The following is a 164,991-nucleotide window of genomic DNA, read 5'->3' on the forward strand; positions in this document are numbered from 1 at the left end:
CAGCGTTCATCCTGAGCCAGGATCAAACTCTCCAATAAAGTTAGTTTGTCTAGCATCTAAAATAAAAATTGACGTTTCACGTTGTTTGTTTCGTTCAGTTTTCAAAGAACTACTTAGTCGCTCATTCGCGACTTCCTTATGTTAACATCTTCATTTTTCAATGTCAACTAAGTTTTTTAATTTCTTTTTTGTCGTTTTCTGCGTTTCCGCATCAGCGACGGTTATTAATATATCATGCAGTATATACAGGGTCAATACTTTTTATAAAAAAATTTCACATCCCGTTAAAAACTTAAAAACCGCTGTAAAAATCATTATAGCGTCCATTCATTCTTGGCTCCCCTCCTATTCATTTCATATCTTATCTCTTTATCAATTTACATGAGAGTGAAAATTCTAAATTTTATGTTATATTATTAGTATAGGAGCGTGGTGAGAATGAGCATTAAGTATTCAAACAAAATCAATAAAATCCGGACCTTTGCATTAAGTTTAGTATTTATCGGCCTCTTCATTGCATACTTAGGTGTCTTTTTCCGCGAAAACATTATTATTATGACAACGTTTATGATGGTTGGCTTTTTAGCTGTTATCGCTAGCACTGTCGTTTACTTTTGGATTGGTATGTTATCTACTAAGACTATCCAAATTATTTGTCCAAGCTGTGATAAGCCAACCAAAATGCTCGGCCGTGTCGATGCATGTATGCACTGCAATCAACCTTTAACACTAGATCGAGATCTAGAAGGAAAAGAATTTGATGAAAAGTATAATAAGAAGAGTTATAAATCATAAGTATCAAGGGAAATACGAATTTGCAACACTACAAACGTTTCAACTCATTAAAAAGTTGATTTCTTAAAAAATCAACTTTTTAATTGTTTTATTAAATTTATTACACCTATTTTTTCGAAATAACAGTAAACATCCCTGTCATATTAGGCGAATAATCTTTAAAATCATATTTTTCGTAGAATGATGTTTTACCTTGCGACGCAAACAAACCAATGAATGCTTTATCTGGAGTATTCCCATTTAAATATTCTACTAAAGTATTCATTATTTTCTTTCCAATACCATTCTTTTGATAATCTGGATGAACCACTATATCTTGAATATAGAAATAGATAGCCCCATCACCAACAATTCTCCCCATGCCGATGATTTGATTATTATCCTTGACTGTTATACAGTAAATCGAATTTTGAAGTGATATTTCCGCCACCTCAAAGTTCATATAGTTAGTCCATCCCACAGAATCACATAAATATTTATATTCTTCCAATGTTGGAATGTTATTTTTAATCTCATATTTCTTCAAAATGTCCCCTCCAAGAATTCATTTCCACCAATACAAAGTAAATTCGACAAACTTTTATCTAACCCTTCTTACTAACTTAGCACTGTAAATCCCGATTAACCTCACGCTAATCCTTATATAATAAAGAAAGAGGCTGACGTATAGCCGTCAGCCTCTTTCTTTATTATATATTACGCCTTATGACACTCTGGACAAACGCCATAAATTTCTAAGCGATGACTATTGATAACGAAGCCTGTCGTTTTCGCAGCTTCCTCTTCCAGCTTTTCCAAGCCTCCATAAGGAAAATCAACAATCTTACCACATTTTTCGCAAATCACATGATAATGTTGACTTGTAACATAATCAAATCTACTTGAAGCGTCTCCATAAGTTAATTCCTTTACAAGTCCAACCTCTTTAAACACACGTAAGTTATTATAGACAGTTGCAACACTCATATTCGGAAACTTACCTTCTAATGCTTTATAAATATCATCCGCTGTTGGGTGCGTCATTGATTCCACAAGGTACTCTAAAATAGCATGACGCTGTGGAGTAATGCGTACACCCGTATTTTTCAGCATTTCTAGCGCTTCTTTTAATTCTTCTTTGACCACCGTCATGCACCCCGATTCTATACGGATTATTATTTTATAATTCTTATAAAGAGTGTACTCCTTTTCTTATAAATCGTCAATATTTCTACTATAAGTATGTAGTTTATTTTTATATTCAGGACTTGTTTTTATGTATCTTTCCCTTTTTTCTTCATATATTCCATAGAAAAAAGTGCGACATAATCGCACTTGGAATACTATCATCTGAGGAGGTATGCCCTACACTTCCACTTTATGTAAGGCAGTAAAATATGTATAGACACTTGCCTTGTTTCTGCATATTTTATCTCCAATGTAGATTTATTTTATATAAGAAAGAACATCCTCAATATGTCCTTTCACTTTCACTTTACGCCACTCTTTTACAAGTTCACCGTCTTTATTAATAAGGAATGTAGAACGCTCGATTCCCATATACTCTTTCCCAAAGTTCTTTTTTAACTTCCAAACATCGTATAACTCTGCTACTTTATGATCTTCATCTACTAAAAGTGTAAATGGCAATTCATGTTTCTCAATGAATTTCAAATGTCTATTCGCTGAATCAGGACTTACTCCAAGAATAACCGTATCCTTCTCTTGAAATACTCCATACGCATCACGAAAATCACATGCTTCAGTTGTACATCCTGGCGTCATATCTTTCGGATAAAAATAGAGAACTACATTTTTACCGCGGAAATCAGCTAGGCGAACTTCTTCTCCGTTACTTCCCTCTAATGTGAATTCTGGTGCCATTTCTCCTACTGTAATCATAGTTATCACTCCTACTCTTTTCCTTTACTATAACAAATGCTTCCTTATTTTTCATTGTCTATTACAGACCTCATCACAAAAGCAAAAGGGAGTGTATATCCAATTAGCGCTTCTGCGATTGCAATCCATCGCCCAATTCCAATCGGAGATATGTCACCATATCCAACAGACAATAAAGTAACTGCGCTAAAATATAAACAAACTTCGACGAGTTGAAAAGAATGAGCGTTCAAACTTTCTCCGTCCTCTTTCAAAACTGCGAAACCCATTTCCTCTAATACAACGTAACTTAATCCAAATGCGATTAGTACTGTTGTATAGATTAAAAATAATGTGGCCAAATTATAGAGCGAAAAAAAACGCGTTGAATCCGAATAGGAACTCCATAATAATTGGACACTTTTCAAAATAGCGATTGCTGCAATTAATAGAATAAATCCCCATAACATGTCCTCCACCTCATTTTATATGTATGAGGTGGAGAACTGATTTATCCCTTAGAAACGAACAAGCTTCTATAATTAATTACCCGCGCCACGATACCTTTTTACCCCTTGGTTCCAGAGGGTGATTGCAATCGTAAAACAGATAACACCAACAATTGGCGTCGCAAATGCATAACTATTCCATTCTGTTTTTCTTAAAAAGTATGCCGCTGGATATACTCCAACAAACGCAAACGGTAAAACAAACGTTAAAATGAAACGAATTACACGATTATAAATATTAACAGGATAGCGCCCGTAATTACCTATGTTATACATAAGAGGCATAATTGAACTTTTCGCATCCGACCAAAAACCAAGGCTCGCCAGCGTAACAAATATCCCTCCATATACAAGTGCTCCTCCTCCTACCATCAATATAAATAAGAAGAAATCATACCAGTAAAAAGATAATTGTAACTCCACAGCTGCATATCCCATTACAACAATCCCTGTAATAGCTCCAATTAAAGATTCAAGTTCCATTCTTTCTAATATAATTTGAAATAGGCTATGGATCGGCCGCGTTAATACACGATCCATCTCCCCTTTAATAATGTATCGATCATTAAAATCCCATATATTAAAGAAAGCTGAAAAGATGGCAAATGGTACTAAAAAGAAACCATAAATAAAGATTACTTCTTCTCGACTCCATCCCTTCAATGCTTGTGTATGCCCAAATACAACGAGAATAAATATTAAATTAACTGCTTGAAGCGATAAATCAGAAAGTAAACCAACGATAAAATCGCCTCGATACTCCAATTTTGTTTTTATATATTGACTTGCATATTGTAAAAATAAGTTTATATATAGCATCTCATCATCCCCCTTGTACAATTAGACGTTTTCTCGCCGTTCTCCACATGAGTACAATTGGAATAATAAGTACAATCGCCCAAATCACTTGAAATACTAAAGCCTCATACAACTTACTCCCCTGTATACCTTCAGAAAAAATCATACTTGGAATATAACTAATAGCCTGAAACGGTAAAAACATCATTGCTTTTTGGGCCCATAGCGGATAAAAACTAATTGGTAATAATAGACCTGAAAATAAATCAATAACAACGCGTTTTGCATACATAATCCCACTATTATTAAATAGGAAAAACGTAAGCATTCCCGTCATTAAATTAATTTGTGTATTAATAATAAAACTAAATATTAAAGATAAGAAGAAATATAACCAAGTTTGAAAATTTGTTGTAATTTGCAACGAAAATAATAACGTAACGATAACCATGCCTGGAATGGAAAAGAAGGCAAAACGGAATATTCCCTCGCCAAGACCTTGCATAACTTTCATTCCCAAATAGTTATACGGACGAATTAATTCTACAGCCACACGTCCTTCTTGAATCTCCATCGCAATTTCCCTATCTATATTATTAAAATAGAAGGCACGTGCCATCCACGCGATTGCGATATACGTGGTCATTTGCGAAATAGATAAACTTTCAATATTCTCTTTTCCGCTATAAATTGCTTGCCATAAAAAATAGTAAGCACCGATATTAATCGTATAAATTAAAATCCCGCTATAGTAATTTGTACGATACGCAAGCATCATTAAAAAGCGAATTCGAATCATTTCAATATACTTACCCATGCGTAATACCCTCTTCATAAATGTTACGAATAATTTCCTCTGTAGACACTTCGTTAATTTTTAAATCTTTAATTTGAAAGGCTTGTACTACTTTAGAAATAAGCATTGAAATAATAACTTCTTCATTCGGAATTTTTGCAACCCATGCATTTTCCTCTTTTGCTTTCGACCAAACAACATGATTATCTGGCATAACCATTGATAAAGCCTGATAGGAAACTGGTGCAACAAACTGAAAGTGAATTTCCTTCTCCGCTCCCCACTGCGTACGAAGATTATTTAAAGAACCGTCATACATAATATTTCCTTCATCCAGCATGATAACGCGCTCACATAAAGCTTCAATATCAGTAATATCGTGTGTTGTTAATAAAATTGTTGTTTTATAACGTTCATTCATTTCTTTTAAAAATTCACGTATTTTCAATTTCACAAGTACATCTAACCCAATTGTTGGCTCATCTAAAAATAATAACGGTGGATTATGAATTAAGGCTGCCGCTAATTCACAACGCATCCTTTGACCAAGAGATAATTTTCGAACTGGTTTATCTAATAAGGGCCCTATATCTAACGTTTCAATTACGTGCTCCATATGCGCCTTATACTGAGCGTCTGATACACCATACACTTTCTTTAATAAACGAAACGATTCTTGTACTGCAATATCCCACCAAAGTTGCGAACGCTGTCCAAAAACAACACCAATTGTTCTTACAAATTCTTCTCTTTGTTTATGTGGGTTCATTCCATTTACTGTGATTTGCCCTGATGTCGGAGTTAAAATCCCCGTAAGCATTTTAATTGTTGTTGATTTACCAGCACCGTTCTCACCGATATAACCAACCATTTCACCTTGCTTTACAGTAAAAGATACATCATTTACTGCTGGTACTATTTTATAATTACGATTTAATAAATCGCGAAATGCACCCTTTAAGCCCGGACGACTTGAATAGGCTGTAAACTCTTTACGTAACCCTTGTACCTCAATTACCGATTTCATAATCGGACCCCCCTCCTAAATGTCACAACGAATAGTTTACCCAACTGCCTTCGCTATCACAAACAATACGTCTTTTCGAAAAACATGTTAGAATAATACATAGATTTTTGTAAGGAGATGAATTGTAGTGAATTTCACAAAGTCAGAAGCATTACATAAAGAAGCTTTAGAGCATATCGTTGGCGGTGTTAACAGTCCTTCTCGTTCTTTTAAAGCAGTTGGCGGCGGCGCTCCTGTTGCTATGGAACGTGGGAAAGGCGCTTATTTCTGGGATGTAGACGGAAATAAATATATCGATTATTTAGCAGCATACGGTCCTATTATTACTGGACATGCTCATCCGCATATAACAAAAGCAATTACAACAGCTGCTGAAAATGGGGTACTTTATGGAACACCAACAGCGCTAGAGGTAAAATTCGCAAAAATGTTAAAAGAAGCAATGCCTGCATTAGATAAAGTCCGTTTCGTAAACTCTGGTACAGAAGCAGTGATGACAACGATTCGTGTTGCTCGTGCTTATACAGGTCGCACAAAAATCATGAAATTTGCTGGTTGTTACCACGGTCATTCTGATTTAGTACTTGTGGCAGCTGGATCTGGCCCTTCTACTTTAGGAACTCCTGACTCAGCTGGCGTACCACAAAGTATCGCACAAGAAGTTATTACCGTTCCATTTAACAATGTAGAAACTTTAAAAGAAGCTTTAGATAAATGGGGTCATGAAGTAGCAGCTATCCTTGTAGAACCGATCGTTGGAAACTTCGGTATTGTAGAGCCTAAACCTGGATTCCTTGAAAAAGTGAATGAACTTGTTCACGAAGCTGGCGCACTAGTAATTTATGATGAAGTTATTACTGCTTTCCGCTTTATGTACGGCGGTGCTCAAGACTTACTTGGTGTTACACCTGACTTAACAGCGCTTGGTAAAGTTATTGGCGGTGGCTTACCAATCGGTGCTTACGGTGGTAAGAAAGAAATTATGGAACAAGTTGCTCCGCTTGGACCTGCATACCAAGCTGGTACAATGGCAGGAAACCCTGCTTCTATGGCATCAGGTATCGCTTGTCTAGAAGTACTTCAACAAGAAGGGCTTTATGAGAAATTAGATGAACTTGGTGCAATGCTTGAAAAAGGAATTTTAGAGCAAGCAGCGAAACATAATATCGACATTACATTAAATCGTCTAAAAGGGGCTTTAACTGTATACTTCACAACTAATACAATTGAAGATTACGATGCCGCACAAGATACAGACGGTGAAATGTTCGGTAAATTCTTCAAGCTTATGCTTCAAGAAGGAGTTAACTTAGCACCTTCTAAATACGAGGCATGGTTCTTAACTACAGAACATACAAAAGAAGATATTGAATATACAATCGAAGCTGTCGGCAGAGCATTTGCTGCCCTAGCAGACAATAAATAATCCCGTCATTAAAAGGAAAAAAGAAAGCTCACCTTTCTTTTTTCCTTTTTTCTATTTCATAAATTACGTATTAATAGTATAATTATTCATAATTATCTGTTTTATATTCTTTTACAGCATTACTATCTCTGTGTACAAGGTGATTTGCGCCTTAAATAGTAAGATTATTCTAACTTTTACAAGAGGGGGGATTGACGGATGCTCAATAAAAAAAATACATGGACACCGTCTTTATTTCGAGATTATAGAAATGCAGAACATGATGCGTGTGGAATCGTTTCCGTTATGGAGAAACGAAAAATTGCTACAAAAGAAAACATTGACCTTTGCATACAATCACTCGTCAAAATGAATCATAGAGCTGGTTTCATTAATGGCGAGGGCGATGGCATCGGCATTCACATTGATATACCAAAAACACTTTGGAATGAAAAACTAAAAAGTAGCGGATATAATCCAACGATTGTGGATCATCCCCACTTTATCGTTGGACATTTTTTTCTAAATAAAAAAGAAAACATTACTGCCTTAAAAGATTATATTCGTACGCAATTAAACAACAAAAACTTTACTATTATTTTCGAAAGTGACGATGCAACAAACTCAGATGCGCTCGGTCCACTTGGTAAACAAGAAGAACCTTTATTTTGGCAAGTTGCCCTTATCGCAGAAAACGAAATTATAAATATTGAGCAAACATTATTTTCTGTCACAATAAAAATAGAGGAAAACGAAGCAATTCATGTTGCTTCATTAAGTCATGATCATGTTGTATATAAAGTTCTAGGTGCTGGTGATACGCTTGTTGCCTACTATAATGATTTACAACATCCGCTTATCGCTTCAACTATGACATTAGGACATAACCGCTACTCTACTAATACATTATCTAATTTTTTTCGTGTACAACCATTTAGCATTCTCGGACATAATGGTGAAATTAACACAATTGCGAAATTACGCGATCAAGCTGAAATGATTGATGTACCACTTACTGCAGGAGGCAGTGACTCTCAAGATTTAAACCGCACCTTAGAAACCCTACTTGTTCAATACGGCTACAGCTTATTTGAAGCAATGGAAATTCTATTCCCACCAATTATTAATGAAATTAAACTTTATGAAACACCTTTACAAGATTTATATACGTATATACGTGAAGCATGGGGACATTTTGCACAAGGACCAGCTGGCATCATTTCCCGTTTTAAAGATGAAGCTGTTTTCAGCGTTGATTCCCTTGGATTACGCCCAGTATGGAAAGTAGAGACAGAGAGCTCTTATATTTTCTCTTCTGAACCTGGAGTTGTATCACCAACTAAATATGTAGCAGAACCAAAACCACTCGCTCCTGGAGAAAAAGTCGGATTAAAATGGAATGAACAAGATGAACTTGTTCTTTATGAATATGACAAATATCAAATCCAAGTATATAACCGTTTTAAAAAGCGAATTGATACTACCAATTACCATTTAAATTTATCTATCCCTGAAACGAAAAAAATCCAAGGGCTATGTGATTCTGTTCAAGTTGAAACGAAAGAATACGTCGCTTTCGGATGGGACCGAGAACATATTCAACTTCTTGAACAGATGGCAACAAAAGGCGTTGAGCCAATACGCTCACTTGGGCATGACTCACCACTTGCCGCACTCGATACTGATAGACGAAATATCGCTGACTTTATTAAAGAAAGTGTAGCTGTTGTTACAAACCCTGCAATTGACCGTGACCGTGAAATTGAACACTTCTCTACACGTACTGTACTTGGAGAGCGTCCAAGTTTATTAAGCGGCGCAAAACGGCCATTTGTAGTTGAAATGCTTTCACCAATTATTTTAGAAGGCAGCGTGGCACAACCTATTGCAGAGGAATTACACACAATTACGTACGAACAACTCATAGAGCTATTTAAGACTCATAACTCTATCGCCACAATCTCTGCTACATTCAGCTCGTCAGAAACTCTGCAATGCGCATTAAGCCGCATTAGTTCTGAAGCGATAGCTGCTGTTAACAATGGCACTTCCCTACTAGTATTAGATGACGCAAAAGCCCATCTAAATGAACGATTGTGGATTGATCCACATTTAGTTACTGCTAAAGTACATCAAGCATTAAGTGAAAATAAATTACGCCGCAATTGTTCTCTCGTTATACGTTCTGGTGCTCTTCGCTCCTTACATGACATTGTCACGCTATATGGATTAGGAGCAGATGGTATTAATCCATATTTATTATTCGCGACTGTAAATGATGGAACAAAAACACCAATTACGAATCTATATAATGCACTTAATAAAGGATTAGAAAAAGTCATTTCAACAATTGGAATTCATGAGTTACGTGGTTACGGACGTCTCTATTCATCTATTGGATTACATGAAGAAATCGCAAATATATTACAGATTACAAATTTCTTCGGTTCAAATGATTTAGCCTTTTCACTTGAATCACTTGTTGAAGATGCAAAAATACGAGCAGAGGATTATAACAATCCTAAAATTAGAATGCGAAAATCATTTCATATATTCCCGCGAATTTGGAAAGCAATCGGCGATGTTGCAAAAGGAAATTCTTATGATGATTACCGTGACAAGTTAAGTGAACTAGAAGAGAATAATCCAATCGCAATCAGACACCTTGTTCAAACGAAACAAACAAAACATGTCGTTCCAACTGAAGAAGTATCTATCGGCATCAAAAATCATAATTTACCATTTATTATTAGTTCTATGTCATTTGGTTCTCAAAACGAAATTGCCTTTCGCGCATATGCAGAAGCAGCCGATCAGCTAAATATGATTAGCTTGAACGGTGAAGGCGGCGAAATTAAAGATATGATTGGAAAATATCCACATACACGTGGACAACAAGTGGCATCTGGGCGATTTGGAGTAAATGCCGAACTACTAAACTCATCAAACTTAATTGAAATCAAAATCGGTCAAGGCGCAAAGCCTGGGGAAGGTGGGCATTTACCTGGTTCAAAAGTGACAGCCAAAATCGCTGAAGCACGTAATGCGACAATCGGCTCAGATTTAATTTCCCCTTCTAATAACCATGATATTTATTCAATTGAAGATTTAGCTCAAATGATTACAGAAATTAAAACAGCTAATCAACTTGCCAAAGTAGCCGTGAAAGTCCCTGTTGTTCCTAATATCGGAACAATTGCTGTCGGTATCGCCAAAGCTGGCGCTGATTTTATTAACATTAGCGGATTCGATGGCGGAACAGGCGCTGCACGTATTCACGCATTGCAGCATGTAGGTCTCCCTGTAGAAATTGGTGTTAAAGCCGCTCACAACGCTTTATTAGAAGCAAGCATGAGACATAAAGTAGAGATTTGGGCAGATGGTGGTATTCGAAGTGTAAATGATGCCTTGAAAATCATGCTCCTCGGAGCAAACCGTATTGGATTTGGCACACTATCAATGATTGCAATCGGCTGTACTACTTGCCGTGGGTGCCATCTAGATACTTGCCATGTTGGAATTGCGACACAAATCGAGTCTGAAGCACAAGCAAAAGAACATGGGTTACGCCGCTTCGTCCCACGCGAATTAGAAAGCGCAGTTGCTGGCCTGCTAAATTTATTCACCTCTTTCGGTGTAGAACTAAAACGATTAACAGGACAGCTTGGTTATACAAATTTACAAGCAATTGTTGGGCGTTCTGATTTATTAGAGCAAGTTCGAGGCGAAAATTTATTAAACTTACGTAATTTACTACAAATAATAGAACATCCATCTGTTACAACAACAGAAGGCGTACCGGAAAAACAATTTAAGACGGTTCATTCCGCTGACTCAAAAGAATTAGTAGGCGTTGGTGTAGAGCAACGCGTTATGGGTGGTCTAGAATCATGTTATCGCGTTCGCAGTAAACTATATGAAGCTACTCAACTTGAACCACTTACATTAAAGTATACGAATGGTTCTATTCCCGGAAATGGGTTAGGTGCTTACAATAGTGAAAATTTATTTATACACGTAAATGGCGGCGCACAAGATGGCATTGGTAAAACTTCCTTTGGTGGTGGGATTTATATAACGAAATCAAAAGGAAAAGACGGAGTATATTATAACGGTTCTGTCGGAAAAGGATTTGGATATGGTGCACAAAAAGGGGCACTATACGTGCAAGGGAACGCTGATGCTCGCGCTGGCATTCGCCTTTCTGGGGCAGACATGATAATTGGAGGTAGAATAACAAAACCACTCCGTGAAAAAGAGCAAGGAAATATAGGTGCATACTCCAATATTAAAGGTTTTGCTTTTGAATATATGACAAATGGGCGAGCGCTTGTTTTAGGTGACCCTGGTCCATGGATTTGCGCTGGCATGACTGGCGGTGTTGTTTATTTGCGTCGTGATTCAAACTTAGGCTTAACAGAACAGGCCTTAAAAAGAAGAATCGCAAAAGGCGCAAATGTTACATTACAACCAATTAGTAAAAATGGTTTGAAAGATGTAACTGAATTATTGCTAGACTATATTCGTGTACTAAACGAGCACGAGCAATATGAGGAAGTTGCTTTGTTAACACCATTAGTAGATGATATACAGAACAAGTTTTTTGAGATTATCCCGAAAAAAGAACAGGCAGATCCATCTATCTCAACAGAGTAAAATGAGTAATTTTCATTATTAAGAAAAAATTGACGAAGTACGCTTCTCATAGTAATCTATAGTAACAATTTGAGACCTGCTGAAATTCAGCAGGTTTTTTTACTAAAAACTGATGTTTAAAAGGAATTAGGAAAAATTATAAAGTGAAACTTTAATTAGCCTACACCAATCGGACGTTTACCGGCATCCAGCTTCTGAATTTTGAGGCGTGAATCTTACTACTCACAATTAGCGGGATAAAATGAACACTAATTTCTTTTAACGTCACTAAAATATCACTTGCTAACATATTGTAATGAATGTATAGTATCATGTTGTACATTCATTATGACAAGAGAAAGGATCTTATTAAGGGTATGAAACTTGGTGCTCGCATTTTAAAAACGGGTATTGCCATCACGTTAGCTTTATTTGCTTGTATTTTACTTCAATTACCGAGTCCGGTATTTGCGGGAATTTCAGCTATCTTTGCTGTTCAACCGTCTGTATACCGTTCTTATTTAACAGCACTTGAACAAATTCAAGCAAATGTAATTGGTGCGATATTTGCTATCGCATTTGCTACTGCTTTTGGACATAATCCTTTTATTATTGGATTAACATGTATATTAGTAATTGCTCTTACATTACAATTACGATTAGAAAACACAATATCAATTGCTTTAGTAACAGTTATCGCCATTATGGAATATCAAGGCGAAGATTTCTTTAGTTTTGCCTTACTTCGATTTGCGACGATTATGATTGGTATTATTGCGGCTTCACTTGTAAATTTAGTATTTATGCCGCCAAAATATGAAACAAAACTTTATCATCGTATCGTTGATAATACAGAAGAAATTGTAAAATGGATTCGAATGAATAGCAGGCAGGCTTCTGATTTTACAACGCTAAAAACTGATATTGATCGTATGAAAGAAAAAATGATCAAACTAAACCATTACTATTTGCTGTATAAAGAAGAAAGAAGCTACACGAAAAAATTAAAGTTCGCAAAAATTCGTAAGCTCGTTTTATTCAGACAAATGTTAGCGACAACAAGCCGTGCTTTAAGTACGTTAAAATCATTACACCGTACTGAAAATGAACTGCGCTATATGCCGGAAGAATTTCAGGAATCTATCCAAAACGAACTTGACTCATTAACGCATTATCATGAACAAGTTTTATTAAAATTTATTGGTAAAGCAAAAAAACAACAATCAGTCGAAATGCTTGATGAAGTTGAAACAGGTAAACAAGAATTAATTGATATCTTTATGGAATATCAAAATAAAGACGATGAAGAAGCATATAAAACATGGTTACATCTCTTCCCTCTTATTTCTTCCATCATTAACTATAGTGAAGAAGTAGAGCATTTAGATTTGCTTGTAGATAGCTTCTACACATACCATAAACCAGAAAAAGAACTCCAAATCGATGATAAAAAAGAAGACGAATAAAAAAACAGCTCCTTTTATGCTAAAGGAGCTGTTTCTGTTATATGTTGAAGTTGATATAAATTGTAATAAAATCCTCTTTTTTGCATTAACTCTTCATGAGAACCAGTCTCTTTAATCTCACCGTCTTCAATGTAAATAATCGTATCAACATGCGTAATCGTCGCTAATCGATGTGCAATTATAATCGTTGTCCGGTCAGCAGCTAACGTCTGAAGCGCCTCTTGAATATACCTTTCATTTTCTAAATCTAATGCTGAAGTTGCTTCATCTAATATAAGTACCGAAGGATTCTTTAGAAACACTCGTGCAATTGCCACGCGTTGTCTTTGCCCGCCCGATAGCTTCACACCACGTTCTCCAACGACAGTATTATAACCATCTGGTAAGTCTATAATAAAATCATGAATTTGCGCAGCTTTAGCAGCTGCAATCACCTCTTTCTCTGTAGCCTTCGGATTTCCATATAAAATATTAGCTCCAATTGTATCGCTAAACAATAAATTATCTTGCAGTACAATTCCAATATGACTACGCAAATTTCTCATATTATACTTTCTTACATCTATGCCATCTACATAAACCGTGCCTTCAGAAACATCATAGAAACGCGGGATCAAACTAGCAAGAGATGACTTTCCTCCCCCACTTGCTCCTACAAGCGCTACTTTCTCTCCAGGCTGCATAGTTAATGACAAGTTGTGTAATATCTCTTTTTCATCTACATTATAACGAAAAGAAACATTGTCAAATACAATTTCTCCATTTAATTTTTTCGTTTGTACCGCATTTGGCACATTAACAATATCGTATTTTTCATCTAACAGTTCAAACACACGGTCCATCGATGCAAAAGATTGTGTTAATGTTGTAGATGAATTAACAAGGCGGCGAAGCGGACTATATAAACTATCCATATATCCAACAAAAGCTACCATCGTTCCTAGCGTTAACTGTCCTTGAATTACTTCATATGCTGCAAAACCAATCACAAGTAACGGACCTAAATCGGTTAACGTATTTACTGCCGAAAATGTTCTTGCCGTCCAACTTGTATGGGTTAATGCTTTCGTTAAAAATTCATTATTTCTTTTTTCAAACTGCTTCCCCTCATACTCTTCTAACGCAAAGCTACGTGTCACTTGCATTCCTTGAATACGTTCATGCAAATACCCTTGCATCGTCGCTAACGCTTGTGAACGCTCTTTCGTCAATTTCCGAAGACGTCCGAAAAAATATTTCACTGCAATTACATAAATAGGTAAAATCAATAACGCAACAAATGTTAATTTTATATTCATAGAAAACATAACAATGATAGCAATAGCAATTGTTGCAGTATCTAACCAGACGTTCATCAAACCAGTAATTACAAAATCTTTCGTTTGTTCTACATCATGGATGACACGCGAAATAATCTCCCCTGTTTTTGTATTGGAGTAATAACGTAAACTTAACTTTTGTAAGTGACCGAAAATATGCTTCCGCAAATCATACAGTATTGTATTTGCGATACGTTGGGCGAAATATTGACGATAATATTCAATCGGTGGTCTTAATACCGCAAAAATAAAGAAAGCAATTCCAATCGCTGTTATTAATTGAGATGTTTTATCTTGAAGTGAGCCAGCGCCTTGAATTACATCATCGATAATATACTTTAATAACCACGGCATAATAAGTGGGATACCGAACTTAACTAGTCCAATAATAATTGTAATAGCAATAAGCCACCGATATGGTTTAACAAATTGTAAATATCTTTTTATACCTTGCACATAATCCCCCCTCTAATAGGACAAACCTGCCGGGAAGCCCCCTGCAGGTTTGTTTTAATTTCTGTACATTAAATATCGTTCATACCACATATCTACGAAATCTGGTGCAAATGGACCTTTTCTTTGATGAATCCACTGTGTTAAATGTGCTACATTTCGTTTTAAAATTGTATCAATAACAGGTGGATACTGCATAATTTCACTATGTTTTTCATACTCATCTTCATCTAGAAGCGTATATGTCATATCTGGATATACTTTAATATCTAAATCATAATCAATATACTTTAATGCTTCAGGATCATACGCAAAAGGTGAGCTTAAATTACAATAATAATATACGCCATCTTCCCTAAGCATCCCAATCACATTAAACCAATAGTTGGCATGAAAATAGCAAATTGCTGGTTCACGAGTAATCCATGTTCGGCCATCCGATTCTGTAACTACTGTACGATCATTCGCTCCGATTACAAGACTCTGTGTCCCTTTTAAAATTGTTGTTTCTTCCCACATTCTATGAATGGAGCCATTATGTTTATAACTATGTATTTGTACTTTTTCTCCTTCTTTGGGAAATCCCATATATGCTCCCTTCTTTCAACTGCAAATGCCCTTTGAACGGCATTCACTTTTTTTCTATTATAACTTTTTTGTCGAAATTTTAAAACTAAAGGGATAAGACTCTATTTTTCAAACTGAATATGTAGGAGGTTTATCGTTGAATACTATGCCCCACCGCTTCTTAGGAGATAAAAGGATTGTACTGTATTATTTATAAGCGAGGACATGTAATAGAAAAAGCCCTTCTCTATTTCCATACAAAGAAGGACTTTTCACCTAAAGATAACAATATATCTTATCCTAAATTTGAAATCATTTTTTCAGTTGCAAAAGATTGAATTACACTATTCGTTTGCTCTTCAAATTTCTCATGTAACATCTTCAACGCTACTTCTGTTCTATATATTTCCTGGCGGATAAAATGCAGTTCTTTTTTATCGCACGTATCTTTTTCATTCATTTCAATTTGTTGATACTTCTCTAGATGTGCTTGTAACTTTAACAATTCATCCATCGTTTCTAATTGCTCCCCTACCAACTTATCAAAATCGTTCATTACTTACCCCCTTTTGGACTTATTCATCAGTTATTATTCCTAATTACATAATTCTAATTGTTAACTTCCTTCTCCTTTGACTACATTTGTTGACTTATTAGAAGTTATGTCGTTCGCTTTCTTTTCATTACAACGATCCACGCAAAAAGAAAACACTTCTCCCGAATTAGAGAAGTGTTTTTCTTTCATTACTGATTTGAGCTAGAAGATTGTGATTGTTTTGCAGCTGACTTAGCATTTTGTTTTTTCACAGCATGCACGTCTGTTTCAGTAGCAAATTCTGTACCATAACTAGCGTTTGCACTTTGTGCACCAGAAGCTTGTGCTTTCTTTGCTTCTGATTGTGCGTTTGCTTGTTTTACTGCTTGTACATTTGTTTCAGTAGCAAATTCTGTACCATAACTAGCATTTGTACTTTGAATGCTAGCACCAGAAGTTGCCTTGTTATAACCTTGTTGTTTTTTACTCATCTTTCTCACCTCCACAATCAATAATGTAACCAATTCACTTAGAAGCTATCCGTAATTTTCTTTTGAATAATTTCCGCATATATCTTTTGTTACTTATTCAAACTATAAGAAATGGAGGTGGAAATATGTATATAGGACGCGATATGACTGAACTAACGATGATTTCAAAAAATGAATGGAAAGAAGATGAATTAGCTTATTTTCATCACTCACTACAACAGGTTCTGCCTTATTTAAATGTAGAAGGGCAGAGTATTTACAAAGAAATTGTAGTAGAAATTGAATCAAGAGGCGGCTTACAAGAAGGTGAAGCTAGTTGGACTCATGGGACAAAAATTTCTTACGATTAAAAAAGTGTTCCCTAGATTGGGAACACTTTTTTATTTATTGCATTGTAATTTTCTCCACACAATTTTCATAAATAGTACGGTGTGATTTTGAGAAAGGTAATTGCTCAAATACCTCTTTCGATACAAATTTTAATGTATCTGTATCAACAATATTACCGGTTACTTTTCCGTAAAATACAAATATATCCCAAGTACGATGTGTAAACGTATGTTGTACATTCATTGCGTATTCATCAATAGAAACCTCGAGCTCAAATTTTTCTTTCATATAATCTATAAGCTGTTCCTTCTGATTTCGAATACCTTCTCCAAGTTCAGCATTAGGAAACTCCCACATGTTAGCTAACAAACCTGTACTTGGACGTTTATTAATAACGTAACGACCGTCTTCAGTTTGAAGTACGCCTGCAACAATAGGTACCATTTTAGGAGCTTTCGCTTTACTTTTTACTGGTAATTCTTTTTGAACACCTTCAGCATATCCTCTGCAATGCTCACGCACAGGACAAAGTAAGCACGATGGATTTTTAGGAATACAAATCAATGCACCTAATTCCATCAATCCTTGATTAAAATAAGATGGGTTTTCTACTGAAATAATTTCACGCACAATCTCTTCAAAAACTTTTCGAGTCTTTGGTTTTGCAATATCATCCCATACTGATAAAATACGAGATAATACACGCATAACATTTCCATCAACTGCCGGTTCTGGTATACCATATGCGATACTTAAAATAGCACCTTTTGTATATGGTCCTACTCCTTTTAACTTTTCAATTTTCTTTACATCACTTGGTACAACCCCGCCGTATACTTCTTTTACCTCTTTTACTGCCGCATGTAAATTACGTGCTCTAGAATAATATCCTAAACCTTCCCATGCTTTTAATACTTCTTCATCATCTGCGTTCGCTAACGCTTCAAGTGTAGGAAACTTCCCCATAAAATTTGCGTAATATGGTTTTACAGCTTCTACTCTTGTTTGCTGCAACATAATTTCAGAAACCCAAACACGGTATGGATCTTTATTCTTTCTCCACGGTAAGTCACGCTGTTCTTCTTCAAACCAACCAATTAAATCATTTTGAAACTGCTCTATATTAAAATTGTTTAGTATTTCAAGTGTCAAACTTGATCCCCCTCATTTTTTTGCATATAAGTACTATTATAAAGATTTTAGGAAAAAATTTAAGTAAGATGACATAGGAAATAGAAGGCAAAGGACTTGAGGTATCGAATAAAAAGAGTTACATTAATAAAAAACGGAGGTGGATTTCTATGGACACAGCCACTCACCTTGTTATGGGTATCACTTTAGGTAGCTTAGCAACATTAGATCCAGCCATAGCACAAAGTGATATTGGCCCCCAAGCTGTTATGCTTGCTACAATTGCTGGTTCCAACATTCCTGACATTGACACAGTTCTAAAATTGCGTAATAACGCTAAATATATAAGAAATCATCGTGGGATTACTCATTCTATTCCCGCGGTAATTCTTTGGTCATTCCTTATAAGTGGCATCTCTTTCGCCTTCTTTTCAGAAGCTCCATATCTTCATCTACTACTTTGGTCATTTATTGCCGTCTTTCTTCACGTCTTTGTAGATATTTTCAACGCCTATGGTACACAAGCATTACGACCTTTCACAAAAAAATGGGTCGCACTTGGCATAATTAATACATTCGATACCGTAATTTTCTTTATCCATATACTTGCAATTGCTTGCATGCTCGTCGGTTCTCATAAGGGATATACAGCTTTAGCGGCATATATATTAATGATTGTTTACTATATCGGACGGATTATGATGCACAGAAATATAAGAAGCGTTGTACACAAACGTTTCAAAAATGTCGAAAAGATTATCATTTCTCCTTCTTACCGATTTTATCATTACCATTTAGCAGTCGTTACGGCTGATTATTACTACGTTGCGAGATGGCACCGTGGTAACATCATGATATATGACAAGTTCGATCGGGTACCGTTCCCAGACAATAATATTATGCGAGCAGCTAAACAAGATGAAAACATCTCAGCCTTCCTATCTTTCTCTCCTGTATATCGCTGGGATATTTTTGATCATGACCATTATTATGAAGTACGATTCATTGATTTACGATATCGAAGTAAAGATTATTATCCATTTGTTGCAATCGTTCAGCTCGACCACAATTTAAATATTATTAGTTCCTATACAGGATGGATCTTTAGTGAAGAAAAGCTTCGAAAAAAACTGGAATTACTCCCACATTAAAAAAAGCGACTTAAGTCGCTTTTTTTAATGTTTCAAATGATCTTCTTGATTAATTAAATGACTATACTTCGGATTATTTGTCCGCATTTCATGAAGGCGTACACCATGATTATTAATCCATGATCGTACCACTTGCTCCGTCATTTCATCGCCTTGATAACGACCTGATTTTGCATAAGTTGTTTGAAAATCTTCCCATAGTAACTCAACCCACGCACGAGCTTGTGCGTAAGAAAGCTTGTCATTCTTGTCTAATAATTCTTTCGTTAATGTTTCATAAATATCATTCATATTATAATCTCCTTTTACCTATTTATCCCTTCATTTCTAAAGGATAGTTTCTTCAATTTTGCACATTCTATAATTGATACTTCTTAAAAAGGTATCAACCGATAATGAGGAGGGCGTTCGCAATGGGTAAACAAGCCGAATTTTGGTCTGAGTCAAAAAACAACAGCAAAATCGACGGTCAACCGAAAGCGAAATCACGCTTCGCTTCGAAACGACCTAACGGCACAATTAACACGCACCCACAAGAACGTATGCGTGCTGCAAATCAGCAGGAAGAGTAGTACAAATTAAATTAACTTCCTACACGAGGTGATAAAGATGAGCTACCGTGATCGCTTAGATAGTCGTTCTGAATTATTTAACCATACGTGGACTCGTCCAAAACATGCGAAAGCGCAAGTTAACGGACAGACGCAACAAACCCAGTCTCTCATTATATTGGCAAATGAATGTAAAAAACGCCAATTTTAGAATCTCCTATCTCCTTTAACGCCTACCAAAGATGAAAACCAGAGAGATATGTGCTCTCTGGTTTTTATTTTTCTTGCAATAAGGAAATTGGTATGCCAATCTCTTCATTATCATTTTGCTTATATCCCCAAGCAAATACCCCATTGAAATACGTAATTTTAAATAATACACCAGGTTCTTCTACTAATTCATATGTTTCACCAATATGGAACTTGTTTATATCCGTCATATAAGCACGAGCCATTGCCATTTTTCTCATTAATACATCAAATTCATTGACAATCCCAAGCTGCTCAGCTTTTACTGCTTGCTCCTTCAAAGCGCCAATTTCTTCCCTTAGCTCATGCGGTGTCATTTCACTGTAGCGTTTTGGCATATTCATCTTATTCTCCTCATTCCTCTTCGCGTTTCATTTGCAAAAATATCTCGATTTCATCAATAGAGAATCCTTTTCGATATAACGCTTGTTTCATCTTGTTTTCAAATGTCCATCCATCATGCTTCTTATATTTCTCATAATATTTATTCCCATGATAGTGTAACGCTTCTTGTTGCTTTTCGTCATCTTTTTCGTCTTTCAATTCTTCCAAACAAATTTGAATTACTTCTCTAGAATATCCTTTTCGAACAAGCATCTCATCTAACTTTAGTTTCATTTGTAAAAAAGAATGTTTTTGATAAGATTTTTTCTTCTTCTCTATGAGAAACAAGGCATTCTCAATTTGCTTTTCCTTCGGATATTCTTGTAAACTATGTGTAATAATTAAATCCTGAACACCTTTATTTAATAACTCTCTTTTAATAACAGTTGGACCTTTTCGATTCACATTACTTTGCGTTCGCGTATATAAAACAGCATACTCTTTATCATTAATATATCGGTCATGTAATAATTTCGAAACGACTTCAGAGATGATGGCCTGTCCCACTTCTTTTTTTCGTAAAAAATCTTCTATTTCTTGTTTTGTTCTCATTTGATAGGATAAATAGGAGATTGCTTGTAAATATGCTTTTTGTACTTCTTCATTGTACAAAATATTCCCTAACTCGATTTCATCAATTTCTAAGCCCTTTTGTAATCCATGTTTTATTAAGATTACTTGATCCACACTAAATCCGTACTCTTCGCCTTGACCTTTATCAATATAAATATTAAATCGTTCTTTCGATCGTTTTTGTACTTCTATTTTTGTAATGACAGCCATACTCTCACCTCTCTATTATTTTAACATAGTCGAGGAACATTTTTTCTTTTCAAGAATATATATAATGAGGAGGAAATACTTGTGAAAATCGCAATTTCTGGTGGTACAGGCTTTATCGGTAAATCCCTTTCTACTTTTTTTATTCAAAAAGGATATACTGTTTACATTCTCACACGAAAAAAAACTACTGAAACTTCCGACCCTAACCTTCAGTATGTTCAATGGACACCAGATTTACAAACCTTCCCCCTCTCTTCTATTGATGTAGTTATTAATCTAGCCGGAGAGTCTATTAATAGTAGATGGACAAAGCAACAAAAGAAAGCCATTTTAAACAGTAGAATTCAAACAACAAAAGGACTCATTAAACAATTGCAGGGACTCCATACAAAGCCACACACATTTATTAACGCAAGTGCTATTGGATACTACGGAACATCTGAAATAGAGTCTTTTACAGAACAGCATGAGACTCCTGGAAATGACTTTTTAGCAAATACAGTATATTCATGGGAACAAGAAGCATCTAAAGCACGTTCTCTCGGAATACGAACAATCTACGCAAGATTTGGAGTCGTATTAGGTGCAAATGGAGGAGCTCTTCCAAAAATGCTACTTCCCTATCAATTCTATATCGGCGGCACCATTGGTTCTGGGAAACAATGGTTATCATGGATTCATATAGACGATGTCGTTCGTATGATGGATTTCATCATACACAAAAAAGAAATTGATGGTCCTCTTAATATGACAGCACCAACACCCATAAGAATGAAGGAATTTGGAGAAAACATTGCAACTATAATGAACAAGCCTCATTGGTTGCCTGTACCTTCATTTATCATTCAAACTTTATTAGGTGAAATGAGCATACTTGTGCTAGAAGGGCAACGTGTATTACCCATTAAGGCAATTGAACATGGATACCAATACACATTTCCGGCAATAGACCATGCATTACAAAATATACTTTCGCATACAATGTAGTACTTCTAAAACACAATTTTACATGGGCTCTTTCAAAACTTTCATTTTCTAGGATCCGAAGCATTACCATACAAATAACCTTTCAGTTACTTTCCCTTAACTTCCATTAGCATTATAAAGTAACAGAAATGAGGTACCTATGAAAATATTGCTCAAACAAGCCATTGTATACCCTATTACATCTCAAAAGTTTCAAGGCGATGTACTCGTTACAGGAGAGCGAATTACCGAGGTCAAACCTTTTATTCAACCTACTCAAGATATGACCGTTATAGATGCACGAGCACTCCATCTCTTACCTGGCTTTATTGATGTCCATACTCACCTTGGTCTCTATGATGAAGGCACTGGTTGGGCTGGAAATGATGCCAATGAAACATCTGAAGTTTCAACACCACATATTCGTTCTTTAGATGGAATCCACCCTTTGGATATCGCCTTTCAAGACGCTGTACAAAACGGAATTACAACCGTTCACGTTATGCCTGGCAGTCAAAATATTATCGGGGGGACTACTTGTGTAATAAAAACAGCTGGAACTTGTATTGATCATATGATTATTCAAGAACCTGCTGGTTTAAAGATTGCCTTTGGAGAAAATCCTAAAAAAGTCCATAGTAATGGAACAAAAGAATCCATTACACGTATGGGGATTATGGGGTTACTTCGGGAATCATTCTATGAAGCACAACACTACGGGCACGAAGCTGATTTTCGAATGCTTCCTATTTTAAAAGCATTACGTCGTGAAATACCCGTACGTATCCACGCTCACCGAGCAGATGATATTAGTTCTGCGCTACGCTTTGCAACGGAATTCAACCTCGATCTACGTATTGAACATTGTACAGAAGGACACTTTCTTGTTGAAGAGCTTTCGAAACATAATTTGAAGGTTTCAGTTGGTCCCACTCTGACACGTCGTTCTAAAATCGAACTAAAAAACAAGACATGGGATACTTACCATATATTATCTAAAAATGGTGTGGAAGTTTCTATAACAACAGATCATCCTTATACACCCATTCAATATTTAAATATTTGTGCCGCTGTCGCAGTAAGAGAAGGATTAGACGAGAAAACAGCACTAGAAGGAATCACCATATTCCCAGCGCGAAATTTGCGTTTAGAGGATAGAATTGGAAGCATCGAGGTTGGAAAAGACGCCGATCTCGTGTTATGGACTCATCATCCTTTCCATTATTTAGCCAAGCCTGTACTAACTATGATTGATGGAAAAATAATTTACAAAAAAAATAAAAAAAACTAGTTTATTTTTTTGACTAGATAAAGTATTATACGATTATAAACTGAATGAAACCATAATCAATTTGTGTCGTGATTATCATTTTCAAATTGATGAATGGGGAAGGCAAATGGTGCGCCACCAGCGTTAGAAACTGGTTCTAGTGGGTTCGATTCCCACCCCGAAATTTTTTAAAGATTGATATAAAAATTTCGAGGGTGGGGTGTTTTTTCGTCATGCTACCCTCGTGTGAGGAGGAGTTAGTATGTTGAAAAAACGCGACTTACACGACAGCCACGTTCTATACGAGTTAATGGTGGATCCAGCTGTCTTCCCTTTTGTGCGTCAAAAGGCTTATTCTTATGAAGAATATTTATTCTTAACAAAACAAACGATTGAAGCTGAAGAGCGTGGTGAATTAATTTCACGCACAATTTTAGATGAATGGGGTAACCCTATCGGAACAATTACTTTATTTGATGTGCAAGAAAAAGCTGGATTTCTCGGGACATGGCTTGGCAAACCATATCATGGAAAAGGCTATAATAAATTGGCAAAAGATTCATTTTTTAGTGAACTTTTCTATGAATTAGATATTGAAACAATTTTCATGCGTATTCGTAAAATAAATATTCGTTCTATTAAAGCTGCAGAAAAACTGCAATATGTGAATCTAGCAAACGAAACAAGAAAAGCCGTATATGATGAAATTAACGCAAACGAAGAAGTATATAACTTATATGAAATTCCAAAAGATCAATACACACTTGCTACAATGCGAGATACAACCTTCCAAGATGCTCATCAATTAAAAGAAGCATAATCTAAATTTTCTGAAATGATAATCAATCATTAACATTTTCCATATGCGTATATCCCCTCATGTCTTTGGAAACGATAAATAGTAACTTTAAGACACGAGGTGATTTGTAATGGATAAAAAGAAACGTGATAAAGCAAAAAACACATTATCTAGTACACAAGAAGTTCTCTATCAACGCGAATTTCAAAAAGCAGATCGTGCAGCAGGATATCGCTCGAAAAGCATTTAAAGTGAAAATGAATAATTAGAAGTTTCCCCCCTAATTATTCATTTTCATTACATAATTTTCTCGATTGATAGAAGTAAGCAAAAAAGCCCCTTATACATAAGGGGCTTTTTTTGCTGTGGACAACTTTATCCACAAAACCAACAGAATTGTTAGTAATTTTCAAAAACATTTAATATTTTTCTATATTAAAGCATATATCAGCTGTTTTAATTGTGGATATTTTTCTAAAAATTGTGGACAATGTGGATATAGTTGTTAATATTCCGACTTTACTGTTTAATGAAAGCGTAATCCTTTTGTGGATAACTGGCTGAATTTTCTTTAAAAATAATAAAGAACCCTCTTTACATATACAAAGAGGGTTTCATATTAAGTAAAAGATTGTGCAAGAGCAGGTGATTTAATAGGTATATGACGCGGTTCTGCATGATTTTCTGCCAAAATTGCATCTACAATATGACCAGCTGGCTCTGGAAGATAGATGCTTTTCATTGCTTCTTTCATTTGAAGAAGCTTCACATCATCTTGTAATAATGCCTCTGTTTTTGCAAAAACCTCACTATCATCGCGAATGACAACTGCTGCTCCCTTTCTTTCAAAGTACATCGCATTTTCATTTTCTTGTCCTGGAACAGGCTTATATAAAATGACAGGTACTTGCAACGCTGCTGCTTCACTTAATGTTATTCCGCCTGGCTTCGTAATCATACAAGAAGTAACACGGAATAATTCATCAATATTTTCAACATACCCAAACACTTTTAATGCATCGGAATTTTGCTTCTGTAAACTTAATAAATCCTGTTTTAAAGCTTCATTTTTCCCACAAACGACAACTACTTGTAAATTAGGCACTGACATAAATGATTGGCATAGTTCTTTTACATTTCCTAATACCCCATGAGCACCTGCTACAATTAGTAAAATCTTTTTATTCTTACATAACTGATATTTAGTATATATGATTTCTGGATTTACCTTTAACTCAAAACTACTCCGAATTGGAATTCCTGTTTCAACAATTTGTTCCGCAGGTACACCGATATCAACCATCAATTCTTTCACATGATCCGTTGCAACAAAATAACGATCTACTTCTCGATGAATCCATATTTTATGCACGCAAAAATCCGTTAATACGTTATAGACAGGAATTGAAATACCTGTTTGTTTCTTCAATTCTGGTACAGCGATAATTGGAAATGTATTAATTACAATATCTGGTTTCTCCACCTGTAATAGTGTTTTCAAACGTTTTCTTCCAAAGTTCGCATACCAAGATGCTATTTTCTTATCATAAATTTTTTCTACCCCGTAATAAAACAAACGATATAATTCTTTTCCTATTGTATAACTTTTTAAATATAGATATTTTGTAATGTCAGTTATAAATGGATGTGATTCTCCAAACAAGTCGCATACAATAACATCTTCAATTCCTTTTTGGCGAAATGTTTGTTCTAATGTTTTTGCTACTTGCACATGACCATTACCGTAATGTGCAGTTAATATTAAAACCTTGGGGTTTTTTATCAAACAAATCCACTCCTAGCTTTTTGTTTCTCCATATTGCATATACGACAATAGGAAAAACATTTTCCTTAAAAATTACATAAACAGATTCTAATAATTCCCTTTCAGCTATGTACCTGTCGTGGATATGCAAAGCATATAAGATTGACCCCTTAATCCTATCTGTGCTCATATCTTTACATTATACTTTCCTATAAGAGCTTTCGCAATAACTTACAAATGTTCTCTATTCCATGATACTCACTCTTTTACTTCTTAATTCTTTTTACTATTTTGATTTCCCTTTACAATTATGTAAATTTCTCCATTTATTCCGTACAAAATTATGGATATTCTACTTTCAGTATACTCTTTTATCAATATATACTCTAGATTTTATTGTAAAGAAAGCAAAAAGCCTAATCCAATATTTGGATTAGACCGCTTGTAAAATATATTTAGCATGTTCTACATTTTTCTCAGTAGGTGGTTCTACATTTGCGAGTGGATACTTGTGTCCAAGCGCCTCCCATTTATATACACCAAGCTTATGATATGGTAACACTTCAACTTTTTGAACATTAGACAGACTTTGAATAAAGCTAGATAGTTTTTGTAGATCCTCTTCATTATCCGTAACACCAGGAACTAATACGTGTCGTACCCAAATCGGTTTATTCTTATCCGATAAATAACGAGCAAATTGTAAAATATGTTCATTTGGTTTCCCTGTTAATTTACGATGCTTTTTGGAATCGATATGTTTCAGATCCAATAAAACTAAATCTGTATAATCCATTAAAATATCTAGCTTATTTTGGAATTCTGGTTCCTCAGAATAACAACCACCAGAAGAGTCGATTGTTGTATGGATACCAGCCGCTTTACACTTTTTAAACAACTCAATTAAAAAGTCTAGCTGTAATAATGGCTCTCCACCGCTAACTGTTATACCGCCTCCGGAAGCTTCAATAAATGGAAGGTAACATGTCACATCCTGCATCACTTCTTCAACTGTTATTTCTTTACCTTTACCGATTTCCCACGTATCAGCATTATGACAATATTGACAACGTAATAAACACCCTTGTGTAAATATGACATAACGAATCCCCGGGCCATCAACAGTACCACAAGACTCTACAGAATGTATTCTTCCTTTTACCATGTTACTTCCTCCTTTATTGAAACAGCCTCCCTTCGCTATATATTAAGAGCGAAGGGAAACCTTTTTTCATTTACATGCTTTCATGCATTGTACGGTTAATTACATCAATTTGTTGTTCACGAGTTAATTTAATAAAGTTTACAGCATAACCAGATACACGAATTGTTAATTGTGGATACTTCTCAGGATGTTCCATTGCATCCATTAATGTTTCACGGTTAAATACGTTAATATTTAAGTGGTGCCCTTCTTTTACTGCATAGCCATCAAGCATTGATACTAAGTTACGTACTTGTACATCATCTTCTTTACCAAGTGCTTTCGGAATAATAGAGAATGTATTAGAAATACCATCTTGTGCATCTTCATATGGTAATTTAGCCACAGATAATAATGAAGCTAATGCACCTTTTGTATCGCGTCCATGCATTGGGTTCGCACCTGGTGCAAATGGTTCTCCAGTACGGCGGCCATCTGGAGTATTACCAGTTTTCTTACCGTAAACAACGTTAGATGTGATTGTTAAGATTGACATTGTATGAACAGAGTTTCTGTATGTTTTATGTTTACGAAGTTTATTCATAAATGTTTTTACAAGATTTACAGCAATCTCATCTACACGATCATCATTGTTACCGTATTTAGGGAAATCTCCTTCAATCTCGAAGTCAACTGCAATACCATTTTCATCACGAATTGGTTTTACTTTTGCGTACTTAATTGCACTTAATGAATCTGCTACTACAGATAGACCAGCGATACCTGTTGCCATTGTACGAAGAACGTTTGTATCATGAAGTGCCATTTCAATACGTTCATAGCTATATTTATCATGCATGTAATGGATAACATTTAATGTGTTTAAATATAGACCCGCTAACCATTCCATTGTCATATCAAACTTATGCATAACTTCTTCATAATTTAATACTTCAGAAGTAATTGGTGCGTACTCAGGACCAACTTGTGCTTTTGACTTTTCATCTTTACCACCGTTAATCGCATATAATAATGCTTTCGCTAAGTTTGCACGAGCTCCGAAGAACTGCATTTGTTTACCGATTCTCATTGCAGATACGCAACATGCAATACCGTAATCATCGCCGTATTCAGGACGCATAATGTCATCATTTTCATATTGAATTGCTGATGTTTTAATAGACATTTTCGCACAGTAGTTTTTAAAGTTCTCTGGTAATTGTTTAGACCAAAGAACAGTTAAGTTTGGTTCTGGAGCTGGTCCTAAATTATCTAATGTATGCAAGAAACGGAATGAGTTCTTTGTTACTAATGGACGACCATCTAATGCCATACCACCGATAGATTCAGTTACCCAAGTTGGGTCACCAGAGAATAATTCATTATAATCAGGTGTTCTTGCGAATTTCACAAGACGTAATTTCATAATGAAGTGATCTACAATTTCTTGTACTTCTTCTTCTGTTAAAGTACCATTTGCTAAATCTCTTTCAATGTAAATATCTAAGAATGTAGAAGTACGTCCAAGACTCATTGCAGCTCCGTTTTGCTCTTTAATCGCTGCAAGGTATGCGAAGTATAACCATTGGAATGCTTCTTGTGCATTTGTTGCTGGCTTAGAAATATCGAAGCCATGAGAAGCAGCCATTTCTTTTAACTCTTGAAGTGCACGCATTTGCTCAGATAACTCTTCGCGTAAACGCATTGTATCTTCGCTCATTACACCACCAGTTAAATTCAAATCAGCTTTTTTCGCTTCAATTAAATGATCAATACCATATAACGCTACTCGGCGATAGTCACCGATAATACGTCCACGTCCGTATGCATCTGGAAGACCAGTAATAACACCTGATTTACGTGCATTTCTCATTTCTGGTGTGTATGCATCAAATACACCTTGGTTATGAGTTTTTCTCCACTCTCTAAAAATACGACTAAGTTCTTTATCCATTTCGTATCCATAAGATTCACAAGCTTGTTCTGCCATACGAATACCACCATATGGTTGTAAAGAACGTTTAAATGGTTTATCAGTTTGGAAACCGACTACTTTTTCAATATCTTTATTTAAGTATCCTGGGTCATGTGATGTAATAGAAGAAACAATTTTTGTATCCATATCAAGAACGCCACCGTTTTCACGTTCTTTCGTTGTTAAATCCATTACTTGATCCCAAAGTTGTTTCGTTGCTTCAGTTGCTTCTGCTAAGAAAGATTCGTCCCCTTCGAAAACGTTTACATTATTTAAAATGAAATCGCGAACATCAATCTCTGCTTTCCATTTTTCACCTTTAAAGTTTTCCCATGCGTTTTTAACATTTTCTAATACTTGAGTCATCCTAATCTCCTCCATTTTTGATTAGTACAGGACTAAGATTTTTTATATAACAGCTTACACACTTAGAATACTACTTTTTTACGAAAGTGAACGAAATAGTTGTGACATGTTTGTGAAATGTTGAGCAAACTACTATATATATAGTGTTAACTTCATTTAAAAGTCTTTAAAATTAACCCTTTCCTTAATTGTATTTTTTTGGTATCCTTATATACGAGTCCTATTTTGTAATATAAGAACAATACCCATTGTAGAGCTGTAATACTCTTATCTCCTAATCTGTTATAGTTTTTATAACAGAACAAAAAAGTGTACACATGTTGTACACTTTTTTTGTTACTTCTATAAAACATCTCTTTTTCTATTGCCATCATAGAATCCGCCACGATTGTCTGTTAATGCAATTATTTGATCTAGTCCTTCTATATGATCACCTATAATTCGAAGTACAGCTGGTGGATGACCTATTTTAGCAAAATGTTCACTGGGACGAATACGGTTCATCTTATCGACCTCAACACGACTTACACATGCAACTTCAAATCCTGAAAGAATAGCTTTCACTTGGGCTACACACGGCGCCAGTAAAGATCTATACCCAATTTCTTTCAAACACTTACGGCTAAACGCATTCGGTACAGCGATAAGAGAGCCTACGCCTAGATCTTTTCTATCACAAGCTAAATTTAATGCATATTTAAATGCAGTTACAAGATGAAGCGGTACTCTTAAATCTAAATAATGATTTAGATCATTTAATGCAACATCTGTTCCATCTGCAATAGCTTTCGCAAAAGGATATAGCTCACTCGCTGGAATAACAAAATCGCCATCTATAAATAACACAATTTCTCCTTTTGCAAAATACGTTCCAAGTGAGCGCCCCACATCATTTCCGAGTGCTTCTTTATATACAATTGTCGTTGCCCCTTTGTCTTTTGCAATTTTTTTCGTTTTATCTGACGAACCATTTACGACAACGATAATTTCGAAGGGTTCAATTTTGCGAAGCTCTTCTATAACGTTTCCAATTGTTTTCTCTTCATCTTGTACGGGAATAACAACCGATAGTTGCTTTCCTTTATAGAAATCAGATGTAACACCCCACCCTTGATAAAACTCTTCAAAACTTAAAGTATGATAGACACTATCCCTTTTCCTATTTCCATCATAATATCCTCCGCGCTCATCACTGCTTAATATCCGTTCTGCTACTGCTTCTATATGATCACCTATCATTCTTTTTTCAGATTGGGAAAGATTTGTCCCATATGCAGCATGCTGGAATGGACGAAATTTATTCGGCGTAATAACGTCAATAGCACAATGACGACTAATTCTCCATTTACTTTGAACTAGGCGTAAATGAGCCACAATAGGATTAACAAAACATTCATATCCGATGCTTTGAACGACTTCTTTCGTCAGCGCATGAGGTACATCTAATAAAGAATTCATTTTTAATTCTTCACGCTCTAACATTGCATTTAATATTTGGCGCCATACTGTAATAGAAGTGGTTTTTTGCCTTTTTAAAAATAATGCATCCAAATTATTTAAAACTACATCTGCCTGATCGTATAAAATCGGATTAAGGAATAATTTTAATTTTGAAGTTGGAATAGCAAAATCACCATCTATAAATAGTAATACATCACCTATCGCATGTTTTGCGCCTACTGCACGTCCAACATCGTTCCCTAGTAGCTCTGTATGCTTGATTACTTTACACCCTAAACGATCTGCAACATCTTCTGTTCCATCATTACAACCGTTTGCTACTACAATGATTTCTACTGGATTTAATGGTCTTACCGATTGAATAACGTCTGAAATCGTATCGACCTCATTACATGCAGGAATAATAACAGATAATGACTTAGCCATTGTTTTGTTCACGAAACCACTTAATTGTTTCCTTCAATCCGTTTTCCCACGTTACTTTCGCCTGAAATTGAACAAGCTCTTTTAATTTTGTTACATCTGGTCTTCTATTTGGAATTTCTTCAAAACCATGAGGATATACTTCTTCAAAAGGCACTTGTACAATCTTCGAAGAAGAATTCGTTAATTTTTTAATTACTTCTGCTACTTCTTTTATGCTCTTTTCATTCTCAGAACCTATATTAATAATCTCACTATTTACCTTCTCATCCATTGCCCGAATCGTTGCCTCTACCGCATCACTTACATACGTAAAACAACGTGTCTGCTTTCCATCTCCATATACGAGAATGTCTTCTCCTTGCAGTGCCGCGCGGATAAATCGCGGGATTACTCCTGCATATGGACCATCTTTCGCTCTTGGACCATAAATATTAAAGTATCGAACAATCGTTACTGGTAAACCTTCTAATGCGTACCCTAAACATAATGTCTCTTCCAACGTTTTACAAACTGCATAACTCCAACGAATTTTAGAAGTTGCCCCGTACAATCGATCTCCCTCTTCAGAGAAAGGCGGCTTGGTCTTACCATATACTTCTGAAGTAGAAGCAAAAACTACTTTCTTCTTTCCTTTTAACGCTGCTTGTAAAACATTTCTCGTCCCATCAAAATTCGTTTCTATGAGCTCTATACTTTTTTCCATTGTTGTTTTCACACCTAAAATTGCTGCTAAATGAAACACGACATCATGCTGATCTACTAATTCATAAATAGAATTTTTATCTAAAACACTTATTGGAATAACACGGATTTCTTTCATTAACTCTTTATGGTACTTATTTTTACCTTTATAAAAGTTATCCACAACAGTGACCTCATAACCTCTTCTCATCAACTCTTCAGCTAAATGCGACCCGATAAATCCGGCCCCACCTGTAATTAAACATTTCTTACTCATTTACTCACCTTCTTTACAATCCCGCGTGTATCTATTACTCGATCCATTCCTTTAAAAAGCTTCCAATCAATATTAGAATGATCCGTTAAAATTAAAATACAATCCGCTTTTTTAACTTTTTCTTCATCTAAAGAAACAGATTGGTACACCTTATCTCCAATTTCTGCGGAAGAAATATAAGGATCATGATATTCTATCTCGTATCCTTGATTTCTTAATAATTGAATAATCGGTAACGCTGGTGATTCTCTCAAATCATTTACATCTTTTTTATACGCAATCCCTACAATTAACACCGTTGCAGGTAATTGCACCACACTTTTTACTTTCCGGACCATTTTCTCTGGCATTTCTTCATTAATTATATGTGCAGCCTCAATTAATTGACTAATTGCCCCATTCTTTTTTATTCTCCATTGAAAATATAAAGGGTCTACGGGAATACAGTGTCCCCCTATCCCTGGCCCTGGCCAATACGGAGTAAACCCAAATGGTTTTGTAGATGCCGCTTCAATGGCCTCATAAAAATCAATGCCTAAACTTTCACATAGTGTGTTTAGTTCATTTACTAAAGAAATGTTAACTAAGCGCTGAATATTTTCAAATAGCTTGCACATCTCTGCTACTTTCGGAGAGCTAACAGGTACAACTTCGTCAAAAATGGTACTATATAAATCCTGTACCTTTTGTTTACACTTTTCTGTTTGTCCACTAATAACTTTTGGAATAGCTTGAACTGAATATTGACTATTTGCTGGATCAATTCTCTCAGGGGAATATCCGATATAGAAATCTTCCCCTACCTTTTTACCATTTTGAGAAATAATAGGTAGGATGACTTCTTCAAGTGTGCCTGGATATGTGGAGCTTTCAAAAATGAAGGTTTGTCCTCTTTGAAGGTTTTGTTGTATATAATGCGAAGCTGAAATGAGGGCACTTAAGTCTGGTTCTCTTTGTTCATTAATTGGAGTCGGGACAGTGACAATAACATAATCACTATTTTGAAAATCAGCAATGCCTTGATCCGGTGTATTTACTGTTAATTTTTTTTTCGTCAATAAACTTTGTAACTCTTTAGAAGAAACATCCGGAATATAACTTTCTCCTTTTATAATTGAGTCTATTTTTCTAATATCTTTATCTAATCCAAGTACTGTATGCCCTCTTTCTGCAAAATGTACCGCTAAAGGAAGGCCAACATACCCTAGCCCAATAATAGCTACTTTACTACTATTCATTTGTATTCTCTTCTTCCCTTCTCAATTGTTGAATTACATCTCTATCTCTATCTCCATCTGTAAAACCACCACGTTCGTCCGTACATTGTAATAAATACGCAACCGCTTCAAGTTGATCACCGAAAATACGATCAAACGCTGAAATACGCCCATTTACAAATTCATGTTGCTCTGGACGTACTCGATTTGTTTTTATAACATCTACTAACTCTACTGTTGTAATAGAGAATCCTTCTAAAATAGCTTTCACTTGTGCTAATGGCGGAATGATAAGGGAATCATATCCTATTTTCTCTATTACCTTCTTATGAATGGCATGTGGTACAGCAGTTAGTGAGTTATTCCATAAATCTGGTCGTTTCGCTATCAAATTCACAAAGTATTTTCCCATACTAATTGGATCTGCTGGATGAAACATATCTAATAAGCATTGTAAATCATTTAACACCACGTCATTTCCATCTTCAACAGCATGTAAAAATAGAGTAAGTTTTTTTGCTGGAATAACAAGATCACTATCAACGAATAAACAAATATCTGCCGTAGCATGCATGGCACCTATTGCTCGTGCTACATTATGTCCAAGCGCCTTCGTAAATTCAACGACAATAACATTCTCTAGCTTTGCCTGTTTAACAGTCTCAACACCTGCTCCATTCGCGACAACTATAATTTCATCTACACCTGCTTCTTTCACTTCTTTTATAACAGACCTTATGGTTATTTTCTCTTCTGATACTGGGATAATGGCACTATATTTCGCTTTATTCTTTTGTAATAAAACTGGTTTATACTTTCCTACAAACTCTCTATCTCTATTGTTCTCTGAAAAACCACCGCGTTTACCATATGTTTCGATTACGTATTGTAAAGCTCGCAAATGATCACCCATAATACGACTAGTCGCTTTCGGATAAGGAGAGCCAGGTGATGTACCAGTATGCACAGGTCGAACTTTATTTGTGTAGATGACATCAACTGAAGCCATATCAGAAATATCTACTCCTCTAGACATCGCCATCGCTTGAAATAATGCTGGATCTGCTAAATTCCACCACCCCAGTTTTTCAATCACTTTACGACTTATCGCATGTGGTATTGCAATTAAAGATCCTACAACAAACTCTTTCTTGTTCAAATAACGATTTAACATATATTTTCCAACCGTCGTATAATGCGGTCGTACTTTTAAATAAACAGACCATGTTAAGTTATTCAAAACAATTTGATGTCCTTGCTGTATTCCTTTAATAAAAGGATATAATTCTTCACTTCTCATGACGATATCACCGTCTAAAAATAAGACAATTTCACCTTTTGCTTCTCTAGCACCAATTGCCCGTCCCACATCATTACCAAGAGAATCTCTATAATAAATCACACGGCAATTATGCTGTAATGCTATTTCCTTCGTCCCATCTGTAGATCCATTATCTACTATGATAACTTCATATGGTTCGAGCTTTCTTACCTCTACTAAAACTTTTGATAAAGTACTTGCTTCATTATGCACTGGAATAACAACTGACACTCTCATACTTGTATCACTCTTACCCTTCCAAGCGAACATAAGCAATAATAGGAATACGCACAACTACATCTTCTGGTGGTCCATAAGAAGGAGAAGTACGAACAATTACTGCCCCATCCGTCACAGATAAAAGAACGCCTACAATGATTTCTACAGCTGTCACAACTTGCACTAGTTCTCCAACATGGTTACGTAATTCATCAGTAAATAACATATATAACTCTCCTTTCTTAAGCTTCTTTAATTGATATAATACTTGTAAATGGTAATAAAACTTCAGTTCCTATTCCTTCTTGCAATGTTAAAAAGTCATCACCAACTGCTACAATAACACCTGTTAATTGTCCAACTGTCACCGTAATCTCTACGCTTTTACCTAAATACTGCTTTGCAATTTCTTTAAAAGGTGATGTATTGCATTCTTTTAAAATGTTACAAATAATAGATTGAAATCTACTTGATTCAATAACTTCTTCCGTAGCTTGCTTAGAGTTTCTTTGAATAAATCTCGCGAAGTTTTGTGAAAATAAAAGTCTTTCCACAGCAGGCAATAACTTATTATCTAAAAAATAATCTAATTGTCTATTAAACAATCTTGATAATTTATGCCAATATTTTCTGAACAGACACATACACTTCTCCTCCTATTATTTTTAGATTATAAAATTTTACATCCATACATCTTAATGTATACAAAATGGATATTTTTGTGATAGGTAAGACATACATTTTCTAAAAGAAATATTTGTTTCAGAGCATAAAAAAAACTATCCAAAAGGATAGTTTCTTACACTTCAATATTCCGCAATATCGAATAAATGTCATTATTCACTTTACCAAATGATTTAATGTTATTTTGAATGTTAGATAATAAAACAACATATACACTACCATTTTTACTAAATCCGTTTAAGCAATTCCAACCTGGCATTACACCATGATTCGAATAGCTTCCTGGGTCTACGTACCATCCAAACCCGTAATCCTTTTTTCCACCCGTAAACATTTGATCGTAACTCTCTTTTGAAATTAATTTTCCAGAGAATAGTGCTTCGTTAAATAAATATAAATCATGCGCACTTGTGTATATATCACCACAACCATATAGTTGTGACATGCTCGGAATATTAGGTGTTGTCATATTATTATTTACTATTTTATAACCCGTTGATGGGAATCTTGTTTGTTCTAACGCTGTGCCAAAGCCAGAATGTTTCATACCGGCAGTAGCAAAAATATGTTGTTTAATATATTCTTCGAGTGACTGCCCACTTACCTTCTCTGCAATATAAGCAAGTATAGAGTAGTTCGAATCAGAATACTTCCACTTCTCTCCTGGACCACCAATACGCTTTTGATTTCCTATCCGCTTTATCAGTTCTTCATGAGAAATATCTTCTTTTCCCTGCTCATATTCGGGAATCCCTGATGTATGTGTTAATAGATGTTTTAGCTGAATATTATTACCTTGTGGAAAATTTGGAATATACTTCGCAACAGTATCTTCTACTTGTAATTTATTTTGATCTTTCAATTGCATAATAGCAGTTGCTACAAACGCCTTTGAAATAGAACCAATATAAAAAGTCGTCTCTGAATTATTCGGTACTTGCTGCTCTTTATTTGCCATACCGTACCCTTTATTCAGAAGAACTTTTCCGTTCTTCACAATAACAGCTGTCCCGCTAAATCCTGCGTTTTGTAAATACTGGTCCAATTGAGCGTTTTCATTAATTTCTTGAGGTGGTCCTTCAGCAGGTTTCTCCGCTGCTTGCGCTTGCTTCATTTGTTCTTCCTGCTCTTTTTGTTTTTGCTTCTGTACTTCTTGTTTCTTTTTTTCTTCTTTCTTTTTTAACTCTTCTTGTTTCTTCATTTCTGCTGCCGCTTTTAAAGTTTCTTCTTTCTTATTATGCGCAACAATTTTTGTATACATGAAATATACAAGTGATAATAGTAAGACGAGAATGATTGTTCTTTTTATGTATACAATCGGCCGATGTGCTTTCCCATTCGCATTACTTTTTTCCTGATCCATAATTGCTTTTTTCCCCTTACTCACCAATAATTTAATTCCTCTACTAAAGATTCGTTTTAGTAGATTATGGATAATCCATTCTATATCATCCCTACTTTATCACGCACTGCACATATTACCAACCTATATGCACAAAAAAGAAAAAGAAAATTTACAAAAGTAAGATTCCCATTAAATTATTAACAAAAAAAGAGGATATCCTCTAAAAAATTGATGTTATCAATCTTTTGGGACATCCTCTTATCTCATTATTTATACGTGTTTTTTCATATCATCGGCAACAGATTCAACATTTGTACCTACGATAACTTGTACACTAGTATTACTTAATTTCATAACACCTTTTGCACCAGCACGTTTTAATGCTGCTTCATTTACTTGACCAGCATCTTTTACTTGTAAGCGTAGACGTGTTGCACAGTTATCAATAACTGTTAAGTTTTCTTTTCCGCCTAAAGCTGCTACGTAAGTTTCACCAATTGAACCTGCAACTGGTGCATCACCATCTTCAACTAACTCATCGTCATCTTCACGACCAGGAGTTTTTAAATCGAACTTCTTAATTAAGAAGTAGAATACTATGAAATAAATTGCTGCGTAAATTAAACCGATACCTGCTAGTAAGACTGGTTTTGTTGCAATACCGAAGTTTAAAGCATAATCGATTGCACCGGCACTAAATGAGAAACCATCATGAATGCCAAGTGATGTTGTAATGAATAAAGAAAGACCTGTTAGTACAGCATGAATACCATATAATACTGGTGATAAGAACATGAATGAGAATTCAATAGGCTCTGTAATACCAGTTAAGAATGAAGTTAATGCTAGACCAGCTAACATACCAGTAACTGCTTTACGCTTTTCTGGTTTAGCAGCTGCAATCATTGCGAAACATGCTGCTGGTAAACCGAACATCATAACTGGGAAGAAACCAGTCATAAACATACCTGCTGTTTTGTCACCTGCAAGGAAACGAGCAATATCACCATTAACAACATTACCTGCTGCATTTGTAAAGTCCCCAAATACAAACCAGAAGTATGTGTTCATTACGTGGTGTAAACCAATTGGGATTAATAAACGGTTTAATAAACCAAATAATCCTGAACCAATTGCACCTAAATTAACAATTCCATGAGCTAATGCATCAATACCATTTTGAATTGTTGGCCAAATTTGTGCAAATAGAATTCCTAATATCAGCATCACAACTGATGTAACAATTGGAACGAAACGTTTTCCAGCAAAGAAACCTAACCATTCTGGAAGTTTAATCTTATGGAATTTATTATAAAGAAGTCCTGCTATAACACCAACAATAATACCACCTAAAACTTTCATATCTACTTTAGTCGATAATTCAGCAGCCTTAGATACTTGTGTCATTGTATCCGCAAGCTTAGATGGATCTACATTTGCGCTATTACCTATTAAATCTTGGACTTTACCTAATTTACCTTGTAATTCAGCAGTTGAATACCCTTTGCTAAGTGCATCAATACTATTTTTCATAACAAGATAACCAATTGCACCTGCAAGACCTGCTGCACCACTACCATCCACTGAAAGACCTATTGCAATACCAATTGCAAAAATAAGTGCTAAGTTATCAAAAACTGCTGCGCCGGCCTGTGCCATAACAGGAATATCAAATACATCTGGTTGCCCTAAACGAAGCAATAATCCTGCTGCTGGTAGTACTGCGATCGGAAGCATTAAAGCTTTACCAATACGTTGTAAAAACTGCAACATTTTAATTCCCCCTAATTTAATTTATGAAATCGTTATCATTATAAGTACGCTTTAGAAAACGCTTTCTATTACATAACCATAATAACATATAGTTGTATAGATGTGTAGTTTTTATTTCCGAACTTTTTATGGATAAATCTCCTATTTCCAAACTGTTATATAAAAGGAAAATTCTCCTTTTTAAAATACAGAATACTCGAAACGAAAGACCTATTATAGCACATTGAACTTTCGTTTTATCATTCCACTTTTTCATGTTATTATTTATTTCCGAGCATATCGGGAAAAGTAAACTTAGTTAATTCAAAATAGGAGCGTTGGTACTATGCAGTGCATTGAAACAAACAACTTACAACAGTTGTTAGAACAAGTAAAACCATATACAAAAAAAGGAAAACTTGCTACTTATATCCCCGAACTAGGAAATGCAAATCCAGACGATTTAGGGATTGCCATTTTCCATAAAGAAACAGAATATATCCATGCAGGCAACTCACAAACACTATTTACTCTTCAAAGTATTTCCAAAGTAATTACACTTGCCCTTGCCCTTTTAGACCGTGGTGAAGAATATGTATTTTCTAAAGTTGGAATGGAACCAACGGGTGACCCATTTAATTCTATTATTAAGTTAGAAACGACAAGTCCGTCCAAACCCCTTAATCCAATGATAAATGCAGGAGCATTAGCTATTACAAGCATGTTAGCAGGAAAAGATAACGAGGAAAAAATGGAACGTATTCTTCATTTTGTACGTGAAATAACAGATAATCCTACTATTAATTATTCCTCTAAAGTTGCCGATTCAGAACTAGAGACAGCTTACCTAAACCGTTCACTTTGTTATTATATGAAACAAAACGGAATTATCGATTGTGATATTGAAGAACTTATGGATTTATATACTCGTCAATGCGCAGTTGAAGTAAACTGCATCGATTTAGCACGTATCGGCTTAATTTTTGCAATGGATGGATATGATCCATATAAAAAGAAACAAATCATCCCTAAACATATTACAAAAATTTGCAAAACATTTATGGTCACATGTGGTATGTATAACGAATCTGGTGAATTTGCAATTCGTGTTGGTATTCCTGCAAAAAGTGGTGTAGCCGGTGGTATTTTTGGCTGCGTAAAAGGAGACATGGGAATCGGTATTTTCGGACCAGCTTTAGATGCAAACGGAAATAGTATTGCCGGTTTTAAAATTCTTGAACTTCTTTCTGCTCAAGAAGGTTGGAGCATTTTTTAATCGCGAGTTATCCTGCTATACTAGCAGGATTTTTTATTTCGCCAAAACCTCACTTTTGTCAGTTATCAATACTCTTACAAAAACAGTGCTGAAAGTTTCTCTATATCATGCATATTTGTTCCCCCCTCCTGAATAATATAGTACAACCTAGCGCTATATGTGGAGGTGTGAAAGATGAAACTAATATTTCAAATGGGAAAACAACCTGTTCTTGAAAAAACAATCCTTCTTTTTATATTGAGTATTGTAGAAAGCTTGAAGTTAAAAGTTGTTTCACTCGACGAAGCTCACCGATACATATTCAATTTAGAAGTACTTGAATTATTAATGGATCGGAACATCGATGATCAAGTACTTGAACTTATTCATTTCGGGATGGGACTTGAAGACATTTATCATGTGCTTCCTGAAGAACTTGAGCATACGATTGAGGAATTAAAGTGGCTTTGCATTCAAGTATTAAGTGAGTACAGTATGCATGAAGAATCCGAACAATTAATTGAAGATATACGGTAAAAAAGCACCTATGTAGGTGCTTTTAATGTTTTTTTAAACTATTTTTATACGCCTCAATATTTACTGGTAGCTCTTCCTCTTCCAAAGTATGTTCATTTACATCTTTATGAATGAACGCACCTTTAGGTGGTTGATGATCATGCCCTTTTTTCTTATGATCAAATGCTTTCCCGCGTCCCATACAAATCCCCCTTTCTTAAAAGAAATCCGTATTAGTATGGAGAAAAGTACGTCGATATATGCAATCTCTTGCTGTATTTCCAAGGAAATACTCGAACCTTGTTTTCTACTCTCCTTACAACAACTGATCAATCCCAATAAGAATTAATAACACTCCTGCGATAACTGTCGCCCACTTTCCTAAGTATTCTGCTAAAAATCGTTTCCCTACATACGCAAAACTACTAATACAAATAAAACTAAACACCCCTGAAATAGTTGCTGTAAGCCAAAGGTTCAGGTTTGTTACTCCAGCATCAAATCCACCTGCAATATTATTAATAGACAACGCAATCCCTAATACAATTGCTTCTGAAAAACTAATTGTTTTAGAACCATCAAAATCTGCTTTTTCTGGATTACGTAAAATTCCCATAAGTACATTACCATCTTTAGAGCCTACGGTATTTCTTTGCCCCAAGAAAGGCTGGCACAAAATAAACACCCCGATTATCCCTAAAACGATTGCTCCAATCAGGTTTGCTGTAAACTCTGAAATAAATAACGCAATCCAGTTCCCAAAAAATCCAGCTAATAAAGTAAATAAAAACCCAAAAAATGCGATGATAAAATTGTTGAACCACGAAATTCTAATTTTACGAATGCCATATGCAATCCCAACACCTGCATTATCTAAATTAGAAGCAATCCCGATTAAAAAAATTGAAAATAGACCTGCCGTACTCATAAATAGCCACCCCTTTTCCTCACTTTTCCATGCATCTTATGAAAATGTTGAGCAACTGTGCCTGTCTGTTTCATATACATGTAATAAATGCTCAACATTTTTTCAACAATAAAAAGGAGTGCCTTCGCTATGCCTAAAGAAAATCCAAATGAGCGGCTTAGTAGATTAATAAAAAAACTTTTAAAAGAACGTGCCTTATCTATGCGCCAACTCGGAATGCTTACAAATATTGATCCTGCAACAATCTCAAGAATTATGAATGGTAAACAACCGCCAAAACAAAAACACCTACAAAAATTCGCAGAATGTCTGCAAGTTCCACCCCAATTGTTATTTGATGAAATGTATCCTGATTCTCCTCACATTAATAAAGAAAAGACGGATATGTACACATCTCTTGATACCATTCAGCAAACTCTGCAATCCTCTAACTTATTCGATTTCGATTACACTACAACTCGCGTAAAACAAGAACTCGAAAATTACGAACGCTATGCCCAGACAACAGAAGGCGAAAAACGTATTCATGACAGTTTTGCAAGCAAATTAGAGCAAATTGATAGTGCTGGTCCTTTTATTGAACAATTAACAGATATGTATCAACAATTTTGTAATGAAACCATTTCAAAAGAAGAACGTGCAGTTCTTGGGAGCGCATTACTTTATTTCATATTATCGACAGATATTATTCCCGACTATCTCTTTCCAATTGGCTATTTAGATGATGCGATTGCCGTTGAATTAGCGAAAGAGAAATTAATTGAAATGAAACGAAAGACATAGAAAAATAAAGAACTATTTCAGTTGTTTATATTCAACACTGAAATAGTTCAATAAAAAATCGTACAAGTATACATACTCGTACGATTTTACTGTACAAATCTATTTTTCCGTGTGGCACCATTCATATATAAATGCTGTTATCACTTTTGTAAATTCAATTAACTGTTCAACTTCAACTTTCTCATTTACAGAATGTGCTTCTTCTAATGTACCTGGTCCATATATAATCGCTGGAATATGAAATTCACTAAACCAACCACCATCCGTTACCGTTGCAGACATATCTAAAATTGCATTTTTAGAAAGAATTGATTCATGTACTGAGCTAAGCGTTTTTACAGCTGTATGTTCACTATCTATTTCTAAAGAAGGGAAAATTTCGCCACGATCCACAATCATTGATTCTCCGCCCCACTTAAATTGTGGCGGATTTTCACTTAACCATGGATCGGCAGCTGCCACCTTTCCAATATACTCTTCAATTTCTTTTATTATTTGTTCATGTGTTTCATTCGGATAAAAGTGCACTGTTATCCATAACCGGCACTCATCCGCAATAAAAGCTGCATGTCTTCCACCCTCAATAACAGCTGGATTAATTGTTGTTGTTCCAGATGGATAGCCTTCATATGTTTTCATAACTGCCCAGTGGCGCTCTAATTCTTGTAAGCTTTGCACAATTTTCATCATTTTTTCAATCGCACTCGCTCCAAATAAACATCCTCCGGCATGGATCATTTGTCTGCGCGTTGCATCATGAAACGTTTGCGGACTTTTCACTGTAATCCATCCAGTAATGACACCGCCTTGTCCTTGCATATGTAAATCGCTCGTATCCACTACTACTGCAAAATCAGCATCGTAACCTCGCCTGCAGCATTGAAGTGTACCTGCCTCTCCAACTTCTTCTCCTATTACTGATTGAAAGATTAAATCTCCAGGTAATTCAATACCAGCTTCTTGTAAAAGTTGAATGGCAAATAGCGCTCCAGCCAGCCCACCTTTCATATCTGCTGCGCCACGTCCAACTAACCAGCCATCTTTTATAAATGGATCAAATGGATTCGTTTCCCACGCCTCATCTGCTGACACTTCAGCTACATCCATATGACCATTAATAATAAGACTTTTATATGAGTCACTTTTTGCCCCTTTTTTCACACCAACAACGTTCGGATCATTAGGATATACATCCCATTTATCAACACTAAAATTTTGTTCTCTTAGAAACTCTGCAACAAATTGTTGTGCCTCATTTGTATTTCTCGCCGGCGGTGCTGGTGTTTCAAAACGAATTAAATTCTTTGTAAGCTCTAGTAACTCATCTTTTCGTAAATCAATCTGCTCTAATAGCTGTGAAACTTTTTCATTCATCGCTAATTCCCCTTTACATACGTAGTATGTTTCCAGCTTTATTTTCACAAAAAAAGAGACTGTTTACAAATCTTACAGTCTCCAAATTAATTCATATTATAAGCTCTCTACTTCCGTCGTATTTGTCTTTTCAATATGTTCTATTTTACGTGCCTTATTTCTTGTCGCACGGTAAAACAGTAAACAAACAATCATAAATGGAATACCACAATACAATGCCATTCTTTGTTCTGGAATAAAGGCCATTCCAACGATTACTGTTAAATTTAATACTAACGCAAGAAGTGGTACAAATGGATACAATGGTGTTTTAAATTTCAATTCTTTCACATCCCCGCCCTGCTTTATGTATGACCTTCTAGCTAATAAGTTAGATAGAGCAATAGATGCCCAAACTAATATCGCCCCGAACCCGGCAATAGAAAGTAGCCATAAATAAACTGTATCTTCCGCATAAATACCTGATAGTAATGAAAGGCAACCTACAATTGTACTTACAATCAATGCATAAATAGGAACACCGTTTTTAGATAACTTACCAAAAATCGGACTAATCATTCCTTGATTAGACATAGACCATAGCATACGAGAAGTTGCATATAACCCTGAATTAGCAACGGATAGCACTGCTGTAATGATAACAAAATTTATAATATCTGCTGCATAAGGAATACCAATTTTATCAAATACAACTACAAATGGACTTTCAATTACTCCCGCTTGTTGCCAAGGGAATAGTCCAGCAAGAATAAAAATAGATAGTACAAAGAAAACAAGTATACGCCAAACTGTATTGTTAATTGCCTTCGGGATTGTTTTCTCTGGATTTTCACTCTCACCTGCTGCAATACCAACTAATTCTGTTCCTTGGAAAGAAAAATTAACTGCAATCATCGTAATTAAAATGGCTGATAATCCATTGGGGAACAATCCACCATAATCAGTAAAACTAGAGAACATCGGCGCTGGTTCATTTCCTTTCATATCTAGAAAACCAAACATTGCTGCCCCGCCTAAAATAATAAATGCAATAATCGTAATTACTTTAATACTTGCAAACCAAAATTCAACTTCCGCAAAACTTCTTGAAGATAACGCATTAATAGCAAAGAGGAGTACCGCAAACACTACGCACCAAATCCATGAAGGTACATCAGGAAACCATCGTTTCATTAAAATACTAACTGCAATTAGTTCAATCCCTATCGTAGCTGACCAGTTTAACCATGACATCCATCCAACTACATAACCTGCTGCAGGAGAAATATGCTTTGTCGCATACGTTTGATAAGATCCTGCGTCAGGCATTGCAACAGCTAACTCTCCAAGACAGAGCATCGTTAAATACATAACAAATCCTCCAACAAGATATGCTACAATCGCTCCTCCAGGCCCAGCTTCATGAATTGTATACCCAGATCCTAAAAAAAGACCGGTACCAATAACGCCTCCAAGTGCAATCATAAATATGTGCCTGCTTTTCAATTCTCTTTTTAATCCTTGATTTTGATTCATCATATAAATCCCCCCTTTTCACTTTGTAAACCCATTTAATGTAAGCGTTTTTAAAATTATTCACCGTAAAAATAATGATTTAAAAGAGCAAAAATACACGTCACTTACATTAATCACTGCCTGTTACTAAAAGGTCATCCCTTACTGTTATTAATAACTTTTGATCAGCAATAGCTTGTCCTTCTACTACTTCTAATGATTCAATATAACCACTGATCCCTATCTTAATTTCTACTTTCTGTTTATCTATTGTTTCAATTAATGCTAATTTCTCCCACTCATATACGTAAGAACTTTCCGTAACAAATAACTTCTCTACTTTCCCGTAACAAGGACTATACACGCATTCTATAACCGTCTTCACTTTATACACTCCTCCTTCTTATTAGTTGGTACTGAAACGTTGCATATCCCTCCTTTAGATATATCAATTATTATTTATGCAAAATGCGTACCAATCTCCAATTCCTATTTAAAATGAAGGTTTCTCAAAAAAAAAACTTCATAACCGCAAAATTTTTCTATCATTTCAGAGATTTTAAAAGGAAAATAGCAAAAAATTTTTGCGATTTTATAAGAATTTTAATAAAATTATAAAAAGTCAGTCTTCATAGGGTGGAATGAGGAGAAGATAATCTATGCGTACAGAAGAAATTAATTTAAAACAGATCATTGAAATGAATATGCTATATGAAACTTTACTCAATGAACTCGACATCGGAATTCATATTATTAATGAGGAAAGTAAGACGATTATCTATAACCGCAAAATGATGGAAATTGAATCAATGGAGCGCTCAGATGTGCTATATAAAAGTCCTTTAGAAGTATTCGCATTTGAGGAAAATAAAAATAGTACTCTTATAGAGGCATTAAAATTTGGAAAAACAAAGAAAAATATAAAACAAACGTATTTTAACAATAAAGGACAAGAAATTACAACGATTAACGATACTTTCCCTATAATAGAAAATGGAAAAATTAAAGGCGCTATTGAAATATCAAAAGAAATTAGTAACTTAAAGCAAACGATAAAAATAGGTCCTTCTCGAAAACAAAGCACTAAATTTACCTTTGATCACATAATTGGTGATTCTGAAGCCATTCAATCAATCATTACAGAAGGAAAAAGAGTAATTCGTACATCTTCCTCCATACTTCTAGTAGGAGAAACAGGCACTGGTAAAGAACTATTTGCACAAAGCATCCATAATGAAAGTCAGCGTTCAACAAAACCCTTTATTTCACAAAACTGTGCCGCTATACCTGATACCTTAATGGAAAGCCTACTATTTGGTACAAATCGAGGTGCCTTTACAGGAGCAATAGATAAATCAGGCTTATTCGAAGAAGCAAACGGAGGAACTTTGTTATTAGATGAAATCAATTCATTAAGCCCAATACTTCAAGCTAAGTTGCTGCGGGCTATACAAGAAAAAACAATACGAAGAATCGGAGGTACACACGAAAAAGAAATTGATGTTCGCATTATAGCAACTATCAATGAAGATCCCTTTGAAGCCATCGCACATAATCGATTAAGAGAAGACTTATATTACCGATTAAGCGTCGTTACTTTATGTCTTCCGCCTTTACGTGAAAGAAAAGAAGATATTCCAGCTCTTGTTCAGCACTTTATTGAAAAATATAATACTCAATTCGGGCTCAACGTAACCGATGTAGATGTAAATGTAAGAGAATTTTTCTATGCATACGATTGGCCTGGAAACGTACGGGAGTTGGAACATATAATTGAAGGTTCCATGAACTTGATAGAAGATGAAACCATCATTACAGCGTTTCATCTTCCTACTCGCTTTCGCGAACGAATAAAAACAGAATTCAATATGCAACATGCACTAACTAATCACAATACTGATGCACCTAAAACTTTAAAACACACAATAGAAAAAATGGAAAAGAACTACATTAACCAAATTCTTAAAGAGAATCATGGCAACATCTCACAAGCTGCAAAATTTTTAGGATTAAGTAGGCAAAACTTACAATATCGAATTAAAAAACTGCATTTACACATATGAAATAAACATGTCTCCAAGTGAAAAAATGACTTGGTAAAATATGTTACAATAAACATATAACATGCTAGAAAGGGGCTATATATATGAGTAATGATAAAAAATTAAAGTTATTACAATACTTATACTTTTTCCCTGCCATGCTCTGTATGATGTTATTCATTAATGCCGATGTAAGCAGCTCTCCTTATGCAAAGCTATTAGGAACAATTTTTGGCTCCTTTGCAGCTATTATGCTTGCTGCTTTTTGGAATTTAAAGCTACGTATAAAAAACGAAAAATCTTCTTAATACTAAAAAAATCGAGCTACTTAGCCCGATTTTTTTATTTGCCATTAAAACTCAACATTCTCTAAATACAACCCACTTGCCTCAGCAAGACAATTAATTTGATTGCGCTGCTTTTCCTCTAAAATGTTTGGAATTGCTTCAGCATCTAATTGTCCTAATCCAACTTCAATTAATGCCCCGACAATTTTTCTTACCATATTATGAAGGAAGCCGTTACCACTTACTCTAATTTGTACAAACCCTGCCTCTTCCATCACATCAAGTGTATATACTTCTCGAACCATAGATTTTTTCTTTGATTTCGCATTTGAAAAAGCAGTAAAGTCATGTGAACCAACTAAATGTTTTGCAGCTGCTTTCATGCTTTTCACATTTAATTTTTTATTCACATGCATGCTGTATTTACGCATAAATGGATTTGTATGCTCTTCATTCCAAATTTTATACAGATATGTTTTTGCTTTAGAATTGTAACGAGCATGGAAACGATCATGTACTTCTTCCACATTCGTAATGCTAATATCGTTAGGTAAATATTGATTTAAATATTTTTTCACTTTATGTTCCACTAACTTCTCATCACTTTGAAAGTTAGCAACTTGATTCAAAGCATGTACACCAGCGTCTGTTCTACTACAACCGATAATTTCAATTTCTTTTCCGACCATTTCAGATATGACACTTTCGATTTTTCCTTGAATTGTATTATCGTTATTACCGAGACGTTGCCATCCTTTAAAACGTGCGCCGTCGTACTGAATCGTTAATTTATAATTATGCATAATATTCTCCTTCATAGAAAATATTCCCTCATACCATGAGGGAATATTAATAAACTTTACTTTCTAACAAGCTTCACTACATTTTCTACGTGAGCTGTATGCGGGAACATATCAACTGGTTGCACATACTCCACTTCATAGCTCTTCATTAATGCTTGTACATCACGTGCTAATGAAGAAGGATTACAAGACACGTACACAACTTGTTTCGGCTTCACTTTTAAAATTGTTTCCAGTAATTTATCATCGCAACCTGTACGTGGTGGGTCGACAACAATTACATCTGGACGCCATCCTTCTTTTACCCATTTCGGTAACCATTGTTCAGCTTTACCTGCTTCATATTTCGTATTTGTAAATCCGTGACGCTTTGCATTTTTTCTTGCATCTGCAATTGCTTCTGGAATTACATCCATACCACGTACTTCCGCTGCATCATTTGCAAGCCAAAGACCGATTGTACCAACACCACAGTACGCATCCACAATCTTCTCGTTTCCTGTTAACGCAGCTGCTTTTTTCGCTTCATTATACAAAACAACTGTTTGCTCTGGATTCAACTGGAAGAATGCACGTGCTGATAATTCAAATGATAAATCGCCAAGTGTTTCTTGAATGACTTCTTTTCCAGCTAATTTAAATGTTTTGTCGCCAAAAATAACAGATGTTTTACGCCAGTTTACATTTTGCATAATTGATTTAACCGCTGGCATCTGTTTTTGTACTTCTGCAATAAATTGTTCTTTATTTGGTAATTCTTCTTTTGTTGTAATAAGTGTAACTTGTACTTCCCCTGTTTGAACTGCAGTACGTGTTACAATTGTGCGTACTAAACCTTTTTGTTTTTTCTCATTGTAAATAGAAACATTTAATTTTTCTAAAATACGTCTTACAACTTTTGTCGCTTCATTCGTTGCTTTATGTTGAATCATACAGTGAGCGATATCAATTAACTGATGTGAGTTTTGTTTATATAGCCCTGTAATAACCTTTTCGTCTTTACGCCCCACTTGTAATTGACTCTTATTACGATAATGCCATGGATTTTCCATGCCAAGCGTTGGGCGAATTTTCTCTTCCATACTATTTTTCATGTACTTCTCAAATGCTTGTACAACGATATCACGCTTTTGATTCAATTGTTCTTTATAATCTAAATGTTGCAGCTGACAACCGCCACACTCCTCATATACTGGACACGGTGCTTTCACACGATGCGGTGAAGCTTTACGAACTTTTTTCACTTTCGCTTCAGCGAAGCCACGCTGAATTTTCGTTGTTTCTGCAACAACTTCTTCTCCTGGTAATGCCCCTGGAATAAAAACAACTTGTCTCTTAAAATAACCAACGCCTTCTCCGTTAATCCCAAGACGTTTAATTGTCACAGGAAACGTTTGACCAACTTCCAACTTACTCTCATGTTGCTTTTGTATCATTATTACACCTCTACTCTATACTTTTCCATAAATATAACGCTGCATAACTGCAGTATGGTTCACACTCTTGTTTCACTTTTTCTAAAAATGCATCATCAGGTTTATCATCTAATTGAAATATACCTTGCACTGCACGCTGAATCCCAATGTCCGCTTTCGGGAACATATTTTTCCGTCCAAGCCCAAACATTAAAAAGTTTTGCACTGTCCATGCACCAATTCCCCTAATTGGCAACAATTGTGCTGAAATGTCTTCTTCCGTCCCATTTTCTATACTCGCTAAATTTAATGTACCACTGACAATACTTCGACCTAATCCTACTATATATTCAGCCTTTCGCTGACTAAACTTCTGCTCTCTCAATTCTTCTATTGAAATATTTGCTACTATTTCCGGAGTGGGGAAAAAGAATACACCGTTCTTCTCTGTTCCATACCGTTTCACAAATTGTTCTGTTAACACAGTAGCAAATTTCAAATTTATTTGTTGGTGAATGATACAGCGAAGCAGACAAGCAAAATAATCAAATTCTAAAATAATTGGAGTATAAGCATATGTTTCAAATAGTGGACGTAATGATGTGTTTAAAAAATGATTTTGTATATCTTGAAACGGTTCATTCCAATGAAAAATGGCCCTCATTCGTTTCATGACTTTCTCTGGATCTCCTGTCTGACTAGAAATCCAAAACTGTGGATTTTGAACAGTACCAATCCCTTGTAAGCGAACAACAACCTGTTCCTCGTCTATACAAAGCGGGATATAAATAACTTTCTCATCTAATTGAATGACGTTAAGAGGATCAAAAGATAAACGTTTTAATACTTCTTCAAAATGATACGGATACTCTAACGTAACATGTTCGCTCCACATACGTTTCCCCATCCTTTTTACACATCATTATAGCATGAGAAAACCGTAAGCATACATGCTTACGGTTGATTGCCTTTTACTAAGTCATCTAGACTTTTAAAATGATACCCTTTCTCGCGCAAATCATCAATGATTTTCGCAAGTGCTTCTGCATTATCTTTTGATATTGCATGAAGTAATAAAATAGATCCTGGATGAATCATCGCCATAACATTATTATGCGCATATTGCCATCCTCTTTGCTGATCCACTTTCCAATCCAAAAATGCAAGTGACCAAAATACATTATAATAGCCCATTTCTTTCGTAAGAGCTAACGTTCTTTCACTAAATACACCGCGCGGAGGACGTACATATTTCACTTCTTTTTGCCCAGTTACTTTTTTAATTTCTTCCGTTACACTTGTTAATTCTTCACGAAGTTTCTCATCATTTACCGCTGTAAAATCAGGATGACTCCAAGAATGGTTTCCAATAATATGTCCTTCATCCTTCATTCTTAACAATAAATCTTTTTGTGTTTTAATGTAATGCCCCGTTACAAAGAAAGTTGCTGGTACTTTTTTCTCTTTTAATACATCTAATATTTTCCCTGTGTATCCATTCTCATATCCATTATCAAATGTTAAATAAATATCTTTTTTCTTCGTATCTCCTAAATAAAACCCGCCATTTTTTTGTAGTAAATCTGTATATAACTTTCCTGCATCTGGTACTGTTTCATTTTTAGGACGCGGGATTCCCCAGTTATGTGGAGTATTTGTATAAGCCAGTGCTGAAACTGGAACAAGTGCCATCATAATTGAAAAAATGAGACCGATATATAACCATTTATATTTCATAAATAGTCTCCTTTCCATATATAATCGTACTTGTAGTTTCTGTTGCTACACATTCTTTCATGCTGAACATGTTTTTCTATATATACCAAAAAAATGCATCTCGAATCATTCGAGATGCATTTTTTATTTACTTAAATACTGGCTCTTTAAAGCTAGCTAATTTTTCAAGTGATGTTTTATCAACATCTGCATGTAAGCTATTACCATGAGAGTCCATCGTTACAACTGCTTTAAACCCGTCGATACGTAAATGCCACATTGCTTCCGGAATACCAAATTGTAAGAAATCAACATCTTTCACTTCTTTAATACATTCAGCATAATATTGCGCTGCACCACCGATTGCGTTTAAATATACACCGCCGTGTTCTTCTAAAGCCGCTAATGTTTTCGCACCCATACCGCCTTTTCCAATGACAGCGCGAATACCGAATTTCTTCATAATATCGCCTTGGTACGGTTCTTCACGAATACTTGTCGTTGGACCTGCCGCTTTAATTTGCCAATTGTCATTTTCATCTTTCACAACAACTGGACCACAGTGGTAAATAATTTGTCCATTTAAATCTACTGGACAATCATTATCCATTAAATGCTTATGGATTGCGTCACGACCTGTATACATCATGCCATTAATTGTTACAACATCACCAACGCGAAGTTCACGAATTTGCTCTTCTGTAATTGGTGCTTGTAATACAATCTCACGTTGCTCTGTTTTTTCTTGTACTTCATGCTGAAGTGTATCTTCACCTTCTTGATATAGCCAATCCATAATGTCTCCTGTTTCAGGATGGATTTTCACACCAAGGCGACGATATGCCCAGCAATTATACGCAACAGATACATAGAAACTAGCTGGCAAACGATTATAGACGCCAATTTTACAACCAAGTAAAGTTGTTTCTCCGCCAAATCCCATCGTACCAATGCCAAGCTTATTCGCATTTTCTAATACGTACTCTTCAAGATGTTGTAACTCTGGTACTGGATTGACATCATCTAATGTACGGAATAATTGATTTTTTGCCAATTCATAACCTGATGTGCGGTCTCCCCCGATACCAACACCAATTACACCAGCGCTACATCCTTGCCCTTGTGCTTGATATACTGCATGAAGAAGGCATTTACGAATCCCTTCTAAATCACGGCCAGCTCGTCCAAGTCCTTCTAGTTCACACGGTAAGCTATATTGAATATTTTTATTCTCACAGCCACCACCTTTTAGGATTAAACGTGCATCAATATAATCTTTTTCCCATTGTTCAAACTTAATCACCGGTGTACCTGGTCCTAAATTATTTCCACTATTATCTCCAAAAAGAGAATCAACAGAATTGGGACGAAGTTTACCATCTTTTGTCGCCCGCTGAAGCGCATTATAGATAGCTTCCTTCAACTTTAATTGATTCACACCAACTGGTGTATAAATTTTAAACGTTGGCATCCCTGTATCTTGGCAAATCGGCGAGATGTTATCATCAGCCATTTTAATATTATTTGTAATTGTGCCAAGTGCCATCGCAGAACGAGTCCCTGCATTTTCTCGCTCTTTCGCTTGTTGAATCGCACGACGAACATCTTTCGGTAAGTTCGTTGACGTTTCAACAATTAGTTGATACATGCTTTCTTGAAGCTTTTCCATTGTTACTTCCCCCTCAATTGTGAACGCTACCAAAACGTTATGAGCTGAAAATTCAATTGTTATGCTCTTTAGCTATTTATTTGTTTCACGCTATTAGAGCATAAATGAAATTTTTCACAACTTGATTATACCTCTTTTTCTATCGTCCTTCTATTACCCGAACAGAAAAAGGCTACCAAATTGGAATTGGTAGCCTTTTTAATATATTATTCGTCTTTTTTAAATTGCTCACATTTTAATTCTAATTCATCTAACATTGCAAGAAGACGATCTACATCTTCTAATTCTACTTCTTCAGGTTCAATTGTATCAATTACTTCAATGAACATATTTAAACGTTCTTTTAAATATACTAATTGTGTATCTTTATCTTGAATTGCTTTTCCCATGAAGGCACTCTCCTTTTAATTCGAGTTGCTTTTATTATACCGCAAAAACGATTGCTATGGGCATGAAATTTCATCAATTTTGTCACAGTCATCCACTATAATGTAAGCCCTCTCTCTTTCCATGCTAAAAAGTTTCACTTTATAAAAAGCACATATTCTTCTATTATAGAGAATGGACAAATTGTTATTTCAATAGTCAAAGGAGTATTTCATATGACGATATCACAAAAAATGAAGCCGATTACTCCTTCTTACGATCCATGGGAAGCGTATATGGACCTTGAAGAGTACGGCAAACTACTATTAACAAATGTTGAATTTACAACGACGACGTTATGCAACATGCGCTGTGAGCATTGCGCTGTTGGTTACACGTTACAGCCGAAAGACCCAAATCCGCTTCCGATGGATCTTTTATTAAAACGATTAGATGAGATTCCTCATTTACGTTCTTTAAGTATTACTGGCGGCGAACCTATGCTTTCAAAAAAATCCGTCGACAACTATGTAACACCACTCTTAAAATATGCCCATGAACGAGGCGTTCGCACTCAAATCAACTCTAACTTAACTATAGATTTAGCACGTTACGAACAGATTATTCCTTATTTAGACGTATTGCATATATCTCATAACTGGGGAACAATTGATGACTTCGTTGAAGGCGGATTTGCAATGATGGAGCGTAAGCCTACTTACGAACAACGTGCAAAATTATTTGAAAGAATGATTACAAATAGTAAGGCTCTATCAGATGCAGGTGTACTTGTATCGGCCGAAACAATGCTAAACAAAAGAACTCTACCACATATTGAACATATTCACCGCCAAATCGTCGAAGAGATGGGCTGTAAACGTCATGAAGTTCATCCAATGTATCCAAGTGACTTCGCGAGTAATCTAGAGATTTTAACAAAAGCTGAAATTCGTGATGCGATTGAACATTTACTAGAAATTCGCGATGAAAATGTATGGATGCTATTTGGAACTTTACCTTTCTATGCTTGTAGCGATGACGAAAAAGACATAGCTACATTTAAAAAATTGCAAGAGAGCAAAAATGTAACTGTTCGTAATGATCCAGATGGCCGTTCTCGTTTAAATGTAAATATTTTCGATGGAAATATTATTGTGACGGACTTTGGTGATGTTCCACTTCTAGGAAACATACAAACAAACACATTACAAGAAGCGTATGAAAAATGGAGCACTTCAAAAACAGCAAAATCATTAAGCTGCCACTGTCCTGCAGTAAAATGTCTTGGACCAAATGTTCTTGTAAAAAACAGCTACTATCCGACAGAAGATTTCTTATCAAAAACAGCAAACATTACATTATAAAAAAAACGTCAGCTTATAAGCTGACGTTTTTTATGTTATTGCGAGTGAGAAGAAGAAATAAATTTAAAAAACAAATGATCATGAATTGGAATTGCCGCTCCAATTCCTTGAGAAGTAATATTTTTCACAACAAGTCTTTTTTGATTTCCCTTTAATACAAGATACACTTCTCCAAATGTTACTTTTCCCTTTTCATTTACTGCTGGTGTATAAGCGTATAAATATCCAAGTTGACTCGGACTAATATTATACACACGCTCATGTCCAGTACCATAACCAATAGTTGTCTTAAACGAAAGAGGTAATTGTACTTTTTCAAGTGCTTTGAGAAGCATCATTTTTTTCACATCTGCAGCATCTTTCATATCTGCTGTTAAATCGCCTTCAACCGTCTTTTGTGTTTCTTGCTTATAGCGAAGTGGATATAAACGGTCTCCTCCGCGATTATCATACACATTTCGATTCACTTGTTTATATTCCCAATTAATCGATGTGTCTACTGATTCATAATGTAAGGCCCATTGACCTAAATAAATTTTTGCCCGATACCCTACTGCAAGTGGCGCATTTGAAATTGTCGTTTCATTAAACATCCGAATTAAGTCTGGATTTTCAATTTTAATATTAGCCGTTTTCAATAGCTCTTGAGCAAATTTACTTGGTTGTAAACGTGGCAAATCTTGCGCATCATTTGGAAATGTATTGTCTTTTGAAATATTTAAAACAGATGAAGGCATTTTTGTTCCTACTGTTGTCTTTGCAAAACTCATGTTAGGAAATAATAAAATAAACGAGACCATAGTTGAAAGACATATGCTGTATACTCGTTTCACCTGTCTGGCTCCTTCCTATGTAGGTATATATACTACTTCGTTTATTGTTTTCTCTGAGCGCAATTGTTATGCCTATTTTTCATAATAAATAAAAACCAATTCCCATAATGACATACGCCGCTAGTAAAGTGCCTCCTTCAAACCAGTTTGTATCTCCATCATTGGAAATCGCAATCGTTAAGAAAACGGCTGTAATCATAGACACAAGTTCTGGTATGGTAAATACTAAAGGCATCCTTTGCGCGAAGAACATAGATAGTAATACTAATACAGGAGCAACAAACATGGCGATTTGTAATGTAGAGCCTATTGCAATTTCAACTGCAATATTTACTTTATTTTTATAAGCCATAATAATTGCAGACGCATGTTCCGCTGCATTCCCAACAATCGCAACGATAATAACCCCTATAAATAACTCTGACCAGCCAAATGACTTTGCAACAGTTTCAAAAGTATGCACGAGTGCCTCTGACACATAAGCTACCGCTAGTGTTGCTATCGCTAAAATAAGTAGCGCCTTCCCTTTCGACCACTCTGGCTCTTCTTCATGCGCTACTTCGTCACTTTTATGTTGATATACACCACGGTGCGTAACTAACTTAAATAGTAATGCAGCAAGGTACATGATAATCATAATAATAGAAACACCTATACTTAATTGATACGTCTTGCCAGCGTCCATCTTCATTGAAAAGATCTCTGGAATAACAAAGGCCACAACAACAGCAAATATTAATAAAGCTGAATTATGCCTTGCATCATATACATTAAAACTTTGTCTTTTGTATTTAAGACCTCCAACAAAGAAGGATAACCCTCCTACTAATAATAAATTTCCAAGTACGGATCCCGTTAAAGAAGCTAACACCACTTCAATTAACCCTGCTTGAAGTGCAAAAATTGAAATGATAAGTTCAACAGCATTACCGAAAGTAGCATTTAATAATCCGCCTATTCTAGGACCAGAAACAATTGCTAGACTCTCTGTTGCTCTACCCATAAAACCAGCTAATGCGATAATCGTAACACAATACACAGCGAACATAATTGTTTCTGGCCAATGAAGTGTTTTTCCAAGTACAGATAGTGGTACACCTATAAGCGCTACTATAAGAAATATTTTATTAAACATGTTTTTCATCCTTCCATCGTATGTATTTCTCCTCAATATTATTATTATTCTTCTCCTAACTTGTCCGATTTCATCACAATTACGTTTAAAAAATCGGATTGAAGAAAACAGTATGAAAGATATTTAAATTATCTTGTTTAAACAGACAGAATTATAAATTGTGAAAAGGGGTTAAAATTATGCACTTAAAAGAAAAAATCGCAACTATTATTCAAAGTCAACGTACTGGTGTATTATCTACAGTACGAAATGAGAAACCTCATAGCGCCTTTATGATGTTTTTCCATGAAGATTTTGTACTGTATGTTGCAACAGATCGACAATCAAAAAAGATAACAGATATTGAACAAAATCCTAATGTCCATGTACTACTCGGACGAGAAGGGAAAAAATTAGATGAAGATTATATTGAAGTTGAAGGATTGGCTTCAATTGAGGAAGACTCGACATTAAAAAACAAGTTTTGGAATAATAGCTTAAAACGTTGGTTACTCGGCCCTGAAGACCCTAATTACGTATTGATAAAAATCAACCCCGACACAATTTATTACATCGATGGTGCCGGTACGACGGAGCCTGAGTTTTTACGACTATAAAATAAAACAAGCCCCCCTTAGGTGGGCTTGTTTTGTCGAAAAGTTCTTTTGAAAAAAACAATAAAATAGGTGGAACTTTCTAAAGATTCTGTTATATAATAGAATTAACTTAAATAAACTGTATTAAAACAGATTGAGAGGAGAAATAAAATTGATGAAGAGAGAAGAACGCAAAAACATGATTGAGTTTATTGAAAAGAAAAAAGGGATTGAGCGTGACGAATTACTGTTTATGACAGACGATGAAGTAGAACATATTTATAATGTAACGTACTTTTTATATGAGGAAATTGCAGAGTAGTATAATAATCCCCACCTTATTAAAAATATAAGGTGGGGATTATTTCGCTATTTAGCCCACTATTTACAGGCAGTAAAACTCCCACCTTAAAATTCAGGTGGAGCAAGAAGTTAAGTTGAAGTCGTGCTTCCTATAAGCTCAATTGCTTCAACTTTATACATGAGAATCATTTTCATGTATAATACTGTAAGATTGGAGGAATTTTACTATGAGTTCGTGGCTCTTATTTGCACTATTATCAGCAATTGCTGCTGCCCTTGTATCGATTTTTGGAAAGTTTGGTTTAGACGGCATCGATGCAAACGTTGCAACAACAATTCGATCTATTATTATGGCATTATTTATGATAGGCGTTATTATCATACAAGGTAAATTTCAAAATATCGGCGACGTACTGCTAAATAAAAAAGCACTGCTATTTATCACATTAAGTGGGATTGCAGGTGCTTCTTCATGGCTATTTTATTTTCTTGCCCTCAAAACAGGAAAGGTTTCACAAGTAGCTCCTGTCGATAAATTAAGCGTCGTATTTTCTATCATTCTCGCTATGATTATCCTCGGTGAAAAGTTAAACTTTATGACCGGCGTTGGTGTAGTCTTTATTACAGCTGGTGTATTATTTATTGCTTTCAGCTAAAAAAACCGCTATTAGCGGTTTTTCTTTTTCTTTATGTACAACCATACAAAACATGTAACAACTGCTGAAATTAATAAAATCCATATTCCATAATGATGTAAACTATACTCAACGAAGCGCCACTTCTCGCCTAACTTCCAGCCAAGCCCAATAAAAACACTTATCCAAATGAGCGCACCACCGTAAGCGTACAAACAAAAACGCCAAAGTGTCAAATTTGATACCCCAGCAAAATATGCTGTTAAATGACGTACGCCCGGTATAAAATAACCAATCATTAAAAGAAATGGCCCATATTTTTCAAATAAAATATGTGTTTTTTCAATGTGATGTTCTTTAATTCTAATTTTCGGCCCATATTTCTTTAAAACAGGGAGCCCAAGTTTTAAACCTAATATGTAGCTTAACGTGATCCCTAACATCGCACCAGCCAGCCCACTTAAAAAAGCAGCAGTTCCTGACATAACTCCTTTTGAAACATTATAACCAACAAAGGTCAATAAAAACTCGTCTGGTATCGGTAATCCAACAATCCCACCAGCCAAAGCTATAACAATTCCAAAATAGCCATAATGCGCGATTAACTCGCCAATATGTTGTTCCATTCGGAAGACACATCCTATGCACGGTCGTTATTCCACATTGTACCCTTTCTATCTTTAAGGCAAACATGGTATACATATTCACTATACATTGTTTTTATAATGAACTCTACTTCTATTCTTTCCTTTAACAGAGATAAAGAAAAACTTTACTCAGTGGGAGTTTTGTTCATCCTCTACTAATTATTAACCTATGCCAATCTTGCTTTTACAGACATCCCGACTCCACATAACTCACTTACATTCACCAATTTTGAGATTAGATTCTTATTGCCCGCAAATAACCCGATAAAAAATAAAAATTCATATGCGTGTTTTTTTGTTACAATAAAGGAAAGTTACTTTTCGCAACGGTTTAACTCTCAAGAAAAATGATATATCTAGCAAAAACATAGTTTGGTCTATATAATGCAACTTCTACCTATTAAAAGAACATACACCCTTTTACATACAACATCATTTTTCTAAATTATACAGGGGGGAACGAACATGACCATTGAAAATCAATTTATTCAAAAAGTTTACTATAAAACATTTTTAACAGAAGAAACTTCTACTCCTGCATCGGAAGTACTCGGTGAAGCATATATAAATGAATCTAAAAATGAATTCTCCAACATTTCTAATATTCGATTTGCTCAAGGTGAATTTTATTATCAAAATAAAGATTTTGAAGCAGCTATATTTAAATGGGAAAAAGTAAATAATGCTCTTGCACTTTGGGCGACAAAAAATATTGCAGATGCTTATTTTGAACTAGGATTCTTACCAAAGGCAGAAGAAATTTATCAATCTATTCAAACGGAAGATACGACTCTTACGATGGAGGTTTCCTTACAACTTCTTTCTCTTTATATCGAACAAGATCGTTTAGGACTCGCTTTTAAGACGATTAGTGAAGCTGTTGCATTCCAACCGGATTACCCAAATATTACTGCAATTGCACGTTCTTTCTATGAAAAACAAGAAGATTGGAACAACGCTATCGAACTAGCTGTTCAAGAAGGTATCCGAACACAATCTTTACACTGGTTTGATACGTTAATAACTTACATAAACAAAGGATTTACAAAAAATATTAAGCCTGAATATTTCTATGAGTCTTTAAAAGCTCTATATGCTGTTGATCAAGCTCAATTTAAAGAACTTGTTATTGCTCTTTGGAATAGCTATCAACATGAATCCTTATACCTTCCTTGGATTCAAAGTATTAATCATTTATTCTTGCATATTGAAACAGACAATAATGACGATTGGAATGAAATCTCTACTCGCTACCAAGAAACATACTTTGCATTAATTACCGGAAATCATTTTATGCATGAATTAAACGGACTTGTACCAAATTTATTAACAAATTGGTTCAGTTTAACGAAAGCAAAAGATTCTCTAGTTGTCTCTGCAGCAGTGTTAGCATGGAATGAAGTCTCACCTACAACTTTAGAATCATTACTCGTAAAAAGTGCTGGATCCTTACTTTCTAATACATCAGCTGAAGCAGATGTAAATATGGAAACAGTTTCTCATTTATTCGAAACAATCGCTGTATGGGCTGAGAAAAATGATGTAGATTTAAGTCATCAATTTACGCTACTCGTCCATGAACTATGTGATTTAAATGTCACACCAATACTAATAGCTGGAACTAGTGACCATGATAAAACATCATTTGTTAATTCAATATTGGGAGAGAACATCTTAACTGAAACTTTAACAACTCCTATTCTATTTAAAGACGCTAGTCAAACTGAAATAACAGAATTTACCGAGTTAGATATAAGAAATATCCCTAACCTTGATGAATTCCATCAAATAACGGCTACATCTGCTCAGTCAGAACTTGAGAAAAAATGTATAGAAATTAAGCTACCAAGTAGGTTTTTAAGAAAAAATAAGTTTACATTTCTTATTACACCATCTATTCAAGGACAATTGGATAAAAACAATGCATACTTTGAATACTTACAAGCAGCAGATAGCCTTGTATACGTATTAAATTCTTCTTCACCATTGCATAGTCAAGAAATTGATACGTTAATTTATTTACGTGAACAAGTACCAAACTTACAAATTCACTTCGTATCACACACAAATAATACGACTACTGATGAAAAACTAATTAGTAAACTTAAAGTACATTTTCCAGATGCACAATTCTTCCCATACTCTCCTTCGCAAGAGAGTAGCCAGCAACTTGGAGATGTAACAGAATCTATTCTTTCTAATCTTGCAAAACGCGATATAGAAAAAGAACGTATAGAAAAGCTAATATGGTTTACGCAAAAGACAATTGCTTATCTCATAAATGAACGTGTGGAATTAGAAAATACATTAGTAAAATCCGTACGCTGGAATAAACACATCTCAGTGAAACTTACTGGATTTATTAATAACCTTACTGCTCTTGAAAAAGATAAAATTCGTTCTATTACCGAATCCTATCTTTTAACGAAAGAAGAAATTACACGAGATATACATTCTCAAATTCCTGAATTATTACAGAGCTGCTCTGATCTTGTTCAAGAAGATAGTGATTTCAAATTAGTTCATGAAGAATTAAATGCTGCAATGAATGAACGAGTTCAAAAGCATGTACAACAGGTACTTCTTCCTAAATTTACTGGGTCTATTCAAGAATGGATTGAAACAGCACATAATGAATTTATTCAAGCTCAAGCTTATTTAGATGAAATGAGTGAAACGTTTAATAAATTATATAAAGAAGAACGTATGAAACTTCCTTGCGATTTCAAATTATTAGATGATTGGAATCGAGATGTTGTACGAATGACAAATCGAATTACAGTAACGAACATCAATATTTTATTACGCTTTACACCGACACAGTTTTTCTTAAAAAGTGCCGGAAAATTATTTGGTAATATGCAAAAAAACCAATCTATGCTCGCCAACAAATATAAACAATATATTGAAACAGAAGACTATACAGAAATTGCTCACACAATTTCAAAACAATTCTTCCTTCAATTTGAAGTATTTGAAGGTGCATTAGAACGTGATATCATGATGTTCTTCAAAGATCCACTTAATATATTGAAACAAAATGTAGATGCAGCTCAACTTGAGATAAAGGAAGACGAGCAAACATTAGCAACGCTAAGAAGCAATCCAGAAACATATCATGATCCTTTGGCGTTATTTAAACTACAATTGCTACAACATAAATTCGTTTTAAGTACTACAAAGAAACATGAAGATATTTTTGTATCAAACGAATCTCCTACTGTTTAACCAAAAAAACCAAGCAAACTAAAATTTGCTTGGTTTTTTACTTTATTATTTTCATATGTTCAAAAGGATAATAAATGCCTGCTAACTTTCCTAACACATCTTCTCTATCAATAAAACCTAAACCATTTCTACTATCTTTACTTATTAAGCGATTATCTCCCATAACAAAAATCTTATTTTCGGGAACTGTAATTGGTCCAAAGTCCTCTGTTAAATTCATAAGTTTTTTTTCTGCTTGTTTTTTATTACTATCCAAATACCCTTCATCTTTCACTTCAGAATTTACATATAATTGATCATTTCTCATCTCAATTATATCTCCAGGTAATCCAATCACTCTTTTGACATAAAAATTATCTGTTTTCATAACAATAATATCTTCTCTCCCATAGCTTTCAAATTGTTTTGCTAGCTTATTAACAATCACCTTATCTCCATCTTGCAACGTCGGCCTCATGGATGCTCCTTTTACAGTCGTCGGAAAAAACACAAAAATTTTCGCCAAAAACACCAATAAACATGCAATTGCAATAGTTCCAAAGAATTCACGCCAACGTTTTTTCTTTTGCATCATTTCACCATCTCATCATCTTTTTACTTTTATTATAAATAATACAACCGATATTTTTCTACAAAATTCTGAATTATAAAATTATAATATTAGAAATTTCAAAATGGTAATACTGATCAAATTAAACAAGCAAAAAAGATACTCTCAAAATAGTCTATTCACTATTTTGAGAGTATCTTTTTATAATCCCACATATACAATACACATTTGAGCAGCTACATATGTAAACCAAATCCAAAGTGGCTCATACTTCAATTTACGCCCTCCGATATCTGTCACGCCAATAATAAAATCAGAAATCACAAATAGTAAACCACCAAACGCTGGTATCCACCATATCCCTGTATTTTCATAATATAAGGCGAATGCAAAGCAAGCCATTCCTCCAACCCACAATCCGTAAATTAGAGCTCCTATCGTAAACAATTTATCCTGTTTATCATTTCGGATAAAGAAGAACCATCCTACAATTAGAAAGAGCCCATATACGAGTAAACCAATCCAAAAACCATTCCACGAAATTCCTGTTTGCAAAAATGCTTTTACATAAAAACAATGAGCAAGAGCGAAAGTAACCATCCCTCCAATTAACCTGTGACCAATTGGAATCAGCCCAGCCATAAACAAATCTCCCACAGTCGATAAAGTCATACCAAGTGCAACCCACGTACTATACTCTACAGATGGATCTTGTAACCATATCCAAATTGCACTACCTGTTAAAGAAAAACTAAGAATAAGACGGATTACTAAAGGTAACGGCATATTATCTTTCGTTCTTTTTGTCTGCCGCATTGCATAAATTGCACCAATTAAAAAAAGAAGTATTTGCCCAATTAACACCACGTAAAGTAGATTCATAACATGTTCTCCTCAATAAATGCTTTTTGTATCTTTTTTCGTTACACTTAGTCTATTATCCTTTTTCTATGAAAAAAAGAAGAACAGTACTGTTCTTCCATTGTAATCGCTTTTCTGCTCTCTATGCTACTTGTTTTTCTTGCTCCATTTTTTGCTTAGCTGGCGTTCGATTTACCACAATAATTCCCGCGGCTACACATGCTAAACCGAGTAGCACAAATGAATGAATTGCTTCACCTAAAATCATGCTCGATAATAACACACCAAATACGGGTATAAAGAACATATACATAGATACTTTTCCAACCTTGTTGTACTTCATAATTGTATTCCAAATGCAAAAACCAGCTGCAGATAAGAAAGATAAATAAATCAGCATAAGTAGTGCATGTAGACTAAATGTAAATGGCATGACTCCAACTTGTAAAGCCCCTATACATAATAATCCTATAGAACCAAACATCATTTGGTATGCTGTCATATAGCCAACATCTAATGTTTTACTACCTTCTTTTGCTAATATGTTTCCATATGAATACAGCATTGCTGCACTAAGAAGTAATAAGCTTCCGATTCCAAAATGAAATGATAAGCTACCATCACTCGGCACATTTACTAAAATGACGCCACAAAAACCAATCGATACCCCAATTATTTTTCTTATATTGAGAGCATCATCTTTATATAAAAAATGGGCGAGTAAAATTTGAAAGAATGATGATGTCCCTGAAATGATAGCTCCTTCAATTCCTGAACTATAACTCATTCCAATGTAAAAACAGATATATTGAAGAAACGTTTGGAATAAACCAATTTGTATTAACTGTTTCCCCGTTCCTTTTTTGAAGCTCATATCTTTTCCTAACACTTTAAAGAATAATAAGAGCATGACTCCAGATAACAAGAAACGATAACCGGCAAATAATATTTGTTCTCCAACTTCTTGTGGTTGAATTCCAAGTTCAGCATAACTTAACTTAATAAAAGGAAATGCGCTTCCCCATAAAAAAGTTGCTACTATTGCAGCAATAAATACGCCAATCGGATGGGTAAAAAATTTCTCTGTCTTCACTTGTTGTCTTCCTTTCCGACCTTTTTATGAACAATATTCATATATACCAAAGGAATTGCGAAAACACAAGTTTTCCGTTTATACTTGAAACAAAACCGTACCATCTCATAAAAACATATGATATACTATAGAATAATTACAACATAATAACTATTAAAAACAGATTCAACAGAAATGCTGCTATCCATTATGGATGGCAGCTTTCGTCGTTTTATAGGGGTTTCGATTTTGATTATTTTTCTCAATAAGAATTCGGAAGGAGCGAGTAGTAATGAACTCAGAAGTAAAAACGTTACACGCAAAAGAAACAATTTCTCATCCCTCTTTATGGGACACATTAAAAAAACATTATGAACTTGTATTTGCAGTGGCATCTGGTATTTTTATTTTAGCTGGCTGGCTATTCACAAAGAACGATGCAATGAATGTAGGTATTACTTGCTATATCCTTGCTTATATAGTTGGTGGATATGCAAAAGCTAAAGAAGGCATTGAAGATACGATTGAAGAAAAAGAGCTAAATGTTGAAATGCTAATGCTCTTTGCAGCTATCGGTGCTGCAATTATTGGCTACTGGGCAGAAGGGGCTATTTTAATCTTCATCTTTGCGCTCAGCGGTGCTATGGAATCTTATACATTAAGTAAGAGCCAAAAAGAAATTTCCGCTCTTCTTGACTTACAACCCGAAGAAGCATTACGCATTTCCAACGGAACAGAGGAACGTATTCCTGTTGGAGAGTTACAAATTAACGACATTATTTTAATTAAACCAGGTGAACGTGTTCCTGCTGACGGTACGATTCATAGCGGTGAAACAAATATCGATGAAGCAGCAATCACGGGAGAACCTATTCCAAATGAGAAAAGATATGGCGATGAAGTATTTGCAGGTACTGTAAATTTACGTGGTGCTATCGAAGTTAAAATTACGAAGCCGAGCGATCAAACATTATTCCAAAAGATTATCCGTCTCGTACAAAGTGCACAAAGTGAAAAATCACCATCACAACTATTCATCGAAAAGTTTGAAGGAACATACGTAAAAGGTGTACTACTCGTTGTTGCGCTTATGATGTTCGTTCCTCATTTCTTACTTGACTGGAGCTGGAATGAAACGTTTTATCGCGCTATGATCTTACTTGTAGTCGCATCTCCTTGTGCACTCGTTGCTGCCATTACACCAGCAACGTTATCAGCCATTTCTAACGGAGCAAGAAATGGGATTCTCTTTAAAGGTGGCATACATTTAGAACGTCTCGCTTCAGTAAAAGCAATCGCCTTTGATAAAACAGGAACATTAACAGAAGGAAAACCTACCGTAACAGATATATATGTTCGAGAAAATATGACAGAAAAAGAAGTACTTTCTATTACAGCATCAATTGAAAGTCACTCTACACATCCTTTGGCTGAATCTATTGTTAAATATGCACAACATGCGTACGACATTACATTAAAAAAACCAGAAAAGGTTGAAGATGTAACTGGTTTTGGGCTAAAAGGAATATTCGAAAACAACGCTTATAAAATAGGTAAAGCTGATTTTATCGGTGAAGAAACAAAAACATTTCATAATGGTATTTCTGCCTCACTTGAAAAGGAAGGTAAAACTGTCGTTTATATTAGTGATGAGGGAGGCATTCTTGGACTTATCGCTTTAAAAGATACGCTTCGCCAAGAAACAATAGCTGCTATTCGTGATTTACAAAGCATTGGTGTCGAAGCAATTATGATTACTGGAGATAATGAAGAAACGGCAAAAGCAATTGCCTCTGAAAGTAATATAAAGGAATATTACGCATCATGCTTACCAGAAACAAAAGTTGAAACGATTAAAAAGTTAAAAGAAAAATACGGTACAGTAGCAATGGTCGGAGACGGTATAAATGATGCACCTGCACTAGCTGCTGCTAGCATTGGTGTCGCAATGGGAGAAGGAACAGATGTAGCTTTAGAAACTGCGGATGTTGTACTGATGAAGAACGAACTATCTCGTCTTTCTCAAGCGATCCGTCTATCAAAACGAATGAACCGTATTGTGAAGCAAAACGTAATCTTTTCGCTAGCCGTTATTGCCATGCTAATTTGTTCAAACTTCTTGCAATTTTTAGCTCTTCCATTCGGTGTTATTGGCCATGAAGGAAGTACGATTCTTGTCATTTTGAATGGCTTACGATTATTAAAAGGAAGTAAATAAAACGGGTCCCTCATAGAGGACCCGTTTTTTTTAATGATAGCTATTATGACCGTTCGCACTGCTACTCGTTTTATGCTTTGGATGCGAACTGCTCTTTTGTTTATTGTTATTTTTATTGTTGTGATTCTTTTTATTATTACTCATGAAATATCCCCCCTGTTCCTTATTATTATGGAACAAGAAGTCACTTTTCATTACGGGAATTATTGTCACCCGTCCTATAATGATGGAGTAAACCATTAATTTCGCCGCCAAGTAAAATTACCCATCCAGTTAAATAAAACCATAACATTAAAATAATGATACCACCGAGACCACCATATGTATTAGCGTAATTCGCAAACTTATCTACATAATAAGCAAATGAGTACGATACTACAATCCACCCTACAGTAGCAAATAACGCCCCTGAAATAACTTCTCTTCTTTTTAACTTTCGATCTGGTGCAAATGTATATAAGAAACTAAACAAAGCAAATAGCACGAAGAAACTCGCTACTAATCGTGTAATGCTCCATACGAAAGAAAAACTATCTGATAAACCGAGTGCTTTAAACACTGCTGCTCCAATAACTTGTCCGAATACCGGAACAATTAACGCAAAGACAATCATAAAAATAATAGCTAATGTAAACACAATTGATAACGCTCTTGTTGTAATAAAAGAACGTGTTTCCTTCACGTCATAAGCGCGGTTAAAAGCATTCATAACCGCATTAACACCATTTGAGGCAAACCATAACATGGATAATAAACCAAATGATAATAAACCACCATTTTGCTGGTTTACAACTTTATCTACATTTACCTCAATTAAGTTCATTGCATCATCTGGTACATAAACCTCTAATAAACTAAGCACATCCTCTGTTTGAATGGGAATAAATCCAAGAAGCGTAATTAAGAAAACGAGCCCAGGAAAAATTGCAAGCAAGAAGAAATAAGCGAGCTGTGCTGCCAAGCCCGCTACATCATCGCGCATCGTCCGGTCATATAAATCTTTACCAAACGAATAAGTACGATTTCTTCTCACCTTTTCTAAAATTTTTCTCATATATGTTTAAACGCTTTTCTTCTCTTCTTTATCTTGCTTTAACTCAATGTACGCTTCAGTTTTTTTTTCCACTGCATTTGAGTCTTTCATAAATAATTCACGCGCTTCTTTCATACCACCATCTTCAGCAACTATTGGCTCTTCTTCTACTTTCAACTCATCTACCTTTGGAGATACAGCTTGAATTTCAATCGTTTCTGGCTTTTCTTCTGGCTCAACTTTTTTCTTACTAAAAATTTCTTTCGTTTCTTTTAACGTCTCTACAACAGATGGCGTTAATTTTTTAATTTCTGCTACTTTCGCTTTTACCACATTGAAATCAGCAAGTTCGCGTCCTTTATCTGTAACAGTTTGCACTTTTTCTTTGATCTTTGCATTTTCACCAATTTCAATCATCTTTGTTTTTGCTTTTTCTGCTGTATTTTTTACTTTTTCGCGGTTTTCTTTCTTTAACATGGATACAGCTACACCTGCAGCTACACCAATCGCAATGTTTCGAGCAATATTATTTTTCTTTGCCATATTCCTTCACCCTTTCATTTCTTATGTTAGAAAGTATTTCTTTCTAAGCTTCCTCATATTCCTTGTTCATTTCGAATGAAAGCTAATAGCTTTGCACACCCTTCTGTTACAAGGTCATATACTTCTTGGAAATTCCCTGTATAGTAAGGGTCAGGAACGTCTGTCCAGCCACCGTCTGGAACAAAGTCGGACAGCCTACCAATATAGCCTCCAGTTTTACCTAAACTTTTTAAATCTGCTATATTCTTGTTGTCCATGGCAATAATATAATCAAACTTTGTTAAGTCTTCTTTTTCTACTTGCCTTGCTTTAATTCCTTCAAAAGTGACTGCATTTTCTTTTAAAATTTTTTGTGTTCCTTTATGTGGCGGATGGCCAACATGCCAATCTCCAGTTCCTGCAGAATCAATGACAATTTTCTCTTCAAGTCCCTCTTTTACGACAAGATTTCGAAAAATCGCTTCTGCCATCGGAGAACGGCAAATGTTCCCAAGACAAACAAACAATACTTGAACCATATTTTTGTTTCTTCCCTTCTTGGTGCATTTCTTAATATATACTTATAGTATAAACAACCAATTATTAAATATAAAGGAAATCCCTACTAATTTAATGGGATTGAAAAGATTCATTAACGAAAATGATAAAAAATGTTAAGATAGCCTTATGTTATTTTAAAGGGGGACACTTCGGTGGATTTATCCGTAAAGTCAGAAGAAAACGTTGAATATATGGTCGAAGCTATTAAAGAAAAATTACGTATGGTTAATGCTGGAGCGATGAGAGCTGCTAGCTTTAATGAAGAAATGTACGAAGATTTACGTGACATTTATGATCATGTTATGAAACGCGAAACATTCAGCATTAGTGAAATGCAAGCTATTACAGAAGAATTAGGTACATTAATTAAAAAGTAAAAAAGCCTCTCTTATATGAGGCTCTTTTTTATTTACAACAAATTCATGACAACTCTTCTCTTTCCCTCAACCAACTGTAAAATATTGTACAATAGAAGTAGAACCTCATCTTAGATTTTTTCTCCATACATACTACTCACAAATAATAGCAACACTACCATTGCTAACTGTTTTTACTGGAGGTGCTTACTTATGGGCAATTGGTACAGTAAGACGAAAGATCAAACATTGATTGACCTAGAAACAAGCGAACAAAACGGTTTAACAGAAGAAATTGTAAGTGAACGTTTAAAGCAATACGGTTCTAATGAATTAGCTACAAAACAAAAACGCACTTTATGGCAGCGTATTTTCGCCCAAATTAATGACGTCCTCGTATATGTCCTTATTATTGCTGCCCTTATTTCTGCCTTTGTAGGTGAATGGGCAGATGCCAGTATTATCGCACTCGTTGTAGTTTTAAATGCTGTTATCGGTGTTGTCCAAGAGTCGAAAGCAGAACAAGCTTTAGAAGCATTGAAAAAGATGGCAACACCTAAAGCTATCGTCAAGAGAAATGGTGAACTAAAAGAAATTCCATCTGAGCACGTCGTTCCAGGGGATATCGTTATGCTCGACGCCGGACGATATATCCCGTGCGATTTACGCCTTATCGAAACCGCAAATTTAAAAGTTGAAGAATCTGCTCTAACTGGTGAATCTGTCCCTGTTGATAAAGATGCAATCTACCACCCTTCTATGCGAAGTGATGAGCAAGTACCACTCGGCGATCAAAAAAACATGGCCTTTATGTCTACTCTTGTCACATATGGAAGAGGCGTCGGTGTTGCTGTTGAAACTGGAATGAACTCACAAATTGGTAAGATTGCTACCCTTTTACATGAAGCAGACGATGATATGACACCACTTCAAAAAAGCTTAGCACAAGTCGGAAAATATTTAGGCTTTGTCGCTGTAGCTATTTGTATCGTTATGTTTCTCATCGGTTTTTTACAAGGACGGGATACATTAGAAATGTTTATGACTGCTATTAGTTTAGCTGTCGCAGCTATTCCAGAAGGCTTGCCAGCTATCGTTTCCATCGTTCTTGCAATTGGTGTGCAACGTATGATTAAACAAAACGTTATCATTCGGAAACTACCAGCTGTTGAAGCCCTCGGTTCTGTCACAATTATTTGTTCAGATAAAACAGGTACGTTAACGCAAAATAAAATGACCGTTACTCACTTTTATAGTGATAACACATACGATCGCTTAGAAAGTTTAAATGTAAATAATGATGCGCAACGTCTATTGTTAGAAAATATGGTGCTATGTAATGATGCGTCTTACAATAACGAATCACAAACGGGAGACCCGACTGAAATTGCACTTCTCGTTGCTGGAACCACTTTTAACATGCAAAAAGATCGTTTAGAAAAAATACATGAACGTGTTAACGAAGTACCTTTTGATTCAGATCGTAAAATGATGTCAACCGTACATATGTACAATGAAAGTTACTATAGCATGACGAAAGGCGCTATTGATAAGCTCTTACCTCGATGTACCCATATTTTTAAAAACGGCAAAATCGAGATTTTAACTGATTCTGATAAAAATCAAATATTAGAAGCTGCCGGATCAATGTCTCAAGAAGCTTTAAGAGTACTTTCATTCGCATTTAAACAATACGATTCAAACGATGTGGATATAAATCATCTTGAAGAAAATCTTATCTTTATTGGTCTTGTCGGTATGATTGATCCACCACGAACTGAAGTGAAAGATTCAATTAAAGAATGTAAAAAAGCCGGTATTCGCACAGTTATGATTACTGGTGACCATAAAGATACCGCCTTTGCAATTGCCAAAGAACTTGGCATTGCTGAAGAAATATCGGAAATTATGATTGGAACTGAATTAGATAACGTTTCTGATACAGAACTAGCTAGCAAAATTAATCATTTAAATGTATTCGCTAGAGTCTCTCCTGAGCATAAAGTGAAAATTGTAAAGGCATTACGCGCGAAAGGAAATATCGTTTCTATGACTGGTGACGGTGTCAATGATGCACCATCTTTAAAGCAAGCTGATGTTGGCGTAGCGATGGGCATTACAGGAACAGACGTTGCAAAAGGGGCAGCAGATGTCGTGTTAACAGATGATAATTTCTCATCTATTGTGAAAGCCGTTGAAGAAGGTAGAAATATTTATCGCAACATAAAAAAATCAATTCTCTTCCTACTCTCTTGTAACTTCGGAGAAATTATCGCTTTATTTTTAGCCATTTTACTCGGCTGGGCGACACCACTACGACCTATTCACATTTTGTGGGTGAATTTAATTACAGATACACTGCCTGCATTATCACTTGGGGTTGATCCTGAAGACCCAGATGTGATGAAGGAAAAACCACGACATGCAAAAGAAAGCTTATTTAGCGGCAGCGTTCCTTTCCTGATTTTCAATGGAGTTGTCATTGGACTTTTAACGCTAATAGCTTTTATCGCCGGAGCAAAATTCTATACTGGAGATACAAATTTATTCCCTCTTTTCCCAGAGCGAATTGATGACGATGCTCTATTACATGCTCAAACGATGGCATTTGTCGTTCTTAGTTTTTCTCAGCTCGTTCATTCATTTAACTTGCGTTCAAGAACGAAATCGATTTTTTCAATTGGGATCTTTACAAATAAATATTTAGTCTTCTCCCTCCTTATCGGTGTTCTTATGCAAGTTTGTATCATCTCCATCCCGCCCCTTGCAAATATATTCGGTGTACATGCATTAACGATGCGAGATTGGGGATTTGTTCTCTTATTAAGTATCATTCCGCTTGTTGTGAATGAAATCATTAAATTAGTGAAGAAAAACTAAAAGGCAATGAGGAATATTCCTCATTGCCTTTTCATTTATCCTACTATTTTCCGTGCAGTAAAACTCCCACCTCAAAATTCAGTTTGAGCAAAGAAGTTAGGTGATGGATTAACTGCCCATAAATGTCCAATTGGTGAAGGCTAATAATCGGTGGTGATGAACAAAACTCCACTGATTAAAGTTTCACTTTATCCTTGTAATTCTTTTTTGATATTCTCTGTTAATGTAGCCATACGCTTGCGGCTTTCTTCACGCTCACGTTTATTTTGTTCTTCAATTTGTTGTGTTTCTTGCATACCTCTTGAAATAATGTTCCAAGTTTCCTCAAGTGTTTCCATCTTAATACTAGAAGAACCTGATAATCTCGCTACTTCTACACTTTGCGTTGCGATATTTTGTGCATTTTTCTTAAGTAATTCATTTGTACGGCGATCCAGTTCAGCCATAGAATCTGCAACAAGCTTTTGGCGCTTGGCATTTACCGCTTGAATGATACCATTTTTAAAGATAGGAATCGTTGTAATAAATGCTGTATTGATTTTACCAATTAATTTATTATTACCACGTTGAATCATACGAATTTGTGGTGCTGTAAGTAACGCAACCATACGTGCTTTTTCTAAATCGTCAATACGCTGTTCTAAAATTTCAACAGAGTTTTTAAGCGACTCTAATTCAATACCTGCTAATTGATCATTATTACGTACACGCTCTTCATACATCGGAACTAACTCTGTATTTAAACGCTCTAATAACATTTCTCCTGCTACTACGTACTTCTCTAAGTCTAAATAATATTTTAAGTTTTGCTCATACAAGCCATCTAACGTACCAATTGATTTTTTCATCTCATCTTGGTACTTCGTAATTTCCACATAAACTTTATCAATTTCGCGGCCCATCGTTTGATATTTACTAAAGATTTGTTCTATCATTTTATCCGCTTTTTTGAACATACGTGAGAAGAAACCACTTTTTTCTTCCGCAAAGTCTTTACTATCAAATCGGTCCATAATTTTACCAAGCTGTTTTAATAATTCACCAGAATCTTCTATCTTTGATAATGACATTGTATGTAAAATTTGATCAGCAAAACGTGAAATTTCCATAGAAGGTTCTTTTCCAAGTTCAATTAATTCTAATTGATCTTTAATATCTACCGCATTATAAATACGTTGTACATCCGCATCTTGTCTAAGTTGTAAGCGAACATCTTGTGCTGTTTGTTCATTTAATTCTGTTTTCGGATCTAGTACGACTGGGTTATTCATATGGTATTCTCCCTTTCCTTATAAAAATGGACGAAATAGTCCTTTTATTGTTTGTGATAAATTTTTATAGGCTGATGAACCATGAAACTCAAGATCGAAATTAACCTCTTCAAGCCAATGTGAATCAAATGCCCCCGCTTCAATATACGGTTCAATATCGTTTCTTCCCGTTGGATTGAAATGGAATACATCTACTCCAATTTGATTCAAAAATAGTAATAAAACAGCATCAGAACGAGTTAATTCTCCGCTCTTCTCATTATTAAATATAACAATTTTCGGTATATCTTGTGAATAATCAAATTTCTCAAGCTGTTCTAAAATATTCGGTGGTATTTGAGAAAGTTGCGCGAAAACATATAGCGCTACATCTTGTTTCGTCTCTTTCGCAATTGGTTTACACATTTCACTTTCACACGTATGGATAATCGCTTCTGCAATTCCATGCTGTAAACCTTCCGGTAAACGCTTATGCGGCCACCAATGGCTATTCATAATTAGATCAGGATGCAATTTTCCAGCTCGGTCCAATGCATCTCGATAATGATATTGGAAGTTTGCTTTTTGCTCTTTCGTAAACGGGAATGTATTAATTAATAAACTGTTATCAAATGATGTAACAGCCTTTAATCGTTGAAAATATTCTTTATCATTCTTTGAAACGCCTGATATTTTCGCAAATAAAGAAGGAATATAAATATGTTTATTTTCAACAAAGAATGTTGGGCGTACAAATGCCTTTTCTTTCGTAATTAAAAAGAGTTCATCATATGTCGTTTTTAACGTACGAGCTACAGGCGTATAGGAACGGAATTGCCACGGCTTGTACAGCAGTGAATTATCGTGGTGAAGTACTTGTTCAATTTCTTTCGAAGCTTGATACGCTACTGTTGCAACACGCTCACGGCGACGATCAGGGAATGGTTCAAGCGAAATGCGACTTGAATGAGATACAACAAAAGTTCTTCCCTCTTCATCAATATTTTCAAATCCATCTTTTCCTTCTGGGTGATAATAAAGCACATCACAACCGAGCATAATAAGAAAGTATAAGAAATATATACGGCTTTCCTGTGCATCACCGTACCAAATGATACGCGGCATTTGTTTCTTATAATTAATCGTAGAGAACCACTTCGCTACGTAATTTTCGCTTAGTTTAATTATGTCGATTAAGAAACGACGGAAGCCTTCTGTCTTTAACGACTGATTATGTTGCTTCTCATATAATTTCAATAGTGAAATAAACGTCGTATGTATGTAATGCTGTAAATCAGGATTGTCTACTTTCGGTAAAAGTTGTTTCCCAGATAAGTGTGCAACTAGCCTATTTACTGTCAGACCATTTGGTGCTTCTTGATGTAATCCGAACACTTCTTGAATATGACGAAGCTTTTCCGAATCAATCACTTTGTTTAAATTTTGTTCGTGTAAAACTTCGATTCCTTTCGCTTCACTATAATCAAACAGTTCATTAAAATATTCATCTACATCATTAGGAACACCAAGGATTCGACATGCTATATAACTAAATTTCATCTCATTCTCTGTCAGCTCATATTGTGGGCGTTTTTCTAAAAGCGTTTCAAATTGCTTTAAATCTGATTCATCTTTTAATGCATATGGTTGAAGTGTAAAACGTGAAAACACAACAGTTCACCTCCAAAAACATTTACGTTTTTTCTAAGTCCTTCTTCTATTATAAACTATTTTTGGTTATAAAAAATGGGCGCTCGCAAAACGAGCAAACCCATTTCAATTATTTATTGTCTTCTTTAGTAGCTGCAACTTCTTCTCTAGCTTGTCCAGAATTCTTCATGTAGTGAAGTATAAATGTTGCTCCAAATGCTACAACTAAAATAATAAAGAATAGTGTATGACTAATCTCAATCTCGATTAAAGACAGTAACATTTTTGCTGCAATAATTAAGATTAAAATGTATGCTGTCGTTTCAAGCTCTGGAATACGCTCTAACAATTTTAAGAATACACCAGCAATACCGCGCATCATTAAAATACCTAGCATTCCGCCTAATAGTAAAATCCAAACTTCATTAGATACACCAAATGCAGCAAGTACGCTATCTACAGAGAATGCGATATCCATTAATTCAACCATCGCAACTGTTCCCCAGAAGACACCAAACATTCTAAAGAGAATACTATTTTGATTCATACCGTGAGCTTCGTCTTCTTCACTTGCACCTTTACGCTTATCAATAAAGTATTTTACTGATAACCAAGCAAGGTAAAGTGCACCAAGAAGTTTTACCCACCATAATTTAATTAAGAACATTCCGATTCCAATCGCAATAAAGCGGAACACATAAGCTCCAATAAGTCCATAGAATAATGCTTTTTTACGTTTTTCTTCCGGAAGATGTTTTACCATTACCGCTAACACAAGTGCGTTATCAGCAGATAATAATCCTTCAAGTACAACAAGTGTACCAATTAATCCCCAAGATACTGGATCCTGCAACACTTTAATCCACATGTCCAAGTCGAAAAACTGAGCATACGTATCAAGGATTCCTTGCAAAATACTCATCTTACCTTTATCCCCTATTCTTTGCTAGATTTATAGAAAGGTCAAAAAAAGGAAACGAATATCGTTTCCTTTCTATGCATCCAAGCCATACGCTCTTACAAGCGCACCTAAACCACCTTGGAATCCACTTCCTACTGCATTAAACTTCCACTGTCCATTATGACGGTATAATTCACAAAAGACAACTGCTGTTTCGATGGAGAAATCTTCCCCTAAATCAAAACGAAGAACTTCTTCACTCGTTTCTTCATTCGCTAAACGAACAAACGCATTTCCTACTTGCCCAAAGTTTTGACTACGGCCTTCTGCATCATAAATCGTAACTGTAATAGCAATTCTGTGCACATCTGCTGGAACTTTCTTCAAGTCCACAACAAGTTGCTCATCGTCACCTTCACCTTCACCTGTACGGTTATCTCCTGTATGTAAAACAGATCCACAAGGAGACTGTAAATTATTATAGAAGATAAAATCAGTTTCCTTCGTACATTTTCCGTTTGCATCTAATAAAAAGGCAGATGCATCTAAATCGAAATCGGCTCCGCCGTCATAAGATTTAATATCCCATCCAAGACCAATTACTGCTTTTGTTAAACCAGGGCTTGTCTTACCTAAATCGATTTTCTGGCCTTTTTGTAATTGAATAACCATCTATATTCACCTCTATATTTTTATCTTTAAAAATATATCCATCAGTAAACATACATTTCACCGATGGATATATAAATCAAATCTATTACTCTACATCTAAACCAAAGTTATTACATAGAGACGCTAATCCACCTTGGAATCCACTTCCGATTGCATTGAATTTCCAATCACCTGCATGACGATATAATTCACCTACTACTACGGCTGTTTCAATAGAGAAATCTTCTCCTAAATCGTAACGAATTAATTCTGCATTCTTTTCTTCATCAAGAATACGTACGAAAGAATTAGAAACTTGTCCGAAGTTTTGGCTACGGCCTTCTCCATCATAAATTGTAATTGTGAAACAAATACGTTCGATGTGAGCAGGAACATTTTTCAAATCTACTTTAATCGCTTCGTCATCGCCTTCACCTTCACCAGTGCGGTTATCTCCTAAATGCTCTACAGCACCATTCGCACCTTTTGGATTATTATAGAAAACGAAATCTTCAGCTCCTGAAACTTTACCATTCGCGCCTACTAAGAAAATACTAACATCTAAGTCAAAATCGTTTTGTCCGTCATAACGATTCGTGTCCCAACCAAGTCCTACAAGAACTTTCGAAAGACCTGGATTCGTTTTTGTTAAGTCTACCTTTTGTCCCTTTTTCAATGAAATTGATGCCATATACAATTCCTCCTCGTTTATTTTATTGATAACGTGATACAATCTCACTTAAGTTTTTATCTTGCGTGCCTTCTCCAACTGCTGAAAACTTCCATTCACTTCCGTGACGATACATTTCACCTGCAATTAGAGTTGTTTTGCCAGCATAATTATCCGATAAATTATAGCGTGCTAATTCTTCACCAGTTTGCGGGTTTTGAATACGAATATATGCATTACGAATCATCCCGAAATCTTGACGACGATTTACACAGTCATAAATATTTACAACGAATACTAAACGATTAATACGGCTTGGAACTTTATGTAATTCTACGAAAATTGTTTCGTCATCACCAGCGCCTTCACCTGTTAAATTATCTCCTGAATGAATAATACTACCACAAGTAGAAAGTTTATTTCCGAAGTAAACTAAATCATTTTTGTTTAAAAAACGATCTCCTTCTAACATAACAACAGATGCATCACAATCTACATTTGGTTTACTTCCAAATAATGAAGACAGAAATCCACCTGATTGCCCAATTGGATCCCAGCCTAAGCCAACCTGTAGTTTCGCTACTTTTGGTTGTCCTTTCGTTAAATCGATCTTTTGACCTTTTTCTAAAATAATAGGCATGAAGTTTCTCCCTTTCTACAAAGCATTTTCCGAATCGGAAAATATTGTATTCTTCTCTTATATTGTAGCATTATTTACCTAGCGATAAAAAGGATAAATTCTCAGTTATATGAAAACATTCATATAATTTACTTATGATGATGTAAGAAGTGGTAAATAGCACCAATCATTCCTGCACAATTACCGTTTTGCGCAAGTTCAATCTCACAATTATTATAAATCTCTTGATTTAAGTATTTACTGACCTCTTCTTTTACTTCTTTTAAAAACTCATTTCCTCTATCAGTAATTCCTCCACCAATAATAATCGTTTCTGGATTAAAAATATAAGCAAGATTACTAATTCCGATTGCCAAATGTTTAAAGAAAATCCCAACTGCTTGAGCAACTTCCCGATCTCCTTTATCATACAACTCGAAAATTCTTTTCCCATTCCACTTGCCTTTGCCTTTATATTTGCTTACAAGTCGAATTAATCCTGAAATCGAAGCAACCTCTTCAAACGTTTTTCCTTCTATTAACATATTCCCCCATTCACCAGCACTAAATGAATGTCCTCGGTACAATTTTCCATCTATAAAAATTGCTCCCCCAATCCCTGTTCCAAGGGTGAGCATAATAAAGTTATCTTTCTCTCTTCCACTACCATTCCACTTTTCTCCAAACGCTGCACAATTCACATCATTGTCAATCGATACTGGAACTTTTAATATCTCTTGCAATCTATCAATAATAGGAATAGTACTATATCCCGGAATATGATCCGCACCTCCCGTCACAATTCCTTTATTAATATCAACAATTCCCGCAGTGCTAATACCGATTCCGGTAATAGTATGTTCATTCATTATTTTTTTGGATACATATATAAGTTTTTGAATAATTTGTTCTCCGCCTAAATGAATTTCTGTTGCAACTGTTTGACGCTTTAATACTCTCCCTATTTCTGAAACAATACCATACTTAATTTGCGTACCGCCAATATCAAACGCTATATACTCTTTCATCTGCTGCCACTTCCTCTACCGTTATGAATGTAAATTCTCCCCCTCTACTATTTGTAGGAAATCTACATTAACTCTTTTCTGCTTTGACAAATACACCACCTTTTTCTATATATAGTTTTTTTTGCATAAAACTCTTTTTCCTAAGAAATATTACAAAGGGATGTATTTTAGATGGAACATTAATTTCTTAGGAGGAAAACCATGACGAAAATCTTCATTTTAGCATCAACACTCTCTTTATCTTTTTTTAGCGGTTTAAATATCGGTAATGCTACAACTGAAAATTTCCAGCCATTAACAAACGCTATTGTACAAAATAGCGATCATTTTGCAGAAGGAAACTCAAAGGATAATAATATACCTCCAGGAAATAACGGTTCTCAGGACGATACTGGTTCTGGTGACAATGGTTCTGGCGGTAACGGTTCTGGTGGTAGTGGCTCTGACGGCAGCGGTTCCGGTGGCAATGGTTCTGGTGGCAACGGCTCTGGCGGCAGTGGCTCTGGTGACAACGGTTCTGGCGGTAATGGTTCCGGCGGTAACGGTTCTGGTGGCAATGGTTCTGGCGGTAACGGTTCTGGCGGTAACGGTTCTGGTGGTAGTGGCTCTGACGGCAGCGGTTCCGGTGGCAATGGTTCTGGTGGCAATGGTTCTGGCGGCAGTGGCTCTGGTGACAACGGTTCTGGCGGTAATGGTTCCGGCGGTAACGGTTCTGGTGGCAATGGTTCTGGCGGTAACGGTTCTGGCGGCAATGGCTCTAGTGGCAATGGTTCTGGCGGTAACGGTTCTGGCGGCAATGGCTCTGGTGGCAATGGTTCTGGCGGTAACGGTTCTGGTGGTAACGGTTCTGGCGGCAATGGCTCTCAAGGGGGCAATCGTGTTAAAGGTGATAGCAGTTCTCAAGGGGGTAATGTAAAAGATAATACGAAAAAACAAGGTGATAAATTACCTAATACTGCAACGCATTACCCTATATCTATTTTAATGGGGCTTTCAACATTCCTAATTGGTATGTTACTGTTTATTCGTCGTAAAAACGTAAAATAAGAACAACATCCTTCCATCTAAAAAGTACATGAAATACTGTATAAAACCAAAAAGGGCTTTGGATTGCATTTTATTATGCAGCCCAAAGTCCTTTTTATCCCCTATCAAAAGAGTATTAATATGCTTTTCCCCAATACACCATTTGTTTAGCTTCTTTACCACAACAAATACATTCTTCAACTAAATGCTCTTGCTCAAAAGGCATACAACGTGAAGATACTCCCACCTCTTCTTTTAGTTTCTCTTCACAAGCCAATTCCCCGCACCACATCGCTTTAATAAAGCCTTGCTTTTCGTCAGCTACTTTTTTCATCTCTTCGAAATTTGTCACAGCATACGTATTCTCATCGCGAAATGCTTTTGCTTTATTAAATAAAGCAATATGAATTTCTTCAAGTAATGCTGGAATACGTTCTTCTAATTGATCCATTGGTACAAACTCTTTTTCCTTCGTATCTCTTCTTACAAGTACAACTTGATTCTTTTCAATATCTTTAGGGCCAACTTCTAATCGAATTGGAATCCCCTTCATTTCATACTCATTAAATTTCCAGCCTGGTGTTTTATTACTAGCATCTATTTTTACTCGTGCAACCTTTTGAATATGTGCTTGTAACTCTGTTGCTTTTGCTAAAACTCCTTCTTTATGCTGAGCAATTGGTACAATAACAACTTGCACTGGAGCGACTTTTGGTGGCATTACAAGTCCATTATTATCACTATGAACCATTATTAGCCCGCCTATCATTCTTGTTGATACACCCCAAGATGTTTGGTGCACATATTGCCACTTACCGTTACGATCTAAAAACTTAATATCAAATGCTTCTGAGAAATTCGTCCCAAAGTTATGAGAGGTTCCTGTTTGAAGTGCTTTTCCATCATGCATTAAACTTTCAATTGTATAAGTTGCCTTTGCTCCAGCAAACTTCTCTTTTTCTGTTTTTTGTCCTTTAATAACTGGTATTGCTAAATAATCCTCACAGAAAGAAGCATATAAGTTTAAAATATTTAATGTTTCAGCCTGCGATTCTTCTGCCGTTTCATGGATTGTATGACCCTCTTGCCATAAAAATTCAGTCGTACGAAGGAACGGCCTAGTTGTCTTCTCCCAACGAACTACTGAACACCACTGATTATATAACTTTGGCAAATCATTATAGGATTGCACAATTTTTGAAAAGTGCTCACAGAATAAAGTTTCAGATGTAGGACGTACACAAAGTCTTTCCGCTAACTTTTCATCTCCACCATGCGTAACCCATGCTACTTCAGGAGCAAATCCTTCAACATGATCCTTCTCTTTTTGCAATAAACTCTCTGGGATAAACATTGGCATATATACATTTTCATGGCCAGTTTCTTTTAACTTCTCATCCATCACCTTCTGCATATTCTCCCATAAGGCATAACCATACGGACGTAAAATCATGCATCCTTTTACACTTGAATAATCAACAAGTTCGGCTTTTTTTACAATATCGGTATACCACTGCGCAAAGTCCTCTTCCATCTTCGTAATGGCTTGCACTTGTTCTTTTGCCATAGTCAGTCTTCCTCCTTCTAGAAAATACAAAAAAGCCCGCGTCCCTAAATAGGGACCGAGCTTTGTCGGCGTTACCACCCTGATTCATGCACAAAAATTGCGCATGCTCTCTTTTTGATAACGGGAAATTCCCGCTGCATATGCAGAACTCAAAGGCAGGTTCCATATTGCCTTTTTAAGAATCTTTCAGCCTGACGGATTCTCTCTCTGCTAAAAAGGTTGAACATGTACTAGTCCTTTTTCATCGTTATAACGAAATAAATTTGTTGATTATCATAATACAAATTCTTTTTTAAAACAATAGCTAATTTTCTTATTTTTATATATTCTTTTCATTTTTTGCAGTTTTATACGTAGCTTTTCCGCGTAATTTTCACAAGTTGATGTGCAATCATACCGATAAGTGTACCAAGTAGGACGAAGAAACCAATAAATCCATATCCCATTCCTTCCCACCCACCAATAACAATCATTGTAACGGGAAAGGACGCTAAGCAAAGAAGTATTAAACTAAGTGCAAATATAATATCGAACTGTTTGTCTGGAAACCGTTTCTTTAGTAAATATGAAATAGCAAATACAAGGATAATCGTGATTCCGCCAATGATGTAAAAGATACCAAATCCATCTAACCAATCCATAGTGTTTCCTCCTTCCATAGATTCCCTTATACTTAATTATATGTTTAATTTTTCTGAAAATAAATAATAAATTTTCACATAAAAATATATTTTTATTACTAGGTATTAATAGTAATATATAAGAATAGGTTTTATATAATCAGGAGGGAACTTTATGGATAAAGCATTAACAAACCATGTCATTATTTTATCATTCGACTGTTTATCAGCTTTAGATTTTCCTATACTACAAAAACTACCTCATTTCCAATCTCTAATAAAAAAGGGCACGGTTGTCGAAAAAGTAGAACCAATTTATCCTTCTGTAACATATCCAAGCCACTCAACAATCGTAACCGGTAATTACCCTAACAAGCACGGTGTTGTTAGCAATACGTTACTTCAACCAGGGCGTGAATCACCTGATTGGCATTGGTACCGAAAATCAATAAAAGGAACAACATTGTATGATGAAGCGCGCAAAGCAAATTTAACGACAGCTGCCCTTCTATGGCCTGTTACTGGAAGAGCGAACATCGATTACAATTTACCAGAAATTTTTCCAAATAGACCTTGGCAAAATCAAGTGTTAGTTTCCTTATTTAGCGGTAGCCCACTATACCAATTAGATTTAAATCGTCGTTTCGGCCATATAAGAAATGGTTTATCACAACCAGAGCTGGATGATTTCGTCCTCGCCTCTGCTGTGCATACAATCCAGACGAAAAAGCCTAATATCATGTTCGTACATTTCACCGATCTAGACACACAAAGACACTATCACGGCTTTGAATCTAACGAAACAATAGCTGCTATCCAGAGACACGACGAACGTCTAGGGAAAATTATTCAAGCACTAAAAGAAAGTGACTTATACGAAGAAAGTACAATTATTGCCCTTGGTGATCATAGCGCTTTAAGTGAAAACAAATCCATACAATTAAATGTGCTATTCCATCAAAGAGGACTTATATCTCTTAATAAAAAAAGAAAATTAGTAGACTGGAAAGCCTATTGCCAAAGTTGCGACGGCTCTGCCTATATATATGTAAAGGACAAAAATGATACGGATACAATTCGGGAGGTACAACTACTCCTTGAAGAACTACTTCAAAATAAACAAAACGGAATTGAATTTATACTTCATGATGAAGCTGCGAAAGACTGCGGTGCAGACGGTAATTGTTTATTTATGTTAGAAGCACAAGAGGGGTATTATTTCACTGAAAACTATACAGGAGATTTTATAAAAGAAATTACTGCAAAAGATGTTACGCCTAGTAAAAAATATACATTTGGTACGCATGGATACTCTCCAACAAAACCTAACTATGAAACAATTTTTATCGCTGCTGGGAAAGGAATAAAAAGTGGCGTTACCGTCCCGTATATGAGACTTATTGATGAAGGTCCAACTATCGCTAGACTACTCGGTTTACACTTAGGTGAAACAGACGGAGCAATTGTAGAGGATTTACTCCAATTGTAAAGAACAGTGTATATATGTAAAAGTTATGTAAAATTCATCACTGTTTCTCTTTTTATAATTTTTATTTTTGTACACTGTTAGTAAAATAAATTTAAGGGGGAACATTATATGAAAAAAATGTCCAGACAAGAAAAAAGCTGGATATTATACGATTGGGCGAACTCTGTATACTCGCTCGTCATTACAACTGCATTATTTCCAATTTACTTTAAAGCAGCTGCAAAAGAAGCGGGTTTATCTGGGGCAACTTCAACAGCATATTGGGGATATGCAAACTCATTCGCAACACTTTTAATTTCTATACTTGCTCCTATTCTTGGCACAGTTGCTGATTATAAAGGATTTAAAAAACGTTTTTTCACATTCTTCTTTGGACTCGGTATCGTATTTACAAGTATGTTAGCAGTCGTTCCAACCTCTCAGTGGTACTTATTGCTAGGGTGCTATATGCTCGCCTTAATCGGCTTTGCTGGAGCAAACATTTTCTATGATGCATTTTTAGTAGACGTCACTTCTGAAGATAGAATGGACCGAATTTCTACAAGAGGATTTGCATTAGGTTATATCGGGAGTACAATTCCTTTTATCGGTTGTATCGCTCTTATTATTCTTTCCCAAAAAGGAACTATTCCCTTATCGGTCGGCATTGCTAGTCAAATTTCCTTTGCAATAACAGCTCTTTGGTGGGGATTATTTACAATTCCAATGCTAAAAAACGTAGAGCAAACGCACTATATTGAACGTCATCCAAGACCTATTAGAATGAGCTTCAAACGCCTTGCTGATACTTTTAAAAATATTAAAGAATATAAAACTGTATTTATGTTTCTAATCGCTTACTTTTTCTATATTGACGGAGTCGATACGATTATTACTATGTCTACCGCTTACGGAACCGATCTCGGTATTAGTGCAACGAATCTATTAATCATATTATTTGTAACACAAATTGTCGCTTGTCCATTTGCTTTACTATATGGAAAACTATCTGAAACATTTACTGGTAAAAAAATGTTATATGTCGGTATCATTATTTATATCATTATTTGCACATATGCTTATTTCTTAAAAACGACACTTGATTTTTGGATTTTAGCAATGTTAGTTGCTACATCTCAAGGTGGTATTCAAGCACTAAGTCGTTCATACTTTGCAAAACTAGTACCAAAAGAATCTGCAAATGAATTCTTCGGATTTTATAATATATTTGGCAAGTTTGCCGCGATTATGGGTCCAGTATTAGTCGGTGTTACAACCCAATTAACAGGAAAAACAAACGCTGGTGTTCTTAGTATTATTGTTCTGTTTATTATCGGAGGATTTTTACTAACTAGAGTTCCAGAAAATAATACATCCGTTACACCACCTAGTCCAAAGACTAAAACGCTATAAGAAAAGATCCTCTTCTCATAAGAAGAGGATCTTTTTTATTTTTAAAGGTGCGACTTATAATGAACGACTCTACTGCTTGTACAAAAATAATTTATCAACAGTTGTTTCTAATACTTCAGCTAAACGGAATGCTAACGCTAAACTTGGATCATATTTATTATTCTCAATTGCATTTATCGTTTGTCTAGAAACCTTACATTTATCAGCTAATGCGCCTTGTGAAATATTATTTTCAGTGCGTAATTCATAGATTTGATTTTTCACACCATTGCTCCTAACCTGTAAAATCGTTTTTACAACATCAGTATATAATTGGCTCATATAGTTGTCAAAAGTTCCTCAAAGAAAAAGGGAGCAATATTGCTCCCTTACAATAGTTATTTCGAAGCTAACGAATTTGTTAGTGCCTCTTTATTAGCAACATCTTCTTTTTTTATTTGCATACGTAGAACTGGCCCTATCGCTAATAAAATAAGTGCCATTGCTATACAAAACACAGTAACTAGTGAAGTTAGTTCCTTTAATCCTCCAGCTAGTGAAGTTCCAATTAGCATTGCCCCCATAAACAGTGGTAAAATCGTCCCATTTACTCTTCCAACCATATTTTCTGGTACAAGTTGAATCATAAGCGTACCGACAACAATATTAACACAAGCTAAACAAATACCTGTTCCAAACCTCATGAAACTAGTAATCCAAAATGATGTAGATAGCCCTTCTACTAAAAATGACATTGCTAATATGCCCATACCGAATACAAACATTTTTTTCGGATTCACTTTTGAAGCGAAAATTGCAGCAACAATACCACCAATTAACATACCTATTCCATCAGCTGCAGCTAAATATTGAACTGCTTCCTTTTCCATTCCAAGGCGTTCTATTACAAGAAACACCTCTAATGGAGTTGTTAATCCAACAGCTAAGCCTATAATGGTGAAAGTGATCGTAATCATACGTAAATTTTTCGTATGAAGAACATACTTCCAACCTTCTTTTATATCATTTTTTAATGAATCTCTCGCCACTTGCTCTTTTTCAACCCATTTTGGTAAAAATGAAAGGGCGATAGCAGATAACAAAAATAAAATGATTAAGCTATATAGTGACGTAAATAAACCAAGTTGTGTATACACAAGCGATCCTACCACTGGTCCAAAAATCAGAAATAATGACTGTAATGTTTGGTTAAATGCAATCGCATTTGCTATCTCTTCTTCTTTTACATAGCGCTTAAATATACGCGAAGATGAGGGCTGAGAAAACTGACCTACAATCGCGGAAATGAGTGTTGCAAAAAATATAGCCTGCCAATAATCCAGCTTTAACAACAGGACAATTCCTATAATAGACAGTACACTCAACACATCTCCAGCGACCATTGTTCTTTTCGGATTCCAGCGATCAGCTAGCGCACCACCGATAAACGAGAAAATAAAAATAGGTGCATATTCCATAACTGATAACAAAGAAACAGAAACCGGATCATTATTCGTTCGCTCCATTATAAAATACAAAAGAGCCATATTTCTGATCCAAATTGCAAATTGTTGTAAAATATCAGACGCCATAACGAGCATAAATGCTCGGTTTTTAAATAAAGCGTTCATTTTCATTCCCCTTTCACAAACCGACCGTTCAGTCTAATTTATTTTGTAAGAAAAGCAACTGACCTATTATTCAGCTGCCATTCCTTTTAACAATACATCTATTGCCTTTTTATAAATACGCTTCAACTCTTTATAATCTAGCTCGTAGTAAAGTACTCCAAGCCCTGATAATAATCCATTCACAATATACATAAGATCACGAGTATTATCTTCACGGAACTCTCCAGACTGTATACCTGCTTCAATTAATTTCTCAAACATAACATATGATTCTCTAGTTAAAGCTAATAGTTCCTCCAAAATCTCTTTACTTACAACTTGACTCATAGAGAATTCCTCTATGGCATTTGAAATTGGTTGCTGTATGTCCTCTACATGATATTCCGCGAGACCATATAGTTTTTCAGTACTAGTGCTATACAACTTCTCTTTTTCATTCCATTTTTCAAGCCAATCATACGTATGCTGTTTCACTACAAATAAAAATAATTCTTCTTTACTTTTAAAGTGATAATAAATACTTCCTTTACTTCGCTCTGTAATTTCACAAATCTCTTCCATAGATGTAGCTGCGTAGCCCTTCTGTGAAAATAGACTTTCTGCTTTGTATGCAATTTCTTTCTTTATCTCTTCTGCGCTTCTTCTCATATTCACACCTCTTTAAACCGACCGTTCAGTCTAATAATAACAAATCAAAAACCTCTATCGCAAGAGGCTATATTCCTTATTTAAGAAAACGTACTTTCAAACCAAGTTCGAATCATATGTATTGTTCCAAATTTAAATGCTAATTTAACAAGAAATACGCCTCCCGCAGCTAATAAAAATAACACTACTTTCCCCTTATTTTTCACTTTCGGTTCCCTTTTCATTTCCATTCCCCTTAGTATGTTAAAAATATTAATCAAACGTTTGTTTAACTGTGTTTATGTATATGTAAGCCGACTAATCAAACGTTTGTTTAAAAAGAAATACGCCTATATAAGGCGCATTTTCATCAATCCCCACCGCCACCGCAGCTTCCTCCGCTATCTCCCCCAAAAGAGCCTCCACAATCATGTGAACCGCCATCATGCGAGCTATCATTATCCGATCCAGCAAAGAAAAATAATGGTGATGAGCTGTTAGATGAATTATGTATGTTATTTTGTTTCGCCAAGTTCACCTTCTTTTTGTTCGATCGAACTGCTGTTACGATTATTCCAACTACAACAAATAATAGTATGACAATAATAAATCCCATATAAAAGCCTCCCCTATTCCTCGAATAATTGAATGATTCTCTCTAGATTTTCAAGTGAAATGAAGCGTGATTCACGAAGAATTTCTTTTCCATTATGAAATAATAAAATTGTTGGCCCTGTAAATACTCCATATCGCCCCGCAATCTCTTGCATGTCTTGTAGTAATATTTCTATTTTCTCTACGTAATCATAATTCTCTAATACGCAATTTACTTTTCTTAGCATAACATCACAAACACCACAATTTTCCGTTTTAATAAACAGAAGTACCAATTGTTGTTCTTCGATATAGGGCGCTAATTCTTCTATCGTTTTAAATGTAGTCATCTTATCCCTCTTAGCGTAATTTACGAAATAATTTGCCTTGATACATACGAAAAGCTGAACTATCTTTAATCTTTCTCTTTTCCATTACCTGCTGAAAACGAAGAGCTTTTGCTGTTAACTCTTCTCGTAATTTCTTTCTCTCTTCTTCATCATAACAGCAAGCAATTAAATCCTCTATTTTTAATATATCTTTTTGTAGTTCCATTTCTGGTGGAATCATTCCCGCATTTTTTAAAATTTTATAACTCATTCTAAGTTCTGGAGGTACCATTGAAAGATCTTCTAATTGTAGTGGTTTTCCTTTTCCCGGAAGATAATCAAGATCACCATTCCGTATTGCTTGTCGAATTTTTTCTTCAGCAATGTTCAAAAACACATCCACACTATTCCCTCCTTTACATATTTTTACTATTATTTTACATGATATTTCCTTATCTTTCTACGTCTTTAATAATTGGCTCCATACAATTTTTTCTCAAATTTATTTATAATGAGCTTTTTCTTCCCATACCAATCTTTCGTTTTCATATATAGTTTGTATTCAAGCCTTTTTGTATTGAGAAAGTCTTTTTCAACTTAATAAAGCGTTTACACTAAATCTTACATTTGTTACGATTTAATCACCCCCAGCTCCCTTGTATAGACTTCGTGATGTCTGATCATTTTATCTAGACGTTTCATACGTCTAGATTCATTTTGGTTTATTGGCGTATGCCTTTAAATATATCTTTTATTTTGAAAGGAGAAATGGCTATGAGGTCTCAAAAATTCACACTGCTATTACTATCTCTACTACTTTTCTTACCTCTTTTTCTCACAAATTTTATTACTCCAAATCTCGCATTAGCAGATTCACCAAAGCAAAGTCAAAAAATTGTTGGGTACTTTCCTTCGTGGGGCGTTTACGGACGTAATTATCAAGTTGCTGACATTGATGCATCAAAGCTTACTCACCTTAACTATGCTTTCGCGGATATTTGTTGGAATGGAAAACATGGAAACCCTTCTACTCATCCTGATAATCCAAATAAACAAACGTGGAACTGTAAAGAATCTGGTGTACCATTGCAAAATAAAGAGGTTCCTAATGGTACTCTCGTACTCGGTGAACCATGGGCTGATGTTACCAAATCGTATCCTGGCTCAGGGACAACTTGGGAAGATTGCGATAAATATGCCCGTTGCGGAAATTTCGGGGAACTAAAACGATTAAAAGCTAAATATCCTCACTTAAAAACAATTATTTCCGTTGGTGGCTGGACTTGGTCTAACCGCTTTTCTGATATGGCCGCTGATGAAAAAACAAGAAAAGTATTTGCTGAATCTACAGTAGCTTTTCTTCGCGCATATGGGTTTGATGGCGTAGATTTAGACTGGGAATATCCGGGCGTTGAAACGATTCCTGGTGGTAGTTATCGTCCTGAAGATAAACAAAATTTCACTCTCCTTCTTCAAGATGTCCGAAATGCTTTGAATAAAGCAGGTACTGAAGATGGCAAACAATATTTACTAACAATCGCTTCAGGCGCAAGCCAACGCTACGCTGATCATACAGAGCTAAAGAAAATTTCTCAAATACTCGATTGGATTAATATTATGACATATGATTTCCACGGCGGATGGGAAGCTACTTCTAATCATAATGCAGCTCTATATAAGGATCCAAATGACCCAGCAGCAAATACGAATTTTTACGTAGATGGTGCTATAAATGTTTATACAAATGAAGGTGTTCCAGTCGATAAACTAGTATTAGGCGTACCCTTTTACGGACGTGGCTGGAAAAGTTGTGGAAAAGAAAATAACGGACAATATCAACCTTGCAAACCAGGTAGTGATGGGAAACTTGCTTCTAAAGGTACTTGGGATGATTATTCTACCGGTGACACAGGTGTGTATGATTACGGTGATTTAGCAGCCAATTACGTTAATAAAAATGGTTTTGTACGCTACTGGAATGACACAGCTAAAGTACCTTATTTATATAATGCAACTACAGGCACATTTATTAGCTACGATGACAATGAATCTATGAAATACAAAACAGACTATATAAAGACGAAAGGTTTAAGTGGAGCAATGTTTTGGGAACTAAGCGGAGATTGCCGTACAAGTCCAAAATATAGTTGCAGTGGTCCAAAATTACTTGATACGCTAGTAAAAGAATTACTTGGTGGACCTATTAGTCAAAAAGATACTGAGCCACCAACGAATGTTAAAAACGTTGTAGTTACGAATAAAAATTCAAACTCAGTTCAATTAAACTGGACTGCATCTACTGATAACGTAGGAGTTATGGAATATGAAATTACTGCTGGAGAAGAGAAATGGAGTACAACAACAAATAGCATTACAATTAAAAACTTAAAACCTAATACGGAATACACATTTTCAATAATTGCCAAAGATGCTGCTGGAAATAAATCACAACCTACCGCTCTTACTGTCAAAACGGATGAAGCTAATACGACACCTCCTGATGGAAATGGTACTGCTACATTTTCAGTCACTTCGAATTGGGGCAGCGGTTATAACTTCTCGATTATAATCAAAAATAATGGAACGACTCCTATTAAAAATTGGAAATTAGAATTTGATTATAGCGGTAATTTAACACAAGTTTGGGATTCTAAAATTAGTAGTAAAACAAATAATCATTATGTAATTACGAACGCAGGATGGAATGGTGAAGTTCCTCCTGGTGGATCTATTACAATTGGCGGTGCAGGAACAGGTAATCCTGCCGAACTTTTAAATACCGTCATTAGCGAAAACTAGACGTAATATCCATTAATTAATTCACTAAAGTTTGAATTTAGGTTTGAGCAATACCTCCTAAATTCAAACTTTTAATTTTACGAAAAATCAAAAATATCATAATAACCTATTATAATTATATTTAATTTCTAATATGAAGTTTATATGAAGTTCATTTGAATTTTACATGAATTTCCTTTAATTTCTATTGTCTTCCTATAATATCCATATTATCCTTTACATAAAGGAATTATTTTCATTCCATTTTGAACTATCTATATATATAAAGAAAGATAGTCACCTGTTAGGGAAAGGCTTTCGTATTATAAATATAACAAAAGAAAAAGCACGCTTATAAGCGCACCATAAGAGTGCTTCTTCATACAATTCTCATGTAAGAGTTCTCGAAAATCATGTTAATCACAAAGAAAAGGCATTAGCTCCTAAAAGCTAATGCCTTTTCTTTATTCATATTGTTCAGTATTCCAATCTTCTATATTCCATACTTTTGTTATCCACGATTCATAGAAAGAAGGTTCATGTGAGACAATTAAAACCGTTCCTTTGTATTGTTGTAACGCTTCCTGTAAAGCCATCTTAGTTTCTACATCCAAATGATTAGTCGGTTCGTCTAAAATTAAAACATCAGCTTTTTCTATTTTTTCATATAAGGAGCTAACACACTTAAAATCTCTTCTTTATCCTTTTTTAATTCGAGTGATGTTAACATATCCATCGTTCTCGGCCTAGGTAATTTCACTTGTACCTCGCCAACTATTGACGCTGGTCTTTGAGATAAAATAAATACGCGATCTGAAAGCAAGATTGCCTCATCTAAGTCATGTGTCACCATAACGATTGTTTGCTTTTCTTGATGCCAAGAGTTTAAAAGCCAGCTATGTACTTCCATTTTTGTAAATGCATCTAATTTACCAAAAGGCTCATCCAGCAGCATAATTGGCTTTTCACATAAATATGTGCGCAGAAAACTAATTCTTTGACGCATACCACCAGATAATTCATCTGGATAATGGTCTGCATATTCATCTAGTTGGAACTGCTTTAATGCTTCCATTCCTTCTGTCAGCCTTTGTTTTTTCGGCTTTCCTTCAATTTCTAACGGAAGAACGATATTTTGCAAAGCTGATCGCCACGGTAGTAATAAATCTTGTTGTGGCATATAACTAACAACATCTTGCTCTTGTACTTGCTTATCGTTATACGTTACGTTCCCGCTTGTTGGTTTTTCAACATTTGCAATCATGTTTAATAATGTGCTTTTCCCGCAACCACTCGGTCCTACAAAGGAAACAAACTCTCCCTCTTGTATAGAGGCACTAATATTCTCTAATACATTCTTTCCGTCAAAAGATTTCACTATATTTTTTATTTGTAATCCGCTCATTTTTCACTTGGAAGGAATTCATTTGTAAAAGCATCTTTTACATCGATTTTCTTTTTAATAACTTTGTTGTCATATAAGAAATTCATGTAATTCGTCCAAATTTCTTCCTTCTGTACTCCCCATGCTTTAGCATCATCTTGATACTTCGTACTTAACCATTTTTGGCTTTCTTGAACTAAATCTTTATTTACATCTGGAACAGCTTTAATTAAAATATCAGCAGCCTCTTTCGGTTCCTTAATTGCAAAATTATAACCTTCTGTCGTTGCACTCATAAACTTTTTCACAAAGTCTTTATCTTGCTTCGTATGTTTTTCACTCGTAATAATAACAGGACTATAGAAATCAAGCGCTGGATCTAAGTCCTTCACCATAATCGTATTTAACTCTTTTCCTTGGCGCTTCGCTTCAATACCATCCCAACCGTAATAAATCCATTCGAAATCTGCATCACGACCGATTGATTTAAAGAAATCTGTTTGTCCTAAGATGATTTTTTCAACTTTATTAAAATCAGCTTGATGTTTATCCATAATCGTCTTTAATGTCGCTTCTTCCGCTGGTCCTCCCCAGCCGCCGTAACGTTTACCTTCAAAATCTTTCGGTGACGTCATATTATCTTTCTTAAGCGATGCAAACGCTGAAGTGTTATGCTGAATAATCGCTCCTACAGATACAACAGGAATTCCTTCCACACGAGCTAACGTTACATTTTCTTGTGCGCTTATTGCGAAGTCTGCTTTTCCTGATGCTATCATTTGCTCTGCTGTTACATTGTCACCTGGTTGAATAATTTCTACATCTAATCCTTGCTTTTTGTAATAATCTTTCGTTTGCGCTACATACAAGCCAGTATGATTCGTATTTGGAAACCAATCTAATACTACTTTTACTTTTTGATCTTTACTTGCACTTTCTTCTTTCTTCGCCGGATTACATCCAGCCACACCTACCGCTACTAAGGCAGCTAACATAACTTTCAAACCTTTTTTCATTTTCTGCCGTCCTTTCTATATATCCATGGTGCTGTTATTCTTGCCATAAACTCTACGATAAAATACAGGCATAATGTCACCATAACGATGATTGCTGCAACACCAAATACTCGGGCAGTCAAAAAGGATTTTGTAGCCCTCGTAAGCATAACGCCTAATCCTTCACTTGCACCGAGCCATTCTCCGATAATTGCCCCCATTACGCTATATGTAACTGCAATTTTTAAACCTGAGAAAAAGTATGGAAGCACTGCTGGAAATTTTACTTTCTGGTAAACTTGCCATTTTGTCGCCTTCATTGTTTGTAACAGTTTCAACATGTTTTTATCTACTGTTTGAAAACCTTCTAAAATACTAAGCGCAATTGGGAAGAAACAAACGAGTATTACGACCATTACTTTCGGCAACATCCCATATCCAAACCAAATAATAAATAGCGGTGCAAGTACAACAATTGGAATTGTTTGCGAAATAACGAGCAATGGATTTATTAAAATACGAAATAACGGTATAACGTCCATAATAATTGCGATGCTCGTCCCCAATAAAATTGCAAAGAATAGTCCAATTATAACTTCCTGCAGTGTTTGCATCGTATTTGGTAATAGTAAATCTTTCATCCCAATTAATTCTTGAACAATGGCAGAAGGCTTTGGTAAAATCCACGGTTCGATTTTAAATAATGAAACAGATCCTTCCCATATCGCAATGAGAAGGATAAGCCAAATAGTTGTAATAAGTTTAGATTGCTTCTGGTTTTGCATATTCATCACGGTACTTCCAAACCTTTTCATCTATCGTTACACCAGTGCTTGGACGATAATGGATTTTAATAGAAGTAATCACTTCTTCTGCTCCAGCATCGACGCAAGCTTGTTGCGCACGTTTAACGACATCAAGAAGTACATCTAATTCTCCTTCCAAAGTTGTTTCCATTGCCCCTACTTCATAACGAACTCCCGATTGTTGCACAACTTCAATTGCTTTATCGACAACAGAATATACATCTTTCGTTTTTGCTTGTGGTACTACTGAAAATGACATTGTAACTTGTTGTAACATAATAAAATCCCCCTTATAAAAATAAATTTCAAAAATAAGAAAAGGCTTTCCTACTGCGTAGGAAAGCCTTGTATGCAAGTTATTACAGAATAACATATGCTACATCACTTTAAGTAACTCCCTACGCTGGCATTATCCAGATCAGGTTGAGGGTCGATGTTTACTTACATCCTCTCAGCCAATTGGCTCCCCGGTCCTTAATTCGTTTTCATTGTAGCATGATTTATTTTATTGAACAAACAAAAGCGTGCATAATCATTTCATTATTTTTGGAAAATAACCGACTTTTTCACCATGAGCTAATAACTGCTGAATAAATTCTTTATTAATTGCTGGTACTATCAATTCTTTTTTCTTAATCCATTTATTCGTTCTACGCGTACCCATTACAATTTCAGATTGCTGCGCTCCATCTCCTGCAACTTGAGAAGCAATTAACTCTGCTATTACTTCATTTCCCTTCGCTAATGCAAGTCCGGTATTTACATATTCTGAAAGTGGAACCATTTCAAGATTGTATCCACACTCTCCAATTAGCTGTATAAATTGTTCAAACTCAATTTGATGTGGATGACAAATATGTAACGTCTCTCCTATAATTTGCGAATCTTGCAAATACGATACAATTGATTTACTAGCAAAATCAATTGGTGTGAAATCAACTTTCCACTTCACATTTGGTGCTTTCCCAATTAATAGCATTGTTTTAATAAGACGATAAAATGCGTTTCCTTCAATATTTTGTTGGAACGAACCTGTTTCTGAATGACATGCTAAATTACCTGCACGATAAATATTTCCACGCAAACCATTTTTCATTGCTTCACGAACAATGTTTTCCGCTTGTAGTTTACTATTTGAATATACATTCTCTAAGTCTACACTGTAATTAAAATCACCAGTTTTCATGTATGTATCCCATTGATCTACCGCTAATTCTAACGGGATACCAATTGTAGAAATAAAATGGAATGTAGCACCTTTCTCCGCTAATGTTAGCATACGGCTAGTTCCTTGGACATTTATATTTTCAAATTGTTTTACATCTCCAAAATGTCTTACATCTGCACCGCAATGAATTATCGTATCCATCTTAGAACTGATGAACATAAATTCTTCTTCGCTCATCCCAAGATACTCTTCTCCAAGATCACCAGCTACGGCCTGTATACGCTGTAACCATTCTTCACATATATCATTAAAGTAGCCTGTTAATGTATCTATAATTCTTTGCTGCACATCTTTAGTTGGTCTTACTAAACAATAAATAGTAGCAGATGTATCTCTCAACAATTCATATAATATGTGTGATCCTAAATAACCAGTAGCTCCTGTTAAAAAGACATTTGAAATCTGGTTTTCTTCCAAAACGTTTGCATACGTGATAGTATCTGGTTCGTGAATCACTTTATATTCACGAAATACTTCTTCTTTCTCTACTTTTACTTCTCGCTCAATTCGAGCTAATCCATATATCGTTCTTTCTTTAAAGAAATCTTGAATTGTTAAATGTGAGAAATCTTCTTTTAACAATGTTAAGACTCGTAATACTTTTAATGAATGTCCACCAATTGTAAAGAAATCATCATGCACTCCAACTTTTGAAATTCCTAATACTTCCGCCCAGGCGTTCGCTATTTGTTTTTCTGCTTTATTAGAAGGTGCAACATATTCTTGTAGCCGAACCGGTTCATACTTTTCTTCTAACTGAGCTAACTTCTTAACATCAATCTTTTTATTAGGTGTAAGTGGCAATTCATTAATATAAATTAGTTTAGATGGCACCATATAATCTGGTAATTGCTCTTGTAACTGATAAACTAATTCTGGTATTTCTTTTTTATTTAAAGTTGTATAGAACGCGATTAAATATTGGCTACCTTCCTTACTCTTCTTAGCAAAAACAGCATTTTCTTTTATATTATGATTTTGAGAAATTTTACTTTGGATTTCGCCTAGTTCAATACGATGTCCTCTAATTTTTACTTGATCATCTTTCCGATGTAAAAACTCTATATTTCCATCCTCTAGCAACTTAACGATATCACCTGTTTTATATATATTAACTATAGGATTAAAAGGGTTCGGAATAAAAGCTTCAATTGTTTTATTAGGCTTATTAAAATACCCTTTTGCTAATCCCACTGAATCTATATATAATTCACCAGGTACACCAATTGGACAAAGATTCATATTCTCATCCAAAATCATAACTTGATAATTAGCACATGGTTTACCAATGGGAATACTCGCAACATCCTCATTTAACTGACTAGGTATTTTATAGGTTGTCGTCACTACAGTACATTCTGTCGGTCCGTATACATTATGAATTTCAACATTTGTACCTATTCTTTCTCTCCACAATTTAATAACCTCTACAGGCAACATTTCACCGCCAATCGCAATTCTTTTTAGGGAAGCTAGCTTATATATATCTTCTTCTGCCAAATAAGTTGCTACTTGTCGAACAAAAATTGTTGCTAATGCCAAGATTGAAGTTGCTTTCACTTTATAGATTGTATTTGCAAATGCTTCTACAGACAATCGCTCTTCCTCTAATAGTACATATAAGTTTCCTCCACAGAATAAAGAAGCAAATGACTCCCATACAGAAGCATCGAAACTAAAGGAAGGAAATTGGGCAAATACATCCTCTTCTGTCAATTCATATTGCTTTTTCATCCAAGTATACAGATTAACAACGCCTCTATGTGCTAACATCGTTCCCTTTGGATTCCCTGTTGAACCAGATGTATAAATCATATAAGCTACATCATCACAATGAATAGACAACTTTACATCTATATCTTCATAAGTTTCACTATCATACATTGAAACTGTTTGAACCCCATCACATGTTATAGGCGTCTCTTTCATCAATATAACTTTCGCTTGGCTATCTTGAATAATGTACTGTATTCTACTTTCCGGATAATCTGGATCAATCGGAACATACGCTGCACCAGCTTTTAATATAGCTACCATACTTACTACTGTGTCTATGCTACGTTTCATAAATATTCCAACATAGTCTCCTAATTGGACGCCGTTTTTGATTAACATATGAGCTATTTGATTACTTTTTTTATTTAGCTCCTCATAAGTTAAAGTACCTTCCCTTGAAGATAAAGCTATACGATTTGGAAATTGAGTAACAGTATTATAGAACATATCGACGATACTTTTCTCAGGATATACTGCTGTCGTATCATTCACTTGACTATAAAGTGCCATCTCGGCCTCTGTAATAACATTAAAATTATTTATATGATTATTATTATTTTGTGATTTATTAATTAAAACACCTTGTATTTGTTGTGCATAACGAGTAATTGTTGTCTCTTTCCAATTAACACTATTAAATATTATTTCTACACTTTGCATATTTTTACTAAATACAAATTGTAATGTATTCGTGTCTTTTAGCTCATAATATGTTTCACCAATAATAATAGGTGACATTTCATATAACGTATTACCGTTTTGAAACTCTTCTATTTCTTCCTCATTCATTTCTTTAATTTGCTCCAGTTGCTCTTCAATTTGTAAATTTAAACTTTCATAGGAGAGAAAATTAGAAACTTCAATAGTAATCGGAAATAAACTTCCTCTTACATGATAAAGCACGACAATATGTTTTTCTTTAGAAATATGATATAACCACGTTGCAGTCGCTCCTATTAAATCTACAATGTGAGTCAAATTTGAAAACAGTTCCGTTTTCCTTTTTATCCTAAGTTCTGTTCCTTGCACATCTTTAGGTATTTTAATACTTCCTTCTACTTTTCCTAAAAATTCTTTTACCATCTCACTATAAGAAATTGCTAATTTCATATTTATGTAAATTCCTCTCTTAAATATAATAAAGGTGTGAAAATTCACACCTTTTTTATCCCTTATTAAAGGGCAGATTCGTTCAATTCATAATCAGTAGCGGAGATACCCCCTTGATTAGAATTGAACTTTCTCCTTATTCGCTTTTAAACTCACCAATAAGCTCTTGTAATTCCTGAGAGAGCCAACTTAAAGAAGTCGCTAATTCTGCAATATCTTGTACTGATATTTCTTGCTCTTTCATGCTTTCTTCAACATTACTACTGCTGTTAGCATAAGTATTTGCAATATGTGATAATTCATTTACGACTTGAACAATATTCTGGCTATTTTGTAAAATATCACTCGAATTACCAGAAACAGCTTTTACTTGATCTGTAACAGATTGCGCTGATTTTGAGATTTTTTCAAAGAAATCTCCGCTACTTTGAACAAGCGAAATTCCAGTTTCTACTTCTTTTGAACCTTTTTGCATGGAAACTACAGCATCTTCTGTCTCAGCTTGTGTTTCACCAATTAATTTCGCTATATCTTTAGCAGACGCTTCCGTCTGTTCTGCTAATTTTCGTACTTCATCAGCAACAACTGCAAACCCTCTTCCAGCTGCTCCAGCACGTGAAGCCTCAATAGAAGCATTTAAAGCTAATAAATTTGTTTGATTTGAAATGCCTGTAATTACAGTTACGATATCACTAATTTCTTTTGACCTTGTTTCTAACGAATAAATGATGGAAGACAAATCTTGTACTGCATTTTGGATTAAACTCATTTGATTAATAATTTGTCCAATCACTTCATTACCTTCAATTGAATGTTGTTCCATACCTTCAGAAGCAACCGCAACTTGTTTCGCAGCCCCAGTTATCTCTTCTACCTTATCTTCCATTCCATGTACAATCCCTAAACATTGTTGTACTGAAGTTTTTTGAGACTGTGCCCCTACTCTTAAACCTTCAATAGAACTTGCAATCTCTTGAACTGCCATGCTGTTTTCCTCTGTACTCGCCGACAATTCTTGTGAAGAAGAAGAAACTTGCTCAGCAGTTTGCCTTACTTTATCTATAATCCCTTTAAACTTTTCAATCGTGTTATTGAAATAAACATTAATAATTCCAATATCATCTGGTCTTTCTTTTAATTTAATACTTAAGTCACCTTCACCAATTTTACGTAACCCTTCTCGTAAATCTTTTAATGGAGCTAACGAGTGACGCACGATAAAGAATTGAGTAATAGTCGCAATTGCTAATGAAATAATGATAAAGAGTAAGCCCTGTATCATAAACTTCTCTTTTGTAATAGGAACAATGGAAGCATCTAAGTCAGCCGCAACAATTGCAACAATATTGTTTTCTCCATCTGTAATTGGTTCTAATATTGTCACCCACGAACCTATTTCATCTTCATATACTTCTGTTATTTGGGCCTTTTTCGTATCAATCACTTTATCGTATGCCTTCATCCAATGAGCGGGTTGTTCATAATAATCTCCCGGCTTTATAGGAAACTCATTTGTTAACTCTGTAGTCAAACCAACGAGTTGTAATTCTCGCTTTTCATTCGGCTTTGCTCCTGTAACATACGTTTGTCCAACACTTTTCAATTCTTTTGACACTTCATCTAATTTCTCTGTTAACTTTTCTTTTTTCACTTTTTCGGCTGTAGGATCTTTCGCCATGTCTCTAACTAATTCTACATCCAATTTTTTCAATACTATTTCTCCTGTTTCAATAGACTGCCTTTCAAATAAAGACATCATACTATTTTGAAACATGTTGAAACTTAACGCACCCATACTTCCAACAAGTGTCAAAATAACTAATACGGTTAATAAGACGTTCTTTTGAAGGAACGATAACTTATGCCAATATTTTTTCATTAATATCCACCTTCCTTAATCAACATAAACAAAAAAACAAAATATATGAATATTTTGTTTGAAAATGTTTCTCAATATGTTCGAGAATAAAAAAAAGCCAATGTAAAAGCATTGGCCAAGACCAACCCTATCCGTCCGGTAACTGGCTAGCGTAGCCTTTCGACCTTAGCTCCTGTAGTTTTGCGTCCTCATGTTTCCATCAGTTTGCCTTTCTCGCTGAACGAGTTGAACGATATGGGAGTTCTATGAGAATTAATTTATTCTCTTTCAAAGATTACAACATATAAATCAAAATGTCTACTTATTTAGAGATATAAATACAAATTTTTAATGCATTGCTTTTTCAAAATAATTTCAAAAAGTACGTGAATGTTACTTTTTTTGTGTTATATAATAAAAAATGTATAAATAACAAGGATTTCTTCGGGTATTTATTTAATTTTCATTCAAATTAAACTATTCGAATATATCTTAACTAATGAATTTCGGAGGTAGTTTATCATGTTTTGGCTACAATTTCTTACCTTGTTACTCTGTATTTTTATTGGTGCACGCCTAGGCGGAGTTGGTTTAGGAGTAATGGGTGGAGTTGGTATGGCAATACTCGTTTTTGTCTTCCACCTACAACCAACCGCGCCTCCTATCGATGTAATGCTTATGATTTTGGCAGTAATTACAGCTGCTGGTGCTTTGCAAGCTGCTGGAGGAATGGACTATCTTGTTCATCTAGCTGAAAAGGCATTACGAAAAAATCCAAAACGCATTACATTCTTTGCTCCAATTGTTACTTATTTATTCACACTATGTGCAGGTACTGGTCACGTTGCCTATTCTGTACTTCCTGTTATTGCAGAAGTCTCTCGTGAATCAGGGATTAGACCGGAACGCCCAATGTCGATTGCCGTAATCGCTTCTCAACAAGCAATTACAGCTAGTCCAATTTCAGCTGCCACAGTTGCTCTTTTAGCAATGTTAGCTGACTATAAAATCACTTTATTAGATATTTTAAAAGTGAGTATTCCTTCCACTTTCATTGCTTGTATGTTAGCAGCATTCGTTGCTAGTAAGATGGGAAAAGAATTAAATGAAGACCCTGAATACTTAAAACGATTAAAAGAAGGAATGATTCCTAAGCTTGAAGAGAAAAAAGAATTTGTAGGTGTAAAGGGCGCAAAATTATCAGTTATCCTTTTCCTTGTAGGAACCTTCCTTGTTGTACTTCTTGGTTCATTTGAAGCACTTCGTCCAGGATGGATAGTTGATGGGAAGTTAGCCCGTCTTTCCATGCCGAATACAATTGAGATGGTTATGTTAACTATCGCGGCTCTTATTATTATTTTCTGTAAACCAAATGTAGAAAGCATTGTGTCTGGTAACGTCTTTAAAGCGGGGGCAACAGCAGTTGTTGCTATTTTCGGTATCGCTTGGATGGGAGATACTTTCTTTAATGGAAACTTAAATATGATTCAAGGATCCATTCAGCATTTAGTAACAAGTGCACCTTGGCTATTTGCCATCGCACTATTCATTCTATCTATTTTACTGTACAGCCAAGCAGCAACAGTACGTGCCTTAATGCCACTTGGACTATCCCTTGGTATTCCACCAGCGCTACTGATTGCGATGTTCCCTGCAGTAAACGGATATTTCTTCATTCCAAACTACGGCACAATCGTTGCTGCCATTAACTTTGACCGTACCGGTACAACAGGTATTGGTAAATACGTATTAAATCATAGCTTTATGATTCCTGGCCTAATTGCAACATTTACTTCTATCGGAATTGGAATGCTCTTAATTTCAATTATGTTTTAAAGAAAAAGCACAAACCTTTATTTAAAAAGGTTTGTGCTTTTTTAATCAAATGTTTGTTTAAATTTTGGGGCAGTCTATTTCTCCATGTAGCACTTAAAATACTACACGTCCTTCCCTACAAACTTCTCTTTACTTCTTCAGCTAATTTTCTCGTACTTTCATACGCAGATTCAGCTAAACTAATTGCTGAAATAACTGAAACACCGTCCGCACCCGCTTCTATAACTGCCGCTGTATTTTCAATTGTAATCCCACCAATACCAACGATTGGCACTGTAATTCCTTGTTCTCTAAAATAAGCTAATCCTTTCGTTCCTTGAACCGCTTTCGTATCTTTTTTCGTACTCGTTGGGAAAATAGGTCCAACGCCTAAATAATCTGCTCCATTTTCGATTGCAAAGCGTGCTTCTTCAATTGTATGTGTAGATACACCGATAATTTTATCTCCCATTTTTTCACGAACAGATGTAATTCCTTCATCATCTTGTCCTACATGAACACCATCTGCATCTAATTCAATGGCTAATTCTACATCATCATTTACAATGAAAGGAACACTATATTCCTTACAAAGCGTCTGCAATTCTTTTGCAAAGCGCACTCTATCTTCTCCGATTAAAGAACCTTCCTCCTTCTCGCGAAACTGAAAAATTGTCACTCCACCATCTAACGCTTCTTTCAATACAGCTAAAGGATCCCTCGTGCAGTTATTACTTCCCATAATAAAATACACTTGCAATAGCTTAGACATTTTATCTATTTCAATGCGTGCCATTTCTTTCACTCCCTCTTACTCTAACTCCTCAATCTTTCCATACTTCTCAATATCACCAGAAGTAGTATTCGCTAACTGATTTAAAAATTCAATTTGGAAACTACCAGGTCCCTTTTCCACGGTCTTAGCAGCTGCCAGTTCCGAAGCTACACCATAAAACGTTAATGCTGCTACTGCTGCTTTTACATAATCTTTTTCCACTGCTACAAATGCTCCTATTACAGAAGTTAGTAAACAACCTGTTCCCGTAACTTTCGTTAAAATAGGGTGACCATTTCGAATAACAATAGTTCTCTCTCCATCTGTAACAACATCTTCTTTTCCAGTAATGACCGCAACTGTATTTAGTTCATCTGCTGCCTGCCTTGCAATACTTACAACATTTCCATTTCCAGTACCAGCGTCTACCCCTTTAATTTCCCATTTCTCATTAATAACATTTGCTATTTCAGCTGCATTTCCGCGGATAATTGCTAACTCAATTTCAGCCGGAATATGTCTCGCAACTTCTGTTCGATACGAAGTTGCTCCTGCACCAACTGGATCAAATAGTACTGGCACATTGTTCGCATTTGCTGATTTACCCGCGAGTAACATCGCTTCTACTTCTTCAGGACGAAGTGTCCCCATATTTAATACTAACGCTCCAGCAATGCTAGCCATTTCTGCTACTTCTTCTTTCGCATACGCCATTACAGGCGATGCCCCAAGTGCCAACAAACCGTTAGCAGTAAAATTTGTTACAACAACATTTGTAATATTATGAACAAGCGGATTAGATTCTCTCACCAAATCCACTACTTTACTAATTTCTTTCATATTCATCCTTTTCATCTCCTAACTATAATGATGGGAGATACACAAAAAGACACTTTGCGCGTACGCAAAGTGCCTGAATATGTGCTTTTACACTCTCCCTACGCTGGCATTATCCAACAGGTTCAAATGGTCAATGACGGACTAGTAGCCATACTCTCAGTTTGTATCCACAAACTCCCATGTGTTTCTTATTCATCTACTTCAAAGTCTACTCTTATTCTAGTAAAATAACAAGTTCTTTACTTTTCTATTTGATATAGAGGCAACTGATAAAGTGAAACTTTAATCAGTTGGGATTTTGTTAACTCCATTAAAAACAGCTGAAATATGGAGCGAAACTGAATCTCAAGAAGATGTATGCTATATTTAACTTATGGAAATTTGAAAGGATGTTTTTAATATGTCAAAAAGCGTTGTAATCGCTGAAAAACCTTCCGTTGCACGAGATATTGCTCGTGTACTGAAGTGTGATAAAAAAGGAAACGGCTATCTTGAGGGTAGTAAATATATTGTAACTTGGGCTTTAGGTCATCTCGTTACATTAGCAGATCCAGAAAGTTATGATGTGAAATATAAAAAGTGGAATTTAGAAGATTTACCGATGCTACCTGAGCGTTTGAAATTAACGGTTATTAAACAAACTGGTAAACAATTTAATGCTGTAAAAAGTCAGCTACTTAGAAAAGATGTAAATGAAATTATTGTAGCAACAGACGCTGGACGTGAAGGGGAATTAGTCGCACGCTGGATTATCGATAAAGTTAAGCTAAATAAACCAATCAAACGTTTATGGATTTCTTCTGTAACCGATAAAGCAATTAAAGATGGTTTTGCAAATTTAAAACCAGGTAAAGCCTATGACAATTTATACGCTTCAGCAGTTGCGCGTTCAGAAGCTGACTGGTATATCGGTCTTAATGCAACTCGTGCTTTAACGACTCGCTTTAATGCCCAGTTAAATTGCGGCCGTGTACAAACCCCTACTGTTGCTATGATTGCTAGTCGTGAGGATGAAATAAAGAACTTCCAAGCACAAACTTACTACGGCATCGAAGCTCAAACAATGGAGAAGCTCAAACTTACTTGGCAAGATGCAAATGGCAATAGCCGTAGTTTTAATAAAGAAAAAATCGATGGTATTGTAAAAAGTTTAGATAAACCAAATGCTACTGTTGTGGAAATTGATAAGAAACAGAAGAAGTCATTCTCTCCTGGTCTTTACGATTTAACTGAATTGCAACGTGATGCAAATAAAAAGTTCGGTTACTCTGCTAAAGAAACATTAAATATTATGCAAAAATTGTATGAACAGCATAAAGTGCTAACGTACCCTCGTACAGATTCACGCTACATTTCATCTGATATCGTTGGAACACTTCCAGAACGTCTAAAAGCATGTGGTGTTGGAGAATACCGTCCCTTCGCACATAAAGTATTACAAAAGCCTATCAAACCTAACAAATCATTTGTTGATGATAGTAAAGTAAGCGATCATCATGCGATTATTCCAACAGAAGGATACGTTAACTTCTCAGCATTCACAGATAAAGAACGCAAAATTTATGATTTAGTTGTAAAACGTTTCTTAGCTGTGTTATTCCCGGCATTCGAATATGAGCAACTAACGTTACGCACAAAGGTTGGCAATGAAACGTTCATTGCGCGCGGAAAAACAATTCTACATGCCGGTTGGAAAGAAGTATATGAAAATCGCTTTGAAGATGATGATGTAACTGATGACGTAAAAGAGCAACTCCTACCTCACATTGAGAAAGGCGATACATTAGCTGTAAAGTTAATTATGCAAACATCAGGTCAAACAAAAGCACCTGCACGATTTAACGAAGCGACTTTACTTTCAGCAATGGAGAATCCTACAAAATATATGGATACGCAAAATAAACAACTTGCTGATACGTTAAAATCGACTGGTGGATTAGGTACTGTAGCGACACGTGCAGACATTATCGACAAGCTATTCAATTCATTCTTAATTGAAAAACGTGGTAAAGATATTCACATTACTTCAAAAGGTCGCCAGTTACTTGATTTAGTACCAGAAGAATTAAAATCTCCTACACTAACTGGTGAATGGGAACAAAAACTTGAGGCTATCGCAAAAGGTAAATTGAAAAAAGAAGTATTCATTTCTGAAATGAAGAACTATACGAAAGAAATCGTTTCTGAAATTAAATCGAGTGATAAAAAATATAAACATGACAACATTTCAACGAAGTCTTGTCCAGACTGCGGTAAACCAATGCTAGAAGTAAACAGCAAAAAGGGAAAAATGCTCGTATGCCAAGATCGTGAATGTGGTCATCGTAAAAATGTATCTCGTACAACAAACGCTCGCTGTCCGCAATGTAAGAAGAAACTAGAATTACGTGGTGAGGGTGCAGGCCAAATTTTCGCATGTAAATGTGGCTATCGTGAGAAATTATCAACATTCCAAGAACGACGTAAAAAAGAATCTGGAAACAAAGCCGATAAACGCGATGTTCAAAAATATATGAAACAACAGAACAAAGAAGAAGAACCATTAAATAACCCATTCGCAGAAGCATTAAAAAAATTAAAATTTGATTAAACAAAAAGGTTCCTACCTCTATCGGTAGGAACCTTTTATTTTAGTGAATGATTTTACTTCCTTTTGCATTCTCAACAAATTTTTCACTTGATTTGTTAATTGGTGTTTTCAGTAATAACGCAGCAACAATCATAACTACTACGAAAGCACTTAACACAAGTAAATCTCGCGTTACGATATCCCAAAGCATTCCGCCAACTGTTTCACGAATTGCGCTAATTGCGTATGTGAATGGTAAGAACGGATAAATCGCTTGGAAGAACGCTGGTGTCATTTGGATTGGGAATGTTCCGCCCGATCCTGCTACTTGTAGTACAAGTAAAATGATCGCCATCGATTTCCCAACGTTTCCGAAAATAGAAACGAGTGAGTATACGATACAAACGAAGACTCCTCCAATAAATAAACTAAATAACACAAACCAGAACTTATCGACTACGTACGTACCGAGTAAGAATATATCTCCCATCGATACGATAAACGCTTGTGAAAGACCTATCGTTAAGAATGTTAATAAACGTCCGAAGTAAATTTCATGGCTCTTATAATTCGCGCCCTCTTCGTGTACTTCTACCGTTAATAATGAAACCATTAATAATGCGCCTACCCATAATGCAAGCACTGTATAGAATGGTGACATCGCTGAACCGTAATTCGGCATCGCAAATAATTTATTTTCTTTTAAATTTACTGGATTCGCAAAGTAATCGCTTTGCTTTTCAACATCATTTTTCAATAAACGTATGATGTCTTTTAAATCCTCTTCAGATTCAAAATCACGAATTTTATCTGCTAATTCTTTAATCTTTTTCTCAGTCTCCGGCATTTCAGCTTTAATATCTGCTAATTTCTTTTTCCCGTCTACTAAGCCTTTTGATGAATCTTCTAGTAATTTTTTAACATCTGGAAGCTTTTTGTCTGCATCATTTAAAATTTGAGTTGTATTTTTCGACATCTCTTTTGTACGAGCAATTGCTGTATTGAAATTAGGTACAATTTCTGAATCATACGTCGATAATACATCTGTTAATTGAGCTGATCCGCCCTTCGCAGCGTTGTTAATACTTTCAATTACATCTTTTGTAGGTTTCTGGCCATTGTTAAGAAGTGTAATCCCCTTATTCGTTGCATCTACACCTTTTTGCAGACTACTTTTCGCTTTGTTTAATTTTGCGATTCCATTATTAAGGTTTTTATCACTATTTACATCCGCTAAAACCTTATTTGTACTTTCTAGAACTGGAATCATATCATCAATTAAACCGATTCCAGATTGGAATTGACCATTTAAGCTATTTAAAGCTACTTTCGTTGAATCTAAACCGTTAATACCTCTATTTTGTACATCTTCTTTTGCTTTCTGTAAATCTGCTTTTGCACCCTCAATACCATTTTTTACTTTATCGTAATCTGCTTTTGCATTATCATATACTGCATTTGCATCAACTTTAGCTTGATCGACTGTGCTAACTGCTTTTTTATAATCTGCTACAAACGTTTCATTATAATCTTTTTCAGCTTGATCAATTAATCCATTTGCTGCATCTAATTTTTGATTCGCTACATCTGTTACATCTTTCTTTACTTCTTGTCCTTTGCCAATAACATTTACAATATCTTTAATACCGTTATTTGCATTTTCCATACCTTTTTTAACATTAGTTAAGTGATCCACTCGCCCTTTGAAAAAGCTTTGACCAAAATCAGTAGTCGCCGATTTTTGAAGTTCAGTAAAGAAATTAATAAGATATGAAATACCATCTGTACCAGTTTGTAATCGTTCTGATACCGCATTTAAATCTCTCTTTGCTTGTTCTGGATCAAACTGACCATTTTGCAATCCATTTAAAACACTTTTCCCATAAGCTGTTCCTGCACGTGATGAACTTAAAACATTATTTACTGTTTGATTAATATTTTGCGCTATACTCTTATAACCATCACTATTCAACTTAGAAAGATCTGGTCTCGCTGGGAATTCAGGTAATCCATTCATTCCAGACAAGTCAGGAATATTTAGTTCTACACCTGGATTCATTAAAAAGTCAGTAAATGCAGCTGCACTATCCATAACGCCTTTTGCTGCTACTAAATCATTTCTTATCGTCCCTGGAGCATTTTTTAATGTTTGATCTTGTCTTGCAAAGAACTTATCTAAATTCGCCAATGCTTCCTGCCCATCATTTATGACACTCTCTACAACAGGTAAATCTTTTTGCGCCACTTTCACAATATCCTCTGCTCGAGTCGCATCATCTAACGCCTTATCCATCAATGTATTCATTTCTGGGAACTGCGCTTCTAACTTAAAGACAAGATCTTTTACTTTCTCGATACTTGGTAAGTTTGTTTCTAAATCGATTCCAAGGTCATTGAAGATTTTAAAAATCTCACCGTTCGCTGTTTTAACGAAGTTTTTACTAATTTCTTCCGTAATACCTGATGCACCTTTTGCTGTAATTTTCGGTGCAATCGCATTTACCTTTTCATTTACATAGTAATCAAGTTCTGGTTTCTGTGGATTTTCATCCAGAACAGTTGCAATTTTTTCAGAGAAGTCTTTTGGGATTGTAATGCTTGCATAGTAATCCCCGCGTTCAACTCCGTAAATTGCCTGCTTTTCGTCTACAAACTTCCAACCAAGATTTTTGTTTTTCTTAAGGGAGTCTACAATCTCTTTCCCGATATTAATATCTTTCCCTCTTAAATTAGAACCTGCATCTTGGTTAGAAACTGCAATGGGAACCTCTTTTGTATTTCCATACGGATCCCAAGAAGCTTTAATGTTAAACCACGCATATAACGATGGTAAAATCATTAATCCTAAAACAATAACAATTGCAGCCCAATGTTTGGCTACATTCCGTAAATCTGTCTTATAAATACGCCAAATCTGTTTCATAGAAGTTATCACCTAATTATATATTTTTCCTTCTTTAGAAAATGATACATACATTTTGCAATTATATCACTTTCTACATCGTGTATTAACCAAAAACGTACTATTTTTTCCCATTAACTTTCACTTACTTCATTATATAACGAAGTGAGTCAAAGTATGAATACAAAATGACCAAATCGGTTTTACATTCAATAATAACAAATATATATGAAATGTCATAAAAAATACAAGTATTTTCTCTTGGAAATACTTGTATTCCTAAAAAAAATCCTCACAGCTTTTATTCTCTGTGAGGATTTCTTCTATTATATATCCAATTGAACCTCTACACCGAAATGATCTGAAATTACATTTCTGTTTGTACCATTAAAAATAACTTTTGAAGAATGAACTTTTTTAATTTGGTTACACAATATTAGATCGATTCGCAAATTATGTTTATTTTCATCCCAACCAGCAATCTCACCTTGGACAGTCGTTCCTTCATCCTTCTCTATTGCTAATTCATATGTGTCATACAACCCTTTTTGCATCATATACTCATAACCTTCGCCTTTCAATCGAGCATTGTTATTAAAATCCCCCATTAAGAAGGCGAGCTTATTGCTATCTACACGCTCCATCAAACGATCGACTTGACCTTTGAATGACTCTTCTTCATCATTCCACCAACCGAGATGACAAGAGTAAAACGTTATATCCTTACCATTATAAGCAATTGTTGCACTTACAATTTTACGCGTTTTCCAATACGTTGTATCCTCGTTTTCTGAAATGAAGAACGTATCTTCTTTTATAATATTATGCTTCGTTATAATCGCTAATCCTTCTTCGTACACGTCATAACCAATATGAGAGAAATCCCAAGTAATATTGTAATCTTTTACATGTAGCGCTTTTAACTCTTCTAATAGTAAAAGTCCAAAATTATCTTTTTTCTTGTTACCGCATACATTTTCAGCTTGTATGGACTGACTTACTTCTTGCAATGCGATGACATCGTACTCTTCTTCTTGAATTACTTTAGCAAGGTATTGTATCTTTTCTATTTGATTCTCTTCTTGCCAAGAATGACAGTTTAAAGTTAGCAATTTCATATTATTACGCACCTAACATATCTTGAATGTCTGACTTTAATACGTCAGCTTTCGGACCATATACCGCTTGTACACCTTTATCTTTTACAATAAGCCCTAAAGCACCATTTTGTTTCCACTGTGCTTCTGGTGCAACAACATCTAAATCTTTTACTGTTACACGTAAGCGTGTCATACAAGCATCTACGTCAGCAATATTTTCTTTTCCACCTAATAAATCGATAACTTTTGTTGCTAATGAACCGTCTTGTACATTTCCTGTTCCTTCTGATGCCTCATCTTCATTATCAATATAGTTACCTGCACGCCCTGGTGTTGGTAAATTGAATTTTTTAATTAAGAAATTAAATAGTGTAAAGTTAAGACCGAAGAACACTAATGAAACAATAACAAAGTTGATTAAGTCTCTTGTTAAACCTGCGTTAACCATCATTGGCGTACGAGTAATTAACTCAATAAATCCAAATGCATGAACACGTAAGTTAATTAAATCAGCTAGCGCGAATGCAAGTCCTGTTGTAATAGCATATACAACATATAATACTGGAGCAATAAACATGAACATGAATTCAATTGGTTCTGTTACACCTGTTAAGAATACTGCTAATGCTGCTGATAAAAACATTGGTTTATATTTTGCACGCTTTTCTTTATCAACGTTACGGAACATCGCAAATGCAATCCCCATTAACGCTGCTGTTGAGCCGATAACTTGTCCAGCTTTGAAACGAGCTGGTACAACGTTATTTAATAAATCGTTATATGCCTTCGTATCTCCATTTGCTAATAAATTATTTAAATCTGTAATCCATGCAAGCCATAATGGATCTTGTCCTGCTACAACTTGTCCAACTTTTGAACCAGTTAGCATCGTATATGTTCCGCCTAGCTCTGTATAGTTCATCGGAATCGTTAACATATGGTGTAAACCAAATGGTAATAATAAACGCTCTAACGTTCCATATACAAACGGTGCAACAACTGGTGCACTATCTTTTGAAGCTGCAATCCAGCGACCAAATTCATTTAACCCACTTTGGATGAATGGCCATAGAAGTGATAATACAATCGCAGTAACTGTAGACCAAAGAATTACAACGAATGGTACAAATCGTTTTCCATTAAAGAATGCTAATGCCTGTGGCAGTTTATTATAGTTATAATATTTGTTATATAAAGTAGCTCCTAAGAAACCTGTGATGATCCCTACGAACACTCCCATGTTTAATGCAGGTGCACCAAGTACAGAAGTAAAGTAATCTTTTACAATTAAATCTCCCGCTATTACTGAAGAAACTTTCGCTTTTGAATCCGCTAACATTTCAGCGTTTACCCCAAATATAGCTCCTGTAATTCGGTTTGTCAAGACGAATGCTAATAGCGCTGCAAATGCACCACCCGCGCGATCTTTCGCCCAAGATCCCCCAATTGCTACTGCGAATAAGATGTGTAGATTTGTAATGATTGCCCAACCGATGTCTTCCATTACGCGAGCGATTGTATGAACTGCGTTAACATCCCCAGCAGACATACCAATTAACTTACCGATGGAAATCATTAAACCAGCTGCTGGCATTACGGCTACAACAACTAATAACGCTTTCCCGAACTTTTGCCAAAAATCAAAAGACGTAATTTTCATCTGTTCTTCCTCCCCTTTATTTATAAAAACATAATGATTTAAATTATAATTTCTGTTCCCTTCATGAAAACGATTCCTTATGTTACTTTATTTTTATCTTTACGCAACCGTTTTCATAAATCTATTTTAATAAAAGCGTTTTCACTTTGCAATAGAAATTTATTTTTTTCATAAAAAAAGATGCTCAAAGAGCATCCTTTTTTATTATGAAATGCGATAAACCCTTGTTTCATAAGGTTTTAAAGCAATTGTTGTTACTTCTTCATGTTCCGCAACTTCATAGTTATTTAAAAGCAAACGTTTGCGTTCTAGTGCAAATGAACCCTCATTATACACAGCTTCCTCTTTTGAGATATTACTAATTACAATGACTTTTTCATCCTGTAACGTACGTGTATATGCATAAATTTGTGGATCGTCTTCTAAAAGTAAATCGTACGTGCCATAGTTCAGTACATCGTGCTCTTTTTTCAGGGCAATCATTTTCTTATAGAAATTGAAAATAGACTTTTCTTCATTTTTTTGCTTCTCAACATTAATTTCTTTGTAATTTGGATTCATGCTAAACCAAGGTGTACTTGTTGTGAAACCAGCATTCATCTCATCATTCCACTGCATAGGTGTACGTGAATTATCGCGGCAAGAAGCCCATATAATCTCCATCATATCTTGATGTGGTACGCCCTCTGCAATTTTCTCGCGATATAAATTTTTAATTGCTACATCATCGTAATCTTCAATATTTGGTAACTGAACATTTGTCATACCAATTTCTTGGCCTTGATAAATAAAAGGTGTACCGTGCATAAAGAAATACATCGCCCCTAGAGCTGTTGCACTTTCACGCCAATATTGTTTATCATCTCCCCATGTTGAAACGATACGTGGTTTATCGTGATTCTCAATATATAAAGCGTTCCATCCTTTATTTTCTAATCCTTTTTGCCATTTCGTTAATACTTTTTTCAATCCTACAACATCAAGGTCTTTCTTCTTCTCTGCATCCCATAAACTTAAATGTTCAAATTGGAATACCATATTGAACTTACCTTGCTCTTCTCCAACCCAAAGCTCAGCATCTTCAATCTTAACACCATTTGCTTCACCAACAGTCATAATATCGTACTTAGAGAATGTATTTTCTTTTAGCTCTTCTAATAAAGGTTGAATACCTTTCACATTCATATGTTTATCAAAAGATGGCACATATTTTAACCCTTTTGGATTTGGCATATCCTTGAGGCCTTCTTCTTTTTTAATATGACTGATCGCATCAACGCGGAAACCATCAATACCTTTATCAAGCCACCAATTAACCGTATCATATAGTACTTCGCGAACTTCTTTATTCTCCCAGTTCAAATCTGGTTGTTTACGTGAGAATAGATGTAAATAATATTGTTCTGTTTCTTCATCATATTCCCATGCCGAACCATTAAAAATACTTTCCCAGTTGTTTGGTTCCGCACCATCTTTACCATCATGCCAAATATACCAATCACGCTTCGGATTATCTTTAGATGAACGTGATTCAATAAACCATGGATGTTCATCACTCGTATGATTAATAACTAAATCAATAATAAGCTTCATATCACGCTTATGAACTTCATCTAGTAAAGTATCAAAGTCTGCCATTGTACCAAACTCATCCATAATATCTTGATAATCACTAATATCATAACCATTATCATCATTAGGTGACTTATACATTGGACAAATCCAAATTACATCTATACCTAAATCTTTTAAATAATCCAGTTTTGCAATAATACCTTGTAAATCTCCAATACCATCACCATTTGAATCCATAAAGCTTCGTGGATAAATTTGATAAGCAACTGCTTCTTTCCACCATGTCTTATTCATAGTCCTTCTCTCCTTTTGCATCCCATCGGAATTTTATGCAAACGTTTTCGTAACACTATCATAACAAAATATGAACAGTTTGCAACTGTTTTCATTGAACTCTATGTAGATTCTTTATTCTTATGCTTTATTTATTTCTCACAAAGGTAAATCTCATTCTTCACCTCTCCTTGTCCACGCGTATTACAGACATTTTTCATATATTAATAAAAAACTCTGATTATTTTAGAAAGGAGTAATAAATTGAAGCAAACAAAATTAACAGGTCGTATCGTTGTTCCCACAGATCCTGACTACGACGTAGCCCGAATGAATTTAAATTTAAGTATTCCAAAACTCCCTTGTATTATTGTTTTTTGTCAAAATAACAAGGATGTCTGTAACGCCTTAAAATGGGCACGTGAACGTCATATACCATTTCGGTTAAGAAGTGGACGTCATAGCTATGAAAATTTTTCTCTTTTAAATAAAGGACTTATTATTGATGTGAGTGAAATGCATCGCATTACTGTTAATACAGAGAAATTAACAGCAACAATTGAGGCTGGTGCAAATCTTGGCACTGTTTATAAAGAACTTTGGAATTACGGTGTTACAATTCCTGCTGGTACAAGTGCAAGCGTTGGAATTGTTGGATTAGCACTTGGTGGTGGTATTGGTATGCTTTCGCGCTTATATGGATTAACATGTGATCAATTAATGGAAGTGGAAATGGTACAAGCATGTGGAAAATTTGGTGCAAAACTCATTCGTGCAAATGAACAAGAGAACTCTAACCTTTTTTGGGCATGCCGTGGTGGTGGCGGTGGAAACTTCGGAATTGTCACTTCCTTAACTTTTCGAGTCCACCCGATAAAAAATGTATCAATTTTCTCAATTACATGGGAATGGGAAGACTTTATTGCTGCATTTCAAGCGTGGCAAAACTGGGCACCTTATATAGATGAACGTCTCACTTCATCGATCGAATTATTCGCCAAGCAACGAAATAAAATCGAAGCACAAGGCGAGTTTATCGGTTCTCCCTCTGAACTCCATTCCCTATTATCCCCTCTTCTTGAAACTGGTAGCCCCTCTCTCTTTATAGAAGAAGTTCCTTATATAAAGGCTGTTGAATTTTTTAATGGAGGTAACATCCCTGAAAATTTCAAGCGCTCTGGTTCCTATATCTATAAACCTATTCCCCTTAAAGGCATTCAAATCATGCAATCCTTTCTTTCTCATGCACCAAATAAAGATGCTAGTATTTGGCATCAATCGCTCATAGGTGCTGTTGAAAATATTTCGCCGAATGAAACGGCTTATTTTCATCGTAAAGCAATTATTGCTCAAGAATACATTACCTCTTGGAAATGCGATGATGAAGAAAATCGAAATATACGCTGGGTTAAAGGTTTACGAGAAAGCTTAGATCCTTATACACTAGGTGACTATGTGAACTGGCCCGATATCGACATTAAAAATTGGCAAACTAGTTATTATGGCTCTAACTTTCACAGATTACGTAAAGTAAAAACCATGTATGATCCTTGTGATGTTTTTCATTTCCAACAAAGTATTCCTCCTTTTCATACATGAAAAAAGGGGATAACATAAAAAAATCATCCAATATACCGTTACCTCGCAGTATGTTGGATGATTCAAGTTGATTTTCTATATCGTTTCAAATTCTTGCTCCTACTCATAAACTTTTACTTACAGATTAATTGTATTTCGTATCATTTTCATGCAATGAATGTAATTTAATATTTGGTACTTTATCTTTTTCCATACCTCTATTATAAGAAACAGGAACTTGAAATTCGAATTGCTTTGTCTCATGTTTTTGTAAATAGACTGGTTTCGGTACTGGATAGCTTTTTGAATTCTCGTTTGCATTATCATATAAAACAACTTTTAATGCTTGTGAATGATTACGATAATTTTTTAAAGTAACAATGCACTTCGGTTGGATATTATCTCCATTTTTCTCCATACTACACTGGCTATCTTCTTTTTTATATTCTATTGCTTCTACCCCTGTTTTTCCTGCGTAGTACCATGTTTTATTCAATGTTTGGATGATGTTATTTAAAATAAACGGCATCATTACAATCAAAATACTAATGCCTACTACTTTTATCTTATTCATTTTTCTAAATGTACTAGACTCCTTTTTTCCTAGCCATTTTAAAAATAATATAAATGCAATTACATGTAGTATGAAAGAAACAATCAATATATTTGAGACTTTATAATCCATATAAACATACGTATGTATCGGAACCTTATAGACATTGAATAGTTTTTCCCCAATTAATTCATTATCATTTGGAATTTTTAATAATAACAAAACCCCTATACTGTAAAAAATAGCTACTAATCGATCATACTCAATACGAATCATTCTTTCTCCCCTTCACTTTGTTTTTTATTATCGATTTTAGCTATTATTAACATACTATACAATCTTTTTATAGAGGATAACGTAAAAAAGTTCCTTATAAATATATAAAGAACCTTATTAATATACATTATGAATTTAAAAATCAATATACAATTTTCACATAGAGATTTCTTCAAAATATGTTGGATTGTGTATTGTAATTTTTTTATCTAAAATTGTAACAATGCTATCATTTTTTAATTGTTTTAATACGCTGCTAACTGTCTCTCGAGATGTTCCAGATATTTTGGATATTTCAATTGTTGTAAGTGGACATGAAATTACAATCTTTTCCCCACTCTGTTCTCCTAAATCCTGCATTAAATAATTTAACGTTTGGATAACACGATCTTGTGCATTAGGAATTGTAATATTTTGCACTCGATTTTCATTCAATTTTAATATAGATGATAATTGCTGAACAACGTACATCAATTGCGTTCTGCTGGATTTTACCATATCTTCAAAGATTACCGTTGGAATATAATATACCTCCACATCCGTCATTGCTTCTGCTGTATAGTTATATCCTCTGTCTGTAAACATACCACCATAAGGAAAAATAGAATACCGCTTTACATAGTCATCGTATAATAAGTTCCCATTTTGATTAACCCGCTCTAACTTTACAAAACCATCTAACATGAAGTAAATTCTTTCCCTTGAATCCCCTTCTAAAAATAAAAATTGACCTTTTTTATAAGTTCGCCAATAAACAAACTCTGTTAAGCCTTTCAATTTTTTTTCTGTTAAATGAGCAAATAATTCGAACTGCTTTAAGTCTTTCACTACGTTCCGTCTATTCATAAAATTCCCTCTCTCTTGCTGTATGTTGGAGCGAAAAATCAAGAAAGCGTATTCAATTTGAATTTTATCATAATTAACTTGTATATTCAGATTTCATCATGAAAACTTTATGAACAATGAGTACAAAAAATATTAATAAATAAAAAGAATGAAGTTATTAACCTCATTCTTTTTTTACTACTAAGTAGCGTACATAATAATTTAAACATACATGCATACATTCTGTTTTGAAATAATAGTACCGGCTTTTTCTTCTAGTGCTTCATATACTTTTTCTAAAGACGTAATAATCGTTTTTCTTTTTGGATTTGTATTAACAAAATTAATAGCAGCTTCGATTTTTGGAAGCATGCTTCCCGCAGCAAATTGTTGTTCTTCAATATATTCTTCTAATTGATTCACTGTGACATGCTCTAATTTTTTTTGATTCGGTTGATTATAATTTACATACACATAATCAACTGCAGTTAAAATAACGAGCGTATCGGCATCTACTAATTCTGCTAATTTCTGCGCAGCGAAATCTTTATCGATAACCGCTTCAGTTCCTTTTAACCCTTCTTCAGAATCAATTACTGGAATTCCACCTCCGCCCACAGCTATCACTATGTTTCCATCTTCGACCAAAGAATTAATCACTTTATGTTCATGAATACTTACAGGCTTCGGTGATGGAACAACACGTCTCCATCCTCTACCAGCATCTTCTTTAAACACTGCTTTTGTTTCATCCATTAATTTTCTGGCCTCTTCTTCTGTATAAAAAGGACCAATTGGTTTAGTTGGATTTTTAAATGCCTCATCTTTTTTATCCACAACAACACGTGTTATAACCGTTGCTACATCTTTGTTTATATTCCGTTTTTTCAATGCCTTTTCAATTGCATTTTCCATCCAATATCCAATCATCCCTTGGCTCATTGCCCCACAAGTATCTAATGGCATTGCAGGTGTCTTTTCCGTTTCTGCAGCTTTTTGCTGTAATAAAATATTCCCCACTTGTGGGCCATTTCCATGCGCAATTACTATATCCACATCATTTTCCATTATTTTCACAAGTTGTTCTGCCGTTTTTTCCAACGCTTCTTGCTGCGCTCCCGCAGTAGCTTCTCCAGACTGTATCGCATTTCCCCCTAGTGCAACTACAATTTTTCTTCGTGCCATATTCCAGCCCTCCAGTTGATTTCGCTTTCACAGCGCTTTATAAAGTAATACTGCCTGTAATTAATCCATAAATCGCAAAGAATGCTAAAGCACCAATTGCTACGGATGATGCTAATTCCACTCGAGTAAATATTTGCTTCGAACTCTTTTGCTTTTGAACATTGTAAAAAATAAAAATACCTGGCGCATATAAAGTCATTGTTAATAATAAATACTCTAAACCGGCTGCATAAACTAACCACACGCCATAAATACTTGCGATCAAGCCAATTATTATATTTTTATTTCGATCTGCTTCTTCAGACTTTAAGCTATGCTTCAGTTGATAAAATGCTGAAAAAGCATATGGGATTAAAATAGCTGAAGATGCTAAAGAGAATGCAAAGTTATACGCCTGATCAGAAACGACGAATGTTAACAAGAATATTTGTATTAAACCATTTGTTATCCATAATGAATTTACTGGAGCCTTATTTTTATTTTCTTTTGCGAACCATTTTGGAAATACTCCATCTTTAGCCGCTAAATATGGAATTTCAGAAGCGAGCAAAGTCCAACCTAACCAAGCACCTAATACAGAGATGACTAAACCTAAATTAATAAAGATAGCACCCCATTTTCCAACAACACTTTCAAACAAATAAGCCATAGCCGGATTTTTCAAACCTGCAATGTCTGCTTGCTGCATAAGTCCAAGAGACAATAATGTGATTAAAATGTAAATGATGAGTGTACCAATTAAGCCAATAACGGTTGCTTTCCCTACATCACTTCTATTTTTTGCTCGACTGGATAAAACAACAGCCCCTTCTACCCCAATAAATACCCATAAAGTTACAAGCATTGTACTTTTAACTTGGCTGCCAACTGCTCCCCATGAAAAAGAACCAGTTTGCCCCCAAAATCCATCTAAGAACGTATCAATATGAAACGCAAAGATTCCTATGACAATAAATACAAATACAGGTACTAATTTTGCGATTGTAGTTACTAAATTCACAAGGGCTGCTGATTGAACTCCACGTAAAATTAACATGTGAACACACCATAATAATACGCTTGCACCAATAATGGATTCTACATTTTGACCGCCTTCAAAGATCGGGAAGAAATATCCTAATGAAGAAAACAATAATGTACCGTAAGCTACATTCCCAAGCCAAGCAGATAGCCAGTATCCCCACGCACTATTAAACCCCATAAAATTACCAAACCCTGCTTTTGCATAGCTAAAAATACCACCATCTAAATCTGGCCGTTTTACAGTTAGATTTTGAAAAGATAATCCGAGTGCAATCATCCCAATTCCTGTTATAACCCAGCCAATAATAATGGCTCCAGCACCAGCACCTTTTGCCATATCACTCGCTAAATTAAAGGCTCCACCGCCAATCATAGACCCAACTACAAGAGCCGTTAGTGTAAACAACCCTAATTTCTTATCTTCACCCATTCCACTCACCTCTCTTTAATTGCAATAACAATACAAAAGCAATAGTGAATGATAGTGTCTAAAGGAGGAGAAAGAAGAAAGGAAGACTCCCTTTCTTCTTTACTCCATGTTTCCTAAAGTAGCTGCCATAACCGCTTTAATTGTATGCATTCTATTTTCAGCTTGATCAAATACTTTTGAATGTTTACTGCGGAATACTTCGTCAGTTACCTCCATTTCTTTCAACCCATATTTCTCGTAAACTTCTTCGCCATACATCGTTTCAACATCATGAAATGCAGGTAAACAATGTAAGAAAATCACGTTTTCATTCCCTGTTTCTTTAATCATTTTCATATTTACTTGATAAGGTCTCAATAACTCGACACGTTCAGCAAATTTTTCTTCTTCCCCCATAGACACCCATACATCTGTATAAATTACATCTGCATTCGCAACAGCTTCTTCCACATTACTTGTTATCATTACTTGTTCATTATATTTTTTTGCTAAATCAATTACTTCTTGTGCAGGCCATAAAGATTCTGGTGTGCAAATACGTACATCCATTCCAACGATTGCTCCACCAACTAGTAAGCTATTAGCAACATTATTTCGTCCATCGCCAACGTAAACGAGCTTCACATTTTTCAACTTCCCTACATGTTCTCTAATTGTTAATAAATCTGCTAGTGTTTGTGTTGGATGCCACATGTCTGTTAATCCATTCCAAACTGGCACACCAGAATTTTGTGCTAAAGATTCTACAGTCTCATGATTAAATCCACGAAACTCAATTCCGTCAAACATACGCCCTAACACTTTTGCTGTATCCTCTACAGATTCTTTTTTCCCAAGTTGAATATCACCTTTCCCTAAATATTCAGGATTTGCCCCTAAATCTGTACATGCTACTGTAAATGCACAACGCGTACGAGTAGAAGTTTTTTCAAATAAGAGCGCTACATTTTTACCTTCTAAATAATGATGCGGGATACCATTTTTCTTTTTCTCTTTTAATTCTGCTGCCAAATCTAGAAAATATAACAATTCTTCTTGTGTAAAATCTTTTTCTGCTAGAAAGCTTCTTCCTTTTAAATTTGGTCTAGTCATTAACATAATTCATCCCTACTTTCTCCGTTATTTATACTAAATATCTTTACGAACAATTGGCATACTCATGCAACGTGGACCCCCACGACCACGAGATAATTCCGAACTTAGCACCTCAATCACTTCTATACCGTGTTCACGTAATAACGTATTAGATACATAGTTACGATCATATGTAACAACTACACCTGGCGCAATTGCTAATGTGTTCGAGCCATCATTCCATTGTTCACGAGCAGAAGCAATTACATCTCCTCCTCCACATGGAATAAGAACTAATTCACTTAAGCCTAATACCTCTTTTAATGCTTCCATTAAAGAAGTACGATGTGTAATTTTAAGAGTTTCCTCATCTGATCCTTTTTCTAAAATATAAATATTCATATTCCCTTTTGGCCCTTGAATGGCTGGGTGAATTGTAAACTTGTCATAATCAACCATTGTAAATACTGTATCTAAATGCATAAATGCTCGACATTTTGGAATTTCTATTGCTAACACTTTCTTAATTTTATTTTGTCGGCTAAAAAGATTTTTAGCTAAACGTTCAATTGCTTTAGCTGAAGTACGAGCAGATACTCCAATCGCAATTGTTTCTTCATTTAAAATTAGCTCGTCGCCACCTTCAATTGGAAATTTATAATCACGATCTAACCAGATTGGTACATTATGTTTTGCAAATCTTGGATGATATTTAATGATGTACTCCATGAATAATGATTCACGTCTACGCGCTGGTTCTCTCATCTTATTTATCGTTAAGCCATCGCCCACGCTAGCTGCTGGGTCACGAGTAAAATATAAATTAGGCATTGGATCTAAGTAAAACGGATAGTGATCTTCCATTAATTCATATAAATGTGTCTTCTTACTTGTTTCAATTTCGTTTTTCCGTACACCGCCCATAATTTTTTGAATTAATTCTTCATTTGAAAAGGAAAGTAAATATTCTTTTAAAGTTTGATGTGCAACATTTACGTCGGCCTGTCCTTCTTTTAAAATACGATCAACAAATTCTTCTCGAAGTTTTTTATCTACTAACGCCTCAGCGGCTAGTTTTTCTAAATAAAGAACTTCAACACCCCGATTGCGTAACGTTTGTGCAAAATAATCATGCTCTTTTTGAATAATTGGTAAGTATGGAATATCGTCAAATAATAATTGCTGCAAATAATCTGGCGTCAAGTTTTCCACTTCTTTACCCGGTCGTTTTAATAAAACCGTTTGTAATTCCCCAATTTCTGAAGTAACATGTATCGGATGTTTCATTTGTTGTACCTCCTTTTAAATATGTTTGATGTCTTACAAGTACATAATAAATGCTCTGTACTTTCATCTTTGTGAAAGCATCCACATTATCATTGTGAAATATTAAACAAGTTATTTTTTTAAAATCATACGAATATGTATTTTTATAACAAACTATCTTGCTTTCTCAATAAAAAATACATATATTACGCATATATGTTGAATATTTAACTTCCGTATTTAAACAAAAATCCTGTTTTTAATTTTATTAAAAACAGGATTTTTGCATCTAAATAATTAAATTTAATCTTTCTTCTATAATCTCCCTATCTGATTTCGATTGTGAAATTATAAGGCATGTATCATTTCCACATATACATCCTATTTTTTCTTTCCAATCTAACTCATCAAATAAAACACCAATAACATGTGCATTACCAGGTAATGTTTTAATAACCATTAATTGATCTACACAATCAATTTTTACAACAACTTCTCGTAATTTTTTCTTTAACTTTATATCAGTTTGTAAATGCTCTTCTGAGAAAACTTTATATATCATTAATCCTTCTTGAGAAGGTACCTTCGTTAAGTTTAACTCACGAATATCGCGAGAAACCGTAGCTTGTGTTACTAATACATCTTTTTTTGCTAACAATTCTACTAATCTTTCTTGCTTATCTATTTCATACTCCTTTACAAATTGTTTAATTAACCGTTGTCTTTTTTCTTTTTTCATAAAAGACACCCCTTTTAATATTATAGCTCGCTATAATTTTCATCCGAAAGGGACAGAAAAGAATGTTGCGGAAACGTTCATAGTTTAACTGTAAATATTAAATCAAGCTAAATAAAAAAGAGAAGAACAATATTCTGTTCTTCCTTTTACATTGAAAATCGTTCAATTGTTTGTTTCAAATCAGTTGCTTGCTTCTCTAAATCCTTTAATAATTGATCGATTACTATCATATTTTTAGATTGTTGTAGCGTCACACGTGCTACTTCTTGCGAACCAGCTGACGTTTCTTCAGCAATTGCTGCTACAGCTTTTGTTTGCGCTCCTGTTTGATGAATGTGGCTCACTTGTTCATTCATATAACTACTAATTTGCTGAGTTGCATCGGCTACTTCCATAACACTTGATGACATTTCTTTTAAAATTAATTCCGTAGCTTCCCCACGTTTCGCCTCTTCTTTAGCTATTTTCACTTGTTCTGTCATTTTCATTGCAACTTGTTGTACTTCATCTTGCATATTCCGTAATAACTGCGATATGTTTCTTGCAGAATGATCACTTTCATCAGCAAGTTTACGTACTTCTTCCGCAACAACCGCAAAGCCTCTTCCATGCTCTCCTGCGCGAGCTGCCTCAATAGAAGCATTTAGTGCTAATAAATTCGTTTGGCTAGCAATCGCACTCACAACAGACACAATATGTTCTACTTGTTTCATTCGTTCTTCTAACTTCTGTACATTTTGCATTGAATCTTCATTTTCTTTTGCCAATGTTTGAATACCTTGAATTAAAGACGTAAAGACACGAGTACTATGCCCTAAAGCTTCAACCATTTCTGAAGACAATGTATCAGACTGCTTCGCTTTTTCTTCTACTTCACTTGCAATAGAAGTCGTTGTATCAACAGCAGAAACAATTGCTTGAATTGATGCCGCTGATTGCTCAGCGCCTGAAGAAATCTCTGCAAGTGTCTCAGATACACCTTGCGCTTGTCTCGTTGCTTCGCCTGTTTGTTTTCTAATCTGCTGTACTTGATTATTTGTATACGAAAATGTTGTATCAATATTTTTTACCATGCCCCTTAAGTTTCCTAACATCATATTAAATGCAACACTTAAAGATTTAATTTCATCATCTGTCTTCGGTAATGGAACATCTTCACGAATATCACCCTCAGCTGCTTTTCTTGCCGCTTCCTCTAACTTGCGAAGCGGTTTAATTAAAAATACGGCTGCTCCATATGCTAAAATTCCAGACCATACTACCCCTAATAACATAACGATAATATTATATACAGTTTGACTTACATAACTTTGAAAATAATCGTATATCACGTAAATAAAAAATATACTTGTTGAATATGTAATGAAAGCTAAAACTGTAGTGAATAGCATAAGTTGTGTACGTAATCCAAAAGAAAATGTTTTTCTTTCTTTTTCCATCTTCCCTTTCCCCCTTTTTATAAGCAATATAAATACTACCTATATATTATTATCCATATTTTCATTATAGAAGGATATAGAGATTTTAAAAATCATTATTTCTTTGAATATCAAATTGCACGAAAAAAATAAAGGATTCTGACAATTTATGACTAATAACAGAAATACAGGGCAACATTTGTAAAATATATTTTTAACTGGGGGTTTTGTATGATTCAAGTTCGAAATCTAGTAAAATCATTCGGTTCACTTGATGTGTTAAAAGGAATTGATTTAGAAGTAAAAGAAAAAGAAGTTGTTGTTTTAATTGGTGCCAGTGGTTCTGGTAAAAGTACATTACTTCGCTGTCTTAACTTTTTAGAAATGTACGATGAAGGCGAAATTCACTTACAAGGTGAGCGAATTGATCCAAAGCATTCAAATTTAAATAAAGTCCGTGAAAATGTCGGTATGGTTTTTCAGCACTTTAACCTCTTTCCTCATATGACCTCACTAGAAAACATCATAGAAGCACCTATTCACGTAAAAAAATTAGAGAAAGCAAATGCAAAGGATATTGGAACTCAACTTCTCCAAAAAGTCGGCCTTCAAGATAAAGCGGATGTAACTCCTCATCTTCTTTCAGGTGGTCAAAAACAGCGCATTGCCATTGCACGAGCTCTTGCAATGAGCCCTAAGATTATGCTGTTTGATGAGCCTACCTCAGCTTTAGACCCTGAACTTGTTGGAGAAGTATTGCAAGTTATGAAAGAACTTGCTGAAGAAGGGATGACAATGGTTATTGTTACTCATGAAATGAATTTCGCAAAAGATGTAGCTGATCGCGTCATCTTTATGGATGATGGAAAGATTGTAGAAGATGCTCCGCCAGCACAATTCTTTTCAGCTCCATCACATGAACGGGCAAAACAATTTTTACGCAACGTTTTATAATGTAACTTTTGTTTCAAACGAAAAGGAATACATTCATACGGTGCACAACTAATCATCCAAATAAAATATTTCAATAACATACTAAAAAACCATCCGTATGATCAATATATAGGAGGGGTTTTATGAAAAGAAAACTATTAACCATTGTTGCGAGCATTACACTATGTACATCCTTCATACTAGGAGCTTGTAGCAAAGAAAGCTCTACTACTTCATCAAATAGTGAAAAAGAATTTCGCTATGCGATGAGTGGATTATACAAACCTTTTAACTATAAAGAAAATGACGGCAAACTTGTCGGCTTTGATGTAGAAATCGGTGAAGCTCTTGCTAAAAAGATGAACATGAAGGCTACGCCCGTTACAAACCCATGGGAAACGCTGATTCAAGGTCTTCAAGCGAAGAAATATGATGTAATACTGGGTAGTATGGCAATTACAGAGGAGCGCTTAAAAGCTGTTAGTTTCTCAAATCCGTACTATCGCTCTGGCGCCCAAATTTTTGTAGCTAAAAAGAATAACGCTATCTCTTCTCCAGAAAATTTAAAAGGTAAGAAAATTGGTGTTGTAAAAGCTAGTACCTTTAAAAATCTTGTTGCAAAATATACAGATCAAATCACAGAATATGACAGCGATATTACTGCTCTTATGGATTTAGAGCCTGGGCGTGTTGACGCAGTAATTACGGATCAAATGGTTGGTCTACGTATGATAAAAGAAGGAAAATCGAATATAAAAGAAGCCGGAAAACCATTAAATCTTGATGAAATGGGAATTGCTATTCGCAAAGATGATAAAGAAATGGTTGAGAAAGTAAATAAAGCGTTAGATGAAATCATTAAAGATGGTACGTATGAAAAGATCAGTAAAAAATGGTTCGGGCGTAATATTCTCGGTGAAGAGGAAAAAACGAAGTAAGTTAGCCATTCAAAAGATTCATAAACAGTGCCCCACTGATTAAATGTTCATTTTATGTGGGGCATTTCATTCTCTACTAAAATCTATACAATATGAGGTGAAACGCATGTTTGAAATTTTTATCTCTTCCTATCCCACACTCTTAAAGGCTACTATTGTCACATTACAATTAACATTAACCTCCCTAGTACTCGGTTCATTAATTGGATTATTATTCGCTTTCTTTCGAATCTCTAACAATAAAGTTTTAAATAGTATCGCTCATGTCTACATTGCTATTATTCGTGGTACACCTTTAATCGTTCAAATCGCCATTCTCTATTTTGGCATTACATCTGTCATTGTTTTCTCCCCTTTTTGGGCAGGTGCAATCGCTTTAGCAATTCATAACGGTGCATATATTACGGAAATTTTCCGTGGATCCATTCAATCCGTCGACCGGGGACAATTAGAAGCAGCTCGCTCTTTAGGCATGCCTTACCCTTTAGCTATGCGACGAATTATATTACCACAAGCATTTCGTCTGTCTCTTCCTCCTCTAGGAAACCAATTTATTATCGGATTAAAAGACTCTTCACTTGTCGCTTATGTAGGAATGTCCGAATTATGGGGTTCAGGTTTATCAATTGCAGCAGGTAATTTCCAACAATTAGATACTTACATAATCGTTGGTGCATACTATCTCATACTTGTTCTTCTATTTACTTATTTTGTTAATCTTTTAGAAAAACGACTACAACGAAAAGAAACTAACTCCGTCCAAGTCCATAAAAGGAAGAAAAAGGAAGTTTCTTTATAAGAAAAAGCAAGCCTGAGATGGCTTGCTTTTTCATTGCAAAAATATATTAATTTTTACTGATTTACTTTTTTAATACTCTTTTCTTCTTCTATATGTTCCTCACGATATGAAATATTATGAGGATCTAGTCCATTTCCTAAAGAACCATAGAAGTGCTCTCTATGCGGATCCACTAATTCACTTCCTTGATAATACACACGTGGTGTATTCCATAGCGCTGCCAAAGCTTTTGTCATCGGCATCTCATGATAGCGTTCCGGCCACATTTCTTTAATCTTCTCTTTTACTAACGGATAGTATTTAGAACTCATAGCGGGAAACAGATGATGTTCTGTATGATATGAGAAATTGAAATGTAAAACGTCTACCCAGCGCGGCACTGTTACTGACAAACAGTTTGCTAACGGATCATTTACTGGAACAATTGGATTTAAGCGGTGATTTGTTGCGATATATGCCATTACAATAAAGTTAGCAATTAACAACGGAATGACATATGCAAATAACCATTTTCCAGGTCCCATAATAAACAATAAACTAATCCAAACTGTCCAAGGCAAAAGAAGTTGAAGCCATACAGATTTTTGATTGGATGACTTGAACTCTTTTATAAAATGAAAGAACATTCGAGTCGAATGCAATGTAAATTGAATTGTTAGTGACAGAAAACTAAAGAATGAACGTACATGTAAAGGCATACGATATACCCAACTCAAAAACTTACTCTTCTTAAGTTTCTCAAGTGTCGGCCATGCATCTGGATCATTCTCTTCATGCTGTGTATGAACATGATGCGTTGCATTATGCCACTTTCTCCAAAGCTTTGGCCCTGTTGATAATGGCATAAATGCAATCGCGCCTAAGAAGTCACGAAGCCATGCCTTTCTTACAACAGTTCCATGTAAAATTTCATGCCCTAAAAATCCTAGTGAAGCAAAACATAATCCAAGAACAATCGCAATTCCTAGATTCGCCCACACATTCAATTCAAATACACCAATCGATATTAATCCCGCCAATGCCACAAGCAAATAAGCCAGTCCACCAAATAAACGAGTAGGCACTGGTTTAAATGCTTTTTTCGGCAAATGTGGTGATACACGTGCTGCATACCACCCAAACGTATGAAGCTCCTTCATCCTTTTGCTCCTTTCTTATGCCGCGCCTTGCGCAACTTACATATATCAATTCTTGCTTCCAGATTGATTTTACTAGGTGATCCAAAAAGCATCTATTATAAGGAAAATATACTCACTCTATCGTCACTTATTTTTCGCTTTTATTATCAATGAAAAACATTTCTCTTTTTACTCTCTATCAACCTTTCCACATGATGAATCATAACAATAGAATTTCTATATTGTCAACACCTTTTATGACCTAGTAATAAAAGGTGGTTATATTTTTATAATCATACTTTATTTCACTAAAGAAAATGTATAGATTCCATAAGGATTTACCCACTATATATAGACATTTTCTTAAACGCCATAGACTCTATCTCATTCAATAACTCCCTATGTAATCAACAAACAGAATCACTTGAATTTAGTTTTATATAAATCCTACTACATCATAATGCCCCACCTAATTAATTATATTAAAATAATTTATAACCTCTTTTAATAAAAATAGACTACTTCTAAAACAACACACATGAATTTCATATAATATGGAAATATTAAAAGGAAAATTGTTCTAAAATCAGGAGGTTTCCGCAATGACAAGTGATACATTTCCACAACTGCCGCTATCTTATTGGATTGAATCTACTCAGTTTCCTACTTTCCCTCGTTTATCCGAAAATATAAAGACGAAAGTTGCTATTATCGGTGCTGGTATTACAGGTATTACTACTGCCTATTTACTTGCAAAAGAAGGCATCGATGTTGTTTTAATTGATTCTGGTCGTATTTTAAATGGAACGACTGGGCATACAACAGCGAAAGTAACAGCACAACATGATCTTATTTATGATGAATTAATAAATCATTTCGGTGTAGAAAAGGCCCGGCTTTACTATGAATCAAATAATCAGGCTCTACAATTCATAAATAAAACTGTTCAAACATATAAAATCGACTGTAATTTCTCAAATGAAGATTCATATTTATATACAACTACTGATAACGGATTAAGAAATTTATCGAAAGAATATGAAGCTTATCAAAAATTAAATATACCTTGTGACTATGTTCAATCTCTATCGATTCCTATTCCAGTACAATCTGCGCTTGTAATGAAAAATCAAGCACAATTCCATCCCCTTCTTTATTTAAAAACACTTTTAGAAAAGTTTGTGGAGATGGGCGGAAAGGTCTACGAACAAACAACAGCTATGGATGTGGAAAAGGGCGATTATTCACAAATAATTACAAAAGAGGGCCATCATATCACTTGTGAATATGTCGTCTCTTGTTCACATTTTCCTTTTTATGATGCGAATAGCTTTTTCTTTACGCGAATGTACGCAGAACGCTCCTACGCTCTTGCAATAAAAGCAAAAACGGAGTATCCAGGTGGCATGTATTTAAGTATTGATGATCCAAAGCGCTCCTTACGCTATATAACAACCAATGGAGAAAAATTAATTTTGATTGGCGGAGAGAGTCATAAAACAGGTCAGGGAATAAATACGATGCTTCATTATGAAGCACTCTATTCTTTTGCTGAAGCCACTTTTGGAATAGATGAAGTTCCTTATAGATGGTCAGCACAAGATTTAATTACTCTAGATAAGCTTCCTTATATCGGACATATTAACGAAAGAAATCCAAATATATTTGTTGCAACTGGATATCGCAAATGGGGAATGACAACTGGAACTGCTGCCGCTCACCTACTGAAGGACTCCATCCTAAAAGTTCACAGTCCCTATAAAGAACTGTATGCACCATCACGCTTCCATGCCAATCCAGATATAAAAACGTTCCTCTCCCAAAACATTGATGTTGCGAAACATTTAATTGCAGGAAAGATTGAAACCGCATTACGTAAGCCAGAAGATCTCGAAGTTGGTGAAGGATCTGTCGTACATGTTAACGGTAAACGAGCAGGTGCTTATAAGGACAAAGAAGGAAAATTACATATCGTCGATACAACTTGTACACATCTCGGCTGTGAAGTTGAATGGAATAATGGTGATTGTACTTGGGATTGCCCTTGCCATGGTTCTCGTTTTTCAATTGAGGGAGACGTTCTTGAAGGCCCAGCAGATCAACCGTTAAAACGAGTTGATAATGAGTAAACAAATAAAGAAGTTCAACAAAATTACTGTTGAACTTCTTTATTTGTTATAAAGCCTTTTCAGATAAAATTCGACACAAGGAGGAAAATATTAACATTAAATAAAATAATATATTCATCTACAAATTAAAAGGGGTGAATATTATGCAACCTTCAGCTCCACCTCATCTAGAATCTACAGAAACTATCTTTCCAAGCTCTATTACAAAACTTGTTGTTTTTATTTGTTGGCTAGCCATTTTAGCTGATGGATATGATTTAGGTATTTACGGTGCCGTTCTACCAAAGCTCCTAGAAGACAAAAGCTGGGCGCTATCACCAGCGCATGCTGGTACAATTGCAAGCTATGCTTTATTTGGGATGTTTATTGGGGCTATTCTAGTTGGAACGATTACAGATCTAATTGGGCGTAAATGGACGCTTATATGCTGTTTAGCACTTTTTTCTATCACAATGGGTTTAGCGGCTATCGCTCCTTCTCCTGAGTTATTTGGATTATCTCGATTTATAGGAGGAATCGGATTAGGCGGTGTTATCCCAACAGCTTCAGCACTTACTGTTGAATATTCACCAAAAAAAAGGCAATCTTTTATTTATGCTCTTATGTTTACTGGCTATCCTTTAGGTATCGTGTTAGGTGCTATTTTGTCCATGCTTATGTTAGAAGATTTCGGATGGAGAATTATGTTTGGTATCGGAATGATTCCACTACTCCTCATTCCTTTCATTATTCGCTATTTACCCGAGTCCATTCAATTTTTATTATCACGTAATCGCCAAGAAGAAGTGAACCAAATTCTTAATCGTTTTCAAATTGAATTTCATGTAAAAGATAAAACTCATCAAGACCCATCTACTATACGAAAGAAAAATGGATTTTTTACTTTATTCTCAAAAGAATACATAAAAGCAACGCTACTTTTTTGGATCACTTATATAATGGGAATGTTTTTAATATATGGTTTAAACACTTGGTTACCACAGATGATGCGCCAGGCAGGATATCCTCTTGGGTCTAGTCTGTCATTTCTACTTATGCTAAATATTACCGCAGCTATCGGCGCACTATTCGCTGGAGCACTTGCTGATCGTATAGGAGCAAAAATTGTTATTAGCATCTCTTATCTTATGGCAGCCATATGTATCGGACTATTAACAATCAAACCATCTGTTACAATCATTTATCTTTTAATTGGCCTTGCTGGTATTGGCTCAGTCGGTATTACTCAAATATTAAATGCATATGTAACACAATACTTCCCATCACATATCCGAGCTACCTCCTTAGGCTGGGGACTGGGGCTTGGCCGAGTTGGTGCAATTGCTGGCCCAATTCTCGTCGGTATTATTATGACAATGCAATATGACTTAGCATGGAATTTTTACTTATTCTCCTTTGCAGGTCTTATCGCAGCTATATCTGTTTTCTTCATTCCTACAAAATAAAAAGAGCACAAACTTACTTGTGCTCTTTTTCATATGCTTCAAACAACATATCTCGAAACAATGTATTTAAACTCTCAATATCGATTCCTGATCCCTTTTCAATTCCTTTTACATATTGCTGATAGTAATGAATTTGTTCTTCTAAAAATTGATTTAGCACCTTAATTTTCAATCCAACATCTAATTCAGTACCTGCTTTTTTCTTTATTAACAACTTTTCAATTTCATCTAATACGCTACGTTCTAATGATAATTCTGTAATTAATCGATCAAATTCTACAGGAGGTAAAGTCGTTTTCTCTTCTAGCCACTTACAAGCTAAAATGGGACGTAATACATAAAAGTACTTTTTCAGCTTTACATTCTCACCTTGCAAAAATTCACGATAATTTTTCGACGCCATATGTAAATAATGATATATCGTTGCTTTTGGATCAAAATTCTTCTCACTCATCTGTTGAAGTAGTTCTGGAAAATTAGAGTTTTTCGAATAAAAAATTGGTGATCGAATCCACTCAAGTAAAGCAGGATTCGACTTCGCGAATAGTTGCAACGCCTTTTTAATATCCCAACCACTTATATCTAAATCATCACTAATTGGATATTCAATTACATCTCGTTTGTCATGAATTGATAAATACCATTCTACCGGATGTATATAAACAAACCTAACATCATAATCGCTATCTTTCGATGGAAACCCCCAAGCACGACTCCCTGATTCCACCGCAAATAAAATTTTTACATCATTCTCTTTTTCAATTCTTTCTAACTCCAACTCGATTTTCTCTCTCATTTCATAACATCTCCATTTTTTGATTATTTCCTTGGAAATTCGACAATACACTATTAATTTTACTACATACTAAAAAAACTGTCAGAAATTACTGACAGCCTAATGAAACGTCTATTGTTGCTTTTCAATTACAGTAGCAGCAATTCGTTCAAACTCTTTTTGAATCTCCTCTTTATATGCATCTACTATTGAAAAATCCATAGCAGCAATATAAATTCGTTCTAATTTATCACGAACCGATTTTGCTTTCGCTAAGAAAGACATCGCCTCATTCATTTTTGCTTTATATTGAATGGAGACATCACGAATTTCCTTCGCATATTTCTCATCCGTCCCTGGCGTAACAATAAGGGCATACATATCAATAATTTCATCACCCTCGCGACTTGGAAAATATTCATGTGGTGCGGTGCTATCAAAAATTGCAAATCCTAATTCTCTTACGATAACCATATCAAGACTATTCGGGTCAAATCCGCAATGATATACTTCAACTTCAAACCCTTTTTCTTCAGCTGCCTTAGCTAACTTTTTGAGCATCGTTGATTTTCCAGAGCCTGGGCGCCCTTTTATAAAATAACGATGTGGTAACCCTTCTGTTAAATTAGGAACAAAATCAACTGCTCCTTTCGGTGTAGCAGCTCCTAAAAAACGATTTTTTACAAGCGATTGTCTCCCGCTTTTATCTGCAAATAATTTCTGGATTAGCTGATTGGTTAGTTCATTTGCTTTATTAAAATCTATATTATCAATATATATCTTCTCCCACTCATCATGTATAACCAATGCCTCTTTAAAACGTGCGTAAGCAGACTGAAAAGCTTTGCTTGCTTCTGAAACAAATCTTTCAATTTCTAACTTCTGCTTTCTTAGTTTATCTGAGTCCCAAGCAATTCCTAAATTTATATACTCTTCAACAACTCCTGGCATTTTTGGCTCAATAACATGCGGCGATGTCCCATCAACAATTCCTACTTTTAATTTTGGGATAATTACACCATCAACCGATTTATTATCAGAAGAACAATGTAAAAATTCAATATCATATCCTTTTTCAATCCATTCACGACCTATTGCCTTTATTAAAGAAGATTTTCCCGTTCCTGGGCCACCCTTTAAGATAAATAATCTGTCTAATCCTTTTAAATTCTCTTCGTATAAATTGTGAAATCCCCTAGCTGTATTACCACCAGCATAATAATTTAATACATTTCCTGTCACTGCACTCACTCCTTCGCAGCATTCTATTTACATAAGCTACAATATGCGAGCAGCTTTATTTGGGTGAATACCTATTTTGTATTGCACGCAAAAAGGAAATGAATTACAATTTAACTATCGGAAAATTCCGATTTTAAAAACTGAATACTTCTTTATCAAGAGAGGCAGAGGGACCGGCCCTTTGAAGCCCAGCAACCTCAGTTTATACAAACTGAATAGGTGCTAATTCCTGCAAAATGCAATGCATTTTGGAAGATAAAACTCAACTAGCATGTAAAGCTCATCTTTCTTGATACTGAAGGATGAGCTTTTTATTATTTGAAAAACATATATTGGAGGTATGTAAAATGAAAGTAATTGATTTATCACAAACATTTGAAAATAATATGTCTCAATTTCCTGGAACACCTAAAATACAACTAGAAGCTGTTACAAGTGTTGAAGAATCAGGATATCAAGTTACAGATTTTCATTCTGTCGTTCATGTTGGCACGCATTGTGATGCTCCTGCGCATTTTATTTCAGGCGCAACGACCATCGATCAATTACCGCTGGATCAATTTGTAGGTGAAGCTGTTCTTATAGATGTAACACATATTCAAGAGCGAAAATTACCTAAGACAGTATTGCATAATACTGACATAAAAGAAGGTGATATTGTTATTTTTCATTCTAATCTATCCACAAAATGGAATACAGAAGCTTATGAGAAGGAAGCATTTTATCTTTCTGAAGAATTAGCTAAAGAACTAGTGCGATTAAAAGTAAAATCTATCGGTTTAGATTTCATTTCTCCTGATGAAGTCACAACAGAAACATCACCGATTCATCACATATTACTAGGGAATGATATTTACTTAATTGAAAACTTAACAAATCTAGATGCTATCGAAGAAAAACGTTTCTTTTTCTCAGCAGCACCTTTAAAAATTAAAAATAGTGACGGTGCTTTCGCAAGAGCATTTGCTGTTATTTTTTAAACATAGCCTATAAAAAAAGCAAAGGCCACTACTGGTCTTTGCTTCTATATTTTCTATTTAAATTAAGAAAGAATTGTTCCACACGAGGACGCACCCAAGCTAAACAATCTATCTCTTTCTTCTTTGTGCAAGCTATCTCTTCTCCATCTACCATTTCAACAAGTTCTAGTTCTAACAGTTGCCTCGTGAATGCTAACATATTCACTTCTTCGGATGGATACTCTTCTTTTAATTTCTCCTCAATTTCCCCCAATAAAAAACCGTCACGCATCATTGCCAATGCATCAATCCAAAGTGGCGGCATTTCATATTTTTCTCCTGTAATTGTATCTTTTACAATATAATTCTTTTGCTCTTTTCGAAATTGAATCGTGTGTAAACATACAGTCGAATTTAATGTTAATTCCATCATACCACCTCTTTCATAATATCTGCATAGAAAAAAGGATGCGTGTGCACCCCTTCTTATCTTTTCATAACACTACTGAACCGCTACATGAGCAATCAATCTCATGTCGATATTTTCCTCCATTATAAACGAAGTATTTTATAAAAAAAACCCTTCTTGAAACATTTTATAAAATGTTTATATTTACACAACAAGAACACTTTTCTGAAAAATCTTTTCTCCCAATACATTAAAAGGTCGGCAAAAAAATTTCTACTTTCGTTCCTACTCCTACACTACTTTGGATCGTGATACTCCCTTGATGTTCCTTAATAATTTTATATGTAATCATTAATCCAAGTCCTGTACCATTCTCCTTTGTTGTGTAAAATGCCTTGCCAATTTTTTCTAACTTCTCATTCTCTATACCAAATCCTTGGTCTTCAACAGAAATACACAAATGTCCTTGCGTTTTTTGATATGCACGGATATGAATTTCTCCACCCTCTGGCATCGATTCTATTCCATTTTTAATGATATTTAATAACACTTGTTTTAATTGCTTATCATCACCGTTTATAGCCGGTAAATTCCCATCTACTTGTAAATGACATTTAACTCTATATTGCGTTGCATAACTTTCCATTAGATGCACAACATATAGAAGGATGTCTCGTATATTACACCTTTCATAATTTGTTGGCTTTGGTTTTCCTAACAACATCAATTCACTAACAAATCCATTGACTCTTTCAATTTCTTGTAGCATAATGTCGTAGCTCATAGTATCAGTTGGATTTCTTTCTTTTTGCATTTGCGTAAACCCTTTTAACGCTGTTAACGGATTTCGAATTTCATGAGCAATTGTTGTAGACATAGTCCCAATCACAGCTAAATTTTCCGTCTCTTTCATATTGTTCATCATTTCAACCACTGTTCTTACATAAGATTGAAATCGTTTTAATAAAGAATGTGAAATAATGAAATAAAATACACATAAAACAAGTGGAATTATCACTTTTAAATCTTGTAATAACAATGTGAAAAATACGTACTTTCCAATTACACTAAAGGACACTAAATAAAAGTATTTTCTATTCACGAAAACTGGGGCAAATAAAATTAATAACATTTCTACCATACTGCCATGTTCAAAAGGTCTATCCGTTCGCAAATAAATCATTAAATTATTCACAAGATTGATAAACATGTACCCAAATAAAAATAAATATTTTACAGAATATACATACCCTCTTTTTTGAAGATATATAGAAATAGGAAATAATGCTATTACAAATATAGGCACACCTATCCCAAGACTACCTTCTGGCCAACCTACCGCTGTTCCACTAATATTCATAGCAGGATATACAAAATAATATATAGCGTCATATAAAAAGAATATAATATAAAATAATAATATAAATACCTTTAAGGCTCTTCTTTCTTCATAAATCAAGCTCTTGTATTTATTCATATAAAAACTCCCCTTGATCGATACAAAAAACTTTCATTGTTATCTCCTTAAAGTATAAGTATGAAATTGCTTTCAGGGCAATATTTAACCTTATAATACTGAAAGGAAGGAGATCTCTCCTTCCTTTTGGTAACAACTTACATCCATCTTACCCTGTCATGTAACAATCCATCCGTAAAATTATTATGCCCCATTACAAAATCCTTCATATATAAATTTAAATACTCACCGTACTTACTTTCGGTATTTAATAACAACTCCTCGACGTAATAAGCACCTTGTTCGAATTGATCTAAAAGTAAACTGGACAAGCCCGCATAAATCCCGCACCCTACCTGAAAATACGTTGCATTCGTTTTATATTTACGAAAAACTTGGCTACTATTCATCACATTATACATATATGTCTCACTATTTTCATAAACGAGTAACACACCGACCAAGTCCTCTCCAGCAACCTCTTCTTCCGCTGGATTAAACACTTTACGATTCCAGTTCCATAAATCTTCTACTTGATCTAAGTTCTGTCTAATTATATTTGTTGTATACTCATTAATTCGATAAAGAAAACCAACTTCCATATTGAAGTTTTTCCCTAAAATTAATACTTCCTCATGTGGCATTAAACAACCATAGAATTCTTTTTCTCCTAACTTCACTTTATACTCTGAAGAATATACATCTTCATAAAAGTAAAGAGGACGATGATGACTCATATACATCGGATAACTCCAGATCGCTTCATCTAAAAATCGCTCTACTGCCCATGAAGCATAAAGTGTATGTGGCTTTATAAGTGCTGTATCATTCAAAAATGATGTGTCATGTTCTACAATATAACATGCTCTTGGCCTTTCATTTGGTCGTTCCTTCATAAGCTCAACAACCATCCATTGAACAACACCTGGATTCATACCTGAACCTATAATCGCTTTTGTATTTGTAAATTTCTCTTTCTCCTTCTCAAACCTTGTATATCTTTCCGTAAGCTGAAAACCGATTAAGCTATCGTCCTGATCTACTGCCTCATTTTCCAAGGCTGAATTAATATAACAAATTCCTAGTTCATTACAGCAGCTTAATACTCTAATTGTATCTGCCCCTGAAACATCAATCACAACACTCGTTCTTTTTTCTTTTAAATGTTGTTTAAATTCCACTACATTTTGAAGGTTTATTTCATATATATATAATTGATCTTTCAAATTCGAAAACAATTCATCATAATAATTCCTATCTTTTTGTTTTATATCCACCAAATGAAATTTAGCATTCTTTAATACTTCATAAATTGGATCTTTTTCATTTGCTATCGCTTGATTTAAAATTGCTAAAACTGCTTTTGCTGCTCCACCAGCACTACCAAGTAATGTAATCGATAACGGATTTAGAAACTGCTCCACCAACAAAACCCCTTTAATAAATTAGTTGAGCAGCTCCTCCTCAAAAAATAAATTGAATACATAAAAAGATAGCTCGTACACATTTCTTTATAAATTTGTGCAAAATTTTCCAAAAAAATCATACCATAATATATTTATGTTCAATTCATTTTTCCCCTCATATTCAAATCGAGCTAAACAAATAGGCTCGACCTTTTCTTCTGCATATAAAAGAAAAAGCCAGCCCTTTTTCAACTAGCTTACGGACAATGGACAGATTTTACATGTTGAATATTTACATACATTTTCGCATCACGTGCTTTTAATATTTCAATATGCCCTTCATCAATTTTCGCCATCTTTCCAATCTTATTAGATTCCTCACCTAAATCGAACACCATGATTTTGCCAGACATTTTAATAAGTTGTTCTTCAAACGTTCGAGCTAATGTAATATTTAACGGATTTACGGGGAGTTCATTTTTATTGAGGGCATACGGCACTTGGTTTTCTTTATACGGAATTAACCATTTTAAATGTTTTAAAGATATATATACCGTTTTATAAACCGGACTATAAAAAACAATACAATCATTCATCACACTTGTAACATAACCATGTATTGGAGCACTTCCTGCTACATAAACTTCTGTAAAAATTCCTTTAGAAGTACTTAATACTTTTCTCAAAGAAATTGAAGGGGATTCCCTCTTAATTACAGAATCAACATCTGGTTTTAATATTTCTTCGTCATATGGTCTTAAAAATTTATAGTATTGTACATGATATAAAGATATATATACATAGTCTTGTCCATTGTAAAGAACAACGATATCATTTCCTACATCTATTAATACACCTTTAAATCTTTTTTCACCAATTAATTTAACATATATATTTTCTCCAATACTTTTGTTTAACTCATTCATCTATATCCTCCTTCCTATGAATTTCTTCTTATCTGTCTTCCACTTCTAAAAAAATAATCAGGGCAAAGTTCTGTTTTAATAGTAAGTAATTCCTTTTCATACTATCGAAATAAGAAATTGTTCTTCTCTTTCCCTCATAATGCCCCTCTTATTTATTAAACATTATTCATCTTCATTCTTTTTACATTTAACTACTTGACTCACACTCTTAATATGAGACTTAATTACATAAATAACTTCATCACCGTTTACTAGTGTAATACAGCCATGGTGTACCTCACTTAATAAACCTTCCACACACTCTGGACCGCCACGATTAATTTTTACCCACTTATACTTCAAGTCTTTTAATATATCTAAAAAAGTATCCTCATCAGAGCAGAAACATGAACTATAGCAATCGCCACATTTACTTTCTTTCACTTTCTTCACTAGACTCTTCACATGTTTCAACTGATAATATACTAATTCACCATGAGGTAACTGTAACGTTAGATAATCTTTTCCTAACGATACGAGCTCACCAACTCGACTTTCTGGTCCACGAAGGTTTACTTTTACAGTCTCACCAACTAAACATTTAATTTGGTCACAGCATAATACATTCTCCAATTTCGTATCCCCCTTTCTTATTATCTTCCTCTACTTGATTGTCTTTGTGCACGAGCACGACCTGAATTATCGCTACTTTCCTTACTATCGTCGCTCTCATCGCTCTCTCCGCATGCTAAAGCATTATAGTTAACACTTTTAATATGCTTTATTGCAATTAATATAATTTCTTCTTTTACGATTAATGTTACGAAGTCACAAGAAACATCTTGTAAAATGCCTTCCACTTTCTCTGGACCGCCGCGATTAATTTTCACCCAGCAGTATTTGAAGCTTAGAAGTAGTGCTTCAAAGTCGTCTGCACATTCGCAATCTTCCCAATCGTAATCACTTGATCCACAGTCTTTTGCATTTTTCGTAATACTTTTCAGATGGCTAAGTTGATAGTAATAAAGCTCACCTTTTTCATTCTTCAATACGAAGTAGTCCTGACATACTGATATTATTGTTCCTTTTTGAGATTCTGGACCACCCCTGTTTACTCTCACAAAAGATCCAATTAAGTCTTTCAGAAAATCACAATGAAATAAACTCACGAGAAAACCCCTTCCATTAATTTATAAGCTTTTGCACTGATAGTATATGTATCTGTACAGGTTACGTTCTCTATGTTTGTCCTAGCTAGAAAAAAATATGCTTTTAACATGGTAGACTACTACCTATCAAAATTTGAAGAAAGACTAAGAACTCCTTATGTTTTTGATATCTTCAAACAAAAAATCCCTTATGAAGATACATTTCTGCATATCTTCATAAGGGATTTCCCATAGTTTAATCTTCGTCTTTAACATCCATATCTTCTGGAATTGGTTCGTTCAATATTTCTTCCACTAATTGCTTATATTTCTCCATTTGTTCTAAATGCGTATTGAATTGTTCTTTATTTACTAAATATTGCTCTCCATCGAATAGCGCACGAATTTTCTTTTGCTGAATTAACTCTTCAATATACGATTTTGGTAAATTCAAATACTCCGCAGTCTCTTCTATTGTTATATACAATGCGTTCATTCCTTTATTATTTTTTCATCTATACTGTATCTTACTTTACTTTATTTTTGTAAACAAATAAAAAAGATTTTGTAAATGCAGTTCAAAAAGCAGGTAGATGCATTCCATATATTGTATAGTATTATATAGTAAGAATTTTTTAAATATAGAATGGTATTACCCATTTACACAAAGGAGAGTTAACATATGGCTACTCGTCACATCATTACAATGTTAGAAAAAACACTACAAGTTGAAACAGAAAACACAATTTCTCATTTGAATGTATCTTTATCTGATCGTTTTCTTTCTCAAAGCACAGCAATACATGAAAACAATTGTTATCATACAATTGGTGAATGGTACAAAAATCATTTCTTATTCCAACAAGATGATTTCCTTTGGGCTAAATATGCCTTCTATGACGCATATTGTGAAGCCATCCAAAAACAAGGTCATCTTACAAAACGCGTCCGTCAAATATTAGAATCATTGGCTCGAAAACACGGAAAACAGTATATTGCTTCTATACTAAATATGCCATTTCCTAATAAACGCGCTAAAGGGACAGCGTAATTTAGCCATGTTCTGTGTAAGCAAAACATAGCTAAATTGTTTTCTAGGATGCTTTACCAATAAAATGTTCATATCATATGAACTGATGAAACCGGTGTCATTATAATGATAGAAAATATAGTAAACAGGAAAACCCCCACGTACATCTCTCATTCACTTGAATAGAGAAATACGTGGGGGTATACTTGTTCCTTATTATTTCATCATCTGCTTAATCAGTTCGCGATTTCTCTTCTTAAATACTTCATTATGAGAAGAAACCATTCCATACTCACTTGCATCTGGTTGGATAAATTGTTTTGCTTTATTCACAGCATTTCCAGCATCTTGGAATGCACCTGCAATTAAGTGTAGTTTCCCTTCGTGCTTTAAAATATCTCCAGCAGCATATAATCCATCTACTGAAGACTCACTATTTGCATTACCTGCAATATAATAATTATCTATAATTGCAACGTCTAACTCACTATTTTCTAATAATGTAATGTCGCGTTCATATCCATGATTAATAATAACTTCATCAATAGGTAAATGAGAAACCTCACCTGTTTCATGATTTGTTAATTCTACATATTCAATCGCTTCATGATTATCACCGGCAATTAATTTTGTAATCGATGTATTAAAGAAACACTCCGCTGAGCTGTTCATAAGTTGTTTTACTTGTGCTTCATGACCAGATAATTCTTCTTTTCTATAAGTTACATACACTTTTTTCGCAATTGGTTCCAATTCATTTGCCCAATCAACAGCAGAATTGCCTCCACCGGAAATAATAACTGTTTTACCTTTGAAACGCTTTAAAGATTTAACTGTATAATTTAAATTCGATACTTCAAATCGCTCAGCACCTTCAATAGATAACTTTTGCGGTTTTAATATACCACTTCCTGTTGCGACGATAACTGTTTTTGAAAAGTGTTCTTCGCCAGTACTTGTTTTTAATGTAAAAGTACCATCTTGATTACGAATAATCGATTCTACTTTTGTATCTAATACAACTTCCGGCTTAAATGTTAACCCTTGCTGTACAAGTTGTTCAATTAACTTATCACCTGTAACTGGCAATAGTCCTCCTACATCCCAAATCATTTTTTCCGGATACACATGTATTTTTCCACCTAAATGTGGTTGAAATTCTATTATTTTCGTTCTCATTTCTCTGAGTCCACTATAAAAAGCTGAATAAAGCCCTGCAGGTCCTCCGCCTATCACGGTTACATCAAACAATTCTTCTCGATTCATTCGTGCTCACTCCTCAGCTATTAATCGTTGATTATCATTCTCAATAAAATATAACCTGTTTCCGCAAAATTTACAATCAAAATTACTATTGACAATACACCTATATAAAATTATATTATTTAAAGAATCAATAGTGATAATCATTATCATTTTGTTAATAATTAGCAAATTTGAGATTACATCTTCTTTCATTAATATGGTTATTACTATATTATAAAATCTCATATTCAAGATCTTTAATAAATTATTTTGCATTACCACTACTATTTCAAAAAGATTGCAGTTAAACAAATTATTGTATACACATATCATCTATGTTAAAGGAGAAAGACGATGAAAAAGTTATTTATTTCACTAACAGTCCTTTTCGTTCTTGTTATGAGCGCTTGTAGCAATAGCTCTACAGACAAAAAGAACGATGCAAAAGGTAGCAAATCAGAAACAATTACATACCAATCTGAAGATGGTAAAAAAGTAGAAGTTCCTGCAAATCCAAAACGCGTTGTTGTATTATCATCATTCGCTGGTAACGTAATGTCATTAGGTGTAAATCTTGTTGGAGTAGATTCATGGTCTAAACAAAACCCACGTTTTGATAGCAAACTTAAAGATGTTGCTGAAGTATCTGATGAAAATGTTGAAAAAATCGCTGAACTAAATCCAGATTTAATCATCGGTTTATCAAATGTTAAAAATGTCGATAAGTTAAAGAAAATCGCGCCTACTGTAACATACACTTACGGAAAAGTTGATTACTTAACACAGCATTTAGAAATCGGTAAGTTATTAAATAAAGAAAAAGAAGCAAAAACTTGGGTTGATGACTTCAAGAAACGTGCACAAGAAGCTGGTAAAGAAATTAAAGCAAAAATCGGTGAAGATGCAACAGTTTCTGTTGTAGAAAACTTCAACAAACAGCTTTATGTATACGGCGAGAACTGGGGCCGTGGAACAGAAATCCTGTACCAAGAAATGAAATTAAAAATGCCTGAAAAAGTAAAAGAAAAAGCATTAAAAGAAGGTTACTACGCATTATCTACTGAGGTATTACCTGAATTTGCTGGTGATTACTTAATCGTAAGTAAAAACAAAGATACTGATAACTCATTCCAAGAGACAGAATCATATAAAAACATCCCAGCAGTAAAAAATAATCGCGTATATGAAGCAAACATGATGGAATTCTATTTCAATGATCCACTTACATTAGATTTCCAACTAGACTTCTTCAAGAAGAGCTTTCTTGGTAAATAATACAAACATGAGGAATTCTTAATTTAAGAATTCCTCTTCCTTTATTCTATGAACAGAAAAGATGTGAAACGAATGACAAAAGATCATGACAATCCACGTTCTATAGCTTTTACATACAAGCTAATTTTAAGCTTAATTGCATTCTTTCTTATTTTTATGGTTGCAATGGTATTAGGTGCTGCAGATACTTCGATAAAAGATGTATGGTTAGCACTCACTTCCTCCGCTAAAGGAGACAAAATATCTATTATTCGAGAAATACGTTTACCACGTGAAGTTGCTGCTATTTTTGTAGGAGCTGGATTAGCCGTTTCTGGGGCAATTATGCAAGGATTAACACGAAATCCACTTGCGGATCCTGGATTATTAGGGCTATCTGGTGGAGCAAATGCTGCGCTTGCACTGACACTTGCTTTCAACCCTTCCATCAGCTATCTTTACTTAACATTAGCTTGCTTTATCGGTGCGGCAATTGGCGCAATTATGGTATTTGGAATTGGTATGGTGAAAAAAGGCGGCCTTTCTCCTCTTCGAATTGTATTAGCGGGCGCTGCAGTTTCAGCATTTCTACTCGCAATTTCAGAAGGAATCGGCATTTACTTTAAAATTTCACAAGATGTATCACTTTGGACTGCTGGGGGCGTAATTGGAACAACTTGGAGCCAATTAAAAATTATTATTCCAGTCATTTCAATTAGTATCTTTATCGCTATCTTACTAGCAAAAAAATTGACAGTTCTTAGTTTCAGTGAAGAAGTGGCTATTGGACTAGGTCAAAAAATTATTGTTATTAAAACTATTTTATTTATCATTATTATCTTACTTGCAGGTGCATCTGTAGCGCTTGTTGGAAATATGGCATTTATCGGCTTAATGGTACCTCACATGGTACGCCCAATTGTCGGTCCAGATTACCGATTTGTTATACCGATGTCAGCAATTGCTGGAGCTTCCTTTATGCTACTTGCAGATACAATCGGACGTACTATTAACGCTCCATACGAAACACCAGTTGCGGCAATTGTTGCGATTGTAGGGTTACCATTCTTCCTATTCATTGTACGTAAAGGAGGAAAAACATTCTCATGATGCAATCTATTTTAAGAAAACAGCGTCTCATTATACTCGCTTTACTTATAGTAATCATCACAACCATTGTAGTTGGAATGGGACTTGGTTCAGCGTCTTTATCTTATGATCGACTACTCCCAACATTAATGGGGCAAGGGACTTTTAAAGAGGAGTTTGTTTTATACTCTTTAAGACTACCTAGAATTATCATTACATTATTAGCTGGTATGGCTCTCGCTTTATCAGGGGCTATTCTGCAAGGAATTACCCGAAATGATTTAGCTGAACCTGGTATTCTTGGTATTAACTCTGGGGCCGGTGTTGCTGTTGCTATTTTCTTTTTATACTTTCCAATAGATGTAGGTTCATTTCTTTACTTACTACCTGTAGTTGGATTTATCGGAGCATTTCTGACAGCTGTTCTAATTTACGTATTTTCATATAGTAAATCAACTGGACTTCAACCAATCCGATTAACATTAACCGGTATCGGTTTTGCATTTGCACTATCTGGAACGATGATTGTCCTTATTTCATCCGCGGATCGTATGAAAGTAGACTTTATTTCAAAATGGATTGCCGGAAATATTTGGGGAGATGACTGGATCTTCGTTTTAGCAATGCTCCCATGGTTAATCGTATTCATTCCGTTTATTTTCTATAAAGCAAATCGATTAAATATTTTAGCATTAAACGAACCAGTCGCAATTGGCGTTGGAATTGAAATTGAAAAAGAACGCAGGTACTTATTAGTTGCAGCCGTTGCACTTGCAGCTGCAGCTGTTTCCGTAACAGGAGGAATTAGCTTTATCGGATTAATGGCTCCTCATATCGCGAAATCTTTAGTAGGTCCAAGACATCAAATCTTCATGCCTATCGCCCTTTTAATCGGCGGATGGCTATTACTATTAGCAGATACAATCGGACGAAATATCGTTGATCCTAATGGCATTCCAGCAGGTATTGTCGTTGCTTTAATTGGGGCTCCTTACTTTATGTATTTGTTGCTTAAAAAAGCGTAAAAAACACCCTCAAGATCTTTTCTTGAGGGTGTCTTTGTTTCATTCTACTGCTGCCCATACCCTTCAAACTTCTTCGCCAAATTCTCCATCTCATCTTCTGGCAATAGCTTTGGTTCCCCAATGCTTTTCGTTTGATAATAAATTTGAGCACAAAACTCAATCTCTTCTGCAACAGTAAACGCCATTTTTATATTATTTGCACCAGCAATTAAACCGTGATTTGCAAGTAAAACAGCACGGCGATCAATCATGCCTTCAAAAGCAGCCTCCGCTAATTGCTTCGTACCAAATGTTTCATACGGTGCACAGCGCACATTCGGTCCTGCGAAAGCAATTAAATACGATACAGCAGGAAGCTCCCATCCTAATGATGCAATCGTCTTCGCGTAAGGAGAGTGTGTATGCACAAGCGCATTTATATCTTCACGCTTCCTATAGTAAATAAGGTGCATATCTAATTCACTTGATGGTTTTCTCTCTCCTTCTACTACTTCACCATCTAGGTTTAATATAACTACATCTTCAGGCTTTGTTTCATAATACTCTAAACCACTTGGGCTAATCGCAACAAGACCTTGTTCACGATTAAAGATACTAATATTACCGCCCGTTCCCTTTGTTAAACCACTAGAAATCATTTTCTTTCCATACGCTACAATTTCTTCTCTTTCTTTTTGTAATAACATATACATCCCCCTAAGTATGAAGCTTATGATGACTGACTTTTACATTTATCTACTTATTGAAATAGCTTTTTTAAATTCTCCGTAAACGGTGCCTTTACAATCCCTTTTTCTGTAATAATCGCTGTTACATTTTCATGTGGAGTAACATCAAATGCTGGATTATATACTTTACTTTCTTTCGGAGCTGAATATTTTCCGAAGCGATTAATCACTTCAGAAGCATCTCTTTCTTCAATCGGAATTTCTTTTCCTGTCGATGTCTTTAAATCAATTGTCGGTGTTGGCGCTGCTACATAAAACGGAATGTTGTAGTACTTAGCTAAAATAGATACGCCTAATGTGCCAATTTTATTTGCTACATCACCATTTGCTGCCACACGATCACATCCAACAATTACCGCATCAATCTTCCCTTGTGACATGACCATAGCCGCCATATTATCTGTAATAACAGTAACGTCAATGCCTGCTCGCTGCAGTTCTAATGCTGTTAACGTTGAACCTTGTAATCTAGGGCGTGTTTCATCAGAATAGATTTTTAAGTCCCATCCTTTTTCTTTCGCTAAGTACATGGGAGCTGTCGCGGTACCATACTTAGTTGTCGCTAACGCACCAGCATTACAATGTGTTAATACTCCCATTCCATCATGGAATAATGTTAATGCATGTTCTCCAATTTGACGGTTAATTTCTTCATCTTCTCTATGAATCTCTTTTGCCTCTTCTAGTAATCTATTTTTCAGCTGTGAGATTGATAAATGAATATTATCTGTCGCTACACTTTCCATTCTTTCAAGTGCCCAAAATAAATTTACGGCAGTCGGTCTTGATGTCGCCAAGTATGTACATACCTTTCTTACTTCATCCATAAATCCTTCTTCCGTACTTTCAGCAAATTCCTTTATCCCTAAATACACTCCATAAGCAGCTGAAACACCAATCGCGGGTGCACCTCGTACTTTCATTACTTGAATCGCATCCCACACACTTTCAGCTGTTTTAAAAGATTCATAGACAATTTCATTTGGTAATAACGTTTGATCTAACAAAACTAAAGCATCATCTTTCCACTGAATTGGTATTAATTGCTCTTCCATCATATTCTCCCCTTACTTCGCGTAGTGCATTGACTGTTCTTTTAACGTTTCTACAAAACTTGTGCCCGTTCTATATTGATTCGCTCGTAAAATAAAACCCTTCGCTACTTGAAGACAAATTCGCTCCGCTCTAGCACGTGCTTCCTCATTCCCAATACAAGTAATATCTTTTACTTTCGCTAATCCAACAATACGGCGAATTAATTCCAGACCTGTCACTGCAGCTGTATCCTCTAATACAGATTGCAAATAGACTTCGCTAAAGCCTTCTTCCTTCGCCATAATCTCGGTCACATGAATATCCCAAGCACCTAAAAACTTCTGCTTAAATAAATCAATTACCTCTACCATCGTAGTTTGTAACCAATCCATATACGTATCTTTCTCAGCTCCAGGTGACATCGTTGCATCTGCATTCACCCAAGCAAACATTAAATTCGCCATTACATTCCCAACGTCATATCCCATAGGTCCATAAAAAGCAAACTCAGGATCAATAACCTTTGTAGAATCATCTCTTACAAAAACAGAACCAGTATGTAAATCACCATGAAGTAATGCCTGTGCATTCGTCATAAAAGAAAATTTACGTTTCGCTACTTCCATACGAAGCTCTTTATCACTATAAATATGTTCCCTAATCCATCCCTCATTTAACTGAAATAACTCATTACGCTTATTATGATTTGTAAATGGTTCTGAATATACGAGGTCCTCTGTAATCTCACATAATTCAGGATTTATATAATTCTTCACAAGTTCCTTCTTCTCTTTATGATTCATTACAACATCCGATGTTAACAAAAGTGTATTTACCATAAAAGTAGTTAAGTCGTCAGCAAGCCGCGGAAATATTTGATGATTTATAAGTGCTGTACGTAATATTGTGTGATTCGATAAATCTTCCATTACGCAACAGTTCATCACACTATCAAATAAATACACCTTAGGAACAAGTCCAGGTGCTAACTCATCCTCTAACTGCAAAACATCTGATTCTATGCGAATACGATTCGTCGACAACTTAAACTCATCTGAAATGCGAGCTGTATCCCCAGCTTGCTTTACGATGACAGACATGTTCTCTTTTTCATCCCAAACGCGGAACACATAATTTAAATTGCCATCACCTATTTCTTTACACTTTAGCCCCTTTGCATGTTCAAACTTAGATAATTTCTCTTTCACATATGCAATCACATCTTTAGCTTCCATTAAAAAATACTTTGTGAACTTAGACATGGTTTCCCCTCCATACCAATTGTAAGCGTTTTCTAAAAGCTATAAAAAATAATAGGTTGAATTTTTTCATCCTATAAATATGTATTCTTCTTTTTGAAAGGTATATCTAGGTTTTATTATATCTCGTTAGCACTTTGAGTCAATATTTCTAACTATCATCGTAATATACTTCCTAATTATATATTTGAGATGACAAAAATTGTTCAAAAAGATTTCGATTCATTTTATTTTATTTATCGCACAATTCTTTGTAAAATAGAAATAAGCAGTTCCTTTTCAAAACCACAACTTCTAAGAAATATTTCCTTCCTAAGAAATTAAACTTACACACTATCTCTAACATACACACTAAACTTTCAACTACTCATCTAAAATTTATAGACTTAAAATTACCTTTCCATTCCCTGTTAGTCTTAATTGAGAATAAATATTAATTAAATTGGTATAAAGTTGGTTTATTCTCTTGACAAAATAACCACTTCTATATGATAATTAATATCGAATTAGAATTATTATAGTTAATTAAAAAATATATTTTATGAGCACACTATTTTTTGATGCTCAAAACCAACATTTAGGAGGAATTTTAACATGTTATTAATCGGCACAGAAGTAAAACCGTTTAAAGCTAATGCTTACCATAATGGAGAATTTATCCAAGTTACTGACGAAAGTTTAAAAGGAAAATGGAGTGTAGTTTGTTTCTACCCAGCTGACTTCACATTCGTTTGCCCAACTGAACTTGAAGACTTACAAAACCAATACGCAACTCTAAAAGACTTAGGCGTTGAAGTATACTCTGTATCTACAGACACTCACTTCACTCACAAAGCATGGCATGATAGCTCAGAAACTATCGGCAAAATCGAGTACATCATGATTGGTGACCCAACTCGCACAATCACTACAAACTTCAACGTTTTAATGGAAGAAGAAGGTCTTGCTGCTCGTGGTACATTCATCATCGATCCAGACGGCGTTATCCAATCTATGGAAATCAATGCTGACGGTATCGGCCGTGACGCAAGCATTCTTGTTAACAAAATTAAAGCTGCTCAATACGTACGTAACAACCCAGGTGAAGTTTGCCCAGCTAAATGGCAAGAGGGTTCTGCAACACTTAAACCAAGCCTTGACCTTGTAGGTAAAATCTAAGGAGTTCGATCAAAATGATACTAGATGCAGATATAAAAACACAACTATCCCAATACCTTCAATTAATGGAGAACGATATTTTACTTAAAGTAAGCGCAGGAGACGATAACGTATCTAAAGATATGTTAGCTCTAGTAGACGAATTAGCTACTATGTCATCTAAGATTACAGTAGAAAAAGTTGAATTAGAGAGAACACCAAGCTTTAGCGTAAACCGCCCTGGTGAAAACACTGGTGTCGTATTCGCTGGTATTCCATTAGGACACGAATTTACATCATTAGTGTTAGCTTTACTACAAGTAAGTGGACGCGCTCCAAAAGTTGAACAAAAATTAATCGATCAAATTAAAAACATTCAAGGCGAATATCATTTTGAATCTTATATCAGCCTAAGTTGTCATAACTGTCCTGATGTTGTACAAGCTCTTAACGTAATGAGCGTTCTTAACCCTGGTATTACACATACTATGATTGATGGCGCTGCATTCAAAGAGGAAGTAGAAAGCAAAGACATTATGGCAGTACCAACTGTTTACCTAAACGGCGAATCTTTCGGAAGCGGTCGTATGACACTTGAAGAAATTTTAGCTAAAATGGGTAACGGTCCAGATGCATCAGAGCTTTCTGATAAAGATCCATACGATGTTCTTGTTGTTGGTGGCGGCCCTGCTGGTGCAAGTGCAGCAATTTACGCAGCACGTAAAGGCATCCGCACTGGTATCGTTGCTGAGCGCTTCGGTGGTCAAGTAATGGATACTATGGGCATTGAGAACTTCATCAGCGTGAAAAAGACTGAAGGTCCTAAGCTAGTAGCAAGCCTTGAAGAGCACGTAAAAGAATACGACATCGATGTAATGAATCTACAACGTGCGAAACGTTTAGAGAAAAAAGAACTTATTGAAGTGGAACTTGAAAACGGCGCTATTCTGAAAAGTAAGAGCGTAATCGTTTCTACAGGTGCTCGCTGGCGTAATGTTGGCGTACCAGGTGAAGCTGAGTTCAAAAATAAAGGTGTAGCATATTGCCCACACTGTGACGGTCCATTATTCACTGGAAAAGACGTAGCAGTTATCGGCGGAGGTAACTCTGGTATTGAAGCAGCTATCGACTTAGCAGGTATCGTTAAGCACGTAACTGTTCTTGAATTCATGCCAGAATTAAAAGCTGATGCTGTATTACAAGAGCGTCTTAACAGCTTACCAAACGTAACTGTTCTGAAAAACGTTCAAACGAAAGAAATCACTGGTACTGATAAAGTAAACGGTATTTCTTACATCGATCGTGAAACTGAAGAAGTTCATCACGTTGAATTACAAGGTGTATTCGTACAAATCGGTCTTGTACCAAACACAGACTGGTTAGGCGAAACAGTTGAACGCGTTCGCGGTGAAATCGTAACAGACAAGCACGGCGCTACAAACGTACCAGGAGTGTTTGCTGCAGGTGACTGTACAAATAATCCGTACAAACAAATCATCATCTCTATGGGTTCAGGTGCAAACGCAGCTTTAGGTGCATTTGATTACTTAATCCGTAACTAATAAAAAAGACGCGCTACCTATTGGTAGCGCGTCTTTTTTATTATATTTCATGTAAATAGTTATCAAGTTCCTTCCAACTCATTACTGTATAAGGTGTACCTACATTCAATACTACTTTTACATTTTCTGCTACTATTTGCATTCTCTTAGTTGGATTATCTCTTTTTCCTGAAGGATAAATAGCAAGTTTCATCATTTCTTGCTTTCCATCTTCATAAATCCTTTTCTTTAAACCAAATTGGTTAATTTGTTCCTTTGAAGGAACTTCTTTGCCTTCCCAGTCACATATTTCAAATAGAGGATACCTATCTCCGTGCCATTCCTCAATAATCTCAATGACTTTAAGAATAATACAACTCCCTGATACTAATTCATAACTAACAGCATCACCTGCTTTTAAAGAAGTATTAGCTATAAATCTTTTCGGCACTTTTTTAGCTTCTGGCTGCCGAGAATGTAACTGCTCTCTTAGTTTATTTAAAACTACTTCACGTTTCTTCTGTAATTTAGGTTCTTCTTCCCAACGGGCTAAATCTGCACCACTTTCTATTATTTGCAATGCCTCCTGCTTAACATTCTCTTGAAGTCTCCCTAACCTCCATTGTATGGAAGCAAATACTAACCAAAAAACAATAGTCTCTTCATTATCTAATTCATTCTTGTATTCCTCAATTACAATCCTACTTGCGTCCTCATTTGAATATTCATTTGCTAACAAATCCTTATACAGTAACTTAATATCTTCAGCAATATCGTCTGATAATATTGCTACTCCCCAAGCCCCCATACATTAACACTCCAATCTATAAACTAAAAACCTCTCATTCCCATTCTTCTCATAAGCACCTGGCAATCTAACTTCTTTCTTCAGCTCAAACGCAGTCTGATTTTCTAAGAAGAAAATATAGTCCTCAGAAGGATAATATAAAATAATATCTACTTCTCTCCCCGTTTCTTCTACTGAAAGCAAAATGTTATTTACTACATTCATAAACACTTGCACAGAAAACGGATTAAAGAAATAAAACCTATTATCATGTGGATCAATCTCATATTCCTGCGCTAAACAACATTGGAATTGAATTTTCCCCTTACTGTTTCGTGCCTTTCGTGCATAACGATCTCGATTATCCATCGCTTCTTTATAAAACTCTTCATTCATTTCAATTCCAACTGCTGAAGCACCACATTTATGATGCATATAAAAGTTTAATCGCCCTTTTCCGCACCCAAAGTCTACAATTCGGTCGCTACTTCGTATTTCATATTGATTCAATAACTCATCTAACCCGCTATACGGTGTCGGTTCATAGCGATGATAATGCATAGACTTGTTAAACCCTTTTTGCTCACCGACTGTTTTTATATGTAAAACTGCATCGTAATATTGTTCGTTCATTCGTTTTCTCCTATTAAAAAATGGTACTTATTATTATACACCATGTACTGGAGGCTCATTTTTCATCAAATTAATAGGTACGTGAAATTATATTAACGATTTTCTTAATATATCTATCGTAACTTCAAATATATCAACGATTTTCTCAATATATCTATCATAACTCAAAATATATCAACGGTTTTTCAAATATATCGATTTGCCGACAATTCACGACAAAAAAACAGGAGCTCTCTAGCCCCTGTCTTCTAACACTTTCAATACAGTTTGTTTCAATATTTCTACCCCATCCATAATACAACTATGATCAAACCTCATATACGGATGGTGTAATCCAGGTTGTAGGTCTGCTCCTAGTCCAAGCATGACAGCTTTTAAATGTGGTCTTTTCACTGTATAGTAATGGAAATCATCGCTTCCTGTCGTATAGAGAGGCCCTGTGCATCTCTCTTCCCCATACACTTCGAGAATACCTTTACGCATAAAGCGCTCTGCTTCTTCGGAAACCTCTGCTCCTGGTGCAAGATCCATCCATTCGTATGAAGTTTTTGATCCCATCGATGCAGCTGATTCTATTACATGCTCAATCTTTTTCTTTAATTCTTCTAATAGTATATTACTCTCTGCTCTTACATCTAAACTGAAATGACCATTTCCCGGAATAATATTTAAATTATCACCACCCGCTTGGCATCTCGTCATTTTTACTGAATAAGAACTTTGCGGTGGCAGCCAAATATTTTTCAAACCGATATTAATCATGGAAATGACATCAATTGCATTCACACCTTGATGTGGTCTTGCCCCGTGTGCATCCTCCCCATGAATCATACCCTCTAAAAATCCTGCTGCTCCATGACGAATAGATGGGGCTGCTTGTTTCAAAGATAGTTCTTCAATTGGTCTTAGATGGACGCCAAATAAGAAATCAGCATCATCTACAGCACCTTTCTCCACCATCTTCAAAGCACCATTCCCCTTCTCTTCTGCTGGCTGAAAAATAAATCTAACCGTACCACTTTTCCATCTCATATTTTTCAATTGTAAAATAAGTCCCATTACAATGGTCATATGAGCATCATGGCCACATGAATGGTTCGCTTTAAATTCTCCATTTACTTCTTGCCAAAGTGCATCCATATCAGCACGAATCGCAATAACTGGATTCCCGCCTCCAATCTCAGCAATTACACCTGGACAATCATCAAATGTTCTATATGAAATTCCTTCTTCTTTTAAAAAGTCAGTAATATACGCTGTCGTTTCATATTCTTTCCAACTTACTTCAGGGTTTTCGTGTAAATGCTGAAAAATCTCCGTTAAGCGCTCTTGTAGTTCTAATGTTTTCAACGTTCCAGTCTCCTTCCCACATTACAAACGATTCGGGTTAATTATACTTATGAAAAACAGATGTTTTTATGAACATATTGAATTTTAAGAAAAAAGTCAATTATTTATTTTTAAATACTTAAAAAGCTTACTCTGCACTTATATTACAAACTAAACAAACAACTAGAACATTCCTTATTTTCTGTTTTTTATGTTGACGCTTACATAAACTTTTAGTTATCATAACCTAATAAACGTCTATTTTACGACAATTCTAAAAATACAAACAAACATACGTAACAAGGAGGAACTTTATGAAAAAAAAAATACCTTTTGGAATAGCGATTATCCCTATTATCATTACCGTTGCAGTTATGATGGTTACAATTGTTGTATTAAAACAAACCCCTCACGTTCCACTTATTATTGGTACAACCGTTGCTTCTATTGTCGCTTGGCGTTACGGTTACAAATGGAATGATCTTGAAGAAGCAATGTATAAAGGGATTCGTCTTGCATTACCCGCTATCGTCATTATTATTCTTGTTGGCTTAACAATTGGTGCTTGGATTGGCGGTGGAATCGTCGCAACGATGATTTATTACGGTTTAAAACTTTTGACTCCATCACTATTTTTAGTTTCCATTACCGTCATTTGTTCTATCGTAGCATTAGCAATTGGTAGCTCTTGGTCTACAATGGGCACAATTGGTGTTGCTGGAATGGGAATTGGCCTAAGTATGGGAATTCCAGCTCCAATGGTTGCTGGTGCCATTATTTCAGGCTCTTATTTTGGCGATAAAATGTCACCGCTTTCAGACACAACTAACTTAGCCGCAGGATTAACAAATACAGATTTATTCGCACACATTCGTCATATGTTATTTACTACAGTTCCAGGTTTAATTATTACTCTTATCGTCTACGCAGTCTTAGGAAAAAGCTTTGACGCTAACAATATTGATGCGAAGAGCATCGATCAAACGTTACAAGTATTGCAACAAAACTTTGTTATCTCGCCTTTTCTACTCATTATACCCGTAGTCGTTATGGTATTGGTCGCTAAAAAAGTCCCTGCTATACCAGCGATTCTCGTCGGTATTATTTTAGGATTCTTATCACAAGTCTTTATTCAAGGTGGTTCTGTCTCAGCATCTGTCGGTGCACTCCAAGCTGGATTTGTTATAGACACTGGAAACAAGCTAGTAGACGAACTATTTAACCGCGGTGGCTTAGATTCGATGATGAATACAGTCTCTATGACAATTGTCGCTATGACTTTCGGAGGAGTATTAGAACATACAGGTATTCTTCGCTCAATTGTAAATCAAATTTTAAAGTTAGCGAAATCAGCAAAAGGGCTTATCGCTTCTACTATCGCATCTTGTTTTGCAACAAACCTTACTTGCTCTGAACAATATATTTCAATTGTTGTCCCTTCAAGAATGTACGCAAATGCATACACGGAAAAAGGACTACATTCAAAAAACTTATCCAGAGCATTAGAAGATGGCGGAACATTAACTTCTGTCTTCGTTCCTTGGAATACGTGCGGTGTATTTATTCTCGCTACACTTGGCGTAGGTGCATTTGAATATGCCCCTTATGCTATTTTAAATTTCATCGTACCTATTATCTCAATCATTTATGGTATAACAGGCTTCACAATTGTAAAACTATCAGACATTGAAAAAGCAGAACTACTAAAGAAACAAAAAGCTCAACTAGAAGCTTAAAAATAGCGGTAAATTCAGTTCATATAGTGCGCGAGGTCGCCCTTGTTGATAGGGCATTTCCTCGCCGCAAATATGAGCATACCCGTAATCAACTAATTTCTTTAACAACCTTTCTGTCGATCTTCGAGTTACTTGTAAGTACTCAGAAAGGTCAGCTGCTGTAAACTTCAATGACGGGTGCGATTGACTAAATTGAATGATTTTTGACAAGTTGGCCGGACTAAGCTTTGTTTCCTTCGCTATTTTCATTAGTTCCGGATTATCATTTTTCAAACTTTGTACTCTCTGTTCTTTCGGGAACGGACCAAACAAATCTTTATCACTTGTTAGTATATAAAAACAACGATCTATTGGATTGTTCTTTGCAAAACTTTGAGCGATTTTTGCATTTTGCTCCGCTTCTTTCACGGTTTTCCCATAACCAAATCCAATAGCTATCGTTCCTTCTACGCTCGCAAACAAGTTATCTATCGCATTTGTTTTAATAATTGATTCGATATCACCACGAGTTGTATACAAAATGCATGTCATTTCATCCACTTGTTTAAATGAACCACGTAGTTCTTTTGAAATGACATCTAGTTTTTCAAGCAAACTCGTTCGTAATTCTAAGGAAGAAATAATACAAGCACCAACAGTAGCTGAATAGCTTTTTGCTAACTCAGCTTTTATTTTTGCATCTTTTAGCCCATGTATAATGGATTGTGTTGGATCAATCATACGCTCTGAAGGAACACCTATTTTTTGAAGCTCGTCGTAAACAGCGTGAATACTAGTTAAAGCTAAATGAGCCTCTCCAGATTGATATTTAGCTACATGAAAATCGATAACTCTATTTATTTCATCTTTACTCCACAGCATATTTTCATAATCCAACACTTGCGGGCTTTCTTTTATACCGATATCATGGAACACATTTGTAATAAACGAGCGGTCTACTAAATCGATGGAAATGTTATGTGGTTGAATACTTTGATGATACATGATAGAAAGAATTGAAGATGCGACAGTTGTCTCGTCTTGCTGTAAGTATGTACTTGGAATTCGTAATTGTTCTCTTATTTCTTTTGCCATATAATAAGGTAAAGCACCTGAGAAAAAGATGACATCACAAGGCTTTAAACACTTTAATAGTTCAGAAGATTCCGCCGGATGAAGGTAAATATATGGATCAATTTCTATTCCTTCTAATTTTTGAGCAATAGGAAAAAGGTTCTCCATAAACTCCTTTGAACCGACAACTGCAATTTTTATCATCATTTTCTCTAACTCCTTATCATTAATTAACGACTATTTAACGTCAACTATATCAAATGTATAAAACTATTGTAAACAGGAAGGGGTTTCTATTCAATGAAAATTACAGCTATTCATCTTTACGCAATTCGTTTACCGCTTCGCAATCCGTTTGTTATTAGTTATGGCTCTTATTCTGATATGCCCTCTATTATCGTCAAAATGGAAACAGATGAAGGTATTATCGGTTACGGTGAAGGCGTTGCTGATGATCACGTCACAGGTGAATCATGGGAAAGTACTTTCTATACTTTAAAACATACGCTAACCCCTGCTCTAATCGGGCAAAATCCAATGAATATCGAAAAAATACACGACATGATGGACAATACAATTTACGGTGTTCCAACAGCGAAAGCCGCAATTGATATTGCTTGTTTTGATATAATGGGCAAAAAACTAAATCAACCTGTATATCAATTAATTGGCGGGCGCTACCATGAAGAATTCCCTGTCACTCACGTTTTAAGTATTGCCGATCCAGAAAACATGGCTGAAGAAGCTGCTTCTATGATTCAAAAAGGTTACCAATCTTTCAAAATGAAAGTTGGTACGAATGTAAAAGAAGATGTGAAACGTATTGAAGCTGTACGAGAACGTGTAGGAAATGACATCGCTATTCGCGTTGATGTAAATCAAGGCTGGAAAAATAGCGCAAACACATTAACAGCACTTCGTTCATTAGGACATTTAAACATTGACTGGATTGAACAACCTGTTATCGCGGACGATATTGATGCCATGGCTCATATCCGTTCTAAGACAGACCTCCCGCTTATGATTGATGAAGGCTTAAAAAGTTCTCGTGAAATGCGCCAAATTATTAAATTAGAAGCTGCTGATAAAGTAAATATAAAACTAATGAAATGCGGCGGCATATATCCAGCTGTAAAGCTCGCTCATCAAGCAGAAATGGCAGGCATTGAATGCCAAGTGGGATCAATGGTCGAATCATCTGTTGCCTCTTCCGCAGGATTCCATGTCGCTTTCTCAAAAAAAATTATTACGAGCGTAGAGCTAACAGGACCATTAAAATTCACGAAAGACATTGGAAACTTACATTACGATGTACCATTCATTCGCTTAAACGAAAAGCCTGGACTCGGCATTGAAATAAACGAAGATACACTACAAGAACTAACCGTCTTTCAAGACGTTGTACGCTAAAGGAGGACTATCATATGACGGTTCTATACGAAGGAACATTAAAACAAAATAACGAATCATTTCACGTTACATTACTATCACTAGAGCACATCGAACAAATTTTATCACTACAAAACATCGTAGTTGAAGCACTAGAAGATAAAAGTCGTTTACAACCACTCTCACAAGAAGAATTTCAATACATTCTAGAAGGAAACGGCATGATGATCGGTGCTTTTATCGAAAACGAACTCATCGCATTTCGCGCTCTACTCGTCCCTCCTATCGACGATGAACATTTAGGGCTTGATATTGGTCTATCAGAAAGTGAACTGCACCGCGTCATCTATCAAGAAATCTCAAACGTTCATCCGAACTACCGAGGAAATGGTATGCAAAAAATATTAGCAAACGTCATCATGGACGAATTGCAAAAAGAAGATAGCAAATATGATTATGTATGCTGCACCGTTGCTCCTTTTAACATCCCGAGTTTGAAGGATAAGTTTGCGCAAGGGATGGCGATTGCTGCGCTAAAGGAGAAGTATGGTGGTAGTCTGCGGTATGTTTTTGTGAAGAAATTGCGCGGAGATAAAGAAAGCGATTGGACGGATATTCAAAGTATTCTAATGAGTGATGCTAGTGGACAGCAGGCTTTGCTTTCGGAGGGGTATCGTGGGTATGAGATGGAGAAAACAGCAGATACTTTCATTGTGAAGTTTGGGCGATAATCTATATGGTCGAAAAGAGGAGATGTCTGCTGTGACCTCTTCTCTTTTCGATTTGTTGAACAATCCTGTGGTAAATGAAATTATATCAACGATTTTTCGAATATATCTATCATAACTTACAATATATCAACGATTTTTAAAATATATCTATCAAAACTCACAATATATCAACGATTCAACAAGAAATATCGATTTACAGACAAAAATCGATATCCCTTCCTAAACCGTCATCTTCCAACTAGATAACGCTAACCAATTCTCCATTTCTTTATAATCAGGCATTATCTTCCCGACAAGACGCCAAAAAGATCGATCATGATTTAAATGAACCATATGACACATTTCATGAACAACTACATAGTCAATTACTCGCTGTGGTGCCATTGCTAACTTCCAATTGAATGTTAGCTGTAAATTCGAATCGCAAGTACCCCAAGTACGACTACTATCTGTAATACGAATAGAACGTGGTTTTGTTTTGAAATTACTTTGATGCGCTTTAATACTCTTCTCTACTAAAGTTTTACACTGCTTATAATAAAATCGTTTTAAAGCTTGCTGTATTTTCTCATCCTTTAGCTCTTTTACATAAATATGTAACTTATCCCCTTCAAAAATCGCATTGTCTTGCTCAATGCTTACATCTTGGGAAATCTGTATCGGATACGTATTCCCTAAATACAAAAAGCCCTCTCCTTGATCATAATCCTTTTCCTGTGGTCCATGCGCTCGCTCCGCCATTTCCTTACGTGTTGTCTGAATCCAATCCCACTTCTCCTCTAGCAACTGGACTAAGTATTCAACAGGTGTTCCTTTCGGAGCCTGTACTTCCACATTTCCATACGAATCCACAAAAAGACGCACGGACTTTTTCTTCTTATAAGTTATATGAAAATTAATTGTCTCACCTAAATATGTATGTACCATTTCATCACCTAGCATAGTATTTTTACAAATAAAAAAGAGTAGGATACGAACGTCCTACTCTACCTATTATATCATTTACTGCTTTAACGAACTCATTATCCTCTATACTTTACACCTAATCCCTTAATGAAATTCCTTGCGTATCTATCGCCACACTCTTTGTAATTTTTATGGCCTTTCTTTCTTAATAGAGCGCCTAACTCTCCTTTTGTTACCGTAACGCCTACGCTATCTAATATATCAAGTACATCCTCACTCGTTAAAGATAGTGCGATTTTCATTTTCTTTAGAAGAAGGTTATTGGCACTCTCCTTGCTCTGTACAGGTGCAGGCTGCCCTGGTTTCGGATCTTGCTTTCCTCTTTTTAAAGTAATAAATCCATTTAAAAATGCCTCTAACATCATCATATCGCATGTTTTTACGTACTCATCTTCAGCTACCTCATCATTTTCAGCTTCATGCTGAGGAGCTCTCTTTATTTTTGTAAGCATATCAACTACGTCTTCTTTCGTTACTTCCATCCCGCCAAGTTTAAAGATTTCTACCATATCTATGTCTTTTATATCTAAAGCGTATCTTACTCTTTTTAATATATCGTTGTTGCTCATTGCCATTGGGTTTCCCTCCTGAAATGTTGATTATTTATTCAGCGGTTAAAGTTTATGCTATAACCTGCTTTAAATTATCATATTTAATCTAACCTTTTAGTTATTGTCCGCTAAATTAATACTTTAACATTTTAAAGATATGTTTTATAGTCTTACCCGAACTTTTCTCTATCATTGTATCTACAGCGCTCTTACATGTTTTTTATATGCCTATAAAAAGATTTCTCTCTTAACATTAACTAAAAGAAAAAAACAGTGCTTTGATTTCTCAAATACACTGTTCTTTTCCAGCTCTACGCTTATTTTCAACTCACTCATGTCATACACTACATATGAAATGATTTAACTGCTTAAAAGTTAAACCGTCTCACTATCCTGAGCCACACCAACACTATCCTCAAACCTATCCAACAAAGCACGCACCTCATCAGTAGATTTCGTACTCATCAATTGATTTCTCAATTCAGCAGCTCCAGGGAAGCCTTTTACATAAATTTTGAAGAAGCGGTGAAGCCCTGTGATTGAGCGTGGCAGTACTTCTGCATATTGATCTTGAAGATCAAGTTGTAGTCTTAAAAGATCTAGGTGCTCTTTACTGCTATGCTCTCTTGGCTCTTTTTCAAAAGCAAATGGATTTTTGAAGATGCCTCGTCCGATCATTACGCCATCAATGCCGTATTTTTCAGCAAGTTCCAGCCCCATTTTACGATCAAGGATGTCTCCATTGATTGTTATTAACGTATTTGGTGCGATACGGTCACGTAATTTTTTAATTTCCGGAATTAGTTCCCAATGCGCATCTACTTGGCTCATTTCTTCTCTTGTACGTAAGTGAATAGAAAGGTTTGCAATATCTTGTTTGAAAATGTGCGTTAACCAATCTTCCCACTCGCTTAACTCTTTAAAGCCAAGTCGTGTTTTTACGCTGACAGGTAGTCCGCCCGCTTTTGCTGCTTGGATAAGTTCTGCCGCAACGTCTGGACGTAGAATAAGGCCACTACCTTTTCCTCTTGATGCTACGTTTGGTACAGGGCAACCCATATTAATATCGATGCCTTTAAATCCTAACTCTGCCATACCGATACTCATTTGACGGAAGTATTCGGGATTGTCTCCCCAAATATGTGCTACCATCGGCTGCTCGTCTTCTGTAAAAATTAAACGGCCACGTACACTTTTCATACCTTCTGGATGGCAATAACTATCCGAGTTTGTAAACTCTGTGAAGAATACGTCCGGACGACCAGCTTCACTTACTACGTGACGGAAAACAACGTCTGTCACATCTTCCATTGGTGCAAGTACGAAAAATGGTCGTGGTAATTCACGCCAAAAATTATCTATCATTTTAAATTCAAATCCTCTCACTATGAATACAATTTCAAAATCTCAATTTATAATTTGTGAAAATCAGCAATATTTATTTTAACTAAAATCGCTTATGAATGGTATTTTTGTAAACCAAAAAGCAGATGGTATAGATTTCCCCATAACAACTGCTTTCCTATTATACTAACTTAAGCCAAGCCACACACTCCACATGCGTCGTATGCGGGAACATATCAACAGGTTGTACTTCCTGCGTTTTATATCCGCCTTCTTCTAGTACTTTTAAGTCACGTGCTAATGTTGCTGGGTTACACGATACGTATACGACGCGGTTTGGCTTCATGTCGATGATTGTGTTTAGTAATGCTTCGTCACAGCCTTTACGCGGTGGGTCTACGACCATTGTGTCGGCGATTACGCCTTCTTTGTACCATTTTGGAATGACTACTTCTGCTTCTCCTACGCCAAATTCAGCGTTTGTCATGTTGTTTAGTGCTGCGTTTCGGTTTGCGTCTTCGATTGCTTCTGGGACGATTTCAACGCCGTACACTTTTTTCGCTTTTTGCGCTAGGAATAACGAGATTGATCCGATTCCGCAATAGGCATCGATTACTGTTTCGTTACCATTTAATTTTGCGTATTCTAACGTTTTATCGTAAAGCACTTTCGTTTGCTCTGGGTTTACTTGATAGAATGAACGTGCTGAAATCGCAAATTTAATGTCACCGATAAAGTCATAAATGTATTCTGATCCGTACAGTACTGTCGTTTTGTCTCCGAAAATTACATTCGTACGCTTCGTATTTACGTTTTGAACAATTGATTTTACTTCTGGGAATTTCGCTGCAATTTCTTCAATAATTGCTTTTTTGTTCGGCAATTCTGCTGTACGCGTAATGAAGACAAGCATAATTTCCCCTGTTACTTGTCCGTAACGAGCCATTACGTGACGAAGTGTTCCTTTGTTACGCTCTTCGTTGTACGCAGTGATACCGTGCTTTTCACAAATACGTTTTACTTCTTGGATTAATGTATCGTTTTCTTCTGCCTGAATTAAGCATGATTCCATATTAATGATGTCATGCGTTCCTTGGCGATAAAAACCAGCTACAAGTCCGCCTTCACGTTCTCCGATTGGTACTTGTGCTTTATTACGGTATACCCACGGATTCTTCATGCCAAGTACAGGATGAACAGGAACATCAGCTAGTCCTCCGATACGCTGCATAACGTCACGTACTTGTTTTTCTTTCGCTTGTAATTGTCCTTCATAAGTTAAGTGCTGAAGCTGACAACCGCCGCACTGATTATATACTGGGCATTCAGCATCTTTACGATATGGACTTTCTGTATGAAGCTTCATTAAACGACCAAATGCGAAGTTTTTCTTCACTTTAATAATTTTAATTTGCGCTTCTTCACCTGGTAATCCGTTTTTAACGAAAATAGGATAGCCCTTTACTTTCGCAACACCGGCACCATCATGTGTTAAATCTTCAAATACTACATCTATAAACTCGTTTTTCTCAACTGGTGGCGTCATTTTAGTACTCATTTTCCGACCTCTCTTTTTCATAACACTGCGTTACATTTTATCATACTTATATGGTCTTTTTCTATTGGAAGAAAAAAAGCTATTGACGATACTTCTCTGTTAATGTTACGCTACTACTAATTTAATACGGACGATGTTACCTCATATATACTTGATAATATGGATCGAGAGTTTCTACCCGGCAACCTTAAATTGCTGGACTATGGGGAAAACTAATGAATATTAGCCTATGCGCAAAAAAGGACTCATATTGATTAGCTTTCTCTCATAGATGAAAGTGAATCCATATGGGTCTTTTTTTATTTTTATTTTTCTAAAAGGTCAGACATCTTACGTATGACATAAAACCTCATTCCTTTATTTTTAGTAATATAACGAGCGTTTTATGTACAAACTTTATACGAACTTCTGAAAGGGGCAACTACATGCAATATGTAATGAGCATTATCGGTATTATTGCCGTGTTAGGTTTATGTTTTGCTTTGTCAAACAACAAAAGTAAAATCAACTTCCGTGCAATTGCAATTATGATTGGTTTCCAAATTTTAATCGGTTGGTTTATGTTTGCTACAAAGATTGGTCAACAAATCATTATTTTCATTAGTAAAGTTTTCAACAAACTAATTAAACTTGGTACGACAGGTGTCGATTTTCTCTTTAATGGAATTCACAGAGATTTTGTCTTTTTCTTAAACGTATTATTAATTATCGTATTTTTCTCAGCACTACTTTCAATCTTTAGTTATTTAGGTGTTTTACCATTCATCGTTCGCGTTGTCGGCGGTGCTATTTCAAAAATTACTGGTTTACCACGTGTTGAGTCATTCCACGCAGTAAACTCTGTATTCTTCGGTTCAAGTGAAGCGTTAATCGTTATTAAAAACGATTTACAGCATTTCAATAAAAACCGTATGTTTATCATTTGTTGTTCTGCGATGAGCTCCGTTTCTGCTTCTGTTACAGCATCATACGTAATGATGTTAGATGCAAAATACGTACTGGCAGCTCTTCCGCTAAACTTATTCTCAAGCTTAATCGTTTGTTCGTTATTAACACCAGTTGATACGAAGAAAGAAGATGAAGTGATTCAGAAATTTGATAGAACTCTATTCGGGGACAGCTTTATCGGCGCAATGATTAACGGTGCGCTTGATGGTTTAAAAGTAGCTGGTATCGTTGCCGCATTAATGATCGCCTTTATCGGTGTGATGGAAGTTGTAAACTACGTAATTAGTGCAGCTTCAGGCGCAATGGGACATGCTGTTACTTTACAACAAATCTTCGGTTACGTACTTTCTCCATTCGCATTCTTAATGGGTATTCCAACTCAAGATATTATCCCAGCTGGTGGTATTATGGGTACGAAGATTGTTTTAAATGAGTTTGTAGCAATCCTTGATTTAAAAGACACAGCTACAACATTAGCTCCACGTACAGTTGGAATCGTTACAGTATTCTTAATTAGCTTCGCAAGTATTAGCCAAATTGGTGCAATCGTTGGTACAATCCGTGCCCTTTCTGAAAAGCAAGGAAGCGTTGTTTCTAAATTTGGTTGGAAAATGCTATTTGCATCAACACTTGCTTCTATTTTATCTGCGACAATCGCTGGATTGTTTATTTAATAAAAAAACACCTTACTTTGAAGTGAACCCGAATAGTGGTACATGAAAAAAACACCTCCTGAATTCGCATACTAAGTATGCAAATTTAATGGAGGTGTTTTTCGTTTGAAGACAAGAGTTCATTACCCA

At 35.2% G+C, this 164,991-nt stretch carries 152 protein-coding genes, 4 pseudogenes, 5 riboswitches and 1 other annotated feature; of the genes and pseudogenes, 48 read left to right on the forward strand and 108 right to left on the reverse strand.

Translation table 11 applies throughout. The annotated features are described in order from the left end of the window. Window positions 1–438 precede the first annotated feature (438 nt). The gene (locus tag ACTFSL_RS16350; protein ID WP_000025058.1) at window positions 439–795 is read left to right on the forward strand and encodes a YgzB family protein; all 357 of its coding nucleotides are present in this window, start codon (window positions 439–441) and stop codon (window positions 793–795) included. 106 nt (window positions 796–901) lie between these two features. Here ACTFSL_RS16350 and ACTFSL_RS16355 read toward each other — a convergent pair whose 3' ends face one another. The 7 genes from ACTFSL_RS16355 to ACTFSL_RS16385 form a co-directional block, all read right to left on the reverse strand. Beyond that, window positions 902–1,321 (reverse strand): GNAT family N-acetyltransferase, encoded by a 420-nt coding sequence (locus ACTFSL_RS16355; RefSeq protein WP_000759735.1) that lies wholly within the window; start codon window positions 1,319–1,321, stop codon window positions 902–904. Between the two features lie 170 nt (window positions 1,322–1,491). Beyond that, complete coding sequence (perR, locus tag ACTFSL_RS16360) at window positions 1,492–1,920, reverse strand: peroxide-responsive transcriptional repressor PerR (RefSeq protein ID WP_000237829.1); 429 nt, start codon at window positions 1,918–1,920, stop codon at window positions 1,492–1,494. A gap of 300 nt (window positions 1,921–2,220) precedes the next feature. Next, the gene (gene bcp / locus ACTFSL_RS16365) at window positions 2,221–2,676 is read right to left on the reverse strand and encodes a thioredoxin-dependent thiol peroxidase (RefSeq protein WP_000633710.1); all 456 of its coding nucleotides are present in this window, start codon (window positions 2,674–2,676) and stop codon (window positions 2,221–2,223) included. Window positions 2,677–2,720: 44 nt separating this feature from the next. Then, on the reverse strand, window positions 2,721–3,125 hold the full coding sequence (locus ACTFSL_RS16370) for a potassium channel family protein (RefSeq protein ID WP_000964343.1): 405 nt from the start codon (window positions 3,123–3,125) through the stop codon (window positions 2,721–2,723). 72 nt (window positions 3,126–3,197) lie between these two features. Further along, a complete protein-coding gene (locus ACTFSL_RS16375) occupies window positions 3,198–3,983 on the reverse strand; it encodes an ABC transporter permease (protein ID WP_000965773.1) in 786 nt (261 codons plus the stop codon). A 4-nt stretch (window positions 3,984–3,987) separates the two neighbouring features. Further along, window positions 3,988–4,779, reverse strand: a complete 792-nt coding sequence (locus ACTFSL_RS16380) for an ABC transporter permease (protein WP_000521519.1) — start codon at window positions 4,777–4,779, stop codon at window positions 3,988–3,990. Beyond that, window positions 4,772–5,785: an ABC transporter ATP-binding protein gene (locus tag ACTFSL_RS16385; RefSeq protein WP_440042058.1), complete on the reverse strand. Its 1,014-nt coding sequence runs from the start codon at window positions 5,783–5,785 to the stop codon at window positions 4,772–4,774. The genes ACTFSL_RS16380 and ACTFSL_RS16385 overlap by 8 nt, the downstream gene beginning before the upstream one ends. A gap of 127 nt (window positions 5,786–5,912) precedes the next feature. On the opposite strand from ACTFSL_RS16385, the gene hemL reads away from it, so the two are divergent. The 3 genes from hemL (at window position 5,913) to ACTFSL_RS16400 (ending at window position 13,291) form a co-directional block, all read left to right on the forward strand. Continuing rightward, complete coding sequence (gene hemL / locus ACTFSL_RS16390; RefSeq protein WP_001011863.1) at window positions 5,913–7,211, forward strand: glutamate-1-semialdehyde-2,1-aminomutase; 1,299 nt, start codon at window positions 5,913–5,915, stop codon at window positions 7,209–7,211. Between the two features lie 198 nt (window positions 7,212–7,409). Further along, the gene (locus ACTFSL_RS16395; protein WP_440042059.1) at window positions 7,410–11,846 is read left to right on the forward strand and encodes a glutamate synthase-related protein; all 4,437 of its coding nucleotides are present in this window, start codon (window positions 7,410–7,412) and stop codon (window positions 11,844–11,846) included. Window positions 11,847–12,202: 356 nt separating this feature from the next. Then, window positions 12,203–13,291: an aromatic acid exporter family protein gene (locus ACTFSL_RS16400; RefSeq protein ID WP_440042060.1), complete on the forward strand. Its 1,089-nt coding sequence runs from the start codon at window positions 12,203–12,205 to the stop codon at window positions 13,289–13,291. Window positions 13,292–13,305: 14 nt separating this feature from the next. On the opposite strand, the gene ACTFSL_RS16405 is transcribed toward ACTFSL_RS16400, so the two are convergent. The 4 genes from ACTFSL_RS16405 to ACTFSL_RS16420 form a co-directional block, all read right to left on the reverse strand. Beyond that, window positions 13,306–15,066, reverse strand: a complete 1,761-nt coding sequence (locus ACTFSL_RS16405; RefSeq protein WP_001161599.1) for an ABC transporter ATP-binding protein — start codon at window positions 15,064–15,066, stop codon at window positions 13,306–13,308. Between the two features lie 54 nt (window positions 15,067–15,120). Continuing rightward, window positions 15,121–15,651 carry a nucleoside tri-diphosphate phosphatase gene (gene ntdP / locus ACTFSL_RS16410; protein WP_000506622.1) on the reverse strand — a complete coding sequence of 177 codons (531 nt, stop codon included), beginning with the start codon at window positions 15,649–15,651 and terminating at the stop codon, window positions 15,121–15,123. A 274-nt stretch (window positions 15,652–15,925) separates the two neighbouring features. Next, a complete protein-coding gene (locus ACTFSL_RS16415; protein WP_000997575.1) occupies window positions 15,926–16,186 on the reverse strand; it encodes a YgaB family protein in 261 nt (86 codons plus the stop codon). 188 nt (window positions 16,187–16,374) lie between these two features. Beyond that, complete coding sequence (locus tag ACTFSL_RS16420; protein ID WP_000039035.1) at window positions 16,375–16,656, reverse strand: gamma-type small acid-soluble spore protein; 282 nt, start codon at window positions 16,654–16,656, stop codon at window positions 16,375–16,377. A gap of 125 nt (window positions 16,657–16,781) precedes the next feature. Between ACTFSL_RS16420 and ACTFSL_RS16425 the strand changes: the two genes are divergently transcribed. Continuing rightward, the gene (locus ACTFSL_RS16425) at window positions 16,782–17,006 is read left to right on the forward strand and encodes a hypothetical protein (RefSeq protein ID WP_000275436.1); all 225 of its coding nucleotides are present in this window, start codon (window positions 16,782–16,784) and stop codon (window positions 17,004–17,006) included. Between the two features lie 34 nt (window positions 17,007–17,040). On the opposite strand, the gene mutY is transcribed toward ACTFSL_RS16425, so the two are convergent. Further along, window positions 17,041–18,138 carry an A/G-specific adenine glycosylase gene (gene mutY / locus ACTFSL_RS16430; RefSeq protein ID WP_000171397.1) on the reverse strand — a complete coding sequence of 366 codons (1,098 nt, stop codon included), beginning with the start codon at window positions 18,136–18,138 and terminating at the stop codon, window positions 17,041–17,043. Between the two features lie 149 nt (window positions 18,139–18,287). Here mutY and ACTFSL_RS16435 point away from each other — a divergent pair, with 149 nt between their 5' ends. After that, window positions 18,288–19,268, forward strand: a complete 981-nt coding sequence (locus tag ACTFSL_RS16435) for a metal-dependent hydrolase (RefSeq protein ID WP_000379112.1) — start codon at window positions 18,288–18,290, stop codon at window positions 19,266–19,268. Between the two features lie 24 nt (window positions 19,269–19,292). On the opposite strand, the gene ACTFSL_RS16440 is transcribed toward ACTFSL_RS16435, so the two are convergent. Beyond that, the gene (locus ACTFSL_RS16440; RefSeq protein WP_000998166.1) at window positions 19,293–19,559 is read right to left on the reverse strand and encodes a YfhJ family protein; all 267 of its coding nucleotides are present in this window, start codon (window positions 19,557–19,559) and stop codon (window positions 19,293–19,295) included. A 122-nt stretch (window positions 19,560–19,681) separates the two neighbouring features. Here ACTFSL_RS16440 and ACTFSL_RS16445 point away from each other — a divergent pair, with 122 nt between their 5' ends. Both ACTFSL_RS16445 and ACTFSL_RS16450 read left to right on the forward strand, forming a co-directional pair. Then, a complete protein-coding gene (locus ACTFSL_RS16445; protein WP_000517891.1) occupies window positions 19,682–19,840 on the forward strand; it encodes a small, acid-soluble spore protein K in 159 nt (52 codons plus the stop codon). A 37-nt stretch (window positions 19,841–19,877) separates the two neighbouring features. Continuing rightward, window positions 19,878–20,030 carry a YpzG family protein gene (locus tag ACTFSL_RS16450; RefSeq protein ID WP_000122093.1) on the forward strand — a complete coding sequence of 51 codons (153 nt, stop codon included), beginning with the start codon at window positions 19,878–19,880 and terminating at the stop codon, window positions 20,028–20,030. A 64-nt stretch (window positions 20,031–20,094) separates the two neighbouring features. On the opposite strand, the gene ACTFSL_RS16455 is transcribed toward ACTFSL_RS16450, so the two are convergent. Together ACTFSL_RS16455 and recX are read right to left on the reverse strand one after the other, a co-directional pair. Then, the gene (locus ACTFSL_RS16455) at window positions 20,095–20,412 is read right to left on the reverse strand and encodes a YfhH family protein (RefSeq protein WP_001057020.1); all 318 of its coding nucleotides are present in this window, start codon (window positions 20,410–20,412) and stop codon (window positions 20,095–20,097) included. A gap of 10 nt (window positions 20,413–20,422) precedes the next feature. After that, window positions 20,423–21,235, reverse strand: coding sequence for a recombination regulator RecX (recX, locus tag ACTFSL_RS16460; protein ID WP_000268502.1), 813 nt, complete (start codon window positions 21,233–21,235; stop codon window positions 20,423–20,425). An 81-nt stretch (window positions 21,236–21,316) separates the two neighbouring features. Between recX and ACTFSL_RS16465 the strand changes: the two genes are divergently transcribed. The 4 genes from ACTFSL_RS16465 (at window position 21,317) to ACTFSL_RS16480 (ending at window position 24,520) form a co-directional block, all read left to right on the forward strand. Continuing rightward, window positions 21,317–22,222 (forward strand): TIGR01777 family oxidoreductase, encoded by a 906-nt coding sequence (locus tag ACTFSL_RS16465; RefSeq protein ID WP_000684382.1) that lies wholly within the window; start codon window positions 21,317–21,319, stop codon window positions 22,220–22,222. A 139-nt stretch (window positions 22,223–22,361) separates the two neighbouring features. Continuing rightward, the gene (locus ACTFSL_RS16470; RefSeq protein ID WP_000698319.1) at window positions 22,362–23,492 is read left to right on the forward strand and encodes an amidohydrolase; all 1,131 of its coding nucleotides are present in this window, start codon (window positions 22,362–22,364) and stop codon (window positions 23,490–23,492) included. A 241-nt stretch (window positions 23,493–23,733) separates the two neighbouring features. Further along, window positions 23,734–24,291, forward strand: coding sequence for a GNAT family N-acetyltransferase (locus ACTFSL_RS16475; RefSeq protein WP_000914737.1), 558 nt, complete (start codon window positions 23,734–23,736; stop codon window positions 24,289–24,291). A 109-nt stretch (window positions 24,292–24,400) separates the two neighbouring features. Beyond that, window positions 24,401–24,520: a YfhE family protein gene (locus ACTFSL_RS16480; RefSeq protein WP_000358482.1), complete on the forward strand. Its 120-nt coding sequence runs from the start codon at window positions 24,401–24,403 to the stop codon at window positions 24,518–24,520. Between the two features lie 369 nt (window positions 24,521–24,889). Here the strand turns inward: ACTFSL_RS16480 and ACTFSL_RS16485 are convergent, their stop codons facing one another. The 13 genes and pseudogenes from ACTFSL_RS16485 to ACTFSL_RS16545 form a co-directional block, all read right to left on the reverse strand. Beyond that, on the reverse strand, window positions 24,890–26,056 hold the full coding sequence (locus ACTFSL_RS16485; protein WP_000594691.1) for a diglucosyl diacylglycerol synthase: 1,167 nt from the start codon (window positions 26,054–26,056) through the stop codon (window positions 24,890–24,892). Between the two features lie 412 nt (window positions 26,057–26,468). Continuing rightward, the gene (pflA, locus tag ACTFSL_RS16490; protein ID WP_000238458.1) at window positions 26,469–27,200 is read right to left on the reverse strand and encodes a pyruvate formate-lyase-activating protein; all 732 of its coding nucleotides are present in this window, start codon (window positions 27,198–27,200) and stop codon (window positions 26,469–26,471) included. Window positions 27,201–27,270: 70 nt separating this feature from the next. Then, window positions 27,271–29,520, reverse strand: coding sequence for a formate C-acetyltransferase (pflB, locus tag ACTFSL_RS16495; protein WP_000195471.1), 2,250 nt, complete (start codon window positions 29,518–29,520; stop codon window positions 27,271–27,273). 152 nt (window positions 29,521–29,672) lie between these two features. Further along, window positions 29,673–29,894, reverse strand: coding sequence for a hypothetical protein (locus ACTFSL_RS16500; RefSeq protein WP_002094217.1), 222 nt, complete (start codon window positions 29,892–29,894; stop codon window positions 29,673–29,675). Then, entirely contained in the window at window positions 29,863–31,407 is a 1,545-nt protein-coding gene (locus ACTFSL_RS16505; RefSeq protein ID WP_013141734.1) for a glycosyltransferase family 2 protein, read from the reverse strand. The genes ACTFSL_RS16500 and ACTFSL_RS16505 overlap by 32 nt, the downstream gene beginning before the upstream one ends. Continuing rightward, window positions 31,400–32,365, reverse strand: coding sequence for an NAD-dependent epimerase/dehydratase family protein (locus ACTFSL_RS16510; protein ID WP_440042061.1), 966 nt, complete (start codon window positions 32,363–32,365; stop codon window positions 31,400–31,402). The genes ACTFSL_RS16505 and ACTFSL_RS16510 overlap by 8 nt, the downstream gene beginning before the upstream one ends. Beyond that, a complete protein-coding gene (locus ACTFSL_RS16515) occupies window positions 32,362–33,603 on the reverse strand; it encodes a nucleotide sugar dehydrogenase (RefSeq protein ID WP_440042062.1) in 1,242 nt (413 codons plus the stop codon). Before ACTFSL_RS16515 ends, ACTFSL_RS16510 begins: the two co-directional genes overlap by 4 nt. Continuing rightward, complete coding sequence (locus ACTFSL_RS16520; RefSeq protein ID WP_224201494.1) at window positions 33,596–35,140, reverse strand: glycosyltransferase family 2 protein; 1,545 nt, start codon at window positions 35,138–35,140, stop codon at window positions 33,596–33,598. The genes ACTFSL_RS16515 and ACTFSL_RS16520 overlap by 8 nt, the downstream gene beginning before the upstream one ends. A 13-nt stretch (window positions 35,141–35,153) precedes the next feature. Next, window positions 35,154–35,348, reverse strand: coding sequence for a hypothetical protein (locus tag ACTFSL_RS16525; protein ID WP_000899470.1), 195 nt, complete (start codon window positions 35,346–35,348; stop codon window positions 35,154–35,156). Window positions 35,349–35,364: 16 nt separating this feature from the next. Further along, a complete protein-coding gene (locus ACTFSL_RS16530) occupies window positions 35,365–35,766 on the reverse strand; it encodes a hypothetical protein (protein WP_000335532.1) in 402 nt (133 codons plus the stop codon). 155 nt (window positions 35,767–35,921) lie between these two features. Beyond that, complete coding sequence (locus ACTFSL_RS16535; RefSeq protein ID WP_224201493.1) at window positions 35,922–37,169, reverse strand: serine hydrolase domain-containing protein; 1,248 nt, start codon at window positions 37,167–37,169, stop codon at window positions 35,922–35,924. A 252-nt stretch (window positions 37,170–37,421) separates the two neighbouring features. Beyond that, the gene (gene nagE, locus ACTFSL_RS16540; RefSeq protein WP_000938900.1) at window positions 37,422–38,924 is read right to left on the reverse strand and encodes an N-acetylglucosamine-specific PTS transporter subunit IIBC; all 1,503 of its coding nucleotides are present in this window, start codon (window positions 38,922–38,924) and stop codon (window positions 37,422–37,424) included. A 141-nt stretch (window positions 38,925–39,065) separates the two neighbouring features. Continuing rightward, a pseudogene (locus ACTFSL_RS16545) lies at window positions 39,066–39,180 on the reverse strand (transcriptional regulator). Window positions 39,181–39,249: 69 nt separating this feature from the next. Between ACTFSL_RS16545 and glsA the strand changes: the two are divergent. Continuing rightward, window positions 39,250–40,179 carry a glutaminase A gene (gene glsA / locus ACTFSL_RS16550; RefSeq protein ID WP_001149850.1) on the forward strand — a complete coding sequence of 310 codons (930 nt, stop codon included), beginning with the start codon at window positions 39,250–39,252 and terminating at the stop codon, window positions 40,177–40,179. Window positions 40,180–40,353: 174 nt separating this feature from the next. Further along, a complete protein-coding gene (locus tag ACTFSL_RS16555; RefSeq protein WP_000766604.1) occupies window positions 40,354–40,695 on the forward strand; it encodes a DUF3969 family protein in 342 nt (113 codons plus the stop codon). A gap of 22 nt (window positions 40,696–40,717) precedes the next feature. On the opposite strand, the gene ACTFSL_RS16560 is transcribed toward ACTFSL_RS16555, so the two are convergent. Both ACTFSL_RS16560 and ytaF read right to left on the reverse strand, forming a co-directional pair. Beyond that, the gene (locus ACTFSL_RS16560) at window positions 40,718–40,876 is read right to left on the reverse strand and encodes a hypothetical protein (protein WP_000532409.1); all 159 of its coding nucleotides are present in this window, start codon (window positions 40,874–40,876) and stop codon (window positions 40,718–40,720) included. A gap of 114 nt (window positions 40,877–40,990) precedes the next feature. After that, window positions 40,991–41,602 (reverse strand): sporulation membrane protein YtaF, encoded by a 612-nt coding sequence (gene ytaF, locus ACTFSL_RS16565; RefSeq protein ID WP_000100728.1) that lies wholly within the window; start codon window positions 41,600–41,602, stop codon window positions 40,991–40,993. 129 nt (window positions 41,603–41,731) lie between these two features. Here ytaF and ACTFSL_RS16570 point away from each other — a divergent pair, with 129 nt between their 5' ends. Then, complete coding sequence (locus ACTFSL_RS16570) at window positions 41,732–42,385, forward strand: helix-turn-helix domain-containing protein (protein WP_025687072.1); 654 nt, start codon at window positions 41,732–41,734, stop codon at window positions 42,383–42,385. 99 nt (window positions 42,386–42,484) lie between these two features. Here ACTFSL_RS16570 and ACTFSL_RS16575 read toward each other — a convergent pair whose 3' ends face one another. The 3 genes from ACTFSL_RS16575 to ACTFSL_RS16585 all read right to left on the reverse strand — a co-directional run bounded on the left by ACTFSL_RS16575 (window position 42,485) and on the right by ACTFSL_RS16585 (window position 45,638). Then, window positions 42,485–43,807: an acetylornithine deacetylase gene (locus ACTFSL_RS16575; RefSeq protein ID WP_440042065.1), complete on the reverse strand. Its 1,323-nt coding sequence runs from the start codon at window positions 43,805–43,807 to the stop codon at window positions 42,485–42,487. A gap of 48 nt (window positions 43,808–43,855) precedes the next feature. After that, window positions 43,856–45,277 (reverse strand): amino acid permease, encoded by a 1,422-nt coding sequence (locus tag ACTFSL_RS16580; RefSeq protein WP_440042066.1) that lies wholly within the window; start codon window positions 45,275–45,277, stop codon window positions 43,856–43,858. 106 nt (window positions 45,278–45,383) lie between these two features. Continuing rightward, window positions 45,384–45,638 carry a biotin/lipoyl-containing protein gene (locus ACTFSL_RS16585; RefSeq protein WP_000859480.1) on the reverse strand — a complete coding sequence of 85 codons (255 nt, stop codon included), beginning with the start codon at window positions 45,636–45,638 and terminating at the stop codon, window positions 45,384–45,386. Window positions 45,639–45,912: 274 nt separating this feature from the next. Between ACTFSL_RS16585 and ACTFSL_RS16590 the strand changes: the two genes are divergently transcribed. Then, window positions 45,913–47,316 carry a sigma-54 interaction domain-containing protein gene (locus tag ACTFSL_RS16590; RefSeq protein WP_061456735.1) on the forward strand — a complete coding sequence of 468 codons (1,404 nt, stop codon included), beginning with the start codon at window positions 45,913–45,915 and terminating at the stop codon, window positions 47,314–47,316. An 83-nt stretch (window positions 47,317–47,399) separates the two neighbouring features. Beyond that, window positions 47,400–47,603, forward strand: a complete 204-nt coding sequence (locus tag ACTFSL_RS16595; RefSeq protein WP_000063861.1) for a hypothetical protein — start codon at window positions 47,400–47,402, stop codon at window positions 47,601–47,603. Window positions 47,604–47,647: 44 nt separating this feature from the next. On the opposite strand, the gene truA is transcribed toward ACTFSL_RS16595, so the two are convergent. From truA to ACTFSL_RS16625, 6 genes are all read right to left on the reverse strand, one after another. Next, window positions 47,648–48,385, reverse strand: coding sequence for a tRNA pseudouridine(38-40) synthase TruA (truA, locus tag ACTFSL_RS16600; RefSeq protein WP_000553118.1), 738 nt, complete (start codon window positions 48,383–48,385; stop codon window positions 47,648–47,650). Window positions 48,386–48,441: 56 nt separating this feature from the next. Beyond that, the gene (gene rlmD, locus ACTFSL_RS16605; RefSeq protein ID WP_000615206.1) at window positions 48,442–49,821 is read right to left on the reverse strand and encodes a 23S rRNA (uracil(1939)-C(5))-methyltransferase RlmD; all 1,380 of its coding nucleotides are present in this window, start codon (window positions 49,819–49,821) and stop codon (window positions 48,442–48,444) included. 10 nt (window positions 49,822–49,831) lie between these two features. After that, window positions 49,832–50,695, reverse strand: a complete 864-nt coding sequence (locus ACTFSL_RS16610; RefSeq protein WP_000269422.1) for a DNA-3-methyladenine glycosylase family protein — start codon at window positions 50,693–50,695, stop codon at window positions 49,832–49,834. Between the two features lie 59 nt (window positions 50,696–50,754). Further along, window positions 50,755–51,537, reverse strand: a complete 783-nt coding sequence (gene pdaA, locus ACTFSL_RS16615; RefSeq protein ID WP_440042069.1) for a delta-lactam-biosynthetic de-N-acetylase — start codon at window positions 51,535–51,537, stop codon at window positions 50,755–50,757. A gap of 127 nt (window positions 51,538–51,664) precedes the next feature. After that, a complete protein-coding gene (fumA, locus tag ACTFSL_RS16620; RefSeq protein WP_440042071.1) occupies window positions 51,665–53,185 on the reverse strand; it encodes a class I fumarate hydratase in 1,521 nt (506 codons plus the stop codon). Between the two features lie 206 nt (window positions 53,186–53,391). Beyond that, the gene (locus ACTFSL_RS16625) at window positions 53,392–53,574 is read right to left on the reverse strand and encodes an SE1561 family protein (protein WP_000513558.1); all 183 of its coding nucleotides are present in this window, start codon (window positions 53,572–53,574) and stop codon (window positions 53,392–53,394) included. A 213-nt stretch (window positions 53,575–53,787) separates the two neighbouring features. Between ACTFSL_RS16625 and yfkAB the strand changes: the two genes are divergently transcribed. Next, window positions 53,788–54,915 carry a radical SAM/CxCxxxxC motif protein YfkAB gene (yfkAB, locus tag ACTFSL_RS16630; RefSeq protein ID WP_000156016.1) on the forward strand — a complete coding sequence of 376 codons (1,128 nt, stop codon included), beginning with the start codon at window positions 53,788–53,790 and terminating at the stop codon, window positions 54,913–54,915. 35 nt (window positions 54,916–54,950) lie between these two features. On the opposite strand, the gene ACTFSL_RS16635 is transcribed toward yfkAB, so the two are convergent. Then, window positions 54,951–55,748 (reverse strand): YfkD famly protein, encoded by a 798-nt coding sequence (locus ACTFSL_RS16635; protein WP_002083605.1) that lies wholly within the window; start codon window positions 55,746–55,748, stop codon window positions 54,951–54,953. A gap of 79 nt (window positions 55,749–55,827) precedes the next feature. Beyond that, window positions 55,828–56,883, reverse strand: coding sequence for a calcium/proton exchanger (gene cax, locus ACTFSL_RS16640; RefSeq protein ID WP_000482137.1), 1,056 nt, complete (start codon window positions 56,881–56,883; stop codon window positions 55,828–55,830). 179 nt (window positions 56,884–57,062) lie between these two features. On the opposite strand from cax, the gene ACTFSL_RS16645 reads away from it, so the two are divergent. The 3 genes from ACTFSL_RS16645 (at window position 57,063) to ACTFSL_RS16655 (ending at window position 58,417) form a co-directional block, all read left to right on the forward strand. Continuing rightward, window positions 57,063–57,479 (forward strand): pyridoxamine 5'-phosphate oxidase family protein, encoded by a 417-nt coding sequence (locus ACTFSL_RS16645; RefSeq protein ID WP_440042072.1) that lies wholly within the window; start codon window positions 57,063–57,065, stop codon window positions 57,477–57,479. 154 nt (window positions 57,480–57,633) lie between these two features. Continuing rightward, window positions 57,634–57,780 (forward strand): BH0509 family protein, encoded by a 147-nt coding sequence (locus ACTFSL_RS16650; RefSeq protein ID WP_000817786.1) that lies wholly within the window; start codon window positions 57,634–57,636, stop codon window positions 57,778–57,780. A gap of 208 nt (window positions 57,781–57,988) precedes the next feature. Beyond that, window positions 57,989–58,417 carry an EamA family transporter gene (locus ACTFSL_RS16655; protein ID WP_000100295.1) on the forward strand — a complete coding sequence of 143 codons (429 nt, stop codon included), beginning with the start codon at window positions 57,989–57,991 and terminating at the stop codon, window positions 58,415–58,417. A gap of 11 nt (window positions 58,418–58,428) precedes the next feature. Here ACTFSL_RS16655 and ACTFSL_RS16660 read toward each other — a convergent pair whose 3' ends face one another. Continuing rightward, window positions 58,429–59,022 carry a DedA family protein gene (locus ACTFSL_RS16660; RefSeq protein WP_000434872.1) on the reverse strand — a complete coding sequence of 198 codons (594 nt, stop codon included), beginning with the start codon at window positions 59,020–59,022 and terminating at the stop codon, window positions 58,429–58,431. Between the two features lie 486 nt (window positions 59,023–59,508). Between ACTFSL_RS16660 and ACTFSL_RS16665 the strand changes: the two genes are divergently transcribed. Beyond that, window positions 59,509–62,271 carry a tetratricopeptide repeat protein gene (locus ACTFSL_RS16665; protein WP_000151418.1) on the forward strand — a complete coding sequence of 921 codons (2,763 nt, stop codon included), beginning with the start codon at window positions 59,509–59,511 and terminating at the stop codon, window positions 62,269–62,271. 37 nt (window positions 62,272–62,308) lie between these two features. On the opposite strand, the gene lepB is transcribed toward ACTFSL_RS16665, so the two are convergent. From lepB to ACTFSL_RS16680, 3 genes are all read right to left on the reverse strand, one after another. Further along, on the reverse strand, window positions 62,309–62,845 hold the full coding sequence (gene lepB, locus ACTFSL_RS16670) for a signal peptidase I (RefSeq protein WP_098389480.1): 537 nt from the start codon (window positions 62,843–62,845) through the stop codon (window positions 62,309–62,311). A gap of 177 nt (window positions 62,846–63,022) precedes the next feature. Beyond that, a complete protein-coding gene (locus tag ACTFSL_RS16675; protein WP_001051082.1) occupies window positions 63,023–63,703 on the reverse strand; it encodes a lysoplasmalogenase in 681 nt (226 codons plus the stop codon). 121 nt (window positions 63,704–63,824) lie between these two features. Next, window positions 63,825–64,775 (reverse strand): DMT family transporter, encoded by a 951-nt coding sequence (locus ACTFSL_RS16680; RefSeq protein WP_000845696.1) that lies wholly within the window; start codon window positions 64,773–64,775, stop codon window positions 63,825–63,827. A 271-nt stretch (window positions 64,776–65,046) separates the two neighbouring features. Here ACTFSL_RS16680 and ACTFSL_RS16685 point away from each other — a divergent pair, with 271 nt between their 5' ends. Continuing rightward, entirely contained in the window at window positions 65,047–66,972 is a 1,926-nt protein-coding gene (locus tag ACTFSL_RS16685; RefSeq protein ID WP_440042073.1) for a heavy metal translocating P-type ATPase, read from the forward strand. 184 nt (window positions 66,973–67,156) lie between these two features. On the opposite strand, the gene ACTFSL_RS16690 is transcribed toward ACTFSL_RS16685, so the two are convergent. From ACTFSL_RS16690 to ACTFSL_RS16700, 3 genes are read right to left on the reverse strand one after another with little or no spacing between them, the layout of a single operon-like run. Beyond that, complete coding sequence (locus ACTFSL_RS16690; protein ID WP_001226537.1) at window positions 67,157–68,026, reverse strand: YihY/virulence factor BrkB family protein; 870 nt, start codon at window positions 68,024–68,026, stop codon at window positions 67,157–67,159. Window positions 68,027–68,032: 6 nt separating this feature from the next. Then, window positions 68,033–68,548 (reverse strand): DUF4075 domain-containing protein, encoded by a 516-nt coding sequence (locus ACTFSL_RS16695; protein ID WP_001085389.1) that lies wholly within the window; start codon window positions 68,546–68,548, stop codon window positions 68,033–68,035. Window positions 68,549–68,601: 53 nt separating this feature from the next. Next, entirely contained in the window at window positions 68,602–69,066 is a 465-nt protein-coding gene (locus ACTFSL_RS16700; protein ID WP_000250916.1) for a low molecular weight protein-tyrosine-phosphatase, read from the reverse strand. A gap of 174 nt (window positions 69,067–69,240) precedes the next feature. Between ACTFSL_RS16700 and ACTFSL_RS16705 the strand changes: the two genes are divergently transcribed. Together ACTFSL_RS16705 and ACTFSL_RS16710 are read left to right on the forward strand one after the other, a co-directional pair. Beyond that, a complete protein-coding gene (locus ACTFSL_RS16705; RefSeq protein ID WP_000366196.1) occupies window positions 69,241–69,465 on the forward strand; it encodes a DUF1128 domain-containing protein in 225 nt (74 codons plus the stop codon). 192 nt (window positions 69,466–69,657) lie between these two features. Next, a complete protein-coding gene (locus ACTFSL_RS16710; protein ID WP_440042074.1) occupies window positions 69,658–72,324 on the forward strand; it encodes a cation-translocating P-type ATPase in 2,667 nt (888 codons plus the stop codon). Between the two features lie 188 nt (window positions 72,325–72,512). Here ACTFSL_RS16710 and ACTFSL_RS16715 read toward each other — a convergent pair whose 3' ends face one another. The 7 genes from ACTFSL_RS16715 to ACTFSL_RS16745 all read right to left on the reverse strand — a co-directional run bounded on the left by ACTFSL_RS16715 (window position 72,513) and on the right by ACTFSL_RS16745 (window position 79,093). Further along, entirely contained in the window at window positions 72,513–73,595 is a 1,083-nt protein-coding gene (locus ACTFSL_RS16715; RefSeq protein WP_001064409.1) for a toxic anion resistance protein, read from the reverse strand. A gap of 18 nt (window positions 73,596–73,613) precedes the next feature. Further along, complete coding sequence (locus tag ACTFSL_RS16720; protein ID WP_440042075.1) at window positions 73,614–75,245, reverse strand: YceG family protein; 1,632 nt, start codon at window positions 75,243–75,245, stop codon at window positions 73,614–73,616. 109 nt (window positions 75,246–75,354) lie between these two features. Further along, window positions 75,355–76,146, reverse strand: coding sequence for a TerC family protein (locus ACTFSL_RS16725; RefSeq protein ID WP_000025704.1), 792 nt, complete (start codon window positions 76,144–76,146; stop codon window positions 75,355–75,357). A gap of 72 nt (window positions 76,147–76,218) precedes the next feature. Further along, complete coding sequence (locus ACTFSL_RS16730; RefSeq protein WP_000236643.1) at window positions 76,219–76,797, reverse strand: TerD family protein; 579 nt, start codon at window positions 76,795–76,797, stop codon at window positions 76,219–76,221. An 85-nt stretch (window positions 76,798–76,882) separates the two neighbouring features. Further along, a complete protein-coding gene (locus ACTFSL_RS16735; RefSeq protein WP_000146726.1) occupies window positions 76,883–77,467 on the reverse strand; it encodes a TerD family protein in 585 nt (194 codons plus the stop codon). Between the two features lie 22 nt (window positions 77,468–77,489). After that, a complete protein-coding gene (locus ACTFSL_RS16740; protein ID WP_001121586.1) occupies window positions 77,490–78,086 on the reverse strand; it encodes a TerD family protein in 597 nt (198 codons plus the stop codon). A 128-nt stretch (window positions 78,087–78,214) separates the two neighbouring features. Beyond that, window positions 78,215–79,093 carry an ROK family protein gene (locus ACTFSL_RS16745; RefSeq protein ID WP_000666120.1) on the reverse strand — a complete coding sequence of 293 codons (879 nt, stop codon included), beginning with the start codon at window positions 79,091–79,093 and terminating at the stop codon, window positions 78,215–78,217. Window positions 79,094–79,294: 201 nt separating this feature from the next. Here ACTFSL_RS16745 and ACTFSL_RS16750 point away from each other — a divergent pair, with 201 nt between their 5' ends. After that, the gene (locus ACTFSL_RS16750; RefSeq protein WP_440042077.1) at window positions 79,295–80,140 is read left to right on the forward strand and encodes an LPXTG cell wall anchor domain-containing protein; all 846 of its coding nucleotides are present in this window, start codon (window positions 79,295–79,297) and stop codon (window positions 80,138–80,140) included. Between the two features lie 115 nt (window positions 80,141–80,255). Here ACTFSL_RS16750 and proS read toward each other — a convergent pair whose 3' ends face one another. Both proS and ACTFSL_RS16760 read right to left on the reverse strand, forming a co-directional pair. Beyond that, window positions 80,256–81,686 carry a proline--tRNA ligase gene (proS, locus tag ACTFSL_RS16755; protein WP_440042078.1) on the reverse strand — a complete coding sequence of 477 codons (1,431 nt, stop codon included), beginning with the start codon at window positions 81,684–81,686 and terminating at the stop codon, window positions 80,256–80,258. A 47-nt stretch (window positions 81,687–81,733) separates the two neighbouring features. After that, window positions 81,734–81,940: a binding site (T-box leader), on the reverse strand. Between the two features lie 93 nt (window positions 81,941–82,033). Beyond that, complete coding sequence (locus ACTFSL_RS16760) at window positions 82,034–82,327, reverse strand: YesK-like family protein (protein WP_000383850.1); 294 nt, start codon at window positions 82,325–82,327, stop codon at window positions 82,034–82,036. A 154-nt stretch (window positions 82,328–82,481) separates the two neighbouring features. Between ACTFSL_RS16760 and ACTFSL_RS16765 the strand changes: the two genes are divergently transcribed. Both ACTFSL_RS16765 and ACTFSL_RS16770 read left to right on the forward strand, forming a co-directional pair. Then, the gene (locus ACTFSL_RS16765; protein ID WP_440042080.1) at window positions 82,482–83,795 is read left to right on the forward strand and encodes an alkaline phosphatase family protein; all 1,314 of its coding nucleotides are present in this window, start codon (window positions 82,482–82,484) and stop codon (window positions 83,793–83,795) included. A gap of 108 nt (window positions 83,796–83,903) precedes the next feature. Then, window positions 83,904–85,187, forward strand: a complete 1,284-nt coding sequence (locus ACTFSL_RS16770) for an MFS transporter (protein ID WP_000738812.1) — start codon at window positions 83,904–83,906, stop codon at window positions 85,185–85,187. Between the two features lie 69 nt (window positions 85,188–85,256). On the opposite strand, the gene ACTFSL_RS16775 is transcribed toward ACTFSL_RS16770, so the two are convergent. From ACTFSL_RS16775 to ACTFSL_RS16805, 7 genes are all read right to left on the reverse strand, one after another. Then, window positions 85,257–85,508 (reverse strand): helix-turn-helix transcriptional regulator, encoded by a 252-nt coding sequence (locus tag ACTFSL_RS16775; RefSeq protein ID WP_440042081.1) that lies wholly within the window; start codon window positions 85,506–85,508, stop codon window positions 85,257–85,259. 56 nt (window positions 85,509–85,564) lie between these two features. Beyond that, on the reverse strand, window positions 85,565–86,797 hold the full coding sequence (locus tag ACTFSL_RS16780) for an MFS transporter (RefSeq protein ID WP_000992547.1): 1,233 nt from the start codon (window positions 86,795–86,797) through the stop codon (window positions 85,565–85,567). 66 nt (window positions 86,798–86,863) lie between these two features. Further along, a complete protein-coding gene (locus tag ACTFSL_RS16785; protein WP_001254439.1) occupies window positions 86,864–87,445 on the reverse strand; it encodes a TetR/AcrR family transcriptional regulator in 582 nt (193 codons plus the stop codon). Window positions 87,446–87,525: 80 nt separating this feature from the next. Beyond that, a complete protein-coding gene (locus ACTFSL_RS16790) occupies window positions 87,526–87,669 on the reverse strand; it encodes a hypothetical protein (protein ID WP_000817981.1) in 144 nt (47 codons plus the stop codon). A 125-nt stretch (window positions 87,670–87,794) separates the two neighbouring features. Continuing rightward, window positions 87,795–88,040, reverse strand: a complete 246-nt coding sequence (locus ACTFSL_RS16795) for a hypothetical protein (RefSeq protein WP_000505774.1) — start codon at window positions 88,038–88,040, stop codon at window positions 87,795–87,797. A gap of 13 nt (window positions 88,041–88,053) precedes the next feature. Next, on the reverse strand, window positions 88,054–88,368 hold the full coding sequence (locus ACTFSL_RS16800; protein ID WP_440042082.1) for a thioredoxin family protein: 315 nt from the start codon (window positions 88,366–88,368) through the stop codon (window positions 88,054–88,056). 10 nt (window positions 88,369–88,378) lie between these two features. Beyond that, complete coding sequence (locus ACTFSL_RS16805) at window positions 88,379–88,750, reverse strand: DUF1992 domain-containing protein (RefSeq protein WP_440042083.1); 372 nt, start codon at window positions 88,748–88,750, stop codon at window positions 88,379–88,381. 371 nt (window positions 88,751–89,121) lie between these two features. Between ACTFSL_RS16805 and ACTFSL_RS16810 the strand changes: the two genes are divergently transcribed. Further along, window positions 89,122–91,146, forward strand: coding sequence for a glycosyl hydrolase family 18 protein (locus tag ACTFSL_RS16810; RefSeq protein WP_440042085.1), 2,025 nt, complete (start codon window positions 89,122–89,124; stop codon window positions 91,144–91,146). Between the two features lie 443 nt (window positions 91,147–91,589). Here the strand turns inward: ACTFSL_RS16810 and ACTFSL_RS16815 are convergent. The 7 genes and pseudogenes from ACTFSL_RS16815 to ACTFSL_RS16845 all read right to left on the reverse strand — a co-directional run. Beyond that, a pseudogene (locus tag ACTFSL_RS16815) lies at window positions 91,590–91,784 on the reverse strand (ABC transporter ATP-binding protein); the annotation flags it as partial. Continuing rightward, the gene (locus tag ACTFSL_RS16820) at window positions 91,781–92,530 is read right to left on the reverse strand and encodes an ABC transporter ATP-binding protein (RefSeq protein WP_000016088.1); all 750 of its coding nucleotides are present in this window, start codon (window positions 92,528–92,530) and stop codon (window positions 91,781–91,783) included. The pseudogene ACTFSL_RS16815 and the gene ACTFSL_RS16820, both read right to left, overlap by 4 nt. Further along, window positions 92,527–93,525, reverse strand: a complete 999-nt coding sequence (locus ACTFSL_RS16825; RefSeq protein ID WP_000715573.1) for an ABC transporter substrate-binding protein — start codon at window positions 93,523–93,525, stop codon at window positions 92,527–92,529. Before ACTFSL_RS16825 ends, ACTFSL_RS16820 begins: the two co-directional genes overlap by 4 nt. Next, complete coding sequence (locus ACTFSL_RS16830; RefSeq protein ID WP_001057166.1) at window positions 93,522–94,295, reverse strand: ABC transporter permease; 774 nt, start codon at window positions 94,293–94,295, stop codon at window positions 93,522–93,524. The genes ACTFSL_RS16825 and ACTFSL_RS16830 overlap by 4 nt, the downstream gene beginning before the upstream one ends. Continuing rightward, complete coding sequence (locus ACTFSL_RS16835; protein ID WP_065224797.1) at window positions 94,267–94,587, reverse strand: MTH1187 family thiamine-binding protein; 321 nt, start codon at window positions 94,585–94,587, stop codon at window positions 94,267–94,269. The genes ACTFSL_RS16830 and ACTFSL_RS16835 overlap by 29 nt, the downstream gene beginning before the upstream one ends. Window positions 94,588–94,688: 101 nt before the next feature. After that, a riboswitch (TPP riboswitch) is annotated at window positions 94,689–94,790 on the reverse strand. A 52-nt stretch (window positions 94,791–94,842) separates the two neighbouring features. Next, window positions 94,843–98,424, reverse strand: a complete 3,582-nt coding sequence (locus ACTFSL_RS16840) for a non-ribosomal peptide synthetase family protein (RefSeq protein ID WP_440042086.1) — start codon at window positions 98,422–98,424, stop codon at window positions 94,843–94,845. Window positions 98,425–98,560: 136 nt separating this feature from the next. After that, window positions 98,561–100,303 carry a methyl-accepting chemotaxis protein gene (locus ACTFSL_RS16845; RefSeq protein WP_440042088.1) on the reverse strand — a complete coding sequence of 581 codons (1,743 nt, stop codon included), beginning with the start codon at window positions 100,301–100,303 and terminating at the stop codon, window positions 98,561–98,563. Between the two features lie 134 nt (window positions 100,304–100,437). Continuing rightward, window positions 100,438–100,522, reverse strand: a riboswitch (cyclic di-GMP riboswitch). Window positions 100,523–100,804: 282 nt separating this feature from the next. Here ACTFSL_RS16845 and ACTFSL_RS16850 point away from each other — a divergent pair. Continuing rightward, the gene (locus ACTFSL_RS16850) at window positions 100,805–102,118 is read left to right on the forward strand and encodes an anaerobic C4-dicarboxylate transporter family protein (RefSeq protein ID WP_000498704.1); all 1,314 of its coding nucleotides are present in this window, start codon (window positions 100,805–100,807) and stop codon (window positions 102,116–102,118) included. A gap of 115 nt (window positions 102,119–102,233) precedes the next feature. Here ACTFSL_RS16850 and thiE read toward each other — a convergent pair whose 3' ends face one another. Next, entirely contained in the window at window positions 102,234–102,893 is a 660-nt protein-coding gene (thiE, locus tag ACTFSL_RS16855; RefSeq protein WP_440042089.1) for a thiamine phosphate synthase, read from the reverse strand. Window positions 102,894–102,908: 15 nt separating this feature from the next. Then, entirely contained in the window at window positions 102,909–103,718 is an 810-nt protein-coding gene (thiM, locus tag ACTFSL_RS16860; protein ID WP_016121778.1) for a hydroxyethylthiazole kinase, read from the reverse strand. A 72-nt stretch (window positions 103,719–103,790) separates the two neighbouring features. Next, window positions 103,791–103,903: riboswitch (TPP riboswitch) on the reverse strand. Between the two features lie 209 nt (window positions 103,904–104,112). On the opposite strand from thiM, the gene topB reads away from it, so the two are divergent. Then, entirely contained in the window at window positions 104,113–106,302 is a 2,190-nt protein-coding gene (gene topB / locus ACTFSL_RS16865) for a DNA topoisomerase III (RefSeq protein ID WP_440042090.1), read from the forward strand. A gap of 40 nt (window positions 106,303–106,342) precedes the next feature. Here topB and ACTFSL_RS16870 read toward each other — a convergent pair whose 3' ends face one another. The 4 genes from ACTFSL_RS16870 to ACTFSL_RS16885 all read right to left on the reverse strand — a co-directional run bounded on the left by ACTFSL_RS16870 (window position 106,343) and on the right by ACTFSL_RS16885 (window position 113,812). Continuing rightward, window positions 106,343–109,204, reverse strand: a complete 2,862-nt coding sequence (locus ACTFSL_RS16870; protein ID WP_440042091.1) for a YhgE/Pip family protein — start codon at window positions 109,202–109,204, stop codon at window positions 106,343–106,345. A 305-nt stretch (window positions 109,205–109,509) separates the two neighbouring features. Next, window positions 109,510–110,301 carry an endonuclease/exonuclease/phosphatase family protein gene (locus tag ACTFSL_RS16875; protein ID WP_440042092.1) on the reverse strand — a complete coding sequence of 264 codons (792 nt, stop codon included), beginning with the start codon at window positions 110,299–110,301 and terminating at the stop codon, window positions 109,510–109,512. Window positions 110,302–110,305: 4 nt separating this feature from the next. Beyond that, window positions 110,306–111,943 (reverse strand): PTS transporter subunit IIBC, encoded by a 1,638-nt coding sequence (locus ACTFSL_RS16880; RefSeq protein WP_000705560.1) that lies wholly within the window; start codon window positions 111,941–111,943, stop codon window positions 110,306–110,308. Window positions 111,944–112,147: 204 nt separating this feature from the next. After that, window positions 112,148–113,812: a glycoside hydrolase family 13 protein gene (locus tag ACTFSL_RS16885; protein WP_440042093.1), complete on the reverse strand. Its 1,665-nt coding sequence runs from the start codon at window positions 113,810–113,812 to the stop codon at window positions 112,148–112,150. A 243-nt stretch (window positions 113,813–114,055) separates the two neighbouring features. Here ACTFSL_RS16885 and ACTFSL_RS16890 point away from each other — a divergent pair, with 243 nt between their 5' ends. Further along, window positions 114,056–115,390: an FAD-dependent oxidoreductase gene (locus ACTFSL_RS16890; RefSeq protein ID WP_440042095.1), complete on the forward strand. Its 1,335-nt coding sequence runs from the start codon at window positions 114,056–114,058 to the stop codon at window positions 115,388–115,390. 124 nt (window positions 115,391–115,514) lie between these two features. Here the strand turns inward: ACTFSL_RS16890 and ACTFSL_RS16895 are convergent, their stop codons facing one another. The 9 genes and pseudogenes from ACTFSL_RS16895 to ACTFSL_RS16935 form a co-directional block, all read right to left on the reverse strand. Then, window positions 115,515–116,198, reverse strand: a complete 684-nt coding sequence (locus tag ACTFSL_RS16895) for an ABC transporter permease (RefSeq protein WP_119682890.1) — start codon at window positions 116,196–116,198, stop codon at window positions 115,515–115,517. A 156-nt stretch (window positions 116,199–116,354) separates the two neighbouring features. After that, window positions 116,355–117,044, reverse strand: coding sequence for a Crp/Fnr family transcriptional regulator (locus ACTFSL_RS16900; RefSeq protein ID WP_001081906.1), 690 nt, complete (start codon window positions 117,042–117,044; stop codon window positions 116,355–116,357). Between the two features lie 201 nt (window positions 117,045–117,245). Continuing rightward, a complete protein-coding gene (gene arcC / locus ACTFSL_RS16905) occupies window positions 117,246–118,208 on the reverse strand; it encodes a carbamate kinase (protein WP_000113951.1) in 963 nt (320 codons plus the stop codon). Between the two features lie 37 nt (window positions 118,209–118,245). Beyond that, window positions 118,246–119,661 (reverse strand): arginine-ornithine antiporter, encoded by a 1,416-nt coding sequence (arcD, locus tag ACTFSL_RS16910; protein WP_000503412.1) that lies wholly within the window; start codon window positions 119,659–119,661, stop codon window positions 118,246–118,248. Window positions 119,662–119,760: 99 nt separating this feature from the next. After that, window positions 119,761–120,759, reverse strand: coding sequence for an ornithine carbamoyltransferase (gene argF / locus ACTFSL_RS16915; RefSeq protein ID WP_098447104.1), 999 nt, complete (start codon window positions 120,757–120,759; stop codon window positions 119,761–119,763). Between the two features lie 30 nt (window positions 120,760–120,789). Further along, window positions 120,790–122,022 carry an arginine deiminase gene (gene arcA, locus ACTFSL_RS16920; RefSeq protein WP_000682331.1) on the reverse strand — a complete coding sequence of 411 codons (1,233 nt, stop codon included), beginning with the start codon at window positions 122,020–122,022 and terminating at the stop codon, window positions 120,790–120,792. Window positions 122,023–122,290: 268 nt separating this feature from the next. Further along, window positions 122,291–122,740, reverse strand: a complete 450-nt coding sequence (gene argR / locus ACTFSL_RS16925) for an arginine repressor (protein ID WP_000711826.1) — start codon at window positions 122,738–122,740, stop codon at window positions 122,291–122,293. A gap of 146 nt (window positions 122,741–122,886) precedes the next feature. Continuing rightward, a pseudogene (locus ACTFSL_RS16930) lies at window positions 122,887–123,459 on the reverse strand (methyl-accepting chemotaxis protein); the annotation flags it as partial. A 369-nt stretch (window positions 123,460–123,828) separates the two neighbouring features. Next, window positions 123,829–124,179 (reverse strand): annotated as a pseudogene (locus tag ACTFSL_RS16935) (HAMP domain-containing protein); the annotation flags it as partial. A 210-nt stretch (window positions 124,180–124,389) separates the two neighbouring features. Between ACTFSL_RS16935 and ACTFSL_RS16940 the strand changes: the two are divergent. The 3 genes from ACTFSL_RS16940 to ACTFSL_RS16950 all read left to right on the forward strand — a co-directional run bounded on the left by ACTFSL_RS16940 (window position 124,390) and on the right by ACTFSL_RS16950 (window position 126,828). Next, window positions 124,390–125,112 carry an amino acid ABC transporter ATP-binding protein gene (locus ACTFSL_RS16940; protein WP_000616923.1) on the forward strand — a complete coding sequence of 241 codons (723 nt, stop codon included), beginning with the start codon at window positions 124,390–124,392 and terminating at the stop codon, window positions 125,110–125,112. 122 nt (window positions 125,113–125,234) lie between these two features. Further along, on the forward strand, window positions 125,235–126,029 hold the full coding sequence (locus ACTFSL_RS16945) for an ABC transporter substrate-binding protein (RefSeq protein ID WP_440042098.1): 795 nt from the start codon (window positions 125,235–125,237) through the stop codon (window positions 126,027–126,029). 43 nt (window positions 126,030–126,072) lie between these two features. Beyond that, window positions 126,073–126,828, forward strand: a complete 756-nt coding sequence (locus ACTFSL_RS16950) for an amino acid ABC transporter permease (RefSeq protein WP_440042099.1) — start codon at window positions 126,073–126,075, stop codon at window positions 126,826–126,828. Window positions 126,829–126,881: 53 nt separating this feature from the next. On the opposite strand, the gene ACTFSL_RS16955 is transcribed toward ACTFSL_RS16950, so the two are convergent. Further along, window positions 126,882–127,967, reverse strand: a complete 1,086-nt coding sequence (locus ACTFSL_RS16955; RefSeq protein WP_000661226.1) for a fatty acid desaturase family protein — start codon at window positions 127,965–127,967, stop codon at window positions 126,882–126,884. Between the two features lie 581 nt (window positions 127,968–128,548). Here ACTFSL_RS16955 and ACTFSL_RS16960 point away from each other — a divergent pair. Continuing rightward, window positions 128,549–130,075, forward strand: coding sequence for an FAD-dependent oxidoreductase (locus ACTFSL_RS16960; RefSeq protein WP_119682886.1), 1,527 nt, complete (start codon window positions 128,549–128,551; stop codon window positions 130,073–130,075). Between the two features lie 143 nt (window positions 130,076–130,218). Then, the gene (locus tag ACTFSL_RS16965; RefSeq protein ID WP_440042100.1) at window positions 130,219–131,520 is read left to right on the forward strand and encodes an MFS transporter; all 1,302 of its coding nucleotides are present in this window, start codon (window positions 130,219–130,221) and stop codon (window positions 131,518–131,520) included. Window positions 131,521–131,533: 13 nt separating this feature from the next. Here the strand turns inward: ACTFSL_RS16965 and ACTFSL_RS16970 are convergent, their stop codons facing one another. Together ACTFSL_RS16970 and ACTFSL_RS16975 are read right to left on the reverse strand one after the other, a co-directional pair. Further along, window positions 131,534–132,316, reverse strand: a complete 783-nt coding sequence (locus tag ACTFSL_RS16970) for a nucleotidyltransferase domain-containing protein (protein ID WP_001208237.1) — start codon at window positions 132,314–132,316, stop codon at window positions 131,534–131,536. Window positions 132,317–132,427: 111 nt separating this feature from the next. Beyond that, entirely contained in the window at window positions 132,428–133,537 is a 1,110-nt protein-coding gene (locus tag ACTFSL_RS16975) for a PRK06851 family protein (RefSeq protein ID WP_119682884.1), read from the reverse strand. A 149-nt stretch (window positions 133,538–133,686) separates the two neighbouring features. Next, a riboswitch (SAM riboswitch) is annotated at window positions 133,687–133,799 on the forward strand. A gap of 85 nt (window positions 133,800–133,884) precedes the next feature. Here ACTFSL_RS16975 and ACTFSL_RS16980 point away from each other — a divergent pair. Further along, window positions 133,885–134,517 carry a cyclase family protein gene (locus ACTFSL_RS16980; protein ID WP_000862981.1) on the forward strand — a complete coding sequence of 211 codons (633 nt, stop codon included), beginning with the start codon at window positions 133,885–133,887 and terminating at the stop codon, window positions 134,515–134,517. A 28-nt stretch (window positions 134,518–134,545) separates the two neighbouring features. Here ACTFSL_RS16980 and ACTFSL_RS16985 read toward each other — a convergent pair whose 3' ends face one another. The 7 genes from ACTFSL_RS16985 to ACTFSL_RS17015 form a co-directional block, all read right to left on the reverse strand. After that, on the reverse strand, window positions 134,546–134,926 hold the full coding sequence (locus tag ACTFSL_RS16985) for a hypothetical protein (RefSeq protein WP_000424116.1): 381 nt from the start codon (window positions 134,924–134,926) through the stop codon (window positions 134,546–134,548). A 229-nt stretch (window positions 134,927–135,155) separates the two neighbouring features. Continuing rightward, window positions 135,156–136,382 carry an ATP-binding protein gene (locus ACTFSL_RS16990; protein ID WP_440042102.1) on the reverse strand — a complete coding sequence of 409 codons (1,227 nt, stop codon included), beginning with the start codon at window positions 136,380–136,382 and terminating at the stop codon, window positions 135,156–135,158. A 137-nt stretch (window positions 136,383–136,519) separates the two neighbouring features. After that, entirely contained in the window at window positions 136,520–137,785 is a 1,266-nt protein-coding gene (locus tag ACTFSL_RS16995) for an S-adenosylmethionine decarboxylase related protein (RefSeq protein ID WP_440042103.1), read from the reverse strand. A gap of 239 nt (window positions 137,786–138,024) precedes the next feature. Further along, a complete protein-coding gene (locus tag ACTFSL_RS17000; RefSeq protein WP_440042104.1) occupies window positions 138,025–138,693 on the reverse strand; it encodes a DUF2642 domain-containing protein in 669 nt (222 codons plus the stop codon). A gap of 162 nt (window positions 138,694–138,855) precedes the next feature. Then, window positions 138,856–139,305, reverse strand: a complete 450-nt coding sequence (locus ACTFSL_RS17005) for a spore coat protein B (protein ID WP_000432509.1) — start codon at window positions 139,303–139,305, stop codon at window positions 138,856–138,858. A gap of 20 nt (window positions 139,306–139,325) precedes the next feature. Then, window positions 139,326–139,841, reverse strand: a complete 516-nt coding sequence (locus tag ACTFSL_RS17010; RefSeq protein ID WP_440042106.1) for a spore coat protein — start codon at window positions 139,839–139,841, stop codon at window positions 139,326–139,328. Between the two features lie 235 nt (window positions 139,842–140,076). Further along, window positions 140,077–140,316 (reverse strand): helix-turn-helix domain-containing protein, encoded by a 240-nt coding sequence (locus ACTFSL_RS17015; protein WP_002025240.1) that lies wholly within the window; start codon window positions 140,314–140,316, stop codon window positions 140,077–140,079. A 186-nt stretch (window positions 140,317–140,502) separates the two neighbouring features. Between ACTFSL_RS17015 and ACTFSL_RS17020 the strand changes: the two genes are divergently transcribed. Then, on the forward strand, window positions 140,503–140,871 hold the full coding sequence (locus ACTFSL_RS17020; protein ID WP_000235476.1) for a hypothetical protein: 369 nt from the start codon (window positions 140,503–140,505) through the stop codon (window positions 140,869–140,871). A 195-nt stretch (window positions 140,872–141,066) separates the two neighbouring features. Here ACTFSL_RS17020 and ACTFSL_RS17025 read toward each other — a convergent pair whose 3' ends face one another. Further along, entirely contained in the window at window positions 141,067–142,116 is a 1,050-nt protein-coding gene (locus ACTFSL_RS17025; RefSeq protein ID WP_001078299.1) for an NAD(P)/FAD-dependent oxidoreductase, read from the reverse strand. Window positions 142,117–142,449: 333 nt separating this feature from the next. Between ACTFSL_RS17025 and ACTFSL_RS17030 the strand changes: the two genes are divergently transcribed. From ACTFSL_RS17030 to ACTFSL_RS17040, 3 genes are read left to right on the forward strand one after another with little or no spacing between them, the layout of a single operon-like run. Then, window positions 142,450–143,370: an iron-hydroxamate ABC transporter substrate-binding protein gene (locus tag ACTFSL_RS17030; RefSeq protein ID WP_000732597.1), complete on the forward strand. Its 921-nt coding sequence runs from the start codon at window positions 142,450–142,452 to the stop codon at window positions 143,368–143,370. Window positions 143,371–143,418: 48 nt separating this feature from the next. Next, window positions 143,419–144,459 carry a FecCD family ABC transporter permease gene (locus ACTFSL_RS17035; protein WP_002025239.1) on the forward strand — a complete coding sequence of 347 codons (1,041 nt, stop codon included), beginning with the start codon at window positions 143,419–143,421 and terminating at the stop codon, window positions 144,457–144,459. Then, on the forward strand, window positions 144,456–145,463 hold the full coding sequence (locus tag ACTFSL_RS17040) for a FecCD family ABC transporter permease (protein ID WP_065481845.1): 1,008 nt from the start codon (window positions 144,456–144,458) through the stop codon (window positions 145,461–145,463). Before ACTFSL_RS17035 ends, ACTFSL_RS17040 begins: the two co-directional genes overlap by 4 nt. 44 nt (window positions 145,464–145,507) lie before the next feature. Here the strand turns inward: ACTFSL_RS17040 and ACTFSL_RS17045 are convergent, their stop codons facing one another. From ACTFSL_RS17045 to mtnK, 3 genes are read right to left on the reverse strand one after another with little or no spacing between them, the layout of a single operon-like run. Then, entirely contained in the window at window positions 145,508–146,149 is a 642-nt protein-coding gene (locus ACTFSL_RS17045; protein ID WP_000926557.1) for an L-fuculose-phosphate aldolase, read from the reverse strand. Window positions 146,150–146,202: 53 nt separating this feature from the next. Next, window positions 146,203–147,249 (reverse strand): S-methyl-5-thioribose-1-phosphate isomerase, encoded by a 1,047-nt coding sequence (gene mtnA, locus ACTFSL_RS17050; protein WP_002025237.1) that lies wholly within the window; start codon window positions 147,247–147,249, stop codon window positions 146,203–146,205. 9 nt (window positions 147,250–147,258) lie between these two features. Further along, window positions 147,259–148,488 carry an S-methyl-5-thioribose kinase gene (gene mtnK, locus ACTFSL_RS17055; protein ID WP_119682878.1) on the reverse strand — a complete coding sequence of 410 codons (1,230 nt, stop codon included), beginning with the start codon at window positions 148,486–148,488 and terminating at the stop codon, window positions 147,259–147,261. Window positions 148,489–149,079: 591 nt separating this feature from the next. On the opposite strand from mtnK, the gene ahpC reads away from it, so the two are divergent. Then, window positions 149,080–149,643 (forward strand): alkyl hydroperoxide reductase subunit C, encoded by a 564-nt coding sequence (gene ahpC, locus ACTFSL_RS17060; protein ID WP_000924420.1) that lies wholly within the window; start codon window positions 149,080–149,082, stop codon window positions 149,641–149,643. Window positions 149,644–149,657: 14 nt separating this feature from the next. Continuing rightward, window positions 149,658–151,184 carry an alkyl hydroperoxide reductase subunit F gene (ahpF, locus tag ACTFSL_RS17065; RefSeq protein WP_000599508.1) on the forward strand — a complete coding sequence of 509 codons (1,527 nt, stop codon included), beginning with the start codon at window positions 149,658–149,660 and terminating at the stop codon, window positions 151,182–151,184. A gap of 40 nt (window positions 151,185–151,224) precedes the next feature. On the opposite strand, the gene ACTFSL_RS17070 is transcribed toward ahpF, so the two are convergent. The 3 genes from ACTFSL_RS17070 to ACTFSL_RS17080 form a co-directional block, all read right to left on the reverse strand. Further along, window positions 151,225–151,971: a hypothetical protein gene (locus ACTFSL_RS17070; RefSeq protein ID WP_000501503.1), complete on the reverse strand. Its 747-nt coding sequence runs from the start codon at window positions 151,969–151,971 to the stop codon at window positions 151,225–151,227. Between the two features lie 3 nt (window positions 151,972–151,974). Beyond that, window positions 151,975–152,583: an SAM-dependent methyltransferase gene (locus ACTFSL_RS17075; protein ID WP_001005624.1), complete on the reverse strand. Its 609-nt coding sequence runs from the start codon at window positions 152,581–152,583 to the stop codon at window positions 151,975–151,977. Window positions 152,584–152,817: 234 nt separating this feature from the next. Then, a complete protein-coding gene (locus tag ACTFSL_RS17080; RefSeq protein WP_000853516.1) occupies window positions 152,818–153,933 on the reverse strand; it encodes a M20 peptidase aminoacylase family protein in 1,116 nt (371 codons plus the stop codon). A 293-nt stretch (window positions 153,934–154,226) separates the two neighbouring features. Here ACTFSL_RS17080 and nhaC point away from each other — a divergent pair, with 293 nt between their 5' ends. Continuing rightward, the gene (gene nhaC / locus ACTFSL_RS17085) at window positions 154,227–155,648 is read left to right on the forward strand and encodes a Na+/H+ antiporter NhaC (protein WP_440042107.1); all 1,422 of its coding nucleotides are present in this window, start codon (window positions 154,227–154,229) and stop codon (window positions 155,646–155,648) included. Here the strand turns inward: nhaC and ACTFSL_RS17090 are convergent. After that, a complete protein-coding gene (locus ACTFSL_RS17090) occupies window positions 155,637–156,908 on the reverse strand; it encodes a hypothetical protein (RefSeq protein WP_000972811.1) in 1,272 nt (423 codons plus the stop codon). The genes nhaC and ACTFSL_RS17090 overlap by 12 nt on opposite strands. Before the next feature lie 93 nt (window positions 156,909–157,001). Here ACTFSL_RS17090 and ACTFSL_RS17095 point away from each other — a divergent pair, with 93 nt between their 5' ends. Further along, entirely contained in the window at window positions 157,002–158,111 is a 1,110-nt protein-coding gene (locus ACTFSL_RS17095) for a mandelate racemase/muconate lactonizing enzyme family protein (protein ID WP_000704497.1), read from the forward strand. A 14-nt stretch (window positions 158,112–158,125) separates the two neighbouring features. Continuing rightward, window positions 158,126–158,821: a GNAT family N-acetyltransferase gene (locus ACTFSL_RS17100; protein WP_440042109.1), complete on the forward strand. Its 696-nt coding sequence runs from the start codon at window positions 158,126–158,128 to the stop codon at window positions 158,819–158,821. Window positions 158,822–159,040: 219 nt separating this feature from the next. Here the strand turns inward: ACTFSL_RS17100 and ACTFSL_RS17105 are convergent, their stop codons facing one another. From ACTFSL_RS17105 to rlmD (ACTFSL_RS17120), 4 genes are all read right to left on the reverse strand, one after another. Then, window positions 159,041–159,748 (reverse strand): SprT family zinc-dependent metalloprotease, encoded by a 708-nt coding sequence (locus tag ACTFSL_RS17105; RefSeq protein WP_326263701.1) that lies wholly within the window; start codon window positions 159,746–159,748, stop codon window positions 159,041–159,043. 95 nt (window positions 159,749–159,843) lie between these two features. Further along, the gene (locus tag ACTFSL_RS17110) at window positions 159,844–160,362 is read right to left on the reverse strand and encodes a DUF1456 family protein (RefSeq protein WP_001251702.1); all 519 of its coding nucleotides are present in this window, start codon (window positions 160,360–160,362) and stop codon (window positions 159,844–159,846) included. Window positions 160,363–160,713: 351 nt separating this feature from the next. Continuing rightward, window positions 160,714–161,703, reverse strand: coding sequence for a tRNA dihydrouridine synthase (locus ACTFSL_RS17115; RefSeq protein WP_016083712.1), 990 nt, complete (start codon window positions 161,701–161,703; stop codon window positions 160,714–160,716). Window positions 161,704–161,863: 160 nt separating this feature from the next. Next, window positions 161,864–163,240, reverse strand: a complete 1,377-nt coding sequence (rlmD, locus tag ACTFSL_RS17120; RefSeq protein ID WP_000105019.1) for a 23S rRNA (uracil(1939)-C(5))-methyltransferase RlmD — start codon at window positions 163,238–163,240, stop codon at window positions 161,864–161,866. A 121-nt stretch (window positions 163,241–163,361) separates the two neighbouring features. Further along, a riboswitch (purine riboswitch) is annotated at window positions 163,362–163,463 on the forward strand. A 202-nt stretch (window positions 163,464–163,665) separates the two neighbouring features. On the opposite strand from rlmD (ACTFSL_RS17120), the gene ACTFSL_RS17125 reads away from it, so the two are divergent. Next, complete coding sequence (locus ACTFSL_RS17125; protein ID WP_001200484.1) at window positions 163,666–164,862, forward strand: NupC/NupG family nucleoside CNT transporter; 1,197 nt, start codon at window positions 163,666–163,668, stop codon at window positions 164,860–164,862. Window positions 164,863–164,991 lie beyond the last annotated feature (129 nt).

Origin of the sequence: Bacillus cereus group sp. MYBK108-1 (assembly GCF_051917185.1) — a bacterium.
GTDB classification, from domain to species: Bacteria; Bacillota; Bacilli; order Bacillales; family Bacillaceae_G; genus Bacillus_A; species Bacillus_A cereus.

Coding starts and splice junctions, on each gene's coding strand:
- ytaF (WP_000100728.1), bottom strand. CDS start 41,602: ATGAGTACGGCAGGTCTATTTTCAATTTTTTTAATCGGGATTGCTTCT.
- ACTFSL_RS16900 (WP_001081906.1), bottom strand. CDS start 117,044: ATGAATAGACGGAACGTAGTGAAAGACTTAAAGCAGTTCGAATTATTT.
- mtnA (WP_002025237.1), bottom strand. CDS start 147,249: ATGATGGAAGAGCAATTAATACCAATTCAGTGGAAAGATGATGCTTTA.
- ACTFSL_RS17030 (WP_000732597.1), top strand. CDS start 142,450: ATGAAAAAGTTATTTATTTCACTAACAGTCCTTTTCGTTCTTGTTATG.
- ACTFSL_RS16725 (WP_000025704.1), bottom strand. CDS start 76,146: ATGAGTATTTTGCAAGGAATCCTTGATACGTATGCTCAGTTTTTCGAC.
- ACTFSL_RS17075 (WP_001005624.1), bottom strand. CDS start 152,583: ATGAACGAACAATATTACGATGCAGTTTTACATATAAAAACAGTCGGT.
- ACTFSL_RS16970 (WP_001208237.1), bottom strand. CDS start 132,316: ATGAGAGAGAAAATCGAGTTGGAGTTAGAAAGAATTGAAAAAGAGAAT.
- ahpC (WP_000924420.1), top strand. CDS start 149,080: ATGTTATTAATCGGCACAGAAGTAAAACCGTTTAAAGCTAATGCTTAC.
- ACTFSL_RS16525 (WP_000899470.1), bottom strand. CDS start 35,348: ATGTTATTTACTGATGAATTACGTAACCATGTTGGAGAACTAGTGCAA.
- ACTFSL_RS16885 (WP_440042093.1), bottom strand. CDS start 113,812: ATGAATAAGACATGGTGGAAAGAAGCAGTTGCTTATCAAATTTATCCA.
- ACTFSL_RS17070 (WP_000501503.1), bottom strand. CDS start 151,971: ATGGGGGCTTGGGGAGTAGCAATATTATCAGACGATATTGCTGAAGAT.
- ACTFSL_RS16415 (WP_000997575.1), bottom strand. CDS start 16,186: ATGAACGATTTTGATAAGTTGGTAGGGGAGCAATTAGAAACGATGGAT.
- ACTFSL_RS16700 (WP_000250916.1), bottom strand. CDS start 69,066: ATGGTTCAAGTATTGTTTGTTTGTCTTGGGAACATTTGCCGTTCTCCG.
- ACTFSL_RS16445 (WP_000517891.1), top strand. CDS start 19,682: ATGGGTAAACAAGCCGAATTTTGGTCTGAGTCAAAAAACAACAGCAAA.
- ACTFSL_RS16745 (WP_000666120.1), bottom strand. CDS start 79,093: ATGAAAGAGTATATAGCGTTTGATATTGGCGGTACGCAAATTAAGTAT.
- yfkAB (WP_000156016.1), top strand. CDS start 53,788: ATGACGATATCACAAAAAATGAAGCCGATTACTCCTTCTTACGATCCA.
- ACTFSL_RS16520 (WP_224201494.1), bottom strand. CDS start 35,140: ATGAGAGTGTCAGTTGTTATTCCAGTGCATAATGAAGCAAGTACTTTA.
- ACTFSL_RS16945 (WP_440042098.1), top strand. CDS start 125,235: ATGAAAAGAAAACTATTAACCATTGTTGCGAGCATTACACTATGTACA.
- ACTFSL_RS16650 (WP_000817786.1), top strand. CDS start 57,634: ATGAAGAGAGAAGAACGCAAAAACATGATTGAGTTTATTGAAAAGAAA.
- ACTFSL_RS16765 (WP_440042080.1), top strand. CDS start 82,482: ATGGATAAAGCATTAACAAACCATGTCATTATTTTATCATTCGACTGT.
- ACTFSL_RS16685 (WP_440042073.1), top strand. CDS start 65,047: ATGAACTCAGAAGTAAAAACGTTACACGCAAAAGAAACAATTTCTCAT.
- ACTFSL_RS17115 (WP_016083712.1), bottom strand. CDS start 161,703: ATGATAGATAATTTTTGGCGTGAATTACCACGACCATTTTTCGTACTT.
- ACTFSL_RS16800 (WP_440042082.1), bottom strand. CDS start 88,368: ATGACTACATTTAAAACGATAGAAGAATTAGCGCCCTATATCGAAGAA.
- bcp (WP_000633710.1), bottom strand. CDS start 2,676: ATGATTACAGTAGGAGAAATGGCACCAGAATTCACATTAGAGGGAAGT.
- ACTFSL_RS16895 (WP_119682890.1), bottom strand. CDS start 116,198: ATGATTCGTATTGAGTATGATCGATTAGTAGCTATTTTTTACAGTATA.
- ACTFSL_RS16710 (WP_440042074.1), top strand. CDS start 69,658: ATGGGCAATTGGTACAGTAAGACGAAAGATCAAACATTGATTGACCTA.
- ACTFSL_RS16980 (WP_000862981.1), top strand. CDS start 133,885: ATGAAAGTAATTGATTTATCACAAACATTTGAAAATAATATGTCTCAA.
- ACTFSL_RS16475 (WP_000914737.1), top strand. CDS start 23,734: ATGTTGAAAAAACGCGACTTACACGACAGCCACGTTCTATACGAGTTA.
- topB (WP_440042090.1), top strand. CDS start 104,113: ATGTCAAAAAGCGTTGTAATCGCTGAAAAACCTTCCGTTGCACGAGAT.
- ACTFSL_RS16350 (WP_000025058.1), top strand. CDS start 439: ATGAGCATTAAGTATTCAAACAAAATCAATAAAATCCGGACCTTTGCA.
- ACTFSL_RS16590 (WP_061456735.1), top strand. CDS start 45,913: ATGCGTACAGAAGAAATTAATTTAAAACAGATCATTGAAATGAATATG.
- pdaA (WP_440042069.1), bottom strand. CDS start 51,537: ATGAAATATAAATGGTTATATATCGGTCTCATTTTTTCAATTATGATG.
- ACTFSL_RS16400 (WP_440042060.1), top strand. CDS start 12,203: ATGAAACTTGGTGCTCGCATTTTAAAAACGGGTATTGCCATCACGTTA.
- ACTFSL_RS16845 (WP_440042088.1), bottom strand. CDS start 100,303: ATGAAAAAATATTGGCATAAGTTATCGTTCCTTCAAAAGAACGTCTTA.
- ACTFSL_RS16870 (WP_440042091.1), bottom strand. CDS start 109,204: ATGAAACAGATTTGGCGTATTTATAAGACAGATTTACGGAATGTAGCC.
- ACTFSL_RS16750 (WP_440042077.1), top strand. CDS start 79,295: ATGACGAAAATCTTCATTTTAGCATCAACACTCTCTTTATCTTTTTTT.
- ACTFSL_RS16990 (WP_440042102.1), bottom strand. CDS start 136,382: ATGAATAAATACAAGAGCTTGATTTATGAAGAAAGAAGAGCCTTAAAG.
- cax (WP_000482137.1), bottom strand. CDS start 56,883: ATGTTTAATAAAATATTTCTTATAGTAGCGCTTATAGGTGTACCACTA.
- ACTFSL_RS16370 (WP_000964343.1), bottom strand. CDS start 3,125: ATGTTATGGGGATTTATTCTATTAATTGCAGCAATCGCTATTTTGAAA.
- ACTFSL_RS16830 (WP_001057166.1), bottom strand. CDS start 94,295: ATGAATATGCAAAACCAGAAGCAATCTAAACTTATTACAACTATTTGG.
- ACTFSL_RS17020 (WP_000235476.1), top strand. CDS start 140,503: ATGGCTACTCGTCACATCATTACAATGTTAGAAAAAACACTACAAGTT.
- ACTFSL_RS16850 (WP_000498704.1), top strand. CDS start 100,805: ATGTTTTGGCTACAATTTCTTACCTTGTTACTCTGTATTTTTATTGGT.
- mtnK (WP_119682878.1), bottom strand. CDS start 148,488: ATGTCTAAGTTCACAAAGTATTTTTTAATGGAAGCTAAAGATGTGATT.
- ACTFSL_RS16665 (WP_000151418.1), top strand. CDS start 59,509: ATGACCATTGAAAATCAATTTATTCAAAAAGTTTACTATAAAACATTT.
- ACTFSL_RS16840 (WP_440042086.1), bottom strand. CDS start 98,424: ATGAAATTAGCAATTTCTTATAGTGAGATGGTAAAAGAATTTTTAGGA.
- ACTFSL_RS16435 (WP_000379112.1), top strand. CDS start 18,288: ATGGACACAGCCACTCACCTTGTTATGGGTATCACTTTAGGTAGCTTA.
- ACTFSL_RS17105 (WP_326263701.1), bottom strand. CDS start 159,748: ATGGTACATACATATTTAGGTGAGACAATTAATTTTCATATAACTTAT.
- arcA (WP_000682331.1), bottom strand. CDS start 122,022: ATGAAACATCCGATACATGTTACTTCAGAAATTGGGGAATTACAAACG.
- ACTFSL_RS16555 (WP_000766604.1), top strand. CDS start 40,354: ATGAAACTAATATTTCAAATGGGAAAACAACCTGTTCTTGAAAAAACA.
- ACTFSL_RS16580 (WP_440042066.1), bottom strand. CDS start 45,277: ATGATGAATCAAAATCAAGGATTAAAAAGAGAATTGAAAAGCAGGCAC.
- ACTFSL_RS16440 (WP_000998166.1), bottom strand. CDS start 19,559: ATGAATGATATTTATGAAACATTAACGAAAGAATTATTAGACAAGAAT.
- ACTFSL_RS16825 (WP_000715573.1), bottom strand. CDS start 93,525: ATGAAAAAAGGTTTGAAAGTTATGTTAGCTGCCTTAGTAGCGGTAGGT.
- ACTFSL_RS16695 (WP_001085389.1), bottom strand. CDS start 68,548: ATGGCAAAGAAAAATAATATTGCTCGAAACATTGCGATTGGTGTAGCT.
- rlmD (WP_000615206.1), bottom strand. CDS start 49,821: ATGATACAAAAGCAACATGAGAGTAAGTTGGAAGTTGGTCAAACGTTT.
- ACTFSL_RS16770 (WP_000738812.1), top strand. CDS start 83,904: ATGAAAAAAATGTCCAGACAAGAAAAAAGCTGGATATTATACGATTGG.
- ACTFSL_RS16690 (WP_001226537.1), bottom strand. CDS start 68,026: ATGAGAAAAATTTTAGAAAAGGTGAGAAGAAATCGTACTTATTCGTTT.
- ACTFSL_RS16380 (WP_000521519.1), bottom strand. CDS start 4,779: ATGGGTAAGTATATTGAAATGATTCGAATTCGCTTTTTAATGATGCTT.
- ACTFSL_RS16535 (WP_224201493.1), bottom strand. CDS start 37,169: ATGGATCAGGAAAAAAGTAATGCGAATGGGAAAGCACATCGGCCGATT.
- argR (WP_000711826.1), bottom strand. CDS start 122,740: ATGAAAAAAGAAAAAAGACAACGGTTAATTAAACAATTTGTAAAGGAG.
- ACTFSL_RS16760 (WP_000383850.1), bottom strand. CDS start 82,327: ATGGATTGGTTAGATGGATTTGGTATCTTTTACATCATTGGCGGAATC.
- ACTFSL_RS16660 (WP_000434872.1), bottom strand. CDS start 59,022: ATGGAACAACATATTGGCGAGTTAATCGCGCATTATGGCTATTTTGGA.
- ACTFSL_RS16595 (WP_000063861.1), top strand. CDS start 47,400: ATGAGTAATGATAAAAAATTAAAGTTATTACAATACTTATACTTTTTC.
- pflB (WP_000195471.1), bottom strand. CDS start 29,520: ATGACTCAAGTATTAGAAAATGTTAAAAACGCATGGGAAAACTTTAAA.
- ACTFSL_RS16395 (WP_440042059.1), top strand. CDS start 7,410: ATGCTCAATAAAAAAAATACATGGACACCGTCTTTATTTCGAGATTAT.
- ACTFSL_RS16450 (WP_000122093.1), top strand. CDS start 19,878: ATGAGCTACCGTGATCGCTTAGATAGTCGTTCTGAATTATTTAACCAT.
- ACTFSL_RS16795 (WP_000505774.1), bottom strand. CDS start 88,040: ATGGGATTTATTATTGTCATACTATTATTTGTTGTAGTTGGAATAATC.
- ACTFSL_RS17040 (WP_065481845.1), top strand. CDS start 144,456: ATGATGCAATCTATTTTAAGAAAACAGCGTCTCATTATACTCGCTTTA.
- ACTFSL_RS16515 (WP_440042062.1), bottom strand. CDS start 33,603: ATGAATAGTAGTAAAGTAGCTATTATTGGGCTAGGGTATGTTGGCCTT.
- ACTFSL_RS16775 (WP_440042081.1), bottom strand. CDS start 85,508: ATGAGCCAATTATATACTGATGTTGTAAAAACGATTTTACAGGTTAGG.
- ACTFSL_RS16480 (WP_000358482.1), top strand. CDS start 24,401: ATGGATAAAAAGAAACGTGATAAAGCAAAAAACACATTATCTAGTACA.
- ACTFSL_RS16645 (WP_440042072.1), top strand. CDS start 57,063: ATGCACTTAAAAGAAAAAATCGCAACTATTATTCAAAGTCAACGTACT.
- ACTFSL_RS16880 (WP_000705560.1), bottom strand. CDS start 111,943: ATGAAAATTACGTCTTTTGATTTTTGGCAAAAGTTCGGGAAAGCGTTA.
- nagE (WP_000938900.1), bottom strand. CDS start 38,924: ATGTTGCAGTTTTTACAACGTATTGGTAAAGCTTTAATGCTTCCGATC.
- ACTFSL_RS16735 (WP_000146726.1), bottom strand. CDS start 77,467: ATGGCATCAATTTCATTGAAAAAGGGACAAAAGGTAGACTTAACAAAA.
- ACTFSL_RS16940 (WP_000616923.1), top strand. CDS start 124,390: ATGATTCAAGTTCGAAATCTAGTAAAATCATTCGGTTCACTTGATGTG.
- ACTFSL_RS16790 (WP_000817981.1), bottom strand. CDS start 87,669: ATGAAAAGGGAACCGAAAGTGAAAAATAAGGGGAAAGTAGTGTTATTT.
- ACTFSL_RS17100 (WP_440042109.1), top strand. CDS start 158,126: ATGACGGTTCTATACGAAGGAACATTAAAACAAAATAACGAATCATTT.
- ACTFSL_RS16740 (WP_001121586.1), bottom strand. CDS start 78,086: ATGCCTATTATTTTAGAAAAAGGTCAAAAGATCGATTTAACGAAAGGA.
- lepB (WP_098389480.1), bottom strand. CDS start 62,845: ATGATGCAAAAGAAAAAACGTTGGCGTGAATTCTTTGGAACTATTGCA.
- ntdP (WP_000506622.1), bottom strand. CDS start 15,651: ATGGGATTTCCCAAAGAAGGAGAAAAAGTACAAATACATAGTTATAAA.
- ACTFSL_RS16530 (WP_000335532.1), bottom strand. CDS start 35,766: ATGTGTCTGTTCAGAAAATATTGGCATAAATTATCAAGATTGTTTAAT.
- ahpF (WP_000599508.1), top strand. CDS start 149,658: ATGATACTAGATGCAGATATAAAAACACAACTATCCCAATACCTTCAA.
- ACTFSL_RS16570 (WP_025687072.1), top strand. CDS start 41,732: ATGCCTAAAGAAAATCCAAATGAGCGGCTTAGTAGATTAATAAAAAAA.
- ACTFSL_RS17090 (WP_000972811.1), bottom strand. CDS start 156,908: ATGATGATAAAAATTGCAGTTGTCGGTTCAAAGGAGTTTATGGAGAAC.
- ACTFSL_RS17015 (WP_002025240.1), bottom strand. CDS start 140,316: ATGAACGCATTGTATATAACAATAGAAGAGACTGCGGAGTATTTGAAT.
- fumA (WP_440042071.1), bottom strand. CDS start 53,185: ATGGAAAAGCTTCAAGAAAGCATGTATCAACTAATTGTTGAAACGTCA.
- ACTFSL_RS16835 (WP_065224797.1), bottom strand. CDS start 94,587: ATGTTACAACAAGTTACAATGTCATTTTCAGTAGTACCACAAGCAAAA.
- ACTFSL_RS16425 (WP_000275436.1), top strand. CDS start 16,782: ATGTATATAGGACGCGATATGACTGAACTAACGATGATTTCAAAAAAT.
- truA (WP_000553118.1), bottom strand. CDS start 48,385: ATGCATAATTATAAATTAACGATTCAGTACGACGGCGCACGTTTTAAA.
- rlmD (WP_000105019.1), bottom strand. CDS start 163,240: ATGAGTACTAAAATGACGCCACCAGTTGAGAAAAACGAGTTTATAGAT.
- proS (WP_440042078.1), bottom strand. CDS start 81,686: ATGGCAAAAGAACAAGTGCAAGCCATTACGAAGATGGAAGAGGACTTT.
- ACTFSL_RS17125 (WP_001200484.1), top strand. CDS start 163,666: ATGCAATATGTAATGAGCATTATCGGTATTATTGCCGTGTTAGGTTTA.
- ACTFSL_RS16470 (WP_000698319.1), top strand. CDS start 22,362: ATGAAAATATTGCTCAAACAAGCCATTGTATACCCTATTACATCTCAA.
- recX (WP_000268502.1), bottom strand. CDS start 21,235: ATGGCTGTCATTACAAAAATAGAAGTACAAAAACGATCGAAAGAACGA.
- ACTFSL_RS16730 (WP_000236643.1), bottom strand. CDS start 76,797: ATGGTTATTCAATTACAAAAAGGCCAGAAAATCGATTTAGGTAAGACA.
- ACTFSL_RS17025 (WP_001078299.1), bottom strand. CDS start 142,116: ATGAATCGAGAAGAATTGTTTGATGTAACCGTGATAGGCGGAGGACCT.
- thiM (WP_016121778.1), bottom strand. CDS start 103,718: ATGAATATGAAAGAAATTAGTAAAGTAGTGGATTTGGTGAGAGAATCT.
- ACTFSL_RS16960 (WP_119682886.1), top strand. CDS start 128,549: ATGACAAGTGATACATTTCCACAACTGCCGCTATCTTATTGGATTGAA.
- ACTFSL_RS16625 (WP_000513558.1), bottom strand. CDS start 53,574: ATGGGAAAAGCAATTCAAGATAAAGATACACAATTAGTATATTTAAAA.
- ACTFSL_RS17110 (WP_001251702.1), bottom strand. CDS start 160,362: ATGGCAATGAGCAACAACGATATATTAAAAAGAGTAAGATACGCTTTA.
- thiE (WP_440042089.1), bottom strand. CDS start 102,893: ATGGCACGCATTGAAATAGATAAAATGTCTAAGCTATTGCAAGTGTAT.
- ACTFSL_RS16955 (WP_000661226.1), bottom strand. CDS start 127,967: ATGAAGGAGCTTCATACGTTTGGGTGGTATGCAGCACGTGTATCACCA.
- ACTFSL_RS16675 (WP_001051082.1), bottom strand. CDS start 63,703: ATGAATCTACTTTACGTGGTGTTAATTGGGCAAATACTTCTTTTTTTA.
- arcD (WP_000503412.1), bottom strand. CDS start 119,661: ATGGGTGAAGATAAGAAATTAGGGTTGTTTACACTAACGGCTCTTGTA.
- ACTFSL_RS16610 (WP_000269422.1), bottom strand. CDS start 50,695: ATGTGGAGCGAACATGTTACGTTAGAGTATCCGTATCATTTTGAAGAA.
- ACTFSL_RS16420 (WP_000039035.1), bottom strand. CDS start 16,656: ATGAGTAAAAAACAACAAGGTTATAACAAGGCAACTTCTGGTGCTAGC.
- ACTFSL_RS16785 (WP_001254439.1), bottom strand. CDS start 87,445: ATGAGAAGAAGCGCAGAAGAGATAAAGAAAGAAATTGCATACAAAGCA.
- ACTFSL_RS16500 (WP_002094217.1), bottom strand. CDS start 29,894: ATGATGGCAATAGAAAAAGAGATGTTTTATAGAAGTAACAAAAAAAGT.
- ACTFSL_RS16820 (WP_000016088.1), bottom strand. CDS start 92,530: ATGAGCGGATTACAAATAAAAAATATAGTGAAATCTTTTGACGGAAAG.
- ACTFSL_RS17000 (WP_440042104.1), bottom strand. CDS start 138,693: ATGAATGAGTTAAACAAAAGTATTGGAGAAAATATATATGTTAAATTA.
- ACTFSL_RS16375 (WP_000965773.1), bottom strand. CDS start 3,983: ATGCTATATATAAACTTATTTTTACAATATGCAAGTCAATATATAAAA.
- ACTFSL_RS16505 (WP_013141734.1), bottom strand. CDS start 31,407: ATGGCTAAGTCATTATCTGTTATTATTCCTGCATGTAATGAGGTCGAT.
- ACTFSL_RS16715 (WP_001064409.1), bottom strand. CDS start 73,595: ATGAATAACCCAGTCGTACTAGATCCGAAAACAGAATTAAATGAACAA.
- arcC (WP_000113951.1), bottom strand. CDS start 118,208: ATGGCACGAAGAAAAATTGTAGTTGCACTAGGGGGAAATGCGATACAG.
- ACTFSL_RS17095 (WP_000704497.1), top strand. CDS start 157,002: ATGAAAATTACAGCTATTCATCTTTACGCAATTCGTTTACCGCTTCGC.
- ACTFSL_RS16560 (WP_000532409.1), bottom strand. CDS start 40,876: ATGGGACGCGGGAAAGCATTTGATCATAAGAAAAAAGGGCATGATCAT.
- glsA (WP_001149850.1), top strand. CDS start 39,250: ATGCAGTGCATTGAAACAAACAACTTACAACAGTTGTTAGAACAAGTA.
- argF (WP_098447104.1), bottom strand. CDS start 120,759: ATGTTAATGACTAGACCAAATTTAAAAGGAAGAAGCTTTCTAGCAGAA.
- ACTFSL_RS16510 (WP_440042061.1), bottom strand. CDS start 32,365: ATGAGTAAGAAATGTTTAATTACAGGTGGGGCCGGATTTATCGGGTCG.
- ACTFSL_RS16385 (WP_440042058.1), bottom strand. CDS start 5,785: ATGAAATCGGTAATTGAGGTACAAGGGTTACGTAAAGAGTTTACAGCC.
- nhaC (WP_440042107.1), top strand. CDS start 154,227: ATGAAAAAAAAAATACCTTTTGGAATAGCGATTATCCCTATTATCATT.
- ACTFSL_RS16875 (WP_440042092.1), bottom strand. CDS start 110,301: ATGAAATTGCTAACTTTAAACTGTCATTCTTGGCAAGAAGAGAATCAA.
- ACTFSL_RS16950 (WP_440042099.1), top strand. CDS start 126,073: ATGTTCATTTTATGTGGGGCATTTCATTCTCTACTAAAATCTATACAA.
- ACTFSL_RS16455 (WP_001057020.1), bottom strand. CDS start 20,412: ATGAATATGCCAAAACGCTACAGTGAAATGACACCGCATGAGCTAAGG.
- ACTFSL_RS16655 (WP_000100295.1), top strand. CDS start 57,989: ATGAGTTCGTGGCTCTTATTTGCACTATTATCAGCAATTGCTGCTGCC.
- ACTFSL_RS16985 (WP_000424116.1), bottom strand. CDS start 134,926: ATGGAATTAACATTAAATTCGACTGTATGTTTACACACGATTCAATTT.
- ACTFSL_RS17035 (WP_002025239.1), top strand. CDS start 143,419: ATGAACAGAAAAGATGTGAAACGAATGACAAAAGATCATGACAATCCA.
- pflA (WP_000238458.1), bottom strand. CDS start 27,200: ATGGTAAAAGGAAGAATACATTCTGTAGAGTCTTGTGGTACTGTTGAT.
- ACTFSL_RS16965 (WP_440042100.1), top strand. CDS start 130,219: ATGCAACCTTCAGCTCCACCTCATCTAGAATCTACAGAAACTATCTTT.
- ACTFSL_RS17045 (WP_000926557.1), bottom strand. CDS start 146,149: ATGTTATTACAAAAAGAAAGAGAAGAAATTGTAGCGTATGGAAAGAAA.
- ACTFSL_RS16810 (WP_440042085.1), top strand. CDS start 89,122: ATGAGGTCTCAAAAATTCACACTGCTATTACTATCTCTACTACTTTTC.
- ACTFSL_RS16780 (WP_000992547.1), bottom strand. CDS start 86,797: ATGAACGCTTTATTTAAAAACCGAGCATTTATGCTCGTTATGGCGTCT.